Origin of the sequence: Micromonospora sp. NPDC048894 (genome assembly GCF_040649765.1) — a bacterium.
GTDB lineage: Bacteria > Actinomycetota > Actinomycetes > Mycobacteriales > Micromonosporaceae > Micromonospora > Micromonospora antibiotica.
Window position 1 is genome coordinate 1 of sequence record NZ_JBEZFY010000009.1, and the last position, 229,650, is coordinate 229,650.

General features: G+C 72.9%; 204 protein-coding genes, 2 tRNA genes, 5 pseudogenes and 1 riboswitch (1 of these 212 only partly in view). Of the genes and pseudogenes, 89 read left to right on the forward strand and 122 right to left on the reverse strand.

What is annotated here, in order from left to right; translation table 11 throughout:
* Window positions 1-410 precede the first annotated feature (410 nt).
* The 3 genes from paaN to thrC form a co-directional block, all read right to left on the reverse strand.
* The gene (gene paaN / locus AB0C22_RS20155) at window positions 411-2,084 is read right to left on the reverse strand and encodes a phenylacetic acid degradation protein PaaN (RefSeq protein ID WP_219464949.1); all 1,674 of its coding nucleotides are present in this window, start codon (window positions 2,082-2,084) and stop codon (window positions 411-413) included.
* 52 nt (window positions 2,085-2,136) lie between these two features.
* Window positions 2,137-3,156, reverse strand: coding sequence for a GNAT family N-acetyltransferase (locus AB0C22_RS20160; RefSeq protein ID WP_357536366.1), 1,020 nt, complete (start codon window positions 3,154-3,156; stop codon window positions 2,137-2,139).
* Between the two features lie 248 nt (window positions 3,157-3,404).
* Window positions 3,405-4,691, reverse strand: coding sequence for a threonine synthase (gene thrC / locus AB0C22_RS20165; RefSeq protein ID WP_357536368.1), 1,287 nt, complete (start codon window positions 4,689-4,691; stop codon window positions 3,405-3,407).
* Between the two features lie 9 nt (window positions 4,692-4,700).
* A riboswitch (SAM riboswitch) is annotated at window positions 4,701-4,836 on the reverse strand.
* Between the two features lie 291 nt (window positions 4,837-5,127).
* Between thrC and AB0C22_RS20170 the strand changes: the two genes are divergently transcribed.
* Complete coding sequence (locus AB0C22_RS20170; protein ID WP_219464954.1) at window positions 5,128-5,856, forward strand: hypothetical protein; 729 nt, start codon at window positions 5,128-5,130, stop codon at window positions 5,854-5,856.
* Between the two features lie 55 nt (window positions 5,857-5,911).
* Here the strand turns inward: AB0C22_RS20170 and AB0C22_RS20175 are convergent, their stop codons facing one another.
* Window positions 5,912-6,361 carry a DoxX family protein gene (locus AB0C22_RS20175; protein ID WP_219464957.1) on the reverse strand — a complete coding sequence of 150 codons (450 nt, stop codon included), beginning with the start codon at window positions 6,359-6,361 and terminating at the stop codon, window positions 5,912-5,914.
* A gap of 871 nt (window positions 6,362-7,232) precedes the next feature.
* Between AB0C22_RS20175 and AB0C22_RS20180 the strand changes: the two genes are divergently transcribed.
* The gene (locus AB0C22_RS20180) at window positions 7,233-9,047 is read left to right on the forward strand and encodes a hypothetical protein (RefSeq protein WP_308290924.1); all 1,815 of its coding nucleotides are present in this window, start codon (window positions 7,233-7,235) and stop codon (window positions 9,045-9,047) included.
* A 76-nt stretch (window positions 9,048-9,123) separates the two neighbouring features.
* Here AB0C22_RS20180 and AB0C22_RS20185 read toward each other — a convergent pair whose 3' ends face one another.
* From AB0C22_RS20185 to AB0C22_RS20200, 4 genes are all read right to left on the reverse strand, one after another.
* A complete protein-coding gene (locus AB0C22_RS20185) occupies window positions 9,124-10,299 on the reverse strand; it encodes an ABC transporter permease (RefSeq protein ID WP_208567933.1) in 1,176 nt (391 codons plus the stop codon).
* A 77-nt stretch (window positions 10,300-10,376) separates the two neighbouring features.
* On the reverse strand, window positions 10,377-11,063 hold the full coding sequence (locus AB0C22_RS20190) for an ABC transporter ATP-binding protein (protein ID WP_208567932.1): 687 nt from the start codon (window positions 11,061-11,063) through the stop codon (window positions 10,377-10,379).
* A gap of 28 nt (window positions 11,064-11,091) precedes the next feature.
* On the reverse strand, window positions 11,092-12,150 hold the full coding sequence (locus AB0C22_RS20195) for a peptidoglycan-binding domain-containing protein (RefSeq protein WP_308290925.1): 1,059 nt from the start codon (window positions 12,148-12,150) through the stop codon (window positions 11,092-11,094).
* Window positions 12,151-12,227: 77 nt separating this feature from the next.
* Entirely contained in the window at window positions 12,228-12,773 is a 546-nt protein-coding gene (locus tag AB0C22_RS20200; RefSeq protein ID WP_208567841.1) for a hypothetical protein, read from the reverse strand.
* A gap of 125 nt (window positions 12,774-12,898) precedes the next feature.
* On the opposite strand from AB0C22_RS20200, the gene AB0C22_RS20205 reads away from it, so the two are divergent.
* Window positions 12,899-13,555: a response regulator transcription factor gene (locus AB0C22_RS20205; protein WP_208567840.1), complete on the forward strand. Its 657-nt coding sequence runs from the start codon at window positions 12,899-12,901 to the stop codon at window positions 13,553-13,555.
* A complete protein-coding gene (locus tag AB0C22_RS20210) occupies window positions 13,552-14,724 on the forward strand; it encodes a HAMP domain-containing sensor histidine kinase (protein ID WP_357536372.1) in 1,173 nt (390 codons plus the stop codon). Before AB0C22_RS20205 ends, AB0C22_RS20210 begins: the two co-directional genes overlap by 4 nt.
* A gap of 41 nt (window positions 14,725-14,765) precedes the next feature.
* Here AB0C22_RS20210 and AB0C22_RS20215 read toward each other — a convergent pair whose 3' ends face one another.
* A complete protein-coding gene (locus tag AB0C22_RS20215; protein ID WP_357536374.1) occupies window positions 14,766-14,996 on the reverse strand; it encodes a winged helix-turn-helix domain-containing protein in 231 nt (76 codons plus the stop codon).
* A 244-nt stretch (window positions 14,997-15,240) separates the two neighbouring features.
* Between AB0C22_RS20215 and AB0C22_RS20220 the strand changes: the two genes are divergently transcribed.
* Genes AB0C22_RS20220 through AB0C22_RS20230 form a run of 3 tightly spaced genes read left to right on the forward strand, consistent with a single transcriptional unit; the run spans window position 15,241 to window position 16,345 of the window.
* On the forward strand, window positions 15,241-15,837 hold the full coding sequence (locus AB0C22_RS20220; protein ID WP_219464969.1) for a hypothetical protein: 597 nt from the start codon (window positions 15,241-15,243) through the stop codon (window positions 15,835-15,837).
* A complete protein-coding gene (locus AB0C22_RS20225; RefSeq protein WP_219464972.1) occupies window positions 15,834-16,097 on the forward strand; it encodes a DivIVA domain-containing protein in 264 nt (87 codons plus the stop codon). The genes AB0C22_RS20220 and AB0C22_RS20225 overlap by 4 nt, the downstream gene beginning before the upstream one ends.
* The gene (locus tag AB0C22_RS20230; RefSeq protein WP_219464973.1) at window positions 16,085-16,345 is read left to right on the forward strand and encodes a hypothetical protein; all 261 of its coding nucleotides are present in this window, start codon (window positions 16,085-16,087) and stop codon (window positions 16,343-16,345) included. The genes AB0C22_RS20225 and AB0C22_RS20230 overlap by 13 nt, the downstream gene beginning before the upstream one ends.
* A gap of 106 nt (window positions 16,346-16,451) precedes the next feature.
* On the opposite strand, the gene AB0C22_RS20235 is transcribed toward AB0C22_RS20230, so the two are convergent.
* On the reverse strand, window positions 16,452-17,393 hold the full coding sequence (locus AB0C22_RS20235) for an ABC transporter permease subunit (protein ID WP_357536377.1): 942 nt from the start codon (window positions 17,391-17,393) through the stop codon (window positions 16,452-16,454).
* Window positions 17,393-20,263, reverse strand: a complete 2,871-nt coding sequence (locus tag AB0C22_RS20240; RefSeq protein ID WP_219464974.1) for an alpha/beta fold hydrolase — start codon at window positions 20,261-20,263, stop codon at window positions 17,393-17,395. Before AB0C22_RS20240 ends, AB0C22_RS20235 begins: the two co-directional genes overlap by 1 nt.
* Window positions 20,264-20,631: 368 nt before the next feature.
* On the opposite strand from AB0C22_RS20240, the gene AB0C22_RS20245 reads away from it, so the two are divergent.
* From AB0C22_RS20245 to AB0C22_RS20275, 7 genes are read left to right on the forward strand one after another with little or no spacing between them, the layout of a single operon-like run.
* Complete coding sequence (locus AB0C22_RS20245; protein WP_357536379.1) at window positions 20,632-21,819, forward strand: hypothetical protein; 1,188 nt, start codon at window positions 20,632-20,634, stop codon at window positions 21,817-21,819.
* Window positions 21,806-24,622 carry a nitrate- and nitrite sensing domain-containing protein gene (locus AB0C22_RS20250; protein WP_357536381.1) on the forward strand — a complete coding sequence of 939 codons (2,817 nt, stop codon included), beginning with the start codon at window positions 21,806-21,808 and terminating at the stop codon, window positions 24,620-24,622. Before AB0C22_RS20245 ends, AB0C22_RS20250 begins: the two co-directional genes overlap by 14 nt.
* Complete coding sequence (locus AB0C22_RS20255; RefSeq protein WP_208567835.1) at window positions 24,619-25,089, forward strand: roadblock/LC7 domain-containing protein; 471 nt, start codon at window positions 24,619-24,621, stop codon at window positions 25,087-25,089. The genes AB0C22_RS20250 and AB0C22_RS20255 overlap by 4 nt, the downstream gene beginning before the upstream one ends.
* The gene (locus tag AB0C22_RS20260; RefSeq protein WP_208567834.1) at window positions 25,086-25,559 is read left to right on the forward strand and encodes a DUF742 domain-containing protein; all 474 of its coding nucleotides are present in this window, start codon (window positions 25,086-25,088) and stop codon (window positions 25,557-25,559) included. The genes AB0C22_RS20255 and AB0C22_RS20260 overlap by 4 nt, the downstream gene beginning before the upstream one ends.
* On the forward strand, window positions 25,537-26,295 hold the full coding sequence (locus AB0C22_RS20265) for an ATP/GTP-binding protein (protein ID WP_357536383.1): 759 nt from the start codon (window positions 25,537-25,539) through the stop codon (window positions 26,293-26,295). The genes AB0C22_RS20260 and AB0C22_RS20265 overlap by 23 nt, the downstream gene beginning before the upstream one ends.
* Window positions 26,296-26,339: 44 nt before the next feature.
* A complete protein-coding gene (locus AB0C22_RS20270) occupies window positions 26,340-26,951 on the forward strand; it encodes a hypothetical protein (protein WP_357536385.1) in 612 nt (203 codons plus the stop codon).
* Window positions 26,952-26,992: 41 nt separating this feature from the next.
* A complete protein-coding gene (locus tag AB0C22_RS20275) occupies window positions 26,993-29,320 on the forward strand; it encodes an AAA family ATPase (protein WP_357536387.1) in 2,328 nt (775 codons plus the stop codon).
* A gap of 637 nt (window positions 29,321-29,957) precedes the next feature.
* On the opposite strand, the gene AB0C22_RS20280 is transcribed toward AB0C22_RS20275, so the two are convergent.
* From AB0C22_RS20280 to AB0C22_RS20300, 5 genes are all read right to left on the reverse strand, one after another.
* The gene (locus AB0C22_RS20280) at window positions 29,958-30,470 is read right to left on the reverse strand and encodes a GNAT family N-acetyltransferase (protein ID WP_208567931.1); all 513 of its coding nucleotides are present in this window, start codon (window positions 30,468-30,470) and stop codon (window positions 29,958-29,960) included.
* Between the two features lie 344 nt (window positions 30,471-30,814).
* The gene (locus AB0C22_RS20285; RefSeq protein ID WP_357536389.1) at window positions 30,815-31,345 is read right to left on the reverse strand and encodes a DUF3263 domain-containing protein; all 531 of its coding nucleotides are present in this window, start codon (window positions 31,343-31,345) and stop codon (window positions 30,815-30,817) included.
* Window positions 31,346-31,518: 173 nt separating this feature from the next.
* Complete coding sequence (locus AB0C22_RS20290) at window positions 31,519-32,532, reverse strand: ABC transporter permease (RefSeq protein ID WP_357536391.1); 1,014 nt, start codon at window positions 32,530-32,532, stop codon at window positions 31,519-31,521.
* Window positions 32,529-33,539, reverse strand: a complete 1,011-nt coding sequence (locus AB0C22_RS20295; RefSeq protein WP_255597767.1) for an ATP-binding cassette domain-containing protein — start codon at window positions 33,537-33,539, stop codon at window positions 32,529-32,531. The genes AB0C22_RS20290 and AB0C22_RS20295 overlap by 4 nt, the downstream gene beginning before the upstream one ends.
* A 119-nt stretch (window positions 33,540-33,658) precedes the next feature.
* Complete coding sequence (locus AB0C22_RS20300; protein ID WP_357536394.1) at window positions 33,659-34,444, reverse strand: DeoR/GlpR family DNA-binding transcription regulator; 786 nt, start codon at window positions 34,442-34,444, stop codon at window positions 33,659-33,661.
* Between the two features lie 197 nt (window positions 34,445-34,641).
* Between AB0C22_RS20300 and AB0C22_RS20305 the strand changes: the two genes are divergently transcribed.
* Genes AB0C22_RS20305 through nagA form a run of 3 tightly spaced genes read left to right on the forward strand, consistent with a single transcriptional unit; the run spans window position 34,642 to window position 37,678 of the window.
* Window positions 34,642-35,571 (forward strand): sugar isomerase, encoded by a 930-nt coding sequence (locus tag AB0C22_RS20305; RefSeq protein ID WP_219464984.1) that lies wholly within the window; start codon window positions 34,642-34,644, stop codon window positions 35,569-35,571.
* Entirely contained in the window at window positions 35,568-36,572 is a 1,005-nt protein-coding gene (locus AB0C22_RS20310; RefSeq protein ID WP_357536396.1) for an ROK family protein, read from the forward strand. The genes AB0C22_RS20305 and AB0C22_RS20310 overlap by 4 nt, the downstream gene beginning before the upstream one ends.
* The gene (gene nagA / locus AB0C22_RS20315) at window positions 36,569-37,678 is read left to right on the forward strand and encodes an N-acetylglucosamine-6-phosphate deacetylase (RefSeq protein ID WP_219464988.1); all 1,110 of its coding nucleotides are present in this window, start codon (window positions 36,569-36,571) and stop codon (window positions 37,676-37,678) included. The genes AB0C22_RS20310 and nagA overlap by 4 nt, the downstream gene beginning before the upstream one ends.
* Window positions 37,679-38,158: 480 nt before the next feature.
* Here nagA and AB0C22_RS20320 read toward each other — a convergent pair whose 3' ends face one another.
* Entirely contained in the window at window positions 38,159-39,367 is a 1,209-nt protein-coding gene (locus AB0C22_RS20320) for a DUF4032 domain-containing protein (RefSeq protein WP_219464989.1), read from the reverse strand.
* Window positions 39,368-39,566: 199 nt separating this feature from the next.
* Between AB0C22_RS20320 and AB0C22_RS20325 the strand changes: the two genes are divergently transcribed.
* From AB0C22_RS20325 to AB0C22_RS20335, 3 genes are all read left to right on the forward strand, one after another.
* Complete coding sequence (locus AB0C22_RS20325) at window positions 39,567-40,337, forward strand: phosphatase PAP2 family protein (protein ID WP_219464990.1); 771 nt, start codon at window positions 39,567-39,569, stop codon at window positions 40,335-40,337.
* 205 nt (window positions 40,338-40,542) lie between these two features.
* The gene (locus tag AB0C22_RS20330; protein ID WP_357536399.1) at window positions 40,543-41,058 is read left to right on the forward strand and encodes a peptidoglycan-binding domain-containing protein; all 516 of its coding nucleotides are present in this window, start codon (window positions 40,543-40,545) and stop codon (window positions 41,056-41,058) included.
* Window positions 41,059-41,110: 52 nt separating this feature from the next.
* Window positions 41,111-42,343 carry an APC family permease gene (locus AB0C22_RS20335; RefSeq protein WP_357536401.1) on the forward strand — a complete coding sequence of 411 codons (1,233 nt, stop codon included), beginning with the start codon at window positions 41,111-41,113 and terminating at the stop codon, window positions 42,341-42,343.
* Here AB0C22_RS20335 and AB0C22_RS20340 read toward each other — a convergent pair whose 3' ends face one another.
* A complete protein-coding gene (locus AB0C22_RS20340) occupies window positions 42,344-44,134 on the reverse strand; it encodes an NAD-binding protein (RefSeq protein ID WP_255597768.1) in 1,791 nt (596 codons plus the stop codon). It lies immediately after the preceding gene.
* A gap of 111 nt (window positions 44,135-44,245) precedes the next feature.
* On the opposite strand from AB0C22_RS20340, the gene AB0C22_RS20345 reads away from it, so the two are divergent.
* Together AB0C22_RS20345 and AB0C22_RS20350 are read left to right on the forward strand one after the other, a co-directional pair.
* Window positions 44,246-44,767, forward strand: coding sequence for an MSMEG_6728 family protein (locus AB0C22_RS20345; protein WP_357536403.1), 522 nt, complete (start codon window positions 44,246-44,248; stop codon window positions 44,765-44,767).
* Between the two features lie 58 nt (window positions 44,768-44,825).
* Window positions 44,826-46,352 (forward strand): FAD-dependent oxidoreductase, encoded by a 1,527-nt coding sequence (locus AB0C22_RS20350; protein ID WP_219464993.1) that lies wholly within the window; start codon window positions 44,826-44,828, stop codon window positions 46,350-46,352.
* 55 nt (window positions 46,353-46,407) lie between these two features.
* On the opposite strand, the gene adhE is transcribed toward AB0C22_RS20350, so the two are convergent.
* A complete protein-coding gene (adhE, locus tag AB0C22_RS20355; protein ID WP_357536406.1) occupies window positions 46,408-48,981 on the reverse strand; it encodes a bifunctional acetaldehyde-CoA/alcohol dehydrogenase in 2,574 nt (857 codons plus the stop codon).
* Window positions 48,982-49,201: 220 nt separating this feature from the next.
* Here adhE and AB0C22_RS20360 point away from each other — a divergent pair, with 220 nt between their 5' ends.
* Together AB0C22_RS20360 and AB0C22_RS20365 are read left to right on the forward strand one after the other, a co-directional pair.
* Window positions 49,202-50,170 (forward strand): hypothetical protein, encoded by a 969-nt coding sequence (locus tag AB0C22_RS20360; RefSeq protein WP_357536408.1) that lies wholly within the window; start codon window positions 49,202-49,204, stop codon window positions 50,168-50,170.
* A 520-nt stretch (window positions 50,171-50,690) separates the two neighbouring features.
* Window positions 50,691-51,134: an HNH endonuclease gene (locus AB0C22_RS20365; RefSeq protein ID WP_219464999.1), complete on the forward strand. Its 444-nt coding sequence runs from the start codon at window positions 50,691-50,693 to the stop codon at window positions 51,132-51,134.
* A 117-nt stretch (window positions 51,135-51,251) separates the two neighbouring features.
* Here the strand turns inward: AB0C22_RS20365 and AB0C22_RS20370 are convergent, their stop codons facing one another.
* On the reverse strand, window positions 51,252-52,022 hold the full coding sequence (locus AB0C22_RS20370) for an enoyl-CoA hydratase/isomerase family protein (RefSeq protein WP_357536410.1): 771 nt from the start codon (window positions 52,020-52,022) through the stop codon (window positions 51,252-51,254).
* A 115-nt stretch (window positions 52,023-52,137) separates the two neighbouring features.
* A complete protein-coding gene (locus tag AB0C22_RS20375; RefSeq protein WP_357536412.1) occupies window positions 52,138-54,525 on the reverse strand; it encodes a M4 family metallopeptidase in 2,388 nt (795 codons plus the stop codon).
* Window positions 54,526-54,693: 168 nt separating this feature from the next.
* Here AB0C22_RS20375 and AB0C22_RS20380 point away from each other — a divergent pair, with 168 nt between their 5' ends.
* Entirely contained in the window at window positions 54,694-55,281 is a 588-nt protein-coding gene (locus tag AB0C22_RS20380) for a hypothetical protein (protein ID WP_357536414.1), read from the forward strand.
* A gap of 187 nt (window positions 55,282-55,468) precedes the next feature.
* Window positions 55,469-56,164 (forward strand): hypothetical protein, encoded by a 696-nt coding sequence (locus tag AB0C22_RS20385; protein WP_357536416.1) that lies wholly within the window; start codon window positions 55,469-55,471, stop codon window positions 56,162-56,164.
* A 10-nt stretch (window positions 56,165-56,174) separates the two neighbouring features.
* Here AB0C22_RS20385 and AB0C22_RS20390 read toward each other — a convergent pair whose 3' ends face one another.
* The 5 genes from AB0C22_RS20390 to AB0C22_RS20410 form a co-directional block, all read right to left on the reverse strand.
* Complete coding sequence (locus AB0C22_RS20390) at window positions 56,175-56,597, reverse strand: ASCH domain-containing protein (RefSeq protein WP_219465006.1); 423 nt, start codon at window positions 56,595-56,597, stop codon at window positions 56,175-56,177.
* A 190-nt stretch (window positions 56,598-56,787) separates the two neighbouring features.
* A complete protein-coding gene (locus AB0C22_RS20395) occupies window positions 56,788-57,207 on the reverse strand; it encodes a VOC family protein (protein WP_091247537.1) in 420 nt (139 codons plus the stop codon).
* A gap of 35 nt (window positions 57,208-57,242) precedes the next feature.
* Window positions 57,243-57,635: an AraC family transcriptional regulator gene (locus AB0C22_RS20400; protein WP_357536419.1), complete on the reverse strand. Its 393-nt coding sequence runs from the start codon at window positions 57,633-57,635 to the stop codon at window positions 57,243-57,245.
* Between the two features lie 122 nt (window positions 57,636-57,757).
* A complete protein-coding gene (locus tag AB0C22_RS20405) occupies window positions 57,758-58,855 on the reverse strand; it encodes a hypothetical protein (RefSeq protein ID WP_219465009.1) in 1,098 nt (365 codons plus the stop codon).
* A gap of 169 nt (window positions 58,856-59,024) precedes the next feature.
* Window positions 59,025-59,101, reverse strand: a tRNA-Thr gene (locus AB0C22_RS20410).
* 366 nt (window positions 59,102-59,467) lie between these two features.
* Between AB0C22_RS20410 and ugpC the strand changes: the two genes are divergently transcribed.
* On the forward strand, window positions 59,468-60,559 hold the full coding sequence (gene ugpC / locus AB0C22_RS20415; RefSeq protein ID WP_219465011.1) for a sn-glycerol-3-phosphate ABC transporter ATP-binding protein UgpC: 1,092 nt from the start codon (window positions 59,468-59,470) through the stop codon (window positions 60,557-60,559).
* Between the two features lie 221 nt (window positions 60,560-60,780).
* Here ugpC and rlmB read toward each other — a convergent pair whose 3' ends face one another.
* A complete protein-coding gene (gene rlmB, locus AB0C22_RS20420; protein ID WP_219465013.1) occupies window positions 60,781-61,947 on the reverse strand; it encodes a 23S rRNA (guanosine(2251)-2'-O)-methyltransferase RlmB in 1,167 nt (388 codons plus the stop codon).
* On the reverse strand, window positions 61,947-63,362 hold the full coding sequence (gene cysS / locus AB0C22_RS20425; RefSeq protein ID WP_219465014.1) for a cysteine--tRNA ligase: 1,416 nt from the start codon (window positions 63,360-63,362) through the stop codon (window positions 61,947-61,949). Before cysS ends, rlmB begins: the two co-directional genes overlap by 1 nt.
* Window positions 63,363-63,424: 62 nt before the next feature.
* Here cysS and AB0C22_RS20430 point away from each other — a divergent pair, with 62 nt between their 5' ends.
* Complete coding sequence (locus AB0C22_RS20430) at window positions 63,425-64,099, forward strand: helix-turn-helix domain-containing protein (protein ID WP_219465015.1); 675 nt, start codon at window positions 63,425-63,427, stop codon at window positions 64,097-64,099.
* 299 nt (window positions 64,100-64,398) lie between these two features.
* Entirely contained in the window at window positions 64,399-65,526 is a 1,128-nt protein-coding gene (locus AB0C22_RS20435; RefSeq protein ID WP_357536422.1) for a hypothetical protein, read from the forward strand.
* 198 nt (window positions 65,527-65,724) lie between these two features.
* On the opposite strand, the gene AB0C22_RS20440 is transcribed toward AB0C22_RS20435, so the two are convergent.
* The 3 genes from AB0C22_RS20440 to AB0C22_RS20450 form a co-directional block, all read right to left on the reverse strand.
* Entirely contained in the window at window positions 65,725-67,416 is a 1,692-nt protein-coding gene (locus tag AB0C22_RS20440; RefSeq protein ID WP_357536423.1) for a S8 family serine peptidase, read from the reverse strand.
* A gap of 89 nt (window positions 67,417-67,505) precedes the next feature.
* Entirely contained in the window at window positions 67,506-68,195 is a 690-nt protein-coding gene (locus AB0C22_RS20445; protein WP_357536424.1) for an HAD family hydrolase, read from the reverse strand.
* A gap of 187 nt (window positions 68,196-68,382) precedes the next feature.
* A complete protein-coding gene (locus AB0C22_RS20450; RefSeq protein WP_219465019.1) occupies window positions 68,383-69,345 on the reverse strand; it encodes an EamA family transporter in 963 nt (320 codons plus the stop codon).
* A 77-nt stretch (window positions 69,346-69,422) separates the two neighbouring features.
* On the opposite strand from AB0C22_RS20450, the gene AB0C22_RS20455 reads away from it, so the two are divergent.
* Window positions 69,423-69,971 (forward strand): CGNR zinc finger domain-containing protein, encoded by a 549-nt coding sequence (locus AB0C22_RS20455; protein WP_208567801.1) that lies wholly within the window; start codon window positions 69,423-69,425, stop codon window positions 69,969-69,971.
* On the opposite strand, the gene AB0C22_RS20460 is transcribed toward AB0C22_RS20455, so the two are convergent.
* From AB0C22_RS20460 to AB0C22_RS20470, 3 genes and pseudogenes are all read right to left on the reverse strand, one after another.
* Complete coding sequence (locus tag AB0C22_RS20460) at window positions 69,928-70,509, reverse strand: GNAT family N-acetyltransferase (RefSeq protein ID WP_219465021.1); 582 nt, start codon at window positions 70,507-70,509, stop codon at window positions 69,928-69,930. The genes AB0C22_RS20455 and AB0C22_RS20460 overlap by 44 nt on opposite strands.
* 91 nt (window positions 70,510-70,600) lie before the next feature.
* On the reverse strand, window positions 70,601-70,813 hold the full coding sequence (locus AB0C22_RS20465) for a DUF397 domain-containing protein (RefSeq protein ID WP_308290928.1): 213 nt from the start codon (window positions 70,811-70,813) through the stop codon (window positions 70,601-70,603).
* Window positions 70,804-71,249: pseudogene (locus AB0C22_RS20470) on the reverse strand (helix-turn-helix transcriptional regulator). The gene AB0C22_RS20465 and the pseudogene AB0C22_RS20470 overlap by 10 nt, the downstream one beginning before the upstream one ends.
* Window positions 71,250-71,848: 599 nt before the next feature.
* Here AB0C22_RS20470 and AB0C22_RS20475 point away from each other — a divergent pair.
* Window positions 71,849-72,196: a hypothetical protein gene (locus tag AB0C22_RS20475; protein ID WP_357536427.1), complete on the forward strand. Its 348-nt coding sequence runs from the start codon at window positions 71,849-71,851 to the stop codon at window positions 72,194-72,196.
* Between the two features lie 106 nt (window positions 72,197-72,302).
* On the opposite strand, the gene AB0C22_RS20480 is transcribed toward AB0C22_RS20475, so the two are convergent.
* The 10 genes from AB0C22_RS20480 to AB0C22_RS20525 form a co-directional block, all read right to left on the reverse strand.
* A complete protein-coding gene (locus AB0C22_RS20480) occupies window positions 72,303-73,712 on the reverse strand; it encodes a class II fumarate hydratase (protein WP_357536429.1) in 1,410 nt (469 codons plus the stop codon).
* Between the two features lie 153 nt (window positions 73,713-73,865).
* Window positions 73,866-74,108, reverse strand: a complete 243-nt coding sequence (locus tag AB0C22_RS20485; RefSeq protein WP_219465025.1) for a type II toxin-antitoxin system RelE/ParE family toxin — start codon at window positions 74,106-74,108, stop codon at window positions 73,866-73,868.
* The gene (locus AB0C22_RS20490; protein ID WP_357536431.1) at window positions 74,105-74,404 is read right to left on the reverse strand and encodes a type II toxin-antitoxin system Phd/YefM family antitoxin; all 300 of its coding nucleotides are present in this window, start codon (window positions 74,402-74,404) and stop codon (window positions 74,105-74,107) included. The genes AB0C22_RS20485 and AB0C22_RS20490 overlap by 4 nt, the downstream gene beginning before the upstream one ends.
* 283 nt (window positions 74,405-74,687) lie before the next feature.
* A complete protein-coding gene (locus AB0C22_RS20495; RefSeq protein WP_219465028.1) occupies window positions 74,688-74,930 on the reverse strand; it encodes a hypothetical protein in 243 nt (80 codons plus the stop codon).
* A 608-nt stretch (window positions 74,931-75,538) separates the two neighbouring features.
* Complete coding sequence (locus AB0C22_RS20500) at window positions 75,539-76,252, reverse strand: hypothetical protein (protein ID WP_219465029.1); 714 nt, start codon at window positions 76,250-76,252, stop codon at window positions 75,539-75,541.
* A gap of 1 nt (window position 76,253) precedes the next feature.
* Window positions 76,254-76,523 carry a DUF1778 domain-containing protein gene (locus AB0C22_RS20505; protein WP_157746987.1) on the reverse strand — a complete coding sequence of 90 codons (270 nt, stop codon included), beginning with the start codon at window positions 76,521-76,523 and terminating at the stop codon, window positions 76,254-76,256.
* Between the two features lie 117 nt (window positions 76,524-76,640).
* On the reverse strand, window positions 76,641-77,204 hold the full coding sequence (locus AB0C22_RS20510; protein ID WP_219465031.1) for a GNAT family N-acetyltransferase: 564 nt from the start codon (window positions 77,202-77,204) through the stop codon (window positions 76,641-76,643).
* Window positions 77,205-77,242: 38 nt separating this feature from the next.
* Complete coding sequence (locus AB0C22_RS20515; protein WP_357536434.1) at window positions 77,243-78,910, reverse strand: fumarate hydratase; 1,668 nt, start codon at window positions 78,908-78,910, stop codon at window positions 77,243-77,245.
* Between the two features lie 67 nt (window positions 78,911-78,977).
* Complete coding sequence (locus AB0C22_RS20520) at window positions 78,978-80,390, reverse strand: PQQ-binding-like beta-propeller repeat protein (protein ID WP_219470422.1); 1,413 nt, start codon at window positions 80,388-80,390, stop codon at window positions 78,978-78,980.
* 202 nt (window positions 80,391-80,592) lie between these two features.
* The gene (locus AB0C22_RS20525; protein WP_219465032.1) at window positions 80,593-81,081 is read right to left on the reverse strand and encodes an Lrp/AsnC family transcriptional regulator; all 489 of its coding nucleotides are present in this window, start codon (window positions 81,079-81,081) and stop codon (window positions 80,593-80,595) included.
* A gap of 140 nt (window positions 81,082-81,221) precedes the next feature.
* On the opposite strand from AB0C22_RS20525, the gene hppD reads away from it, so the two are divergent.
* From hppD to hisC, 4 genes are read left to right on the forward strand one after another with little or no spacing between them, the layout of a single operon-like run.
* Window positions 81,222-82,427, forward strand: coding sequence for a 4-hydroxyphenylpyruvate dioxygenase (hppD, locus tag AB0C22_RS20530; RefSeq protein WP_219465033.1), 1,206 nt, complete (start codon window positions 81,222-81,224; stop codon window positions 82,425-82,427).
* An 11-nt stretch (window positions 82,428-82,438) separates the two neighbouring features.
* Entirely contained in the window at window positions 82,439-83,176 is a 738-nt protein-coding gene (locus tag AB0C22_RS20535; protein WP_219465034.1) for an RDD family protein, read from the forward strand.
* A 40-nt stretch (window positions 83,177-83,216) separates the two neighbouring features.
* Window positions 83,217-84,248, forward strand: a complete 1,032-nt coding sequence (locus tag AB0C22_RS20540; RefSeq protein WP_357536437.1) for an RDD family protein — start codon at window positions 83,217-83,219, stop codon at window positions 84,246-84,248.
* Window positions 84,245-85,348, forward strand: coding sequence for a histidinol-phosphate transaminase (gene hisC / locus AB0C22_RS20545; RefSeq protein WP_208567788.1), 1,104 nt, complete (start codon window positions 84,245-84,247; stop codon window positions 85,346-85,348). The genes AB0C22_RS20540 and hisC overlap by 4 nt, the downstream gene beginning before the upstream one ends.
* A gap of 70 nt (window positions 85,349-85,418) precedes the next feature.
* On the opposite strand, the gene AB0C22_RS20550 is transcribed toward hisC, so the two are convergent.
* From AB0C22_RS20550 to AB0C22_RS20570, 5 genes are all read right to left on the reverse strand, one after another.
* Window positions 85,419-86,666 carry a PQQ-binding-like beta-propeller repeat protein gene (locus AB0C22_RS20550; RefSeq protein WP_219465035.1) on the reverse strand — a complete coding sequence of 416 codons (1,248 nt, stop codon included), beginning with the start codon at window positions 86,664-86,666 and terminating at the stop codon, window positions 85,419-85,421.
* Between the two features lie 161 nt (window positions 86,667-86,827).
* Window positions 86,828-87,310, reverse strand: a complete 483-nt coding sequence (locus tag AB0C22_RS20555; protein ID WP_208567786.1) for an SRPBCC family protein — start codon at window positions 87,308-87,310, stop codon at window positions 86,828-86,830.
* 108 nt (window positions 87,311-87,418) lie between these two features.
* Window positions 87,419-87,628, reverse strand: coding sequence for a DUF397 domain-containing protein (locus tag AB0C22_RS20560; protein WP_208567785.1), 210 nt, complete (start codon window positions 87,626-87,628; stop codon window positions 87,419-87,421).
* Between the two features lie 201 nt (window positions 87,629-87,829).
* A complete protein-coding gene (gene fahA, locus AB0C22_RS20565; protein ID WP_357536439.1) occupies window positions 87,830-89,026 on the reverse strand; it encodes a fumarylacetoacetase in 1,197 nt (398 codons plus the stop codon).
* Window positions 89,023-89,958, reverse strand: a complete 936-nt coding sequence (locus AB0C22_RS20570; RefSeq protein ID WP_357536441.1) for a hypothetical protein — start codon at window positions 89,956-89,958, stop codon at window positions 89,023-89,025. The genes fahA and AB0C22_RS20570 overlap by 4 nt, the downstream gene beginning before the upstream one ends.
* A gap of 95 nt (window positions 89,959-90,053) precedes the next feature.
* On the opposite strand from AB0C22_RS20570, the gene AB0C22_RS20575 reads away from it, so the two are divergent.
* Window positions 90,054-91,235, forward strand: a complete 1,182-nt coding sequence (locus AB0C22_RS20575) for a cupin domain-containing protein (protein WP_357536443.1) — start codon at window positions 90,054-90,056, stop codon at window positions 91,233-91,235.
* Window positions 91,236-91,328: 93 nt separating this feature from the next.
* On the opposite strand, the pseudogene AB0C22_RS20580 reads toward AB0C22_RS20575, so the two are convergent.
* From AB0C22_RS20580 to AB0C22_RS20600, 5 genes and pseudogenes are all read right to left on the reverse strand, one after another.
* Window positions 91,329-92,111: pseudogene (locus AB0C22_RS20580) on the reverse strand (hypothetical protein); the annotation flags it as partial.
* A 399-nt stretch (window positions 92,112-92,510) separates the two neighbouring features.
* A pseudogene (locus AB0C22_RS20585) lies at window positions 92,511-92,744 on the reverse strand (tetratricopeptide repeat protein); the annotation flags it as partial.
* A 7-nt stretch (window positions 92,745-92,751) separates the two neighbouring features.
* Window positions 92,752-93,234, reverse strand: coding sequence for a 2-C-methyl-D-erythritol 2,4-cyclodiphosphate synthase (gene ispF / locus AB0C22_RS20590; protein ID WP_357536445.1), 483 nt, complete (start codon window positions 93,232-93,234; stop codon window positions 92,752-92,754).
* Window positions 93,235-93,250: 16 nt separating this feature from the next.
* Window positions 93,251-93,946 carry a 2-C-methyl-D-erythritol 4-phosphate cytidylyltransferase gene (ispD, locus tag AB0C22_RS20595; RefSeq protein WP_208567780.1) on the reverse strand — a complete coding sequence of 232 codons (696 nt, stop codon included), beginning with the start codon at window positions 93,944-93,946 and terminating at the stop codon, window positions 93,251-93,253.
* Between the two features lie 54 nt (window positions 93,947-94,000).
* Window positions 94,001-94,486, reverse strand: coding sequence for a CarD family transcriptional regulator (locus AB0C22_RS20600; protein WP_013288937.1), 486 nt, complete (start codon window positions 94,484-94,486; stop codon window positions 94,001-94,003).
* Window positions 94,487-94,814: 328 nt separating this feature from the next.
* On the opposite strand from AB0C22_RS20600, the gene AB0C22_RS20605 reads away from it, so the two are divergent.
* Window positions 94,815-95,546, forward strand: a complete 732-nt coding sequence (locus AB0C22_RS20605; RefSeq protein ID WP_208567779.1) for a hypothetical protein — start codon at window positions 94,815-94,817, stop codon at window positions 95,544-95,546.
* A gap of 105 nt (window positions 95,547-95,651) precedes the next feature.
* On the opposite strand, the gene AB0C22_RS20610 is transcribed toward AB0C22_RS20605, so the two are convergent.
* The 4 genes from AB0C22_RS20610 to AB0C22_RS20625 all read right to left on the reverse strand — a co-directional run bounded on the left by AB0C22_RS20610 (window position 95,652) and on the right by AB0C22_RS20625 (window position 99,511).
* Window positions 95,652-96,215 (reverse strand): hypothetical protein, encoded by a 564-nt coding sequence (locus AB0C22_RS20610; protein ID WP_357536447.1) that lies wholly within the window; start codon window positions 96,213-96,215, stop codon window positions 95,652-95,654.
* 206 nt (window positions 96,216-96,421) lie between these two features.
* Complete coding sequence (locus tag AB0C22_RS20615) at window positions 96,422-97,483, reverse strand: 3-oxoacyl-[acyl-carrier-protein] synthase III C-terminal domain-containing protein (protein ID WP_357536449.1); 1,062 nt, start codon at window positions 97,481-97,483, stop codon at window positions 96,422-96,424.
* A gap of 58 nt (window positions 97,484-97,541) precedes the next feature.
* Complete coding sequence (locus AB0C22_RS20620) at window positions 97,542-98,708, reverse strand: acyl-CoA dehydrogenase family protein (RefSeq protein WP_357536451.1); 1,167 nt, start codon at window positions 98,706-98,708, stop codon at window positions 97,542-97,544.
* Between the two features lie 44 nt (window positions 98,709-98,752).
* Entirely contained in the window at window positions 98,753-99,511 is a 759-nt protein-coding gene (locus AB0C22_RS20625) for a methyltransferase domain-containing protein (protein ID WP_208567775.1), read from the reverse strand.
* 46 nt (window positions 99,512-99,557) lie between these two features.
* Here AB0C22_RS20625 and AB0C22_RS20630 point away from each other — a divergent pair, with 46 nt between their 5' ends.
* The 4 genes from AB0C22_RS20630 (at window position 99,558) to disA (ending at window position 104,205) form a co-directional block, all read left to right on the forward strand.
* On the forward strand, window positions 99,558-100,397 hold the full coding sequence (locus tag AB0C22_RS20630) for a UbiA family prenyltransferase (protein ID WP_357536453.1): 840 nt from the start codon (window positions 99,558-99,560) through the stop codon (window positions 100,395-100,397).
* A gap of 142 nt (window positions 100,398-100,539) precedes the next feature.
* The gene (locus AB0C22_RS20635) at window positions 100,540-101,343 is read left to right on the forward strand and encodes a hypothetical protein (RefSeq protein ID WP_219465053.1); all 804 of its coding nucleotides are present in this window, start codon (window positions 100,540-100,542) and stop codon (window positions 101,341-101,343) included.
* Between the two features lie 86 nt (window positions 101,344-101,429).
* Window positions 101,430-102,881 carry a DNA repair protein RadA gene (gene radA, locus AB0C22_RS20640; protein ID WP_357536455.1) on the forward strand — a complete coding sequence of 484 codons (1,452 nt, stop codon included), beginning with the start codon at window positions 101,430-101,432 and terminating at the stop codon, window positions 102,879-102,881.
* A gap of 142 nt (window positions 102,882-103,023) precedes the next feature.
* Entirely contained in the window at window positions 103,024-104,205 is a 1,182-nt protein-coding gene (disA, locus tag AB0C22_RS20645) for a DNA integrity scanning diadenylate cyclase DisA (protein ID WP_208567771.1), read from the forward strand.
* 56 nt (window positions 104,206-104,261) lie between these two features.
* Here the strand turns inward: disA and AB0C22_RS20650 are convergent, their stop codons facing one another.
* From AB0C22_RS20650 to AB0C22_RS20660, 3 genes are all read right to left on the reverse strand, one after another.
* Window positions 104,262-104,990 carry a hypothetical protein gene (locus AB0C22_RS20650; RefSeq protein WP_357536456.1) on the reverse strand — a complete coding sequence of 243 codons (729 nt, stop codon included), beginning with the start codon at window positions 104,988-104,990 and terminating at the stop codon, window positions 104,262-104,264.
* Window positions 104,991-105,110: 120 nt separating this feature from the next.
* A complete protein-coding gene (locus AB0C22_RS20655) occupies window positions 105,111-105,674 on the reverse strand; it encodes a peptide deformylase (protein WP_219465056.1) in 564 nt (187 codons plus the stop codon).
* A 175-nt stretch (window positions 105,675-105,849) separates the two neighbouring features.
* Window positions 105,850-106,362 (reverse strand): ACT domain-containing protein, encoded by a 513-nt coding sequence (locus tag AB0C22_RS20660; protein ID WP_208567768.1) that lies wholly within the window; start codon window positions 106,360-106,362, stop codon window positions 105,850-105,852.
* A gap of 96 nt (window positions 106,363-106,458) precedes the next feature.
* On the opposite strand from AB0C22_RS20660, the gene AB0C22_RS20665 reads away from it, so the two are divergent.
* Complete coding sequence (locus AB0C22_RS20665; RefSeq protein WP_219465058.1) at window positions 106,459-107,364, forward strand: A/G-specific adenine glycosylase; 906 nt, start codon at window positions 106,459-106,461, stop codon at window positions 107,362-107,364.
* A 113-nt stretch (window positions 107,365-107,477) separates the two neighbouring features.
* Here AB0C22_RS20665 and AB0C22_RS20670 read toward each other — a convergent pair whose 3' ends face one another.
* The 3 genes from AB0C22_RS20670 to lysS all read right to left on the reverse strand — a co-directional run bounded on the left by AB0C22_RS20670 (window position 107,478) and on the right by lysS (window position 112,506).
* Window positions 107,478-110,003 carry an ATP-dependent Clp protease ATP-binding subunit gene (locus AB0C22_RS20670; protein ID WP_219465060.1) on the reverse strand — a complete coding sequence of 842 codons (2,526 nt, stop codon included), beginning with the start codon at window positions 110,001-110,003 and terminating at the stop codon, window positions 107,478-107,480.
* A gap of 537 nt (window positions 110,004-110,540) precedes the next feature.
* A complete protein-coding gene (locus tag AB0C22_RS20675; RefSeq protein ID WP_168222573.1) occupies window positions 110,541-110,885 on the reverse strand; it encodes an Lsr2 family protein in 345 nt (114 codons plus the stop codon).
* Window positions 110,886-110,997: 112 nt separating this feature from the next.
* Entirely contained in the window at window positions 110,998-112,506 is a 1,509-nt protein-coding gene (gene lysS, locus AB0C22_RS20680; RefSeq protein ID WP_219465062.1) for a lysine--tRNA ligase, read from the reverse strand.
* Window positions 112,507-112,597: 91 nt separating this feature from the next.
* Between lysS and AB0C22_RS20685 the strand changes: the two genes are divergently transcribed.
* Complete coding sequence (locus tag AB0C22_RS20685) at window positions 112,598-113,338, forward strand: class I SAM-dependent methyltransferase (protein WP_219465064.1); 741 nt, start codon at window positions 112,598-112,600, stop codon at window positions 113,336-113,338.
* A 23-nt stretch (window positions 113,339-113,361) separates the two neighbouring features.
* Here AB0C22_RS20685 and AB0C22_RS20690 read toward each other — a convergent pair whose 3' ends face one another.
* From AB0C22_RS20690 to AB0C22_RS20725, 8 genes are all read right to left on the reverse strand, one after another.
* On the reverse strand, window positions 113,362-114,120 hold the full coding sequence (locus AB0C22_RS20690; RefSeq protein ID WP_208567763.1) for a type III pantothenate kinase: 759 nt from the start codon (window positions 114,118-114,120) through the stop codon (window positions 113,362-113,364).
* Between the two features lie 93 nt (window positions 114,121-114,213).
* Window positions 114,214-115,110, reverse strand: coding sequence for a carboxylating nicotinate-nucleotide diphosphorylase (nadC, locus tag AB0C22_RS20695; protein WP_357536459.1), 897 nt, complete (start codon window positions 115,108-115,110; stop codon window positions 114,214-114,216).
* Between the two features lie 171 nt (window positions 115,111-115,281).
* Entirely contained in the window at window positions 115,282-116,979 is a 1,698-nt protein-coding gene (locus AB0C22_RS20700; protein WP_219465068.1) for an L-aspartate oxidase, read from the reverse strand.
* 73 nt (window positions 116,980-117,052) lie between these two features.
* Window positions 117,053-117,937, reverse strand: coding sequence for a septum formation family protein (locus AB0C22_RS20705; protein WP_357536461.1), 885 nt, complete (start codon window positions 117,935-117,937; stop codon window positions 117,053-117,055).
* Window positions 117,938-118,037: 100 nt separating this feature from the next.
* Window positions 118,038-118,463, reverse strand: a complete 426-nt coding sequence (gene panD / locus AB0C22_RS20710; protein ID WP_208567759.1) for an aspartate 1-decarboxylase — start codon at window positions 118,461-118,463, stop codon at window positions 118,038-118,040.
* Between the two features lie 31 nt (window positions 118,464-118,494).
* Complete coding sequence (gene panC, locus AB0C22_RS20715; RefSeq protein ID WP_219465070.1) at window positions 118,495-119,340, reverse strand: pantoate--beta-alanine ligase; 846 nt, start codon at window positions 119,338-119,340, stop codon at window positions 118,495-118,497.
* A 163-nt stretch (window positions 119,341-119,503) separates the two neighbouring features.
* The gene (locus tag AB0C22_RS20720; protein WP_219465072.1) at window positions 119,504-120,478 is read right to left on the reverse strand and encodes a DUF2520 domain-containing protein; all 975 of its coding nucleotides are present in this window, start codon (window positions 120,476-120,478) and stop codon (window positions 119,504-119,506) included.
* A 229-nt stretch (window positions 120,479-120,707) separates the two neighbouring features.
* A complete protein-coding gene (locus AB0C22_RS20725) occupies window positions 120,708-121,988 on the reverse strand; it encodes a phytase (protein WP_357536463.1) in 1,281 nt (426 codons plus the stop codon).
* A 46-nt stretch (window positions 121,989-122,034) separates the two neighbouring features.
* Between AB0C22_RS20725 and AB0C22_RS20730 the strand changes: the two genes are divergently transcribed.
* Window positions 122,035-123,159: an SAM-dependent methyltransferase gene (locus tag AB0C22_RS20730; protein WP_357536602.1), complete on the forward strand. Its 1,125-nt coding sequence runs from the start codon at window positions 122,035-122,037 to the stop codon at window positions 123,157-123,159.
* The gene (locus AB0C22_RS20735; protein WP_219465076.1) at window positions 123,156-124,325 is read left to right on the forward strand and encodes an NADH-quinone oxidoreductase subunit D; all 1,170 of its coding nucleotides are present in this window, start codon (window positions 123,156-123,158) and stop codon (window positions 124,323-124,325) included. The genes AB0C22_RS20730 and AB0C22_RS20735 overlap by 4 nt, the downstream gene beginning before the upstream one ends.
* A 97-nt stretch (window positions 124,326-124,422) precedes the next feature.
* Here the strand turns inward: AB0C22_RS20735 and AB0C22_RS20740 are convergent, their stop codons facing one another.
* The 4 genes from AB0C22_RS20740 to AB0C22_RS20755 all read right to left on the reverse strand — a co-directional run bounded on the left by AB0C22_RS20740 (window position 124,423) and on the right by AB0C22_RS20755 (window position 129,239).
* The gene (locus AB0C22_RS20740) at window positions 124,423-126,354 is read right to left on the reverse strand and encodes a hypothetical protein (RefSeq protein WP_357536465.1); all 1,932 of its coding nucleotides are present in this window, start codon (window positions 126,352-126,354) and stop codon (window positions 124,423-124,425) included.
* A 204-nt stretch (window positions 126,355-126,558) separates the two neighbouring features.
* Window positions 126,559-127,563: a glycine betaine ABC transporter substrate-binding protein gene (locus tag AB0C22_RS20745; RefSeq protein ID WP_208567753.1), complete on the reverse strand. Its 1,005-nt coding sequence runs from the start codon at window positions 127,561-127,563 to the stop codon at window positions 126,559-126,561.
* A 152-nt stretch (window positions 127,564-127,715) separates the two neighbouring features.
* Window positions 127,716-128,438, reverse strand: coding sequence for an ABC transporter permease subunit (locus AB0C22_RS20750; protein WP_208567752.1), 723 nt, complete (start codon window positions 128,436-128,438; stop codon window positions 127,716-127,718).
* 114 nt (window positions 128,439-128,552) lie between these two features.
* Window positions 128,553-129,239, reverse strand: coding sequence for an ABC transporter permease (locus AB0C22_RS20755; RefSeq protein ID WP_208567751.1), 687 nt, complete (start codon window positions 129,237-129,239; stop codon window positions 128,553-128,555).
* A gap of 2 nt (window positions 129,240-129,241) precedes the next feature.
* On the opposite strand from AB0C22_RS20755, the gene AB0C22_RS20760 reads away from it, so the two are divergent.
* On the forward strand, window positions 129,242-130,237 hold the full coding sequence (locus AB0C22_RS20760) for an ATP-binding cassette domain-containing protein (RefSeq protein WP_357536468.1): 996 nt from the start codon (window positions 129,242-129,244) through the stop codon (window positions 130,235-130,237).
* Window positions 130,238-130,304: 67 nt separating this feature from the next.
* Here the strand turns inward: AB0C22_RS20760 and AB0C22_RS20765 are convergent, their stop codons facing one another.
* The 7 genes from AB0C22_RS20765 to folP all read right to left on the reverse strand — a co-directional run bounded on the left by AB0C22_RS20765 (window position 130,305) and on the right by folP (window position 134,917).
* A complete protein-coding gene (locus AB0C22_RS20765; protein ID WP_219465081.1) occupies window positions 130,305-130,805 on the reverse strand; it encodes a hypothetical protein in 501 nt (166 codons plus the stop codon).
* Between the two features lie 65 nt (window positions 130,806-130,870).
* The gene (locus tag AB0C22_RS20770; protein ID WP_088643875.1) at window positions 130,871-131,176 is read right to left on the reverse strand and encodes a hypothetical protein; all 306 of its coding nucleotides are present in this window, start codon (window positions 131,174-131,176) and stop codon (window positions 130,871-130,873) included.
* Window positions 131,177-131,283: 107 nt separating this feature from the next.
* Window positions 131,284-132,498: an ABC transporter permease gene (locus AB0C22_RS20775; RefSeq protein WP_208567748.1), complete on the reverse strand. Its 1,215-nt coding sequence runs from the start codon at window positions 132,496-132,498 to the stop codon at window positions 131,284-131,286.
* A 101-nt stretch (window positions 132,499-132,599) separates the two neighbouring features.
* The gene (locus AB0C22_RS20780; RefSeq protein WP_219470426.1) at window positions 132,600-133,073 is read right to left on the reverse strand and encodes a DUF3180 domain-containing protein; all 474 of its coding nucleotides are present in this window, start codon (window positions 133,071-133,073) and stop codon (window positions 132,600-132,602) included.
* Window positions 133,074-133,140: 67 nt separating this feature from the next.
* Window positions 133,141-133,668 (reverse strand): 2-amino-4-hydroxy-6-hydroxymethyldihydropteridine diphosphokinase, encoded by a 528-nt coding sequence (folK, locus tag AB0C22_RS20785; RefSeq protein WP_219465082.1) that lies wholly within the window; start codon window positions 133,666-133,668, stop codon window positions 133,141-133,143.
* Window positions 133,665-134,024, reverse strand: a complete 360-nt coding sequence (gene folB / locus AB0C22_RS20790) for a dihydroneopterin aldolase (RefSeq protein WP_208567746.1) — start codon at window positions 134,022-134,024, stop codon at window positions 133,665-133,667. Before folB ends, folK begins: the two co-directional genes overlap by 4 nt.
* Window positions 134,021-134,917, reverse strand: coding sequence for a dihydropteroate synthase (gene folP / locus AB0C22_RS20795; RefSeq protein WP_219465084.1), 897 nt, complete (start codon window positions 134,915-134,917; stop codon window positions 134,021-134,023). Before folP ends, folB begins: the two co-directional genes overlap by 4 nt.
* A gap of 356 nt (window positions 134,918-135,273) precedes the next feature.
* Between folP and AB0C22_RS20800 the strand changes: the two genes are divergently transcribed.
* From AB0C22_RS20800 to AB0C22_RS20830, 7 genes and pseudogenes are all read left to right on the forward strand, one after another.
* Window positions 135,274-135,588, forward strand: a complete 315-nt coding sequence (locus AB0C22_RS20800; RefSeq protein WP_091247662.1) for a hypothetical protein — start codon at window positions 135,274-135,276, stop codon at window positions 135,586-135,588.
* Window positions 135,589-135,601: 13 nt separating this feature from the next.
* Window positions 135,602-135,964, forward strand: a complete 363-nt coding sequence (locus AB0C22_RS20805) for a hypothetical protein (RefSeq protein WP_067302246.1) — start codon at window positions 135,602-135,604, stop codon at window positions 135,962-135,964.
* Between the two features lie 1,110 nt (window positions 135,965-137,074).
* Window positions 137,075-139,814: pseudogene (locus AB0C22_RS20810) on the forward strand (ATP-binding protein); the annotation flags it as partial.
* A 2-nt stretch (window positions 139,815-139,816) separates the two neighbouring features.
* Window positions 139,817-141,769: an MFS transporter gene (locus tag AB0C22_RS20815; protein ID WP_357536471.1), complete on the forward strand. Its 1,953-nt coding sequence runs from the start codon at window positions 139,817-139,819 to the stop codon at window positions 141,767-141,769.
* 16 nt (window positions 141,770-141,785) lie between these two features.
* The gene (locus AB0C22_RS20820; RefSeq protein ID WP_357536473.1) at window positions 141,786-142,319 is read left to right on the forward strand and encodes a hypothetical protein; all 534 of its coding nucleotides are present in this window, start codon (window positions 141,786-141,788) and stop codon (window positions 142,317-142,319) included.
* Window positions 142,316-143,482 carry a M23 family metallopeptidase gene (locus AB0C22_RS20825; RefSeq protein ID WP_357536475.1) on the forward strand — a complete coding sequence of 389 codons (1,167 nt, stop codon included), beginning with the start codon at window positions 142,316-142,318 and terminating at the stop codon, window positions 143,480-143,482. The genes AB0C22_RS20820 and AB0C22_RS20825 overlap by 4 nt, the downstream gene beginning before the upstream one ends.
* 13 nt (window positions 143,483-143,495) lie before the next feature.
* The gene (locus AB0C22_RS20830) at window positions 143,496-144,098 is read left to right on the forward strand and encodes a hypothetical protein (RefSeq protein WP_357536477.1); all 603 of its coding nucleotides are present in this window, start codon (window positions 143,496-143,498) and stop codon (window positions 144,096-144,098) included.
* Between the two features lie 2 nt (window positions 144,099-144,100).
* Here AB0C22_RS20830 and AB0C22_RS20835 read toward each other — a convergent pair whose 3' ends face one another.
* Entirely contained in the window at window positions 144,101-144,487 is a 387-nt protein-coding gene (locus tag AB0C22_RS20835) for a hypothetical protein (RefSeq protein WP_357536478.1), read from the reverse strand.
* Between the two features lie 394 nt (window positions 144,488-144,881).
* On the opposite strand from AB0C22_RS20835, the gene AB0C22_RS20840 reads away from it, so the two are divergent.
* Together AB0C22_RS20840 and AB0C22_RS20845 are read left to right on the forward strand one after the other, a co-directional pair.
* A complete protein-coding gene (locus AB0C22_RS20840) occupies window positions 144,882-147,497 on the forward strand; it encodes an FtsK/SpoIIIE domain-containing protein (protein WP_357536480.1) in 2,616 nt (871 codons plus the stop codon).
* A 174-nt stretch (window positions 147,498-147,671) separates the two neighbouring features.
* Window positions 147,672-148,358, forward strand: a complete 687-nt coding sequence (locus AB0C22_RS20845) for a hypothetical protein (protein ID WP_357536604.1) — start codon at window positions 147,672-147,674, stop codon at window positions 148,356-148,358.
* 136 nt (window positions 148,359-148,494) lie between these two features.
* Here the strand turns inward: AB0C22_RS20845 and folE are convergent, their stop codons facing one another.
* From folE to AB0C22_RS20865, 4 genes are all read right to left on the reverse strand, one after another.
* Window positions 148,495-149,157 carry a GTP cyclohydrolase I FolE gene (gene folE, locus AB0C22_RS20850; RefSeq protein ID WP_219470430.1) on the reverse strand — a complete coding sequence of 221 codons (663 nt, stop codon included), beginning with the start codon at window positions 149,155-149,157 and terminating at the stop codon, window positions 148,495-148,497.
* Window positions 149,158-149,192: 35 nt separating this feature from the next.
* On the reverse strand, window positions 149,193-151,199 hold the full coding sequence (ftsH, locus tag AB0C22_RS20855; protein ID WP_219465091.1) for an ATP-dependent zinc metalloprotease FtsH: 2,007 nt from the start codon (window positions 151,197-151,199) through the stop codon (window positions 149,193-149,195).
* Window positions 151,200-151,624: 425 nt separating this feature from the next.
* Window positions 151,625-152,200, reverse strand: coding sequence for a hypoxanthine phosphoribosyltransferase (hpt, locus tag AB0C22_RS20860; protein WP_208567737.1), 576 nt, complete (start codon window positions 152,198-152,200; stop codon window positions 151,625-151,627).
* 100 nt (window positions 152,201-152,300) lie between these two features.
* The gene (locus tag AB0C22_RS20865) at window positions 152,301-152,450 is read right to left on the reverse strand and encodes a hypothetical protein (protein WP_357536612.1); all 150 of its coding nucleotides are present in this window, start codon (window positions 152,448-152,450) and stop codon (window positions 152,301-152,303) included.
* Between the two features lie 138 nt (window positions 152,451-152,588).
* On the opposite strand from AB0C22_RS20865, the gene AB0C22_RS20870 reads away from it, so the two are divergent.
* A complete protein-coding gene (locus AB0C22_RS20870; protein WP_357536483.1) occupies window positions 152,589-153,554 on the forward strand; it encodes a helix-turn-helix domain-containing protein in 966 nt (321 codons plus the stop codon).
* Window positions 153,555-153,605: 51 nt separating this feature from the next.
* Here AB0C22_RS20870 and AB0C22_RS20875 read toward each other — a convergent pair whose 3' ends face one another.
* From AB0C22_RS20875 to dacB, 4 genes are all read right to left on the reverse strand, one after another.
* The gene (locus AB0C22_RS20875; protein ID WP_357536484.1) at window positions 153,606-155,234 is read right to left on the reverse strand and encodes a gamma-glutamyltransferase family protein; all 1,629 of its coding nucleotides are present in this window, start codon (window positions 155,232-155,234) and stop codon (window positions 153,606-153,608) included.
* A 317-nt stretch (window positions 155,235-155,551) separates the two neighbouring features.
* Window positions 155,552-156,574 carry a tRNA lysidine(34) synthetase TilS gene (tilS, locus tag AB0C22_RS20880; protein ID WP_357536607.1) on the reverse strand — a complete coding sequence of 341 codons (1,023 nt, stop codon included), beginning with the start codon at window positions 156,572-156,574 and terminating at the stop codon, window positions 155,552-155,554.
* 206 nt (window positions 156,575-156,780) lie between these two features.
* Entirely contained in the window at window positions 156,781-157,848 is a 1,068-nt protein-coding gene (locus AB0C22_RS20885) for a zinc-dependent metalloprotease (protein ID WP_208567733.1), read from the reverse strand.
* A gap of 134 nt (window positions 157,849-157,982) precedes the next feature.
* On the reverse strand, window positions 157,983-159,593 hold the full coding sequence (gene dacB, locus AB0C22_RS20890; RefSeq protein ID WP_255598743.1) for a D-alanyl-D-alanine carboxypeptidase/D-alanyl-D-alanine-endopeptidase: 1,611 nt from the start codon (window positions 159,591-159,593) through the stop codon (window positions 157,983-157,985).
* 572 nt (window positions 159,594-160,165) lie between these two features.
* Between dacB and AB0C22_RS20895 the strand changes: the two genes are divergently transcribed.
* On the forward strand, window positions 160,166-160,672 hold the full coding sequence (locus AB0C22_RS20895) for an inorganic diphosphatase (protein ID WP_204927072.1): 507 nt from the start codon (window positions 160,166-160,168) through the stop codon (window positions 160,670-160,672).
* 71 nt (window positions 160,673-160,743) lie between these two features.
* Here AB0C22_RS20895 and eccD read toward each other — a convergent pair whose 3' ends face one another.
* Entirely contained in the window at window positions 160,744-162,144 is a 1,401-nt protein-coding gene (gene eccD, locus AB0C22_RS20900) for a type VII secretion integral membrane protein EccD (RefSeq protein ID WP_357536486.1), read from the reverse strand.
* Window positions 162,145-162,247: 103 nt separating this feature from the next.
* On the opposite strand from eccD, the gene eccCa reads away from it, so the two are divergent.
* The 4 genes from eccCa to AB0C22_RS20920 all read left to right on the forward strand — a co-directional run bounded on the left by eccCa (window position 162,248) and on the right by AB0C22_RS20920 (window position 169,287).
* Complete coding sequence (gene eccCa / locus AB0C22_RS20905; protein WP_357536488.1) at window positions 162,248-166,219, forward strand: type VII secretion protein EccCa; 3,972 nt, start codon at window positions 162,248-162,250, stop codon at window positions 166,217-166,219.
* A 73-nt stretch (window positions 166,220-166,292) separates the two neighbouring features.
* Complete coding sequence (gene mycP / locus AB0C22_RS20910; RefSeq protein WP_357536490.1) at window positions 166,293-167,690, forward strand: type VII secretion-associated serine protease mycosin; 1,398 nt, start codon at window positions 166,293-166,295, stop codon at window positions 167,688-167,690.
* 41 nt (window positions 167,691-167,731) lie between these two features.
* Window positions 167,732-168,529, forward strand: a complete 798-nt coding sequence (locus AB0C22_RS20915) for a phosphatase PAP2 family protein (RefSeq protein ID WP_357536492.1) — start codon at window positions 167,732-167,734, stop codon at window positions 168,527-168,529.
* Between the two features lie 29 nt (window positions 168,530-168,558).
* Window positions 168,559-169,287, forward strand: coding sequence for a phosphatase PAP2 family protein (locus tag AB0C22_RS20920; RefSeq protein WP_357536494.1), 729 nt, complete (start codon window positions 168,559-168,561; stop codon window positions 169,285-169,287).
* A gap of 63 nt (window positions 169,288-169,350) precedes the next feature.
* Here AB0C22_RS20920 and AB0C22_RS20925 read toward each other — a convergent pair whose 3' ends face one another.
* Genes AB0C22_RS20925 through AB0C22_RS20950 form a run of 6 tightly spaced genes read right to left on the reverse strand, consistent with a single transcriptional unit; the run spans window position 169,351 to window position 174,814 of the window.
* Window positions 169,351-170,529 carry a MarP family serine protease gene (locus AB0C22_RS20925; RefSeq protein WP_208567727.1) on the reverse strand — a complete coding sequence of 393 codons (1,179 nt, stop codon included), beginning with the start codon at window positions 170,527-170,529 and terminating at the stop codon, window positions 169,351-169,353.
* A gap of 58 nt (window positions 170,530-170,587) precedes the next feature.
* A complete protein-coding gene (locus AB0C22_RS20930) occupies window positions 170,588-171,286 on the reverse strand; it encodes a CoA pyrophosphatase (protein ID WP_208567726.1) in 699 nt (232 codons plus the stop codon).
* 28 nt (window positions 171,287-171,314) lie between these two features.
* Window positions 171,315-172,007: a TlpA disulfide reductase family protein gene (locus tag AB0C22_RS20935; RefSeq protein ID WP_357536496.1), complete on the reverse strand. Its 693-nt coding sequence runs from the start codon at window positions 172,005-172,007 to the stop codon at window positions 171,315-171,317.
* Window positions 172,004-172,792, reverse strand: a complete 789-nt coding sequence (gene nth, locus AB0C22_RS20940) for an endonuclease III (protein WP_357536498.1) — start codon at window positions 172,790-172,792, stop codon at window positions 172,004-172,006. The genes AB0C22_RS20935 and nth overlap by 4 nt, the downstream gene beginning before the upstream one ends.
* A gap of 52 nt (window positions 172,793-172,844) precedes the next feature.
* Complete coding sequence (locus tag AB0C22_RS20945) at window positions 172,845-174,002, reverse strand: CapA family protein (protein WP_357536500.1); 1,158 nt, start codon at window positions 174,000-174,002, stop codon at window positions 172,845-172,847.
* 56 nt (window positions 174,003-174,058) lie between these two features.
* Window positions 174,059-174,814: an adenosylcobinamide amidohydrolase gene (locus AB0C22_RS20950; RefSeq protein WP_357536502.1), complete on the reverse strand. Its 756-nt coding sequence runs from the start codon at window positions 174,812-174,814 to the stop codon at window positions 174,059-174,061.
* 220 nt (window positions 174,815-175,034) lie between these two features.
* Between AB0C22_RS20950 and AB0C22_RS20955 the strand changes: the two genes are divergently transcribed.
* From AB0C22_RS20955 to AB0C22_RS20995, 9 genes are all read left to right on the forward strand, one after another.
* On the forward strand, window positions 175,035-175,712 hold the full coding sequence (locus AB0C22_RS20955; RefSeq protein WP_067306583.1) for a Crp/Fnr family transcriptional regulator: 678 nt from the start codon (window positions 175,035-175,037) through the stop codon (window positions 175,710-175,712).
* A gap of 167 nt (window positions 175,713-175,879) precedes the next feature.
* Window positions 175,880-176,623 (forward strand): metallophosphoesterase family protein, encoded by a 744-nt coding sequence (locus AB0C22_RS20960; protein ID WP_357536504.1) that lies wholly within the window; start codon window positions 175,880-175,882, stop codon window positions 176,621-176,623.
* A 104-nt stretch (window positions 176,624-176,727) separates the two neighbouring features.
* On the forward strand, window positions 176,728-177,366 hold the full coding sequence (locus AB0C22_RS20965; protein ID WP_208567720.1) for a TetR/AcrR family transcriptional regulator: 639 nt from the start codon (window positions 176,728-176,730) through the stop codon (window positions 177,364-177,366).
* A 34-nt stretch (window positions 177,367-177,400) separates the two neighbouring features.
* Window positions 177,401-177,607, forward strand: coding sequence for a hypothetical protein (locus tag AB0C22_RS20970; protein WP_357536506.1), 207 nt, complete (start codon window positions 177,401-177,403; stop codon window positions 177,605-177,607).
* Window positions 177,604-179,310, forward strand: coding sequence for an acyclic terpene utilization AtuA family protein (locus tag AB0C22_RS20975; protein WP_357536508.1), 1,707 nt, complete (start codon window positions 177,604-177,606; stop codon window positions 179,308-179,310). Before AB0C22_RS20970 ends, AB0C22_RS20975 begins: the two co-directional genes overlap by 4 nt.
* Window positions 179,307-180,503: an acyl-CoA dehydrogenase family protein gene (locus tag AB0C22_RS20980; protein WP_357536510.1), complete on the forward strand. Its 1,197-nt coding sequence runs from the start codon at window positions 179,307-179,309 to the stop codon at window positions 180,501-180,503. The genes AB0C22_RS20975 and AB0C22_RS20980 overlap by 4 nt, the downstream gene beginning before the upstream one ends.
* 118 nt (window positions 180,504-180,621) lie before the next feature.
* Window positions 180,622-182,223: a carboxyl transferase domain-containing protein gene (locus tag AB0C22_RS20985; RefSeq protein ID WP_357536512.1), complete on the forward strand. Its 1,602-nt coding sequence runs from the start codon at window positions 180,622-180,624 to the stop codon at window positions 182,221-182,223.
* 69 nt (window positions 182,224-182,292) lie between these two features.
* Complete coding sequence (locus AB0C22_RS20990) at window positions 182,293-184,308, forward strand: biotin carboxylase N-terminal domain-containing protein (RefSeq protein ID WP_357536514.1); 2,016 nt, start codon at window positions 182,293-182,295, stop codon at window positions 184,306-184,308.
* The gene (locus tag AB0C22_RS20995) at window positions 184,305-185,468 is read left to right on the forward strand and encodes an acyl-CoA dehydrogenase family protein (protein WP_357536516.1); all 1,164 of its coding nucleotides are present in this window, start codon (window positions 184,305-184,307) and stop codon (window positions 185,466-185,468) included. The genes AB0C22_RS20990 and AB0C22_RS20995 overlap by 4 nt, the downstream gene beginning before the upstream one ends.
* Window positions 185,469-185,486: 18 nt before the next feature.
* Here AB0C22_RS20995 and AB0C22_RS21000 read toward each other — a convergent pair whose 3' ends face one another.
* Window positions 185,487-186,527 carry a hypothetical protein gene (locus AB0C22_RS21000; protein ID WP_208567713.1) on the reverse strand — a complete coding sequence of 347 codons (1,041 nt, stop codon included), beginning with the start codon at window positions 186,525-186,527 and terminating at the stop codon, window positions 185,487-185,489.
* A complete protein-coding gene (locus AB0C22_RS21005; protein WP_208567712.1) occupies window positions 186,524-187,465 on the reverse strand; it encodes a transporter substrate-binding domain-containing protein in 942 nt (313 codons plus the stop codon). Before AB0C22_RS21005 ends, AB0C22_RS21000 begins: the two co-directional genes overlap by 4 nt.
* A gap of 233 nt (window positions 187,466-187,698) precedes the next feature.
* Here AB0C22_RS21005 and AB0C22_RS21010 point away from each other — a divergent pair, with 233 nt between their 5' ends.
* Entirely contained in the window at window positions 187,699-188,025 is a 327-nt protein-coding gene (locus AB0C22_RS21010; protein ID WP_208567711.1) for a hypothetical protein, read from the forward strand.
* Here AB0C22_RS21010 and AB0C22_RS21015 read toward each other — a convergent pair.
* From AB0C22_RS21015 to AB0C22_RS21045, 7 genes are all read right to left on the reverse strand, one after another.
* Window positions 188,012-189,571: a serine/threonine-protein kinase gene (locus AB0C22_RS21015; protein ID WP_357536518.1), complete on the reverse strand. Its 1,560-nt coding sequence runs from the start codon at window positions 189,569-189,571 to the stop codon at window positions 188,012-188,014. The two genes, AB0C22_RS21010 and AB0C22_RS21015, sit on opposite strands and share 14 nt — an antisense overlap.
* A gap of 30 nt (window positions 189,572-189,601) precedes the next feature.
* A complete protein-coding gene (locus AB0C22_RS21020; RefSeq protein ID WP_219465108.1) occupies window positions 189,602-190,120 on the reverse strand; it encodes a hypothetical protein in 519 nt (172 codons plus the stop codon).
* Window positions 190,121-190,274: 154 nt separating this feature from the next.
* Window positions 190,275-193,847 carry an adenylate/guanylate cyclase domain-containing protein gene (locus tag AB0C22_RS21025; protein WP_357536521.1) on the reverse strand — a complete coding sequence of 1,191 codons (3,573 nt, stop codon included), beginning with the start codon at window positions 193,845-193,847 and terminating at the stop codon, window positions 190,275-190,277.
* Complete coding sequence (locus AB0C22_RS21030) at window positions 193,844-194,644, reverse strand: MBL fold metallo-hydrolase (protein ID WP_357536522.1); 801 nt, start codon at window positions 194,642-194,644, stop codon at window positions 193,844-193,846. The genes AB0C22_RS21025 and AB0C22_RS21030 overlap by 4 nt, the downstream gene beginning before the upstream one ends.
* 147 nt (window positions 194,645-194,791) lie before the next feature.
* Window positions 194,792-195,253 carry a RidA family protein gene (locus tag AB0C22_RS21035; protein ID WP_208567707.1) on the reverse strand — a complete coding sequence of 154 codons (462 nt, stop codon included), beginning with the start codon at window positions 195,251-195,253 and terminating at the stop codon, window positions 194,792-194,794.
* A 10-nt stretch (window positions 195,254-195,263) separates the two neighbouring features.
* A complete protein-coding gene (locus AB0C22_RS21040) occupies window positions 195,264-195,419 on the reverse strand; it encodes a DUF4177 domain-containing protein (protein WP_088643831.1) in 156 nt (51 codons plus the stop codon).
* A gap of 44 nt (window positions 195,420-195,463) precedes the next feature.
* Window positions 195,464-195,946, reverse strand: coding sequence for a hypothetical protein (locus tag AB0C22_RS21045; RefSeq protein ID WP_219465111.1), 483 nt, complete (start codon window positions 195,944-195,946; stop codon window positions 195,464-195,466).
* A 327-nt stretch (window positions 195,947-196,273) separates the two neighbouring features.
* On the opposite strand from AB0C22_RS21045, the gene AB0C22_RS21050 reads away from it, so the two are divergent.
* The 3 genes from AB0C22_RS21050 to AB0C22_RS21060 are packed head-to-tail and all read left to right on the forward strand — an operon-like array spanning window position 196,274 to window position 199,101.
* Complete coding sequence (locus tag AB0C22_RS21050) at window positions 196,274-196,894, forward strand: hypothetical protein (protein WP_219465112.1); 621 nt, start codon at window positions 196,274-196,276, stop codon at window positions 196,892-196,894.
* A 26-nt stretch (window positions 196,895-196,920) separates the two neighbouring features.
* The gene (locus AB0C22_RS21055; RefSeq protein ID WP_357536525.1) at window positions 196,921-197,898 is read left to right on the forward strand and encodes an ArsA-related P-loop ATPase; all 978 of its coding nucleotides are present in this window, start codon (window positions 196,921-196,923) and stop codon (window positions 197,896-197,898) included.
* Between the two features lie 54 nt (window positions 197,899-197,952).
* The gene (locus AB0C22_RS21060) at window positions 197,953-199,101 is read left to right on the forward strand and encodes an ArsA-related P-loop ATPase (RefSeq protein WP_208567703.1); all 1,149 of its coding nucleotides are present in this window, start codon (window positions 197,953-197,955) and stop codon (window positions 199,099-199,101) included.
* Window positions 199,102-199,107: 6 nt separating this feature from the next.
* Here AB0C22_RS21060 and AB0C22_RS21065 read toward each other — a convergent pair whose 3' ends face one another.
* On the reverse strand, window positions 199,108-199,428 hold the full coding sequence (locus tag AB0C22_RS21065) for a WhiB family transcriptional regulator (RefSeq protein ID WP_208567702.1): 321 nt from the start codon (window positions 199,426-199,428) through the stop codon (window positions 199,108-199,110).
* A 403-nt stretch (window positions 199,429-199,831) separates the two neighbouring features.
* Between AB0C22_RS21065 and AB0C22_RS21070 the strand changes: the two genes are divergently transcribed.
* The gene (locus AB0C22_RS21070; protein ID WP_219465115.1) at window positions 199,832-202,267 is read left to right on the forward strand and encodes a transglycosylase domain-containing protein; all 2,436 of its coding nucleotides are present in this window, start codon (window positions 199,832-199,834) and stop codon (window positions 202,265-202,267) included.
* Window positions 202,268-202,341: 74 nt separating this feature from the next.
* Here AB0C22_RS21070 and AB0C22_RS21075 read toward each other — a convergent pair whose 3' ends face one another.
* Complete coding sequence (locus AB0C22_RS21075; RefSeq protein ID WP_357021463.1) at window positions 202,342-202,785, reverse strand: peptidoglycan-binding domain-containing protein; 444 nt, start codon at window positions 202,783-202,785, stop codon at window positions 202,342-202,344.
* A gap of 196 nt (window positions 202,786-202,981) precedes the next feature.
* On the reverse strand, window positions 202,982-203,437 hold the full coding sequence (locus AB0C22_RS21080; protein WP_357536527.1) for a GatB/YqeY domain-containing protein: 456 nt from the start codon (window positions 203,435-203,437) through the stop codon (window positions 202,982-202,984).
* A 25-nt stretch (window positions 203,438-203,462) separates the two neighbouring features.
* Between AB0C22_RS21080 and AB0C22_RS21085 the strand changes: the two genes are divergently transcribed.
* Window positions 203,463-204,356 carry a metallophosphoesterase gene (locus tag AB0C22_RS21085; RefSeq protein ID WP_357536529.1) on the forward strand — a complete coding sequence of 298 codons (894 nt, stop codon included), beginning with the start codon at window positions 203,463-203,465 and terminating at the stop codon, window positions 204,354-204,356.
* A gap of 299 nt (window positions 204,357-204,655) precedes the next feature.
* Window positions 204,656-204,729 (forward strand) — tRNA-Pro (locus AB0C22_RS21090).
* Window positions 204,730-204,804: 75 nt separating this feature from the next.
* Here the strand turns inward: AB0C22_RS21090 and AB0C22_RS21095 are convergent.
* A pseudogene (locus tag AB0C22_RS21095) lies at window positions 204,805-205,530 on the reverse strand (site-specific integrase); the annotation flags it as partial.
* 1,488 nt (window positions 205,531-207,018) lie between these two features.
* On the opposite strand from AB0C22_RS21095, the gene AB0C22_RS21100 reads away from it, so the two are divergent.
* Both AB0C22_RS21100 and AB0C22_RS21105 read left to right on the forward strand, forming a co-directional pair.
* The gene (locus AB0C22_RS21100) at window positions 207,019-207,576 is read left to right on the forward strand and encodes a hypothetical protein (RefSeq protein WP_357536531.1); all 558 of its coding nucleotides are present in this window, start codon (window positions 207,019-207,021) and stop codon (window positions 207,574-207,576) included.
* 879 nt (window positions 207,577-208,455) lie between these two features.
* Window positions 208,456-209,022, forward strand: a complete 567-nt coding sequence (locus tag AB0C22_RS21105) for an NUDIX hydrolase (protein WP_357536533.1) — start codon at window positions 208,456-208,458, stop codon at window positions 209,020-209,022.
* A gap of 3 nt (window positions 209,023-209,025) precedes the next feature.
* Here AB0C22_RS21105 and AB0C22_RS21110 read toward each other — a convergent pair whose 3' ends face one another.
* Window positions 209,026-210,441 carry a helix-turn-helix domain-containing protein gene (locus AB0C22_RS21110; RefSeq protein WP_357536609.1) on the reverse strand — a complete coding sequence of 472 codons (1,416 nt, stop codon included), beginning with the start codon at window positions 210,439-210,441 and terminating at the stop codon, window positions 209,026-209,028.
* A gap of 147 nt (window positions 210,442-210,588) precedes the next feature.
* On the opposite strand from AB0C22_RS21110, the gene AB0C22_RS21115 reads away from it, so the two are divergent.
* Both AB0C22_RS21115 and AB0C22_RS21120 read left to right on the forward strand, forming a co-directional pair.
* Window positions 210,589-210,927 (forward strand): hypothetical protein, encoded by a 339-nt coding sequence (locus tag AB0C22_RS21115; RefSeq protein WP_357536535.1) that lies wholly within the window; start codon window positions 210,589-210,591, stop codon window positions 210,925-210,927.
* Window positions 210,928-210,930: 3 nt separating this feature from the next.
* A complete protein-coding gene (locus tag AB0C22_RS21120; protein WP_357536537.1) occupies window positions 210,931-211,203 on the forward strand; it encodes a hypothetical protein in 273 nt (90 codons plus the stop codon).
* A gap of 225 nt (window positions 211,204-211,428) precedes the next feature.
* Here AB0C22_RS21120 and AB0C22_RS21125 read toward each other — a convergent pair whose 3' ends face one another.
* Window positions 211,429-212,256 carry a LysR family transcriptional regulator gene (locus tag AB0C22_RS21125; RefSeq protein ID WP_357536539.1) on the reverse strand — a complete coding sequence of 276 codons (828 nt, stop codon included), beginning with the start codon at window positions 212,254-212,256 and terminating at the stop codon, window positions 211,429-211,431.
* A 69-nt stretch (window positions 212,257-212,325) separates the two neighbouring features.
* Between AB0C22_RS21125 and AB0C22_RS21130 the strand changes: the two genes are divergently transcribed.
* Together AB0C22_RS21130 and AB0C22_RS21135 are read left to right on the forward strand one after the other, a co-directional pair.
* A complete protein-coding gene (locus AB0C22_RS21130) occupies window positions 212,326-213,057 on the forward strand; it encodes an SDR family oxidoreductase (RefSeq protein ID WP_357536541.1) in 732 nt (243 codons plus the stop codon).
* A gap of 197 nt (window positions 213,058-213,254) precedes the next feature.
* A complete protein-coding gene (locus tag AB0C22_RS21135) occupies window positions 213,255-213,935 on the forward strand; it encodes a M23 family metallopeptidase (protein WP_357536543.1) in 681 nt (226 codons plus the stop codon).
* A 270-nt stretch (window positions 213,936-214,205) separates the two neighbouring features.
* Here AB0C22_RS21135 and AB0C22_RS21140 read toward each other — a convergent pair whose 3' ends face one another.
* Window positions 214,206-214,682 carry a hypothetical protein gene (locus AB0C22_RS21140; protein ID WP_357536545.1) on the reverse strand — a complete coding sequence of 159 codons (477 nt, stop codon included), beginning with the start codon at window positions 214,680-214,682 and terminating at the stop codon, window positions 214,206-214,208.
* 495 nt (window positions 214,683-215,177) lie between these two features.
* Complete coding sequence (locus AB0C22_RS21145; protein ID WP_357536547.1) at window positions 215,178-215,861, reverse strand: histone deacetylase; 684 nt, start codon at window positions 215,859-215,861, stop codon at window positions 215,178-215,180.
* A 174-nt stretch (window positions 215,862-216,035) separates the two neighbouring features.
* Between AB0C22_RS21145 and AB0C22_RS21150 the strand changes: the two genes are divergently transcribed.
* Window positions 216,036-217,457, forward strand: a complete 1,422-nt coding sequence (locus AB0C22_RS21150) for a diguanylate cyclase (RefSeq protein ID WP_308290930.1) — start codon at window positions 216,036-216,038, stop codon at window positions 217,455-217,457.
* A gap of 12 nt (window positions 217,458-217,469) precedes the next feature.
* Here AB0C22_RS21150 and AB0C22_RS21155 read toward each other — a convergent pair whose 3' ends face one another.
* Complete coding sequence (locus tag AB0C22_RS21155; RefSeq protein ID WP_357536549.1) at window positions 217,470-218,531, reverse strand: aspartate-semialdehyde dehydrogenase; 1,062 nt, start codon at window positions 218,529-218,531, stop codon at window positions 217,470-217,472.
* 5 nt (window positions 218,532-218,536) lie between these two features.
* Complete coding sequence (locus AB0C22_RS21160) at window positions 218,537-219,802, reverse strand: aspartate kinase (RefSeq protein ID WP_208567685.1); 1,266 nt, start codon at window positions 219,800-219,802, stop codon at window positions 218,537-218,539.
* A gap of 243 nt (window positions 219,803-220,045) precedes the next feature.
* Between AB0C22_RS21160 and AB0C22_RS21165 the strand changes: the two genes are divergently transcribed.
* The 3 genes from AB0C22_RS21165 to leuA all read left to right on the forward strand — a co-directional run bounded on the left by AB0C22_RS21165 (window position 220,046) and on the right by leuA (window position 223,529).
* Window positions 220,046-220,867 carry a hypothetical protein gene (locus AB0C22_RS21165; RefSeq protein ID WP_357536551.1) on the forward strand — a complete coding sequence of 274 codons (822 nt, stop codon included), beginning with the start codon at window positions 220,046-220,048 and terminating at the stop codon, window positions 220,865-220,867.
* Window positions 220,868-220,951: 84 nt separating this feature from the next.
* A complete protein-coding gene (locus AB0C22_RS21170; protein WP_219465130.1) occupies window positions 220,952-221,482 on the forward strand; it encodes a nitroreductase family protein in 531 nt (176 codons plus the stop codon).
* Between the two features lie 292 nt (window positions 221,483-221,774).
* Window positions 221,775-223,529, forward strand: coding sequence for a 2-isopropylmalate synthase (gene leuA / locus AB0C22_RS21175; protein WP_357536553.1), 1,755 nt, complete (start codon window positions 221,775-221,777; stop codon window positions 223,527-223,529).
* A gap of 139 nt (window positions 223,530-223,668) precedes the next feature.
* Here the strand turns inward: leuA and AB0C22_RS21180 are convergent, their stop codons facing one another.
* On the reverse strand, window positions 223,669-225,132 hold the full coding sequence (locus AB0C22_RS21180; RefSeq protein ID WP_357536555.1) for an MFS transporter: 1,464 nt from the start codon (window positions 225,130-225,132) through the stop codon (window positions 223,669-223,671).
* 107 nt (window positions 225,133-225,239) lie between these two features.
* Here AB0C22_RS21180 and AB0C22_RS21185 point away from each other — a divergent pair, with 107 nt between their 5' ends.
* Both AB0C22_RS21185 and AB0C22_RS21190 read left to right on the forward strand, forming a co-directional pair.
* Entirely contained in the window at window positions 225,240-225,899 is a 660-nt protein-coding gene (locus AB0C22_RS21185; protein ID WP_357536557.1) for an HNH endonuclease family protein, read from the forward strand.
* Entirely contained in the window at window positions 225,881-226,372 is a 492-nt protein-coding gene (locus AB0C22_RS21190; protein WP_357536559.1) for a hypothetical protein, read from the forward strand. The genes AB0C22_RS21185 and AB0C22_RS21190 overlap by 19 nt, the downstream gene beginning before the upstream one ends.
* A 142-nt stretch (window positions 226,373-226,514) precedes the next feature.
* Here the strand turns inward: AB0C22_RS21190 and AB0C22_RS21195 are convergent, their stop codons facing one another.
* The 3 genes from AB0C22_RS21195 to AB0C22_RS21205 all read right to left on the reverse strand — a co-directional run.
* On the reverse strand, window positions 226,515-227,591 hold the full coding sequence (locus tag AB0C22_RS21195) for an oligopeptide/dipeptide ABC transporter ATP-binding protein (protein ID WP_208567919.1): 1,077 nt from the start codon (window positions 227,589-227,591) through the stop codon (window positions 226,515-226,517).
* Window positions 227,592-227,782: 191 nt separating this feature from the next.
* On the reverse strand, window positions 227,783-228,769 hold the full coding sequence (locus AB0C22_RS21200) for an ABC transporter ATP-binding protein (RefSeq protein ID WP_357536561.1): 987 nt from the start codon (window positions 228,767-228,769) through the stop codon (window positions 227,783-227,785).
* A 127-nt stretch (window positions 228,770-228,896) separates the two neighbouring features.
* Window positions 228,897-229,650, reverse strand: the 3' portion of a protein-coding gene (locus tag AB0C22_RS21205) for an ABC transporter permease (protein WP_357536563.1). 368 nt of this gene lie beyond the right edge of the window; only the last 754 of its 1,122 coding nucleotides appear in the window; its start codon lies off the right edge, out of view; the stop codon is at window positions 228,897-228,899.

The window sequence follows — 229,650 nt, forward strand, 5'->3', positions numbered from 1 at the left end:
GCCGGGCCGCGCCGCGCCGGGCCGCGCCGCGCCGGGCCGCGCCGGGCCGCGCCGCGCCGGGCCGGGCCGCGCCGGGCCGGGCCGCGCCGGGCCGCGCCGCGCCGGGCCGGGCCGCGCCGGGCCGCGCCGCGCCGGGCCGGGCCGCGCCGGGCCGGGCCGGTGATCAAGAGGTTTACGTCAAATCAGCCACTCAGGCTGACGTAAACCTCTTGATCACCGACCACGGACCACCGACGGCCGACCACCGACCACCGACCACCGACCACCGACCACGGACCACGGACCACCGACCACGGACCACGGACCACCGACCACGGACCACCGACCACGGACCACCCCCGCCCGCAGCCGGAGCGCGGACGGGGGTGGGGGTGGTGGGAAGGCGGGGGTGGGGGAAGGGGACGGTGGGGTCAGGCGGGGCGGCGGGACTGGACGATGCGGAAGCGGTTGGCGACGTAGGCGCCGTCGGTGAGGGCGGCGTTGGCGGCCGGGTTCGCGCCGCTGCCGTGGAAGTCCGAGAAAGCGGCGGACTGGTTCACGAAGACCCCACCGGTGAGGTTGGCCGACAGGTGCACCCCGACGTCGATCGCGGCGGCCTCGACGGCGTCCAGCACCGCCTCGTCGGTGGAGTAGACGGCGGCGGTCAGCGCGCCGGACTCTCCGACGGTGGACCGCAGGATCTCGATGCTGTGCGCGGTCGAGTCGGTGGCGATGACGAAGGAGATCGGCCCGAACCACTCCCGGCCGTAGACCTCGGTGTCGGTGGCGGCGAGCTTGACGATGGTCGGCGTCCGGACCACCGCGTCGGTCAGCGCGGGGTGCGTGACGGTACGCGACTCCAGCACCGCCTCGCCGACCTTGGTGACCTCGTCGAGGCGTTCCAGCACTCCGTCGTTGACGATCGCCCCGGTCAGCTCGACGCCCCGGGCCGGGTCGGCGGTGAGCTTGCCGACGGTGGCGGCGATGCCGGCGGCCACCTCGTCGAAGCTCTTGTGCCCCTGGTCGGTGGTGATGCCGGCGGCGGGGATGAGGATGTTCTGCGAGGTGGTGCACATCTGCCCGCTGTAGAGGGTCAGCGTGAAACCGAGGTTGCGGCACATGCCGGCGAAGTCGTCGGTGGAGTCGATGACGACGGTGTTCAGGCCGGCCTTCTCGGTGTAGACCGTCGCCTGCCGGGCGTTGGCCTCCAGCCAGTCGCCGTACCCGGTGGAGCCGGTGAAGTCGACGATCTTCACGGCGGGGTGCAGGGCGAGGGTCGAGGCCAGCTTCTCGCCGGGGGCCTCGGGGGCGAGCAGCACCAGGTCGGGGTCGAAGCCGGCCTCGGCGAGCACCTCCCGGGCGTACCGCACGGTGATCGCCAGGGGCAGCACCGCGCGGGGGTGCGGCTTGACCACGACCGGGTTGCCGGTGACCAGTGAGGCGAACAGCCCGGGGTACGAGTTCCAGGTCGGGAAGGTGTTGCAGCCGATCACCAGGGCCACCCCACGCGGCACCACGTGGAACGTCTTGGTCATCCGCAGCGGGTCGCCCTTGCCGGCGGCCTTCTCCCAGCTGGCCGTCCCGGGGTGCCGGGTCATCTCGGCGTACGCGTAGGCGATCGCCTCCAGGGCCCGGTCCAGCGCGTGTGCGCCGCCGGCCTGGAAGGCCATCACGAACGCCTGGCCGCTGGTGAACTGCACCGCGTTGGCCAGTTCGAAGACGTGCTTGTGCAACCGGTCGAGGATCTCCAGGCACACCCCCGCCCGGGTCTGCGGGCCGGCGTCGCGCCAGGCCGGCAGGGCGGCGGAGGCGGCGGCGACCACCTCGTCGGCGCCCGGGTGCGGGTAGCGCACGTCCAGGGCCACCCCGAACGGGCTCGTCTCGGTGGCGACCCGGTCGGCCGTGCCGGGCTGGTCGAGCGGAAAGTCGCCACCGAGGTACGCCTCGAAGGCGGCCTTCCCGTCGGCGGCGGCGGTCTCGCCGTACACCCGGGGGCTGGGCGATTCGGGGTAGGCGGACCAGTACCCGCGTTCGGTGATCGCGGTCAGCGCGCGGTGCAGGGTGTCGGCGTGCCTGTCGTACAGCGGGTGCGGGGTCTCCGTCATGCCCGCCATCATGCAACAGATGCTGACCAGATCAGTAGGGGCGTGTCACAGATCAGATGGTCGACTGCCACTCCGTGGACCCGGCCACCGGCCGGAACCCGAGCAGCTCGTTGATCGCGATCATGTGGGTGTTCGCCGCCGCGTTGTAGGTGTCGACCACGCTCAGCTCCGGCTCGTACGTCAGGGTGTGTTCGAGGTTCTCGGCCTTGCAGAGCAGCCCGAGCCGGTGCCCCCGGTGGGCCGGGTCGACGATGGTGAGCTGCTGCCAGGCGTGCCGGGTGGTGTTCGCGGCCAGGCTGAGCACGGTCCACGCGACCAGCCGGCCGGACGCCTCGTGCACGGCGGCGACGCTGTAGCGGCGGACGCCCCGCGCGTCCAGCGCCCGCTCCATGCCCTGGATGCGCTCGGCGTCCATCCGCTCGGGTTCCCACTCCAGGTCACCCAGGGGTGCGTCGGTCATCATCCGGCCCTCCAGGTAGGCGAGGTCGGCGAGGTGCTCCGTCGGCGGGTGTCCGTGCCAGCGGACCGTGCGGTAGCCGGCGACGGCCGAGCGCGCCCCGGCCCGCAGCGCCGCCAGCCGGTCCCGGTCGAGCGCGGTGACGTCGAGTCGACGGCGGACGTCGACCAGCGCCGCCTTCGCGCCGAGCGCCGCCGCGAAGGCCGCCCCGGGCAGTTGTCCACCCGGCTCGCCGGGCAGCGCGGCCACGGCGGAGCCGACCATCCGCTTGCCGCCGGCCGCCCGCAGCTGCTCGCGGGCGTGCGTGAACAACGCCCGCCCCACTCCCGCCCGCCGGTGCGCCGGGTCCACCACCAGCTCGACGCTGGCGTTGTCGGTGTTGTCCAGGAGGTGGAGGTTGAGCCGGACCCAGCCGGCGACCACGCCGTCCAGTCGCGCCACCGACCAGCGGGTGTCGATGCCGGGCATCGGGTGCCGCAGCGGCGCCTCGAACCGGCGACGGCACAGCGGCGGCAGGTCGGGTGACTCCGTCGCTTCGACCGTGGCCGCGATCCGGTAGGCCGCATCGAGGGCCGGCTGGTCGGTCGGATCGATTGCTGCGATGTCCACGGTCACGCCGGGAGTCTTCCTGTCGACGACGAAGGGGGCCAGCGGATTTCCGCTGGCCCCCTTGCACGTTGGTCGGGAGGGACGTTCGCACAACGCCTCCGGCGTTGGGTCGCAAGAACTTGAAAAGTCTCCGGCGAAAGCCCTCCCGCACGGAGCATCTTGCGCCGCCCGGTTCCTGCCGTCAAGTCCTTCCCGGCGGGTTTTCGCCACTCACCGCGAAATTCCGGTCACTCGGAGATCCACTCCCCGGGGGATCAGGAGAGGAGGCCGGCGTCGCGGGCGGCCCGCAGGGACGGCTTGATCCGGTGGGTGGGGCCGACCTGGCCGGCGACGGCGTCGATGGTCTTCAGGCCCTCGCCGGTGTTGAAAACGACCGTCTCGGCGGTCGGGTCGAGCCGGCCGGACTCGACGAGCTTGCGCAGCACCGCAACGGTCACCCCGCCGGCCGTCTCGGCGAAGACCCCGGTGGTGCGGGCCAGCAACCGGATGCCGGCGCGGATCTCCTCGTCGTCGACGTACTCCATCCAGCCGCCGGTCCGCCGCACCGCCTCCAGGGCGTACAGGCCGGCGGCCGGGTCGCCGATGTTGAGCGACTTGGCGATGCCGGTCGGCCGGACCGGGGTGATGGTGTCGGTGTCCGCGTGCAGGGCGGCGGCGATCGGGTTGCAGCCGGCCGACTGGGCGCCGAACACCTTCCAACCCCCGGCGGGCGCCTCGACCAGCCCGATCTCGACCAGCTCGGAGAACGCCTTGTCGATCTTGGTGAGCAGCTCGCCCGAGGCCATCGGGACGACCACCTGGGCCGGGATACGCCAGCCGAGCTGCTCGGCCACCTCGTACCCGAGGGTCTTGGAGCCCTCGGCGTAGTAGGGCCGGACGTTGACGTTGACGAACGCGGTGTCCTCGAACTCGTCGGTCTCCACCAGCTCCCCGCAGAGCCGGTTCACGTCGTCGTACGAGCCGTCGATGGCGACCAGGTCGCCGCCGTAGACGGCGGTGGTGATCACCTTGCCCTGCTCCAGGTCACCCGGGATGAAGACCACCGAGGGCGCTCCGGCGCGGGCCGCGTGGGCGGCCACCGAGTTGGCCAGGTTGCCGGTCGAGGCGCAGGCGAACCGGGTGAAGCCGAGCGCCTTCGCGGCGGTCAGCGCCACCGAGACGACCCGGTCCTTGAACGAGTGGGTCGGGTTGGCGCTGTCGTCCTTGACCCACAGCGGCGCGCTGATGCCCAGTTCGGCGGCGAGGTTCGAGGCCGCCACCAGCGGGGTGAGCCCCGGGTCGAGGGTGACCCGGGTGGCCGGGTCCTGGCCGGCGGGCAGGAGGGCGGCGTACCGCCAGATGTTCTGCGGGCCGGCCTCGATCTGCTCCCGGGTGACGGCGGCCAGTGCGGCGGCGTCGTAGTCGACCTCCAGCGGGCCGAAACACTCGTAACAGGCGTGCTGCGCGGCGAGCGGGTAGCGGGCGGAGCAGGCGCGGCAGACCAGGGCGCGGGCCGGGCTGGCGGTGGTGTCGATACCGGGGGCGGCGAGCGTCGACGTCATGGCGGATTCCTCTCATCTTTCCCCGCATCGCACCCTGCGGCGGGGACGGAATTGGCACCTGCCCCGCGGGACGCTCAGCGATGAGCGCGCGGGGTGGTTGCCGGGGCGTCGTCGGGCCGTATCCCTCAGCCCCTCTGGATGAGGTATGCAGTTGTGCCGTCGAGTCTAGGCAGCTTCGCCGCCATCGCCCAGTCGGCTTCCCACGGTGTGAACCACCTGCCGGCGGGGCGTGCGCCGGCCGCACCGGAAGCCATTGATGTTTCGGGCAAGTTTCCAGCTCAGTACGCCCTTGTGCGGATCCGCGCACCGGCCCTCCGGTCGGCCCCTGACCGCGCTCCGACAGGCCGGTGGGGGGCCGGCCGACGAGCCGATGACCGACATTGCCATCGATCAGTACGGTGCGGGAGACCTGACGTCGAGAGAGGACCCCCCGCCCATGCGACGGATTCCGTCGAGCCTTGCGACCCTCACCATGGTCTGCCTACTGACCGCCGCCTGCGGGGGTGAGCAGGGCGGGACGGACGAGGCAGCGTCCACCGTCGGCCCGTCCACCGGGCCCTCCACCGCCTCGGTGCTGAGTCAGGTCTCCCCCGAGGCGACTCCCACCAGCGAGGCTCCGTCGCCGGAGGTGAAGAAGGCCGCCCCCACCACCCCGCCGGCCGCCGCCCCGACCACCACCGCCGCCGCGCCGGTCAAGGCACCGTTGACCTGTGCCCATCTGGCGGAGGCCCGGCTCGGCAGCAGCAAGACGCCCTACAACGGCTACCCGGACTACCTGCCGCTGGCCGGGGGGCAGTGGTCGGGCGAGGACGGGGCCACCGTGACGCTCCAGAAGCCCTGCGGCATCGGTGACCTCGACGGCGACGGCGCGGAGGACGCGGTGGGCGCGGTGGCGATCAAGACCGGAGGCAGCGGCACCTTCTACACGCTCGCGGCGTGGCGCAACAGCGGTGGCCTGCCGGTGTTCCGCGCGCTGACCGACCTCGGCGACCGGACCCCGGTCGTCTCGATCAGCGTGGCCGGGCGCAAGGCCACCGTGGTCTGGCTGACCCGCAGCCCCAGCCGGGGCATGGCCGAGCTGGACATCAAGCGGACGTCGGTCTACAAGCTCTCCGGCAGCACCCTCGCCGAGGTGAGTCACACCGACGCGCCGTACAACCCCTGACCGCACGCGTCGCCGGAGCCGCCTCGTTGCGGCTCCGGCGACGCCGGTCAGTGCGTCAGGCAGGCACCGAGCTTCGCTCCGCCACCGGTGCCGACGGGGCGTCGGCGCTGCGGCGGGCGAGCAGCGTGTCCAGCGCCCAGGAGCCCGGGCCGAGCACCGCGATCAGCAGGAACGACCAGCAGAAGAGCGCCGACAGCTCGCCTCCGTTGCGCAGCGGCAGCAGCCCTTCCGGCTGGTGCACCACGAAATAGGCGTATGCCATCGAGCCGGACGCGAGGAGCGCGGCGGGCCGGGTGAAGAGCCCGGCCAGCACCAGCGCACCGCAGACGAGCTGGATCAGTGCGGCCCACCAGCCGGGCCAGGCACCGACCGGGACAGCCTTGCCGGTCACGGGGTTGCCGCCGAACAACCCGAAGACCGAGGACAGGCCGTGCAGCATGAACAGCAGGCCGATGACGATGCGGTACAGCGAGAGGGTCGGCCCGCCGAGCCGAGACACGTTCATGGGAACCTCCATGGAAGGGATTACGTCCCCTCATGATGAGGCATCGAAGCAGTTAAATCGATAAATTCTTTGTTACTGGGAAGGTCTCGGTGCGAGACATTACCCCACCCCGACGTCCCGGTGTCACCCCTACGTCGCGTCGGGAGCGATCCCGGGCCCACGCACCCGCGACCACCACCACCGGCCGACGCCGACCACCTCCCCGCCGCGAGCTGGAGCGGCCCTGAATGTAATGATTGTTAACTATGAATTAACTGTCACGAAGTTCATACGCCGTGTTTATGGAAAATGAATATGCACGCAATTCGCGCGGGAAGCCACCGGGAGGTCACCGGGAAACCCCGACCGGGCCCGGCCCACCCGACCAGCGGCGAGGGGCCCGGCCCCGACACCGCCGCCAGCGCTAGGTGTCCGCACTGCGCGCCAACTTCTGACGACAGCAGGCGGTTGGCGCGGTTTACCCGCGACACCCGGAACGCCCCACCCGTCAGCAATTTTCACGAGGCCCGGCCGCAGCACCCAGCGCCGCACCTCGACATCGACTCACGGCAGTAGCCGGCACGGCCGCCAGTTCAAAAATCCTTAACAATTTTTCCGGTGATAACGGGCTGCGTAATACGTTAGCCTCGGCACCACGTTGCCCCCGGATCTGCGACAACCACCCTCGGAATCACCCGCCAAAACCACCCCACCGAGCCGGCCCGTAACCTCGCGCCGGCAATTTGCCATTCCCGTCGACCGACGCGATCCGGCAACCTGCACCACTCCTCCGGGTGCACCGCCGATTACCCATCTCCCCTGGTCGAGAGCGATCCAGCCCACCCGTCCCGGCTATCGCCAGCCCGACCGTTTGTTCACGGAAAGGACCACCGTGCGACGTCGACCACCCCTACCGGGACGACTGCTGCCCGCATTTGCCACCCTGATCCTGCTGCCCTTGCTCGCCACTCCGGCCCACGCCGACATTCGCCCCGAAACGGTACGACTGCTCGCCAAGGCAGCCGCTGACGAGTGTTTTGCCGGCGTCGGCGTCGACTATCCACCCGGACCGCCCTGCACCGTGGGACAGCCCAAGGTCAACCAGTCGTACGTCTGGGGGCTCGCCCAGGCCGGCCGCAGACTCTGGTTCGGCACCGGGGCGAACGTGCTCTGCCTGAAGCCCGAGGGCTACCAGGTCCGCGAACCGATCCTCAACGACGACTACGTCTGCGAGTTCGGTCAGAGCCAGCCGGCCCGGGGCAACCCCGCCCTGCCCGCCACCCTCGGCGACCACCGCACCCCCGAGGTCTACACCTACGACCTGGCCACCGAACGACTCACCGAACGCACCGCCGACATCACGTCCGCATCCCCGGCGGACGCGAACCTGCTGAACACCACCGCCGGCCTGCGTAGCGCCGCCGCCCACCAGGGCGTCGTACTGCTCGGTGGCCCGAGCGTGGTCGGCGGGGTGAACGTGTTCGCCTTCGACACCGTCACCGGCCGTTACCTCGGCTCGACCAACCTCACCGCGTACGAGAACATCCGGCACTGGGTGGTGGCCGGCGGCGTGCTCTACGCCGGGGTCGGGCTGGGCGCCAACGGTGGCGAGGCCGGCCGGGTGCTGCGCTGGACCGGCGACCGCACCGACCCGTTCGCCTTCACCGAGGTCGCCGACCTGCCCACCCAGGTCGCCGACCTCACCGAGCACCAGGGGCGGCTCTACGTCTCGACCTGGCCCAAGGCGATCGTCGACGGCTCGGTGGCCGAGCGCGCCGCAGCCGGCATCCTCCCGACGCCGCCCCCGGTCGGCCCGTCGTACTCCGACGTGGGCGAGCAGGCACCGCGCGCCGTCGGCGCCCTCCCGGCGGCGGGCACCGGTGACGGCACCGACCCGGCCGACCTGGCCGGTATCTGGATGAGCCCGCCGCTGACGGCCGGCGCACCCGGACTCAACCCGGAGGACGCCGGCAACTGGTCGCAGGTCTGGTCCGCCGCCGACTACGAGCCCGACCCGGTGGTCCGCCGGGCGTACGCCCTCGGTGGTCTCGCCTCCTACGGCGGCCGGCTGCACTGGGGGACCATGCACGTGCCGTTGCAGGCGACCGCCCTGCACCTGTCGGTGTACCCGCCGCGCAGTCAGGCGCAGCTCCAGGCCACGGTGCAGAACACCCAGCGGGCGTTCGCCGTCTTCCGCGGCCAGGACCTCGGTGGCGCACACGAACGGATCGAGACGCTCTACGGCGAGTCGACGCTGCCGGCGTACGACCCGACCGCGAACAACGGCGTCGGCGCGTGGGCCCCGGCCCCGACCGGGGCGACCCCGGTCTACGGCGGCTCCGGCTTCGGCGACCCGTTCAACCTGTACGCCTGGAAGATGGCGGTGGCCGGCGGCCGGCTCTACGTCGGCACCATGGACTTCGCCTACATCTCGCTGGAAGGTGAGATGCCGACGCCCCCGGCCGGCACGACGCCCAGCCCGCCGACCTTCGGGGCGGACCTCTGGTCGTTCGACGCGCCCGGCCGGCCGGCCCGCGCCGTCGACACCGGCGGCTTCGGCAACCCGCTCAACCAGGGTGTCCGAACCATGGTCGTGGACGGCTCCACGCTCTATCTCGGGATGGCGAACCCGATGAACCTGCGCACCGACCCGACGCCCGGTGTCCCGAAGGGCGGCTGGGAACTGATCCGGGTGAGCCGACGTTGAGCCGGCCCGGCTGATCGTGGTCCGGCGGCCGGTGAGGTCCCCCACCGGCCGCCGGGCCACCCGTCGGGCGGGGCGGTCAGGGGGTGGCGAGAGCCTCGGTGGGGGCCAGCCGGCTGGCCCGGATCGCCGGGTAGAGCCCGGCCAACGCACCGATGCCGATCGTCGCCCCGATGCCGCCGGCCACCACCCACAGCGGCACCACCGTCGGCCACCCCTGCGAACCGGCGTAACCGGCGGTGACCAGGCCACCGAGCAGCACCCCGCCCAGCCCACCCAGGGCGGACAACAGCAGCGACTCGGCGAGGAACTGGGTACGGATCTGCCCCCGGGTGGCACCCAGCGACCGCCGCAACCCGATCTCGGCCCGCCGTTCGATCACCGAGATGACCATGGTGTTGGCCACCCCCACCCCGCCGACCAGCAACGCCACCGCACCCAGCCCGAGCAGCAGACCGGTGAACGCCTCGTCGGTGGCCTGCTGGGCGGCGAGCGCATCGGACGGCCGGGAAACCTGGATCTCGTTGGACTGCTCCGGGTTGGCCGTCGCCGCCAGCACCGCCCGTACCGCCTCGACGTGCTGCTCGGCCGAGCGGGTGTAGATCCGGGTCGGGTGCCCGTCCAGGCCCAGGTAGGTGGTCGCGGCCGACCAACCGACCAGGGCCGACGAGTCGAGTTCCGGGGCGAGCGGGACCGGTCGCAGGATGCCGATCACGGTGAACCAGCGCCCGTCGAGGTAGACCCGGATGTCCGGCCCGGCCGCGCCGAGGCCGAGCCGCTCCGCGGCCACCGACCCGAGCACCGTGGCCGGATACCGCCCGGTGGCCTCGTTGAGCCAGGTCCCGCTGGCCAGTGAAGCGCCGACGGTGTCGAGCAGGTCCAGCTCCACCGCCTGGGTGCCGAGGCCACCGGTCTGCGCCGCCGGGATCCGGTCCGACCGGTAGACCGGCATGTCGGCCAGTTGGGCGGTCGCCGACACCTGGCGTACCGGGCCGATCCGGCTGATCATGCCGACCGCCTCGACCGGCAACTGGGCGTCCGCACCGAAGAGGGTGCTCCCCGGCGCGACGGTGAGCAGGTTGGTGCCCAGGGCGGCCAGCGTCCGGTCCAGGTCGGCCCGGGACGACGAGGAGATGCCGACCACGCTGATCATCGCGGCGATGCCGATGGCGATGCCCAGAGCGGACAGGAACGCCCGCAGCGGCCGGGTCCGCAGCCCCACGCCACCGACCCGCAGCACGTCCTGCGGGCTCATCCGGGCCGGTCGCAGCAGCTCCGGTCGCCCCGCACCGCTTCGCCGGGCCGCGCCCGTCGACCGCAGCGGCGTGGTGGTCATCGCAGCACCCCCTCGGTCAGGGCGGCGGAGTCCGCCACGATCAGCCCGTCGCGCATCTGCACCTGCCGGGGCAGGCTCGCCGCGATCTCCCGGTCGTGGGTGATCACCACGATGGTGGTACCGGCCGCGTGTAGCTCGTGCAGCAGCTCCATCACCCCCGCGCCGGAGCTGGAGTCGAGGTTGCCCGTCGGCTCGTCGGCCAGCAGCAGCGGCGGTTCACCGACCACCGCACGGGCGATCGCCGCCCGCTGCCGCTCCCCGCCGGAGAGCTGGTGCGGCCGGTGGTCCAGCCGGTGTCCCAGGCCGACCCGTCGCAGCGCCGCCTCCGCCCGCCGCCGCCGCTCCCGCCGGGGCACCCCGGCATAGAGCAGGCCGTCCGCCACGTTCTCCACCAGGGGTACGCCGGCAGCCAGGTGGAACTGCTGGAACACGAAGCCGATCCGGCTGGCCCGCAGCGCGGACAGTTCCCGGTCGGACAACCGCGCGGCGTCGTACCCGTCGATGTGGACCGCGCCCGAGGTGGGCCGGTCCAGGGTGCCGATCACGTTGAGCATGGTGGACTTCCCCGAGCCGGACGGGCCGACGATGGCCACCAGGGCCCCCCGGTCGACGCTCATCGACACCCCACCGAGGGCGGCGACCGTGTCGCCGTAGCGTTTCGTCACGTCACGCAGCTCGACCACGTGGTCCGGGTGGTCGGCCCGGGGCGGCTCAGTCACCGGGCATCCCCACGGTCAGCCCCTCGGTGACCGCGTCGCCGGAGACCTCCACCCGGCCGTCGGCGAACAGGCCGGTACGCACCGCGACGATCCGGGTGCCACCCTCCTCGACCACCTCCAGCCCGTAGCCGCCCTCGGCCAGGTTGAGCAGTGCCGCGACCGGCACGGTGAGCACGTCGGCGCGTTCCGAGGCGACGAGGCCGACGTCCACCGCCGCCTTGTCGTAGCCGGCCAGCGCCTTGGCGTCGTCCCCGGTGACGGTCACCTCGATCTTGGTGTCGGTCTCCGACTCCTTGCCCGTCGTCGCCGCCGAGGTCTGCACCACCGTCTCGACCGTGTCGACCTTGCCGGTGCTGCGGGTGCCGTCGGGCAGCGTGATGGTCACCTCCGCGCCCTTGCGGGCCAACCGCTGGTCCTCCACGTCGAGGGTGCAGGTGACCAGGCGGGTGGTACCGGTGGTCGAGAGGACCACCTTGCCCGCACCGACGGTGTCGCCCACCTCCACGCCGTGGCTCTCCACCCGGACCTCACCGGGGGCGTAGACGATCCGGCCCGGCTCGACCTGCCCGGTCTCCGGCAGACCCAGGTCCTCCTGCCAGTCCCGGACCGCGTCGGCGGTCGCCGAGGTGAAATCCTCGTCGACGGTGAAACCGTCGTGCCCGAGCGCGGCGAGGTTCTGCTCGAACTGTTTGACGTCGGTGCCGCTGACCCCGGAACGCAGCACCCGGTACGCGGGCAGGCCACCGTAGAGCAGCACCACCGGTTCGTCGTCGATCCGGTAGAGCGTCTTACCCCGCTTGACCGTCGCGCCGCCCTCGGCGAGCCAGGTGACCGTCCCGCTCAGCCGGCTGTCCCGGGCGCGCGGGGTGCCGTACCCCAGCTCGCCGTTCTTGGTCTCCCGGTCGACCAGGGTCTGCCGGGTGACCTTGGCGGACGACGGCGGCCTGCGGTCGGACGACGTCGCACGGTCGGCGTGGCCGTCACTGGCGAAGGTGACCGCCGTTGCCGCCACCGCCACCACGAGCAGCCCCGCCGCCCCGAGCAGGAACACCGGTCGCGGGCGTCGCCGCCGGACCGCAGACGCAGCCGGGCCGGTGACGGACGGGTCAGCGGATCGGGATGCGCCGGTCATGACGTCCCCCGACGTTCACCGAGGTTGGGCACGGTCTCCCGGCACTTGTCGAACGCGGTCCGCACCGCCGGGTCCTTCAGGTCGATGTCGGCCCGACCGGGCTGGATGCGGCCGTCGGCGGCCGGGTCCGGGAAGTTCGGCACGCCGTTCTCCCGCATGCACCGGGCCAGCTTGCGGACCTGCTCGACCTGGCCCGCGTCGAGCTGCCGGGGCTGCCCGCCGTTGGGGGCGAACTCGCGGCACTGCTGCAGCGCCGACTGCACCTTGGCCGGGTCCACGTCCGACCCGCCGTTGAACCGGGGCCCCTTCTGCCCCGGCTGCGGGTCCGGCACGTCGAGCCCCTGTTCCCGCAGACACGTGGTGAACTTGAGCTGGCGTTCCTCGTCGCTCATCGCCGCAGCGGCGGAGAGCGAGGGCTCCGCGCCGCCACCACCGGCGCTGGCCACCCCGGAGTCGTCGGCGGCATCGGACTGACAACCGCTCAGGGCGAGGACCGCCACCACGGGCAGGGCCAGGAGCAGGCTCAGCTGATTTCGTCGCATCGTTGGTCTCCCTTCCGACCGGCAGACAGCCGGCATTAGGGATAACTCAACTCCTGAGGCGGTATCCAGGGCGTAAACGGCAACGTTAACGCGGTGGTTATCCCGGCATAGGCGAGGATGGAACGGTGCGCGTACTGGTGTGCGAGGACGAGAAACTGCTCGCGGACGCGATCGCCGAATGGCTCCGCCGGGAGTCGTTCGCGGTCGACGTCGCCTACGACGGCGACGCCGCCCTGGAACGCATCGGCGTCAACGGGTACGACGTGGTCGTGCTCGACCGGGACCTGCCGGTCGTGCACGGCGACGACGTCTGCCGCGCCCTGGTCAGTGCCGAACGGGACACCCGGATCCTGATGCTGACCGCCGCCGCCGCCGTCCGGGAACGGGTCGCCGGCCTGGCCATCGGCGCTGACGACTACCTCACCAAACCGTTCGCGTTCGTCGAGCTGAGCGCCCGGGTGCACGCGTTGACCCGACGCACCCGCCCCGCCGCCCCACCGCAGCTGACCCGGGCCGGGATCGTCCTCGACCCGTCCCGGTTGCAGGTCACCCGGGACGGGAACTTCGTGCCGCTGTCCCGCAAGGAGTTCGGCGTGCTGGCCGAGCTGCTACGCGCCGACGGCGCGGTGGTCTCCGCCGAGGACCTCCTCGAACGGGCCTGGGACGAGCACATCGACCCGATGACCAACGTGCTGCGGGTCACCGTGATGAAGCTGCGGCGCAAGCTCGGCGACCCACCCGTCATCGAGACGGTGCCCGGGGTGGGATACCAGATCCGATGAGGAAACCGACCATCCGGGCCAGGCTGACCCTCATCTACGGTGGCCTGTTCCTGCTCGCCGGCACGGTACTGCTCGCCGTGACGTACGTGCTGGTGGACCAGCGGCTCGCCCACGGTCTCGGGTTCAACCTGCGCGGGACCGGTGGCAAGGAGTCGATCTCGCTGCCCCAGGGCACCCAGATCAACGCCAACCAGGCCGAACACCTGCGCGCCATCGTCCGCCAGGTGCAGGACGACGCCCGCCGGGACGCCCTCGACTCGCTGCTCACCCAGGGCGGAGTGGCCCTGGCCGTGGTGACCATCGCCGCGGTCGCGTTCGGTTGGCTGGTCGCCGGCCGGGCGTTGCAGCCGTTGCAGCAGATCACCGGCACCGCCCGTCGCATCGCCGGAGCCGACGGGGCCGGCCGGGGACTACACGAGCGGATCGCCCTGGCCGGGCCGACCGACGAGGTGAAGGAGCTGGCCGACACCTTCGACCTGATGCTCGAACGCCTCGACCGATCCTTCGACGGGCAGCGGCGCTTCGTCGCCAACGCCTCCCACGAGCTGCGTACCCCCCTGGCGATCAACCGGTCCCTGGTCGAGTTGGCGATCACCCGCCCGGACGCCCCGCCCGAGCTACGACAGCTCGGCGAGACCCTGCTGGCCGTCAACGAACGCCACGAACGACTGATCGACGGGCTGCTCACCCTCGCCGACTCGGAGAACGCGCTGGCCGAACACACCGAGGTGGACCTCGCCGAGGTCGCCGGTCACGTCGCGGAGCAGACCGGCCGGTCCACCACGCTCGCCGTCACCCGCGAACTGGCCCCGGCGCGGACGGCCGGCGACCCGGTCCTGCTGGAACGGCTCACCCAGAACCTGGTGGAGAACGCCGTCAGGCACAACGTCGACACCGGCGGCTGGCTCTCGGTCGCCACGGCCGTGGTCGACGGTCGGGCCACCCTGACCGTCAGCAACAGCGGGCCGGTGGTGCCCGGGTACGAGATCGAGACGATGTTCCTGCCGTTCCGCCGGCTCAACCGGGAACGGGTCGCCGGTCAGCGGGGCTTCGGCCTGGGGCTGTCCATCGTCCGGGCGGTGGCTCGCGCCCATGGTGGGACCGTGCGGGCGGTCCCCCGCCCCGACGGCGGCCTGGTGGTCACCGTCGCCCTGCCCACCACCGGCTGAACCGGCCCCAAAGCTCCCAACCCGTTCCCTCGTGTCAGGCATCACGCGTTGCCCGTGTCGCGGACGAACACTCCCCGACCGGGCGCACCGACGACCACACCCCGGTCACGCAGCAGCGCCACCGCTCGCGCAGCCGTGGAGAACGAGACGGAGTAGAGATCCGCGAGCTGCGAGTAGGAGGGCAGCTTGGCCCCCGGCTCATACTCGCCATCCCTGATCCGGCTGGTGATGTCGGCGGCAATGTCGGTGTAGCTCAGCGGAATCGCGGGCATGGTGATCCTCCCGGGTTGGCAATCCCATCTGATCACGTTCTGCGACTTCACCTCAAGCGCTTGGTTGACCTATGTCACTAGGCGCAATAGCATGGGACCGAGCCACCCGGGTTGGCACCAGGGCCGGTTCACCCTCCGGGAGAACACCCGGACAGGGCCGGGGCAGCGCGTACGGATCGGCTGGAACCCCCTTCCAGGTTGGTCGGCGCGCTGCCCCGGCACCCACGTAGGCAGAGGAGACACGGTGGAGACGAGTACGGAGGTGCCGGTCGCCAGCGCGATACGGGCGGCCGAGCAGGTCGCCGCCGAGCTGCGGGAGACGTACCTCGAGGTGGCCGCCGGGATGGTGCTGCTGGAACGCGTCGGCGGGGGATGCACCCACCCGGCGCTCCGGCTGGCCCGACGCAGCGGCGGTGACGCCCTCGACCTGGCCGCCGAGGTCGATCAGCAGGTCACCGACGGGGTACGCCGGCTGCGGGTCGCCGCCGGGCACGTCGAGCCGGGCACCATCGGCGACCTCGTCGAGACGCTGGATACCGTCCGTGGCCGGTGGAGTGCGGCAGCCGGTCGGATTCGGCAGCTCCCGGGCCGGGTCACCGCCGCCGGCCAGCAGCTCCGCGACGCGGCCCCCGCCGAGGCCGCGCCGACCGACCCCACCGGGGTCACCACCCCACCGGGGCGGCACGACACCGAGACGACCGCGCGGCAGTGGCGGTGCGCCGCCGAGCAGCTCGACCTGATGGCCGAGTGTCTGGCCGCTGCCGTCGCCGCACTGGGGTCGTACACCGACGGGTTGTCAGGTGCGGCACCCCGACCGGCCAGGAAGGGCGAGACAGGATGATCTATCGAGCCGGGCGGCGGCTGCTGCCGCAGCACGTCCGCACCGTCACCTTCGGCACCCGTCGGTGGCGCGGCCTCGACCCCGAGCAGGTGTACGCCTTCCTCGACCAGGTCGCCGACGAGCTGGAACGGGTCACCCGTGACCTGGCGACCGCCACCACCGAGGGTGAGCGCATCCGGGTGGCGCTGCGGCGGTGGGGATCGGGGCACGCCGACTGCCGCCGGACGAGAGCGGCCCGGAACAGGTGGTGGCCACGGTGACCGACCCGTGCTGGATCATCCACCTGCCGACCAGGCTGACCAGTGTCGACGAGGTCGCCGCCCTGGCGATGGCGTTGCGTCGTTCGCTCGGGCACGTGCTCGCCGTCGACTTCGGCGAGACGACCCTGTCGCCGGAGGACCGGCAGTCCGTGCGTACCCGGATCTGGTGCGACGCCCCGCTCGGCGGCCCCGGCCGCTGCGGTCGCACCGCCGGCCACGACGGCGGGTGCGCCCTGACGACGGAATGATCGACTCAACGGGGCCGATGGTGCGGTGTCCGACAGCAGTGATGGCGCACTATCGGCCCGCGAGCCGCCCGACTGCCCCGCCCGCCGGGCCGGGTCAGACCGGCCGTCAGCTCGTGACGTCCTTGCGGGTGAAGCGCCAGAAGGCCAGCCCCCAGAACAGGGTGGCGTAGCTGATCGCCGAGATCGCGCCCCGGACCACGTCGTCGGTCTGCATCGGGGTGGACAGCAGGCCCAGCCAGGCGCTGCTGTAGTGGGTCGGCAGGAAGTCGCGCAGCGCCCCCAGCGCGGTGATCTGATCCAGGATGCTGGACAGGATCCACAGCAGCACCGCGCCGCCGACCGCGCCCAGCGCAGCATCCGTGATCACCGACAGCAGGAACGCCAGCCCGGCCACCACCAGCAGGACCACCGCCAGGTAGCCGAGCACCGCCAGCAGCCGTACCAGCCCCTCGGTCGGGGTCAGCTCGGCGGCGACCTGGCTGGTCAGCGGCGACCAGCCGTAGCGCAGGGTGCCGGCGAGCAGGGCCGTGCCGGCCAACAACAGCAGGGCCAGCCCGGAGTACGCCAGCGCCACCAGCAGCTTCACCGTCAACAGTCGGGCCCGGGGCACCGGCACCGCCAGCAGGTAGCGCAGGCTGCCCCAGCTCGCCTCGCTGGCCACCGTGTCACCGCAGAACAGCGCCACCACCACGACCAGCAGGAACGACGCCGACACCAGGATCGAGAAGAGGGTGAAGTTGAGCCCGCCCGAGGTGGCCAGGTCGGCGAGGCTGGAGAACTCGCCGCGCCCGCTGCCGTCGTCGTCCCCGGACTCGAACTGGAACGCCACCAGAATGATCAACGGCAGCAGCACCATGAAACCGAGTGCCAACTGGGTACGCCGCCGCGACGCCTGCCGGCGGAACTCCGCCCCGAACGGCAGGGTCGCCCCCGGCCGGTACCCGACCGCCGCCCCACCCGGCCCGAACGCCCCCGTCGCGGTCCCGTCCGGGGCCGCGCCACGCGCGGCCGCGCCGCCCGACGGGGAACCCGCCGCAGAACCTGCCATCACCGGTCACCGCTTCCCCGAGAGTTCTCGCCCACCAGGGCGAGGAACGCGTCCTCCAGGCGACGCCGTGGCACCACCCGGTCCACCCCGATCCCGGCCCGGACCAGCTCGGCCACCACCTCGCTGCGGGCGGTCCCGTTCGTGTCCACCACCAGCCCACCGGCGTCGTCGGCGGTCAGCACCTGCACCGCGTCGAGGCGACTCAGCACCGCCCGCGCGGCGGCCTGGTCGGTCACCTCGAACAGGGTGCTCGGCGACTCGCCGACGATCTCCTCCACCGGGCCCGAGGCGACGATCCGGCCCTTGTTGACCACCACCGCGTGCGTGCAGGTCTGCTCCACCTCGGCCAGCAGGTGACTGGAGACCAGCACCGCCCGGCCGTCGGTGGCGTACCGCTGGAGGACCCGGCGCATCTCGGCGATCTGCGGCGGGTCGAGCCCGTCGGTCGGCTCGTCGAGCACCAGCAGCTCCGGCAGGCCCAGCATGGCCTGCGCGATGGCCAGCCGCTGCCGCATGCCGTGGCTGTAGTTCTTGGTCCGCCGGTGCACCGAGTCGCCCAGGCCGGCGATCTCCAACGCCTCGTCGAAGTGCGCGTCGGCCCACGGCCGCCCGGTCGCCCGCCAGTACGCCCTCAGGTTGTCCAGGCCGGACAGGTGCGGCAGGAAACCGGGCCCCTCCACCAGCGCGCCGATCCGCGACAGCACCGGCGAGCCGGGCACCAGCCGGTGTCCGAAGACGTAGATTTCCCCGGCGGTCGGCTGGGTCAACCCCATCAGCACCCGCAGGGTGGTGGTCTTGCCGGCGCCGTTCGGGCCGAGCAGCCCCATCACCTGGCCGGGGTGCACCTCGAAGTCCACCCGGGACACCGCGACGAAACCGTCCGCGTACTCCTTGCGCAGGTCACGGACGGCGAGCGGGATGCCCGCGTACTCGGGATGGACGGAGTCGTCCTGGCGGCGGTGCCGGCGGCGGACCACGGCGACGACCACGACGAGCCCGATCAGGATCGCGGCCAGCAGGCCGACCAGCACCCAGCGCCACACCGTGGCGGTGGTCGGGATCGGGGTGGCGGTGACCGTCGGCAGGCTCACCGCCCCGTCGACCGCCACCGTGTAGACGGCCGGCTCGGCAGGTGTGGTGTACGCCTGGTCGGCGGTGGCCAGCACCACCCGCAGCCGGTGCCCGGCCTCGACCCGGCGGACGATCGCCGGCAGGGTCACCTGGACCGGCTGCGCGGCGTCGATGGTGGCCGGCAGGCCGGTCAACCGGATCGGGGCGACCAGCCCGTCGGGCAGCGTCGCCGCACCGGCCGGGTCGACGTCGTAGAGCTTGGCGAACAGGACCGCCTCGCCGGTCGCCGACGCGGCCCGGACGGTGACGGTGGGTGCACCCACCACGTCCACCGCCTCGGTCAGCGGTGTCGACTCGAACCGGGCGTGCTGGCCGGGTACGTCGCCGGCGACCCCGTCGAGCAGGGAGCCGAGCGACCCGGCGAACGGGATCGCCGAGATCGCCGCCGGGTTGCCGTTGGGCGGGTTGGCGACCGGTTGGGCCGACCCGGTGACCGGCACCTCGCGCCGGGCGTCCCCGGTCACCCCGGGATAGTCGGCGGTGCGGTAACCGGTGGCGACGAGGCCCCGGTCGAGGGCGTCGAAACCGGCGATCCGGGAGAACGTGAAGTCGTCGCCGGGGGCCGCGCCGGTGCCCTTGACGTAGTGGTCCAGCCACTGCACGGTCAGGTACTTCACCCGGTCGGAGTCGCTTGTCGGGCCGGTGCCGCCGTCGTGGCCGCCGGTGAACCAGGCCACCCGCACGGGGGTGCCGGCGGCGGCGATGCCGCGTGCGTTGGCGTCCGCCTCGGTGAGCGGGAAGAGGGTGTCCGCCTCGCCCTGCACCAGCAGGGCGGGGGCCTTGATCCGGCCCAGCACGTCGGCCGGGGAGGAACGCCGGAGCAGGTCCACCGCCGCCTGGTCGGCCCGCCCGGTGGTGGCGATCCGCAGGTACGCGGCGCAGACGTCGGCGGCGAACCGGCCACAGGACGGGTCGGCGGCGGCCCCCGGGGCGCGCGACGATCCGCTGCCCGGGCCGCCACCGGGCCGAGGGCTGGGCGCACCGGCCGACGCGGGTGCCCCTTCCGGCTGGGCCGCGGCGGTGTTGCCGGACAGCCCGGCCGGCCCGGAACCGGCGCTGCCGCCACCGCCGAAGAAGATGCCGGCCCAGCCCTTCTTGAACACGCCCTCGGTGGCCGGCTTGCCGGTGTTCTCCGGCAGGAAGGCGCGGGACAGGTCGTTCCAGGTGATCATGGGGACGATCGCGTCGACCCGGGGGTCCTGCGCGGCCAGCAGCAGGGCCAGCCCGCCGCCGTACGAGCCGCCGACCACCCCGACCCGGGGGTCACCGGCGGCGTCGGTACGCACCTCGGGGCGGGCGGCCAGCCAGTCCAGCAGCCGCTGGGCGTCGCGCACCTCGTAGTCGGGGCTGTCCAGGTGGATCTGCCCGCCGCTGCGGCCGAAGCCCCGCGCCGTCCAGGTCAGCACCGCGTAGCCCTGCCCCACCAGGTCCTCGGCGTCGGCGCGGACGGAGTCCTTCGTACCGCCGAAGCCGTGCGCCAGCAGCACGGCCGGGACCTTCCGGTCGGCCGTAGCGCCGCGCGGCAGGTAGAGCGTGGTGTCCAGGTCGACGGGCTCGTCGCCGCCGGGCCCGGAGCGCACGGTGAGCGCGGTCGACTCGGTGCGGAAGTCCGGCCGGTCCGGCCAGACCGCCCAGCCGACGACCCCCGCCAGCAGGACGACGCCCACCGACGCGGCGACCGCGCGGCGGCCGGTGGGCAGGGCACGGCGGAGCCGGGCAGCCGACAGCGGCGATTTCATTCGGCTCACGGTACGGCCCGGAACCTGAGCGTTGGCTGAGATCCGCCGTACGTCCGTCCTGGTCGGCCAATCGTCGGCCGGACAGGTCAAACGCACAAGGTCACCCGGCGTTCACCCAGAACGAGTTCGGACTCCGTGAATTCACGCTTAATGCCCTATATCACAATGGAAACGAGCATGTCACTCCGACAACAGTACGGAGCGTGTCGGGAAGTTTGATGTCGCGTCACATCACTCGAAGTGACGCAAAACTGACCGGTGCAGACCTCCGGCCAGGGATCGCCCTTCGATTAGGTTCCGGTCCGACGCACGGGACCGAAGTTCCACGCCATCCCCGACCCCCTGCGCCGCCGCCGGAGGAGACCACCATGACCGTTCCCGCCTCGCGGGTCCGTCGACGGCCCAGGACACCGGGCCGCCTGTTGCCGTTGCTACTCGCCACCGCGCTGCTGCTGCCGGTGGCGTTCCTCGTCGTACGGGGTCACCAGTTGGTGGACGCCGACCGGGAGCTGGCCGAACGGGAACGCCTCGGCGTCGAGTACCTGCGCGTCCTCGGCCCGGTCACCGAGGCGCTGGTGAACGTGCAGACCGCCGCCGTCGCCGGCCGTTCGGTGCCCCGCGACGCCCTGGACCGGGCGGTGGAGGCGGCCGCAGCGGTCGACACCCGCATCGGCGGCGAGCTGCGCAGCACCGAGCGGTGGGCCGGGCTGCGGGCCAAACTGGAGGGACTGCCGAGCCGGTCACTCACCGACCCGGAGGTCGCCTTCACCGCGTACGGCGAGGTCACCGATCTGCTGTTGGCCCTGCACGGCAAGATCCGGGAGACCTCCGGCCTGATCCGGGACCCCGGCTCCGACTCGTACTTCCTCCAGGACGGCGTCGGCGAGGAGATGCCGGAGGCCGTGGTCGCCGCCGGCCGGCTCGTCGACCTGGCCGTGCTGATGCCACGACGACCCGCCGCCGAACAGGCCCGTTCCCTGGGCCAACTGGCGACCCTCCGGTTCGCCGCCCTGCAACCGGCGGGCGACCTGGTCGACGACCTCCAGACGGTGGTGGAGACCTCGGAGAGCGCCGGCATCGGCGCGGACGTGCTCACCCCGTTCGACAACTACCAGCGGGCGGTCGAGGCGTTGGCGGCGCTGTCCCAGCCAGACAACCGTACGCAAGCGGTCGACCTGACGAAACTCACCGCTGCCCGGAGCCAGGCGCAGACCGCCGCCCGGGAACTCCAGCCGGTCATCCTCGACGAACTGGACCGGCTCCTCCGCCAGCGCATCGACCAGCTCGACCGCGACGCCCTGCTGATCCTCGCCGCCGGCGGGGTGGCCGTGCTGCTCCTGGCGGCGCTCGGCGCGAGCGGTTGGCTGCCGCGCCGCACCGGCACCCCGCCCGGCCGGGACGCCGCACCCGGCGACCCGGCCGAAACCACCGCCGCCACCCGGTGGGAGCCGCCGACGCGGTCCGGTCGGCCACCGGCCGGACCGGTGCCGGTGCTCCAGCCGGTGGGCCAGAGCTCCGAACCCGACCGGTGGAGGCCCTTCGATGCTGCTCGGTAGGCTCCGGATCCGGGGCAAGCTGGCCCTACTGCTGATGGTCCCCCTGCTCTGCATGGTCGGGCTCACCGTGCCGGTGGTCTGGGACCGGGCCACCGTGGCGCAGCGGGCCGGCGACCTCGCCGACCGGGTCCGGATCGCCAGCCGGGTCGGCACGATCCTCCAACACCTCCAGCAGGAACGCCTGCTCGCCATCGGCCTGCTGCTCAAGCAGGTCGAGCGCACCGACCTGGTGCAGAAGGTCGCCGAGGTGGACGACCGGATCGCCGACCTGCGCGCCGAGTTCGGCGACGCCCTGCCGGCAGAGGTCGACACCGCCCTGGACGGGGTACGCCAACTGGCCGCCCTGCGGACGGCGGCGGTGGCCGGGCAGACCGGCCCGGACCAGCTCATGGCCGGATACGGGCCGGTGAACACCGCCCTGATCAACTCACTTCAGCTCCGCCTCAACGCGGACACCCGCACCCCGACCGGGCGGCAGGTGCTGGCCCTGGACGGCCTGCTGCGCACCGGTGAGAGCCTCAGCGCCGGCGCCACCCTGATCGTGCTGGTCGCCGCCCGGCCCAGCGCCCAGACCGTCACCGCCTACGTGGCGAACTTCGCCGTCCTCTCCGACGAGAGCGCCCGGCTCCAGGCCCTGGTCACCCCCGAGCAGCTCGACCTGCTCACCCTGGAGGAAGTGGCGGTCGCCAACCGCACCGGCCCGAACTTCATCAACCAGAGCGCCCTGGACCCGGCCACGGCGATCGGCTCGCTGGACGTGGCGACCCTCTTCCCCACCGTCTCCTCGATGATCACCCTGGGCCAGTTCGTGGAGAAGAAACTGGCCGCCGACGTCACCGCCGAGGTGCGCGCCGACCGGCAGGTGGCGCTCGCCGGGGCGTACTGGGTGACCCTGCTGATCGTCCTGGTCCTGATCGCGGTCATCCTGCTCACCATCGCGGTCGGCCGGGCGGTGGCCCGGCCGCTCACCCGGCTCACCCGCTCCGCCGACCGGGTCGCCCGGGTCGCCGAGTCCGAGCTGGTCCGGGTCGCCGACGACGAGTCGGAGACCGTCCCACCGGTCCGCCTCGACCCGGTCGACGTGGGTGCCCGCGACGAGATCGGCGACCTGGCCCGCGCCTTCGAACGGGTGCAGAACACCGCCGCCCGGCTGGTGGAACGGCAGGTGGCGAGCCGACGCAACGTGGCCCAGATGTTCGGTCACGTCGGCCGACGTACCCAGAACCTGGTCGGCCGGCAGATCGCCCTGATCGACCGACTGGAGCAGCAGGAGACCGAGCCGGGCCGGCTGGAGCACCTGTACCGGCTCGACCACATCTCCAGCCGGCTGCGCCGTAACGCGGGCAGCCTGGTGGTGCTCTCCGGCGCGGCGGGCGACGACGCACACGTCGCACCGGTCCCGGTGGCCGACGTGGTCCGGTTGGCGCTCGGTGAGATCGAGGACTACACCCGGGTGGACGTGCGGGTCCCCCCGGAGGTGGTCGCCGTACCGGCGATCATCGGCGACCTGGTGCTGGCCCTGGCCGAGCTGATGGAGAACGCCACCGTGTTCTCCCCGCCGCACACCCGGGTCGTGGTCACCGCCGAACCGACCGACGACGGTGCCCGGTTGGCCGTGATCGACCAGGGCATCGGCATGAGCGAGCAGCGGCTGGCCGAGGAGAACGCCAGGTTCACCCGCCGGGAACGGCTGGACCTGGCCCCGTCCGAGGTGCTCGGGCTCTTCGTGGTGGGTCGGCTGGCCCGCCGGCACGGCTGGGCGGTGGAACTCACCCCGACCGCCGGTGGTGGGGTGACCGCCAGCCTGGTGCTCCCCGGTTCCGCCCTGGTGCGCGCCACCACCGGGCGTCACGGGCAACCCGTCGCCCGCGCCGCCCTGTCCTCCCGGGACCGGCCCACCACGGCCGGCCCCGCCGTACTCCCGTCGCGGGACCGGGCCGGGACCACCGCCGCGCCCGGTGTCGACGGACCGGCCCGGACCGGCCGGACACCGGCCGTGCTCGACGCGGAGCCGACCCGGCCACCCGTCGACGCGGCGCCGACCCCACCCCCCGCCTGGCCCGTGATCGACGCGGAGCCGACCCGGCCACCCGTCGACGCGGCGCCGAGCCGGCCGCTGGTGGAGGCGGGGCCGACCTGGCCACTGGTCGACCCCACGGCATTGCCCGGATTCGATCCGACGCTGCTCAGCAAGGCGACCCGCAGCATGGAATCCGCCGGCCCCTGGGACGCGTTCGGCACCGTGCCGGCCGACCCGCAACCGGCCGCGCCCGCCGACACCGACCCGGTCGTCGCCGGGGCGGCCCCGCCGGTCCGGGGCACCGCCACGGTGACCCCGGCAGACGCCCAGCCCCGTACGACGGTCCCGCAGGCCACCATGCTCCCCACGGTCGCGCAGGCCACCCCGCTCCCCACGGACCGGCCCGCCCCGCCGCCCGGGATCCGGCAGCGGGTTCCCGGGGCCAGCCTGCCGCACACCGCCCCCGTCGTCGGCCCGGTGGACGGCACCCGGGCCGACCCGGCCGCCGCCCGCGCCCTGGTCGAGCAGTTCCAGTCCGGGGTGCAGCGGGCCGAACAGGCAAGGCCCGCCGCCGCACCCCCAGCCGAGCCGGCGACACCCCGCCTGACCCGACGGGTACCGGGCGCCAACCTGGCCGTCTCACCCCCTCGGCAACCGCCCAGCCAGCATCCGGGAGATCCCGGCGAGGTCCGCGATCTCATCAACGCGTTCGAGACGGGCGTCGCCCGGGCTCTACGCGAAGTCCGTCCCGACCACCGCACTGAAGAAGGAACGACACGGTGACCAGCCCGCACGTACACGAGAACGTCGACTACCAGAACCACCCGGCCGGGGATCTCAGCGCGGAGGCGCGCACCTTCAACTGGCTGTTGGACTCGTTCACCTCCAGCACCGCCGGTGTCCTGGAGGCCATCGCGGTCTCCTCCGACGGGCTGCTGATGGCCATGTCGTCGATCAAGGACCGGTCCAACGCGGAACGCCTCGCGGCCGTCGTCTCCGGCATGACCAGCCTGGCCGGCGGTGCCGCCAGCTGGTACGCCCTCGGCGGGCTCAACCGGGTGATCGTGGACATGGCCGACGGTTACCTGCTGATCACCGCGATCAGCAGCGGCTCGGTACTCGGCGTGATCGCCGACCGGTCGGCCAACCTGGGCACCGTCGCGTACGAGATGACGCTCTTCGCCGGCCGGGCCGGCGGGGCACTGACACCGAGACTCATCGCCGAGCTGAAGAACGCCGTTCAGCAATGACCCGGGACGCCGCCGGTGCGGAACCGGAACCCGAACCGTCGGTCCGGGTCCGCCCCTACCTGCGCGCCCCGACGGGGGACGGGACAGCGACACCGGTCCCCGCCCCCGAACCGCAGACCGACCGACCGGCCAGCCCCCGCCCGTTCGTACTGACCGCTGGACGGGTGGCCGGCGCGGACCCGGCCATCGGCCTGGAGACCCAGGTCACCGCCCGGTCCGAGCCGGCCCGGGCGGCGCTGCTGTCGGCCCTGCTCGCCCCCGAGCTACAGGCGATCGTCGCCCTGTGCGCTGAACCGATCTCGGTGGCCGAGATCTCCGCCCGGATGCGGCTACAGCTCGGCGTGACCCGGGTGCTGGTCGGTGACCTGCGGGCCGCCGGCCACCTCGACGTGCACGTCGGCGCCGTCGACGACGCATTTGACCCCGACCTCATCCTGCGAGTGATTGATGGACTCCGTGCGATCTCCTGAATGGCCGGTCGCCCCGCTCGGCGGGCTCGCCGCGAACAGTGCCTCCGCCCGCTACGGGCAGCCGGTGGGCGGCCCCCCGACGGCACCGCCGCACCCGTCGCCGCCACCGGCGTACCGACCGGCGGCGGCGACCGTGCCCGCGCCGGACACCCGTACCGGGACCGGGCCGGCCGTCGCCCCACCGATCCCGGTCAAGCTCCTGATCGCCGGCGGTTTCGGGGTGGGCAAGACGACCACGGTCGGCGCGATCTCCGAGATCGCCCCGCTCACCACCGAGGCCGAGATGACCAGCGCCGGCATCGGCGTGGACGATCCGGGGACCCGCAGCACGAAGACCACCACCACGGTGGCGATGGACTTCGGCTGCGTGACCATCGACCGGAGCCTGAAGCTCTACCTGTTCGGCACACCGGGCCAGGACCGGTTCGGCTTCATGTGGGACGACCTGGCCCGGGGGGCGCTCGGCGCGCTGGTGGTGGTGGACAGCTCCCGGCTGGACGACTGCTACCCGGCGATCGACTTCTTCGAGCGGGCCGGCCTGCCCTTCGTGGTCGGGGTGAACACCTTCGACGGTCGGCTGACGCACGAGCTGGGCGCGATCCGGTGGGCGCTGGCGATCGGTGACCACGTACCGCTGGTGCAGTTCGACGCCAGGGACCGGCTCTCGGTGCGGGACGCCCTGCTGGTCGTCCTGGACCGGGCACTGGACCGGGCGGTGCGGGAGAAGGGCGTCTGAACGAATCGGCGCTCGGGGCCGTTTCCACGGGAGAGGGGGACGTCATGAGAGGTGGTCTGGACGAGACACTGGCCCGGCTGGCACGCCGTGAGGAGGCCCGCCGTCGCCGGTCGGCCGACCAGGGCGCGGAGGCCGACGACGGCGGGTCGACCCTGGCCTTCACGACCACCGGCCGGGCCACGACGGAACCGGTGCACCCGGCGACGGCACCGACCGGACCAGCGCACCCGGTGGCACCTGCCGGTCCGGGGCGCCCCGGTGCCGCGCCGGCGGAACTGGTCCGGGCCGGGCCCGGTTGGACCGGGCCGGGGGAGCCCGCCGCCGGCGGGTCCGACCCGGTCGAGGAGGTGGCCGAGGCGGTACGTCGGGTGGTCGCCGCCCACCCCGGGCTGACCGTGGCGCTGCGGGTCGAGTACGCCGGGCGGACGTACCCGCTGCGGATCGAACGGACCGAGCCCGGTGCCCGCAACGAGCGGGCGGAGCCCGGGGTACGGGGCGGCAGCGACCCCCGGAACACCCCACCGCCTGCCTGGCCGCTGGCGGAGCGGACCCCACCGGCCTGGACGCCGGCCCGGGAGATGCCCGGTGTCGACCCGGCGGCCCGGCTGGCCGAGCTGATCCGTCGCGACCCGACGTTGCTCGACCACGACGGCTGACCAGCGGACCGTCCGCTGCGGCGGGCGGCTACTGTCGGGCGATGCCCGAACCGGACCTGACCCTGACCGCCAGCCTGCGCCCGGCCGCGCTGGACGCCCGACGCGGCATCGTCCGGCTGCACCCGGAGGTGCTGACCGCTCTGGCGCTGCGCCCGGGTGACCCGGTACGGCTGGCCGGCAGGCGGGTGACCGCCGGGATCGTCGCGCCCGCCGAACCGACCACGAGCGCCGCCCTGCTCTACGCCGACGATCTCACCCTGGGCAACCTGGGGCTGCGCGACGGCGGCCAGGTGACGGTCGCGCCCGCCCTGGTCACCCCGGCCCGGCGGGTGACCCTGGCCGGCCCGGTGGCGGTGGTCGCCGCGGTGTCCCCGGAGATGCTGCGACTCGCCCTGCTCGGCAAGGTCGTCACCGAAGGTGACAACGTCTCCCTGCTGCCCCAGGACGTCCTCCCCGACGCCTCGGTGCGCGGCCTGGTCGAGGCCGCCCGGCGTAGCCTCGCCAACACCGTCGGGTACGCCTGGACGAGCACCCTGCTGACCGTGGTCGCCGCCGAACCGGAGACCGGCGCCCTGGTGACCATGGACACCGTGGTCGGCTGGGAACACGGCCACGTCACGCACGGCTCCTCCGGCCCGGCCCGACCGCACCGGGATACCACCGCAGGTGCCGACCGTCCCCGGCCCGGCGGCCGGACCACCGACACTTCGGCGGCGGAGACCTCCGTTTCGGCGGCGGGGACCCCGACCGGTCCGACGGCCGGTGGGCCGACGGCCGGCACCGTCACCGAGGCGGCGGACGACGACGTGCCACACGTGGACGAGCTGCCCGGGTTACGCGCCCAGGCCGAGGAACTGACCGAACTGCTGGACCTGGGTTTCCACCACGGTGAGGTGCTGGGCCGGCTGGGCACCACGGTCTCGCTCGGTGTGCTGCTCAGCGGGCCGGCCGGATCGGGCAAGTCGGCGCTGGTCCGGGCGGTGGCCAGGACGGTCGGGGCCCGGGTCCGCCCGCTGTGGGCCCCGGAACTCGCCGCGCTGACCAACGACGCGGCGGCCCGCCGGTTGCGCGAGACCGTCGCCGACCTGGCAGACGGCGGGCCGGCCGTGTTGCTGGTCACCGACGTCGAGGCGCTGGCCCCGGCGGAGGACGCCGGCCCGTTGGCCACCGTGTTCCGGCAGGTGCTCGCCGGGGCCGTCCGATCCGGTACGGCGGTGGTGTGCACCACGTCCCGCCCGGAGTCGGTCGACCCGGGGTTACGCGCGCCCGACCTGCTGTCGCTGCGGATCACGGTGCCGTTGCCCGACCCGGCGTTGCGCCGGGAGCAGTTGACCGTACTGACCCGGCAGGTGCCGCTGGCCGAGGACGTCCGGCTCGACGAGGTGGCCGGGCGTACCCCCGGGTTCGTCGCCGCCGACCTGGCCGCGCTGGTCCGGGAGGCCGGGGTGCGGGCGGCGCTGCGGCAGAAGACCGCCGAGACACCGACGGTGGCGATGGCGGACTTCTCGGCGGCGCTGGAGGTGGTCCGACCGACCACCATGGCGGCGTCCACGCTGGAACTGGCCACGGTCACCCTCGACGACGTCGGCGGCCTCGGTGAGGTGAAGCAGACCCTCACCGAGTCGGTGCTCTGGCCGTTGACCTACCCGGACACCTTCGCCCGGTTGGGGGTGCAACCACCCCGGGGGGTGCTGCTCTACGGGCCACCCGGGTGCGGCAAGACCTACCTGGTGACCGCCCTGGCCGGGACCGGCCGGGCGAACGTGTTGTCGGTGAAGGGCGCCGAGTTGCTCTCCAAGTGGGTCGGGGAGAGCGAGCGGGCGGTCCGGGAGCTGTTCCGCCGGGCCCGCGAGGCCGCGCCGACGCTGGTGTTCCTCGACGAGATGGACGCGCTGGCCCCGGTGCGCGGCCAGGCCACCGACGGCGGTACGACCGACCGGGTGGTCGCCGCCTTGCTGACCGAGTTGGACGGGGTGGAGGCGCTACGCAACGTGGTGGTGATCGGGGCGACCAACCGGCCGGACCTGGTCGACCCGGCCCTGCTGCGCCCCGGCCGGCTGGAGCGGCTGGTGTACGTGCCGCCGCCGGACGGCCCGGCCCGCGCGGAGATCCTCCGGGCCGCGTCCCGCGCCGTGCCACTCGCCGAGGACGTGGACCTGGCGACGCTCGGCGAGGAGCTGACCGGATTCTCGGCGGCGGACTGTGCGGCGCTGGTGCGGGAGGCGGCGCTGGCCGCGATGCGGGAGTCGCTGTCCGCCGCCACGGTCACCGCCGCGCACGTGGCCACCGCCCGCGACCGGGTCCGCCCCTCCCTGGACCCGGCGCAGGTCGCCTGGCTCGCCGCCTACGCCGACAAACACGCGGGCTGAACAGGGCCTGCTCCGGGTCGGCGGGCTTGGCGTGGTGGGCCGGCGGACTTCGTACGGTGGGCCAGGCCGGGGGCCTGCGGGCGGTGAGCCGGGCCGGCGGACTTCGCACGGTGAACCGGGCCGGCGGACTTCGCACGGTGGACCAGGCCGGCGGACTTCGCACGGTGAACCGGGCCGGGGCCTGCGGGCGGGAAGGTGCAGACCTCCGGGCTGGACAGCCGGCCGCCGGCCTGGCCGACCGGGTGATGCCTGGCGGCTTGGGTGTCTGGGCCACCCGTTCGGGCGTGTCGCCGCGGACAAGTAGATCCTGCAATGAGCGGTATGCCTGAGCGGCATAAGTATGCCAGCCTGGCATATCACTGATCGTGGAAGCATGGGTGTCGTGCAGGCCGCACCGCCGCTTCACCGCACCGCCGCTTCACCGCACCGCCGCTTCACCGCACCGCCGCTTCACCGCACCGCCGCTTCACCGCACCGCCCCTCCGGCGCTTCGGCTGACGCATTCCGTATGCCACAAAGACCACGGGCCGCAATCGAAGCGCTCCGTCGTCGCCCGGTGTGACACACCGGCCGCGTCGCGTTCGCCCGCGACCAGCGCTCCGCTGCCCGCGCCGATGGTGCTCCCGACGGAAGCGGGTCAGCCGGCGGCGGGCGGGGTCGCGTCGAGCGAGATCTCCGCGTACACCTTGCCACCGCTCTCGCGCAGCTGCGCACCGCAGTTGCGCAGCACCGCGATGGCTCCCCCGTTGTCCGGGGTGGTGTCCGCGACGACCGAGTGCATACCAGCGGCCGCCGCGACGTTGAGCAACTCCCGCAGGGCCGCCGCGCCGAGGCCCTGGCCCCGGGCCGACCGGCCGAGCCACATCCCGGTCTCCGCCACCCCGGGGGTGTCGCAGCGGGCCATCCGCACCATGCCCACCACCTCGCCGCCGACGCACACGGCGAACATCAGGGTGCGGGTCGGCCCGTCCAGGCCACCGAAGCTGGCCCGGTGGAACTCCCGGAACGCCTCCCGACGAGCGTGCGACCAGCCGGCAGGGGCGTCCACCGGGGGCATGACATCACTCGGCTCGGCCTCGGCCGCCGCTACGGATAGCAACGACTCCAGGTTCGTCTCGTCGACCGGTTCCAGTCGTACCGCGCCTACCACGTGCCGCAGTCTGCCGCCCCTGCCGGCTGTCGTCCACCCCTTTGGGAGGTGACTGTCGGTCTGGTCGTAGGTCTCGGCCGGTCGTCCCATCAGCGCAGCTCACCTCACGCTCCGCTGTCAGGAGCGTCCGCCACACCCCTTCCACGCACCGGTCGACGAAGCGGCGTCACACCGCCGCGCGACCCGGCAGGCGCGACCCCGACCCGTGCGGCCCGGGAGCGGGGACCGGCCACCATGCGGCCGGGTGGCGGGACCGACCGCCGTGCGGCCCGGGGGGGCGACGGGACCGACCGCCGGCCGGTGGGGCGTTACGCCGTCTCGATGGGCCATCGGTGTCCCGGGGTTCAGCGACGTCGGTTGCGGGCCCGGGAGGCGCGCAGTCGACGCAGGCGGCCGATCAGCAGCGGCTCGGCGACCAGGGCGGCAGGGCGGTCCAACAGCCCGTTGAGCAACTGGTAGTAGCGAGTGGCGGAGAGCCCGAACGTGTCCCGGATGGCCTGCTCCTTCGCTCCAGCGTGCCGCCACCACTGCAGTTCGAAGGCGAGGATGCGCAGCTCCCGCTCGGACAGCTCGTCGACATCGACCGACGGTCGCGCACCGGCACGCACGGCACCGGCCGGCTCGTCGCCGTCAACCGACGCTTGCCCACCAGTCGGCTCGGCGGCCGGGGCCGACGCCCGCTCGGCCGTCGGGGCCAACGCCCGTTCAGCGGCCGGGGCCAACGCCCGCTCGGAGTCCGGGATCGACGCCCGTTCGGCCGTCGGGGCCAACGCCCGCTCGGCGGCCGGGGCCGACCGCGGCGAGGGCACCTGCGGCGGCGTGTCGACCGGCTCCGGTGACGGGTCGGACCGGGGAACGGCATCGGCGGGCGGCATGGCGCTCCTCGGCAGGGTGGGCGGCTGGGCGGGGTAAACCCAGCTTAACCAGGGTGGGTGACGCTCCACCCGCAACGGGCGAGGCACCGCAGACGACGGGCGGGCCCGTGTCGACCGTCGGTCGACACGGGCCCGCCGCGTCGGGATGCCGCCCGAACCGGGCGGCACCCGGCTCAGGTGATGTCGCGCCGACGCATCATCCAGAACGCGGCCACCATCACCACGGCGGTGCCGATGCCGAACACCAGGGCCGAGTCCTGCCAGGTCACCAGCATTTCCTTCGGCGTGCACTCGCCCTGGACGAGCTCGCAGGAGCGGTAGTCGACCAGCGTCCACTTCTTTTCGAACCAGGCGAGCGCATAGGTGGACAGCACCCAGCGGTCCCCGAACCGGACCCCGGCGATCGTCATGGCGATCCGGATGCCGATCTCGCTGACCACTCCCACGCCGACGGCCACGCCGAGCGCCATCGCGGTGTGCCGGCCCAGCGAGGCCAGCGCGAAGGCCACCGCGCCGACGGCGAGGATCAGCCCCCATGCCCGCAGACCGCTGATCCCGGCGGACTGCCACACCCCGGAGGTGACCTTCTCGGTGGTCCCCCGGTTGGAGGCGATCAGCCAGAAGGCCAGGGTCCACAGCGCGCCGAGCACCACGGTCACCCCGGTCAGGGTGGTGAGCACGGCGGCCAGTTTGGTGCCGAGCACGGTGAGCCGTTTCGGCCGCCACAGCAGCAGGTTCATCATCCCGCCGGTGCTCCACTCGGCCCCCACGAAGGAGGCACCGATCAGGAAGGCGAACAGCGCCACCGCCCCGGCGAAGACGGCGATGAAGACCCCGAACTCGGCCCGGAAGTCGAACTGGTAGGGCAGGTTCCACTTCGGGTCGAACATCTCCGGGGTGGGCTTCCAGTCCCGGCCGCAGTTCGGGCCGTACCGGTCCTCGGTCTGCTCGCCCCGGGCCTTGGCCGCGTCGCAGTCGGCGATCGAGCGTTCCCATTCCTTGACGGCGTCGCGGAAGTTCGCGTCCGACTCTGCCTGCGCCTGGGCGATGACCGCGGGCGAGAGCTTGTGGCTGGAGAAGGCGAAGGCGGTGACGATGCCGGTCAGGCCGAGTACGAGCAGGACCAGCATGACCCGGGTGAGCCGGCGCTTGGCCAGCCGACGCAGTTCGGTGACGTACAGGCTCATGCGCCCCACCCTCCCGTGGTGCCGCCGGCGTGGCCGGGCTCGCCGATCTTGGCGGACTGGTCGACCTGCCGGTGCTGACCGGGGACCGGCGCGGTGGCGGTGATCTCCAGGAAGACGCTCTCCAGGTCCACCGCGACCGGGGCCAGTTCGCTGACGTACAGGTGTTGTTCGGCGAGCAGCCGGCTGACCGCGGCCGGCTTGTCCACGCCGGCCAGCATCAGGTGGTCGGGGTGACGGGTGACCGCGACACCGGCCCGGCCGAGCAGTTCGGCGGCGGCGGCGAGGTCCTCGGCGGCGTCCAGGCGTACCCGTACGCCACCGTGCGAGTGTTGGGCCAGCACCTGCTCCACCGGACCGGCGGCGACCCGACGGCCCAGCGAGATGATGGTGACCTCGTCGCAGATGAGCTGGATCTCGCCGAGGATGTGGCTGGACAGCACCACGGTCATCCCGGATTCGGCGAGGGTGCGCATCAGGGTGCGCATCTCCCGGATGCCGCCCGGGTCGAGGCCGTTGGCCGGCTCGTCGAGGATCAGCAGTTTGGGGTTCTTGAGTAGGGCGGACGCGACGGCGAGCCGCTGCTTCATGCCGAGCGAGTACGTCTTGACCCGCTCACCGGCCCGGTCCCGCAGCCCGACCAGTTCGAGCACCTCGTCGACCCGTACGGCGGGGACGTCGCCGGCCCCGGCCAGCAGGGACAGGGTGTCCCGGGCGGAGAAGTGCGGGAAGAACTGCGGGCTCTCCACGATCGCGCCGACCTGGCCGGCGACGGTGGGCAGTGCGCCGGGCACCTCGTGGCCGAGGATGGCCATCCGCCCGCCGTCGGGCTGGATCAGCCCGAGCAGGGTGCGCAGGGTGGTGGTCTTGCCCGACCCGTTGGGGCCGAGGAAGCCGTGTACCTGACCGGCCTCCACCCGCATGTCGAAACCGTCCAGCGCGTTGCGGACACCGCGCCGACGGCTCTTGTACGTCTTACGTAGACCTTCGATCTCCAGGACAGCCGACAAGCTGCGCCTCCCCCGATGGTGGCTGATGACAGCGGTCACCATACTCGGTATACCCGCCAGGGCAATACCCGGTATGCATCGGTGCGCAATTCACTACCGACGGTGCATCAACGTGTCACTCAGGCGCAGATGACGGCCACTCCGGCGGCGCGGAACGCATCGACCAGTTCCGGGGCCGCCCCGGAGTCGGTCACCAGGGTCTCCACCCGCTCCACCGGGCAGATCCGGGCGAACGCGTGACCGCCCAGCTTGGACGAGTCCGCGATGATCACGACCCGCTTGGCCCGCGCCACCATCAGGTTGTTCATCGCCGCCTCCCCCTCGTGGTGGGCGGCGGCACCCAGCTGCGGATCGAGCGCGTCCACGCCCAACAGGGCGACGTCGAGGGTGACCTCGCGCAGCAACGCCCCACCCAGCGGCCCGACCAGCTCGAACGACTTCGGCCGCACCACACCCCCGGCGACCACCACCTTCATCCGGGAGCGGACCAGCAGCTCGTTGGCGATGTTCAGCGCGTTGGTGACCACGGTGAGCTGGGCGCCCTCGGCGCTGGTGTTCAGGTCGGGGCGGACGGCCAGGGCGCGCGCCACCTCGGTGCTGGTGGTGCCGCCGTTGAGGCCGACCACGGTGCCCGGGGCGACGAGCGCGGCGGCGGCGGCCCCGATCCGCTGCTTCTCGGCGGAGTGCTTGGCCGTCTTGTAGCGCAGCGGCAGGTCGTAGGAGACGCCGTTGGCGACCGCGCCACCCCGGGTCCGGGTGATCATCTGCTGCTGGGCGAGCTGGTCGAAGTCGCGTCGGATGGTGGCCTGCGAGACGTCGAGCCGCTCGGCGGCCTCCTCGACGCTGACCCGCCCGCTGCCGGTGAGCATTTCGAGCAGAGCGTTCCACCTGGCGTACCGGTCCACGGGGGGCCTCCGACTCTGCACGAAGGGTGATCGATGGCGTGCACAGTAGTGCGCGAAACTCCCGGTGCGCAAAACCCGCCTCTGCGCGGTCCCGGGGCAGGTTGCCACGCGCACCCCGTTTCGCGCAGAATAACGCGCGAAAGACGGTAGTAATGAGCCGTATTGCGCACCTCCCTCCCCTGTGCGAGGAGTTCCCCATGGCGTACGTCGACGCGGAGATCGCCAGCCAGCCCGACTGCTGGCGGGAGGCCGCCCGGCTGGCCGGCACCGTCGCCACCAGCCTCCCCCGCCCCGGCGAGCGGGTCGCCGTCGTCGGTTGCGGCACGTCGTGGTTCATGGCCATGGCGTACGCCGGGCTACGCGAGCGCGCCGGCCACGGCGAGACCGACGCCTTCCAGGCCAGCGAGTTCCCCGCCGACCGCCACTACGACCGGCTGATCGCGGTCACCCGCTCCGGCACCACCACCGAGGTCCTCGACCTGCTCGCCGCGCTGCGCGACCGGACCCCCACCACCGTCCTGGTCGGTGACCCCGCCTCGCCCGCCGCCACGCTGGCCGACACGGCCGTGCCGATGCCCTTCGCCGACGAACGTTCGGTGGTGCAGACCCGGTTCGCCACCAGCGCCCTGGCGCTGCTGCGCGCCCACCTCGGCGACAACGTCGAGGCGCTGGCCGCCGACGCCGAGGTCGCCGTGCGGGCCCCGCTGCCGCTCGACCCGGCCCGCATCGACCAGGCCACCTTCCTCGGTCGCGGCTGGACGGTCGGGCTGGCCCAGGAGGCCGCGCTGAAGTGCCGCGAGGCGGCCACGTTCTGGGCCGAGGCGTACCCGGCGATGGACTACCGGCACGGCCCCATCTCGATCGCCGGCCCCGGCCGGCTGGTCTGGGCCTTCGGTGAGCTGCCCGACGGGCTGCCCGAGGACGTCGCGGCCACCGGGGCGGCGTTCGTGCACAGCCGGCACCACGGGTGCCACACCGTGCTGGGCAGTTGGGCGGCCGGCCGGACCCCGGTCGACCCGATGGCCGACCTGATCCTCGCCCAACGCTTCGCGGTGGCCCTGGCGACCAGCCGGGGGCTGGACCCGGACGCGCCCCGGCACCTGACCCGCTCAGTGGTGCTGGCATGACCGACGGGTCGACGGGCGACGACCGGATCGTCGTCGCGTTGGACGTCGGCGGCACCGGCATGAAGTGCGCCCTGGTCCGCCCGGACGGCAGCGTGGCGCACGCCGAACGGCACCCGACCGACGCCGGGCGCGGCCCGGACGCCGTGGTGCAGACCGTCCTGGCCGTCGCCGAAGGGCTGGCCGACCGGGCCCGCGCCGCCGGGTCGACCCCGGTGGCCTGCGGCGTCGCCGTGCCCGGGGTGGTCGACGAGGCCGCCGGGGTGGCGGTCTGGTCGGCCAACGTCGGCTTCCGGGACGTACCGCTGCGCAGGCTGGTGGGTGCACGGCTCGGGCTGCCGGCGGCGCTCGGCCACGACGTGCGGGTGGGCGGGATCGCCGAGGCCCGGCTCGGTGCCGGCCGGGACGCCCGGCACGTGCTCTTCGTCGCGATCGGCACCGGCATCGCCGCCGCGCACGTGGTCGCCGGGTCGGCCGCCGTCGGCGCACACGGTGCGGCCGGCGAGATCGGCCACATCCTGGTACGCCCCGACGGCCCGCGCTGCGGTTGCGGCCGGCCCGGCTGTCTGGAGGCCGTCTCGTCCGCCTCGGCCATCGCCCGCCGCTACGCCGAACTGGCCGCCGGTACACCCCCCGACCCGCCCGCGACCGACCCCGTGGCAGTCCCGACCGGCACCATGCCGGCCCGGGGCGCGGCGAGTGCGGCCGACGTGGCCGGGCGCGCGGCGGCCGGGGAGGAACTGGCCGGGCGGGTGTGGCGGGAGGCCGTCGAGGCGCTCGCCGACGGGCTCGCCACCGGGCAGGCCCTCTACGACGTGGACACCATGGTCATCGGTGGCGGCCTGGCCCGGGCCGGCGAGCAACTGCTCGGCCCGCTCCGCGCCGCCCTGCACGACCGGATGACCTTCCATCGGGAGCCGCGCCTGGTCGCGGCGGCCCTCGGCGACGAGGCCGGCTGCCTCGGTGCCGCCCTGCTCGCCCTCGACACTCTGGAGAGACGATGACCCAGCGGGTGACCGGAAAGGTGGTGACCCCGACCGGCGTGGTCCGACAGGGGTGCGTGGAGCTGGACGGCGAGCGGATCACCGCGGTCGCCGAGTACCCGGCCAAACGCGACGGGCACTGGATCGTGCCGGGTTTCGTGGACATGCACACCCATGGCGGGGGCGGGCGCACCTTCACCACCGGTGACGCCGACGCCGCCCGGGAGGCCGCCGCGTTCCACAGGCGACACGGCACCACCACCCTGCTGGCCAGCCTGGTCAGCTCCCCCTTCGACCTGATGCGCACGGCGACCGCCGCCTTCGCGCCGCTGGTCGGCGAGGGTGTGCTGGCGGGCGTCCACTTCGAGGGCCCGTACCTGTCGGCGGCCCGGTGCGGCGCGCAGAACCCGGAGTTCCTCCGCGACCCGTCCACCGAGGAGCTGGAGCAGCTCATCGCCGAGGGGGCGGGGACGGTCCGTATGGTCACCCTGGCCCCGGAGCGCCCCGGCGCGCTGGACGCCATCAAGCTGCTCACCTCGCACGGGGTGGTCGCCGCCGTCGGCCACACCGACGCCACCTGGGAGCAGACCCGGGCCGCCGTCTCGGCCGGGGCGAGCGTCGGAACCCACCTGTTCAACGGGATGCGCCCGCTGCACCACCGCGAACCGGGCCCGGTGGTGGCCCTGCTGGAGGCCCCGAACGTGGTCTGTGAGCTGGTCGCCGACGGGGTGCACCTGCACGACGGGATGCTCACCTTCGCCACCGCCGTGGCCGGCCCGGAACGGGTCGCGCTGATCACCGACGCGATGGCCGCCGCCGGCATGCCCGACGGCGACTACGAGCTGGGCGGCCAGGCCGTCGCCGTGGCCGACGGGGTGGCCCGGCTGGCCCGCGACGGGGCGATCGCCGGCAGCACCCTCACCATGGACGCGGCGCTGCGGCACGCCGTCACCGCCGGAATCCCGATCACCGACGCGGTACGCATGGTCGCCACCACCCCGGCCCGCGCCATCGGCCTCGGCGACCGGGTCGGTGCCCTCCAGGCGGGTCTGCGCGCCGACCTGGTGGTGCTCGACGACGAGCTGAACGTCGTCCGGGTGATGCGCGCCGGCACCTGGCTCGACTGACCGCTCCGCCGCGCCCGCCCAGCTGGTGCGACACGGCGACGCGACGGGCCTGGGCGGGGACCCCGGTCATCCGCCACCCCGTGACGCGGCCCGCTGGCTCCCCGGCGACCTGCTCACAGGTGCGGACCGGCGAGCACCGGGGGTGCGGTGCACGTCCTTTCGAGCTGATGACGTCAACGGTTCACGGGGCACCCGAAGACGCCGGTGCCCGAAGGCGCCGGTGCCCGAAGGCGCCGGTGCCCGAAGGCGCCGGTGCCCGAAGGCCGACGACAGCGGACCGACGCATCGAACCCGGTGCGGCGAACGCGCCGCACCGGGTACCCGAGTCGTCTACGTCATCAGGTCTAAAGGACGCGCAACACACATCCTGACCGGCGGAGGTGTTGGCGGCGGAGGTGTTGACGGAGCCGGTGTTGCGGTGCCAGCCGGCCGGTCATCCGGTCGACGCAGTACCGTCCCCCGGCCGGAACGCGGGACGGGTCAGGCGGTGGGGACCTCGACGCCCAGGACGGCCTGCTCGTCGGGGCGGTGCACCAGCACGTCGGCCAGGTACGACTGCACCGCCGGGCCCATCCCCACGTCCCGGCGGGCCCGCTCGGACAGCAGCCACTTGTGTTCGATGATCTGCGCGAAGATCTCCTGCGGCTCCAGCTTGTGCCGCAGGTGCGCGGGGACGGCCCGGACGACCGGCTCGAAGACCTCGGTCAGCCAGCGGTGGGCCGCCTGCTGCTCGTCGGTGAGGTCGCTCTCCACCCGGTAGGCGTCCAGGTCGTTGAGGAGCCGACGGGCCTGGTTCTCCTCGGCGTCGAGGCCGGTGAGCCGGATCAGCCGCCGGGTGTGGTAGCCGGCGTCGACGACCTTCGGGCGGACCAGGTAACGCCCGTCGTCGACCGTCGACAGGGCCACCTCGGCCACGTCGAAGCCCAGGTCGTTGAGGCGGCGGATCCGGCCCTCGATGTCGTGCCGGGCCTCCCGCTCGACCTGCTGCTCGTAGGTGATCTCGTGCCAGAGCCGCTCGTAGCGCTGCACGACCTCCTCGCACACCACCTCCGGGTCGATCGACTCGTGCAGCAGCCCGGCGGCCTGGAGGTCCAGCGCCTCACCGAAGATGTTGACCCGGGCGATCTCCAGGTCCTCACCGCGCTGCCCGTTGGACAGCGTGCGGTGCAGCGCACCGGTCTCCGCGTCGACCAGGTAGGCGGCGAACGCCCCGGCGTCCCGCCGGAACAGGGTGTTGGACAGCGAGCAGTCGCCCCAGAAGAAGCCCGTCAGGTGCATCCGGACCAGCAGCACGGCGAGAGCGTCGAGCAGCCGGCCCATCGTCTCCGGGCGCAGCGTGCGGGAGAACAGCGCCCGGTAGGGCAACGAGAACTGGAGGTGCCTGGTGATCAGCACCGGGTCCAGCGGGGTGCCGTCGTCGGCCTGCCGGTCGGCCACGATCGCGATCGCCTCCACCGACGGGAAGTCGATCCGTTCCAGCGCCCGCAGCAGGTCGTACTCGCGTTCGGCGACCCGCTCCCCGGTCTCCTTGACGGCGTACACGTAGTCGCCGAGGCGGACGAACCGGACGATGTGCCGGGAGATGCCCTGCGGCAGTGCCACCAGGTGCCGGGCAGGCCACTGCTCCAGCGGGGTCGACCAGGGGAGGTCGAGCAGCGCCGGGTCGACGAGGGCCGAGGTGATCCGCACGGGGACAAGTGTGCCGGGTGCTCCCCGGCGTGCGCCTCCCTTCGTGGTTCGACACACATCGACCGGGGCCGCGCCACCACCCGCCGGGGGCCGTACCACCACCCGCCGGGGCCGCGCCACCGTCCCACGCGGGGCCCCGGCGGGGCTGGCCACGCCCCTTGCCACCACGGCCCCGGTGGTCGGCCGGTAGCGTGATCGCGTGCGGGAGCGAACCACGACGGTACGCGGCGGGGTACGGCTGCGGCCGGTCCGCCCGGCCGGCTGGTGGTTCGACCTGCTGCTGCTCACCGCCCTGGTCGGCCTGACGTGGGCGCTCGCCGCCGGCCACCTGTTCGGTGTCGACCGGGCGGTCGCCGACTGGGCCGACGCGCACCGGCCGACCGCCGCGTACTGGGTGGCCCGGGTGCTCAACCTGCTCGGCCAGGGCACCCCGTTGACGCTGTTGGCCGCCGCCCTGGGGGTGCTGCTGGCCGTCCGGCTCCGCTCGGTGCGCCCGATGCTGCCCCCCGTGGTCGCCTTCGCGCTCACCAATCTGACCATCGGGCCGCTCAAGGTGTGGACGGCCCGCCCGGCCCCGAGCGCCAGCGTCAAGGAACCGTTCCTGTCACCGGAGCAGACCCTGCCGCTGTTCCAGCACGACCTGCCGGTCCGCTACGCCCAGTCGTACCCGTCGGGGCACGTGGCCAACGCGATCGTCTGGTACGGCGTGCTCGCCCTGCTGCTCGTCCCACTGCTGCGCACGGTGGGCCGGCGGATGCCCACCCGACTGGTCACCGCCGTGCGGGTGGTGCCGCCGCTGGTGGTCCTGTGCACCACCACCTACCTGGGCTGGCACTGGTTGACCGACTCGGTGGCCGGGCTGCTGCTGGGGCTGCTGCTGGACCGGCTGCTGCGCCGCGTCCCCTGGGACGACCTGCCGTTACCGGCCCGGTTGCGCGGCCGGGACCGTCCGTTCACCGCCGACGCCTAACTGGGCCGCGCTGTCGTCCGGTTGCGGACCCGACGCCTCGCCCCGGCAGAGCGGAGCGGGGGATACGAGGATGGTCGCCCCACCCGGCCCCGGGCCAGCTGTCCGCTTCCCGCCTTCCTGACGACGGAAGGCTGCCTGACAACGGACGAGAAATCGTCAAGCCTGTGTCCAGCGGAGCCCGTCCGGCAGTCAGAGGGGGATACCCATGTTTCTGCGCATCAGGGTCGTCGCGACGGCGGTGGTCGTCGCCGTGCTCGGCGCTCTCGCCATTTCCGCAGCGCCGGCGTCGGCTTCCGTCAGCCAGGGGTACGTCGCGGGTGCGGGGGCATGGGCGGACGACTGGGCGGATGAGGGCCCCGTCTCCGCCTCGACGCGCCCGCACAGCAACGTCGTCGCCATGTGGCAGATGATCCTGTGGGCCGACGGCTATCTCGACCGCTCCGGAATCGACTGTCGGTTCGGGCCGGTCACGACCGCCGCCACGACGAAGTGGCAGAGCGACCGGGGCCTACGCAGCGACGGCGTGGTCGGCTCCGGGACCCTGGCCAAGGCGGCAACCCGCCTCAGCGTCTACGAGTCGTGGTTCTACTACGACGGTGCCGGCACCAACTTCATCTACTTCGATCGCCGCGCCGACGGCAGGTGGGACATGAGCCTCGGCCCCGACCTGGAGTGGCAACTCCTCTCGTACACCTACGCGAACTTCAGCATCTGCTCCTGACCGGCTGCGCGCCGGGTACCACCCGTTCACCTCCGGTCTCTAACCTGCGCTGGTGGATCGACTGAGCCGGCGGTTGGGCGTACCCGATGCGGTGGTGGTCGGGCTCGGGGCGATGCTCGGCGCGGGCGTGTTCGTGGTCTTCGCCCCGGCCGCCGCCGCAGCCGGTGGGGCCGGGCTGCTGGTGGCGCTGGCGCTGGCCGGGTTCGTCGCCTACTGCAACGCGACCAGTTCGGCCCGGCTGGCGGCCCGCTACCCGGAATCGGGCGGCAGCTACGTCTACGGCCGGGAGCGCCTCGGCCCGTTCGCCGGGTTCCTCGCCGGTTGGGGTTTCGTGGTCGGCAAGACGGCGAGCTGCGCGGCGATGGCGTTGACCATCGGGGCGTACCTGTGGCCGGGGCAGGCCCGGCTGGTCGCGGTCGGCGCGGTGCTCGCGGTGACCGGGGTGAACCTGCGCGGCGTCACCCGCACGGTCGCCGCCACGAAGGTGCTGGTGGGCGTGGTGCTGGCGGTGCTGGCCCTGGTCGCGGTGACCGGCCTGACCGCCGGGGACGTCCGGTTCGACCGGCTCGCCGAGGGCGGCGGTACGGCCCGGGGCGTGCTCACCGCCGCCGGGCTGCTCTTCTTCGCCTTCGCCGGGTACGCCCGGATCGCCACCCTCGGTGAGGAGGTCCGCGACCCGGCCCGCACGATCCCCCGGGCGGTGCCGCTGGCCCTCGGGGTGGTGCTGGCGGTCTACCTGGTCCTCGCCGTGGTCGCCGTCGGCGTGCTCGGCCCCGACCGGCTGGCCGCCTCCGTCGCGCCGCTGGCCGACGTGGTGACCGTCGCGGGGCTGCCCGGCCTGGCCTGGGTGGTCCGGGCCGGGGCCACGGTGGCGGTGACCGGGGTGCTGCTCTCCCTGCTCGCCGGGGTGGGTCGCACCCTGCTGGCGATGGCCCGCCGCCGGGACGTGCCGGGGGCGCTGGCCGCCGTACACCCGGTGCACTCCGTCCCGCACCGCGCGGAGCTGACCGTGGCCGCCGTGGTGGTCGCGGTGGTGGCGCTCGGCGACGTCCGGGGCGCGATCGGCTTCTCCAGCTGCACGGTGCTGGTCTACTACGCGATCACCAACGCCGCCGCGTGGACCCTGGGCCCGGACCCGACCCGACGGGTGCCCGTCCGGGCGCTCGCCGCGCTGGGGCTGGTCGGCTGCCTGCTGCTCGCGGTCAACCTGCCGGCCGCCAGCGTCCTCGCCGGTTTCGGGGTGCTCGCCCTCGGCGCGCTCTGGTACGCCCTGCGCCCCCGCTAGTCACTCCTGCGGATCACGCGAGGCCGGCACCCCGGCGGACGGCGGCGGGGCCGGTGGCGGCGGGGTGGTCTCGCGGAGCAGGGCGGCCAGCCCGGCCCGGCGGGCCACCACGGTCAGCCGGTCCCCCGCCGAGATCACCATCCGGGGGTCCGCCCGCCAGTCGGTCTTCTGCCCGACCCGGGAATGGGCCAGCAGGCGCACCTCGCCGGGGCGGGCCACCGCGCCGAGCGGGCGGCCGTCCAGCGCGGCACCGGCCACCACCGGCACCTCCACCACCAGCAGGGCGTGCCGGTCGACCGGGATGGTGGCGATGACCGCCCGGTCCAGCAGGGCGGCGGCGAAGGACGGGGCGGCCAGGTAGGACACGCTGCGTGAGATGCCGATGCCGAACGCCCGCTGGATGCGTTCGGCGAAGTCGCCGTCGAAGAGCCGCAGCACCACCCGCAGCTCCGGGTTGAGCGCCCGGCCGTTGAGCGCGGCCCGCAGGTTGACCCCGTCGTCGGTGGAGACCACCACCAGCGCCTGGCAGTGTTCCACCGAGGCCGAGAGCAACGTCTCCTCCCGGGCGGCGTCCCCGACGATCAGCGGTACGCCCAGCCGCCGGGCCAGCGCCGCACCCCGCGCCTCGGCACTGCGGTCGATCGCCACCACCTCGACGCCGAAGTCGTGCAGTTGCGCCATCACCCGGGTACCGATGTTGCCCAGCCCGACGACCACCACGTGCCCGGCGCGTTCCGGCTGGATGCGCCCGGCGTGCAGGGCCAGCCGGGCGTTGACGATGCCGTCGACCACCACGGCGGTGATCAGCGGGATCAGCGCCAGCCCGGCCAGGTTGAGCACCACCTGCATGATCTGGGCGGCGGCCGGTTTGGTGACGTCCGGGTCCTGGCCGCTGAGCGTGGTGACCAGGGTCAGGTAGAGCGCCTCCGTCCAGCTCACCGCGACCGCACGGGCGTTGAGCCAGCCGAGCAGGGCGATCACCCCGAGCAGGGTCAGCACCGCGATGCCGATCTTGCGGGTGGCGAAGCTGCGGACCGCCCGCAGCAGCACCGCCAGGGGTCGGCGGCGACGTCGGGCCCGGACCAGCCGGCGGGCCGCCAGCTCGGTGCCGGCGGGCTGCCCGGTCGCCTCGGCGAGCACCACGTCGGCGGCCTTCTCGTCGGCGGGCAGCACCCGGACCAGGTCCGGATCGGTGGTGACGGCCAACCCGCAGACCACGTCGGCGGGGCGGACGTCGGCGCGGCGGGCCACGTAGAGCGTGCGACCGCCGTGCCGGAAGTGGGTCGGGGCCACCTCACCGAGGGCGGCGGCGACGAACGCCGGGGCGGCCATCGAGGCGTCGGAGAGGACCGCCGAGTCGGGGAAGAGCTGCCGCAGGCCGTTGGCGAGGCTGGTGTTGAACATCCGGACCACCAGGCGCAGCCGGGGCTCCACCTCCTGCGCGCAGAGCGCGGCGTGCATGTTGCCCACGTCGTCCTGGTGCAGCAGGGCCAACCCGTCCGCCCCGGCCAGGCCGGCCCGGTGGAAGGTGGCCTCGTCGAGCCGGTCGGCCCGGATCACCTGCACCCCGTCGACGTCCCGCCCGTCGGGGCCCTCCGAGCGGCGGCGCTCCGGCACCACCAGGGTGATCCGCACCCGGCCGTGGGCCAGCTCGGTGCCGAGCAGCGCCCGGACCACCCAGTACGCCAGCGGGTCGTTGCCGCAGACCACGTAGTGCGGACGGGTGTCGCCGTTCATCCGTAACCGCCAGCCGGTCGCGCGCCGGGCCCGGTCCCGCAGGGGTTCGGCCATGCCCGGATGGTAGCCAGCCGGTCGCCGGGGACGCAGCCCTGGTGCGCGCACCGGACGGTACCGATCGGTCAGGCAGGCATGGTGGGCGTGGCGGCGGGTAGAGCAGCGGGCGTGCAGACGTTCCTGCCGTACCCGGACTTTCTGGCCAGCGCGCGGTCCCTCGACCAGCGGCGGCTGGGCAAGCAGCGGGTGGAGGCGCTCCAGGTGCTGCGCGGGCTGACCCGGCCGGGGTACGGCTGGCGCAACCACCCGGCGGTGAAGATGTGGGCCGGCTACGAGGAGGCGCTGACCCGGTACGGGCTGGACGTGTGCGCGGTCTGGTCGGCGGCGGGCCGGGCGGACACCTGCGCGTCGACCCTGGTCACCGACCTGACCGCCGCCCGGGGCGACGGCCGGGTCCGCAGCCAGGCCGAGCTGGCCGCCGCCGGTGAGTTGCCACCCTGGCTGGGTCGTGAGGACCTGCACCGCAGCCACCGGTCGGCGCTGCTGCGCAAGGACCCGGAGCACTACCGCCCGCAGTTCGGCGACGTGCCGTCCGATCTGGAGTACGTCTGGCCGCCGTCCGACCGTCCCCCGCTCGCCGCCGCCAGCCGACCCGCCGACGCCTCCGGTGGCGGTGCCGCACCGTCCTGACCGGGCCGGATCGGGCCTGGTCGGGCAGACTGGGGGTCCCTCGGGTCGGAAGGTGCACATGGCGCTGTCGCAGAAGCTGGGCCGGCTCATCGGCGTACGCGAGCATGTGGTGGACCCGGGCGGGGGTGGCGCCCCCCGGGTGGTCCGGCCGACCACGGCCGTGGTGGTGGGCGGCGGGATCGCCGGCATGTCGGCGGCGGTGGTGCTCGCCGAACGCGGGGTGGACGTGACGGTGCTGGAGGCCGCGCCGACGCTGGGTGGCCGGCTCGGCGCGTGGCCGGAGGCGCTCGCCGACGGCAGCCAGGTCAACGAGCACGGCTTCCACGCGTTCTTCCGGCAGTACTACAACTGGCGGTCGATCCTGCGGCGGGTCGATCCGACGCTCGGTTTCCTCAAGCCGATCCCCGGCTATCCGATCCTGTCCGCGCAGTGGCCCACCGAGGAGTTCGGCCGGCTGCCCCCGGCCCCGCCGGCCAACCTGCTCGCGTTACTGCTGCGCAGCCCCAGCCTGCGCCTGGCCGACCTGCGCACCATGGACCGGGACGCCGCGCTGCCGCTGCTCAGCTACGACCCGGTGCGCACCTACGCCGAGTTCGACGACACCACCGCCGACGCGCTGCTCGCCTCGCTGAAGCTGCCGGACCGGGCGCGGGCGATGCTGTTCGAGGTCTTCTCGCACTCGTTCTTCAACCACGAGACCGAGATGTCGGCCGCCGAGATGATCGCCCAGTTCCACTTCTATCTGCTGGGCAACCCGGAGGGGTTGGCGTTCGACTGCCCCGACGAGGACTACGCCACGGCGATCTGGCAGCCACTGACCCGGTACGTGGAGCAGCACGGCGGCCGGGTGCACACCGCTTCGGCGGTCGCCCGGCTGGACCGGGAGCCGGACGGCTGGCGGGTGACCACCGCCGACGGCACGGTCCACCCCGCCGGGCAGGTGGTGCTGGCCGTCGACCCGCCCGCGTTGGCGGCGCTGGTCGACGCCTCCCCCGGCCTGGTCGCGGTGGCGCCCGAGCTGGTGGCGCGGATGCCCGCGTTCGGTCGGCCCGGCCCGCCGTACGCGGTGGCGCGGTACTGGCTCGACGGGGACGTCCGGGCCGACCGGGCGGTGTTCAGCGGGGTGTCCCGCCAGCCCACCCTGGACTCGGTGACCCTCTACCACCGGTTGGAGAACGAGTCCCGGCGCTGGGCGCAACGCACCGGCGGCGCGGTGGTGGAGCTGCACGCGTACGCCTGCGACGAGGGGGTGCCGGCCGAGGAGCTGGCCGAACGGATGCGCACCGAACTGGTCACGCTCTGGCCGGAGGTCGCCGGGTTGGGCGTCCGTGAGCTGCGCGCCCGGGTCGAGGCGCAGGCCCCGGCGTTCACCCCGGGCAGCCACCCCGGCCGGCCGGGGGTACGCACCGACGCCGAGGGCCTCTACCTGGCCGGGGACGGCATCGGCACCGACTTCCCCAGCGCGTTGATGGAACGGTCGGCGGCGACCGGGATCATCGCCGCCAACCACATCCTGCGCGCCGCCGGGGCCGCCACCGAGCCGGTCCGCTCGATCCGCCCCCGGGGACTGCTCGCCGGGAAGTGAACCGCCCGCCGAACCCGCCCGGTCCCCTGGCCGGGCGGGCTGTCGGGCCACCCGGTCAGCGCGACGTGCCCTGGTAGGCGTCCCGCATGAGCTGCTGCATGTCGTCGAGCATCGGCATCCGGGGGTTCGCCGGGGCGCACTGGTCCTCGTAGGCGTTGAGGGCCTGCTGTGGCAGCGCCGCCTCGAACGCCGCCCGGTCGACACCGATCGCGGCGAACGACGGTTCGATGCCGACCGCGTCGCGCAGCCGTTCCACCGCCTCGGCCAGCGACGCCACCCCTTGCGCCGGGGTGCCCGCCGGCAGGCCGAGCAGGTTGGCGATGTCGGCGAACCGTTCCGGGGCCCGGTAGCTCTCGTAACGCGGCCAGCCGGACAGCTTCGCCGGGACGGTGCCGTTGTAGCGGATCACGTGCGGCAGCAGCACCGCGTTGGTCCGGCCGTGGGCGATGTGGAACGTCGCGCCGAGGGTGTGCGACATGGCGTGCACGATGCCGAGGAAGGCGCTGCCGAACGCCATCCCGGCGATGGTGCCCGCGTTGTGCATCCGTTCCCGCGCCTCGGGGTCGGCGTCGACCACCGCCCGTTCCAGGTTGGCGAAGATCAGCCGGATGGCGTGCAGGGCGAGCCCGTCGGTGAAGTCGTTCGCGTACACCGACACGTACGCCTCGATGGCGTGGGTGAGGGCGTCGAAGCCGCTGTCGGCGGCGATGGTCGCCGGCATGCTGGCGGTCAGCACCGAGTCGACGATCGCCACGGTCGGGGTGAGCGCGTAGTCGGCCAGCGGGTACTTCTTGCCGGTCCGGTGGTCGGTGATCACCGCGAACGGGGTCACCTCCGCGCCCGTGCCCGACGTGGTCGGTACGCAGACCAGCCGGGCCAGCGCGCCGAGGGTGGGGAAGGTGAAGGCGCGCTTGCGGATGTCGAAGAACTTCTCCCGCATGTCGTCGAAGACCACGTCCGGGTGCTCGTAGCGCAGCCACATCACCTTGGCCGCGTCCATCGCCGAGCCGCCGCCGAGGGCGACGATGGTGTCGGGGCGGAAGGCCCGCATCAGCGCGGCCCCCCGGTCGACGGTGTCGACGCTCGGCTCGGGTTCCACGTCGTCGATGATCTGGAGGGCGATCCGCTCGGGGCGGCGTTGCAGCACCCGGTTGATCCGGTCGACGAAGCCGAGCCGGGTCATGGTGGCGTCGGTGACCACGGTGACCCGGTGCACGTCGGGCATCTCGGCGAGGTAGCGGATCGCGTTCGCCTCGAAGAAGATCTTCGACGGGACCTTGAACCACTGCATGTTGTTGTTCCGCCGGCCGATCCGCTTGATGTTGAGCAGGTTCACCGCCGAGACGTTGTCCGACACCGAGGTACGCCCGTAGCTGCCGCAGCCCAGCGTCAGCGACGGCAGGAACGCGTTGTACATGTCGCCGATGCCGCCCTGCGAGGCCGGCGAGTTCCAGATGATCCTGACTGCCTTGACCCGGCGGCCGAACTCCTCCACCAGCTCCTCGTCGGCGGTGTGGATGACCGCGCTGTGCCCGAGCCCGTGGAACTCGACCATCTGCTCGGCGTACCGTAGGCCCTGCTCGCGGCTGTCGGCGCGCAGCACGGCCAGCACCGGGCAGAGCTTCTCCCGGGTCAGCGGCTCGTCGGGGCCGACCCGGTCGACCGCGACCAGGATGATCGAGGTGTCCGGGGCGACGGTGATCCCGGCGGCGTCGGCGATCCAGGCGGCCGTCCGGCCCACCACGTCGGGGTTGAGCTTCCCGGCGGGGAAAAGCAGCGCCTCCAGCTTCTCCTTCTCCGCCGGGGTCGCCAGGTGGGCGTGCAGGGTGCGGAACTCGTCGATGGCGGCGTCGTGGATCGCCGCGTCGAGGATGACGGCCTGCTCGGAGGCGCAGATCATGCCGTTGTCGAACGACTTGGACAGCACGATGTCGTTGACCGCGCGCTTGAGCTTGGCGCTCGCCTCGATCCAGGCCGGCACGTTGCCCGCGCCCACACCGAGCGCCGGCTTCCCCGCCGAGTAGGCGGCCCGGACCATGGCGTTGCCGCCGGTGGCGAGGATGGTGGCGACCCCGGGGTGGTGCATCAGCGCGGTGGTCGCCTCGACCGACGGCTCCTCGATCCACTGTATGCAGTGCTCGGGCGCTCCGGCGGCGACCGCCGCGTCGCGTACCGTGCGGGCTGCCTCGACGCTGCACCGCTGCGCCGCCGGGTGGAAGGCGAAGATGATCGGGTTGCGGGTCTTGAGCGCCAGCAGCGCCTTGAAGATGGTGGTCGAGGTGGGGTTGGTGACCGGGGTGATCCCGGCGACCACGCCCACCGGGTCGGCGATCTCGACGATGCCGCTGATCTCGTCCCGACTGATCACCCCGACGGTACGGGTCTTCGCCATGCTGTGCGTGACGTGTTCGCAGGCGAAGATGTTCTTCACCGCCTTGTCCTCGAACACCCCCCGACCGGTCTCGGCGACGGCGAGCTGGGCGAGGGCGGCGTGCCGGTCCAGCGCGGCCACCGACGCCTTGCGGACGATGTGGTCGATCTGCTCCTGGTCGTACCGGTCGTAGTCGGCCAGGGCTTTGAGGCCGGCGGCGACCAGGGCGTCGATCGTGGTGGCGAGTTCGGTCGACATGTTTCACCTCGGCGGTTGGCGGCGTCTCGGACACCCTCAGCATCCATCGACGGCCGTCTCGGCGGTGGGGCGCAAGGACCCGTCCGACGGTGGCCAAAGGTCCCGTCGTCACGCCGTCCCGGGTGCCTCCGGTCGGCCGAAGGTCCCGATGTCACCCGGCGAGCACGCAGCGTCGCCTACCCGACACCGTGTCCCGTCGCCCCCGGCCACCATGATTCGCATGACGGGACCGCGAAAGGCCTACACGTTGCTCACCGTGGCCGCCATCGGGGTGGCGGTGCTGGCCTGGCGGATCGGGGTCGACAAGGCCAATGCCCTGGTGGGCCTGGCCGGCGTCTTCGCCGCGAGCGCGCTCGGGCTGTTGTCCCTGTTCAGCGCGATCGACCCACGGCTGTCCCGGGCGGCGGCGGACGCCGCCGCCCTGCCGCCGGGGCCGACCCCGCCCGCGTCCGACGCACCGACCGGAGCAGACGCCACTGCGTCGGCACCGGGGTTGCGCCGCCGCTGGCGACGCTGGCGGCTGCCGGCGGGGATCGCCGCGCTGCTGCTGGTGATCGTCGGTACGGTGGCCGTGTTCTCCTGGCCGACGGACCGCACGCCGGACGCGCGCAGCGCCTCCCCCACGACCTCCGTCGACGCCTCGTCGGCCGACCCCAGCGTCACGGCGACCCCGGTCGGGCCGACACCCACCGTCGATCCGTCCGGGGCGACGCCCACCACCACCCCGGCGATCCCGACCCCCGGGCCGGACGGGCCCACGGCCGGCCCCGGCCCGACCCCCACGACCCGGCCGGCGCCCACCCCCGGGCCGGTCGGGCCGGACTGGGTGCCGCCGAAGGACGCGCCGCACTGGAAGCTGCTCGACGGGGACTCGGTCTACTTCCTGCCGAAGCCCCGACTGGCGAAGGGCACCGGTGCGGGCACCCTGATCTTCCAGGGGAAGGACCACCAGCTCGCCCTCTACAACTGGACCGACGACCCGACCGACCTCAGCTATGAGGGCTGCCGCAACCCGAAGGCGCAGCGGTATTCGAGCATCGACCTCGAACAGCTCGAACCCACCCCGGTCACCTACTGCCAGCCGGACCCGGGCGACCCGACGGTGGTCAACTACGTCCGGATCGACCACAACCGCTACCAGGCGCAGCCGGCCTCGGTCGACGTCACCGTCTGGTCGGTCCGCTCGTAACCTGCCCACGGCATCGACCGGTCTGCACATGGCCGCCCCGGCACCGCCCGGTCGACCTGCCCGTAGCCGTCGGCGGGGTCGCCGCGTGGGCGCGCGGCCGCCCCACGGCGGGGTGGCAGCAGGGCGGGGCTCCGGTCGACCCGCGTCGGGTGCGGGGCCTGGAGCAGCCTGGGCATCGAAATGCGTTGCCCGCCCTCAGCGCCACGCCTACCGTGGTCCGCGCAAGGTCAACCAGTCGAACCGGGAGCACGCCATGACGTCGCCGCACCACACCAGCGCGTGGTCGACGCTACCCATCGACGGTTACCGAGCCGAACACCCCCGGGACGGGAATCCCGACTGACGCGTGCCCGTACGCGCCGGCCGCCCCGTCCCACCTGAGGACCGGGCGGCCTTCGTCGTCCGGGGCCGACACCAGGACCCGGCAGTGGGCCCGTCCGACCCGGTCCCACTCCGGACGGGCGGCCCCGCCGACCGGCCCGACAGACCGATCGACTGCCGACCGTGAGGGGAGAGCCCGGTGGACGCCGTCCTCGTCATCAACGCCGACCTCGGCCCGCTGCACCGGGTCACCGTCCAACATGCGATCCGGATGCTGTGCCGTCGGGTCGCCGAGATCCACGAGGCCGAGCCGGACCGGGTGATCGGGGTCTTCCCCGTCCCCCGGGTGGTCCGCCTCGTCCGGTACGTCGTCACCCGTTGGCGGTTCAGCGCCGGGCCGGCCTGGTCCCGGGCGGGGGTGTTGCGCCGCGACGGTGGGCGGTGCGCGTACTGCGGCGGGCTGGCCGGCACCGTGGACCACGTGCTGCCCCGCTCGCGCGGCGGCCGGAACACCTGGCGGAACACCACCGCCGCCTGCTACGGGTGCAACCAGCGTAAGGGGGACCGGACGCCGGCCGAGGCCGGCATGCCGCTGCGGCGGGAGCCGGCGACGCCGAGCTGGGCGAGCCTCGCCGGGCGGTGACGGGACCGGCCGGCGGGCACAGGGGGTCGCGTCGGGTACGCCCCGGCGCGACGCCCGCCGGCCCTCACCATCCCACCGGCCTCACCACCCGCCGTTGGCAGTCGGGGTGACTGACGGTCAGTGAACGCCCGTCGGAGACCAGGGGAAGTCGGGTGGGCGGCGTTCGTGGTGGGCGGCGACGCCCTCCCGGGCCTCGCCGCTGTCCTGCACCTTGCGGTGCCACCAGGCGATCCTGGCCGGTCCGGCCCGGTCGTCGATGATCTCCTTGGCGGCGGCGACGCTGAGCTGGGAGCGCGCGGCGATGGCGGCGGTGATCGCGGTGACCCGGCCGGTCAGGTCGTCGGCCACCTCGTCGGCCAGGCCGACCCGCAGCGCCCGTTCGGCGTCGATCAACTCGGCGGTGAAGATCAGGAACTTGGCCGTGGACGGGCCGACGAGCCGGGTCAACCGTCGGGTGCTGGGTGCCGGATAGACCAGCCCGAGCCGGGCCGGCGGCACCCCGAAACGGGCGTCCGGGGCGATGATCCGCAGGTCACAGGCGACCGCGAGCAGACAACCACCACCCACACAGGGGCCCTGCACCGCCGCGACGGTGGGCTTGGCGAACGCCGCCAACCGCTCCTCGGCGGCGACCGCGATGCCCGCGTCCCCGTGCTCGTCCAGCAGCTCGTCGAGGGTGCCGAGGTCGGCACCGGCGCAGAACGCCCCGTCGGCACCGGTGAGCACCAGGGCGCGCACGGCCGGGTCGGACTCCAGCCCGTCCAGCAGCACCGGCAGCCGACGCCACATGGCCGGGGTCATCGCGTTGCGCCGGCCCGGGTTCCGGATCGTCACCGTCGCCACCGCGCCGGTCACCCCGACGGTCAACTCCGCGTCCGACACCGCCACCACCCCTCTCGTCGCCGCACCGGCACGTGCCGCGTCGGTGCGGCGACCATAACGGCGCGGGCCCGACGACCACCCGGGAGGGGTGGCCGTCGGGCCCGCTGGCACGACGATCAGGTCAGGAGACGTCGAGCGCGGTGTCGTCGACCACGAAGGACGTCCGCAGCGAGGCGTCCTCGGTGCCGGTGAACTTCAGGGTCACGCTCTGGCCGGCGTACGCGGCCAGCGAGAACGAGCGCTGGGTGTACCCGGTGGCCTTGTTCAGGTTCGAGTAGGTCGCCAGGGTCGCCAGCACGGTGCCGGAGGAGTTGAGCACCTGCACGGTCAGCTTGTCGTACGCGGTGGTGGAGCTGACCTCCCGGGTGTCGATGTGCAGCCAGAAGCTGAAGTTGTACGTCGAGCAGCCGGCCGGCACGCTCACCGACTGGGAGAGCGTCTCGGTCAGGGTGCCACCGGTGCCGCCCAGCCAGGCGTTCCAGGTGCCACCGTGGGTGGGCTGGCTGGTGCCGTTCTGCCCGATGACGCCCGTGCTGGCCGCCCAGACCGTGTTGCCCGACTCGAAGCCGGGGTTGCCCAGGAGCTGGCCGGCGGTGCAGCTGCCACCGACGCTGCTCACGATCAGCGTGTAGCTGGCCGAGTGGGCCACCGCGCCGGTGCCGGTGACCGTCACCGGGTAGCTGCCGGCCGGGGTGCTGGCCGAGGTGGCGATGGTCAGGGTCGACGAGGCGCCCGAGGTCACCGAGGCCGGGCTGAACGACGCGGTCGCGCCGGTCGGCAGGCCGGACGCGGAGAACGTCACGGTCTGCGCGGTGCCGCTGGTGGTCGCGGTGGCGACGGTGGTGGCGACCGAACCGCCCGCGGTCACCGAACCGGAGGTCGGGGAGAGCGAGACGGAGAAGTCGTTACCGGTGGAGGAGCAGGGGGCGTCGCTGCCGGCGACGTTGACCGCGGTCCACGCCGCCTGGACGGCCTTGTACTCCGTGGAGCAGCTGCCGTACAGGTCGGTCGCCGCCTTGAGGCTGTACGCGCGGGCGGTGTTGGCCGGGGTGCTGGTGTTGACGTACGACGTGTTGGAGGTGAAGTACACGTCCAGGGCGCGGAACCAGATCTTCTCGGCCTTCTCCCGGCCGATGCCGGTGACCGCCGGGGCGGAGCCGCAGACCGGCGAGGTGCCGTACGACGTGGCACCGGTGCCCTCGGCGAGGTTGAAGAAGAAGTGGTTGCCGACGCCGGAGGAGTAGTGCACGTCCTTGTTCTTGGTGCTGGTGCTCCAGCACGAGTCGGACGAGCCGTCCAGCGACGGGTTGTACATGTAGCGCAGCGGGGTGCCGTTGCCGTTGATGTTGATCTTCTCGCCGACCTGGTAGTCGCCCGGGTCGCTCGGCGCGGCGGCGTAGAACTCGACCATGTTGCCGAAGATGTCGCTGGTGGCCTCGTTGAGGCCGCCCGACTCGCCGGAGTAGACCAGGCCGGAGACGGCCTCGGTGACGCCGTGGCTCATCTCGTGGCCGGCCACGTCGAGGGAGACCAGCGGCCGGGAGTTGCTGGCGCCGTCGCCGTAGGTCATCTGGGCGCCGTCCCAGAAGGCGTTGACGTAGTTGCGGCCGTAGTGCACCCGGCTGGGCACACCCGTGCCGTTGCCGAAGATGCCGTTGCGGCCGTGCACGTTCTTGAAGTAGTCGAACGTCTTGGCCGCACCGAAGTGGGCGTCGACGCCGGCGGACTGCCGGTTGGTGTTGGTGCCGTCGCCCCAGGCGTTGTCGGCGTCGGTGAACGTGGTGCAGGTGCTGGTGCCGTTGTTCATGTCGCAGGTGCGGCCGTTGCCGTGCGACGGGTCGATCATCTGGTAGGTGCTGCCGGAGAGCGTGGTGTCGATGCTGACCGAGCCGGTGTAGATGCCCTGGCCGCTGCCGACCACGGACTCGATCTCGTCGTGCGCGCCGATGACCCGGCCGGTGCTGGCGTCGGTGATGACGTGCAGCTTCGACGGGGTCTGCTGGTCGGCCTTCCAGCCGGACAGCACGGTCTCCCAGGCGAGCCGGCCCTTACCGGAGGTGGCGTCGACGAACAGTTCCGGCGTACCCACCTCGGTGATCTTGCCGGAGAACGCCTTGCGGGCCGTCGCCTTGGCCGCCGCCGGGCTGATCTTGGCGGTGGTGCCCAGGGCGAGCGGAGCGGACAGGCCGACCGAGGTGCCGGCGAGGGTCCCGTTGGGCGCGGTGTGGATGACGAAGTCACCGCCGTACACCCGCAGACCCTGGTAGGTGCGGGTGTAGCGGACGTGCGCGGCGCCGTTGGCGTCGACCTTGGTGCGGACGGCCTGGTAGGCCTCTCCGCTGGCGCCCTGCACGGCACCGGGGTTGCTGCGCAGCAGACTCTCGGCGCGGGCGGCAGGGGCGGTGTCCGGAGCGGGGGCGGCCGGGGCCGCCTGCGCTGCGGTGGCGACGCAGGTCAGCAATCCGCTGGTGAGCAGAGCTGTGCTGACGGCGGCGAGGGGTCTTTTCACGTGCCCTCCTGGCAAGGGAAAGATGTGACGGGGGTGGTCACGCATGTAGATATAGCGATACATCGAAGAAAAGAGAAGGGATGGAACGGTTCCATGACACGACACTGGCCGAACGGAGGAGGCACCTTGCCCAGGGAACCGATTGACGTCGATGCGCGTCGGAACGGCATGAGATCATCCGCCCTGGTCCTGACCACGATCACGGTTTCCCTCGGCCTGCTGACCGGCTGCTCAGCGAGTGACCCGGGCTCACCCGCGACGCCGTCCACCGCCCCCACCGGGACGGCCACCACCCCCGGCACCCCGACCACCACCACCCCCGCCGCTCCGACCGCCGCGGCCGGTGGCGTCACCCCGGGCGCGACGACCGAGGCCGGCACCACGCGGGGCCCCGGGGGCACCGGGTCCGCCACCACCGTCGACCGGGTCACCCTGACCCGCTCCGGAGGTTTCGCCGGGAACCGCGACACGGTGACCGTCGAGCCCGACGGTCGGTGGACCACGACCGACCGGGCCGGCACGACCCGTACCGGCCAGCTCACCCCGGCACAGCTCGACCAGCTCCGGACGCTCACCGGCCCGGCCACCCGCAGCCGCGGCGGCCCGCCCGACGGCCGCTGCGCGGACACCTACTCCTACCAACTCACCGTCGGGACCCGCATCGTCGAGTGGTCCGACTGCCCGAGCGGTCCGCAACCGCCGGCCGCCGCACCCCAACTGGCCGCCCTGCTGCTGAAGACCACCACGACCGGCTGACCACCGACGCGGTGGCCGTCGACCCTCCGAGCGGGCACCGCACCCGACCCCGGGTGCGGTGCCCGACCACACCCGATTCCGCCGCCCCGGACCGGAGAACCGCCCACCGTGAAATCGGGGGACCGACGACAAACCGGGGCGACACTGGTCGGATAACCTACCCGCTCCGATTCCCGCGAGGAGCGTTGTGCCGAAGAGACGACCCGCCGGTCCGCGCCGCCCGCTCGACCCGGCCGATCCGCGCCGCCCGGCCAGCCCGGCCGGTGCGCGTCGACCGGTCGGCCCGGCCGAGGTGCGCCACCAGGCCGGCCCGCGTCGACCGGTCGGCCCGGCCGGGGTGCTGCCGGCGGTGGTCGCCGCCGTCCTGGTCTCCGGTTGCGCGGTGGCCGACGCCGGGCAGCCGGCGGACCCCGCCCCGACAGCGGCGGCACGGACGCTGCGGACCCCGGACACCCTGCTCGGTCTGCCCCGCTCGGGTGCCCCGCTGCCGGCCGGACTGCCCCGGTTCCGGCTGAACGAGTTGGCCCAGGAGGCCAGCCCGGCCACCAGCACCGTCGAGAGAACGTACGGCCGGGGCCGGAACGGCCCCGAGACGATCATCGTGAGCGCCGTCTCGGGCCGGATCACCGACCCGCAGGCCACCCTGGCCCGACTACTCAAGCCGTACCGGATTCCGAAGCTCAGGACGGTGGAGTTCGGCCGGTTCGGCGGCGAGGCCCGCTGCGGGCGGGGCCGGACCGCCGACGAGGGTCATCTCACCGCCTGCGCCTGGGCCGACCCGGAGATCGCCGGGGTGGTGGTTTTCCTGACCGCCACCAAGCAGCCCGACCGCAAGGAGGACTTCCTGGCGGTACGCGACGAGCTGGAACAGCCCACCGGCTGACCGGCCAGCCTCACCCGACCACCCGGAAACGCTCGGCCACGGCGACGGTGTCGTCGTCCACCCGGAACCCGGGGTCACCGAGCCAGCCCAGATAGTCCGACCCGTGCCAGTACCCCTCATGGCCGGCCCGCCAGGCCGCCACCGAGTCGTACCCCTCGCCCTCGTCCCGGGCGTGATCGAGGTCGACGTCACCGAGCCGGACCAGCCGTACCTCGGTCAACTCGATCACCGCGACCGGACGGTCGGCGGAGTCGACCACCACCGCCCGGTCACCCACGACGGGCAACGGCTCACCGTCACGCTCGTAATCCTGGAGCAGCCCGGTGGTGGAGGTCTTCTCCCCGCTGAGCACGGCGGCGACGAGCTGGTCGCGCAGCGGACCGGGAAAGGCGAACTCACACTTCGGCAGATCGGGAAAACTCGGCGTGGTCATCGGGCGACGGTAGCCGCCGGCCCCGCCACCCACACCCGGTATTCCGGCGGCCCCGGGCGCAGCGCCCACCGTCGGCCGCACGACCCTCCTGCTCGCCGTGCCGGGCCAGGTAGAGCAGCCGCACACCCGTCGCCACCTCGTCAGGCTCGGGAGGCGCGAGCGTAACCCGCGCTTCCCGACCACGCCGCCCTCAGGCCCGGGGGAACATCTGGCCGATGCGGATCCGGTTGCCGAACGGGTCCCGGATGCCGAAGTCGATGCCGTACGGGCGCTCGGTCGGCTCGTCGGTGATGTCGACGCCCTTGCCGACCAGATCCTCGTACGTCTTGTGGGCGTCGTCGGTGGTGATGCTCAGCCACCCGCCGATCGCGCCCTTGGTCAGCAGCTCCCGGACCTGCTCGGCGGTCGCCGGGTCCAGCGCGGGCGGGCCGGGCTTCTCCAGCAGCACCTCCCGCTGCGGATCGCCGGGCACGTTGACCGTCAGCCACCGCATGAAGCCCAGATCCTGGTCGGTATTGACCTCGAAGCCCAGCTTGCCGACATAGAAGTCGAGCGCCTCGTCCTGGTCGAGGACGTAGAGCTGGGACCGGGTGATCGCGTTCATCGTCATGCCGGGAACGCTATGCCAGGCCCCTGACCTGCTGCTTATCCAAAACTGCTGGGCCTGGTCCAGGCCTTGGCGAAGCAACTCGGCACCGGCCCGTCGCCCGCCGACCGGCTGCTGCGGTATCCGGTGGGCGACTCGCCGACGATCTGCCGGAAGGTACGGCTGAACGAGCCGAGACTGCTGAACCCGACGGCGTAACAGATCTCGGTGACGTCCCAGTCGGTCTCCACCAGCATCGACATCGCCCGTTCCACCCGACGTCGTTGCAGGTAGCGGTGCGGGGTCTCGCCGAAGGTGGCCCGGAAGGTGCGGATGAAGTGCGCCTCGGAGACCAGCGCGATCCGGGCCAGCGCCGGGATGTCCAGTGGTTCGGCGTACGCCCGGTCCATCGCGTCCCGGGCCCGCAACATGGCCCGGTTCGACTGCTCCACCGCACGACTCATCGGCCCCCGCCCGTCGTCCTAGCCCCGCGCCGACCAGGCTACCCAGCCGGACCGACCGGCGGGGCCCCGCCGCGACCGGCGACGATGCGTCCTGCGGAGATCCGGACCGCTCAGCAGCCGCTCCACCGGACCGGGAAGGAGACCTGCCGGCCGGCGGCCCGGCCGACGACCAGACCGTTGTCGGCGATCGCCTCGGCGACGACGCGGGTCACCGGGTCCGAGACGACGCTGCGCAGCGGCACCCGACGGTCAAGGTGATCGACCACCGAGTCGGAGAGCAGTCCACCGGATGCGTTGACGCCCGTCATTGCGATCAGTCCCGGTCTGACCGGCGTCGCCACCCCGGTGCGCAGGTCCCAGCGCACCATCTGCCCGTACTGCCCGTCCGCCGTGTCGGCGACCTGGCCGACCGCCCAGTTCCCCCGGGCCACCCGCACCGTCGACTTCACCGCGCCGGGCGCGGTGAGCCGGTCGACCCGTCCGTCGGGACGACGCACCCAGGCGACGGGCGGCGGGGCGACCCCGCGCTCCCCGCCGGCACCACGCGCACCGGGACCACGCACTCCGGGACCGTGCGCTCCGGGACCGTGCGACGAACGGTCCTCCTCGCCGGGGACCTCGCCGACGATGGTGCCGTCGTCGAGGATCGCCACCGGGAGGCCGCCGGGCTCGAGAACCTCGACGGTGTCCGGCCGGTCGACCGGCCAGCGCAGGGTCACCGGCTCCTCCAGGTAGCCGCCGAAGCCGACGATGTCCCCCCGGCTGTTGACGGCCGTGACATAGCCGCCGATCCCGCTCGGCGGCAGGGGCAGCCACTCCACCCGGCCGTCCCGGAAACGCCACGGTCGGTTGCCGGCACCGGTGGAGCTGTCACCGACCAGGACGCCGTGCCGGTTGACGGCCACCAGCAGCCCGGGTGATCTCGTCAACACGGTGACGCGGGGACCGTCCCACCGCACCAGCACCGGCTCCTGCCCCTGGTCGGTGGCCCGCCGACCGGTGCCGACGATGAACCGGCCGGCCGGGTCGACGAACATCGCGTCCCAGGCCAGGCCCCCACCGGCCGGCAGGGGCAGCGGATGCATCAGGCAGGCCGGGACACTGCCCGTCCTCGGCGCGGCCATGGCGACGCCGGGCGCGAGCAACGTCGCCGCCAGCAGACCGGCGGTGAGGATGGTGCACAGTCGACGCGGGGCGATAAGGATCATGAGGCAGCCCGTCTCAGCCGGTGGGGTGGGTCCTTCCACTCAACCAGCTCGATTCATCCACCGGAAGTGACCATTCGGTCACGCAGGGCGGAGGTGGCGGCAGGAGCGTGCCCGGCGGGTGTCGACGGATCGACAGGCGGCAACGCCAATGGCGGCCGTGCTGTGGAATTGGAGCCCCCGGCCGGGATCGAACCGGCGACATCTCGCTTACAAGGCGAGTGCTCTGGCCAGCTGAGCTACAGGGGCGCGTGGTGCGACGTCAGCATAGCGACTGACGTCGGGAAATCCCGGCCGGCAGGGTCCCCGAGCATGGAAAACGTCAATCTTCTGCCCGTCCCACCGACGAATCGGCGTACCGCACGCCCGTCAGGCGAGGGGATTGATGCCCGGCCGTGCCCGCCTGACCGAAATGCGTATGCCGTCCGTCCCACTCGATGTATCCCGTCTTGGCACGGCTGGAAATCCCGTTTACCGTGCAGTGACACGGATGACACCCGGGGTCGGCTGCGGCTGCCTCCCGGAGGTGGTCCGTGGGTCGGCACCGTGGGTGCCGACAGCTCCTTCACTCGGATCGTCCGGCACGTTCCTGCCGGTGAAAGGAAGCGCACCACCATGGCTACGGTCACGTACGCGAAGGCCTCCCGGATCTACCCGGGCACCGAACGCCCCGCGGTCAACCAGCTCGACCTCCAGATCGGCGACGGGGAGTTCCTCGTCCTGGTCGGTCCGTCGGGTTGCGGCAAGTCCACCAGCCTGCGGATGCTCGCCGGCCTGGAGGACGTCGACGACGGCGCGATCTACATCGACGAGCGGGACGTCACCCACCTCCCGCCGAAGGCCCGCGACATCGCGATGGTCTTCCAGAACTACGCCCTCTACCCGCACATGTCGGTGTACGAGAACATGGCGTTCGCCCTCAAGCTGCGCAAGACCCCCAAGGCCGAGATCGACCGTCGGGTCAAGGAGGCCGCCGGCCTGCTCCAGCTGGAGGAGTACCTCAGCCGCAAGCCGAAGGCGCTCTCCGGTGGTCAGCGCCAGCGCGTCGCGATGGGCCGGGCGATCGTCCGCGAGCCGCAGGTCTTCCTCATGGACGAGCCGCTGTCGAACCTCGACGCCAAGCTCCGCGTGCAGACCCGTACCCAGATCGCCTCGCTCCAGGCGAAGCTCGGCATCACCACGGTCTACGTCACCCACGACCAGGTCGAGGCCATGACCATGGGCCACCGGGTGGCGGTCATGCTCGACGGCGTCCTGCAGCAGGTGGACACCCCCCGGGCGCTCTACGACACCCCGGCCAACGTCTTCGTCGCCGGTTTCATGGGCTCCCCCGCCATGAACATCAAGACCGTTCCGCTCAACGAGCGGGGCGCGGCCTTCGCCGAGCTGCACATCCCGCTGACCCGCGAGCAGGTCGAGGCGGCCCGGGGCGAGGGTGGCAACGACAAGGTCACCGTCGGCTTCCGGCCGGAGGACTGCGACCTGGTCAGCCCGACCGAGGGCGGCATGCCGGTCGTGGTCGAGCTGGTCGAGGACCTCGGCTCGGACGCCAACGTCTACGGTCACGCCGCGCTGGAGGGCCACGAGGAGCGTTTCGTGGTCCGCACCGACCGGCGGACCATGCCGAACATGGGTGACACCGTGTTCGTCAAGCCGCGTGCCGGCCGCAACCACGTCTTCAACGCGGCCACCGGCCAGCGCATCTGATTCCACCACGCGAAAGGGGCGGTCCGCTTCGGCGGACCGCCCCTTTCTTCGTCTGTCGTCCCCCGGCCGTGCCGGCGGGTGACCGCCCCGGGACGGCCGGGTTCGCACCGGAGCCAGCGGCCGGTCTACCCGGCCGGGTTCGCACCGGAGCCAGCGGCCGGTCTACCCGGCCGGGTTCGTACCGGTGCCGGCGGCCGGGTCGCACCGGTGCCAGCGGCCGGTCAGCCTTCCGCAGCGCGGCGGCGGGCCACCTCGGCGAGGGTGACGGCGGCGGCGACGCTGGCGTTCAGCGACTCCACTTCGGAGATCATCGGGATGCTGACGGTCAGGTCGCAGGTCTCCCCGACCAGCCGGGACAGGCCACGCCCCTCGGAGCCGACCACCACGACCAGCGGACCGACGGCCGCCTCCAGGTCGTACAGGTCGGTGTCGCCGTCGGCGTCCAGGCCGACCACCATGAAGCCGGCCTCCTGGCACGCCTTGAGCGACCGGGTCAGGTTGGTGACCTGGGCGACCGGCACCCGCGCCGCCGCACCGGCACTGGTCCGCCAGGCGGTCGCGGTGATCCCGGCGGCCCTACGCTCGGGTACGAAGACACCCTGCGCACCGAACGCGGCAGCCGACCGGATCACCGCACCCAGGTTGCGCGGGTCGGTGACCCCGTCCAGCGCGACCAGCAGCGGAGCAGCCTGCTCCAGCGCGACGGCCACCAGGTCCTCGAAGGTCTCGTAGGCGAACGGCGGCACCTGGAGGCCGACGCCCTGGTGCAGCACACCGCCGGTCATCCGGTCCAGCTCGGCCCGGCTGATCTCCAGGATGGCGATGCCCCGGTCGGCGGCCGTCCGGGTGATCTCGTTGATCCGGTCGTCGGCGTCGATGCCCTGCGCGGAATACAGCGCGGTCGCCGGCACCTGGGCGCGCAACGCCTCCAGCACCGGGTTCCGGCCGACGAGCAGCTCCGGGGTGTCCCGGGACGGGTTCGACTTACGCCCCGGCGCGACCCGGGGACCACCACGGCCCGTACCCGCGCCGGCCCGACCGCCTGCGCCACCGCGACCCGTACCCGCGCCACCGCGACCGCCCGCGCCGGCCCGGACCGGGGCCATCCCCCGGGTGCCCTTGCCCCAGGTGGTGTCCTTGGTGCCGGGCTGGCCGATCTTGGGGGCCCGGCCCTCCTCGACCGCCGCCCTGCGCTCCTTGTCCTGCTTCCAGGCGGTGCGCTGGGGCAGCTTCTCGGTGCCCGAGTACGCCTTGTGCCAGGGTCGCTCGTCGGCGGGCAGGGTCTTGCCCCGACCCGCGAGGGAGTCCTTGTTCTTGCCACCGGAGCCCTTGGGGGCACCCGCCTTCGGCGTCAGTCGCCGGCCACGGCGCTGCGAGTTGCCGGCCATCAGTCCTGCTCTCCAATAGTCCAACGGGGGCCCTGGGGGGTGTCCTCGACGACCACGCCGGCCAGCTTGAGCTGGTCGCGGACAGCGTCGGCGGCAGCCCAGTCCTTACGGCTGCGGGCCTGCGCGCGCTGCTCCAGGGCCAGCGCGATCAGGGAGTCCACCACGCCGCGCAGGTCGTCGGCACGGCCGCCGCCGGCCCAGGCCGGGTCGAGGGGGTCCACACCGAGGATATCCAGCATCGCCCGGGTGGCGGCGAGGGTGGTGCGGACGGTCACATCGTCCCCCTCGGCCAGCGCGGTGTTGCCGTCACGCAGCGTCGCCTGGAGGACGGCCAGTGCGGCGGAGGTGTTGAGGTCGTCGTCCATCGCGGCGACGTAAGCCGCCGGCAGCTCCCCGAACTGCCCCGGGCCGACCCGCTCGACGGCCCGCTGGACGAACCCCTCGATCCGCCGGTAGGCCACCGCCGCCTCGCGCAGCGCGTCCTCCGAGTAGTCGATCCGGGACCGGTAGTGCGCCGCCGCGTAGTAGTAACGCAGCTCCACCGGGCGCACCCCGAGCGAGTCGACATAGCTCAGGTCGAGGGCGTTGCCGAGCGACTTGCCCATCTTGGCGCCGCCGATGCTGAGCAGCCCGTGGTGCACCCACCAGCGGGCGAAGGGCAGCCCGGCGGCCTGCGACTGGGCGATCTCGTTCTCGTGATGCGGGAAGATCAGGTCGAGCCCACCGCCGTGGATGTCGAACTCGGCCCCGAGGTAACGCTGGCACATCGCCGAGCACTCGATGTGCCAGCCGGGGCGGCCCCGGCCCCACGGGGACGGCCAGTAGGCGTCGGCCGGCTCGTCCGGCTTGACGCCCTTCCACAGCGCGAAGTCCCGGGGGTCCCGCTTGCCCCGCTCGGGGGCGTCCCCGGCGGACTGCATGTCGTCCGGCGACTGACCGGACAGCGACCCGTACGCCGGCCAGGAGGCCACGTCGAAGTAGACGTCGCCGGAGCCGTCGGTGGCCGGGTAGGCGTGCCCGGTCTCGATCAGCCGGGCGATCAGCTCGTGCATCTCCGGGATGTGCCCGGTGGCCCGCGGCTCGTACGTCGGCGGCAGCACGTTCAGCGCCCGGTAGGACCGGGCCAACGCCAGCTCGTTGGCGTACGCGATGGACCAGAACGGACGGCCCTGCTCCTGCGCCTTGACGAGGACCTTGTCGTCGATGTCGGTCACGTTGCGGATGAAGGTGACCTCGAAGCCGGCGGCCGACAGCCAGCGCCGCAACACGTCGTAGTTGACACCGGAGCGAAGGTGACCGATGTGCGGCGGGGCCTGGAGGGTGAGACCACACAGGTAGACCCCCACCTTGCCGGATTCCCGCGGGACGAAGTCCCGCACCGATCGGGTGGCGGTGTCATACAGGCGTAGCGTCACCGTACAAGGGTAGCTGTCCGTGCTCCCCGGGGTCTGCCCGAGCCGGGTCGTACGCTCCTGCTGTGGAGACGACGGCCCCCGGCGAGCCGGGCAACCAGACGCCTGCGGGTGGCGAGACGGCGCAGACCCTGGACCGGGGCCTGCGCCTGCTGCACCTGGTCGCCGACGCGTCGACCGGGCTGACCGTCACCGAGGCCGCCCACCGGCTCGGCATCGGCCGGGCCGCCGTCTACCGGCTGGTCGGCGCGCTGACCGGGCACGGGATGCTGCGCCGGGGCGGTGACGGTCGGTTGCGTCTCGGTGTCGGCGTGCTGCACCTGGCCCGGCGGGCCCAACCGCTGCTCGCCGAAGGGGCGCTGCCCGCGCTGCGGCGGCTCGCCGAGCAGACCGGGGCGACCGCGCACCTGACCGTGGTGGAGGGCGGCGAAGGGGTGGCCCTGGCCGTGGTCGAGCCGAGCTGGACGTCGTTCCACGTGGCGTACCGGCCGGGGACCCGGCACCCGCTGGAACGCGGGGCCGCCGGGCGGGCCGTCCTCGCCGGGCGGGCCGGCCTCACCGCCCCGGTGAGCACCGCCGGGGAACTCCAGGCCGGGGCGTACGGGGTGGCCGCGCCGGTGCTCGGGGTGCCCGGCCTGGAGGCGAGCGTCGGGGTGATCTCGCTGGCCCCGCTGCCGGTCGACACCGTCGGCCCGCAGGTCACCACCGCCGCCCGGACGATCGCCACCGCCCTGTCCTGACCGCCCGCACCGTCGGGAAGAGCGAGGATGATCGACTCACGTGGGCCTTGGTAGCGGTCTCCCGCCGAGTCTCACCCCGCAACTTCGGCCCAGGTGAGTCGATCAAGACGCGCCATCGCCGGCCGCCCACCTGTCCGCGCGACGGAAGGGGGCGGCTGGATCGTGGGCGGCGGATCGGTTGCGCCGCCTTACCACATGGCACGGTGTGAGGGGGCTTGTCCACAGGGGCGGGGGGCGCGGGCGGGCGCGGTTGTCCACAGGGGTGTCGCCGGACGGCCGGGCGGCCCGAGGCTGGTGTCATGCCACCTCAACCGCATCGGCCGGAGGCCCTCGCCTGGCAGGTGTTCCGCGGCTCGGACGCGATCCGGCGTGGCCTGCTCACCCGACACCAACTACGCGGGGCAGCCTGGCTCCGCCTCGGTCACGACGTGTACGCCGACGCCCGCCTCGACCGGGACCACGCCCTGATCTGCCGCGCCGCCATCCTTCGGATGCCCGCCGGATCGGTCATCGCCGGCCCGTCGGCGGCGTATCTGCACGGGGTGGAGCACGCCGCCGGCTTCGGTGACGAGGTGCACGTTCTCGTGCCCCGGGCGGCGCGGGTCGGCTCCCAGGGAGCCACCACGGTCACCTCCCCCGGTGGGGTCCGGCTCGGCTCCCCCGGTGGGGTCCGGCTCGGCTCCCCGGGTGGTATCCGGGTGCACTCGGTAGCCGACCCCGGCGGACCGGCCGGGTCCCGGCGACCGCCCCCGTCCGACCATCACCCTGAAGCCACCCCACTCGACCTCCCCGGGACCGCCAGGCACGACCTCCCTCGGACCACCAGGCTCGACCGCTCTGCAGCCGTCCCACCCGGGCTGCCTGCGGCCACCACGCTCGGCCCGCCTCCGATGCCGCTCAGCCCGCCCCGGTCGTCTCCTGCGCTCGCAGCCTGGGAGACAGCGGCGTGGCTGGAGCCGGTCCGCGCGGTGGGGATCGTCGACGCACTGCTCGGTGGCGGCCTGACCAGCCCGGCCGCGCTCGCCGAGATCGCGCAGCGGTTCGCCGACCGGCGGGGCGGTCGACGGGCCAGCCGGGTCTTCGCCCTGGCCGACCCGGCCGCACAGTCGCCACCCGAGTCGCACCTGCGGGTCCGGCTCGTGCTGGCCGGCCTGCCCCGGCCGGTCGCCCAGCATCCCGTACGGCTGCCGTCCGGTCTGGTGTTGCATCCCGATCTGGCGTGGCCGGAGTTCGGGGTGGCGGTGGAGTACGACGGCCACTGGCACACCGACCCGGACCAGATGCACCGGGACCGCCGCCGGCTCAACCAGTTGATCGCTGCCGGCTGGGTCGTGCTGCATGTGACCAGCCGTCGCCTGCGGGACGACTTCCCCGCCGTGCTCCGCGAGGTGCGCGACGTCCTCGCCCAACGGGGTTGGCGCCGATGATCCACTCCCTTGGGCCGATGTTGCGGTATCCCGCCCACCCCGACACCGCAATATCGCCCCCCCTTGAGTCGATCATCGACGGACCACGACCGGCCAGGGCGGGACGCGGAGGGGCCCGGACGACCTCCGTCGTCCGGGCCCCTCCTGGGAACGTCGAGCGTCAGCCCAGGTGTCGGGCGTCAGCCGGGGTGCCGCGCGTCAGGGAGCGACGTTCGGCTTGAGCGGGCTGCGCACCGCGGCGTTCGCGTCCACGATGCCGTACCCGTAGAAGCCGTTGAAGTTCAGCGACCCGGCGCAGTACGCGTCGAACTCGGCCGAGCGGCCCTCGTTGGCGTAGCTCTGCAGGCGCGGCTCCGGGCAGGCGTGCTCGGCGGCGGTCCGGTAGAGGTGCTGCTCCACCTTGGCCGGCGCCAGGCCGTAGCCGTCCTTCCCCTCCTTCTTGCCCCACTTGCTGACGATCAGCGCGGCGACCCCGCTGACGTGCGGCGACGCCATCGAGGTGCCCTGCAGGTAGGTGTAGTAGCCACACTCACCGGCGGTGGTGCACTGCTTGAACACCGAGTTCTCGAAGCCCGGCACGACGTTGCCGTTCTCGTCGACCGAACCCTCCTCCTGGAGCACCTTCTTCGGGTACGTGGAGAGGATCATGTTGGCGTCGGTGCGGTAGGTGTCGGTGCCGAAGCCGTCGCGGAACCAGCCACCCGGCGCGGCGACCGAGATCTGCTCGGTGCCGTAGTTGGAGTAGTCGGACTTCTTGCCGGACGGTCCGACGGCGGACACGCCGATCACGTGCGGACCCTCCACCGGGAAGTCCCAGCAGCTGTCGTTGTCGATCGGGCGCGGGTACGGGTCGGCGCCGTAGTCCGGGCTGGACACGTCGGTACGGGGTGCGCCGAGGTCCTCGTGGTTGTTGCCGAGCGAGCCGACCAGGGTGACGCCCTTGTTGTGGGCGAAGTTCAGGGCCCGCTTCATCGCCTTGATGACGGCCCGCTGCTCGGCCTGCGACTCGGGCGAGTCGGCCGGGTTGGCGGTGCAGTTGTAGAGCCACGGGTCGACGTAGAACGACATGTTGACCACGTCGAGGCCGGACTTGCCGGCGTGCACCAGGGCGTTGACGACCGGGTTGAGGAAGAAGTATCCCGAGTCCTGGCCGCCCTTGAGCTCCACCAGCGAGACGTTCGGGGCGACACCGGACAGGCCGAAGCCGTTGGCCGCCGCACCGATGGTGCCGGCGACGTGGGTGCCGTGCCCGCCGTCGTCGGTGCCGACCGGGTCGAGGCAGCTCGCCACCTCGCACGGGCCGTCGACGTCGGCGATGTCCGGGGCGAAGTTGCGCGACAGCGCCCAGTTGAAGTTGGGCGCGAGGTCGGGCTGGCTGGCGTCGACGCCGGTGTCCAGGATGCCGACGGTGACCCGCTTGTCGCCCGGCATGACCTTGCGGGCCTTGTCGGCCCCGATCATGCCGAGGCCCCAGAGCTTGTCGTCGAGCGGGTCGAGCTTCTTGCCGTTGGCGTTGCCCTTGGCCTTGACCGCCTGCTTGGTCTGGGTCAGCAGGTTCTCCTGCGCGACCCGGTCCAGCTTGGGCTTACGGCCGATGGCCCGCTGCTCGGCCGCGCCGACCAGCGCGGAAGCGGCGGTGACCCGGCCGGCGAAGTCGGCCCGGTCGCTGGTGACCTGGAACAGACCGACGTCGTCCGTACGGGACACGACGGTGCCACCGGCGGCGCGGATCGCGGCGATCGCCGCGTCCGCCGAGACGCCGTCCTCGGCCACCACGGTGAACGTACGGCTGGTGGTCGGCCCGGCGTTCGCCGGGACGGTCAGGCCGGTCACCGTAAGTGCCAGGGCCGCCGCGGTCGCGACGGCTCCGGCGGTGAAGCGCTTGCTCACCACATCAGATCCTCTCGTTGAGGGACGTGGCAGCCATCCCATAGCACCGGCGGCAATTCCGCCAGATACAAGTCGGATTTGGCCTCGCATCAGGCATTCGTCGGTTGCAGGCTGCGCAGCGCCGCCGGCAACTCGGTGAGCGTGCCTACCTCGGCGTCGGGGCGCACCCCTTCGGGGAGAGGAAGTCCGAGCCGGTTGAGCCAGATGCCGCGCATTCCGGCCTGCTGGGGGCCGAGCACGTCGTGGGAGATCGAGTCGCCGACGTACGCGATCCGTTCCGCCGGCACCCCGGCGGCGGCGACGACCGCGGCGTAGAACGCCGGGTCGGGCTTCTTGGGCAGGCCGCCCTCGTGGGCATACAACTCGAAGGCGAACTCCCCGGGCAGGCCGCAGCGTTCGGCCCGGCTGTTGCCGTTGGTGGCGTACCCGAGGGTGAAGTCGGCGCGCAGGGCGGCCAGCGCCGGCAGGGTGTCGGGGTACGGGTGGCTGAGCGCGTAGCGCCTGGTGAAGAAGAGTTCGGCGAACTCGTCGAGCTGGCCGACCAGCCCGGCCCGGTCGAGGGACCGGGCCAGCGCGGCCCGGCGGATCTCCATCACCGGTGCGGCGGTCATCGACCCGAAGACCGCCTGCCAGTCGGACTCCACCTCGGCGAGGGTCACCCCGGCCGCCACCGGGGTCCGGCGACGCATCTCCTCCAGTACGGCCACCAGGGCGCCGGTGACCGCCGGCCGCAGGTCGATCAGGGTCTCGTCGGCGTCGAACACCACCACGCTGAGCATGCCCGACACCCTCTCACGTCGTCGTACCCGGCCACGCCGAGCAGGTCGCCACCCGGTCACGGCAGCGCCGATCCACCCGACTCAGTTCAGCGCCGCGTGACCGCCCCGGCCCAGGTCATCGCCGCGTGACCGCCCGGCCCAGGTCAGTGCCGGCTCGCCCACCCGGATCAGGGCCCGCTCGTCCGGCTCAGGTCAGGGCCGGCTCGTCCGTCCGCTCCGCCGCCCGTTCGATGCGGCCCTCGCGCAGCTCGTCGAGGCGGACCAGCGCCACCCCGGCGACGATCAGCGCACCCCCGGCGAGCTGCACCGGCACCGGCAGCTCACCCAGCACCAGCCAGGCGATGAGCACCGCGAACATCACCTCGGTCAGCCCGACGAACGACGACAGCCGGGCCCCGAGGATGCGGGTCGCGGCGATCCCGGTCAGGTAGGCCACCACGGCGGCGATCAGTGACAGCCCGGCGATCGGGACGAGCCAGCTGGTGCGCTGCCCGGCGAAGTCGACCGCGCCGAAGGTGGCCCGCAGCGGCAGCACCCCGACCAGGCCGAGCAGGGCCAGCACGGCTGCGCCGACGGCCATCCCGCCGCTGGCCATGGTGACCGAGGGCAGGTCGGCGTCGACCCGCGCGGCGAGGACGAAGTAGCCGGCCAGCCCGACAGCCGCGCCGAGACCCCAGAGCACGCCGACCGGGTCGAGCCGGCCCGCGCCGGTCAGGTCGAGCACCAGGACGAGCCCGGCCAGGGCGGCCAGCGAGCCGACCACGGTGAGCCTGCGGGGGCGCTGCCCGTGCACCAGCCACAGCCAGCCGACCACGAGGATGATGCCGAGGTATTCCAGCAGCAGGGCCACCCCCACCGGCAGGTAGCGGACGGCGTTGAAGAAGCATGCCTGGGCGGTGGCGACGCCGAGCAGACCGAAGACGGTGACCGGGCCGAGGTTGCGGCGCAGCACGCCGGCCCGGCCGCGCAGCGCGAGCACGGCGGGGACGGCCAGCACCAGGGCGGCCAGGCCGACCCGGGCGACCACGACGGCCTCGGCCGACCAGCCGGCCTCGATCAGCGAGCGGGCAAAGGTGCCGGAGGTGGCGAACGTGACGGCGGAGAGCAGGGCGAGCGCCAGCCCGGTGCCGGCGGTGGATCGGTGCGGCATCGGGGCTCCTCGGGCGTGACATCAGCAAAGTAGGATTACGCCGGTGACGCTAGCGGCCGACTACGACAGGGGTCAAGTTGCTTTTCGCTCATGACACGGAGTGCGGGCTGACCGCCGCTGCCGCACTGGTCAACACCGACAACCGGGACGGCGAAGGGTTGCCCGACATCGCCGCACTGGACCGCTTCGTCGCCGCGAACCGGTGGACCGGGCGACACGACCGCACCGGGGCCGAGCTGCGCGCCGTCCGGGCGTTACGCCCCCGACTGCGCCGGCTCTGGGACGACGACCCGGACACCGTCGTCACCGTGGTCAACGACCTGCTCCGCGAGTCCCGGGCACTGCCGCAGCTCATCCGGCACGACGACCAGCCCTACCACGTGCACGCGGTGCCCCGGGACGCCCCGCTGGCCACCCGGATGGCCGTCGAGGCGGCGATGGCCGTCGCCGACCTGGTCCGCGGCGACGAGCTGGGCCGGCTGCGGCACTGCGCCCACCCGGAGTGCGCCAACGTGCTGGTCGACCTGTCCAAGAACCGGTCCCGCCGATTCTGCGAAGCAGGCTGCGGCAACCGGGTCGCGGTCAGCGCCTACCGGGCCCGGAAGGCGGCTGGTAGTCGCCCCTGAGCAGCTCGTACTCCACCTCGCCGTGCTCCGTTCCGGCGATCGGGTCGGGCCAGTCGGCGTGGAAGGTGCGGACGTACCGCAGGCCGGCCTTCGCCAGCACCGCCCGGGACCGCACGTTGACCGCCATCGTCTGCGCCCACACCCGGCGTACCCCAGGGGTGTCGAAGGCGTGGCCGACCAGCGCGCGGGCCCCCTCGGTGGCCAGGCCCCGCCCCCAGGCCGCCCGGCGCAGCCGGTAACCCAACTCCGGCCCGGTGCCGTCGTCGGACGGGTCGAGCGCGAACCAGCCCAGAAAGGTGCCGTCGACAGCATCCTCGGCAGCCCACCGGCCCTGCCCCGGGTAGCGGTCGTAGCCGGCGAGAAGCCGGGGCAACTGCTCGTCCCGCACGGTGGCGAGGGGGGTGGGCCGGCCGCCGGTGAGGAACCGCATCACCTCCGGGTCGCTGTCCAGCTCGACCAGATGCGGCACGTCGTCTTCGGTGAAGCGGCGCAGCCGCAGCCGTGCCGTCGTCAGCAACACCCCGCCCAGGCCCGTCACGACCCGCATCATGCCGCCCGCGAGCCGCCCGGTCGACCGGTTATCCCGGCGGTGACCGGGCCAGCGGCGACCGTCCACCGCGCCGGTCCCGTCAGCGCGGGGGCGCCGCCACGAAGACCCGCCAGGAGTACGCCGGGAAGGTGAGCACCGGGCCCGCCGGGTCCTTGCTGTCCCGCACCCCGACCATGCCGACCAGATTCGCCACCTCGACACAGTCGTGGTTCTGACTACTCCGGGTGCTCTTGCGCCAGACCGGGCCGGTCGGCCCGGGAACCGCGCGACCTGCCGCGCCGGTCAGTTCCACGACTCCGCCACCTGCCGCATCAACTCGATGGACTCCGCCGGGGGCAACGCCTCACCGAGAGTCGACTCCCAGACCTCCCGCATCCGGGTCAGGACGTCGGGCTCGCTGAACTCCTGGGTACGGACCTGCCCGCCGACACATCCCAGCTCCATGCCGTCGGGCAGGGTCGCCAGCCGAGTTGCCACACCCGGGCCCGGTCGAGGGCGACCAGATCGGTGAGCATCCGGCTGAAGATGCCGCCGGTGTCGAGGGCCCTGTCGGCCAGTTCGAGGTATTTCGCGGTGGGTGGCTGCTGGCCCAGCTCTATCGCGCTGACCATCGACGCCGAGTAGTTCACCGCCTTGGCGAGGTCGTCCTGACTCCAGCCCCGCCGGGTCCGGGCCCGCCGTAGCTCCGCGACGAGGAAAGCCGCCGCCGTCATCCGCCCGTCCGTCATCTCCAGCAGCCCTCCACCGCCCCGACGATCGACTCCGACACCACGCCGACCAGGAAAGTCGCAGACACAGGACAAGACCGGAAGCCGACAACAACCCTTCACACCGTAGTGGTTTCATCAGCAGACTGTGAAGTGCGACATCGACCGCCCACCCCTCCGGGCGGGCGGTGTCGCGGTGGGACAGCCCGCTCCCCGGCCGGCGGTCCCACCGCCGGGGGAGACGACCAGCCGACCCACCATGGAGGCGACGCGATGCCCCGGCTCACCTGGCGACACCGGCTTGCCCGCAGGCTCTGCTCCACCCGACGCCCCGACGCAGCCCCACCCGAGATGCCCCACCCCCTCGGCCGGGCCGACGAACCCATCCTCGGCCCGAGCGGGAACCCGGGCGACCGGCGAGCCGCCGGCCACCACCCGGCCCGGCCCGGAACCCACCCGGGCGGAACACCCGCTATCCGCCCTGACGCCGGGTCGGCCGCACCACCCACCGCCGGGTCGGCTCCGCCCGGGTGGGAGGACACCACGGTGTCGTTTCCGCGAGTGGGCCGGGTCGGTTGGCTCACGCTGGCCCAGGAGTGGCGGGCCAACCGGGGACGCCGATGAGCCCGGCGGTCACCCCGGGCGGATCACCCCGTCCCGGCGGACCACCTGACCCGGCCGGCCGGAGTGGGCCGCGCCAGGGGATACCGCGCCCGCACCTGCCGCTGCGCCCACTCTGGCTGTGTCGGGTGTGCGCCGCGCCGTGGCCCTGCGGGGCCGCCCGACTCACCCTCGTCTCCGAGTACGCCCACGACCGGGTCGCGCTCAACATCTACCTGTGCACCGTGCTGCACGACGCCGCCGCCGACCTGTACCGGCTCTATCCCGACACCGGCCCCGACCCGGCGACCCTCTTCGCCCGTTTCCTCGCCTGGGTTCCCCGCGCCCGCCCACCGACCGAGCCATGATCCACTCATGGGGGCCGATGTAGCGCTGTCGAATCCGTCTGACACCGCTCCATCGGCCCATAGGAGTCGATCAAGCCGGGCCGGGCCGGGCAGGGGCCGGGGTGGGTCAGGGGTGGGTCATCCGGAGCAGGTCGAGGGCCTCGTCGAGCTGGGTCTCGGTGAGTTTGCCGGAGTCGACGTGCCCCCGGGAGAGCACCACCTCGCGGATGCTGACCTGCTTCGCCAGCGCCTCCTTGGCGATCGAGGCGGCCTCGTCGTACCCGAGGTGGCGGTTGAGCGGGGTGACGATCGACGGCGACCCCTCCGCGTACGCCAGGCAGACCTCGGCGTCCGCGACCAGGCCGGCCACCAGGCGGTCGGCGAAGATCCGGCTGGACGCGGAGAGCAACTTGATCGATTCGAGCAGGTTGCGGCCCATCACCGGGAGCATCACGTTCAGCTCGAAGTCGCCCTGGCTGCCGGCGAACGCGACCGCCGCGTCGTTGCCGATCACCTGGGCGCAGACCTGCCGCACCGCCTCGGCGACCACCGGGTTGACCTTGCCCGGCATGATCGACGAGCCGGGCTGGAGGTCGGGGATGCGCAGCTCCCGCAGGCCCGCCCGGGGGCCGGAACCCATCCAGCGCACGTCGTTGGCGATCTTGTAGAGCCCGACCGCGACGGTACGCAACTGGCCGGACGTCTCGACCAACGCGTCCCGCGCCCCCTGCGCCTCGAAGTGGTTGCGGGCCTCGGTCAACGGCAGCCCGGTCGAGGCGCGCAGCTTCTCGATCACCTTTCCGGCGAAACCCAGCGGGGTGTTGATGCCGGTGCCCACGGCGGTGCCGCCCAACGGCAGCTCGGCCAGCCGGGGCAGCGCCGACTCCAACCGCTCGACGCCGTAGCGGACCTGCGCGGCGTACCCGCCGAACTCCTGCCCCAGGGTGACCGGGGTGGCGTCCATCAGGTGGGTACGCCCCGCCTTGACCACCGTCTCGAACTCGGCCGCCTTCGCCTCCAGCGCCTCCGCCAGGTGGCGCAGCGACGGCAGCAGGTCCTCCACCACGAACTGGGTGGCGGCCAGGTGGATCGACGACGGGAAGACGTCGTTGCTGGACTGCGAGGCGTTCACGTCGTCGTTCGGGTGCACGTCCCGGCCCAGCTCCCGGGTGGCGAGGGTGGCGATCACCTCGTTGGTGTTCATGTTCGACGAGGTGCCCGAGCCGGTCTGGAACACGTCGATCGGGAACTGGTCGTCGTACCCGCCGTCGGCCACGTGCGCGGCGGCGGTGGCGATCGCCTCGGCGACGTCCGCGCCGATCACCCCCAGCTCGCTGTTGACCAGGGCGGCGGCCCCCTTGATCTGGGCGAGTGCCTTGATCTGGGCCGGTTCGATGCCCCGGCCGGAGATCGGGAAGTTCTGCACCGCGCGCTGGGTCTGCGCCCGCCACAGCGCCTCGGCGGGCACCTCCACCTCGCCCATCGAGTCGCGTTCGATCCGGTAGCCCGCTGCCTCTGGAGTCGTCACCCGTCCCATCCTGCCCCGCGCTCCCCCTGCTCGCAGCGGGGCTCGGGAGAAAACGGGCGGTAGGGCAAGATCGTGCTCGATCAGGGAAAGAGTGGTGTCACCCGCCGCCCCAGGTTGGCCACTTGACTGTTGCAGCCGGGCAAGGTCGCCGGAGCTGGGTGCTTACGAGTAGACGTCCTTGCGATGCCCGACGTCGTGGACGGTCAACTCGTCGCCGTCCAGGCGGTAGAGGACCCGGTAGTCCCCGACACGCAACCGACGCCCGGACCCATCGCGCATCTCGGTCGAACTCTGCGGCACCGGGTCGGAAACCAGGCCGAGGATCGCGCTCAGGACAGTCAGGAACACGTTACGCGGCTGTTTGTGCAGCCAAACCAACACATCCCGGTCGATCTGAACCTTCACGCCGCCGCACCGCCGGCCCGGTCGGCCAACAGCGCTTCCACCTCGAGGGGATCAACTCCGAGCGACTCCAGAGCCGCCGACAGCGGCACGAACTGCCCCTCGGCACGAGAACGAGCGATCACCGCCGAGTCCCTGCGGTCTCGGAACGCCTCGATCTCCTCCCACTCGTCGATTCCGAGCAACACGGCGACGGGCCGCTCGTACTTGGTGATGATGACCGGCTCCCCGGTGCGCTCGACCCCGTCCAACACTCGGCCCGCGCCATCGCGGAACTCCCGCAGGGTAATCCTCATCATGTACCAAACCGTACCACGCGGTACCCCGCTGCGCAGGGAGCAACTCCATACCCCCGAGGGGATCTCCACCCCGGGTGGTGCACGCAGGAGTACGCCACCAGCCATCGACCGGTCTTCCATGACCACAGGCCCGACGGTGCGCCAGAGCAGGCATCAGAGTTGTTCGAGGTAAGGGTCAACTACAACTCGGGCAGGCCGACCTCGATCGCCTTGCGCAGGATCACGGCGAGTTGCCGGTATCGCGGCACCGGCAGCACCGGGTCGATCTCGGCGGTCATGCCAGTCAGTCTTCTCCGTTGCGGATGATCTGCCGGATTCGCTCCCGGCTGTAGCCGGTGGCCGTCACGATGTCGACCTGGCGTGTGCCGTCCCGGTCAGCGGCCCGGATCGCCTCGGCCAGCTCGACACGCGCAGCTTTCACCTGGGCGCGGGCTTCAGCGATGAGCTTGGCCGCCCGCTCCTCGGCGCGGGGCACGCCAGCCTGCGCCGCGCGCAGCTTCCGTACCGCTGACTCCAGGTTGGCCACTCATCCATCGTCCCTGGCCGGAGAGTAGGCCAACCTATGCATCCAGCAACTAGGCCAATAGAATGACTTGAAGTTGTGCCAACTTTATCGTCTACCGTTTGGCATGAAGACGCATGCTGCAGGAGGAGCCTCCATGCCAAGATCCGAAGTTCTGGCGGTGGGACCGCGTGAGCTACCCGAACACGGAACCGTGCAGGTCTGGGTAGACGCCGGCAGTGGCGCAACCGGACAGCACGTCGTGGCCGCCGTGAAAGATCTCCGAATTGCCGGGCAGGACCGAGGGGAGGGCGCGACCGCGCTCTACGCAGTCCGGACGCGCTACCGCCAGGGCTGACCCGCATGCCCGGCGCCTCTACTACCGGGCATGCGTCCGCGAGTCGGCTAGCGCAGAAGAGCCTGCGGCACCACCTGTAGGAAGTGAGCCCGGCAGCCTTCCGGACGGTGGGTGGGCCGGGTTTCGCGCTACGCAAGACCCGGGGCATCGACCCGACTCGCGACTGCTGTAGCAACTGCACCGAAACGAGAACCGGTGAGGCTCGCCCCCCGCCACATGGGCACTCAATCACGACTGCCGGGTCCCTGCCTGGCAGCATACGAGGAACCAGTTCTCAGACCTCGCTGAAGGGATCCCTACCGAGCGCCACCTTGATGGCCTGTCGCAGGGAATCCATGGTGAAGGGTTCCGTGAGGTCGGCGCGATTCTCCAGCTCGCTGGCGATCGCCCGTAGTTCGTCTGGCGAAGCGACGACCGACGCCGCCTCACCGCGCGGGGTGGACAGGACGATTCCTGCCACACCCAGACCGCCACCGGCGCTCACCGTCATCTTGCCCGTGCTCAGTGCCCGCTTGGCTGTCTCGACCTTCATGACCAGCCGCAGGGCGTCGCCCTTGATCGGTTGAAAGCCCCGCTGCTGATAGTAGGCCGCCACCCGGCTGTTGATCGCGTCGACAACGATCAGACGACCGCCGGCTACACTCGTCGCCCTGATGATGACCTCTACGGCGTCCAGCAGAAGATCATCGCTGAGGCCCTGTCCCTGAATGGAGCGATCAAGGGCGAACCGGGTCAGCAGGTAGGCGGGAACGACGCTGAAACCGCCCGCCTGCCCACCGGTCAAGCCGGCCCGTTCGACCTGCGTCGGCGCAATCGAGTAGTAGGCCACCACGTCGTCGCTGCCCTCCGGGGTCCAGACATAGGTGCGGGACGTCCCGGCGCGCTGAGCACGGCGGGCCTGCTCGGCAAGCCAGATGTTCAGCGACGGCTCGCCACAGTCGAAGCAGGCGAGCTGGTGTTGGTCTTTAAGCCGGCCGGAAAGAAACAACTCACACCCGCCGGAAACGCCGGGGGCGGTTGGCGATCTCGGTAAGCACCGGCGCCTCGTCAGGTTCGTCGAGTGCCGCGATGAGCAGGTCAAACTGCTCTGCGGGCATAATGGTCCGTTCCGCCCTTGCGAGTACTTTGTCCGCCTCCGCACGGGCAGAACGCACCATGAAGGCCGACACTGGTTCGCCGAGCATCTCGGCCGCCTCGGCGATTCGCGACTTACTGGCCTCGTCCGCTCTCACCTCGATGCGCTCAGTCTTGGCGCTCATCTGAGACTCCATCCGGTCGTGTGCCGCTCCCGAACCTACTGTACGGCGAATGTACGGCATCGCACACCAGGTGCGGCAACCTCGCACATCACGGCGAAGAAGTCGTCAGCAGTCCCATCAGCCCCGTAGCGCACGTAGGCTCCACTCGCGCGCCAGGATGGCGTAGACGAGCTGGTCGGCCCACTCGCCTCGGAACAGATAGCTTTCGACGTGGTGCGCCTCCTGACGCATGCCGAGCCGGGCCATCAGACGGGCGGACGCAGCATTGCGCCCGTGACACCGGGCATAGATCCGGTGCAGTCCGAACTCGGTGAACCCCCAGTCCAACAGCGCCGTGGCGGCCTCCGTAGCCAACCCGCGACCTCCCCGGTCGGGATGGAAGACGTACCCGAGTTCAGCCGTGCGGTCGGTCTGGCTGCGCCAGACCAGCTCCACCGTCCCGATGACCTCGACGTCGGTGACCACGGCCAACGTCAGGCAGTCCCCCTCGGCGCGGAGCGCGTCCTCGCCCGCCATGGCGACCACCGACGATCGCGACTCCTCGCGGGTACGCGGCCCGCTGAGCGTCCAGCGGAAGACCTCCGGTCGACACTGCCAGGAGCACACGTCATCGAGATCGTCCAGCGTGACCGGACGCAGGGTGAGCCGCGCAGTACGAATCGGGTACGTCGGTCGGAACATCAAGCGATGTTAAGGCGTGTGCGTGGCGAGTTGACTCGTCAGCGGCGGCCCACGGTCAGCACCGGCTTGGTGACCTCGGCGAAGAAGTCGTTGCCCTTGTCGTCGACCACGATGAAGGCCGGGAAGTCCTCCACCTCGATCTTCCAGACCGCCTCCATGCCCAGCTCGGCGTACTCCAGCACCTCGACGTGCTTGATGCAGTCCTGGGCCAGCCGGGCCGCCGGGCCGCCGATCGAACCGAGGTAGAAGCCGCCGTGCTGCTGGCAGGAGCGGGTCACCTGGCCGGAGCGGTTGCCCTTGGCCAGCATCACCTGGGAGCCGCCGGCCGCCTGGAACTTCGCCACGTAGGCGTCCATCCGGCCGGCGGTGGTCGGGCCGAACGAGCCGGAGGCGTAGCCCTCGGGGGTCTTGGCCGGGCCGGCGTAGTAGACGGCGTGGTCGCGCAGGTACTGCGGCATCGGCTCACCGGCGTCGAGCCGCTCGGCGATCTTGGCGTGGGCGATGTCCCGGGCCACCACCAGCGGGCCGGTCAGCGACAGCCGGGTCTTCACCGGGTACTTCGACAGCTCGGCCCGGATCTCGGCCATCGGCCGGTTGAGGTCGACGCGCACCACCTCGGAGGCGTCGAGGGTCTCGTCGGTGACGTCCGGCAGGAAACGCGCCGGGTCGGTCTCCAGGCGCTCCAGCCACACCCCCGACGGGGTGATCTTGGCGACCGCCTGCCGGTCGGCCGAGCAGGACACGGCGATCGCCACCGGGCAGGACGCGCCGTGCCGGGGCAGCCGGACCACCCGCACGTCGTGGCAGAAGTACCGGCCGCCGAACTGCGCGCCGATGCCGAAGTTGCGGGTCAGCTCCAGCACCTCGGCCTCCAGCTCCAGGTCCCGGAAGCCGTGCGCGCTCATCGAGCCGGAGGTGGGCAACGTGTCGAGGTACTTCGCCGAGGCGTACTTGGCGGTCTTGAGGGCGTACTCGGCGGAGGTGCCACCGATGACGACCGCCAGGTGGTACGGCGGGCAGGCCGAGGTGCCGATCAGCCGCAGCTTCTCCTCCAGGAACTGCATCATCCGCGTCGGATTGAGCAGCGCCTTGGTCTCCTGGTAGAGGTAGGACTTGTTGGCCGAACCGCCGCCCTTGGCCATGAACAGGAACTTGTACGTGTCGGGGTGGCCGTCCGGGTCCTCGGCGTACAGGTCGACCTGGGCGGGCAGGTTGCTGCCGGTGTTCCGCTCGTCCCACATGGTCAGCGGGGCGAGCTGCGAATACCGCAGGTTCAGCCGCGTGTACGCCTGGTAGACCCCACGCGAGATCGCCTCGGCGTCGGAGCCGTCGGTGAGCACGTGCCGGCCCCGCTTGCCCATCACGATCGCGGTGCCGGTGTCCTGGCACATCGGCAGCACGCCACCGGCGGCGATGTTGGCGTTGCGCAGCAGGTCCAGCGCGACGAACCGGTCGTTCGGGGAGGCCGCCGGATCATCGATGATCGACCGGAGCTGGGCCAGGTGCGCCGGCCGCAGGTAGTGGGCGATGTCGTGCATCGCCTCGGCGGTCAGCGCGGTCAGCGCCGCCGGCTCCACGGTCAGGAAGCGGCGCCCCCCGGGCCCGTGGACGACGTCGACGCCCTCGTCGGTGACCAGGCGGTATTCGGTCTGATCCGGACCGGTCGGCAGCAAGGGGGCGTACGAGAACGCGGCGGCACTGCTCATGTCGGAAAAGCCTAGGGCAGACCGGTCGATCGGTGACACCCGCCGGGTGGGTCGTGGGACGCCGCTCTCACCCGTCGCCGTTGGCGCAGAGTTCCCGCTTCGGTCCGCAACTGTCCTCGACGTCCGGTACGCCACCGGTACGCCCCGGGCCGGGCCCGCCTTGACCGTCCGACCCGGCCGGTGGCGCGGCGGGTGGCGGCGCACCGGCACCCGCGCCGAACCGGACGTACCCGATCTCCCGCCCCTCGCCGACGACCATGCCGTTGCGGCCGACCGCGAGCGCATTGGCGCTGGTCCGCAACACCACCAGTTCCTTACCGGTACGCGGGTCCACGGCGACCAGCCGACTCGGCTTGTCCCCGGTCAGCACCGCCGCGTATGGGGTGAGCGCCGCACCCGCCTTCGCCCCGGCCGGCCGGGTCCAGCGGGCCTTGCCGGTGCCCAACTCCCGGGCGATGACCGAATCCTTGTCGGCGCTGCGCACCAGGGCGTACCGGTCGTCGACGGCGAGCAGCTTCTCCCCCTCGGCGTTCACCAGCAGCACCCGGCCGTCGTAGCCGTCGAGGACCGTCTCCCGCCCGTCGGGGCCCACCCCGATCAGCACGCTGCGGGCCCCCTGCGGGTCCTCCCGCTGCACGCACCCGGCACTGTCGGCGGTGCGCAGGTTGAGCCCGGTGCGCCGCCACACCTCCTGCCCGGTGGCCGGGTCCCGGGCCGAGACGGCGTACTGGCAGCTGCCGTCGACCGACACTGCGGTGATCTTGAGCATCCGGCCGCCGACGACGGACAACCGCTCGTCGCGGCCCGGCTCGACGTTCTGCACGACCCGGCCGGTGGCGGTGTCCACCACGTGCACCCGGCCGTCCACCGGGAACCCGAGCAGCGGCGGCACCGCCTCCGGCCCGGCCACCCCCTCGTCGATCCGCAGCGCGGTGAACCGCCGGGTGCCGAGCAGGCCCGGGTTGTCGGCGAAGAGCCCGGTGCTGACCCCGGGCAGGAAGGCCGTCCACAGCGGGCTGTTACCGCGCGGATCCCAGGCGCTCAGCGTGCAGTCGGTGGCGGCCACGCACCGGGCGTCCAGCAGCATGTTCCGGTACGTCCAGACGGCCACCGCGTCGCCGTCACGCCGACGTACCGCCCCGGTGGTGGGATCGAGCAGCTCGTACCCCTTGACCAGGAGCTTGCCCACGGCGACGACGGCGTCGCGGTCGCCGCCGGCCACCGCCGACCAGTCCGCCTTGCGCTCCCACAGCGGGGCGCCGGTGGCGAGGCTGCGCACCTCCGTGCGGGTACGTTGCTCGACCACGACGGTGTCACCGACGATCGTGACGCTCTTCGGGGTGCCGCCGACCCGCTGCTGCCACAGCACGTCCGGTTCGGAGATCGGCTCGCTGCGGTCGACCCAGTCCCACACCCCGGGGAAGGGGTTCCACACTCCGGTGACGGCGAGCGCGATCACGACGACGAGCCCGAGCAGCAGCCCTCCCCGCACCCCGCCAAGGCCCTTCACACCGCACACCGTAGCGACGTTCACCTCCCCGCCCAGCCCCCGCGCCGGAGTGTCGCCCCGCTTTCTCCCTGGCGGGGGACGCACCCGGCGGGCAGACCGGACGCATCACAACATCGCCGAAATAGCGTCCACAGAGCCTTCGAATACCGCTATATCAGCCCAATTGCCCTGATCACGACCCGGCGGCGGACCGCAGCAACGGCAGCGTGCGGTAGGGGATCTGCTCGGCGAGCGCGATGATCGTGGAGGCCCGGCGGATCGCCTCGGACGAGACGATCTGGTCGATGACCCGTTGCAGGTCGGTGTTGGAGCGCGCCACGATCCGGCAGAGCAGGTCGCTCGCCCCGGTGATGGTGTGCGCCTCCAGCACCTCGGGGATCGCCGCCAGGTGCGCGGTGACCGTGTCGTGGCCGTGCCGCTGGCTGATCTCCAGCGTGACGAAGCTGGTCACCGCGAAGCCGATCGCCGCCGGGCGGATCTCCGGCCCGAACCCGCCGATCACCCCCCGGTCGACCAGCTTGTCCAGCCGGGCCTGCACGGTGCCCCGGGCCACCCCGAGCCGACGGGAGCATTCCAGCACCCCGATCCGGGGTTCGTCGGCGAGGAGCTGGACCAGCCTGCCGTCCAACGCGTCGAGCTGTGCACCCTGTGCAGCGTTCATGGCTTGACACCCTACCGATTGCGCAACCTGACCAGGGTAAAACGTGAGTGTTGCCCAGTGGACGGGCCCACCGCGATGCTGCCTGCAAGAGCTGACGGACCACCGGCCCACGACGCCGGCCACAACCGAGGGAGGCCACCGTGACCCAGGCGATCGACCGACCCCAGTCGACCGAGGACATCGACGTCGACACGCTCGTCGGCGCAGTCGACCACGACATCACCCGTGACCCGTTCCCGGTCAAGGGCCTCGACCACGTGCACTTCCTGGTCGGCAACGCCAAGCAGGCCGCGCACTACTACTCCACCGCGTTCGGCATGACCTGCGTGGCCTACCGGGGGCCGGAGCAGGGCTACCGCGACCACGCCGAGTACGTGCTGACCAGCGGCTCGGCCCGGTTCGTGCTGACCGGCGCGGTCCGCCCCGACGCGGCCGGTGCCGAGCACGTCGCGAAGCACTCCGACGGGGTCAGTGACATCGCGCTGGAGGTGCCGGACGTCGACGCCGCGTACGCGCACGCGCTGACCCAGGGCGCCACCGGCCTGGTCGAGCCGCACGACGTGACCGACGCGTACGGCACCGTCCGGCTCGCCACCATCGCCGCGTACGGCGACACCCGGCACAGCCTGGTCGACAGGTCCCGCTACACCGGCCCGTTCCTGCCCGGCTTCGTGGCCCGGGGCCCGATCGTCGACCGGCAGCCGATGATCGCCGCCGGCCTCCAGCCGAAGCGCTTCTTCCAGGCCGTCGACCACGTGGTCGGCAACGTCGAACTCGGCCGGATGGACGAGTGGGTGGAGTTCTACAAGCGGGTGATGGGCTTCTCCAACATGGCGGAGTTCATCGGAGACGACATCGCCACCGACTACTCGGCGCTGATGAGCAAGGTCGTCGCCAGCGGCACCCGGAAGGTGAAGTTCCCGCTCAACGAGCCGGCGGTGGCCCGCAAGAAGTCGCAGATCGACGAGTACCTGGAGTTCTACCAGGGCCCCGGCGCACAGCACATCGCGGTCGCCACCAACGACATCCTGGCCAGCGTCGACGCGATGCGGGCAGCCGGCGTCGAGTTCCTCGACACCCCGGACTCCTACTACGACGACCCGGAGCTGCGGGCCCGGATCGGCAACGTACGGGTGCCGATCGAGCAGCTGAAGTCCCGCAAGATCCTGGTCGACCGGGACGAGGACGGCTACCTGCTCCAGATCTTCACCAAGCCCGTGCAGGACCGCCCGACGGTCTTCTTCGAGCTGATCGAGCGGCACGGCTCGCTCGGTTTCGGCAAGGGCAACTTCAAGGCGCTGTTCGAAGCCATCGAGCGCGAGCAGGAAGCGCGCGGCAATTTGTAACACTGTCTCGCGTGACGCAACCTCCGAGCTACCCGACACCGCCGGCCGGTGGGCCTGGGCCCGCCGCCGGCGGCTTCGCCCCGCCCGCCGGCCCACACCCGCAGGGGTACGCCGTGCCGCCGCAACCCGGCCCCTACGCCGCCCCGCCCGGCGGCTACCCGCGACCCGGCCCGTACGCCGGGATGCCCGGGTACCCGCCGCCGGGACCCGGCATGCCGCCGCCCGGTTTCCCCGGGATGTCGCCGCGTGGGCTGCCGCTGGCCAGCTTCGGTGACCGGCTGCTCGCCCTGCTCATCGACGGGGCGGTGCTCGCCGCGGCCAGCATGGTCTTCATCGTGCCGGCCTTCATCGTCTTCTTCCAGATGGTCCTGCCCGACCTGACCACCACGGCAGACGGCACGCCCACCTCCGACCCGTTCACCAACTTCCTGATTCCGATGCTGGTGTTGCAGGGCGTGATCTTCGTGGTGGCGTTCGCCATGAGCTACGTCTACCAGGTCGAGATGATGTACAAGACCGGGCAGACCATCGGCAAGCGGGTGATGAAGATCCAGGTGGTGCCGCTCGACCCGGCCGCCACGCTGACCCGTACGGCCGCGGCCAAGCGGTGGGCCGCCGCCCAGATCGGCGGGGCGATCATTCCCGTCTTCAGCTACCTCGACGGGCTGTGGCAGCTCTGGGACAAGCCGTGGCAGCAGTGCCTCCACGACAAGTTCGCCGGCACCATCGTCGTTAAGGTTGCCGGGTGAGCGAGCAGAGCGACCGTACCGGACAGCGCAGGGCGAAACCGTGAGCGTGCAGCCAGGGTGGTACGTCGACCCGGCCGAGCCGACCACCCGACGGTGGTGGGACGGTGAAGGCTGGATCGGTGCCCCGATCCCGGTCGACGCCACCCCGCCGGACGGCCCGCCACCGCCCGAGCCGGAGCCCGCCGCCGAGCCGCCCGCCCCGACCTCCCCCGCCGACGCCCCGCCGACGGCCGGCCGGCACCCGTCGGCCCCGGCCGCTCCCGGCACCTCACCGGGCACCCCCGGCCCGCCCTGGACCGGGCAACCCACCGCAGGCCAACCCTGGACCGGGCAACCGGGAGCGGGCCAGCCCGGACACCCGTGGGCCGGGCAGCCGGAGGGTCACGGGGCCGGGCAGCCCGGCGGGCCGCCGCCCGGCTGGCCGTACCCGACCTGGCCGGGGCGTCCGCCGGAGCCACGCCCACACGGTGTGCCGCTGGCCGGCTACGGTGCCCGGCTGCTCGCCCGGCTGATCGACTTCGGGGTCGTCTTCGGGCTCAACGCGGTGGTCAACGGCTGGTTCGTCTGGCGGTACTTCGAGGAGACCGCGCCCTACCTGCGGGAGGCGGTCCGGCGGGCGATGGCCGGCGACTCCTCCCGGGATGGGCTGCCCGCCATCGGTGAGCAGGCCGGCGGCCTCCAGATCGCCATCCTGGTCATCGCGACCGCGCTCTGGTTCGCCTACGAGGTGCCGACGATGGCCTCCGGTGGGCAGACCCTGGGCAAGCGGCTGCTGCGCATCCGGGCCGTGCCGGTCGACGCCGACCAGCCGCTCGGCTTCGGTCGGGCCACCCGGCGGTGGAGCACCATGGGCATGCCCACCCTGCTCTGGTTCTGCTGCGGCTTCGGTCTGCTGCTCCAGTTCGTCGACGCGGTATCCGCGCTGTTCGACCACCCGCTGCGCCAGGCGCTGCACGACAAGCGGGCCCAGACCGTCGTGGTGCAGGTGCCGCGCGCCGACCACCCCGACACCCCCACCGACGACACCGCCACCGACCGCACCGACCCCGAGCCCCCGGGAGACACCCCATGACCGACACCGGACGTCACCAGCCCCCGCTGCGGCTGACCCGCGCCGACCTGGACGCCCTGCCGACCTACGTCCCCGGGCGCAGCCCCGCCGACCTGGCCCGCGAGCTGGGGCTGGCCGAGGCGATCAAACTCGCCAGCAACGAGGTGCCGTACGGGCCGCTGCCCGGAGTGGTCGAGGCGGTCACCGAGGCGGTCACCGGTTCGCACCGCTACCCGGACATGGGCGTGGTGGCGCTACGCACCGCACTCGCCGAGCGGTACGGCGTGGACCCCGACCGGATCGCCACCGGCTGCGGGTCGGTGGCGCTGGCCGAGCACCTGGTCCGGGCCACCTGCCTGCCCGGCGACGAACTGCTCTACTCGTGGCGCTCGTTCGAGGCGTACCCGATCATCGCGGCGACCAGCGGCGCGAGCAGCGTGCGGGTGCCCAACGACGCCGGCCACGGGCACGACCTGGCGGCGATGGCCGCGGCGGTGACCGACCGGACCCGGATGGTGCTGGTCTGCAACCCGAACAACCCCACCGGGACGGCGGTGCGCAAGCCGGAGCTGGACCGGTTCCTCGACGCCGTGGGCGACGACGTGCTGGTCGTCATCGACGAGGCCTACCGGGAGTTCGTCACCGATCCGGCGGTGCCGGACGGCCTCACCTACCTGGACCGGCCCAACGTGGTGGTGCTACGCACCCTGTCCAAGGCGTGGGGGCTGGCCGGGCTGCGGATCGGGTGGCTGGTCGGCGCCCCCGAGGTGGCCGCCGCCGTGCGCAAGGTGGTCACCCCGTTCTCCACCAGCACCGCCGCCCAGGCGGGCGCACTGGCCGCGCTGGCCCAGGCCGACGAGGTCGAACGACGCTGCGCGCTGGTCGTCACCGAGCGGGACCGGGTCACCGAGGCGCTGCGCAAGTTCGTCCCCGACGTGCCGTCCAGCCAGGCCAACTTCGTCTGGTTGCCGCTGGGTGAGCGGGCCGTGGCGTTCGGCCGGGCATGCGAGGCCCGTGGCGTGATCGTCCGGCCGTTCGCCGGGGACGGGGTGCGGGTCACCATCGGTACCCCGGCCGAGAACGACGCCTTCCTGGCCGCCGCGGAGGCCGCCCTGTCCTGAGTTCGCCGGGGCGCGGGGCGGGGCGGTCCCGCCGGGCCCGCAGTCAGGTCAGGGCCCGCCGGGGCCGGGGTCAGGTCGCGGCGAGCACCACCGGCTCGGCCGTCAGGAAGTACGCCTGGTCGTCGTCGTCCGGGTCGGCGCGCTCCCGCAGCCGCTCCACCGCGACGTAGCCGCCGGCCGCGTACGCCCGGCCGGGTTTCCAGCCGATGCCGTCCCGGCCGGGGGTCATCGGGAACCGGGAACGCTGGGCGCCGGTGACCGGGTCGAGGGTGACCAGTTCCCGGCGTTCGGTCAGCACGTAGAGCCGACCGGCCTCGGTGGCGAGGACGGTCACCGGGCCCAGGTCACCACGCTGCCAGCGGCCCTTGCCGCTGCGCGCCTCCCAGCCCTTGAGCACCCCGCCGTCGTCGCCGACGGCCAGCTCACCGACCAGGGTGGTGCCGGCGGCGTCCAGGGCGGGGGCGGCCATCGGCGCACCCGGGCCGACCTGCCAGCCCCGACCACCGGAGCCGCCGTCGGTGCGCAGTGCCCGACACTGCGACCGGGGGGTGAGGCAGCCGACCGGGGTGACGGTGAACCGGTCGGGGGCGTCCGGCGGTCGCCAGCGGGTGGTGACCGTGCCGGTGGACACGTCCCGGAACTCGACCGTCGTCGGGCCGGCGCAGGAGTCGACGGAGAAGACCTGCCCGGCGGCGGTGGTGCCCAGGTCGGTGCGGCAGTCCCGGTCGCCGTCGACCCGCCAGAGCGCGCGCCCGTCGGCGAGGTCGTAGCCGCGCAGGCCGCCGACCCCGGAGACCACCAGGACCGTCCGGCCGCCCGGGGCGGGGGCGACGGAGATGCCGCGCGGGTCCCAGACGGTGGCCGCCCCGGTGCGCCGGGCGGGTGGGGTGTCGGCCGGCGTCGGCCCGTCGGCCCGCCAGGCGACCCGGCCGGTCAACGCGTCCAGGGCCACCAGCTGCCCGTCCGACCAGTGGCTGAGCACCGTCGTGCCGGCCGCCAGCATCCCGTCGAGGGTGGCCGGCCAGCGGCGGTACGACCAGAACGGGGTGACCCGGTTGCGGCCGTCGGCCGGCTGGTCGGCGTAGAGCTGACGCTCGGCGGCGTAGACCCGCAGCCGTCCCGCCACCACCAACGGTGCGGCCGGCAGCCGACCCACCACCCCGATCGCGGGGGTGCCGGCGGGCGGCGGTGCGCCCCGGGCGGGCGTGACGACCTCGGCGGGGGCGAGCACCCGGTAGCCGATGCCGGCGACCGCCGCGAGGGTGAGCAGCGTGGTGGCCGCGACCACGAGTCGCCGCCGTCCCTTCGGGAATCCCATGCCCACCTCCGCCCGGCACCCTACCCAGGCGTCCCCCCTCGGGACCGGTCAGGTCGCGTCGCGTCGTGCGAAGGATTCCGCCGACCGGTTCCGGTGCGGCGCCACCGCCCCCGGCCTGCGGACGGCGCGGGACGCGCCACGCGGGGCGGGCGGGAACGGGGTCAGGCGGCGGTGGCCCGGCCGGTGCTGTGCACGGTGGCGGCCAGTGCGGTCAGGTCACGCCGGATCGCGCCCTCCACGGTGCGGGCCGCCAGACCGCCGAAGAGCAGCGCCATCATCCGACCGTACGGGGCGGTCGGCACCGCCCGGTGCTCGACGGTGACGGCGGTGCATGCGCGGCGACGGCGCTGGACGGCGCGCAGGGTCCAGGTGATCCGGTAGTCCACCCCGATGCCGGGGGAGCTGAGCACCAGCCGGTGCGGTGGCTCGGCGGCCAGCACGAGGAACTCCTCCGCCTGGTCGCCGCCGTCCGGCCGGGTGCGGGTCTCCCGCCACGCGGTCCCCGGGCCGAACGGGCCCGGGGTGAGCGGCTCGACGGCGCTGACCGTGCAGAGCCAGTCGACGCGGACCGGCAGGTCGGTCAGGAGCGCCCACACGTCGACGACCGGCGCCTCGATGAAATCGGTGACCGCAACCGTCGACATGACACCTCCCGTGTCGTCCACCGTACGGCGGGTGAGCGGCCAGCGGGGGGCCGGACGATGAAATTTCCGTCACCGGTGCCCCTGTCGAGGCACCGGTGACGGGGTTGATCAGGGCCGCAACAGCCCCGCCCGGACGGCGTCGACGAACGCCGTCCAGCCCGGGGGGCCGATGACCAGGGCCGGGCCCGACGGGTCCTTGGAGTCGCGTACCCCGACCACTGCTCGGGTACGGACGAGATTGTCCGCCACCTCCACGCAGAGCCCCTGGTCGTTCGAGCGGCTGCTGGTGCGCCACACTGCGCCGACGAGATCGTTCATGCTCCTACCTCCTGTCCGCTGGGACGTTTCACGCCGACGCACCCCGCGCCGCCGACGGGGGCGGGCGGCGCGGGGTGTGCCGACGGAATCCGGTGGAACAAACGCGGCAGGAGACGCCGAAGATCGGACAGCCGGTGCGACCGGCGCGACCCGGTGCCGGGCGGCCGGTCGGTGCCCGGCGGTCCCGACCCGGACCGGGGCTCAGCGGGCGGGCAGGATCTGCCCGGTGACCTCGCCGAGGGCGATGGTGGTGCCGTCCGGCCCGGGGGCGGTGGCCCGCAGGGTGACGGTGTCGCCGTCGGCGAGGAAGGTGCGGGTCTCCCCGCCGACGCTGACCGGTTCGGCCCCACCCCAGGTCAGTTCCAGGAACGAGCCGACCTGCCCGCGCTGGGGGCCGGAGACGGTGCCCGAGGCGTACAGGTCGCCGGTCCGCAGGGACGCGCCGTTGACGGTCAGGTGGGCCAACTGCTGGGCGGGCGTCCAGTACATCCCGGCGAACGGTGGCTCGGTGACCCGCTCGCCGTTCCACTCGACCGCGAGTCGCAGGTCGAGGCCCAGGTGCGGGGTCTGCCGCAGGTAGTCCTGCACCGGCGGGTCCTGCTGCGGGGCGGGCACGAACGCGTCGGCCAGGGCGTCCAGCGGGGTCACCCAGGCGGAGACGGAGGTGGCGAAGGACTTGCCGAGGAACGGTCCGAGCGGCTGGTACTCCCACGCCTGGATGTCCCGGGCCGACCAGTCGTTGACCAGCACCACCCCGAAGACGTGGTCGGCGAAGTCACCGGTGGGCACCCGGTCGCCGAGCGCGCTCGGTACGCCGACCACGAAGCCCACCTCGGCCTCGATGTCGAGGCGTACCGACGGGCCGACGGTGGGGCCCTCGCCGGTGGCGCGCTGCCCCGACGGGCGGACGACCGGGGTGCCGGAGACCACCACCGTGCCGGCCCGGCCGTGGTAGCCGATCGGCAGGTGTTTCCAGTTCGGCAGCAGCGGCGGCTGGCCGGGGCGGAAGATCTGCCCGACGTTGCCGGCGTGGTGCTCCGAGGAGTAGAAGTCGACGTAGTCGGCCACCGCGAACGGCAACAGCAGCTCGACGGCGTCCAGCGGCACCAGCAGCGGCTCGACGGCCGGCCGGTGCGCCGGGTCGGTGAGCAGTTCGACGAGGCGCTGCCGGACCGAGGTCCACTGCGGGCGGCCGAGCGCCATGAAGGCGTTGAGGGTGGGCCGGCGCAACGCCCCGGCGGCGAGGACCAGCCCGGCGTCCTCCGCCGCCGCCAGGTCGAACACCACGTCGGCGACGCGTACGCCGATCCTGGGCGGCTGCCCGTCGTGCCGGAACACCCCGTACGGCAGGTTGGTCACGCCGTACGGCGAGCCGTCCGCGCCCGTCACCCAGCTCATCGGTCGAATCCCCCGTTCACCAGCCCCAGCCGGATCAGATCGGTCAGTGGTTCCCGGACGCTGCACGAGCCGAACCCGACCCACAGCGGGCGGTCGGCGTCACGGGCCGCGCGGGCCGGCTCGACCAGCCGCACCGCGTCGGTGTCGGCGAGCAGCGCGGCGACGACGTCCACCTCGGCGTCGGCAGCGGCGGCGAGGGTGGCGGCCAGCACGTTACCGAAGCCGTGGTGGGTGAAGCCGGTCTCCGGGTCGAGGTGGCGTACCGCGTGGTGCAGCCCGGCGGTCAGCTTGAACGGCAGGTCCCGGTCCCGGCAGGCGCAGATCACCGCGGCCAGTTCGACGGGGGTGGGGAAGAGTTCGGCGGCCAACCCGCCGGTGCGGAACTTCGCGGCGATCGGCACGTCGGCCGCGCGGGCCTCGGCGAGGGTGTCCAGCGCGGCGCTGAGGCCGAAGGTCAGCGGTAGCTCGGCGTACCAGGCGACGGCCGGCCCCTCGGAGCGGGCCGGCTCCCGGTCGGGGTGGTCCCCGGCGATCCGGAGCAGCTCGGTCAGGCCGGGCTGCGGGTCCTCGCCACGTCGGGCGACCGCCACCTCGACCTGCCGGACCACGAGGCCACCGGCGGCGAGGCGGGTCAGCGCGGCGGGCAGCCTGGCGATGCCGGTGTCACCGATCAGCCCGACCTCGAAGCCCGCAGCCTGGTCGGCCTGATCGGTCTGATCGGTCTGGCCGGTCTGGCCGGTCTGGCTGGTCAGGTCGGTCAGCGTGTCGGCGGCGGAGGCGGGCACCAGCAGCGGGCCGACCAGGTCGGCGTACCAGGAGGCGCGGTGCTGGTGGTGTGCGGTGACCGCGTCGGGCAGCGACGCGCTGCCGGGCGGGAAGACGGCGGCGTCGTCGACGAGTCCGGCGAGGAGGCGGGGGACCTGCGTTGACACGAGACAAGAATCTACGGGACGCTGTCAAGGAGCGGACAGCAACGTCCGACTATCGGACGCCGCCGGCCGAATATCGGGACAATACGGGAGGCGACATGCCGTACTACCGCAGCGTCGGCGAGGTGCCCCGTAAGCGGCACACCCAGTTCCGCCAGCCCGACGGCACCCTCTACACCGAAGAGCTGATGGGCCAGGAGGGCTTCTCCGCCGACTCGTCCCTGCTCTACCACCGGCACCCGCCGACCGCGATCGTCGCCGCCGAGGCGTTCACCCCGCCCGGGTACACCCGGCTGCCCAACCACCCGCTCAAGCCGCGCCACCTACAGACCCACAAGCTCGACGGCGCGGGGGCCGACCCGGTGCTCGGCCGGCGTCACCTGCTCGCCAACGACGACGTCCGGATCGGGTACGCGCTAGCCGACCGGCCGTCCCCGCTCTACCGCAACGCCACCGGCGACGAGTGCCTCTACGTCGAGGCGGGCACGCTGCGGCTGGAGTCCACCTTCGGCGCGCTCGACCTGGTCGCCGGCGACTACGTGGTCATCCCCACCTCGACGGTCCACCGGCTGGTGCCCACCGGCGACACCCCGGTCCGGCTGCTGACCATCGAGGCCACCGGACACATCGGCCCACCCAAGCGCTACCTGTCGGTGCGCGGCCAGTTCCTCGAACACTCCCCCTACTGCGAGCGGGACGTCCGGGGGCCGGACGCGCCGCTGCTGGTCGACGACACCGACGTGGAGGTACTGGTCCGGCACCGGTCCCGGGCCACCGGCACCGCCTGGACCCGGCACGTCTACGCCCACCACCCGTTCGACGTGGTCGGCTGGGACGGCCACCAGTACCCGTGGGCGTTCTCCATCCACGACTTCGAGCCGATCACCGGCCGCCTCCACCAGCCGCCGCCGGTGCACCAGACCTTCCAGGGCCCCAACTTCGTGATCTGCTCGTTCGTGCCCCGCAAGGTCGACTACCACCCGGATGCGATCCCGGTGCCCTACCACCACCACAACGTCGACTCCGACGAGATGCTCTTCTACACCGGCGGCAACTACGAGGCCCGGCGCGGCTCCGGCATCGGGCAGGGCTCGATCTCGCTGCACCCGTCCGGCTTCACCCACGGCCCGCAGCCCGGCGCGGCGGAACGCTCGATCGGCGTCGACTTCTTCGACGAACTGGCCGTCATGGTCGACACCTTCCGCCCCCTCGACCTCTGCGACGCCGCCGTCGAGTGCGAGGACCCGGGCTACGCCTGGACCTGGAACCGCCAGCCCTGACCCGCCGGGTGCCGCGATCAGGCACCGCTGAGCAGCGGCCTTCCCGGCGCGTCGGGTCGCCCAGCCGTCGCCGGTCGGAGGTGGGGCGCGAGGCTAGGCGACGCCCGCACGGGTGGCGGCGATCAGGGTGGCCGGCACCGCGAGGGCGATCGCGAGCACCAGCGGCCACGGGCTGCCCACCAGGGCGAACAGCAGGAGCAGGGCCGGCCCGGCCGGGACGGCGTACACGGCGAACGCCAACGCGCGGTCCTCGCGGCGCAGCGCCGGCAGGACCACCCGACCCAGCTCGGGCACCCGCCGGGACAGCTGCCAGGCCAGCAGCGCGCCACCGGCCGCCGCCAGCACCGCCACCACCCGGCTCGCCCCCGCCCCGCCAGCGGCCAGGAACGCGAGCAGCAGGCTGGCGACCAGCGACCAGCCGCTGCCGACCAGGACGAGCCGGCGCAGCCCGGTCCACAACGGCAGCTTCTCCGCCCGCGCCGGCTGCACCGGCGCCAACGCGGCCACCTGCTCCAACGCCAGCACCCAGCGCCGCCGCTCCAACCGCAGCACCCCCGGGTCGTGCCGCGCCTCGGCCAGCTCCGGATCGAGCCGTAACGCCTCCCGGTAGGCCCGTTCGGCCAGGTCGAACAACTCCAGCCGGCCGGCGACCAGGGCCAGCACCAGGTGCGCCTGCGGCTCGTCGGGGGCCAGCTCCACCCCACGCCAGGCCGCGTTCAGCGCCGGCTGGCCGTTGCGCGCCTCGGCCAGGATCGCCGCCGCGCTCCGCTGGGCGTACGCGTCGGTCGGCCCGGCCGCCAGGATCCGATCGGCGGTACGCGCCGACTCGGCGTACTCCCCCAGGTCGGCGAGGGCGATCGCCCGGACGACCAGTGCGGCGGCCGGCACCCTCGCCGGGGCCTCCCCCGACGGGCCGAATTCGCCGGCCGGGGCGGGTGCACCGGCCGGGCCGGGGAAGGAGGGTGCCCCCGGCTGGTCGGAGCCGAGAGGCGGTCCGGGCCGGTCCGGCGACGATCCAGACGGGTCGGGCAACGTCGGAGGGCCCGCCTGTCCCGGCGCCGCCCATGATCCGGTAGGGCCGGCCGGTGCCGGCCCACCTGACCGGTCAGCCGGGCCCGAGGGCGCAGCCGGGCCTGGGGGCGCAGCCGTACCAGGCGGCACAGCCGGGCCTGGGGACACGGGCGGGCCCGAGGACACAGCCGCACCAGGCGGCACAGGCGGGCCTGGGGGCACAGGCGGGTGCGGCGGTCCGGGGAGCGGTGGGGTGTCGGGGCGGGGTGAGGTGTCGGGGCGGGGTGGGGCGATCGCCGCGTCGGCGGCGGCGAGCGCCTCGCCGGGGCGGCCGGCGGCGAGGTGCAGCCGGGCCAGCAGCGTCAGCGCGGCCGGGTCGGCGGGGGCCAGGGCGAGCGCGAAGCCCAACTCCTCGGTGGCCTCGTCGTGGCGGCCCAACTCTGCCAGGAGCTGGGCCCGCTGCCGGTAGCCGTCGAGGGGCGACTCGTCGTCGGTCATCGCGGCCCTACCCGGCCGCCGCGTCATAGACCAGGGCCACCGCGATACCGGCGAGGCCCTCGCCCCGCCCGGTGAAACCGAGGCCGTCGCTGGTGGCGGCGGTGACGGTGACCGGTGCGCCGACCGCCGCGGAGAGCACCTGCTGCGCCTCGTCGCGCCGTGGCCCGATCCGGGGCCGGTTGCCCACGACCTGCACGGAGACGTTGCCGATCGCGTACCCGGCGGCGCGGACCCGACGGGCGGACTCGGTGAGCAGCGCCACCCCGGAGGCGGCGGCCCACTCCGGCTCGGCCACCCCGAAGTTCGCCCCGAGATCACCGAGCCCGGCGGCGGAGAGCAGCGCGTTGCAGGCGGCGTGCGCGACCACGTCGGCGTCGGAGTGCCCGGCCAGGCCGTCCTCGCCCGGCCAGTGCAGGCCGGCCAGCCAGCACGGCCGGCCTGCCGCGAAGGCGTGGATGTCGGTGCCGACGGCGACCCGGGGAACGATCATGGATCGAGGGTACGCGTCAGTGCCCGGCGGCCAGCAGGTGCTCGGCCAGGGTCAGGTCGAACGGGCGGGTGACTTTCAGCGCGTACTCGGAGCCGGGGACGCAGAACACCGGTACGCCCTGCTGCTCGACCAGTCCGGCGTCGTCGGTGAGCGGGTCACCGGCGGCGGCGTGTGCGGCGGCGAGCACCTCCCGGCGGAACCCCTGCGGGGTCTGCACGGCCCGCAGGGCGGACCTGTCGACGGTGGCGAGGACGACGCCGGCAGCGTCCACCTGCTTGATCGTGTCGCTGACGGGGAGGACCGGGATCACCGCGTCGTGCCCGGCCCGGACTGCTGCCGCCACCGCCTCGACGAGCGCGGGTGGGGTGAGCGCCCGCGCCGCGTCGTGCACCAGCACGATGTCGGGGCCGGACGGCACCGCCGCCAGCGCGTTCGCCACCGACGCCTGGCGTTCGGCACCGCCCGCCACCACCAGGACCGGGGCGACCGGGGTCAGCAACTGCCGGACGGCGTCGACCTCGGTGGCCGGCGCGGCGACGACGACGGTGTGCACCGACGGGGCGGCGGCGATCCGGCGTACCACGTGCACCAACAGGGGTTCACCGCCGAGGAGCCGGAGCGCCTTGGGACCGCCCGGACCGAGGCGTACCCCGGCACCGGCCGCAGGAACGAGGACCGCGACGTCACCGCGCGGATTGAGCTGCGCGGTCACGTCGCGGTCCTCGGGAATTCTTCGCTGCGGGGTGGGTACGACGATGCGGTCGGATCAGGCCTCGGTGAGGACCTTGTCGAGCAGCGTCTCCGCCTCGTCCTTGGTGCTCTTCTCGGCCAGCGCGACCTCGCCGACGAGAATGTCGCGGGCCTTGGCGAGCATGCGCTTCTCACCCGCGGAAAGGCCCCGCTCCCGCTCCCGACGCCACAGGTCGCGGACGACCTCGGCGACCTTCAGCGGGTTGCCGGAGGCCAGCTTTTCCAGATTCGCCTTGTAACGCCGCGACCAGTTGGTCGGCTCTTCGGTGTGCGGTGCACGGAGCACGTCGAAGACCTTTCCCAGGCCCTCTTCGCCGACCACCTCGCGCACACCCACGATCTCGGCGTTCTCGGCGGGCACCCGGACCGTCAGGTCACCCTGTGCGACCCTGAGGACCAGGTATTCCCTGGGCTCACCCTTGATGACCCGAGTCTCGATTGCCTCGATGAGTGCGGCCCCGTGGTGGGGGTAAACAACGGTCTCGCCGACGCTGAAAACCATAGGTTCGAAACCCCTTTCGCTGTGTCTAGGGTAACACGCTCAGGCACCAATGTCCCGCTGCCGTCCTGACCGTTGGCGCAGCTCAGGGGCCCTGTGAGAGGTGTTGCTTCGGCTTGACAGGCGGCCAAACCAGTGGTTCAAACACGCTCCGTGAGCAGCAGATGACAACCCGGTACGGGTGATCGGAGCGTGGATTTCTCGGGCTATGCGCTCTTCCCATGGTAGCCCGCGGGCGTCCGCACCGCCCAGGTCTAGCGGCAGGAGGGTCCGTGCGGGACGCTGGAGGGGTACCGCACACCGCTCGCCGCACCGCTTACCGGGGGGTCCGATGGGCAAGCCCGACGCCGAGGGACAGGGTCCGTCCGAGGAACTGCCCGACCTGCCGCCGGAGTGGGGCCGGGTGGTCGTGCCGGACGACGCGTCGGCGCTGGCCGAGGAGGCCGCCCAGCTCCGTCGCGAGCTGCGCCGACGCACCTCGGCCACCCGCTGGCGACGCCGGCTGGGGCTGACCGCCCGCCCCGACGGCCGGCCACCGCTCGGGCTGCCCCTGCTGTTGCTGCTGGTGGCGGTGCTCGCCACCAGCGTCGGCCTGGTCACCGTCACCTGGCCCCGGTCGTCGCGGGGCACCGACCGCCCCACCGTCCTGCCGCAGTCGGCTACCCCGGCACCCCTGGTCGGGCGGTCGCTGCCCGCGCTGGACCTGGTCGACGTCGACCAGACACCGGTGCCGCTGCGCGGCCTGCTGCCCGCGATGATCGTTCTGGTGGACGGCTGCGCGTGTGCCGCGCAGGTGGCCGCCGCCGCCAGCGCGGCACCCGACGGCGTGCAGGTGGTCACCGTCGCCGGCGGACGTGAGGTGACGCCCGCCCCACCGGTCGGCGGTCCGGTCCGCGCCCTCGCCGACCCCGCCGGGGAACTACGCGCCGCGCTGCACCTGACCGCCCGACCCGACACCGCCCCGGCCCTGCTGGTGGACCGGGCCGGCACCGTGGTCCGGGTGCTGCCCGAGCTGGGTGCCGCCGCCGACTACCGGAACGACCTGGTCCGGCTCGCCGGCTGACCCGGGGCCGCCCGCCCAGGACGCAGGCCGCCCAGGACCAGAGCCGCCCGGACCCGGGGCCGCCCGGACCCGGGGCCGCTGCCGGCGGCACGTCGACCGGCCCGCTCAGGGCAGCGCGACGACCTGCGCCTCCAACTCGACCGAGCCGGGGCCCACCGCCGAGAACTCCAATCGGGTGCCACCCAGCGGGCCGGTCAGCTCCCAGGCGACCAGCTCGCCGTCGCAGTCCGCCTGCCGGCGCTGCGGCGGATCGTCGTGCAGCACCGAGACCAGCAGCGTCCCGTCGCCCGAGCAGCGGTACTGGAACAGGTGCCGTGCGCCGTCGGGGGCCGACTCCCGCAGGACCGGCGCCCGGCCGGACACCAGGGTCATCCGTTCCCGCCACATGGTGTCGGTGAACGTCGGCAGCCCCACGTCCGGGTCACCGGAGGAGCCGGGCAGTTCGGTCGAGCCCAGCACCCGCCCGGTGCGGCTGTCGAGCACCACCACCCGCCGGGTGGCCTCCGCGAGGGCCGACGGTGCCGGGGACACCGTCCCCGCCGACCCGACCGGGTCGACCGCAGGGGCGGCGGCCGACCACCACCAGCCGCCCCCGACCAGGGCGATCAGGGCCGCGCCGGCCAGCACCGCACCGCGCAGCCGATCACTGCCGCCCCTCTCGACCCCCACCCGGCGAGGGTAACCAGGAGCCGACGACGACGCTCGGCGCAGCGCCGACCGCACCCTCCCCGACCAGGTCATCTGCCCACACGCCGGTGCCCCGGGCCAGCCGTCCGCCGGCCCGGGGTGCCGGACCCGCTGGGCTCGCCGGGCGGCACCGACCACCCCGGGGCCGGGGTTCCGGACCGGGGCCCGGCACAGGGCCGGCGGTCAGGTCAGGGTCGGCGTTCGAGTAGGGCGGCGTAGAGGGTCAGTCCCGGGCCGAAGGCGAGCAGCACGACCCACCGGGGCGGCACCACCGCCCGCAACAGCCGGTCCAGGATCAGCAGCACCGTCGGCGACGAGCAGTTGCCGTGCTCGTCGAGGACCGCCCGGGAGGCCGCCAGCGCGTCGGCGGGCAGGGCCAGTTCCCGCTCCACCACGTTGAGGATGCGCGGCCCTCCCGGGTGCACCGCCCAGCCGTCCACCTCGGCGATCGTCGTGCCGTGCCGGGTCAGCAGACCGTCCACCAGCCCCCGGACGTGCGCCGAGAGCACCTGCGGCACCTTCGGCGACAGGCCCATCCGGAAACCCGTGTCGGTGACGTCCCAGGTCATGTGGTCGGCCGTTGAGGTGTCGGTGACCGACGCGACCTCGCGCAGCGCGTACCCCCGGTCGGTGGTTTCGGTCCCCGGGACCAGCACGGTGGCCACCGCGGCGTCGGAGAACAGGGCGTGCGAGACGATCTGCTGGGTGTCCATCCGGGCCGACGCCGGCTGGATGTGCAGACTGGTCAGCTCGGCACAGAGCAGCAGCGCCGGCCGGCCCCGCGCGGTGACGAAGTCGCCCGCCGCACCCAACCCGGGCAGGGCCGCGTAACAGCCCATGTGCCCGACGAACATCCGCTGGGTCTCCGCAGCCATGCCGAGGTCACGGGCGAGGAGGATGTCCAGCCCGGGGGTGGCGTAACCGGTGCAGGAGCAGACCACGAACAGTCCGAGGTCGCCCGCCGCGAGGCCGGCGGCGGTCAGCGCCCGGCCGATCGCCTCCTTGCCCAACGGCAGCGCCTCCACCTGGTAGCGCCGCATCCGCCGGTCGGTCGGCCAGTCGGAGACGTCCTCCAGCAACGGGTTGACCGCCGCCTGCCGGTGCGACACCCCCGAGTTGGCGAAGATCCGCTCGGCCAGGGCCCGGGTGGGACCCGAGAAGTGCTCCGCGAAGTAGCCAGCCCAGAGTTCGTCCTGCCGGGCGCCGGGCGGATGTGCCGCCCCCAGCCCCGCGATCAACGGCACGGCCATCTGTCCCCACCTCTCGTCCACACTGCCCGTCCGGCGGCCACGCCGACCTCCGTCACCCTCACCAACGAGGGGCCGTTCCGTCGCGGTCCGGGTCACCCCCGAGCACCGCCACCCCGAGCCAGTCGGCGCACACGTCCGAGGTGGCCGGATGCAGCGAGCCGCAGCGGGCGTCCCGGTAGAGCCGTTCCAGCGGGTGCCCCCGCCGGGTGGCCGAGGTGCCGGCCGCCTCCAGCATGGACGCCGCCACCTCCGCCGCCGTGGTGCCGGCGAGCAGCTTGGCCCGCCACACCCACCGGTTCGTCTCGGCGTCGCCGGGGGCGTCGTCGACCCGGCGGGCCGCCTCGGCCACCACCAGCTGCGCCGCCGCCACCGCCGCGTCGGCCCGGCCGAGCCGGGCCCGCACCGCAGGCAGGCCACCGAGGTCCCGCGCGGTGAGGTGCTCGGCGGCGGCGTCCACCGCCGCCCGGGCCACCCCCACGTAGACGGCGGCGTAGCTGGCCACCAGCCAGTGCGGCATGAGCTGGGCGACGACCAGGGCCAGCCCCTCCACCCCACCGAGCAACCGGTCCGCCGGCACCGTCACGTCCAGGTGCAGGTCGTGCGACGAGGTGGCCCGCATCCCCAGCGCGTCCCAGGTCGGCTCTACGGTCACCCCGTCCCCGGCGGGCACCAGGAACTGGGAGACCACCGACGGGTCGGCGGCGCTGCGGGCGGCCACCAGGTAACCGTCGGCGTGCCCCGCCCCGGAGCAGAACGTCTTGCTCCCCTTGATCCGCCAGCCGCCGTCGACCGGTTCGTAGACCGTGCTGAGCCGGGACAACCGGGCCCCCGCGCCGCGCTCGCTCATCGCCACCGCGTACCAGGCGCCCTCGGCCGCCGCGCGCAGCAGCCGGTCCCGGGCGACCAACGCCTCGTCCGGGACACCCAGCGCCTCGGCCAGCTCCTCGGTGACCGCGCCGAGCGCGCCGGTGACCGAGGCGTGCATGTTGAACACCAGCGCGGTCGCGCCGTTGCCCCGGGCCAGCTCGGTGGCGACCGCCGCGTACCCGGCGAAGGAGGCGTCCGCGCCACCCAGCCCGGCCGGGACCATCAGCCCGAACAGCCCGGACTCCCGCAGGTCGGCGAAGTCGTCGGCCGGGAACGTGCCCTCCCGGTCGTGCCCGGCCGCCCGCGCGGCGAACCTCGGCGCCAACCGGCGGGCCGCCGCCAGAGCGTCCACAGTCATACGGTCCCCTTCCTGGGTGTTCCTGGTACCCCGAACCGGGGCGGCTAGCCGTGCCGGACCCCCCGGCCCTGGTAGAGCACCGCCGTCGACCAGGTCGGACGGATCGCGGGCCCGTCGTGGGAGACGTCGCGGGCGGCACCCCCACGGGTACGCCGCACCAGCCAGCCCAGCGTCGCCCGCAGCCCCGGCCGGACCCCCCGTACCCGCAGGGCGACGCCGTGTCTGGCGCACTCGACGACCAGCGCCCGGTCGTCCACGAACAACCGTGGGTCGTGGATGCCCCGGGGCACGGTGGGCAGGCGTTCACCCAGCTCCACCGCGACCAGCCGGGCCAGCAGCGTGTCGTTGAGGGTGTCCAGCACGAGCAGTCCACCGGGGCGCAGCAGGCGGCACGCCTCGGCGACCGCCGCCCGCCAGTCGGGCACGTGCTCCAGCACCTCACCGGCCGCGACCACGTCGGCGCACCCGTCGGTGAGCGGCACCGCCGTGACGTCACCGGCGAGCGCGGTGACGCCGTGCGCCGCCGCCTGCTCCAGGGCCGACCGGGTGAGGTCCACCCCGACGTGCCGGTAGCCCTTGCCGACCAGGTGCGGGGCCATCAGCCCGGCACCGCAGCCCAGGTCGACCAGGACCGCGTCGGGCCGGGACGCCGGTGGCACCAGGGCGGCGCGGGCCCGGGCCAGCCAGTGCAGCATCGCGAAGGCGCCGTCGGGCCGCCACCACTCGCCGGCCAGGTCGTCGTACTGGCGGGGGTCGTTGGGGGGCAGCACCCGGGCACCGTTGGACACCGGACCGTCACGCATGGCATCGAGCGTGGCACGACCGGCCGGTAACGACCAGACTTCCCTTATGTCGCGGACGGTGTTAGGGCTGGTCAGGGCGAGTCATCCGGAACCCGGCCTGGCGGTGACCACGGTGGCCGGACTGCTCGCCGTCGGGGTCGGCCACCGTCCGGCCGGGACGGTGGCCGTGGTGCTCACCGTGCTGGCCAGCCAGCTCGCCGTCGGCTGGACCAACGACGCGGTGGACGCCGGGCGGGACGCCGCGGTGGGGCGTACCGACAAACCGGTCGCCGCCGGGACGGTGGGTCGCCGGACGGTGGTGGTGGCCGCCGTGCTGGCCGCGCTCGCCACCCCGCTGCTGGCGCTGACCACCAACCCGGTCGCCGCGTTCTGGTTCACCCTCGGCCTGGTGTCGGCGCTGCTCTACGACTGGCCGCTGAAGTCCACCCCGGTCTCGGTGCTGCCGTACGCGGTCTCCTTCGGCTCGCTGCCCGCCTTCGTGGTCCTCGCCCTGCCGGGTGCCCCCGCGCCACCGGCCTGGCTGGTCGTCGCGGGGGCCTGCCTGGGTGCCGGCGCGCACTTCGCCAACGTGCTGCCCGACCTGGCCGACGACGCCCGTACCGGGGTGCGCGGGTTACCGCACCTGCTCGGCGCCACCGGGAGCCGGCTGGCCGCCGCCGGGCTGCTGTTCGCCGCCACCGTCGCCCTGGTCCTCGGGCCACCCGGGCCACCGTCGTGGGTCGGCTGGTCGGCCGTCGCGGCGGCCGTCGCGGTGCCGGCCGTCGGCTGGTACGCGGGCCGCGCCGCCACCCGCCGCGACGGCCGCTCGGTGGCCGCCTTCCGGGCGGTGCTGGTGGTGGCCCTGATCGATGTGGTGCTGCTGGTGGCGAGCGGTCGGGTGATCTGAGCGGCACCCGCCCGGGTGGCGGCACCGGGTCCGTGTGCGGTCCTCGATCAGCCCCAACTACCCTGGAGCGCGGTCTGCGCGGGTATGACCACCCCGCGCCCGGGGCATGCACCGGGTGGGGATCGTGACGAGGAGGACCGACGTGACGCGCTCGATCAGGGGTTCCCGGCGGGCCACCCTGCTGCTGGTCGGCCTGGCGGGGGCGACCGCCCTGCTGGCCACGGGCTGCGGGGCGGGCCAGGTGTCCGAGACCGCCAACAAGCAGCCGTCGGTCCAGGGTGTGAACGTCCAGACGTCGGACAACGCCTACAAGGTGCGCGGCCTCTACGTCGCGTACCCGGGTGACAGCGGCCTCGCCGCCGGTGCGAACGCCGCGCTCAACGCGGTGATCTACAACGACACCCGGGACCCGGTCACCGTCACCGTCACCACCGACAGCGCCCGGCAGATCGTGCTCACCGGGGCCACCGGCTCGGCCAGCCCCTCCGGTTCCGCCTCCCCGGCCGAGAGCGCCTCGCCGTCGGGCAGCGCCTCCCCGGCGGAGACCACCTCCCCGGACGGCAACGCCTCCCCGTCCGAGGGTGCCTCCCCGTCCGAGGGTGCCTCCCCGTCCGAGGGTGCCTCCCCGTCCGAGGGTGCCTCCCCGTCCGAGGGTGCCTCCCCGTCCGCGCCCGCCGGTCAGCCGGCCCGGATCGAGATCCCGGCGCTGAGCTACGTGCAGCTCAACGTGCAGAACGGCCAGCACCTCCAGCTCATCGGGATCAACGAGGCGCTGCGCACCGGCCAGCAGGTCAACCTGACCTTCGACTTCGGCGGCGGTCGTACCGTCAGCACCCCGGTCCCGGTCGGGGTGCCGCTGAGCCCGGCGCCCCCGGCCTCCCCGATCGTGCACCGCGAGGGTGGCGAGGAGAGCGGCCAGGAGGGCAGCTCCGGCCACGGCGGCTGACCCCGCGAGCGAGACACCGGCACCGCCGGCGTGGCGACGACCACGCCGGCGGTGTTTTCGTCACCGGTGAGGGTTAGCGTCCTGGGGTGACCACCCCCCGATCGACTCCCGCCCGTGGCGCGTCCGGCGCGTCCCGGAGCCGGGCCACCCGTGAGCCCCGCCCCGCCTACGCGTGCGACGCCTGCGGCCACCAGCCACCCAAGTGGGTGGGTCGCTGCCCGGAGTGTGGCGAGTGGGGTTCGGTGGTCGAGTGCACGGTCACCGGCCCGGTCGTCTCCGGTCGGGTGGTCAGCTCCCGGATGCCGGCCGAGCCGGCCCGACCGATCGCCACGATCAGTGCCGCCCCGGCACGGGCCCGACCCACCGGGGTCAGCGAACTCGACCGGGTCCTCGGCGGCGGCCTGGTCCCCGGCGCGGTGGTCCTGCTCGCCGGGGAGCCCGGGGTGGGCAAGTCCACCCTGCTGCTCGACGTGGCGCAGCAGTGGGCGGCCACCGCCGGCAGCCCGTCGCTGGTGGTCAGCGGCGAGGAGTCGGTCAGTCAGGTCCGGCTGCGCGCCGAGCGGATGGGGGCCCTGCACGAGCAGCTCTGGCTGGCCGCCGAGAGCGACCTGAGCGCCGTGCTGGGCCACCTCGACGCGGTCAAGCCGGGCCTGCTGGTCCTCGACTCGGTGCAGACCATCTCCACCACCGGCAGCGAAGGGGTGCAGGGCGGGGTGACCCAGGTGCGGGCCGTCACCGCCGCCCTCGTCGCGGTCGCCAAGGAACGCGGCATCGCCACCGTGCTGGTCGGCCACGTCACCAAGGACGGCCAGGTCGCCGGGCCCCGGGTGCTGGAGCACCTGGTCGACGTGGTGCTGCACTTCGAGGGCGACAAGCATTCCTCGCTGCGGATGGTCCGGGGCGTCAAGAACCGGTTCGGCGCGGCCGACGAGGTCGGCTGCTTCGAGATGCACGAGGGGGGCATCAGCAGCCTGGCCGACCCGTCCGGGCTTTTCCTCACCCGCTATTCCGAGCCCGTCCCGGGCACCTGCGTCACGGTGGCGATGGAGGGGCGGCGGGCGCTGCTGACCGAGGTGCAGGCACTGATCGGCGCTACGGTGGCCGGCTCGCCCCGGCGTACGGTCTCGGGGCTCGACGGGGCCCGGTTGGCGATGGTGCTGGCGGTGCTGCAACGCCGCACCGAGCGGCTGACCCTGCACGACCGGGAGGTCTTCGCGGCCATCGTCGGCGGGATCCGGGTGGTCGAGCCGGCCGCCGATCTCGCGGTCGCGCTGGCGGTCGCCTCCGGCGGGCTCAACCTGTCCATCGCGCCCCACCTGGTGGCGATCGGCGAGGTCGGGCTGACCGGTGAGGTGCGCCGGGTCGGCGCGGTCCCCCGGCGACTCGCCGAGGCGGCCCGGCTGGGCTTCCGGACGGCCCTCGTCCCCACCGGATGCGGCCCCGAGAGCACCGGCGCCGGCCCGGACACCATGCGGGTGATCGAGGTCACGGATGTCCGGTCGGCGCTCCGGGCGGTCGCCCGCGCATCCGCTGAGTGACGGACGGTGGCGAAGCGCCGGGGACCGGTCAGGCCATACCGGACAACGCCCGCCAGGTCAGGCGGGTGGGAAAATCCGACGCCGTGGCACATCACAGTAACCACGAGAGCACCCACCGCAGGGCAGTCCGTAGACTGTGCGCGTGCCGACCGACCGCGACGCCGCCAAGCCTGCCGGCGCGACGCCCCACACCCGCGCCGCCGCCGTGGGCTCACCCACCCGTCCGATCAGCGTGAGCGTGGCCGGGGCCACCGGCAGTGCCGGTGATCCGCTGCGGGCCAACCTCGCCCTGATGGCGCCCGGTACCGCCCTGCGCGACGGGCTCGAACGCATCCTGCGCGGTCGTACGGGCGCACTGATCGTCCTCGGCTACGACAAGGTCGTCGACGGGATCTGCACCGGTGGCTTCCCGATGGACGTCGAGTTCTCCGCGACCCGGGTCCGCGAGCTGTGCAAGATGGACGGCGCGGTGGTGCTGTCCAGCGACGGCACCCGGATCGTGCAGGCCGGGGTGCACCTGATGCCCGACCCGTCCATCCCCACCGAGGAGTCCGGCACCCGGCACCGCACCGCGGAGCGGGTGGCCCGGCAGACCGGCTACCCGGTCATCTCGGTCAGCCAGTCGATGCGGATCATCAGCCTCTACGTCAACGGGCAACGGCACGTCCTGGACGACTCGGCGGCGATCCTCTCCCGGGCCAACCAGGCCCTGGCCACCCTGGAGCGCTACAAGCTCCGCCTCGACGAGGTCTCCGGCACCCTGTCCGCGCTGGAGATCGAGGACCTGGTCACCGTCCGGGACGCCGTCGCCGTCGTGCAGCGGCTGGAGATGGTCCGCCGGATCGCCGACGAGATCGCCGGTTACGTGGTCGAGCTGGGCACCGACGGCCGCCTGCTCGCCCTGCAACTCGACGAACTGATGGCCGGTGTCGACGCCGACCGTACCCTGGTCATTCGCGACTACCTGCCCACCGGCCGCAAGTCGCGCACCCTCGACGAGGCTCTCGTCGAGTTGGACCTGCTCGGCGCGACCGAGCTGATCGACCTGGTCGCGGTCGCCAAGGCGATCGGTTACCCGGCCGCCTCCGACGCGCTCGACGCGGCGGTCAGCCCCCGCGGGTTCCGGTTGCTGGCCAAGGTGCCCCGGCTGCCGGTGGCCATCGTCGACCGGCTGGTGCTGCACTTCGGCAGCCTCCAACGGCTGCTCGGGGCCACCGTGGAGGATCTCCAGGCCGTCGAGGGGGTCGGCGACGCGCGGGCCCGGGGCGTACGGGAGGGGCTGTCCCGGTTGGCCGAGGCGTCCATCCTGGAACGCTACGTCTGACCGGGGTGGGCCACCCGGGCTGACCGGCTCGTCGGTGCCGGTCGGCACCTCCGGGATCAGCCGGTGACGACCAGCTTGACCGGCTCGCTCAACTTGGTGCCCACCCGGGCGAAGACCTGGTAGGTGCCGGCCGGCGGGTTGGGGCCCGAGGCCACCCCCTGGCTACAGCGGCTGGCGTCCATGCCGTTCCAGGTGAGCTGGTAGGTCCGTTCGAAGCCGGGGGTGAAGGACTGCACGTCGGAGCCCTTGCCGGTGCCGCAGGTGTCCGAGGACCAGACCTTCTCCGCGCCGGACTTGATGAACAACTCCTGCACGTCCGCACCGACGTCCCGGCTACAGGTCCGCTGGGACGTATTTTTGATCTTGAGGGTCAGGTCGACCGGGGCACCCTGGCGCACCTCGGCCGGGAGCGCCACCGGGGTCACCTGGACCTCGCTGTTGGTGCAGGTCCCGTCGTCCGCCCGGGCCGGATTCGTCGGCGCAGGCGCAGCGGCCGACGGCGCGCTGTTCGTGCCCGGCTCGGCGCTCGACGCGGCCGACGAGTCCGGCGCACCGGCCGCACCCGACGGCGACGCGGACCCGGGGGCCGGCGACGCGACCGTCGGGGAGGCCCCGCCCGCCGCCGGGGCCGACGTCGGGCCCCCGGCACCCCGTGTGGTGCCGGTGTCCCCCGATCGGGTACACGAATAGAGCAGGACAACCAGGAAGAGAAGCCCCGCTCCGAGTACGACGGCGCGACGCCGCCAGTACACGGCGGAGGGCAGGGGACCGACCGTCAGACGCATGATGCCCCCACCGTAGCGGCGTGACGCACGAGGACCGACCACGACTCGCCGGGCATCGGCCGGCGGCGGGGAAACCGCACTCCACTCACGACAGTCACCCGGAATCCGCCCCGACCCGCGTCACAGGTAGACCTTGCGCTGATACACCGCGTGCGCGCTGGCCACCCGGTCCAGGAAGAGCAGCCCGGCGCAGTGGTCGATCTCGTGTTGCAGGGCACGGGCCTCGAAGCCGTCGGTGACCAGCCGGACCAACGCGCCGCTGCCGGGCAACGCCCCCTCGACCACCAACCGGCTGGCCCGCTTCACGTCACCGGTCAGATCCGGCACCGACATGCAGCCCTCCCGGCCCGGCTTCCAACGGCTCGCCTCCACCACCCGGGCGTTGCAGAGCACGAACGTGCCATGCACCGTCACCGCCTTGGGGTGACCGGTCACATCCACCGCGAACACCTGCGCACCCACCCCGACCTGCGGTGCCGCCAACCCCACACAGCCAGGCGACACCCGCATCGTGGCCACCAGGTCGGCCGCCAGCCGGACGGTCTCCTCGGTGGTCGGGTCGACCTGCGGTCCCGGCCGGCTCAGCACCGGCTCGGGGGCACACACCACCCGACGCACCTCCCCCGGCACCCCCAACGCCGCCGGAGTCCAGCCACCGAGCCCGGTGTACGGTTCCTCGCTCACGGGTTCACCTCGGTTCGCGACTGCGGGGCTCGCAAACCCGGCTCACTCCTCGCGCTCACAACACCCACCCGCGCTCGCGACTGCGGGGCTCGCACAACCCGCTCACTCCTCGCGCTCACAACACCCACCCGCGCTCGCGACTGCGGGGCTCGCAACCCCGGCTCACTCCTCGCGCTCACAGGAGGTCCGGGTCGGCGGGGCGCAGGGAGAACCCGACACCCAGGTCGGCGGCGACCCCGGCGAGTCGGACGGCCAGGTCGTCGGCGCTGCCCGGCGGCAGGTCCACCTCGGCCACCACCACGTAGAGCGGACCGGCCAACCGGGTGGAAAGATCCGTCACGTTGCCGCCGCTCTCGGCGACCACCCGGGTCATCGCCGCCACGATGCCCATCCGGTCCGCGCCGTGCACCGCCAGCACGTACGGCTCACCCGCCGGAGCCGTCGTACCGTCCGGGGTGACCGCGCGTACGGTGGCCAGGAGTTGGCCGTCGGCGGCCAGCGGCGTCAGGGCGGCCTCGACCTCGGCGGCGGCCGGGCCGACACAGATCAACGTCATCGCGAAGTGACCGCGCAACCGGGTCATGGTCGAGTCGGTGAGGTTCGCGCCGAGCCGGGCGAGCACCTCGGCCACGTCGGCCACGATGCCGGGCCGGTCCCGACCGATGACGGTGATCGCGAGCTCGCTCATCCGGGCATTCTGCCCGATCCGCCCGGCGGTCCGGTGACGCCCCGCCCGGCCCGCCCAATCAGCGGGAAGGCATCGCGTGACATCATCGTCGGCGCGATGACTGAACCGACCTTCACCACCCTGGTCAGCCGGTGGTACGAGCAGAACGCCCGCGACCTGCCCTGGCGGACGCCCGGCATCGGGGCCTGGCCGATCCTGGTCAGCGAGGTCATGCTCCAACAGACGCCGGTGGTGCGCGTCCTGCCCGCCTGGCACGCCTGGCTCACCCGCTGGCCCGATCCCGCCGCCCTCGCCGCCGACACCCCGGCCGAGGCGATCCGGATGTGGGGTCGGCTCGGCTACCCCCGCCGGGCGGTACGGCTGCGCGAGTGCGCGGTGGCGATCGTGGAGCGGCACGGCGGGCGGGTGCCCGACCAACTGGACCAGTTGCTGGCGTTGCCCGGCATCGGGACGTACACCGCGCGGGCGGTCGCCGCGTTCGCCTACGGTCAGCGGCACCCGGTGGTCGACACGAACGTCCGGCGGGTCGTCTCCCGGGCCGTCGCCGGTGCACCGGATGCCGGCCCGGCCACCACCCCGGCCGACCTGGTCGCCTGCGCGGAGCTGCTGCCGGTCGAACCGGCCGCCGCGGCCCTGGCCAGCGCAGCCTTCATGGAACTCGGTGCGATCGTCTGCACCGCCCGTTCACCGCGTTGTCCGGCCTGCCCGGTCGAGGCGGTCTGCGCCTGGCGGGCCTCCGGCCAGGCGGCGCCCACCGGGCCGACCCGCAAGACCCAGCGGTACGCGGGCACCGACCGTCAGGTGCGCGGGCTGCTGCTCGGGGTGCTCCGGGACGCCACCGGCCCGGTGCCGCACCAGCGGCTCGACCAGGTGTGGCACGACGACGTGCAACGGGCCCGGGCACTCGCCGCGCTGGTCAAGGACGGCATGGTGGAGCCGGTCGGCGAGGAGCATTTCCGGCTCATCGGGGATGGTCCCGCCACCCAACCGATTCCCGGCTGACCCGCCCCCGCCGAGGGCTGCGCTGGCCGACGGCAGGCAGAAAGGGCGACGGCCCGGTGGCTCGCGCCACCGGGCCGTCGCCCTCGTGCTCTGTCCTACCGACCCGTCAGGTCCTACTCACCGGCGGTGGCGGTGCCACCCAGGTCGGCCGGGACGGCGTCCGGCACCTCGTCCGGGCGGTCCGAGCCGTGGAAGACCAACTTCGACTTCTCGATGTCCTCCGGGTCCCCCTCGCAGTCCACCACCACGATCTGACCGGGGGTCAGCTCGTTGAACAGGATCCGCTCGGAGAGGTTGTCCTCGATGTCACGCTGGATCGTCCGACGCAGCGGACGGGCCCCCAGCACCGGGTCGAAGCCCTTCTTGGACAGGTACTTCTTGGCGTTGTCGGTCAGCTCCAGACCCATGTCCTTGTTGCGGAGCTGGCCCTCGATCCGCTGGATCATGATGTCCACGATCGAGAGGATCTCGTTCTGCCGCAGCTGGTGGAAGACGATGGTGTCGTCGATCCGGTTGAGGAACTCGGGCCGGAAGTGCTGCTTCAGCTCGTCGTTGACCTTCTGCTTCATCCGGTCGTAGGTGGACTCGGAGTCCTCCGACTGCTGGAAGCCCAACGACACCGCCTTGGCGACGTCCCGGGTGCCCAGGTTGGTGGTCAGGATGATGACCGTGTTCTTGAAGTCCACGATCCGACCCTGGCCGTCGGTGAGCCGGCCGTCCTCCAGGATCTGCAGCAGGGTGTTGAACACGTCCGGGTGGGCCTTCTCGATCTCGTCGAAGAGCACCACCGAGAACGGCCGACGACGGACCTTCTCGGTCAGCTGGCCACCCTCGTCGTAGCCGACGTAGCCGGGAGGGGCCCCGACCAGGCGGGAGACCGTGTAGCGGTCGTGGAACTCGGACATGTCCAGCTGGATCAGCGCGTCCTCGCTGCCGAACAGGAACTCGGCGAGCGCCTTGGACAGCTCGGTCTTACCCACACCGGACGGGCCGGCGAAGATGAACGAGCCGGACGGCCGCTTCGGGTCCTTCAGGCCGGCCCGGGTACGCCGGATCGCCTTCGACACCGCCTTGACCGCGTCCTCCTGGCCGATGACGCGCTTGTGCAGCTCGTCTTCCATCCGCAGCAGCCGGGAGGTCTCCTCCTCGGTCAGCTTGTAGACCGGGATACCGGTCCAGTTGCCCAGGACCTCGGCGATCTGCTCGTCGTCGACCTCGCTGACGACGTCCAGGTCACCGGCCTTCCATTCCTTCTCCCGCTGCGCCTTCTGCCCCAGGAGCTGCTTCTCCTTGTCCCGCAGCTGGGCGGCCCGCTCGAAGTCCTGCGCGTCGATCGCGGACTCCTTGTCGCGGCGCACCTGGGCGATCCGCTCGTCGAAGTCACGCAGGTCTGGCGGCGCGGTCATCCGGCGGATGCGCATCCTGGCCCCGGCCTCGTCGATCAGGTCGATCGCCTTGTCCGGCAGGAACCGGTCGGAGATGTACCTGTCGGCCAGCGTCGCGGCAGCCACCAGGGCGGCGTCCGTGATCGAGACGCGGTGGTGCGCCTCGTAGCGGTCCCGCAGGCCCTTGAGGATCTCGATGGTGTGGGCCAGCGACGGCTCACCCACCTGGATCGGCTGGAAACGACGCTCCAGAGCGGCGTCCTTCTCCAGGTGCTTGCGGTATTCGTCGAGGGTGGTCGCGCCGATGGTCTGGAGCTCACCACGGGCCAGCATCGGCTTGAGGATGCTCGCCGCGTCGATCGCGCCCTCGGCGGCACCCGCACCGACCAGGGTGTGGATCTCGTCGATGAACAGGATGATGTCGCCCCGGGTGCGGATCTCCTTGAGCACCTTCTTGAGGCGCTCCTCGAAGTCACCCCGGTAGCGGGAGCCGGCGACCAGGGCACCGAGGTCGAGGGTGTAGAGCTGCTTGTCCTTGAGCGTCTCGGGCACCTCGCCCTTGATGATCTTCTGGGACAGGCCCTCCACCACGGCGGTCTTGCCGACGCCGGGCTCACCGATCAGGACCGGGTTGTTCTTGGTGCGGCGGGACAGCACCTGCATGACCCGCTCGATCTCCTTCTCGCGCCCGATCACCGGGTCGAGCTTGCCCTCACGGGCAGCCTGAGTCAGGTTACGACCGAACTGGTCCAGCACGAGGCTGGTCGACGGGGCGGCCTCGCCCGGCGCGGTGCCGGCGGCGGCCGGCTCCTTGCCCTGGTAGCCGGAGAGGAGCTGGATCACCTGCTGGCGGACCCGGTTGAGGTCGGCGCCCAGCTTCACCAGCACCTGGGCGGCGACGCCCTCACCCTCGCGGATCAGCCCGAGCAGGATGTGCTCCGTGCCGATGTAGTTGTGGCCGAGCTGCAGCGCCTCGCGCAGGGACAGCTCCAGCACCTTTTTGGCCCGGGGCGTGAACGGGATGTGCCCGCTCGGCGCCTGCTGGCCCTGGCCGATGATCTCCTCGACCTGCTGACGGACGCCCTCCAGGGAGATGCCGAGGCTCTCCAGGGCCTTGGCGGCGACGCCCTCACCCTCGTGGATCAGGCCCAGCAGGATGTGCTCCGTACCGATGTAGTTGTGGTTGAGCATCCGGGCCTCTTCTTGGGCCAGGACGACAACCCGTCGCGCTCGGTCGGTGAACCGCTCGAACATGCCCTCGTGCTCCTCACGTGCCGTGCGCCTCGACTGCGAGATCTTGGCGGGGCCGGTGCGCGGACGTCCGGGACGGGCGTCCGCACCTCCTTACTCTATCGCCGCTGACCGACTCCGCTGAGGTCGTGTCTCCTCGTACCGAGCCGTTCCGACGTCGTTTTGACCAACCATCCGCGCTCAGGAGGTGTTCCGGCACCCCAGCCTGTACGCGCAGAGCGAAATTCACCCGGGGTGCGCAACGCCCTCCGGGGGGTCCCGTGGGTTGTCCACAGGCTGTGGACGAAGTCTCCACCGCCTGTGGACAACGCCTGCGGACCCGGAGAACTTCCCGCCCCCACACCGCCCGCAGCCCCACCCACCGGCCCCCGACGGCGGGTGACGTCGGCCGGGCCCGACGGCCGCCGGGCTGCTGCCCCGAGACGGCGACGCCGGCCGGGGGTGCCCCGAGACGGCGACGCCGGCCCGGAGGGGTGCTCCGAGACGGCGACGCCGGCCCGGAGGGGTGCTCCGGCCCGGCGTCGGTTCGCCACTGACAGCTCAGCGGGTCGCGTGGTACTCGTCGACGATCTCCTGCGGGATACGACCCCGGTCGGAGATGTCCTTGCCGTTCTTCTTGGCCCACGACCGGATCGCCTTGTTCTGCTCGCGGTCGGCGGTCGCGCCGCCCCGGCCCCGGGCGGCCCGGCCACCCACGACCACGCCGCCCCGGCCGACCCGGGTGCCGGCAGCCACGTACGGCGCGAAAACGTCCCGCAATTTGTCGGCGTTGGAGTTCGACAGGTCGATCTCGTACTGAACGCCGTCGAGGGCGAACTTGACGGTCTCGTCCGCGTCCCCGCCGTCCAGGTCATCGACCAGCTTGTGAATGATCTGCTTGGCCACGTCCCACATTCCTTTCGAGCAGGGTGCTCCTGCAATAGGAGCACGATAACCCCCCCGACGCTTGCCGCGTCAATAGGACGCCGTAACGACCCGGCAAAGGTCTCACCGCAGGCTACTCGGGGCGGACCAAGGGGAAGAGGATGGTTTCCCGAATTCCCAGCCCCGTCAGCGCCATCAACAGCCGGTCGATTCCCATTCCCATACCCCCGGCCGGCGGCATTCCGTACTCGATCGCCCGGAGAAAGTCCTCGTCCAGCCGCATGGCCTCGTCGTCGCCCCGGGCACCGAGCTGCGCCTGCGTCACCAGCCGCTCCCGCTGCACCACCGGGTCCACCAGCTCCGTGTACGCGGTGCCCAGCTCGAAGCCGAGCACGTAGAGGTCCCACTTCTCGGCCAGGCCGGGCTCGGTGCGGTGACCCCGGGTCAACGGGCTGGTCTCCTCCGGGTAGTCCCGCACGAAGGTCGGCGCCTGGAGGCTCGGCACCACCAGTTCCTCGAACAACTCCTCGGCCAGCTTGCCCGGCCCCCACTTCGGGTCGACCGCGAGCCCCACCTTGTCGGCGTACTCCACCAGGCGGGTCCGTTCGGTGCGGACCGTGACCTCCTCGCCGAGCGCCTCGGAAAGCGCCCCGAACAGGGTCACCGACCGCCACTCGCCACCCAGGTCGAACTCCCGACCGTCGGCGTGGGTCACCGTCGTCGAGCCGCTGACCGCCACCGCCGCCTGCTGCACGAGATTACGGGTCAACGCCGCCATCGTGTCGTAGTCGCCGTACGCCTGGTAGGTCTCCAGCATCGCGAACTCCGGCGAGTGCGACGAGTCGACTCCCTCATTGCGGAAGTTGCGGTTGATCTCGAACACCCGGTCGACCCCGCCGACCACGGCGCGCTTGAGAAACAGTTCCGGCGCGATTCGCAGATACAGATCAGTACCGAGCGCATTGCTGTGGGTCACGAATGGGCGGGCCGCCGCGCCGCCGTGCAGCAACTGGAGCATCGGCGTCTCGACCTCGATGAATCCCTGACCGTGCAACGAGTCACGCAGGCTGCGTACCGCCGCGGCCCGGGTCCGGACCATCTGCCGGGCCTGCGGACGGACCACCAGGTCCACGTAACGCTGCCGGACCCGGGCCTCCTCGCTCAGCGGCTTGTGCGCCACCGGCAACGGGCGCAGCGCCTTGGCGGTGACCGCCCACTCGTCGGCCAGCACCGACAGCTCACCGCGCCGGCTGGTGATCACCTCGCCGGTGACACCCACGTGGTCACCCAGGTCGACCAGGCGCTTCCAGGCGTCCAGCCGCTCCGCGCCGACCCGGTCCAGGGAGAGCATCGCCTGCAACTCGGTGCCGTCGCCGTCGCGCAGGGTGGCGAAACAGAGCTTGCCGGTGTTCCGAACGAAGATCACCCGGCCGGTGACCGAGATCCGGTCCCCGGTCGCGGTGTCGGTGGGCAGCTCGGCGTACCGCTCGCGCACCTCGGCCAGGGTGCTGGTCCGGGGGTAACCGACGGGGTACGGGTCGATGCCCTCGGCGAGCATCCGGTCCCGCTTCTCCCGGCGGACCTTCATCTGCTCGGGAAGGTCGTCGGCGGGGTCCACTGGCACGGCGTTCTGCTCGGTCACGGCACGCTTCCTCGGCTAAGGGAGTTCGACTGGGTCAGCCCATGAGCGTACTCATGCCCCCGAGCGGCCGTTACGGGATAACCTGCCCGGCATGGTCGAGCACACCCGGGCACGGTCCTTCGGTACGGTCGCCGCCGACTACGACCGGTTTCGACCCGGCTATCCGGCCGAGGCGCTGCGCTGGGCGCTGGCCGGCGCGGGTGCGGTCGCCAGCGTGGTCGACCTGGGTGCCGGCACCGGCCTGCTCACCCGTGACCTGCGGGCCCTCGGCCACCGGGTCACTCCGGTCGAACCCGACCCGGCGATGCGGGCCCGGCTCGACACGGCCGTTCCCGGGACCACCGCCCTCGCCGGCTGCGCCGAGGCGGTCCCGCTGCCCGACGCGAGCGCCGACGCGGTGCTGGTCGGCCAGGCCTACCACTGGTTCGACCGGGAACGCGCGCACGTCGAGATCGCCCGGGTCCTCCGGCCGGACGGCATCTTCGCCCCGATCTGGAACATCCGGGACGAAACGGTCGGCTGGGTGGCCGAGCTGGGGCGGATCGCCCAGATGGGGGAGAACGTCAGCGACCTGACGGTAAAGGTGACCACCTTCGGTGCGGCCTTCGGCCCGGTCGAGCTGGGCCGGTTCACCCACCGGACGACCGTCACCTCCGACGAGGTCCTCGGGCTGTTGCGTACCCGCTCACACTGGTTGGTCGCCGCCCCGCAGCAGCGGCAACGGCTGGAGCGGGACCTGCGCGAGTTGTTCGCCACCCACCCCGACCTGGCCGGCCGGGAGACCGTCGAGCTGCCGTACCAGACGCTGGTCTTCCGGGCCCGGCGGCGCTGAACCGCCGCGACCGGCCGTCGTGATCAGGTGTTGCGTTCGTAGACCATGCGCAGCCCGATCAGGGTGATCATCGGCTCGTGGTGGGTGATGGTCCGGCACTCGCCGATCACCACCGAGGCCAGCCCGCCCGTGGCGATCACCGCCCGGACCTGGCCCAACTCCTCGGTCATCCGCTCGACGATCCGGTCGACCTGCCCGGCGAAGCCGAAGTAGAGGCCGGACTGGAGACACTCCACGGTGTTCTTGCCGATCACCGAGCGGGGCTTGTTGGCCTCCACCTTACGCAGCTGGGCGGCGCGGGCCGCCAACGCGTCGAAGGAGATCTCGATGCCCGGGGCGAACGCCCCACCGAGGAACTCCCCCCGACCGCTGATCACGTCGAAGTTGGTGGTGGTGCCGAAGTCCACCACGATCGACGGACCCCCGTAGAGGGTGTACGCGGCCAGCGTGTTGACCACCCGGTCCGCGCCCACCTCCTTCGGGTTGTCGATGGCCAGCTGCACCCCGGTGCGGACCCCCGGCTCGACGACCACGCTCGGCAGGTCGGCGTAGTAACGGGCCAGCATGGTCCGCAGCGAGCGCAGCGCCGCCGGCACCGTCGAGCAGGCGGCCACCCCGGTGATCTCCACGGCGTCACCGGCGAGCAGCCCCCGGAACATCAGACCCAGCTCGTCCGCTGTCGAACGGGCGTCGGTCTTGATCCGCCACGAGTGCACCAGCTTGTCGCCGTCGAAGGTCGCCAGCACGGTGTTGGTGTTTCCGATGTCGATGCAGAGCAGCACGCACGCAGCCTAGACGCCGACCGGCCCACCGCAGGCGAGCAGTGGGCCGGACCCGCTGCCCCGCACCGACGGGTAGCCGGCGGCCCGGCCGGCTCACCGCTCGCGCAGGTCCAGGGCGATGTCCAGGATCGGCGAGGAGTGCGTCAGGGCACCCACCGACAGGTAGTCCACCCCGGTCGCCCCGTACTCGGCGGCCACCTCCAGGGTCAGCCCACCGGTCGCCTCCAGCTCGGCCCGGTCGCCGACCGCCGCGACCACCTCGCGCAGGGTCGCCGGGGACATGTTGTCCAACAGCAGGAAGTCCGCGCCCGCCTCCACCGCCTCCACCGCCTCGGCCGGGGTGTCCACCTCGACCTGCACCGGCACCTGCGGGAAGGTCTGCCGGACCCGACGGAAGGCCGCCCCGACACCACCGGCGGCCAGCTTGTGGTTGTCCTTGATCATGGCGACGTCGTACAGGCCCATCCGCTTGTTGGTGCCACCGCCGGCCCGGACCGCGTACTTCTCCAGCATCCGCAGGCCCGGGGTGGTCTTGCGGGTGTCCAGCACCGTCGCCTTGGTGCCGGCCAGGGCGTCCGCCCAGGCCCGGGTGTGGGTGGCCACCCCGGACATCCGGGAGAGCAGGTTCAGCGCGGTGCGCTCGGCGGTGAGCAGCAGCCGGGTCGGGCCGGTCACCGTCGCCAGCACCTCACCCCGGGCCACCCGCGCGCCGTCGTGGGCCACCACCACCACCTCGACGGTACGCTCCGCAGCGCTCACCTCGCCGACCAGCTCGAACACCGCCGCCGCCACCGCCAGCCCGGCCACCACCCCGGCCTCCCGGGCCACCAGGTCGGCGGTGTCGGTCTGCCCGGCCGCAACGGTGGCGACGCTGGTGACGTCGACGAAGTCCGCCCCCAGATCCTCGGTGAGCGCGTCGACGATCACCCGCCGGACCCGCTCCGGGTCCAACCCGCCCGCCGTCAACGCCTGTCGCGTCGGTTCCCGCACTGCATTTCCTTTCGTTCGCCACTGCGGGGCTCGCAAACCCGGCTCACTCCTCGGACTCACCCGCCCCCCTTCGTTCGCCACTGCGGGGCTCGCAAACCCGGCTCACTCCTCGGACTCACCCGCCCCCCTTCGTTCGCCACTGCGGGGCTCGCAAACCCGGCCCGCTCCGGGTCAGGGCAGGCCCTCCCAGCGTTCGGTGAGGTCACCCCCGGCACCGACGGCCGCGACGAGATGACCGCGCCACCGCTCGTCGGCCGCCGGGAAGTCCTCCCGCCAGTGGCAGCCCCGGGTCTCCTGGCGGGCGTACGCGGCGGCGACCAGGGCGGACGCCACGGTGACCAGGTTCGTCGCCTCCCAGCCGGCGGTGCCCGGCCGACCCTGGCCCTGCCCCAGCTCGGTCAGGGTGGCGGCGGTCGCGGCCAGGGTCGACGCCGACCGCAGCACCCCCGCGCCCCGGGTCATCGCCCGTTGCAACGCGGGCACCCCCTCGGCGGGCAGCACCCCACCCCCGCCGCCCACCCAGGCACCGGTCTGCGCCGGTTGCGCCTGCTCGGGCAGCCCGGCGGCGATGTCCTCGGCGATCCGGCGGGAGAAGACCAACCCCTCCAGCAGCGAGTTGCTGGCCAGCCGGTTCGCGCCGTGCACGCCCGTGCAGGCGACCTCGCCGCAGGCGTACAGGCCGGGGATGGAGGTCCGGCCGCGCAGGTCGGTGCGGACGCCACCGGACGCGTAGTGGGCGGCCGGGGCGACCGGAATCAGATCCGTCGCCGGGTCGACCCCGATGGCCAGGCAGGACGCGACGATGGTCGGGAACCGCCCGGCGAGGAAGTTCGCGCCGAGGTGCCGGGCGTCCAGATGGACGTGGGCCGCGCCGGTGGCCAGCAGCACCCGGTGGATGCCCTTGGCCACCACGTCCCGGGGGGCCAGCTCGGCCAGTTCGTGCTGGCCGAGCATGAACCGCTTGCCGTCGGCGTCGACCAGGTGGGCGCCCTCACCGCGCAGCGCCTCCGACACCAGCGGCTGCTGGGCCAGGCCCGCGCCCGGCACCCGGGCCTGCTCCGGCACGATCAGCGCGGTCGGGTGGAACTGCACGAACTCGACGTCGGTGACCGCCGCCCCGGCCCGCATCGCCAACGCCACCCCGTCACCGGTGGAGACCGCCGGGTTGGTGGTGGCCGAGAAGACCTGCCCCATCCCGCCGGTGGCCAGCACCACCGCGCGGGCCAGCAGCGCGCCGACGCCGTCCTCGCTGCCCTCGCCCAGCACGTGCAGGGTGATGCCGCAGGCCGGGCCGGGAGAGTCCGGGTCGTCGCCGGGGGCGCGCAGCAGGTCCAGCACCAGGGCGTGCTCGACCAGGCGGATCCACGGGTCCCGGCGCACCGCCGCGTGCAGGGCCCGCTGCACCTCCGCCCCGGTGGCGTCCCCACCGGCATGCACGATCCGGTCGGCCCGGTGCCCGCCCTCCCGGGTGAGCATCAACGAACCGTCCGGGTTGCGGTCGAACTCCGCGCCGATGCGCATCAGTTCCCGCAGCCGCAGCGGCCCCTCCTCCACCAGCAGCCGCACGGCCGCCGGGTCGCAGAGTCCGACCCCGGCGATCTCGGTGTCGCGGGCGTGCGCGGCGGGCGAGTCGGCCGGATCGAGTACGGCGGCGATGCCGCCCTGCGCCCAGCGGGTCGACCCGTCGTCGATGTTGACCTTGGTGACCACGGTGACGTGCAGGCCCGCCTCGCGCAGGTGCAGCGCGGCGGTCAACCCGGCCACCCCGGAGCCGACCACGATCACATCGGTGGTCTCCACCCAACCGGGCGCGGGAGCAGCCAACAGTCTGGGCAGGGCCGGCAGGTCGACGGTCGGCGGGAGTTCCATAGCCACAGTCAACCCGAACGATCCTCGCGACGGGCGGCGGGGGCGGGACGAGTGGTTTCGGCTACCCCGTCCGCTACTTCGTCCGCACCGGCAGGGCGGCCGGTCCGCCGCCCTTCAGCGAGGCGGTCACCGTCCGGTCGCTCAACCACAGGTAGCAACGGACCCCCCGGTCGCCGACCCGCCACCGGCCCGGCCCCGGCGGACGCACCACCACGCCGCTGCGGAAACGCAGGTCGGCGTCGTCCGGCACACCCACGTAGCGACCCAGCAGGCTGCGGCAGCCGGCGTACAGCGGCAGCCAGTCGACGTCCTTGACCGGATAGGCCCGGTCGGGGGCCTTCCAGGCGCCCACGAACTCCGCCTCGTGGACGGTCGAGCACTCCACCGGCACCAGCACCTGCACCCCGGCACCCCGGCCGCTCTTGGCCCGCTGACAGCCCAACCGCAGCGGCGACGGGCCCTTCAACGCGTCCCGCAGGCTGCCCGTACGGGTGACCACGGTGGCCGCCGCCTCGACGGTGGTCACCTCGCTCAGGTCGCACCGGAACCAACGGGCCCCGGCCGTCCAGCCGAGCGCGGTCGGCAGCGCCACCGCCAGCCGCAGCCGGCCGGCCCGCCAGTCGTCGCCCAGGTAACCGGCGGCCCGGGTGTCGCACTCGGCGAACGCACCCCGCAACTCCGCCGAACCGGTGACCGGCGCGACGACCCGCTCGCCCGGCAACGCGCCCACGTGCACCGTCTCCACCCGGTGCGGCACCGCGCAGTCCACCGGCGCGTACGCCGCCAGGGCGACCGTGTCGGTGAAGTCGGCGACCTGACAAACCCCCGCCTCGGGGGTGAACGGCCCGGCCGGCGGCAGGGCCGCCCAGTCGTCGGTGAGATCGCCGTCGAGGCCGCCCGGCGCACCGCAGCCCGCCAGGACCACACCCACCGCCAACGCGGCGATCAAGACCCTCATCGGACGACGCAACGCGGCCTCCCCCAGCCGACGACCGTCAATCCGACGGTCAGTCCAGGGTAACCAAAAATGACCTTCCGGTAACAGACCGGAATTCCGGTCAGCCCACGACGGCGAGCGGACTCGGCACCGGGTCCCCGGCCGTCCCCGGGGCCGCAGCCGCCGGATCGCCGCCCAGCTCAACCACCCTGTTGTCGGCGTCCACATGGACCACCCGGGGGCGGTACGTCCGGGCCTCCGCGTCGTCCATCTGACCGTACGAGATCAGGATCACCAGGTCGTTCGGGTGCACCAGGTGCGCCGCCGCGCCGTTGATGCCGATCACCCCGCTGCCCCGCTCCCCCGGGATCACGTACGTCTCCAGCCGGGCCCCGTTGGTCACGTCCACGATCGCCACCTGCTCGCCCGGGAGCAGGTCGGCGGCGTCGAGCAGATCCTGGTCCACCGTCACCGAGCCGACGTAGTGCAGGTCGGCCTGGGTCACCGTCGCCCGGTGGATCTTCGACTTGAGCATGGTCCGGAACATCGGCTTGCCTCTCGACAGGTGGTGTGCGTGGTCAGGAGCGGGGGGCGAGGTCGATCGCCAGGTTGTCGATCAACCGGGTGGTGCCCACCCAGGCCGCGATCAACAGCCGGGCCGGGCCGGCGACCGGCCCCGGCTCCAGATCCGGATCGGTGAGCACCAGATAGTCCAGTCGCACACCCGGCACCTCGCCGAGCACCCGGTGCGCGGCGGCCAGCACGTCACCGGCGTCCGCGCCCCGCCCGGCGGCGTCCGCCCCGGCCCGCAGCGCGGCCGAGAGGCTCAACGCGACCTGCCGCTCGTCCGCCGACAGGTAGCGGTTACGGCTGGACCGGGCCAGCCCGTCCGGCTCCCGTACGGTCGGCACACCGACCACCTCGACCGGCACGTCCAGGTCCCGGGCCATCCGACGGACCAGGGTGAGCTGCTGGTAGTCCTTCTCCCCGAAGAAGGTCACGTCGGGCCGGGTGAGCTGGAGCAGCTTCAACACCACGGTCAGCACCCCGTGGAAGAAACCGGGCCGGCTCTGCCCCTCCAACTCCTCACCGGGCTGACCCGGGTTGACCCGGACCGTGGGCTGCCCGTCCGGGTACATGTCGGTCACGGCCGGGGCGAACACCAGGTCCGCACCGGCCCGCCGGCACACCTCCAGGTCGGTGTCGAGGGTGCGCGGATACCTGTCGAAGTCCTCGTTCGGGCCGAACTGCAACGGGTTCACGAAGATCGTCACCAGCACGTGGTCGGCCCGCTCCCGGGCCGCCCGGATCAGCGCCTCGTGCCCCGAGTGCAGCGCACCCATCGTCATCACCACACCGACCGTGCCGGCCAGCCCCGCCCGGGCCTTCGCCAGCTCCACCCGGGTGTGCACCAGTTCCGTCACTGAACCGCCTTCCGTTCGCGACTGCGGGGCTCGCAAAACCGGCTCACTCCTCGCACTCACCAACCCGCCCTCCGTTCGCGACTGCGGGGCTCGCAAAACCGGCTCACTCCTCGCACTCACCAACCCGCCCTCCGTTCGCGACTGCCGGGCTCGCAAAACCGGCTCACGCCGCCACCTCGCGGTGGATGCCGGCGAGCACGTCGAGCAGGGACTCGGCGTCGACCGGGCGCAGCCGGCCCGCCGCGATCGCCCGGTCCGCGCTCCGTCGGGCCAACGCCAGATAGGGGGCCACGGATTCCGGCGCGGTCTGCGCCAGCCGGGCCAGGTGCCGCCGTACGGTGCCCGCGTCGCCACGCGACACCGGGCCGGTGAGCGCGTCGTCGCCGAGCCGCAGGGCGTTCTCCAACGCCGCCCGCAGCAGCGGGGCCAGCACCTTCTCCGGCTGGGTCACCCCGGCGTCCCGCAGCCGGTCGGCCGCCTCGTTGACCAGGGTCACCAGGTGGTTCGCGCCGTGCGCCAGGGCCGCGTGGTAGAGGACCCGGTCGGTCTCCCCCACCCACTCCGGCACCCCGCCCAGGTCGGCGACGAGCCGGGCCGCCGCCGCCCGCAACTCCACCGGGGCGGTCACCCCGTAGGAGATGCCGGCCAGCCGGGACAGGTCGTCCGGCGTACCGGTGAAGGTCATCGCGGGGTGCAGGGCCAACGGCCGGGCACCGACGGCGGCGGCCGGGGCCAGCACGGTCAGGCCGTGCGCGCCGGAGGTGTGCGCGACCACCTGGCCGGGGTGCAGCGCCCCGGTGTCGGCCAAACCAGCGACCACACCGGCCAGCGCGTCGTCGGGGACGGCGAGCAGCAGCAGGTCGGTGGCCTCCCGGGCGACCGAGGTCGCCGACCGGGTCACCGCGTCCGGCAGGAGCAACGCGATCCGGGCCCGGGTCGCCCCGGAGACGCCGGAGGCGGCGACCACCCGGTGCCCGGCGGCGACCAGTGCCGCCCCGAGCACCGCACCCACCCGGCCGGCACCGACCACACCCACGGTGAGCTGGGGGGGAAGGACGAACGGGACACCGGGTGCGGCGGGGCCCTGCGGTACGGCGACGCCGGGGGCAGCCGGACGGGGGCGCAGCGGTGCGCTCATGGCAACGATCCAGTCCTCGAAGGGGGTACCGGTCGATCGCAAGTATGCGCCGGGGGCAGGGAACCCGAACAAGGATGTGTGAAAACCTTCACCGACCCCGGGCACCGGGTGGCCCGATGGCGGCAGCTCACCCGGTGCGGCGGCCCACCCGGTGCGGCAGTTCACCGGGTGCGGCAGCTCACCGGGTGTGGCGGCCCACCCGGTGCGGCAGCTCACCGGGTGCGGCAGCTCACCGGTGGCCGGCCAGGAACCCGGCGTCGACGAACTTGACGTTGGTGTCCGGGCGTACCCCGTCGTCCCCGTCCGGCGTCGTCGGGGTGTTACGGCCGTCCTGCACCACCAGCAGCCCGCCCGGGAAGCCCGGCAGCGGCGTCGCCGTCACCGCCGCCCCGTCGCACTCCTGCACGCCGTCGACCCGTCCGTCGACCACCGCGAACCGCCCGGTCGGCCGGTTGGTGACCCGGTCGTAGGTGAAGAACGTGTCGTCGCCCTGGCTGGACACGACGAGGGTGCCCGCGTACCGACCGGTGGGCAGGATCGTCAGCCCCTCCACGTCCTGGGCGATCCGCCCGCCGAAGCCCGGGTCGGCGGTGTCGTCGGCCACGCAGTCGTCGGCCGCCGGGTCGAAGACCGCCGGGACGCCGTACTCGCGGACCCGCTCCACCGACCGGGGTACGCCCACGAACCGGCCAGCGACCATCCGGGTCCGCCACAGGCCGACCTTCTCCTGCGCCAGGTACACCACGCCGGTGGCCGGGTCCACCACCGTCCCCTCCACCTGCGGGCCGTCCCCCGGGTCGGTGCACGGCGACCAGGCGGAGCCGTCCGGCAGGGTGAACGTCGACGGCAGCACCAGCCGCCCCACCGGCCGGTAGCTGACCTTCCCGGCCCGCTCCACCAGCCGGAACACCCCCACCTCCGGGGTGCTGCGCCGGCTCACCACCGCGTACGCGGCCCCGTCCCGGTCGGTGAACGTGCCCAACCCGTACGCGGTGCGTTGGGTGTTCACCTCCGCCTGGTCCCGGCTGAACGCGAACGGCGGCTGCGGCGCGGTCACGTCGACCAGCCGCCGCGACACCGGATCGATCCGGTAGAACCGGAGCTGGTCGCGTCCCCGGTCGGTGACCACCGCCAGGTCGACCGGCCGGCCCGCCAGCCGGAAGCCGCTGACCAGGTCGACGTTGTTGAACCGGCCCGCCTCGTCGTCCGGGCCGGGTGCCGGCGGGGTGGCGATCGCCTGCCGCTCCCGGGCCCGCAGGTCGTACACCCGCAGGCCGCCGTTCTTGGCGGTGACGACCACCAGGCTGCCGGCCCGGTCGGTCGGGTGCACCCAGATCGCCGGATCGTCGGCGTCGGCGTCACCACCGGCGGCGTCGGCGAACAGGGCGGGTGTCTCGGCCACCGCCCGGACCGCACGCGGCACGTCGTCGCGGGCGGGCGCGGCGGCGGCACCGGTGGTCGTCACCAGCAGCGGTACGACCGCCAGCGCGGAGATCACGATTCGTCTCATGCCCGCAGACCGTAGGGTCGGCACGGTGACGGACGCTGAACACGGGATGAACGCGATTCGCTGGCGGTACGCCATGGACGCCGCCCTCTACGGGCCGCGCGGCTTCTTCGTCTCCGGGTCCGGCCCGGCCGACCACTTCCGGACCAGCGTGCACGCTTCTCCGGCGTTCACGGCGGCGGTGTTCCGGCTCGTGTCCCGCCTCGACGCCGCCCTCGGTTTCCCCACCCCGTTCGACGTGGTGGACGTGGGTGCGGGCCGGGGTGAGCTGCTGCGCGCCCTGGCCGCCCTGGCCCACGGGTCGGCGACGCCCGGCGCGGCTGCGACGCCGCTGGCCCACCGCCTACGCCTCACGGCCGTGGAACCGGCCCCCCGCCCGGCGGACCTGCCGCCCGACATCGCCTGGACGACCGAACCCCCGGCGGGAATCACCGGCCTGCTGACCGCGACCGAATGGCTGGACAACGTCCCCCTGGACGTGGCTGTCCCCACCGGCACCGGCTGGCGCTACCACCTGGTGGACCCGAGCACCGGCGAGGAGACCCCCGGCCCCCCGCTGACCCCGGAAGACCTCACCTGGCTGACCACCTGGCACCCCACCCCAATCCCGGCCGCGCCCCCCACCACCGCCCCGGTGATCAAGAGGTTTGCGTCAACGGAGGGGCCCGAACCTGACGTAAACCTCTTGATCACCGGGCGGGGGGAGCGAGGGGGGCGGGTTGAGGTGGGGCGGAGTCGGGACGAGGCGTGGGGGCGGGCCGTCGGGCGGCTGCGGCAGGGGGTGGCGTTGGCCGTGGACTACGGGCACCTGCGCGAGCGGCGGCCGGTCGACGGGACGTTGACCGGGTACCGGAACGGACGGCAGGTGCCTCCGGTGCCGGACGGGTCGTGCGACATCACCGCGCACGTCGCCATGGACTCCGTCGCCGCCGCCGGTGCGCAGGTCGCCGGGTGTGCGTACACGCTGGTGTCGCAGCGGGAGGCGCTGCTCGCGCTCGGGGCCGACGGTGGGCGACCGGCGCTGAGCCTGGCCGGCAGCGACCCCGCCGGGTACGTGCGGGCCCTCGCCGCCGCCTCGGCGGTGGCCGAGCTGACCGACCCGGCCGGACTCGGCGGGCACCACTGGCTGCTCCAGCCGGTCGGCGTCGCCGTCGATGCGCTCATGGCACGATGACCGGCATGACCACGGACACCGGTGAACTGCGCGAGCTGACCGTCGGCACCGGGGCCGGCGGGGAGCAGCTCGGCACCGACATGGTGCTCAACATCGGCCCGCAGCACCCCTCGACGCACGGCGTGCTGCGGCTGAAGCTGGTGCTCGACGGGGAACGGGTGGTCGCCGCCGAACCGATCGTCGGGTACATGCACCGGGGCGCGGAGAAACTGTTCGAGGTCCGCGACTACCGGCAGATCATCGTGCTGGCCAACCGGCACGACTGGCTGTCGGCGTTCTCCAACGAGCTGGGTGTGGTGCTCGCCGTCGAACGGCTCATGGGCATGGAGGTGCCCGAGCGGGCCACCTGGCTGCGGATGGCGCTGGCCGAGCTGAACCGGGTGCTCAACCACCTGATGTTCCTCGGCTCGTACCCGCTGGAGATCGGCGCGATCACCCCGGTCTTCTACGCCTTCCGGGAACGGGAGACCATCCAGGCGGTCATGGAGGAGGTCTCCGGCGGCCGGATCCACTACATGTTCAACCGGGTCGGCGGGCTCAAGGAGGAGGTCCCCGCCGGCTGGACCGGACGGGCCCGCGCCGCCATCGGCGAGGTCCGCCGCCGGATGCCCGACCTGGACCGGCTGATCCGACGCAACGAGATCTTCCTGGCCCGTACCGTCGGGGTGGGGGTGCTGTCGGCCGCCGACGCCGCCGCGTTCGGGGCGTCCGGGCCGGTCGCCCGCGCCTCCGGGCTCGACCTGGACCTGCGCCGCGACGACCCCTACCTGGCGTACGACCAGCTCGACGTGCCGGTGGTCACCCGCACCGCGGGCGACTGCCACGCCCGCTTCGAGGTGCTGCTCGACCAGGTGTACGCCTCCCTCGACCTCGCCGAACAGTGCCTCGACCGGGTCGACCGGCTCACCGGGCCGGTGAACACCCGGCTGCCCAAGGTGGTCAAGGCCCCCGAGGGGCACACCTACGCCTGGACGGAGAACCCGCTCGGGATCAACGGCTACTACCTGGTCTCGCGGGGCGAGAAGACGCCGTGGCGGCTCAAGCTGCGCACCGCGTCGTACGCCAACGTGCAGGCGCTGGCCACCCTGCTGCCCGGCTGCCTGGTGCCCGACCTGATCGCGATCCTCGGCTCGATGTTCTTCGTGGTCGGCGACATCGACAAGTAGACCGGGGCCAACACCACACCCGGGCCCGACCTGGTCCGGCAACGGGGGCCTGATCCGGCCCTGCCCGGCACGTGGGCCCGGCCCGGTACCCGGACGGTCAGCGCCAGTGGCCGCCGGCGCGCGGGGCGTCGTCCTGCGGGGGGTAGCCGTACCGCTCCTCGCCGTCGGACTGCTGGTGCCCGCGTGGTTCGGGGTCGGGGGTACGCCACGACACCACCGGCTCCCGGTCCCGCCATTGCTCGGCCGGTTGCCCGCCCCACCGCTGGTCGTCCACGGGAGCGGACCGGTCCGCAGCCGCCGGTCCGGACCGCCCGGACCGGTCCACAGCGGACTGCCCGGTGCGCGTGGACCAGTCCGGCGACGGCTGTCGTACGCCGCCCGGCCACTCCTCGCCCGGCGGGACGGCCCGCCCCGGCCGCTCCTGGGCCGGCTGGGCAACCGACGCCGACCAGTCCGGTGCGGACGGCGCGGGCTGGGCGGCCCCGGCCGACCACTGCTCGGCCGGCCGGTGACTGCGCGCCGGCTCCCGCCACTGCTGCGGCACCGGGACACCACCCGCCGGCAACGCCGGGCGGCCCTCCGGCGTCGACCGTCCGCCACCCCACCGCTCACCGGTCCGCGCCGGCTCCTCCCGGTAGGCGTCCTCCTGCCGGTACGGGTCCTCCTGCCGGACCGAGGCCCACCGGTCGGAGTAGTGGTAACCGGCGCCGTCGGCGTGCACCTCCGCCCGGCGCTCCCCGACCCGCAGCTCCCGGGCACGCCCGTCGTCGCGCACCTCGGCCCAGCGGTCACCGGCGCGTACCTCGCGGGCCGGCGGGTCGGCCCTGTTCTCGGCCCACCGGTCACCGGCCGGCACCTCGGGCGCGGACGATTCGCCACGGGTCTCGGTCCAGCCGGACCGGCCGCCGGACGACCTGACGCCGCCCTCCCCACCGACCGGGGACCACTCGGGGCGGGGCTGCTCGGGACGGGACCACTCGGTGCGGGCCGGTTCGGGACGGGGCTGCTCGGGACGGTCGTCGGCCGGGGCACCCCACGAGGGGCCGGACGCGGCCGGCCAGGCCCGCTCGTCGCGGGACGGCGGGCGGGACGCCCGGGACCGGTCGTCCGACGGGGCGGACCAGTCCCGGCCGGGCGGCTCCGCCTGACCCGACCAGGGGTGCTGCGGCTCCCCACCGGCCCAGGACGGCTGCTCCGCGCCAGGCGTCCAACGACCGGCGTACCCACCGCCGTAGCCGCCGGCCGGATCGGGACCGTCGACGACGGTGTGCCGGGTGGTCACGTGCACCGTCTCGGTGTGCCGCACCACGCCGAGCGGACGCGACGTCGACTCGGCACCGGGCACCGGGCCACGTGGTTCGCGAGCGGACGCCCCGTACCCGCCGGGCTGGCCGGACTGGCCGGTGGCCGGGCGGTCCGGGGCGTACCGGCGGCCGGACGCTGCGGGGGTCTCCCGGTCGGCGGCGACCCGGCCCCGGCCCGTCGCGACCGGCTCGGCGTCATCCGCCGCGCCCCAGTCCGGCGGGCTCTCCTCGGCGACGGCCCGCCGACGGCCGACCGGGACCTCCGGCGCCGGTTCGACGGCCGGGACCCGGGCCCGGCCCGCACCGACGGCCCGATCCTCGACGGCCGGCGGGTCGCCGGCGGCCGTCGCCAGATCGGCTGTCACCGCATCCAGCCGGCGACGCAACGCGGTGACCTGCTCCTCGGCCCGCTGGGACTGGTCCAACGCCTGGTTGCCGCGCTGGGCGGCGGCGACGATCTCGCTACGCAGCTCGCGCCGCAGCTGCGCCAGCTCGTCGAGCACCTCCGCGTCGGACGACCGGGTGCCGCCGTCGGCCCGCAGTGCGATGGAGAGGCCGATCAGCACCACGGCGGTGATGGCCAGCACCGCGGCGAACCGCAGCGGACCGTTGCCGTCGGCGAACAACAGGATCAGCGCGGCGATGGGCGCGAACGCCACCCCGATCCAGAACAGGACGGTCAGGAGCTGCGGGCTGCGCTTCTCGGAGACGACCGGGGAGGGCATGGCTGTGCAGCCTACCGAGATGTACGCGGGCTGGGAACGGTCCCAGGGCAGAAATGCCCCGATCTCGGCCGGTACGGCGCAGCGGGCCCGGCTGACCTGCCCCGTGCACCGAGGTCGTCGCCGCACCCGTAGACGGGGAAAGTGAGAAACGACTCAGGACGGGCCCGGTCGCGGTCGGGGGGAGCCGACCGCGACCGGGAACGATCAGCTGGTGGCGAGCGCGCCGTCGGACGAGAAGACCAGGCCCACGCTGGCGGTGCCGGTCTTCAGCGCGTTCTTGGTCTGCGGGCCACCGGCGTCCAGCGAGCTGAACGAACCGGCCTTGAAGTCGTAGACCTCGACCAGACCGGCCTGGCACTTCGGCCGCTGCGGGCACTCCGGCGGGCCGGCCAGCACGGTGTCCTTGCCGGAGCACTTGGCCGCCAGGTCGGAGAGGGTCTTGAGGGAGTACTTGTCGGCGAACGCCTTGGTCACCGCGAAGGCGTTCTGGTCCTGCGCCGAGGACGGGGTGCCGAACGTGATGCCCGCCTTGTCACCCTCGGACTTCAACGCGCTGACCGTCTTGTCCAGCTCCGGCGAGGAGACCGGGGTGGCGTCCTTGCCGTTGGCCTTGGTGTTGAGGAACTCCGCCATGGTCGCCGCGTACTCGGGGACGACCTGGATCTCGCCCTTCTCCAGGCTCGGCCCGTACAGCTCGCGGTTGCCGATCTGCTGCACCTTGACCTGGTAGCCGGCCGCCGTGAGGGCGATGTTGTACAGCTCGGCCAGGGTCTGACTCTCGGAGAAGTTGCCCGCCCCGACGACGATCTGCCCACCCGGCCCCTTGGCGATGCCGGTGGTCAGACCCGTGGCGACGGCGAACTCCTCGGCCGCCGCCTTCGGCGTCTTGCGGTCCACGTCGACGGCCTTGTTGAGGGCGATCAGCTTCGGGGTGTCCAGCGCGGCGGAGACCTTGTCCAGCGCGGCGAGCAGCTGCGGGTTCGCCACCTTGGCGTTGACCGCCGGAATGATGTTGTCGGTGTTCTGGAGCTTCTTGTCGTCGTCGAGGACGACCAGCTGCTCACCGGCGACCGGGGCGCAACCCGCACCGCTCGCGCCCTGCTCCGGAGCATCGGTGCCGGACGAGCCGGCGTCTCCGCACCCGGTCAACAGACCCGCCATGGTCAGGGCGCCCACCGCACCCACCGCCAGCCGTGTCCGTACGCGCATCGTGCCCGCCTTCCGTGTCCCGGCACGGCCCGGGCAGGGCCGGCCGCGTGTCCGACGGGCGACGGCCGCCGCCCGCGGGTTCAGCCAATATCCTTCCGGACCGACCGACAAACTCTGAACCGCTTTCGTAACGTGATCGTCACGGAAAGGGATCAGTTCCCCGCCGTGGCGTCCGCCGCCCGCCGGTTCGCCACCCGCCGGGTACGCCGCAGCGGTCGCGGAGTCACCACCCGCTCGACCAGTGCCAGCAGCCCCTCCGCCGCCAACGCCAGCCCGGCCACCAGCACCCCACCGGCGATGATCTGCCCGCCACCGGCCGCGATGTCCAGCCCGAAGCCGGCCCGGATGATCTGGCCCAGCCCACCACCGTTGACGAACGAGGCCAGTGCCGCCGTCGCCACCACCTGCACGGCGGCCGTCCGGAACCCGGCGGCCAGATACGGCACCGCCAGCGGCAACTCCACCCGCCGCAGCACCTGCCACCCGGACAGCCCCATCCCGCGCGCCGCGTCCCGGGCCTCCGGGTCGGCCTGCCGCACCCCGGTGTACGCGTTGGCCAGCAGCGGCGGCACCGCGAACACGGCCAGGGCGACCACCACCGCCGGACGCCCGAATCCGAGGAAGGTCAGCGGGAGGATGGTGAGCAGCGCCAGCGTCGGGATGGACAGGGTCAGGTTGGAGATCAACACGACCGCTCCGCCGCCGCGCCCCGAGTGCCCCAGCCAGAGACCGACCGGCCAGGCCACCAGGCAGCCCAGCAGCACCGCCGCGACGGACATGCTCAGGTGCTCCCCGACCCGGTCCAGCACCCCACCGGGATTGGTCCAGTTGAGCGGGTCGTTGAGCCAGACCACCGCCTGCTGCACCGGGTTCACTGGATATGCCTTTCGCTCGCGACTGCGGGGCTCCGCTGCGCTGCACTCCTCGCGCTCACCGGACCAACCTTCCGTTCGCGACTGCGGGGCTCCGCTGCGCTGCACTCCTCGCGCTCACCGGGGACGGCTCCGCAGCCAGGGGGTGAGCAGGCGGCCCACGCCGGCCAGGATCAGGTCCAGCACCAGGGCCAGCAGGACGCAGAGCAGCGTGCCGGTCATGATCTGCGCCTTGTAGAAGTTGTTCTGGAAGCCAGCGAAGATCAACTGCCCCAGGCCACCCCGACCGATCACCACCCCGACAGTGACCAACGCGACGGTGGAGACCGTGGCGAGGCGTACCCCGGTGAGGATGCCGGGCAGGGCCAACGGCAGGTCGATGCGGAACAGCCGGGCCCACCGGCCGTACCCCATGCCCTCGGCGGCGTCGCGCACCTCCGGGGGCACCTGGTTCAGCCCGGCCACCGCGTTGCGGACGATCACCAGCAGCGCGTACAGCACCACCACCGTCAACACGGTCACCGCGCCGATGCCCAGATAGGGGGCGATGAACGCGAACAGGGCCAGGGAGGGGATCGTGTACAGCACGCCGGTCAATGCGAGAATCGGCCCAGCGAGACGGCGGTACCAGTAGGCCACCACCGCCAGCGGCAGGGCCACCAGCGCGGCGAGCAGCACGGCCCGGCCGGTCAGGGAGGCGTGCTCGCGCAGCGCGGCGAGAATGGTGTCAGAGTTGTCCCGCACGTACTGCCAGGAGAACCACGGATTACCCGGCTCGGCCCGGTAACTCAGGTGGAAGGACACACGTGGACGTTACCCCCGGGGGCACCGGCGACGCAGGACACACTGCCGCCTCGATCACGCTCGACGGCATCCGCAAGCGGTACCCCGACGGCACCGACGCCGTCCGCGAGCTGAGCCTGGAGGTGCCGGCCGGCGAGCTGGTGGTGCTGATCGGCCCGTCCGGCTGCGGCAAGTCGACGGTGCTGCGGATGATCAACCGGCTGATCGAGCCGACCGGCGGCCGGATCATGCTCGGCGACGAGGACATCACCCGCGTCGACCCGGTGAAACTGCGGCGGCGGATCGGCTACGTCATCCAGAACGTGGGGTTGTTCCCGCACCAGACGGTGACCACCAACGTCGGCACCGTACCCCGGCTGCTCGGCTGGTCGAAGGAGCGGATCCGGCAGCGCAGTGGCGAGCTGCTGGAGCTGGTCGGGTTGGACCCGGCCCAGTTCGGACGCCGCTACCCGCACGAGCTGTCCGGCGGGCAGCGGCAACGGGTCGGGGTGGCCCGCGCGTTGGCCGCCGACCCGGTGGTGCTGCTGATGGACGAGCCGTTCTCCGCCGTCGACCCGATCGTGCGGACCCGGCTGCAGGAGGAGTTCCTCCGGCTCCAGGCCGAGGTCCGCAAGACCATCGTGCTGGTCACCCATGACCTCGACGAGGCAGTCCGGCTGGGCGACCGGATCGCGGTGCTGTCCGAGGGCGGCCGGCTGGAGCAGTACGACACCCCGGCGGCCCTGCTCGGCACGCCCGCCTCGCAGTTCGTCCGGGACTTCGTCGGGGCGGACCGGGGCATCCGCCGGCTGGCGGTCACCCCGGTCACCCGGGAGGTGCTCGACGGGGAGGCCACCGACGCCACCCTGCCGGAGCTGCCGCTGGGCCGCTCGGCGTACGACGCCCTGGCCGCGATGCTCACCGCCGGCACCGACGCGGTCCTGGTCACCGCCGACGGCCGGCTGGCCGGCACGCTCAGCCGCGCCCGGGTCCTCGATCTGGGGCAGCCCGGCAGCTAGCCGGCGTGGAAGTGCCACCCGGACCGGTCCAGCGGGTCGGTGCGGGGGCGGGCCGGCCGCCTGCGGGTCAGGCCCGGCCACCCAGGCTGGCCAGCCCGATGATCCAGCCGGCGAAGAAGCCGTAGCCGGCACCGGTGCCGGTGGCCTCGAACGCGGCCTGCAGCGGTCCGTCCGTGGTGAGTAGCGCCGCCACCAGGGTCGCCGCCGCCCCGGCCAGGGTGTACGCGGCCCAGCCGGAGAAGAACTGGCTGGCCGAACCCGGCACCCGGGCCACCTGGCCGGTCGGCAGCAGGTAAAGCAGCGCGGCGGCGAACACCAGCAGCAGGATGGCCCGCAGGTCGGTGGCGAGCACCCCGTGCGCCGGGTCCGCCGACTCGACCCGCCAGGCCGGCCAGGCGAGCAGCCGCAGATACCAGCCACCGGCGGAGTTCGGGTCGGTGTGCGCCTCGGCCCAGCTCACATACCACGGGCTGCCGCAGACGCCGACGAGGATCAGCGCGGCGAGGGTGCCGGTGCCGGCGGCGGTGCCGTACCCGCGCACGGTACGGGGACGTTGGGTGAGGGCCATGCGGCGGGAAGTGCCCGACCCGCCCCGACCGGCAAACCTCTCCCGCCAGCCGGCGACGCGACCGCTCAGTGCTTCATCAGGTAGTCGATGAACGCGGCCCGCAGCAGCGGCGCGGACTCCTCGTAGCCGTGCCCGGTCAGCTCCCGCCACAGCGCCGCCGCCTCGTCGATGGTCGGCCCGACCGAGTTGGGCGCCCCGTCGAGCGCGGCGGCCTCGTCGGCGTTCGGCAGGTGCCGCAGCACCGACCAGAAGAAGCCGACGTCCCGCCGCTCCCGGGCCCGCGCGAAGGCCCGCTCCCGCAACTCCTCCGTAGAGAGGGCGTCGAGCTGGTCGAAGGTGTGGCCGGTGCCGGCGGAAGGAGTCTCGGTCATGCCCGCGAGCCTAACCGGCGAGATCCTTCCCGGCCCGTCGTCCACGCCCGCCCGTACGGTCGCCACCGGTCCGGGCCCCGCTGGGATGGTCCGCCGCCCGATCGGGGTCACCGTTCGTCGGCGTCCCAGCGCGGCGGGCCGCTCTGCCAACGGGGGGCCTCCCAGGGGTCGGGCGGGGTGTCGGCGTCGGTCGTCCGCTCCGGCAGCGCCGGGGTCCAGTTGCGCGCCTCGCCGGCCGGGGGCATCGACCACCCGGAGCTGATCGCCCCGTCCCGCACCGGCGGCAGCTCCACCGGCTCACCCCGGGCCGTCCGGGGTCGGCCCCACGTCTCGACCATCCGGGTGACCACCAGGCCACCCGCGAGCGCCACCCCACCGACGGCCCACCGGTCGGTCGGAGCGCCGGTCCCGGTCGCCCAGGCCAGATAGGTCACCACCAGGGCGACCGCGAGGAGGGCACCGAAGATCCCGCCCCGCCGGCCGTACGCGCTGGCACCGCCGAGCATGGACACGCCCACCGCGAGCACCGTCCAGTCCAGCCCCGACCCCGGCGTCACCGGGCCGGTCGCGTTGGCGGCGACGAGCACCCCGGCGAGCGTGGCGAGCACGGTGGAGGCGGTCAGCGCGGCGGCGGTCACCAGGGCGGCCGCCATCCCGCGACGCAGGGCCGGATCGGCCACCGGCCGGAACCGGCCGACCAGCCGACGTACCGCCCGGATCGCGCCGAACGCTCCGAGCAGGACGGCCACCGCGGCGAAGCCGGCGAACAGGTAGTAGGCGTTGCGCCGGGGGTCGTAGTCGGCCTGCACCGCCACCGGCAGGGTCCACCGCTCGATCCACACGATCATTCCGGCGGCGGCCGCGAGGCTCGCCGCCCAGCCGGGCACGTGCAGCACCACCACCGCCCAGGCCAGGGCCAGCCCACCCAGGGCGGCGGCGACCAGGGCCGGCACGACCGCCGTGGACACCCCCCGGTCGCCCTGCTCGGCGAAGTGCAGCGCGGCGGCCAGCGCGACCGGGCCGATCGCCAGGTTCACCGCTGCGGTACGCAGGCTCAGCCCGGCGGCGACGACGAGCAGACCCAACGCGACCGCGTCGACGAGCAACCGGCGCAGGCCCGCCCCGCGCAACGCGTCGGGGTTCTCCCGCCAGAGCAGGTAGGCCAACGCGACGAGGGCGAGCAGCAGCACCAGTTCCCAGACCACGTGCACGCCCAGCCGGTCGCGGCCGGGCTCCCCGTGCGTCGGGTCGTCGAAGACGGTGTCCAGTGCGGTCACGGGCACCTCTGCCGACGCCGCCCGGCCCGGTTCGTCGTACACCATGCGGTGCGCCTCCCAGGTGACCGGCCGTCCCCGGTGACGGCTGACTGTTCTCCGGTCGCCAGGCACCGTACCCGCGCGCAGGGCCGGGCGTAACCCCTCGGTCAGCGGCCGGATCGGTCCTGCCGGTCGTCGGCGTCGTCGTCGGACTCGGGGACCCGGCAGGAGCGTTCGAGCCAGAGCGCGGCGGCGACCAGTGCCAGGGAGGCGAGCGCGCCGGCCCCGGCGGCCGGCCGGTCCTCGATCGCCGCGTTGGTCGGCTCGACGAAGAGCCAACCGGTCAGCCCGGCGTAGAAGCCGAGGAAGATCGCCCCGGCCAGCGCGGACGCCTTGGCCAGCACCACGAACCGGGCCACCAGCAGCGGGTTGACCGGTTCCCGGCCGGGCTTGCGCTCGATGCGGCCCCGGGTGTTGACCGCCGCGTACGCCTCGAGCACGGCCAGCGCGGCCAGGGTGACCACCGGCAGCCAGGGCAACCGGGGGATCCCGCTGTAGTAGAAGCTGCTGATCAGCAGCCAGGCCAGGGCCGCGGCGGCGAGCGCGGCGACCACCAGGGTCGAGAACCGGGTGGGGCCCATCCTCGACCCGTCGGGTTCCTGGTCACGGGGCGGTCGGGGCGCTGTCATGCCGGCCGGCTCCACTGGTTCATAAGTCCGACTCTAACGTCAGATCGGGGCGCGGGTTCAGTTCCAGGGCGTCACCGGCGACCGGTTCGGCGTTGAGCAGGTCGGTGAGCCAGCCGTGGCCGGTCAGTCGCCCGTGCGGGTCGATGTCGATCCACGGTCGGAGCACGAAGGCACGCTGGTGGGCGCGGGGGTGCGGCAGGGTCAGCTCCGGGTCGTCGCTGAGCACCGGCTGGCCGCTGTCGTCCCAGACGGCGACGACGTCCACGTCGAGGGTGCGCGGGCCGAACCGGCGGGCCGGGTCGCGGACCCGACCGGCGGCCCGTTCGGCGGCCTGCGCGCGGGCCAACCAGTCGCCCGGGGCCGCCGCCGGGTCGGCGACCATCACCGCCGCGTTGAGGTACGCCGGCTGGTCGGCGTCCCCCCAGGGGGGCGTCTCGTAGACGCCGGAGAGCACCAGCACCGTGTCACCGAGGCGGTGCACCGCGGTCCGCAGGTGGCCAAGCCGGTCGCCCAGGTTGCTGCCGATCGACAGCACCGCCCGGGTCACCGGGTACGCCGCAGGGTGACCGACACGTCGGCGAAGGGGTGCGGGATCGGGGCCTCGGGTTTGTGGACGGTGACGGTGGCGGCGGTGACCAACGGTTCGGCGAGGCAGACCGCGAGCAGCCGGTCGGCGAGCGTCTCGATCAGGTTGACCGGCTCGCCGGTGAGCACCGCGACCAGCCGCTGCGCCAGCTCGCCGTAGTGGACGGTGTCGGTCACCTCGTCGGAGCGGGCGGCCGGGGCGAGGTCGAGTTCGAGGACGGCGTCGACCACGAACTCCTGCCCCTGGGCGCGTTCGAAGTCGTACACGCCGTGTCGGCCCCGGGCCCGCAGGCCGGTCAGGGCGATCCGGTCGGTCATCGTCGTCCTCCCTCTGCCCGGCCGGCGTGGGCCGGGTCCTTCCCGATGGGGGTGGTGGCGAGCCGGGGGTGGCCGGTGGCCGACCAGACGGCGAGCGCGTCGACGGTGCCCAGGACGTCGTGCACGCGGACCCCCCAGGCGCCGGCGGCCACGGCGAGCACGCTGGTGGCGACGGTGGCGGCGGCCCGGCCGTCGGTGTCGCGGGGGGTGCCGTCGGGTGCGGCGAGCAGCCGCCCCAGGTAGGACTTGCGGCTGGCCCCGAAGAGCAGGGGGAGGCCGAGTTCGAGCAGTTCCGGCAGGCGGGCGCTGAGTTCCCAGTTGTGCGCGGCGGTCTTGGCGAAGCCGAGCCCGGGATCGATCACGAGCCGGTCGGCGGCCACCCCGGCGGCCAGCGCGTCGTCGACCCGCTGGGCCAGCTCGGCCCGGACGTCGGCGACCACGTCGGTGTACGCGGCCAGCTCGGCCATTCCGCGCGAGTGTCCCCGCCAGTGCATCAGCACCCAGGGGCAGCCGGCGTCGCGGACCACCCGGGCCATGTCGGGGTCGGCCAGTCCGCCGGAGACGTCGTTGACCACGGCGGCCCCGGCGGCGACGGCCGCCTCGGCCACCGGTGCCCGGGTGGTGTCGATGCTGACCGGCACGCCGGCGGCGGCGAGTTCCCGGATCACCGGCAGCACCCGGGCCGCCTCGGTCCGTGGGTCGACCCGGTCGGCGCCCGGTCGGGTGGACTCGCCACCGACGTCGACCAGGTGCGCACCCTCGTCGCGCAGTCGCACCCCGTGTGCGACGGCGGCGTCCAGATCCGCGTACCGGCCGCCGTCGGAGAAGGAGTCGGGCGTGACGTTGAGGACGCCCATCACCACCGGGGCCTGCGCCCGTACCAGATCGGTCACGACTAGACGGTACCGGTCGCGCCGGGGCGTCCCGGGAACCCCCACCGGCCCTCTCCACGGCCGGACTGACGTGCCGATTAGAACAGGTGTACTATCGGTCTTCCGGGCCGAATCGGGTCGACTCTTCGCGGCTTGTCGCAAAGGGGGGCGGCCCGTACGCTGTGGAATTGCCCAGCATCAAGAGATGGCGAAGCCTGGAGGGAGGGCCAAAGCGGGAAAATCCCCCCAAATCTCGCCACTCTCCGTGGTGGGAGACCCGCACCGCGTCAACGATGCCGTGCACAGTGAGCACATTCCCGCCAGGCTTGCCTACTGCACCACCGCGGCGCCGCCGGCCGCGTTATGGGGAGGTTCCAGTGATCGCCTTCGAGCTGATGGAGACGACGTCGTCCGGCGTCGCGCAGGTGCTGCACACCCTGGCGACGGCGCCACTCGCCGAACCAGCCCCCAAGGGCATCGACACCAACGGTGTCGTCACCTTCTTCGCCAGCAAGATCGCTCCCATCCTGCTCGCGGTGCTCGGGGTCATCTTCATCGGGCGGGCCAGCCGGGGTGAGATCTCCAAGGTGCTCACCAGCTCGGCCATCGCGATCGTCGGGCTGGCCTTCATCGCCGGCGCGGCCACACTCTTCTTCATCGGTGACTATCTGATCGATCTGATCTTCGAATAGGCGCGGGCGAGACATGCGGCTGCGCACCGACGACGACATCTACCGGGCCCGCCTGGTCTACCTCGGGCCGCCCGGCTACACCCTTCCGGTCCACCTGCCCTACGCCCAGTACGGCCTGTTCATGCTGCTCGTACCCCTCTACATGTTCATCCACTGGCTGTTCACGTTGCAGGTCGAGCTGTTTCCCGCCTGGGAGATCGCGCTCGCCATCGTGAGCACCTCGTTCATCTTCCGGTACGTCGACCCGGACCGGCCGGCGCGGATGGTCATCCGCACCGCGCTCACCGACTGGCGACGCACCCGGGAACCGGCCGCCGAGCTGCGGGACCCCCGCCTGGTCGGCAGCCGGATCAGGATCCGGGAGGAACTGGCATGACCGGGTGTACCCGCATCGGGCAGTCGGACCACATGGGTGAGGCGGTCGAATGAGTCGCTCTTCCACGCCGGGTTTCCCGGCCGGACGACACAGCGCCCCACACGGTAACCGTGCGCGCTCGTTCGACTACCCCCAGGAGGAGTTGCGGGACGACGAGCCGTACGACCCGACCCTGCTCACCGGCCCGGGCAAGGTCGGCGTCTTCCAGGCACCCCGCCCAACCCCCGGCGGGGGCACCCCCCCGGTCGAGCCGGTCTCCGCCGCGCCGATGCTGGTGGGTGACGGCACCGACATCGACTCCCCCTTCCTCGATCTCTTCGGCGGCGGTCCACGCCCCGGCACCCCCCCGGCACCCGGTGGGCCGCCCCCCGGCTCCGCCGCGCGGCGCGGCCCCGGCCGGCAGCCCCAGCCCGCCCCGCACCGAATCGCCGCCGCGTCGACGCCACCGGCGGCGATCGAGGCGCAGGCGCCTCCGGCGGCCATCGAGGCGGCCCCGCCGACCGAGCGACCGGCCCGTACCCGGGTTCCACACCAGCAGGGCGACCGGTCGGCGGTCGCCGGTGACCGGCCGACCGAACCACCGCAGCGGGCACCGCGCCGCGTCCCGGCCGAGTTGTTCCCCCGGGACACCGGCGAGCCGCTCACCGCCCGCGAAGCGGCCGAACGGGCCCGCCGGGAAGCCACCGAACGGGCCCGGGAAGCCGCCGACCGCAGTCGCCGGGAAGCCGCCGAGACCGCCCGCCGGGAAGCGGCCGAGCAGGCCCGCCGGGAGAGCGCCGAAGCAGCCCGACGGGAGGCGATCGCGCAGACCCAGCGCGAAGCCGCCGAACAGGCCCGACACGAGGCCGCCGAGACGGCGCAGCGGGAAGCCGCCGAGCAGGCCCGCCGGGCGGCGGCCGACGCGGCCCGGATCGAGGCCGCCGAGCGCAGCCGGCGCGAGGCCGCCGAGTCGGCCCGGCGGGACGCCGACGAACAGGCCCGAAGGGCCGCAGCGCTGACGGCTCGGCCCCGCCCCACCCCGGTGGAGTCCCCGCCGACGACCTGGCCCGACCACGTCGAGCCGGTCTGGCCGGAGACCACCGACCCGGCCTGGCCGGAGCCGGCCGAACCGGTCCGCGTCGAGTCCGTGACCGCGCCGGCCGGCGCGCTGACCGCCGAACCGACCCGGCGTGCACTCGTCGAGCCCGACCCCACCGAACCCGGCCCCCGCGAACTGGCCGCGCCGAGGCAACGTGCGGCGAGCCGCCGGACCGAGGCGACCAAGCCCGTCCGGGTACGCCCCCCGAAGATCAAGTTCGGTGACCGGGACCCCTCGATCGACCTGGCGATCACCGAGATCGCCGGGCACCTGACCTTCACCCCCAACACGGTCACCGCCTGGTACTGGCTCCCCGAGGTCCGATGGGCGTTCCGCCCGGACGCCGAACGCGAGGCGCTGCTCTCCGCGATCTCCGAGCAGTACGCCGGCCTGGCCGGTTTCCGGCTGCACCTGCGCCGCACCACCCGGCCGTTCCCGGCCGACGAGTGGGCCCGCACCATCGACGCGCACACCGCGTCACCGCTGCCCGACGTCCCCGGCACACCCGGCTGGGCCGACCACCTGGTCGCCGCACAGCAGCACCTGATGTCGGTCAACCACGCCGAGGGACAGACCTACCTGGGGGTCACCTTCGCCCGTCGCTCGCTCGGCGACTCCCTCACCGAACGCCTGCTGCGCGCCTTCGGCAGGGGCACCGCCGACGGGGAGCGTCGCAAGCTGGGCCGCACCGTCGAGCAGTTCGACGAGGTGCTGGGCAGCTTCGGCATGCGGGGTCGGCGGGTCACCGCACAGGAGCTGGAGTGGTTGCTCTACCGCTCGGTGGCGCTGTGCATGGCCCCGCCCGGCACGCTCTCCCCGGTTACCAACGGGCGGTGGGAACGCGGTGACCTGCTCGCCCTCACCGAACAGGTCGAGCGGTACCGCACCCCGTACGGCACCACGGTCAAGCTGGTCAACCGGATGACCGGGGAGGAACGGCACGTCGCCGTGCTCGCGGTCGGCCGGATGGAGCCGTTGGAGATCCCCGAACGGCACGAACCGTGGCTGCACTTCCACGAGCGGCTGCCCTGGCCGATGGAGATCTCCACCCGGGTCGACATCCTCGGCTCCGGTGACTCCTTCCGTAACCTCGAACACCGGCTGCGGATGATCCGCTCGCAGCAGCTCGACTACGCCGAACACGGCATCGACGCCCCGCCCGAGCTGGAGCGGCTCGCCAAGCGGGCGCTGGTGATCGGTGACGAGATGACCACCGGCCTGCCGGTCGACTCCGCCCGGGCGCACGGCTGGCACCGGATCGCCGTCGGCGGCCGGACCCGCGAGGAGTGCATGGAACGGGCCCGCCGGCTCATCCAGCTCTACTCACGCGAGCTGCGCATCTCGCTGCAACACCCCAAGAACCAGGACTGGCTGGCCCGGGAGTTCATCCCCGGGGAGCCCATCGCCAACACCGGCTACGTCCGCCGGATGCCGGTGCCGCTGCTGGCCGCCGCGCTCCCCCAGGCGGCGTCCACCGTCGGTGACCGGCGGGGCGACCTGATCGGTCGTACCGCCGGGACCTGCCGCCGGCCGGTCTTCCTCGACCTGCACTTCCCGATGGAGGTACGCGAGCGGTCCGGCCTCGCCGTCTTCGTCGCCGAACCCGGCGGTGGCAAATCGACGCTGCTCGGTGCGCTCGGCTACCTGGCCGCCCGGCGGGGGGTCCAGGTCACCCTGCTCGACCCGTCCGGCCCGTTGGCCCGGCTCTGCGCCATGCCCGAACTCAAGCCGTACGCCCGGGTGCTCAACCTGACCGGCTCGGAACCGGGGACGCTGGCCCCGTACGCGCTCATCCCCACCCCGCTGCGCAGCGAGTTCAACAGCGGCGCGGCGGGTGACCGGGAGTTCGAGATCGCCGTCTCCAACGCCCGGGCCGAGCGACGCATGCTGGTGCAGGACATCTGCATGATGCTGGTGCCACCGCAGGTGGCCAGGGAGGCGTCCACCGCCACCCTGTTCCGGCACGCGGTACGCCAGGTGCCCGCCGAGGAGACCTCCACCCTGGACGACGTGGTCACCTGCCTGCAGGGGCTCGACGACGACGCCGGCCGGGAACTGGCCCACCTGCTGCTCGACACCGCCGAGATGCCGCTGGCCATGCTCTTCTTCGGCCGCCCGCCGGAAGGGCTGCTCGGTGCCGACGCGGCGCTCACCGTGATCACCATGGCCGGTCTCCGACTGCCCGACCTCAAGATCGAACGCGAGTACTGGTCGGCCGAGGAGGCGCTGGCGCTGCCGATGCTGCACACCGCGCACCGCCTCGCCGTACGCCGCTGCTACGGCGGGTCGATGTCCTCCCGCAAGCTCGTCGGCCTGGACGAGGCGCACTTCATGGAGGGCTGGCGCTCCGGCCGGTCCTTCCTGGTCCGCCTCGCCCGCGACTCCCGCAAGTGGAACCTCGCCGCCCTGGTCGCCTCACAGAACCCCAAGGACATCCTCGGCCTCGACGTCCAGAACCTCGTCTCCACCGTCTTCGTCGGCCGGATCGCCGAGGACACCGAGATCGCCTCCGAGGCGCTCCGGCTGCTCCGGGTCCCGGTCGACGACGGCTACGAAGCCACCCTGGCCTCCCTGTCCGCCGTCGACACCACCTCCGCGACCCGGCTCGGCTTCCGCGAGTTCGTCATGCGGGACGTCGACGGCCGGGTGCAGAAGGTCCGGGTTGACGTGTCGTACGTCGAGGGGCTGCTGGACCACCTCGACACCACCCCCGCCGCAGCCGCTCAGGCCGCCGGGATACTACCGACCGTCCTGGCTGATCTGGAGGCGTGACAATGGCGAGGACCCGGGCACGGATCACGGCGCTCCTCCTCGCACTCGGCGTACTCGCCGGTGCCACGATCGCCTGGCCGGTGATCGGGGCCACACCGGCGTACGCCGCGACATCCGTGACGGCACAGGCTGCGGCGGATCTCTGCACCACCAAAGAGTGGCAGGCCGACTTCCGCGCCTGTGTGAAGAAGCTCGATGACATTACGTCCGACAGAGCCGCCTGCCTAGAGCCTCCTACACCCAGCACTCCTGACTCTGGCCTTGCTGGATGGTTCGCGACCGAGCCTGCTGCCGCGACAGCGGGAGGTGTCGCCGGCCGATACAGCCTATATGGATATGCTGGCTACGATTACAACACCTATGATCTCGGGTGCGGAGCCTCCGTCCTTCATGCAGATTACAAATTCACCACCACAGTGGCCAATGGCGAGTTTATGCTCGCCACGGCCGTAGTGGGTGCCTCGAACGCGCTGCGTGAACGCGCCTGGGATCCCAGCTCGATGTGGGGTTGGGCCGACCCTTTGGTAGAGAAGGCAACCAAGGCGGTCTACCAAAAAGTCTTCAGCGTTTTCGGAATCGTTACGCTATGCGTAGTAGGCCTATACCTCCTTTGGCGTTCCCGCCAGTCCGACATGAGCAATGCGATGACTACCGCAGGCTGGGCATTGCTCGTCATGGTCGCTGTGACTGCTCTCGCCGCCTGGCCAGTGAAGTCTGCCAACATAGCCGACGGCACGCTTATCACGTCGCTTGGCGTCGTGCATGACGCCGTCGGACCACAGGCAAAGGATCCAGAGCCTGGTCGCTGCATCGACCCGAATCCCGATCGATGCAAGGATCTCCGCCCTCCAGCCGTCCGCGCAAGTGACACCGCAGCGGAGACCATGCTCTACCGAAACTGGCTGCGTGGCGTCCTCGGCTCCGCCGACAGCGAAACTGCGAAAAAGTATGGACCTGCACTTTACGATGCCCGATCCTTGACTTGGGGTGAAGCCAAGTCGATCCGCAGCAACCCCGCGACCCGCGAGGCGACGGTTCAGGCGAAGAAACAGCAGTGGATGAAAGTCTCCGAGCTGATCAAGGCGGAAGACCCGGAGGCTTACGAATATCTGCAAGGCAAGAGGGACATGGACCGGATCGGCTCCGGGTTCATCGCGGTGCTCGCTTCGCTGCTCTTCGCCATGTTCGACCTCACCGCCTCGTTGTTGGTGTTGCTCGGCTTCATGATCTTCCGTTGGGCGGTCATCGCCGCACCGATCCTGGGCACGATCGGCCTGCTCCGCCCGGCCAGCGCCGGGTTGCGGCGGCTTGCGAACGCCGTGGTCGCCGCCGTCTTCAACATCGCCATCTTCGGCACCGGGGCGGCGATCTACCTGTTCGCCGTCGACCTGATCATGAGCACCCCCACCCTGCCGGGCTGGCTTCAGGTGGTGCTGGTCTGGCTCTGTGGTGTGGTCGGTTGGTTGTTGCTCCGGCCCTACCGGAGGATCACCCAGCTCGGCGGCAAGGACAGTAGTGAGGCGGTCGGCTCGGCCGGGTCGTGGCACCGCCGGTTCTTCCGGGACATGCGCGTCGCCGCCCGCCTCGACGTGGCCGAGCCGGGAGGTACGGCCGAGCCGAAGCTCACCCGGCGGCGCGGGGCCGCGCTGGAACCGGTCACCCTGCGTCCTGAGGCCAGACGCGAGGACCCCAGCCACTCCACGGTCAGCACGCCGGCGCAGCGGGAACGCCCGGATGGACGCGAGCGCGCCGACGAGACCGAGGCGAAGCCACCGTCGCGGGAGACCAGCCGGCCGACGGCCGCACCCCGCCCCCGGCGCCGCACCCCGGCGAGCTGGACCGAGCCGGACGTACCGGAGGAGGCCCCGTCCTTCGTGGTCTACCGACCCGGCTCCGCCACACCCGCACCGACACCGGTGAAGCCCAGCCCCCGTATACGCTCCGAGGCCAGGTGACGCAATGCGGCGAGCAATGGAATTCCTCGTCACCCGGGCTTTCCGTTCCCGGATCGGCATCGCGCTCATGATCGCCGTGTCAGTCCTGGTGGTAATCGGAGCAGCCCGTTTGGTGGCTGGCCCGGGCGAATTCAACACGGGATTGAATAGGCCACGTGAGCCCATTACCACCGTCGACCCGGACGAAGGTGATGACGGCGTCTTAGAAGCGCCATCACCGGAGCCTCCAAGTGTTGCCCCTGGCCAGCTAACACCCGCCCAGACGGCGACCCGATTCGCCGCAGCATGGCTAGACCACACAACCTCTGAGGCCGACCAGTGGCGTAGCAGGCTGAATGCGATTTCCACACCGGCGCTCATGGAAAAGCTCACAGGGGTGGGCCCTGATGATGCCCCCAGAGCTCGTGTCGTCGGCGAGCCGGCGGTGCGCCCGCGGAATGCAGCGTTCGCAGAAGTTGTGATACCACTGGACGCCGGAGCTCTTCGCCTCGAACTGGTCGCGCCGGATGGCCGGTGGCTGGTTGACACTGTGGACTGGGAGCGGAAATGAACTCGAAGCCCAGTTCACCTCGCCGCAGGATCCGAATCGGCGTCGCCTTGGGGCTTTCTGTAGCTCTCTTGTCGCTCCTGTGTTGCGCGGGGGGAACCGCCGCCTTCTTCCTGACCAGCCTCGGTACCGACCGGCAGTCCCCGACCGCCGCAGATTTGAGCTGCGAAGAAGACCACAAGGTCAAGCTATCTGGGACCATCCCTCGTCTGGGGAAATACGGACAGACGCAGATGCGTAATGCCGCAGTCATCATCAAGGTCGGTCAGGAGATGAAGGTTCCGCCCCGGGGCTGGGTGATCGCGGTGGCGACGGCGATGCAGGAATCGGCGTTGCGCAACCTGTCCAACAGCACCGTCGCCGGTTCCAGTGGCATTCCCAACGAGGGGGTCGGGTCTGACCACGACTCCCTCGGCCTGTTCCAGCAGCGGGCCGGCTGGGGCAGCGTCACGCAACGGATGAGCCCCGACTATGCGGCCCGCAAGTTCTACGAAAAGCTGCTGAAGCTCGACGGTTGGGAGCGGATGCCCCTGACCCGGGCCGCGCAGAAGGTGCAGATCAGCGCCTACCCCGACGCGTACGCAAAGCACGAGGACGTCGCCAGTCAGATCGTCAACGCACTGGCAGGTGGGGCCGCCCGGACGGTCCAGATCGCCGACCGGTCGGTGTGTGACCGGGCCTCCGCGCGGACCATCGCCGCTTCCGGATGGACCGCACCGATCGAGGGCGGGGTCGGCTCCGGCTTCCGTACCGCGAGTCGACCGCGACACAACGGCGTAGACATCGGCGCACGCAAGCGCACCGAGATCCATGCCGCTGCCACCGGTCGGGTGCTCGTTGCCCGCTGCGATCCGGACCACGGTGGCAATCTCAGCTGTAATGTCGACGGCTTCCCCGGAAAGGGGGGGTGTGGCTGGTTCGTCGACATCCTGCACGCCGGTGGTTTCGTCAGCCGCTACTGCCACATGATCGAAAAGCCGCGGGTGACCCCCGGGCAGCTCGTCAAGGCCGGTGAGGTGATCGGCCTGGTGGGCAGCAGTGGCAACTCCTCCGGCCCACACCTGCACTTCGAGGTGCACGTCGACAGTGACCGTAGCTTCGCCGGTGGGATCAACCCGGTGCCGTTCATGCGGCAACGTGGTGCACCGCTGAACGGCTCGGCATGAGACCGACGCGACGATGAGCGGACCGCTGCCGGACCCCTTCGCCGGCCAGCCCGACTGGGCGCCGCTACCGCCGAGGCCGATAGAGATCGTTCCCGCCACCAGCCGGGTCGAGCTTCGTGGCCGCCGCGTCCTCGTCGGGCTTCCGGGCCTCGGGTGGCGGGGAGACCTACGCGCCGACGAACGGGTGGTGCAGGGCAGCCGCACCTACGTGCCGATCATTCCCGAACACGAGTGGTACCGGGCAGAGTCCGACCAGGTCGAAGTTTTCGCCCCGCTCGTCCCCGTGGAACGGGTCTGGGTGGAGACCCTCGGGGCCCGCCCATCGACCACTGATGCTGGTCGTGGCCAGGGCATTCGTCTGGTCTCCCTGGACGGACCGACACACCCCGCCCCCACCCCGGTCTTCGAGACGGATGCGGTCAACGGCCGACGGGTGGTGCATGTCGAGGACTCCACGGAACACCGCGATCTTCGCGCGGTGACCGAGTCGTATTCGGGTGCCGACGGCGACATCTGCGTGCGGGTCACTCCGGAACTGGAGTGGTACCGCTGGGCCTGGCGCGGACAACCGCCCACCACCCTTGAGGTTCCGGTCCACCTGCTGTGGATCGAATAAGGTTACTGAACTAACTTCCCTGCACAGACCCGCCAGCCCTCCTTCTGATCGACGACCTCAAAGCTCCACGCGTCGGCCAGACTCTGTTGCAGCCCGTCGATAGTGGCACTCCGCCTGACGACCGCGCGGACCACAGCAGCCGACCTGCCGGTCATGGTCACGCGAACATCCTCGATGTTGACAGAGAAGACAGCGTCCAACTGCCGCTCCCGGCTGACCATCTGGTTTCGAAATTCACTAACCGATGGTATTAGGCCGGTGCAGGTGAAGAGCTTGGCTCTGTTGTCGTCACGGGCGACAAAGGTAGCTTGCAGATAGCTGACCACCACGACGTCCGGGGCGCTGCGGTCGGGGGTGGCGGCCCGCTCGTACAGCACGTAGCCGGTCACTCCGGCCCCCACACAGAGCAACGCCAACACCCCGCCGACGACGGTGAGGACGGTCCGGAGCCGGCGAGGCCGACGCGGCGGCACCGGCAGCGGCGCAGGGGGTGCCGACTGGTCCGGTGGGGTCCGCTGCGCCGGTACGCGGGACACCTGGGAACCGGCGGGGGGCTGCACTGATTCCACCCCCTGAGGCTATCGGCTGGCCGCCTCGTACCCAATGCCCCGGAAGCTGCAGATCGTGACAGGACGACCCCGGCAGGTGAGAGTTCTCCACCATTCGCGACAAGCCCGGCGCATCGCCGTCGTGCATCCCGGGGGAGCGGCCCGGGCTGGGATACGGTCTGCAGTCGGGGGTATCCAACCTCGAAGGAGGGGTGGACACGCCTCGGAAAGAGGGGTGGACGCGGTGGCCGGTCCGAAGGCTCGTACGAACCGCGCCGCAGCCCTGCACCGTCGGGCCGCCGCCACCGTCGCCGCGGCCACCGTCGTCCTCGACGAGATCCGTCCCGCCCCCGCCGACCAGCGTCGCCAGTACGAACTGGCGGACCGGCTGCGCAGCGCCGCCGCCCTGCTCGCACCGGGGTGGGCCGGCGTCCCGCTGGAGACCCTGTCGGCGGACGCCCCGTGTGGTGAGGAAAATCCGCCCTTCGTGCGGATCGGGGTGGCGGCACCGTTGGAGGATGCCCGTTTCCCGGCCCTGGTGCCGTTGTTCGGGTCGGGGCACCTGACGCTCGACGCGGACGCCCGGGACCTGCGGGTGCGCGGCCTGCTGCGGGCCGTACTGCTGCGGGTGCTGGCGGCCATCCCCGCAGGTTGCCTGCTGGTGCGCGGCGTCGACGGCACCACCAGCCGACCCGGCGCGGGCGTCGCCCCGGGCGGTAGCCGGGGCGACGGTGTCGGGTTGGGGGGCGACGGCGTCTTCGCCCCGTTCGCGGCGCTGGTCGACGCGGGTCTGCTGCCGCCTCCGGCGGCGGACGTGGCCGGGCTTCGGTCGGTGCTGACCGAGGCAGAGCAGTGGGTGTCTCCGGGTGCCGGTCGTCCCCGTCGGCACGACCGGACCCTGTTGCTGGTGATCGCCGGGTTGCCCGAGTCGACCGGGTCGAGCGACCTGGACCGGATCGTGGCGCTGGCCGAGCGCGGCCGGGGTGCCGGTCTGCACCTGGTGGTGGCCGGTTGGCCGGTACTGGGTCGGCCGCCGTTGCCACAGGCCACGCCGGTGCGGCTACGCACCTCGTACGCGCTGGTGGGTGATCCGCCAGGCAGCCCGTTCAGCGGACCGGGCACCGAGTCACCGGGTGGGCTGAACTGTCCCGTCCTCGTCGACGAGGATCCCGGTCCGGAGCTGATCGGGGCGGTGTGTCGTCGGCTGGCCGACCAGGTGGAGGCGGGTTCCCGGTTGGGTCTGGCCGAGTTGTTGCCGCCCGGGGATGCCGAGTTGTGGACGACGACGTCGGTCGACGGCCTGTCCACCACTGTCGGGGATGCCGGGGGCCGGCCGGTCACCGTGGGCTTCACCGAGTTGACCCCGCACTGGTTGGTCAGTGGCCGGTCGGACGCGGGTCGGTCGGCGTTCCTGACCACCGCCCTGCTCGGCCTGACCGCCCGGTACGGCCCGGACGAACTGGCGCTGTACCTGGTGGACCTGGGCGACGGCGAGTCGTTCGTGGAGTTCCTCCAGACCGAACGGGACCGGTCGTGGTTGCCGCAGGTCCGCGCGGCGGGTATGGCCGCCGACCCGGAGTACGTCCGGGACCTGTTCGACCAGTTGGCGGCGGAGATCCACCGACGGGAGGAGGCGGCGGCGCGGGCCGGTGGTCAACGGTTCGCGGAGCTGCGTGACCATCAGGTGCTGCCCCGCATCGTCTGTGTCCTCGACAATTTTCCGCTGCTGTTGTCGGATCGGGATCCGGTGGCTGCCGAGGTGCTGGCCCGGTTGGACGGGCTGGCCCGCTCGGGGCGGGGGTACGGCGTCCACCTTGTCTTGGCCGGGGCTGGTGACCTGGGTGTCGGTGCGGGGTCGGCCCCCCGGGACTCGGTGCTGGGGCAGTTCCCGGTGCGGGTGGCGCTCGCCGGGGGCAGCGCGGTGCTGATGCCGACCAACGATGCCGCCGCCGGTCTGGCGGTGGGTAGCGCGGTGGTGAACACGGCCGGTGGGCTGGGTGGTCCACGCGGCGCGACCCGGGGGCACGAGCGGTTGGTCCGGTTCCCCGATCCGCACGACGCCCCGGAGGTGGTCGAAGGGCTGCGGCGTCGCCTGTTCGCAGCGCGGCCGGAGGGTGCCGTACCGCCGGTGGTGTTCGCCGGGTGGGCCCGGCCGTTACTCGGTAACGACCCACGGATGCGGGCCGCCGTCGCCGGGCGGTCCGGTGCCCCGGCGGCGCTGCTGGGTCGGGCGGTCGACGTGGCACGGACGACCGTGGCGGTGCCGCTGGGTCCGGTGGCCGGGCGCAACCTGGCGGTCCTCGGGCCGGGCCTGGCGGCGGCGGCGCTGCTGGCGACGGCCGCCCGGAGCGTCGCCGCGCACCACCCGCCGGGCGGCGCGGAGTTCGTGGTCGCCGCGCTGACCGAGGGGTCCGCCCCGCTGGCCGCCGCGCTCGCCGCCGAGTTGGGTGGGTGTCACCGCGTGTCGACGGTGGACGGGCCGGGCCTGCTGACCGCCTCCACCGGCACCGGCCCGACCTATTTCGTGGTGTTCGGGGTGGACGTACCCAATGCGGAGGAGCTGCCGCCGGAGCGGCTGCGCACGCTGCTGCGGGAGGGCCCACCGGCGGGTCGGCACCTGTTGGGCTGGTGGCGGACGGTTCCGCCGTTCGCGGGGTTGGTGGAGCCGGACGACGAGGTGGGCAAGCTGGCCGCGGTCGCCACCGTCGACGTGCCGGGTGCGCAGCTCGCTTCGCTCTTCGGCCATCCGGTGCAGTGGCGTCCCCGACCGGCCCGGGTGGTTCTCTGGGACAGTGCCGACGACCGGGGCACCGTCCTGGTGCCGTTCGCCGACGAGGAGGAAACCTCGTGACCGGCCGCGTGGGGAACGGGTACGGCCTGACCGGGCGCGGCCTGACCGCGAGGGACCGACCGCCACGGGGGCCGCAGCTGGGCGACCGCGAGGGGGACCTGAGGTGACCGACCGCGAGGGGGACCTGGCCGTGACCTGTCGTGCGGAGCGTCGGGCGTGAGCATCGATGACGCGGTGACGGTGGCACCGGTCCGGCAGCGGCCCGCCGGTGAGCCGGCCCCGTCGATGACCGCAGCGTGGACCGAGTATCTGGCCGCCGCCCGCCAGCTCGACGGGGTACGCCGGGGTGCGGCGACGGCTGCCGCGGCGCAGTCCCGCGCCGTGGAGGCGGCCCGTGCGGAGTTGGCCGAGGTACGCGCCCGGTTGGTGCCGCAGCAGGCGAGGCTGCGCGAGTTGGGTGTACCGGCGATCTCGTTGGCCCCGACGCCGCCGGAGCTGACCGAGGCCACCAGGGTGATGCTGGGCGGTCCGGCGGCGGTGCTGGCCGGACTGCGTACGGCCCAGGGCTGGGTGGAGGGCGCGGACGCGGCGTTGGCCGCGCGCGGTGCGCCGCGTCCGGCGGCCTGGCCACCCCGGTGGCGCAACCTGCTGGTGTACGGTCCGCTGGCGCTGATCGTGCCGGTGGTGCAGTTGGTGCTGTTCCTGACGGTCGACTCCGGCCCGGTGAGCGTGGCGGCGCTGGTGGTGGGCCTGCCGATGCCGGCGGCGGCGTTCGCGGCCGGCTGGGTCGGGATCAGCCGGCTGTTCCCTCCAGGACCGGACGGGAGGTGGGAGCGTACCCCCCGGCTGGGGCTGCTGACCTGCCTGGTGCCGGCGGTGGTGACCACCGCCGGGATCATGCTGGCCCTGCTGGCCGGCTGACCGCCGGCCCCGGCCCGCACCGCTGACCCCGGCCCGCACGCCAGCTCAGGGCTCAGGGCTCAGGGCTCAGGGCTCAGGGCTCAGGGCTCAGGGCTCAGGGCTCAGGGCTCAGGGCTCAGGGCTCAGGGCTCAGGGCTCAGCGGGGGATGATCAGTGACATCGCCTCGGCGCGGGACTTCGCGTCGTGCTGGAGCACGCCGCGCACGGCCGAGGTGATGGTCTTGGCGCCGCTCTTCTGGATGCCGCGCATGGCCATGCACATGTGCTCGCATTCGAGTATCACGATGACGCCGCGCGGTTGCAGTCGGCTCATCAGCAGGTCGGCGATCTGCGAGGTGAGCCGCTCCTGCACCTGCGGACGCCGGGCGAAGACCTCGACCAGTCGGGCCAGCTTGGACAGGCCGGTGATGCGACCGTCGGGGCCGGGGATGTAGCCGATGTGCGCGCTGCCCCGGAACGGCAGCAGGTGGTGCTCACAGAGGCTCATCATGTCGATGTCCCGGACGAGCACCAACTCCTCGTGGTTGGCCTCGAAGGTGGTGCTGAGCACCTGGGCCGGGTCGACCCGGAGGCCGGCGAAGAGTTCGGCGTACGCCCTGGCGACCCGGGCGGGGGTCTGCTGGAGGCCGTCGCGGTCGGGGTCCTCCCCGACCGCGATGAGGATCTCGCGGACCGCCTTCTCGATCCGGCCGAGGTCCATGGTGTCCTCGATCGGACGACCGTTGAGCTTGCCGCTGATCAGGCGGGCGGCGACGTAGTCGAGTGTCTCGTCTCCGGGCTCGGTGGACGAGGCGGCCAGCCCCGCGTTGTCGGGGCTGGCCGCGGCGTCGGTGTTCAGTGCAGACCGTCCGAGTTGTTCGAGGAGCCGCCGACGGAGATGCCGTCCGCGGTGGCTTGCGCCTTGAGCTTCTCCTTCTCGGCCGGGGTAAGCACCGGCGGCTCAGTGGAGGGCAGGCGCTTGCCGAAGCCGTTGTACGGGGCCATCGGCGGGCGCTTGACCACCCGCGAGCAGATCCGGGCCATGTCGGCGGTGGAGAGGGTTTCCTTCTCCATCAGCTCCAGGACCATCCTGTCCAGGACGTCCCGGTATTCCACCAGGATCTCCCAGGCCTCGTCGTGGGCCAGTTCGATCAGGGCCCGCATCTCGCCGTCGATCTCGGCGGCGACCGAGTCGGAGTAGTCCCGCTCGTGGCCCATGTTGCGGCCGAGGAACGGCTCGTCCCCGCTGGTGCCGTACTTGATCGCGCCGAGCTTCGAGCTCATGCCGTACTGCGTGATCATCGCGCGGGCCAACTGGGTGGCCTTCTCGATGTCGTTGCCGGCGCCGGTGGTGGGCTCGTGGAAGACGAGTTCCTCGGCGGCCCGACCGCCCAGCGCGTACGCCAGGGTGTCGATCATCTCGGCCCGGGTCTGGGTGTACTTGTCCTCGGTCGGCAGGACCAGGGTGTGCCCCAGCGAACGCCCCCGGGACAGGATGGTCACCTTGTGCACCGGCGCGGCGTGCGGCAGCGCCCAGGCGACCAGCGCGTGCCCACCCTCGTGGTACGCGGTGATCTTCTTTTCCTGGTCGCTCATCACCCGGGTCCGGCGCTGCGGCCCGGCGATCACCCGGTCGATCGACTCCTCCAGCGAGTCGTTGCTGATCGCCCGCTGTTCCTTGCGGGCGGTGAGCAGCGCGGACTCGTTGATCACGTTGGCCAGGTCGGCCCCGGAGAAGCCGGGGGTACGCCGGGCGACCGCGTCGAGGTCGACGTCGGGGGTGAACGGCTTGCCCTTGGCGTGCACCCGCAGGATCGCCTTGCGGCCCTCCATGTCGGGGGCGTCGACGGGGATCTGCCGGTCGAACCGGCCCGGACGCAGCAGCGCCGGGTCGAGGATGTCCGGCCGGTTGGTGGCGGCGATCAGGATGACCCCGCCCTTGGTGTCGAAGCCGTCCATCTCGACGAGCAGCTGGTTGAGGGTCTGCTCCCGCTCGTCGTGGCCGCCGCCCATGCCGGCGCCACGGTGCCGGCCCACGGCGTCGATCTCGTCGACGAAGACGATCGCCGGGGCGTTCGCCTTGGCCTGCTCGAAGAGGTCGCGGACCCGGCTGGCGCCGACACCGACGAACATCTCCACGAAGTCCGAGCCGGAGATCGAGTAGAACGGCACCCCGGCCTCGCCGGCGACGGCGCGGGCCAGCAGCGTCTTACCGGTACCGGGCGGGCCGAAGAGCAGTACGCCCTTCGGGATCTTGGCGCCCAGGGCCTGGTATTTCGCGGGGTTCTGGAGGAAGTCCTTGATCTCGTGGAGTTCCTCCACCGCCTCCTCGGCCCCGGCCACGTCCGCGAAGGTCGTCTTCGGGGTGTCCTTGGTGATCATCTTCGCCTTGGACTTGCCGAAGTTGAGCACCCGGGAGCCGCCACCCTGCATCTGCGACATGAAGAACAGCAGCAGGAGCACGAGCAGCGCGATGGGCAGCAGGTTGACCAGCAGGCTCACCCAGATGCTGTCGGACGACACCTTGGCGTCGGCCGGGCCGGTGACCCGGTTGGCCGCCTTGGCCTCGAGGACCTCGTTCCAGACCTGCTCGCCGGCCTGGTACGGGAACTGGGCCTCGATCCGGTCGGTCGTGGTGTCGCCGAACTTGGTCTTCTCGGCCAGGTTGAGCTGGAGCGTCTGCTCCTTGTCCTGGAAGACGACCTTGTTGATCTTGGCGGTGTGCAGTTGGTCGAGCGCAACGGAAGTGTCCACCCGGTGGTAGCTGGGACCAGCGGTGAACAGCTGACTGAGCACAACGGCGCCGAGGATGACCAGGATGATCCAGACCACCGGTCGGCGGAAGAAACGCGTACGTTCCATGCTGTTGTCGAGCGCCGAGGCGCCCGCATCCTCCTGATCGACGTCCTGACCGTCTGAATGGTGTCGCCGCCGGAGGCGGCGTCGAGCCGCCGTGCGGGCCGGCCTCGACCCCGGGGCGCGCGAACTGCCGCACCGCGGTCATTCGACGGTACACCGTGCGCGCCAGGTGCGAGCTTGCGAGCCCCGCAGTCGGGCACATTCGTGACCCCGAGTTGCGAGCCTGCGAGCCCGGCGCCCGCGTGGACGGCGAACCGGGGTCTCAGCCGACGTGGCGGGGAACTGCGCACCGGCTCCGTCGACCGCCCGGTCACGCGGGTCGGGGTGCCGGGCGCGGAGCTGCCCCCACGCCACCCGTCCCTACCGTAGTCGGATTGGCTGGGAGCCCGCTGAACGTCCGCTCGATGACGACCGATACGAGCGGACGTTCAGGCCCGGGCGTAGACCTCGGGCTTGAGCACACCGACGTACGGCAGCTCGCGGTAGCGCTCGCCGAAGTCCAGGCCGTAGCCGACCACGAACTCGGTGGGGATGTCGAAGCCGACGTACTTCACCGGGACCGTGACCTTCACCGCCTCCGGTTTGCGGAACAGGGCCACCACCTCGACGCTGGCCGCCGACCGGGACTCCAGGTAGCGCAGCAGCCAGGACAGGGTCAGGCCGGAGTCGACGATGTCCTCGACCACCACCACGTGCCGACCGGCGATGTCCCGGTCCAGGTCCTTGAGGATGCGTACCACGCCGGAGGAGGTGGTGCCCTGGCCGTACGAGGAGATGGCCATGAAGTCCAGCTCCACGGGTGGACCCTGGCGGCCCAACGCCCTGGCGAAGTCGGCCATGAACATGACCGCGCCCTTGAGTACGCAGACGAGCAGGAGCCCGTCGGTGACCCCGGCATAGTCCGCCGAGACCTGCTTGGCCAGCTCCGCCGTTTTCTCGCGGATCTGTGCCTCGGAGATGATCACGTGATCGATGTCGGCGTCGTACCAGGAGCCGTCAGCCATGCTCCTAGCCTGCCGTACGCCGGCCGACCCGCGTCGGCGGGGCCGCACCTTTCGGCGCGACCCCGCCACGGTTTTTTCCGGCACACCGGGAGCAACCACCTCAGCAGGCGTGGGACCGCCAGCGGCGACCGTCCTCGGTGGGCTTCCAGTCGGCGGAGTCACGGGTGTCGGCGGTCAGGCCGACAGCCGAGGCGACGGCCAGCGCGACGATGAAGAGCAGGAACAACAGCAACTGCATGGCGGCGCTCACTTTCCGGGGATCTGCGTGGTTTTCGCCGCCGGCGCGCACCGGACTGCTACCAGTTTCCGCCCCCATCCCAGCGCCGGACAGTGGCAGTAATGCCATGCCCCCTCGATTTTCTGCCACTCCTGCGGTTACCCTCGTCACATGATCCGATCGGTGGCCGTCATCGCACTGGACCAGGTGGCCGTCTTCGAGCTGGGCGTGCTCACCGAGGTCTTCGGCACCGACCGCACCGACGACGGTTTCCCCGGCTACCGGTTCACGGTCTGCACCGCCGACGGCGACCCGGTGCGCACCGCCTCCGGCTTCGGCCTCACCCCGCACGCCGACCTCGCCCCGGTCGACGACGCCGACCTGGTCGCGGTGCCCGCGTACACCCACGGCGACGGTGAGCTGCCCGAGGCGGTGCTGGCCGCGCTGCGCCGCGCCGCCGACCGGGGGGCGTACGTGTTCAGCGTCTGCTCCGCGGCGTTCGTGCTCGGTGCGGCCGGCCTGCTCGACGGCCGGGAGTGCACCACCCACTGGAAGTACGTCGACGAGCTGCAACGCCGCCACCCCTCGGCCCGGGTCCGGTGCAACAGCCTCTACGTGGCCGACGGGCCGGTGCTGACCAGCGCCGGCACCGCCGCCGGCATCGACGCCTGCCTGCACCTGGTACGCCAGGAACACGGTTCGGGCACCGCCACCCGGCTCGCCCGGCGGATGGTGGTCCCGCCGCACCGCGACGGCGGCCAGTCCCAGTACGTCGAGGCGCCGATCCCGGCCACCCCCGACGCCCCCACCCTCGAACCGGTGCTGAGCTGGCTGGTGGGGCACCTGGACCGGCCGACCACCGTGGACGAGCTGGCCGCCCGCGCCGGCATGTCACCGCGGACCTTCGCCCGCCGGTTCCGGGCCGAGACCGGCACCACCCCGCACGACTGGCTCACCAACCAGCGGGTGCTGCTGGCCCGCCGGCTGCTGGAGGAGACCCGGCTCAGCGTGGAGAGCGTCGCCGGCCGCTCGGGTTTCCCCGACGCCGCCGCCCTGCGCCACCACTTCGCCCGCCGGCTCGGCACCACCCCGCAGGGCTACCGCACCACCTTCCGCGACCGGGTCCCCACCGCCTGAGCCCACCACCGATCCGGCACGGACCACATCACCGACCGGACGCGCCGACGATCAGTAGCCCAGTGCCGCGCCGTCCACCCGGGGCTCCGCGCCGACCACCCAGCCGCCGGCCGGGTCACGCCACAGCGCCTGGCCGTACCCGAAGACCGACGGCTCGTCGGCGACGGTGACCTCGTGGCCCCGAGCACGCAACCCCGCGACCAGGCCGGGCTCCGCCGCCAGGGCCGGCTCGACGAGCAGGGTCCGGCCGGCGTGCCAGTACCAGCGGGGAGCGTCCAGGGCGGCCTGCGGATCGAGGCCGGCGTCGACGGTCGCGGCGACCAGTTGGACGTGCCCCTGCGGCTGCATGTGCCCGCCCATCACCCCGAACGGCCCGACCGGTGCCCCGGCACGGGTCAGGAAGCCCGGGATGATCGTGTGGAAGGGCCGCTTGGCCGGCCCCACCACGTTGGGATGACCCGGGTCGAGCCGGAAACCGGTACCCCGGTTCTGCAGGGCGAAACCGTGGCCGGGCAACACCACCCGGGAGCCGAACCCCAGGTAGGTGGACTGGATCAGGCTGACCATCAGGCCGTCGGCGTCGGCCGTGCAGAGGTATACGGTGCCGCCCCGTTCGGGCGTGCCGGCCACCGGGTCGCCGGCCCGGTCGGTGAGCAGCGCCCACCGCCCCGCCAGGTAGCCCGGGTCGAGCAGGCCGGCGGTCGGCACGTCGGCCCGGTCCGGGTCGGCCACGTGCGCGTGCGCGTCGGCGAAGCCGAGCTTGACCGCCTCCACCTGCCGGTGCACCCGGTCCACCGGGTCGGCGACCGGGTCGAGCCCGTCGAGGACGCCCAGCGCCTGCAGCGCCGCCAGCCCCTGCCCCGGCGGCGGAAGCTCCCACACCTCGTGCCCCCGGTAGCGGACGCTGACCGGGTCGACCCAGGTCGAGGTGTGCGCGGCCAGGTCGGCGGCGGTGAGGAAGCCACCGGTCCGGGCGGCGTGCCGGTCCAGGGCCGCCGCGATCGCACCCCGGTAGAAGTCCTCCGCGCCGCTGGCGGCGATCAGCCGCAGCGTCCGGGCCGCCGCCGGATTGCGCCAGCGTTCACCCGGCCGGGGTGCCCGACCCGCCACCGTGAAGACCCGGTCGAACTCGGTGAACTCGGCACCCGTCGGCACCGGCTGCGCCAGCGCCCGCGCCCAGGTGGCGGCGGTGCCGGTGGAGACCGGGTGGCCATGCTCGGCGTACCCGACCGCGTCGGTGAACAGGTCGGCGAAGGGCAGCACACCGAACCGGTCGTGCAGGTCCCGCCAGCCGGCCGGCGCACCCGGCACGGTCACCGGCAACCAGCCCCGGGCGGGCATCGCCGGCCCGGCCGCCTGCTCGCCGCCGAGCGCCGCCACCGGTTCCGCCGCCGCCCCGCCGGTGGCGGCCAGCACCACCTCCCGGGTCAGCCCGGCCGGTGACCGCCCGGCGGCGGCGAGACCGTGCAGCCGGTCGCCGTCCCAGACGATGGCGAACAGGTCACCACCGATGTCGTTGGACGGCGGCTGCACCACGGTCAACGTGATCGCGGTGGCCAGCGCCGCGTCGACGGCGTTGCCGCCGCGCCGCAGCACGGCCAGGCCCGCCGCCGCCGCGAGCGGGTGGCTGGTCGAGACGGCACCGTGCGGGGCGAACAGGGCACTGCGGGGGTACGCCATCAGCCCTGTCTACCGCACCACCCCAACCCACCCCCACGGGTACGCGGCCACGCCGCTGCGCGGGCGCCTCGACGCTCGGCGCTCGACGCTCGACGCTCGGCGCTCGGCGCTCGGCGCTCGGCGCATCATGATCAGATTGCGAAAATGGAGACGACATGCCGGCCCGAATGCTCAAAACGCAATCTGATCACTCCCCCGCCCCCGGCCACCCTGCCTGAGGCGCACTCGGCCAGCCAACGGATCCCCGCTCGGGACGCGCCCAGCCAACGGGTCCCCCACTCGGGCGCGCCCAGCCGACGGACCCCGATCGGATGTGCTCAGCCGACGGGCAGCAGCCGGCCGCCCCGACGGCCGACGCGTACCCCGCCGGGCAGCGCCGTCGCACCCTGCCCCCGCCAGGCGGTGACCAGCGCGTCCAGCGCGTCCACGTGCCGGTGGGAGAGCGCACCGGGTGGGGCCCCCAACTCCCGCGCCCAGGCGTGCAGCACCCGGCTGCGGACCGCCCCCGGCAATCCGGCCAGCGCCACGACGGACAAGCCCCCACCGTCCCGCAGGGGAGGCCGGTCGACTGCCGCCCCGTCGGATGGGGGTGGCGGGGTGGCGAGGGCGGCGGCGGCCAGGTCGTCCAGGGCGGCGGTGTCGGCGGCGAGCAGTCGGGCTGTCCGGGCCAGATTGTCCAGGACCCCCTCGCCGAGGGCGGTGACCAGGGCCGGCAGCACGTCGGCGCGGACCCGGGCCCGCGCGTACGACGGATCGGTGTTGTGCGGGTCCTGCCACGGGGTCAGGCCCGACGCCGCGCACGCGTCGCGGGTCTGTGCCCGGGTGACGTCGAGCAGGGGGCGCAGCAGCGGCACCCCGGCCAGGTCCCGCCGGGCGGGCATCCCGGCCAGCCCGCGCGGGCCGGCCCCCCGGGCGAGCGCCAGCAGCACCGTCTCGGCCTGGTCGTCGCGGGTGTGTCCGAGCAGGACGGCACTGGCCCGATGCCGGCGGGCGGCGTCCGAGAGCGCCTGGTAGCGGGCCTGCCGGGCGGCCGCCTCGGGGCCCCCCGGCCGGCCGGCCACCGTCACCGGCACCGCCTCGACCGGATCGAACCCGACGCTCGCAGCCCAGTCGGCGACGGCGGCGGCACGTTCGGCCGACCCGGCCTGCAACCCGTGGTCGACGGTCACCAGAGCGGCCCGCCGCCCGAGCCGGGACGTCACGAAGGCGGTGGCGACGGCGAGGGCGAGCGAGTCCGGCCCGCCCGAGCAGGCCACCAGTACCGGCCCGTCAGCGGGCAACCCGGCCAGGGCACGGCGCACCGCGACCCGGAGGGTGGCCACCGACGGCGCAAGGGCCACCCCGGGCGGGGCACCGCGAACGTGCCGTCCGGCCACGGTCGGGTCGACGCAACTGGTTCCGCCCACCGGCTCGGCACCGCTCTGCCCGACCACCGGGCCGACGGTCGGGCCGACAGCGCTGTCCCCAACCACCGGACCCACGGCCGGGCCGACGGAGCTGTCCCCGGCCACCGGGTCGACGGAGCTGGGCCGACCGGCCACCGGGGTCAGCCGGCGGTCGGGGTGGCGCCGGCCGGGCCGTGTACCCGGGCCACCCAGGCGGCCGGGTCACCCAGCTCGTCCAGCCGGGGCAGGGTCAGCGGCGAACCGAAGATCTTGTTGAAGCCGGCCATGCCCACCTGCTCGACCACGCCGTGCACGAACTTGCGCCCCTCGGCGTACTGGCGCATCTTGACGTCCACGCCGAGCAGCCGGCGGATCGCCTTCTCCAGCGGGTTGCCCGCCTCGCGGCGGCGGTTGAACCCCGCCCGGATCCGCTCCACGCTGGGGATGACCTGCGGGCCGACGCCGTCCATCACGAACTCGGCGTGCCCCTCCAGCAGGGTCATCAGCGCGGTCAGCCGGTCCAGCACCGCCCGCTGCGCCGGGGTCTGCACGATGTCCAGCACGCTGGTGCGGCTGTCCGGGTCGCGTACCGCGTCGGAGAGGGTGGACACCCCCCTGCGCAGGCGCTCGACCAGGTGTTCGGTGCCCTGGGAGGCGTCCACGAACGCCTGCACCTCACCGAGGAAGTACGCCCGCATCCACGGCACGGCGGTGAACTGGGTGCGGTGGGTGACCTCGTGCAGGCACACCCAGAGCCGGAAGTCGCGCGGGTCGGCACCGAGCTTGCGCTCCACCTCGACGATGTTCGGCGCGACCAGCAGCAGCTGACCCGGGTCGGCGGAGAAGACCTCGTACTGGCCGAGCACCCGGCCGGAGAGGTACGCCAGCACGGTGCCGGCCTGCACCCCGGTGAGCCGGGAGCCGACGGCCTCCGTGAGTACGCCTGGCGGCTTGTCGCCGGAGAGCCGGCTGACCAGTGGGGTGATCACCTCCCGCAGGCCGGCGATGTTGGTGGCCGCCCAGTCCCGCCGGTCCACCACCCGCACCGGCGGATGACCCACCTGCGGGCGCAGCCCCGTGTAGTCGGCGACGTGCCCGGCCGCCTCGTCGGTGAGCCGGCGTAGATCGCCGACCACCTCGGTGGCCTCCGCGTACGACACGCGGGGGCCCGACTTGCTCAGCGCCCCCGCGGTGGCGGCGGCCAGATCCCAGTCCACGAACTGCGCCATGCCACCCACCGTACCCGCGCCGCGACACCCCGGCCGGTTCCGCACGACGGGCTGCTCGACGGCCGGCCCGGGCGCGACCCGCTGGACGGCAGCGGGCGGACGGGGACCGCTCAGCGGCAGGCGACCGGACCCGTTCAGCGGCAGCCGCAGCCGGCCAGTGCACCGGCGATCCGGTCCAGTGCCGCCCGGGTCACCTCCGGGTCGCCGCCCGGCGCCTGGTCGGTGAGCACGGCGAAGGTGAGCAGCCGGCCGTCGCGGGTGGTCACCAGGCCGGCGATGGCGTGCACCCCGGTCAGGGTGCCGGTCTTGGCCCGGACCACGCCGGCCCCGGCGGCGGTGGACGTCGACTCGTACCGGGTGCCGAGGGTGCCCGACCAGGCGGCCACCGGGAGGCCACCGAAGATGGCGGTCAACTCCGGGTGGGTGCCGTTGCCGGCCAACGCGATCAGGTCGGTGAGCAGCGAGGGGCTGATCCGGTTGCTCCGGGACAGTCCGCTGGCGTCGGCGAGGCTGATCTCGTCGGCCGGCAGGCCCAGCTCGCCGATCACCTCGTCCATCGCCGCCGCGCCACCGGCGAAGGACGCCTGCTGGTTGCGGGCCAGGGCGACCTGGCGGGCGAGTGCCTCGGCGATCACGTTGTCACTGTCGGTGATCATGATGTCGACCAGCCGGATCATGGGCAGCGACTCGACCTTGCCCAGTTCGGTGCCGGGCGCGGGTGCGCCACCCTCCGTCGCGCCGCCGGCCGCCGGGGCGGTGCCCCGGACCACCCCGGTCTCCGGCAGGCCGAGCAGCCGGGCGAAGGAGCGGCCGGCGGCCAGGTCGGGCTCGGCGTACCGGGTGGCCGCACCGTGGCTGTCGGCGAAGTTCTTCCGCGCCCCCGCCGGGTCCTGGCGTGCGCCGTCGGTCATCAGCGCGGTGATCGACGCGCCGAAGCCGCCGGTCGGGATGTCCGCGTCCCAGCCGGGACCGTGGACCGGGCCGGGGAAGAGGGTCGAGTCGACCACCACCCGGGTCGGGGCGGTGCCGCCGAGGGCCTGCTTGACCTGGGCGGCGAGGGTGTCGAGCCGGGCGGCACCGGGATAGAAGCCGGATTTGTCGACGGCCAGGGTCGGGTCGCCCCCACCGACCAGCACCACCTCGCCCGGGTTCGCCCCGGCGAGCACGCGGGTCGCGATCCGGTAGCCGGGGCCCCGCGCCTTCAACACGGTCACCCCGGTTGCGAGCTTGGTGACCGAGGCGGGGACGGTGCCGTCGTCGCCGCCCCTGGCGTACAGCGATTCGCCGCTCACCACGTCGGCCACCGACACGTTCACCCGGCTACCCAGGGCGGCGGCACCGGTCAGCGGCTCGACCGCGGCGCGTACCCCGGCGGGGGTCGGCACCGAGGCGGCGGCGTCGGGGCCGGCGAGCACCGGGGACGGATCGGGCTCGGGGGGACGCGCGGAGGGCGACGGGGTGGGGTCCGCGCCCAGCCAGCCGGCGACCGGACCGGGCCGGAGCACCGCCGCCGCCCCGGCGAGGCCGACCAGCAGCACGACGACCAGCAGCACCGGCACCCACCGCCGACGACGACGCGGCGGCCCACCGGCCGCCCCCGGGGGGCCGGTGACCGGCGCGGAACCGGGGGGTACGGGACGCGACGCCGGCCCCGGCTGGCCAGCCGACGACGGGTGGGCAGGCGAAGGATGACCAGTCGACCCCGGCTGGGCAGGTGACGACGAATGGACGGGCGGCGACGGCATCCCGCCCCCGGGGGAGACCGACGCCGCGCCACGGTGCGGCGCGACCTGCGCGGACCCGGCGTGCGGCGTGGCCGGTGCACTGCCGGCGTGCGGCGCGACCTGCGCGGAGCCGGAGTGCGGCGCGGCCGGGGCGCTACCGGCGTGCGGCGGGACCTGCGCGGAGCCGGAGTGCGGGGCTGCCGGGGCGGAGCCGACGGCCGCGCGACCGGCGGCGGCCGTGGCCGGTGGACGCCAGACCGGCGGGGGCGGCTGGTCGGCGGCCCGACCAGCGGCCGACGGTGACTCGGGGGTCGACTCCGGGCGGCGTGGGACGTTCGCGTCGGGCACCGACACCCGGCCGGTGGCCCCGCCGGTCACGGGTCGCCCCGAACCCCGGCCGTCAACCCCCTCCGGGCGGTAGTGTGAATCTTCCCTCCTCACGACCCCCTCCTCCCGCCGCCGAACTCGCCTGGGTGACACTACTTCGGTCCGAAGACTATGCGGCGTCCGGAGCCGACGGGTGGCCATTCATCCGCACCGGGGGCGTCAGTGGTTCCGTTCAGCCAGCGTGGGCAGACGAGGGAGCGTGGGAGATGGATTTCGACGTCACGGTTGAGATCCCGAAGGGTCACCGAAACAAGTACGAGGTGGACCACGCGACCGGCCGGATCCGGCTGGACCGCACCCTGTTCACGTCGACCCAGTACCCGGCCGACTACGGCTTCATCGAGGGCACCCTCGGCGAGGACGGCGACCCGCTGGACGCGCTGGTGCTGGTGCCCGAGCCGACCTTCCCGGGCTGCCTGATCCGCTGCCGCACCATCGGCATGTTCCGGATGACCGACGAGAAGGGCGGCGACGACAAGGTCCTCTGCGTGCCCTACGAGGACCCCCGCCAGGAGCACCTGCGCGACATCCACCACCTGGGCGAGTTCGACCGGCTGGAGATCCAGCACTTCTTCGAGGTCTACAAGGATCTCGAACCGGGCAAGTCGGTCGAGGGTGCCACCTGGGTCGGCCGGGTCGAGGCCGAGGCCGAGGTGTTGGCGTCCTACCAGCGGGCCCGCGACGCCGAGGCGCAGGGCGGCACCGCCCACTGACCCACCAGCTCCACCGCAGGCCCGGACCCCGGTGGTCCGGGCCTGCGGCGTGACAGGGCGGCCGGTCGGCCTCAGCCCAGCAGGCCCCGGGCGGTGTCGTAGAGGTCCAGCACCGCGCAGGCCACCGGCACCACCGACACCACCAGCGCGGTGTCCGTCAGGTCAGCCACCCGACCGAGGTACGGCGAGACCGGTCGCCGGGCGTACGTCGTACCGGCGGCGACGGCGAGCAGGGCGACGAACAGCCCTCCCCCGCTCAACGCCAGCAGCCCGAGGGCACCGGAACGGCCGGCGAGCACCGCGCCGAGCACCACGAACCCGGCCAGCCCGGCGACCACCGGGGGCACCCGGTGCCGGACCGCCACGAACAGCCGGGACCGCAGCAGCAGCACCGCCGCCCCGACCGCCACCAGCACCCGCCCGGCGACGCCGCCGGTGACGGCGAGCACCGCCACGGTCGCGACGACCAGGGTGGCGTGCCCGAGCAGCATCCCGGTCAGCATCTCCTCGCTGCGGGCCACCGCCGCGTACACCCGACCCCGGTCCGGCAGGTCCCGCACCCCGTCCGGGCCGCCCGTCGGGGCGTCCGGCAGGGTGATCGGCGGCAGCGGCACCTTGCCCAGCCGGATCGCCGCCAACGGCAGCACCCCGAGGGCGAAGACCAGCACGCAGAGCAGTACGGCGGCGGTGGCGGCCGAGGTGAGCAGCAGCCCACCCAGGCCGGCGAGCGTACCCACCGCGCCGACGGTCGCGCCGGCCACGAAGACCCGCAGCCGGGTGGCGACGCCGAGCAGACCCAGGACGGCGGCCAGGAGCAGCGCCACCGCACCGGCGAGGAGTTCGGGTGCGCCGAGCCAGGGCAGCGGCTGCACCGACCCGACCGGGTCCCCGGAGCTGACCGCGAGGGCACCCGCCGTCGCGGCGTACGGCAGGGCGTAGCCGCCGAGGGTGGCCCCGGTCGGGCCGTCGCCGTACGCCCGGGAGGCGATCGTGGCGGCGAGGGTGAGCAGCAGCGCCACCGCGCCCGCGGCGGGCCAGCCGGCGGGTTGCCCCGGCCCGGCGGCCAGGACGGCGAGCAGCCCCACGGCCAGCGGCACCCCCGCCCCGGCCAGTACGGCGGCCCGGGTGGTCGCCGCCGACCAGGCGGCCCCCCGGCGGCGGGCGCCGTCGGCGATGGCCTCGACCACGTCGTCGTACTCCAGCTCGGGCCACTGGTCGTGGGCGGGCACCAGGTGCAGCACCTCGCCGTCGCGCACCCCCTGCGGCAGCAGCGGCTGCGCGGTCACCAGGACCGCGCCGTCGGTGCGTCGCAGCACCCAGCCGCCGTGCCGCTCGCCGTCGTCGGCCAACCCCTCGCCGGCGTGCCGCAGCACCTCGGGGAGCAGTTCGGCCAGGGGCACCTGCTCCGGCAGGGCCACGTCGACGCGGCGCCCGGGGGCGCTGATGGTGACCCTGGCCAGCCCGGTTGTCATCGACTGGACTCCATATCGATCGGGAGCGGTGGCTGACGGACGACGCGCACTTTACCTACGATGAGCCAGGTTCGGGTTACCGAGCGCCACAGGGAGGTGCCTTTTGTCCACTGTCGTCATCAAGCGGCCACCGCGCCGGCCCGCGCCGGAGATCCCGGTCGGCGAGCTGCCCGTGGAGGGCCCGCCGGAGATCCCCGTGGTCACCGGCGGACGCTGGCAGCAGGCACTGATGGTGCTGCCGATGCTGGGTGGCACGGTGGCGATGGCGATGATGTTCGGTCGGGGCGGCGGCGCCTACTCGTACGTGGTGGGCGGCATGTTCGGGCTCTCCTCGGTGGCGATGCTGATGACCTCCTGGGGCAGTGCCTCCGGCACGCCGAGGAAGTCGGAGATGATGGCCGCCCGCCGGGAGTACCTGCGGCACCTGACCGGGCTGCGGCGACGGGTCCGGCAGACCGCCCGGCAGCAGCGTGCCGGGCTGTACTACCGGCACCCGGACCCGGGTCGGCTCTGGTCGACGGTGGACAGCCACCGGGTCTGGGAACGCCGCCCCGGCGACCCGGACTTCGGTGTGGTCCGGATCGCCGTCGGGCCGCAGACGCTGGCCACCCCGCTGGTCCCGCCGGTCACCCGCCCCCTGGAGGAGTTGGAGCCGATGACCGCCGGGGCGCTGCGGCGTTTCCTCGACGCGTACTCGGTGGTGCCGGACCTGCCGGTGGCGCTGTCGCTGCGCAGCTTCGCCCGGGTCTTCGTCCGGGGTGGGCGGTCCGACGGCACCGGCGGGGCGGCGGAGAGCGGCGGCACGGGGTCGCCCGACGCGCAGGCGCTGGCCCGCGCGATGCTCACCCAGCTCGCCGTCTTCCACGCCCCCGACGAGTTGCTCGTCGCGGTCTGCGCCGGCCCGGAACGGCGGCGGCACTGGGAGTGGGTCAAGTGGCTGCCGCACGCCCACCACCCGAGCAGGGTCGACGCGCTGGGCCCGGTCCGGCTGGTCGCCAGCTCCGCCGTCGAGCTGGAACGGCTCCTCGGCGAGGTGCTGGCCAGCCGGTCCCGGTTCAGCCCGGCCGGGCCGGCCACCGACGGCCCGCACGTGGTGGTGCTCCTCGACGGCGGCGACCTGACCGACGCCACCGAACTGACCGGCGACGGCGGCATCGACGCGGTCACCGTGCTCGACCTGGACACCCCGCCGCCGCGCCTGCTGGACCGGTTCGCCCTGCTGCTGGAGGTCCGGGCCGGCCGGCTGCACTCCTGGTCGGCCGAGGGGCACGCCGAGGTGGGCCGCGCCGACCGGCTGGACGTCGCCGACGCGGAGGCGGTCGCCCGCCGGCTCGCCCCGCTGCGGCTCGCCGCCGTCAGCCGGGGCACCGAGGCCACCCCCGGTGCCGAACTCGACCTTCCCGAGCTGCTCGGGCTCGGCGATCCGGAGGGGTTCACCGCCGACCAGGGTTGGCTGCCCCGCTCACCCCGCGACCGGCTGCGGGTGCCGATCGGCGTCGGCGTGGACGGCGGCGCGGTCGAGCTGGACCTCAAGGAGTCCGCGCAGGACGGGATGGGCCCGCACGGGTTGCTGATCGGCGCGACCGGCTCCGGCAAGTCGGAGCTGCTGCGTACCCTGGTGTTGGCGTTGGCCGCCACGCACAGCTCGGAGCAGCTCAACTTCGTGCTTGTCGACTTCAAGGGCGGAGCCACCTTCGCCTCCTTCGACCGGCTGCCGCACACCGCCGCCGTGATCACCAACCTGGTCGACGCGTTGCCGCTGGTCGACCGGATGGTGGACGCCATCAACGGCGAGCTGATGCGCCGCCAGGAGCTGCTACGCCGGGCCGGCAACTTCGCCAGCCTGCGCGACTACGAGCGGGCCCGGGCGGCCGGTGCGCCGCTCGCCCCGCTGCCGTCACTGCTGCTGGTCTGCGACGAGTTCTCCGAGCTGCTGTCGGCCAAGCCCGACTTCATCGACCTGTTCGTGCAGATCGGTCGGCTCGGCCGGTCACTCGGCGTGCACCTGCTGCTGGCCAGCCAGCGGCTGGAGGAGGGGCGGCTGCGCGGGTTGGACACCCACCTGTCGTACCGGATCGGGTTGCGGACCTTCTCGGCGTTGGAGTCCCGCACGGTGCTGGGGGTGCCGGACGCCCACGAGCTGCCCCGCTCCCCCGGGCACGGCTACCTGCGCGCCGGCACCGACCCGCTGGTCCGGTTCCGGGCCGCGTACGTCTCCGGGCCGGTCCGGCGGCGCAGCGGGGGGACCGGCGGCGGGGCGGGCGGGGTGGCCCGGCTGCTCGCCTTCTCCACCCACCTCGTCCCGGTGCCGGAACCGGTCGCCCCGGTGGCCCTGCCGGCCGTCGGGGAGACCGCCGAGACCCTGCTCGACACGCTGGTCGGCCGGTTGGCCGGGCAGGGTCCGCCGGCCCACCAGGTGTGGCTGCCGCCGCTGGAGCACGCGCCCACCCTGGACGAGTTGCTCGGTCCGCCCACCGTCGACCCGCAGCGTGGCCTGGGCTTCGCCAACCCGGAGCTGCACGGTGGCCTCCAGGTGCCGGTGGCGATCGTCGACAAGCCGTACGAGCAGCGACGCGACCTGCTGTGGTTGGCGCTGGGCGGGCCGGCCGGGCACGTGGCCGTGGTCGGGGCACCGCAGAGCGGCAAGTCGCACGCGGTGCGGACGTTGGTCTGCGCGCTGGCGCTCACCCACACGCCGACCGAGGTGCAGGTCTACTGCCTGGACTTCGGTGGCGGCGGGTTGACCGCGCTGCGGGAGCTGCCGCACGTGGGCGGGGTGGCCGGCCGGGCCGACCCGACGGTGGTCCGGCGTACCGTCGGGGAGGTCGCCACCCTGCTCGCCGAGCGGGAACGCCGCTTCGCCGAGCTCGGGGTGGAGTCGATGGCGGCGTGGCGTGACCGCCGCCGGGCACTCACCGCCGCCGGTCAGCCCACCGTCGACCCGTTCGGTGACGTGTTCCTCGTCGTGGACGGCTGGGCCACCCTGCGCGGCGAGTACGACGACCTGGAACCCCTGATCACCGACCTGGCCACCCGGGGTCTGTCCTACGGGGTGCACGTGGTGGCGAGCGCCGTGCGTTGGCTGGACTTCCGGCCCGGCATCCGGGACCTGTTCGGTTCCCGGGTGGAGCTGCGTCTGGGCGACCCGTCGGACTCGGTGGTGAAGCGGGCGGCGGCGGCCGGGGTGCCGGAGCAGGCGGGCCGGGGGATCACCGCGCAGAGCCTGCACCTGCTCACGGCCCTGCCGCAGCTCACCGGCGGGGACACCGGGGATCTGGTGAAGGCGGTCGCCGGTGCCTGGTCGGGCCCGGTCGCCCCCCGGGTGCGGTTGCTTCCCCCGGTGCTGCCGTACGCCGAGTTGGACAAGGGTGCCGGCACCGGCCTGGCGTTCCCGGTCGGGATCGCCGAGGCGGATTTGCGCCCGGTGCTGCTCGACTTCACCACCGAGCCGCACTTCGTGGTCTTCGGTGACGCCGAGTGCGGCAAGTCGTCGTTCCTGCGGGCGCTGGCCACCTCGATCATCGACCGGTTCACCCCGGAGCAGGCCCGGGTGATCCTGGTCGACTACCGGCGCAGCCTGCTCGGCACCGTCGAGACCGACCACCTGATCGGGTACGGGACGGCGGCGGCACACACCGCCGAGTTAATCGAGTCGGTCGCCGGTTACATGCAGGGTCGACTGCCCGGCCCGGAGGTCACCCCGGCGCAGTTGCGGGACCGTTCCTGGTGGTCCGGCCCGGAACTGTTCATCCTGGTCGACGACTACGACCTGGTGGCCAGCGGTCCGGCGAACCCGCTGCGGGCGTTGGAGGAGCATCTGCCCCAGGCCCGTGACGTCGGCCTGCACCTGGTGCTGGCCCGCCGCTGCGGTGGCGCCGGCCGGTCCCAGTACGAGCCGATCGTGCAGCGCCTGCGCGAGTTGTCCACCGCCGGACTGGTGATGAGCGGCAGCCCCGACGAGGGGCAGTTGGTGGGTGCGGTCCGGCCGGGTCCGTTGCCGGCGGGGCGTGGCCGGCTGGTCACCCGACGCGAGGGCGTACGCCTCGTGCAACTGGCCCATCTGCCGCCACCGTGATCCGGGTGTGCCGGAACGTGCCGTGTCGGCGGGGAGAACCGGTAATCTCCGTGCAGCAGGTGTCCCGTGATGAATGGCTGACGATGTGACCAGGGTTGGGCAGGGCTCCCCGACGGCGCTGCACCGGTTCGCCGGGCGGGCGCTGCTCGGTGTCGCGGCGACCACCGTCACCGTGTTGGGCACGGCCCCACCTCCGGCTGCCGCCGCGGTCCCCGCCTCCATGCCGGCCCCGTCGTCGGTCTCCACGGTGGCCGGCCGTCCGGCCGCGCTGGCCGGGGCGCGCACCGGCACCCCGCTGGCCGAACCCGACTTCGCCCCGGTGCAGGCCCGTGCCGACCGGGTCCGCGACGACCAGTTCCAGCTCGACGAGCTGAACGCGGCCACCGCCTGGCGTACCTCGACCGGGCGCGGCGTGACGGTCGCGGTGATCGATTCCGGGGTGGACGGTGGCCACCCCGACCTGGTCGGCCAGGTGCTGCCCGGCATGGACCTGGTCTCCCCCGCCGGTGGCGACGAGCCGGACCCGGTGGGGCACGGCACCACGGTGGCCAGCCTGATCGCCGGGCGCGGCGACGACCGGCGGGGGGTGGTCGGGCTCGCGCCGGACGCCCGGATCCTGCCGGTCCGGGTGCTCGACGACGAGAACCGCTACGACGACGCGATGATCGTCGCCAAGGGGGTGCGCTGGGCGGTCGACAACGGCGCCCGCGTGATCAACCTGTCGCTGGGTGGCAGCGGCGACAGCCCGGCCCTGGCCGCCGCGCTGGACTACGCGTTCGCCCGGGACGTGGTGGTGGTGGCCTGCACCGGCAACGTCGCCACCTCCACCACGTCGAAGGTCTGGTATCCGGCCCGGGAGCCGGGGGTGATCGCGGTGGCCGGTCTGGAACGCGACAGTGAGAACCTGTGGTCCGGTTCGATCACCGGCCACGCCACCACGCTGACCGCTCCGGCGACCGGCCTGGTCGGGGCCCGCCCGCCGAGCAACTACTGGGGGGTGCAGGGCACCAGCTTCGCCGCGCCGCTGGTGACGGCGACCGCCGCCCTGGTCCGCGCCCGCTACCCGCAGATGTCCGCCGGGGACGTGGTGAACCGCCTGCTGAGCACCGCGAAGGACATCGGTCCGACCGGCCGGGACGACCGCTTCGGGTACGGCCTGGTCGACCCGGTCGCCGCGCTCACCGCCGACGTGCCGCTGATCTACCGCAACCCGTTGGACGACAACGACTCCCCCGGGGTGGTCGGGTTCGGCCCCGCCCCCGGTGCCGCCGACGACACCCGGGCCGGGGGCACCGGCAGCGACCCGCTCGGCTTCGCCGCACCCCGCCAGCAGACCCGGTGGACGGCCCAGCCGGCCGGCGGTGCCGACGACGCCGCCCCCCGCCGGCTGTGGACCGGGGTAGCCGTGATGGTCGCCCTGGTCACCGGGGTGGCGTTGATGGTGCGCCGGTTCCGGTTGTGGGGCCGTTGAACCGGGCCTGAGATCGGGCGCGGGTGGGTAGAGCAGGGCGCATGAGTTCCTCCGGCCCGCGTACCTCCGTACCCCCGTCGGAACGGTCCTGGCGGGACCGCCGCCTGGACCGGGACCACTCGCTCGGGTTGCGGTTGACCCTGGCGTCGGCGGCGGCGTTCCTGCTGCTGGTGCCGTTCGCGTTGCTGGCGGTGCTGGTGGTGGGGGCCTGGTCGCCGCTGCACGACCTGGACGCCGCGGTCACCGACGCCCTGCACCGGTTCGCCGCCGACCATCCGGTGTGGGTGCGGGCGATGAAGGCGTGGACGCACCTGGCCTCGCCGGGGCCGCTGCGGGTGGCCGCGCTGGTCGTGGTGGTGTGGTCGTGGCGTCGCGGAGCCCGCCGGCTGGCGCTCTGGGTGGTCACCACGATGGCCGTCGGCGGGGCGCTCGGTGCGCTGTTGAAGCTGCTCGTCGGCCGGGAACGACCGGAGCTGCTCGACCCGGTGGCCCGCGCCGCCGGGTTCTCCTTCCCGTCCGGGCACGCGCTGAACGCGACCCTCGCGGCGGGGGTGCTGCTGCTGGTGTTCCTGCCGTTCACCCGGGGCCGCCCGGTGGCCCGGGTGCTGCTCTGGACGGCAGCCGTGCTGCTGGTCGGGGTGACCGGGCTGAGTCGGGTGGCGCTGGGCGTGCACTGGGCCAGCGACGTGTTCGGCGGCTGCCTGCTGGGGGTGGCGGTGGCGGCGGCCACCACGGCGGCGTTGCGCACCTGGCGGGAGCAGGCCGGGCTGCCGGCCACCCGGGCCACCGTGGACGGGGTGTCGCCGGAAGTGGCCGATCGACCGGGCCCGTACGCGTAGCGGGCCACCGGCGGGGGTACTGGGCGGCCATGTCCGCCATCGCTGCGCAGGTCGCCAAGCGGGTCCTTCTCCCGGTGACCCTGCTGCTCGCCTTCATGGTCCTGCTCGGGCTGCTGGTGACCCGGGTCCTCGACGACGTCTGGCCGTTGACCGTGGAGGACACGGTCAACCGGGAGTTGGCCGCCGACCGCACCGGCGGGTGGAACGACGTCTCGCTGGTGTTCAGCACGCTGGCCAGCACCCAACTGATCGTCGTGGTCACCGTGCTGGTGGCGCTGGTGCTCCGGCTGGTGCTGCACCGCTGGCGGGAGCCGCTGTTCCTCTGCGCGGCGGTGACCGCCCAGGCGCTGGTCTTCCTGCTCACCACGATGGCCATCGACCGGCAGCGCCCGGCGGTGGAACACATGGACGTCTCCCCGCCGACGTCGAGCTTCCCGTCCGGCCACACCTCGGCGTCGGTCGCCCTCTATGCCGGTATCGCGCTGCTGCTGGCGCTGCGGGCCAGGAGCACCGCCGGCAAGGTCACCTGGTGGACCCTGCTGGTGCTGGTGCCGGTCGGGGTTGCGGTGACCCGGATGTACCGGGGCATGCACCACCCGAGCGACGTGGTGGCGTCCTTCGTCAACGGCGGCACCTGTGTGGTGATCATGGCGCGGGCGGTGCTCGACCGCTCACTGACCTGGGGCCGGGCCAAGCTGCCCGGCCGCGCCCCGGCGGGCGGGGACACCCCGCCCGCCCACGCTCCGGCCGTCGGCTGACCCCGGGTCCCGCCCGACCGCCGGCTGACCCCGGTCCCGGCCGGTCGGGAGGCGTCGGCGGGCTCAGGTGCAGTCGCCGGTGGCCACCCCACGGGTACGCTCCGCGCCGGCCAGCGCCACCGGTCGGGCCTCCTCGGCGGTGACCGCAAAACCGGTGTTCGGGTCGTCCGCCGCCGCCGCGAAGATCACCCCGAGCACCAGGCCGTTGGAGGAGACCAGCGGGCCGCCGGAGTTCCCGCTGCGCACCAGCGCCCGGATCGTGTAGATCTCCCGGTTCACCTTGCTGGCGTTGTAGATGTCCGGGCCCTCGATCCGGTCCACGTCCCGGATCCGGGCCGGCCGGGCGTCGTACGGGCCGTCGAGGGGGAAACCCAGCACGATCGCGTCCGCGCCGCTGCCGGCCTGCCCGGCGGCGAAGCGCAGGGACGGACCGGGCAGCCCCGGCACGTACAGCACGGCCAGGTCGCGGTCCGGGTCGTAGACGACGACCTCACCGTCGTACCGCTCGCCGCGCAGTTCGACCGCGACGGTACGGGTGCCGGCCACCACGTGCGCGTTGGTCATCACCCGGTCGTCGGCGTAGACGAAGCCGGAACCCTCGATCCGGCGTGAGCAGCTCGGCGCGGAACCCAGCACCTTCACCACCGCCCGCTGGCTGTTCGCCACCACCTGGGAGCCGGCCAGCGCCGGGTCCGGTGGGGCGACCTGCCGCGCCGAGGTACGGCCCAGCCCGTTGAACACGTCGGGGAACCCGTTGGTGTCGACGGTGTCCCGCAGCGCGGTGGACAACTCCTGGGCCTGGTCGGGCAGGACCCGGTCCACCACGGTCAGCAGCGCGCTGTTCTTGACCGAGGCGGCCAACCAGGGCAGCGACGAGGAGCCCAGCGGGACCGCGACCAGCCAGGCCACCAGCATCACCGCGAGGATCGAGACGAACGCGCCCCCGATGTCGTCGGCCCGCCTGGCGGTGTCGTTGGTGATCGTGCGTCGCAGGTGGGAGCCGAGCCAACCGGCCAGCGCCTGGCCGAGCACGGCGAGCCCGAACACCGCGACCAGGGAGACCAGCACCCGTGTCCCGCTGTCGACGAACTGTCGGGCCAGCAACGGCCCGAGCTGGAGACCGATGAGCGCACCCAGGAAGAACCCGGAGAACGACAACGCCCCGATGACGAAGCCCTGACGGTATCCGCTGATCGCGAACACCAGCATGAGCAGGAGCAGAACGAGATCCACGGCCGACACCGGTCAAGGGTACGTGCACCGGACACCCGTGCGGCGCTGTGGATGCGGAACGTGACGGTCAGGTCAGCGGGCCGGCCAGTTCGTCGGCCTCGTCGGTGCCGGCCGAGGGGGCCGGGGTGGCCCCGGTCGGCGGCAGCTCGACCACCCGCGACCAGGGCCACGGCCGGGCCCAACCGCCCATCTCCAGCAGGGCGGCCAGCACTCCGGCGGTGAAACCCCAGACCAGCATCCCCCGGACGGAGAACGCCGGGCCGATCCAGCCGCTGGAGTGGCGGACCCGCAGCCGGTTGGCCGGGTCGACCAACTCGGCGACGGGCAGCCGCGCGACGTGCGCCACCTCGGCCGGCTCCCGGGGGTGCACCGGGTGCGGGCTGTGCCACCAGGCCAGCACCGGGGTGACCACGAAGTCGCTGACCGGGATCCAGAGCTTCGGCAGCTCGGCGAGGACGGTCACGCTGGCCGGGTCGAGGTCGACCTCCTCGTTGGCCTCGCGCAGCGCGGTGGCCCGCGCGTCGGCGTCCTCCGGGTCGGCCGCGCCGCCGGGGAAGGCCGGTTGGCCGGCGTGGTTGCGCAGCGTGGCGGCCCGTTGTAGGACCAGCACGTCGGGGCCGACGCCGGGCTGTTCACCGAGCAGCACCAGCACCGCGCTTTCCCGGCCGCCCTCCTCGGGGGTGGTCAATCGGGTGAAGTCCTCGGCACGGGCGGTGCCGAGCCGGTCCAGCAGCGGGTCGAACCAGGACGGCGGACGGGGATTCACCGGGTCGGCCCGGCACCGGGGGTCGGCCTCACGCGGGCACCGCCAGACCGAGGTGCCGGCGGACCAGGTCGGCGAGGCGGGCGTCGTCGAGCGCGCCGGAGTTGTCGGTGTGCCGGATCCGCCCCTGCGCGTCGACCAGCAGGGTGAGCGGCACGGCCGTGCGACGCAGCTCCCGTTGCAACGCCTCGCCCTGGTCGAAGAGCACCGGGAACCGGATGCCGAAGTCCTCACCGATGGCCTGCGCGCCGTCCCGGCTGTCCCGGCTGTTCACCCCGATCACCTGGAGCTGGCCGGCGGCGCGGACGCTGAGCCGTTGGAAGGCGGGCAGCTCCTGGCGGCAGGGCGGGCACCAGGAGGCCCACACGTTGATCACGGCCGGGCCGTGGATGTCGCGCAACGCCACCGGGGACCCACCGGTGAAGCAGGAGAGCGTCAGCTCGGGCAGGAGGCTGCCGCCACCGTCGGCCGGAGCCGGGCTGCCGGCCGTACCGCTGCCGTCGCCGGCACCGGCGGACCCGGTGGGGGCGGCGGCACCGGCGGACCCGGTGGGGGCGGCGGTGCCGGGGGCCGGCGGGGCGGTCAGGGTGGCGCAGTCGGCGAACGGCGACGGGCGCGGGGCTCGGTCGGGGCCGGTGGCGGAGCCTGTCGGCTCGGCGGCGGCGGTGCAGCCGGCGAGGACCAGCAGCGGCGGGACGAGCAGTGCGGCGAACCGGCGTTTCACGGTGCCTCCGCGACGACGGCCTGTGCCGGCACCAGCTCCGGGTCGACCCCGGCGGCGACCGCGAGCTCCCGGGCCCGGGGGCCCTTGAGCAGCTTGGCGGCGGCGGCCGGCTCGGTCGGCCCGAGCCCGTACGACGGGCAGAGCCGGCTCAGGGTGCACGCCCCGCAGGCCGGCTTGCGGGCGTGACAGACCCGCCGGCCGTGGAAGATGATCCGGTGGGAGAGCATGGTCCACTCCCGCTTGGGGAAGATCGCCCCGATCTCGTGTTCGATCTTGACGGGGTCGGTCTGGATGGTCAGCCCCCAGCGCTGCACCAGCCGCTGGAAGTGGGTGTCGACGGTGATCCCCGGGACGTCGAAGGCGTTGCCGAGGATGACGTTGGCCGTCTTGCGGCCGATCCCGGGCAGCGTCACCAGGTCGGCCAGCCGGCCGGGGACCCGGCCGTCGTACCGCTCGGTCAGGGCCTGGCCCAGCTTGATCAGCGAGTCGGTCTTGTTGCGGTAGAACCCGGTCGGCCGGATCAGCTCCTCCAGCTCGCCCCGGTCCGCCCCGGCGTAGTCGGCCGCCGTCGAATAGCGGGCGAACAGCTTCGGGGTGACCTCGTTGACCTTCTTGTCGGTGCACTGGGCGGAGAGGATCGTGGCGACGGCCAGCTCCAACGCGGTGGAGTGGTCGAGTTCGCAGTGGGCGTCCGGGTGCGCCTCGGTCAGCGCCCGGCCGATCCGCCGGGCACGCCGGGTACGGCCGAGTTCCGTCTCGACCCGGCCGGGAGAGCTGATGGTCACGCCGGCCAGCCTACGTCGCCGCCCCGACGGGCCGCCGGAGCACGCCCCCGGGTCAGCCGGCGTCGGGCGGGCTGATCTTCCCCTTGCCGTCGAACCGCGCCCCGGTACGCGGGAAGTCGTTGCCGCTGAGCTGCTTGACCAGCCCGAGCCCCTGGTCGGCGGAGTCCATCCCCGGCTTGCCCACGGAACTCATCCGGGTGGAGGTGAACGAGCCACCGGCGAAGCTGCCGTCGGGCTTGAGGGAGACCTTCAGCACCCCGCCCCAGCCGAGCCGGCCGGTCGGGTTGAGCGACCGGGCACCCCCGGCGAAGTTGCCCAGGCTGTACGCGATCAACCGGCCCTGGTAGAACTCCATCCCGCGCAGCACGTGCGGACCGTGCCCGACGATCAGGTCGGCCCCGGCGTCGATCATGGCGTGGGAGAACTTCACCGGGTCACCCCGGTTCTCGCCGAGGAACATCTCGGTGCCGGGCCGGACCCGGGTCTTGTCCGACCCCTCGCCACCCATGTGCACCTGCACCACGACCAGGTCGGCCATGGTGGCGGCCTTCTCGACGACCCCCTTGGCGGCGTCGATGTCGACCAGGCTGTTGGACCACGGGTACGACGAGAAGCCGGCCACCGCGACCTTCACCCCGCCGACCTCGACCACGGTGATCTGGTCCGGCGCCCCGGTGTGCTTCAGGCCGTGCTTCTCCAGTGCCTGCTGGGTGTTCTCGTAGCCCTGCGGGCCGAAGTCGTAGCCGTGGTTGTTGGCCTGGTTGAGCAGCTGGAATCCGGCGTCCTTGAGGTGGGAGGCGTACTCCGGGGGGACGCGGAACTGGTAGCAGTTGCTGGCGTTCGCGCCGCACTTGCCGGTGCCGGTGTCGGTGGTGAGCGGCTCCTCCAGGTTGCCCATCACCAGGTCGGCCTTGAGCGCACCCTTGACCTCGTCGAAGAAGCCCTTGCCGCCGTTGGCGGGCAGCCGGGACGGGGCCATCCCCATCACGATGTCCCCGGTTGCCGACAGGGTCACCGACTCGTCCTTGCCGGCCGCCCCGGTGGTGGTCGGTACCGGGGAGCCGCTGACGCCACCGCCACCACCCGGACGCCAGACCGGGTCCGGGGTGTCGTGCTGGGCGCAGCCGGCGAGGAGCACGGCGAGCAGCGCGCCGGTGGCGTACGCGGCGCGGCGGCGGGGACGGGACTGGGAGAAGGCGGCAGAGTACATCGCCCGCGACGCTACCGGGTGGGTAATCGACCGACGACGGCCGATCGGACGGAAGTTCAGCACGACCGCCGCTGCGACCACGGGACGCAGGGCACCGCCCCGCCGTCGCGGACCGCCGCGTGGACGACCCGGGCCAACGGGGCGCCCCAGGTCGACCGGGGGCCGCCGTAGGGCTCCGCCCGGCCGGCCGGCGGGCAGAGCACGGTGACCGCGTCGGTGGGGGTGCCGGTGCCCGGTAGGCCGAGTTCCCCGATCGCCTGGCACTTCGCCTCGGTGGCGGTGGCGACGGCGTTCACCAGTGCGGCGTCGCCGAGCGCCACCGGCACGTAGACGACGACGTTGACCGTCCCCACCCGCTGCGCTAGGGCCCCGCCCTGCCCGGGGGCAGTGCCCTGGCCGGGGGTCCCGCCCTGGCCGGGGGCGACGCCCTGCTCGGGAGCAGCGCCCTGCTCGGGGGTAGCGGGCTGGGCGGGGGCGGCGGCCCAGAGGGGGGTGCCGAGGCCGACGGTGACCCAGGCGCGGACGCCGGTGTCGGTCCGGGTCACCACCTCGGCGACGTCCACTCCGGTGAGTAGGCCGATCCCGGGTCCGTCGAGGCCGAGCCGGTCGGCGAGCTCAGCCAGGTGGGCCGCCGGGTCGTCCCGGTGGTACGACATCGGCACGGTCGCGTTGACCACCCAGTGGCGTACGCCGACCCCACCACCGAGCGGACCGGAGCTGACCGCCCGCAGCGGTGAGCCGGCCCGCCACACCAGGAGCGGTATGTCCCATCCGTCCTCGAAGCGGTGGGTCAACACCGGGTCGCCAAGCACCGGGACACCCTACGACCAGCGGCGACAACTGTCGGTGAGCAGGTGGTGTGGGCGGCTGATCGTAGTGGCCGATCGGGTCGGCGGGGTTACGCCCAACGATCAAGTTTCCCGGGGTGCAGCTCTGATTCGTCCTCACGTGCGCCTAGACTTGGCGGCGCGCGAGGGATCAGCGGACGGCGGACCCGGCCGAGGGACGGCAACGCGCAACCGGAGGTGCGCGATGGACGAGGTACTGGCCCGCAGCGGGATCTTCCAGGGTGTCGACCCGGAGGCTGCCGAGGCGCTCGCCAAGGAGATGGAGACGATCGACGTCCGCAAGGGCGAGATCGTGTTCAACGAGGGCGAGCCCGGCGACAGTCTCTACATCCTCCTGTCAGGCAAGATCAAGGTCGGGCGTCGGGCAGCGGACGGCCGGCAGAACCTGATCGCGGTGATGGGCCCGTCGGACATGGTCGGCGAGCTGTCGCTCTTCGACCCGGGTCCGCGTACGGCCACCGCCACGGCGGTCACCGACACCCGGCTGGTCCGGCTGCGCAAGCAGGCGCTGCGGCCCTGGCTGAACAACCGGCCCGAGATCGCCGAGCAGCTGCTGCGGGTGCTGGCCCGTAGGCTGCGCCGGACGAACGACTCGCTGGCCGACCTGATCTTCACCGACGTGCCGGGCCGGGTCGCCAAGAACCTGCTCCAGATGGCCGGCCGGTTCGGCACCCGCGACGGCGGCGTGCTGCGGGTGACCCACGACCTGACCCAGGAGGAGATCGCTCAGCTCGTCGGCGCCTCCCGCGAGACGGTCAACAAGGCGCTCGCCGACTTCGCCTCGCGGGGCTGGCTACGACTCGACGGCAAGAGCATCATCATCCTCGACCCGGAGCGTCTCGCCCGCCGCGCCCGGGTCTGACCGGCACCGCCTCACCGTCCGAGCCAGGACCGCCCTCGCCGGCGGCCCTGGCTCGTCGGCATTCCGGCGCCGGTTCCGCCCGCCCCGGTCGACCGGTCGGTGATGACCCGCTCTGCCCGGCGCAGAATCCCTCGACAACCCGCTCCGCCGGGCGCGACCCTGGACCGGTGCTGGAACGCGTAGCGGTGCTCTCCGACGTCCACGGCGCGTTGCCCGCGCTGGAGGCGGTGCTGGCCGAGCCGGAGGTGGCCGCCGCTGACCTGATCGTGGTCACCGGTGACGTGGCGGCCGGCCCACAGCCGGTCGAGGTGTTGGACCTGCTGACCGGGCTGGGTGCCCGGGTCCGCTGGGTACGCGGCAACGCCGACCGGGAGCTGGTGCAGGCCCGCGCCGGCCGACCGTCGGAGCACGACGTCTCGAACTGGGCGGCGGAACAGCTCCGGGCCGACCAGGTGGTTCTGCTGGCCGCGCTGCCGTTGACGCTCACCCTCCCGGTCGCCGGCCTCGGTCCGGTGCTCTTCTGCCACGCCACGCCCCGCGACGACGAGGAGGTGGTGCTCGTCGACTCCCGGCCGGCCCGCTGGGCCGAGGTGTTCGCCGGATTGCCCCCGGAGGTGCGCACCGTGGTCTGCGGGCACACCCACATGCCGTTCACCCGGCTGGTCGACCGCCGCCTGGTGATCAATCCGGGCAGCGTGGGCATGCCGTACGGCGGGCCGGGGGCGTACTGGGCACTGCTCGGTCCGGGGGTGCAGCTGCGCCGTACGGGATTCGACGTCGACGCGGCCTGTGCCCGGGTCGCCGCCGGGTCGGGCTATCCGGACGCCGCCGCCTGGGCGGACGAGTACCTGCGCTCCCGGCACAGCGACCTCGACGCGCTCACCGCCTTCGCCCCGCGCGACGGCCGCTGACCGGCGACCGGCACCGGAACGGACCGACGGCACCGGCCGGGGTCACCACGGAGCCTAAAAAAGTCAGGCTTGACTGTTTGTTTCGGCGACGGCACGCTGTTCCCGTGTCCACCCCGTCGACCCGCGTCCCCCAGCAGGAACGCAGCCGCGCCACCCAGGCCCGGCTGCTGGAGGCGACGGTCGACTGCCTGGTGCGGTACGGCTGGTCGGGCACCACCACGACCGTGGTCGCCGCCCACGCCGGTGTGTCCCGGGGCGCCCAACTGCACCACTACCCCACCAAGGCGGCCCTGGTCACCGCCGCCGTCGCCCACCTCGCCGAGCGCCGCGCCGAGGAGTTGCGCGTCGAGGCCGAGGCGCTGCCGGTCGGGCCGCAGCGGCTCGACCGGGTGATCGACCTGCTCGGCGTCGCGTTCACCGGGCCGCTCTTCGTCGCCGCGCTGGAGCTGTGGGTGGCCGCCCGCACCGACCCGGAGCTGCGCGGCGCGCTGGTGCCGTTGGAGGCGCGGGTGGGTCGGGAGATGCACCGGCTCACCGTCGCGCTGCTCGACGTGGACGAGCGCCGCCCCGGCGTCCGCGAGGCCGTACAGGCCACCCTCGACCTGCTGCGCGGGCTCGGCGTGGCCAACCTGCTCAACGACGACTCGGCCCGGCGCACCGCCCTGCTGCACACCTGGAAACACCAGCTCGCCACCCTGCTCGCCCCCGGAGCAGCAGCACCGGGCCACGACGACCCGGCCTGACCCTCACTCACCGGCCCACCCGACCGGAGGCACCATGGTCGACCCGACCGCACTGCTCGTCGACCTGACCGACGGGTCCGACCAGCTCGTCGCCGCGCCGCCCCCACCGGACGTGCTGCCCGACCGCAGCGGCCGTACCGTGCTCGCCGCCGCGTGGCTGGACGTGGCGCAGGTCCGCGCCGGCCCGCCGGGGGCAGGCCGCGCACCCCGCGCGGGCGCAGCCGGGACGGTCCTGCGGTGACCGGGGTGCTGCGGGTCGGCAACGCCTCCGGCTTCTACGGCGACCGGTCCACCGCCTGGCGGGAGATGCTCGACGGCGGTGAGCTGGACGTGCTGACCGGCGACTACCTGGCCGAGCTGACCATGCTGATCCTCGGCCGGGACCGGCTGCGCGACCCCGGCCTCGGTTATGCGAAGACCTTCCTGCGCCAGCTCGAAGGTTGCCTCGGCACCGCCCTCGACCGGGGGGTGCGGATCGTCACCAACGCGGGTGGGCTGAACCCGGCCGGGCTGGCCGCCGCGATCGGCGTGCTCGCCGACCGGCTCGGCCTCGCCGTCCGGGTCGCCCACGTCGAGGGCGACGCCCTGGCCCTGCCGGACGCGCTCACCGCCAACGCCTACCTCGGCGCGTTCGGCATCGCCGCCTGCCTCGACGCCGGGGCGGACGTGGTGGTCACCGGGCGGGTCACCGACGCGTCGCTGGCGGTCGGGCCGGCCATCGCCCGGTTCGGCTGGGGACGCGACGACCTGGACGCGCTGGCCGGGGCGACCGTCGCCGGGCACCTGATCGAGTGCGGGGCACAGGTCACCGGCGGCAACTTCAGCTTCTTCACCGAGCTGCCCGACGGCGGGCACCGGCCCGGCTTCCCGATCGCCGAGATCCACCCGGACGGCTCGTCGGTGCTCACCAAGCACCCCGGCACCGGCGGCGCGGTCACCGTCGAGACGGTCACCGCCCAACTGTTGTACGAGGTGGGCGGCCCCGACTACCTCGGCCCGGACGTGGTGACCCGGCTGGACACGGTACGGCTGCACCCGGACGGGCCGGACCGGGTCCGGGTGGACGGGGTCCGGGGCACCCCACCGCCGGCCACCCTCAAGGTGGGCGTCAACAACCTGGGCGGCTTCCGCAACGCGATGACGTTCGTGCTCTGCGGGCTGGACATCCCGGCCAAGGCGGCCCTGGTCCGGGGGCAGGTCGAGGCGGCGGTCGGCCCGGACGGGCTGGAGTTCACGCTGGCCCGTACCGACCATGTCGATGCGGTCGACACCGAGACGGCGAGCGCGCTGCTGCACGTACACCTGCGTGACGGTGACCGGGCTCGGGCCGGGCGGGCGTTCTCGGCGGCGGCGGTGGAGCTTGCCCTGGCCTCCTATCCCGGTTGCACGTTGACCACCCTGCCCGGCGACGCCACCCCGTACGGGGTCTTCACCGCCGACGCCGTGCCGCAGGCCGACGTGCCGCACGTGGCCGTCCTGCCCGACGGCACCCGCCTGCCGGTCCCGCCGCCACGGACGGTGGCACCGGCCGTGGCCGGGCCGACGCCCGGCACGGCGGGCCCGACCCCGGTGGCCGGGCCGACCCGGCGGGGTCCGTTGGGTGAGCTGGTCGGGGCGCGGTCGGGTGACAAGGGTGGCGACGCCAACCTCGGCGTCTGGGCGCGTACCGACGCGACCTGGGAGTGGCTGCGCGGGTGGCTGACCGTCGACCGGCTGGCCGGGCTGCTGCCGGAGACGGCCGCGTCGACCGTCGAGCGGTACGAGCTGCCGAACCTGCGGGCGGTCAACTTCGTGATCCGGGGCCTGCTCGGGCCGGGGGTGGCCGCCTCCACCCGGTTCGACCCGCAGGCCAAGGCGCTCGGCGAACTGCTCCGCTCCCGCATCGTCGACCTGCCCGCCGCCCTCACCCCCGGACGGCCCGCAGCCGGGGAGGCCGACCGGTGACCATCGTGGACACCCCGGAGCGGCGGCAGTTACGGGAGCTGACCCGGGCCTTCGTGACCCGGGAGGTGCTGCCGCACCTGGCCGACTGGGAACGGGCCGGTGAGGTCCCGCGCGCGCTGCACGCCACCGCCGCGAAGCTCGGCCTGCTCGGCGTCGGCTTCCCCGAGTCGGTCGGCGGCAGTGGCGGCGACCTGCTCGACTCGATCGTGGTCACCGAGGAGATCATCCGCTCCGGCGGCTCGTCCGGGCTGGTCGCGGCCCTGTTCACGCACGGTGTCGCGCTGCCGCACATCGTCGCGGCGGCCGGCGGGCGGACCGGCGGCACGCTCGGTGGCCGGCTCGCCGCCCGCCCGTCCGCCGCCGACGACCCGCTGGTCACCAGGTACGTCCGGCCGACGCTGGCGGGTGAGCTGATCGGCGCGCTGGCGATCACCGAACCGGAGGGCGGCTCCGACGTCGCCTCGATCCGCACCACCGCGCGCCGCGACGGCGACCACTACCTGGTGAACGGGACGAAGACGTACGTGACCAGCGGGGTACGCGCCGACTTCGTCACCACTGCGGTCTGCGGTGACTTTCCCGGCAGCGGGTCGCTGCACCTACTGGTGCTCGACAAGGGCACCCCCGGGTTCACCGTCGGCCGGAAGCTGGACAAGCTCGGCTGGCACTGCTCGGACACCGCCGAGTTGTCCTTCGTGGACGTCCGGGTGCCGGTGGGCAACCGGATCGGCGAGGAGGACACCGGCTTCCTGGCGATCATGCAGGGCTTCGCCGCCGAGCGGCTCTCCCTGGCCACCCAGGCGTACGCGACGGCGCAGCGCTGCGTGGAGCTTTCGACCCGCTGGTGTCGGGACCGGTCCACGTTCGGTCGTCCGCTGGCCAGCCGGCAACTGGTCCGGCACCGGCTGGCCGAGATGCACACCCGCGCCGAGGCGGCCCGCGCGTACGTGCACCAGGTGGCCGCCCGGGTGGCGGCCGGCGAGCCGGTGGTGACCGAGGTGGCGATGGCGAAGAACGTCGCGGTGGCCGCCTGCGACCAGGTGGTCGACGCCGCGCTGCAACTGCACGGTGGCTTCGGCTACCTGCGCGACGCCGAGGTCGAGCGGCACTACCGGGACGCCCGCATCCTCGGCATCGGCGGCGGCACCACCGAGATCATGAACGAGATCATCGCGAAGGGCCTGGGCCTGTGAGCGCGAGGAGTGAGCCGGGTTTGCGAGCCCCGCAGTCGCGAACGAAAGACGGACCTGTGAGCGCGAGGAGTGAGCCGGGTTTGCGAGCCCCGCAGTCGCGAACGAACGGGGGAAATCTGTGAGCACACTGGAGAGTGCGGTCGATCCGGCCGCGCCGGCCTTCGTGGCCAACCGGGACGCGCTGCGGGACCGGCTCGCCGAGTTGGACGCCGCGCTCGACCAGGCGCGGGCCGGCGGTGGCGAGAAGTACGTGGCCCGGCACCACCAGCGCGGGAAACTGCTGCCCCGGGAGCGGATCGAGTTGCTGCTGGACCGGGACAGCCCGTTCCTGGAGTTGTCGCCGGTCGCCGGGTACGGCAGCGACTTCCCGGTCGGGGCGAGCGTGGTCACCGGCATCGGCGTGGTCGAGGGCGTCCAGTGTCTGATCGTCGCCAACGATCCGACGGTACGCGGCGGCGCGGTGAACCCGTGGTCGCTGGCGAAGACCCGGCGGGCCGGCGAGATCGCCCTGGCGAACCGGCTGCCGATGGTCAACCTGGTGGAGAGCGCCGGGGCGGACCTGCCCACCCAGGCGGAGATCTTCATTCCGGGCGGTCGGGTGTTCCGCGACCTGACCCGGCTCTCCGCCGCCGGGATCCCCACGGTCAGCGTGGTCTTCGGCAACGCCACCGCCGGTGGCGCGTACGTGCCGGGGATGTCCGACCACGTGATCATGATCCGGGACCGGTCGCAGGTCTACCTGGCCGGGCCGCCGCTGGTGAAGATGGCCACCGGCGAGGTCACCGACGACGAGTCGCTCGGTGGCGCGGCGATGCACGCCGGCACGTCGGGCCTCGCCGACCAGCTCGCCGAGGACGAACGGGACGGCATCCGGCTGGCCCGGCGGTGCGTACGCCGGTTCAACTGGCGCAAGCAGGGTCCGCCGCCGCGCGACCCGGCACCCCGACCGCCGAGGTACGACCCGGAGGAGCTGCTGGGCATCGTCAGCGCCGACCTGAAGGTGCCGTTCGACCCGCGTGAGGTGCTGGCCCGGGTCCTCGACGGCAGCGAGTTCGACGAGTTCAAGCCGGCGTACGGCACCGCGCTGGTCACCGGCTGGGGTGAGCTGCACGGCTACCCGGTGGGGGTGCTGGCGAACGCGCGGGGGGTGCTGTTCAGCGCGGAGGCGCAGAAGGCGGCCCAGTTCATCCAGCTCGCCAACGCCGCCGACACCCCGCTGCTGTTCCTCCAGAACACCACCGGCTACATGGTCGGCACCGAGTACGAGCAGCGCGGCATCATCAAGCACGGCGCGCTGATGATCAACGCGGTGGCGAACTCGACGGTGCCGCACCTGACGGTCAACCTGGGCGCCTCGTACGGGGCCGGCAACTACGGCATGTGCGGCCGGGCGTACGAGCCGAGGTTCCTGTTCACCTGGCCGAACGCGAAGTCGGCGGTGATGGGTCCGGCGCAGTTGGCCGGGGTGCTGTCGATCGTCGCCCGGCAGGCCGCCGCCGCCCGGGGCCGGGACTACGACGAGGACTCCGACGCGGCGATGCGGATGATGGTCGAGCAGCAGATCGAGTCGCAGTCGGGGGCGCTGTTCCTGTCCGGCCGGCTCTACGACGACGGGGTGATCGACCCCCGGGACACCCGTACCGTCCTCGGGCTCTGCCTGTCGGCGATCCACAACGCACCGGTGAAGGGCGCCGACGGCTTCGGCGTCTTCCGGATGTAGCCCCGTGAGCGCGAGGAACGCAGCGCAGCGGAGTCCCGCAGTCGCGAACACCAGCGAGAGGGCGTGATCATGGTTGTTCGGAAGCTGCTGGTGGCCAACCGGGGGGAGATCGCCCGCCGGGTCTTCGCCACCTGCCGGGCGCTGGGCGTGGCGACGGTCGCCGTGCACTCCGACGCGGACGCCGACGCGCCGTACGTGGCCGAGGCCGACGAGGCGGTCCGGCTGCCGGGGAACACGCCCGTCGAGACGTACCTGCGGATCGAGCTGATCCTGGACGCGGCCCGGCGCACCGGCGCGGACGCGGTCCACCCGGGTTACGGGTTCCTCGCCGAGCACGCCGGGTTCGCGGCGGCCGTGGTCGACGCGGGCCTGACCTGGGTCGGTCCGCCGGCCGGGGCGATCGCGGCGATGGGCGACAAACTGGCGGCGAAGGAGCTGCTCGCCGACGCGGGCGTGCCGATGCTGCCTTCCTGGACCGACGGCGACGAGGTCACCGACTTCCCGGTGCTGGTCAAGGCGTCCGCCGGGGGCGGCGGCCGGGGGATGCGCATCGTCCGCGACCCGGCCGACCTGCCGACGGCCGTCGACTCGGCACGCCGCGAGGCCGCCGCCGCGTTCGGCGACGGCACGGTCTTCGTCGAGCGGTACGTCGAGCGCGGCCGGCACGTCGAGGTGCAGATCTTCGGCGACACCCACGGTACGGTCGTGGCCCTCGGTGAGCGGGACTGCTCGATCCAGCGGCGGCACCAGAAGATCGTCGAGGAGGCCCCGGCGGTGCTGCCCGACGGGGTGCGGGAGCGGCTGCACGCGGCGGCGGTCGCCGCCGGGCGGGCTGTCGACTACGTCGGGGCGGGGACGGTGGAGTTCCTGCTCGCCCCGACGGGTGAGTTCTTCTTCCTGGAGATGAACACCCGGCTCCAGGTGGAGCACCCGGTCACCGAGGCGGTCACCGGGCTGGACCTGGTCCGGCTGCAACTGCTGGTCGCCGAGGGTGGCGCGTTGCCGGTGCCGGCGACCCCGCCGGCCGACGGCCACGCCATCGAGGTACGGCTGTGCGCGGAGGACCCGACGCAGGGGTTCCGGCCGGCGACCGGCACGCTGCACCGGTTCGCGGTGCCCGGGGTGGTCGGCGAGTTCACCCCGACCCGGGGCCTGCGGCTCGACTCGGGGGTGGACACCGGTTCGACGGTGGGCGTGCACTACGACTCGATGCTCGCCAAGCTGGTCGCCTGGGCGCCGACCCGGGGCGAGGCGGCCCGGGCGCTGGCCGGGGCGCTGGCCCGCGCCGAGTTGCACGGGGTGGTCACCAACCGGGACCTGCTGGTCCGGGTGCTGCGCAGCGCGGAGTTCGGGTCGGCGCAGGTGGACACCGGGTTCCTGGACGCGCACCCGGAGGTATTCGCGCCGCTGCTGCCGGCCGACGGGCTCCCGCTCGCCGCGCTGGCTGCCGCGCTGGCCGGGGCCGCCGCGCGCCGGGCCGTCGCCCCGGTGCTCGCCGGCCTCCCGTCGGGTTGGCGCAACGTGCCGGCCGTTCCCCAGGTCGTCCGGTACGCCACGGCGACCGGGGACGAGATCGAGGTGCGCTACCGCCTGGACCGGTCCGGCGCGCTCGCCGACTGGTCCACCGACCCGGCCGTCGCCGGCCCCGGCCCGACGACGGCCGACGCACCGGACGCCCCGCCGGTGGTGGAGCTGGTGACGGCGGCACCGGACCGGGTGCTGCTCGACGTGGCCGGGGTACGGCGGGCGTTGCGCGTCCACCGGGCGGGGTCGGTGGTCTTCGTGGACGGCCCGGACGGGGCGGCGGAGCTGACCGAGCTGCCCCGCTTCCCACTGCCCCGCGCCGTGTTGGCGGTCGGGTCGCTGCTCGCGCCGCTGCCCGGCACGGTGACCCGGGTGCACGTGGCGGCCGGTCAGCGGGTCGCCGCCGGTGACCTGCTGCTGACCCTGGAGGCGATGAAGCTGGAACATCCCGTGCTCGCCCCGACCGACGGCGTGGTCGCCGACCTGCCGGTGCCCGCCGGTGGGCAGGTCGAGACGGGTGCGGTGCTGGCCGTGGTCAACCCTGAGGAGGCACCCCGATGAACTTCGACCTCACCCCTGAGCAGGATCAGCTCCGCGACGCCGTCCGCGCGCTGGGCCGCCGGTACGGCCACTCCTACTTCGTCGAGAAGGCGAAATCCGGCGGGCACACCACCGAGTTGTGGGAGGAGGCCGGCCGGCTCGGCTACCTGGGCGTCAACGTCCCCACCGAGTACGGCGGCGGCGGTGGCGGCCTCACCGAGCTGGCCATCGTCTGCGAGGAGTTGGCCGCCGCCGGTTGCCCGCTGCTGCTGCTGGTGGTGTCGCCGGCCATCGCCGCCACGGTGATCCACCTGCACGGCACCGATGAGCAGCGCAAGCGTTTCCTGCCCGGGTTCGCCGACGGCTCGCTGAAGGTGGTCTTCGCGATCACCGAGCCGGACGCCGGGTCGAACTTCCACCGGCTCGGCACGGTGGCCCGCCGCGACGGCGACGACTGGCTGCTCTCCGGCCGCAAGTGCTACATCTCCGGCGTGGACGAGGCGCAGTACGTGCTGGTGGTGGCCCGTACCGAGGACGCGGCGACCGGAAAGCTCAAGCCCGCGCTGTTCCTGGTGCCGACCGACGCGGCGGGGTTGACCCGGTCCAAGCTGGACATGGAGATCGTCTCCCCGGAGAACCAGTTCCTGCTCTTTCTGGACGACGTCCGGCTGCCCGCCGACGCGCTGGTCGGCGGGTCGTTGGACGCCGGCCTGCCGGCGCTGTTCGCCGGGCTGAACCCGGAGCGGATCACGGTCGCCGCGATGGGTGTCGGCACCGGCCGGTACGCCATCGAGCGGGCCACCGACTACACCGCCACCCGCAAGGTCTGGGGTGGGCGGAGCATCGGCGCGCACCAGGGGGTGGCGCATCCGTTGGCGCACGCGGCGGTGCAGGTGGAACTCGCCCGACTGATGATCCACAAGGCGGCCACCCTGTACGACGCGGGCCGCGACCTGGAGGCCGGCGTCTGCGGCAACATGGCCAAGTACGCGGCCGGGGAGGCCGCCGCGCTGGCCGTGGACACCGCCGTGCAGGCCCTCGGCGGGGCCGGTATGACCACCGAGTACGGCGTGGCGACGCTGCTCGGCGCGGTGCGGGCCGGCCGGATCGCCCCGGTCAGCCGGGAGATGATCCTCAACTTCGTCGCCCAGCACGTGCTGGGTCAGGAGAAGTCCTACTGACCCTGCGGGTCGACGGCGTCAGCGCGGGGTGCGGCAGGCGGCGTCGGTGCGGTGCACCGGTCGGACCCGCCGGCCCAACCCCTCCAGCAGCGAGTCCTCCACGTGGTAGTCGCGGATCCGCAGCCGGTGCCGGGGCAGCTCCTCCTCGCTGGGGCAGAGCACCTGGGCGCGGACGTCGTCCACCGGCACGTACCGGACGCCGCCGCGTTCCTGGAGCAGCACCATGTTGACGTCGTCCACGGTGACCACGTGCCCCCGGACGTCCTCGGTGACGCCGGGGCTCGACTCCACGGTGGTCACGGTGAGCGGCAGCACCGGTGTGGTGATCACCGGTAGCGCCGCCCAGACCAGCATGGCCAGTACCGCCGCCTCGGTGACGGAGGCGAGCGGCCGGATCACCGCCCCGGGCAGTGGGCCGGTCACCGCGAGCGCGAGCAGCGGCGGGGCGACGAACAGCACCAGGGCGAGCAGTTCCCGTTGCTGCCAGGCGTCGAGCAGGGTGGGGGCGAGCAGCCAGCCGTAGCCGGCGAGGAGCGTCACCACGATCAGCGTCCGGGGCACGGGGTGCTCGTGCAGTCGCGCCGGGGTGAGCTGGAACGCTGCGACGAACGCCGGCAGCAGCAGCGGCAGGTAGAGCAGTTGCCAGGTGACCAGGGCCAGCAGGAAACTGGACAGCACGAACCAGGCCGGGGTGAGATCCGCCCAGCGGACGAAGAGCGGGCGGCGGACGGTGGGCGGCATCCGTTCGACGCTGACCCGCAGCACCGCGCCGAGGGCGAAGACCGCGACCAGGCTGGTGGAGAGCAGCCGGGCGGCGGTGGTCAGGAAGCCGGCCAGCAGGTTGACCGGCCCGACGTTCGCCACCAGCAACAACGTGGTCTGGAGTTCGCCGCCCGCCTCGACGCCGAGGCGCAGCACGGAGAAGATGGCGGGGACGCCCACCACCGCCGTCCAGAACGACTGGCTGGCCCGTGTCCGCCGCTCCACCGCCGGGTCCCAGCCGTCGCGTACCGGGACGGTGGTGGCGCCCAGATCCTGCGGTACGGCCGGGGCGGTCACCGCGTCGGCGCCTTGTCGTCGAAGTCGACCAGCGCCGGCACGTTGAGCGGTTGGGGCTGTGCCTTCTCCGCTTTCAGATACGGTGCGAGGGACCTGGTGTAGGCGGTGATCCACGGACTGCTGATCCCGTTGCGACCCTGGAGGTAGCTCTTCTGCAGGGCGAAGGCGACCAGGTCGCGCAGGGCGGGGTCGCCGATCGGCACCCCGATGCCGAGCAGTTCGCTGGTGCCGAAGGGCATGTCGACGATCTCGAACTCGGTCGGATAGAGGGAGAGGAAGCCGGCGAGGATCGTCTCGTCGGAGCTGACCGCGTCGTAACGACCTTCCCGGATGCCCTTGACGCAGTCGCCGACCTCCTTGACCACGAGCACCTTGACGTCGTGTTTGGCCAGCTCGGCCTCGGTGGTGGAGCCACCACTGGTGCAGACCTTGTAGGCCGGTTCACGGAGGTCCTCGATGGTGCGGATCTTGTCCCTGAGCCGGGTCGGCACCATCACCTCCTGGGTGGTGACGAAGTACGGCCCGGCGAAGCTGACCAGCTTCTCCCGCTCCTCGGTGATGGAGAAGCTGGAGACCACCAGGTCGACCACGCCACCCTGGAGGGCGGGGATGCGATCCTCGGTGGTCACCGAGACCCACTCGATGCGCTGGTCGCCCTCGTAGCCGAGGTAGGAGGCGACGTAGCGGGCGATCTCCACGTCGAAGCCGGAGTGCTTGCCGTTGCGCAGCTCGCCCATCAGCGGCTCGGTGGTGGCCACCCCGATCTTGATCTTCGCCTGACCGTCGATGTGCGACTCGCGCAGCTTGTCGCGGACCGAGGGCAGCGAGGGTTCGCGGCGGTTCTCGCAGCCGGCGGCGGCGGCCAGGGTGAGGGTCAGGGCCACCGCCAGGGTGGTGGTGACCGAACGGACCCGGTGGCGGGCGGACGTGTCGTTCATCGGCGCACCTCGCTGACGGACAGCCTGGGGGACACCGAGGGTAGCCGTTCCGGTCCATCTCGGTCGCGCCGCACCGGTGGCGGGTCGTCCGCCGCGACACCCGCCCGACCGGAAGGCGGGAGCAGGGCGGAGGGCGGGGACCGTCTTCCGGCGTTTCGTCACTCTAGGCAGAACGGTCAACCACACCGAGCCGTATGGTTTGACAGCGCGCCCGTTCAGGCCATGCTTGTCAGGTGAGCCGATTCCTGAAGCCGGACGCGCGGACCGTGGCGGTGGTCGCGGGGCTGGCGACCGGCGCGGTGCTGGTGGCGTTGGTGTTCCGGCATCCCGCCGGCATCCTGACGGTGGGGCTGGCCCTGCTCGGGGTCCTCTTCGCGACGGTGACCGGCACCGCGCTGGCCGCGTTGCGCGAACGCGACCACGAGGAGACACCGGCCGTGCCGCCCTCGCCGGGGCACCTGGAACCGGGATCGTTCCTCGACGCGGACACCCTCGACGCGTTGGACAGCGCGGCGGTGCTGAGCCGGCTGCACCGGATGCGCGAGGTCAGCGACCAGTGAGGGTGGGGGCGACCAGGGCGTCGACCCCCCGGCCGGCGAGGCAGCGGTAGGTCCGGTCGAGATCCGTCTCGCCGGGCGGCAGCACCTCCAGCCGCCAGCCGTTGGCGTAGTCGATCCCACTGGTCAGCCGGAACGTGCGGGCGTTGCACACCGACCGGACTGTCGGGTCCGCGCTGATCGTGGCGTGTCCGGCCCCGGCCAGCGCGGCCGGCAACTGGCCCTCCACGTACGTTTCCCAGGTGTGCCGCCCCTCGCAGGAGACCTGCGGCGCCTCCGCCCGGTCGCCGCGTAGCCGTACCGGGCCGAAGCACTCCAGCACGGGGGCGCACCGGGCACCGGGCGGCAGGGTCGCGGCCGTGCCGTCGGCCGCGCAGCCGGGCAGGGTGCCCCAGCGGGCGGCCGGGCTGGACGAGCCCACGGTCGACGGGGCGGCGGTCGGCCCGGCCACCGGTGGCGCACCGCCGGCGACCCACGCCCCGGCGCTCGCCGAGGCGGCCAGGGCGAGCACCCCGGCCCCGCCGAAGAACCAGCGTCGCCGCCGCCGCTCGCCGTGCGGAACGGTCGGATGGTCGTCCTGGGCCGGCGGGCGGGGGGCGGGCTGGCCGGTGATCCGCCCCGGTTGACCGGTGGTCCACCCGAGGGTGTACGGCCCGGTGCCGCCGGACCCGCCGGTGGAGGGCCCGCCGGAGACCGGCGCACCGCTGACCGGGGCGGGGGCCGGGTCGACGGGCAGCGCGGTGAGCAGGTCGCGCAGTTCGAGCGCGGAGGGGCGGGCGTCGGGGTCGTTGGACATCCCGGCGCGGAGCACGTCGACCAGTTCGGTGGGCACCCCGGGCAGGTCGGGGATCGGGTGGTGGAACAACTCCAGCACGGTGACCAGGCTCGGGTTGCGCTCGGACTGCCAGCGTGGGGGCCGGCCGGTCATCACCGCGTAGAGGGTGGCGCAGAGGGCGTACACGTCGACGGCAGGTGACGGCGGGCTGTGGTTGAACATCTCCGGCGGCGCGTAGGCCGGGGTGAGCACCTCCAGGGTGACCGAGGCGTCCCGCGCCTCGGCCAGCACGGCCAGCCCGAAGTCGGCCAGCACCGCCGAGTTGAAGTGCGAGTGCAGGATGTTGGCCGGCTTGACGTCGCGGTGCAGCACCCCGGCCGCGTGCGAGTGGGCCAACGCGTCGGCGATCTTGATGCCGAGGTCACGGGTCTCGGACGCGTCGAGCGGCGAGGTCCGCATCCGTTCGGCGTACGACCCGTCGCACAGCTCCATGATCAGGTAGGGGTGCTGGTCGACGGTCACCCCGACGTCGAAGAGGTCCACCACGTGCGGATGGGAGGACATCCGGCCGGCGGCCCGCGCCTCGCGCAGGAACCGGGCCTGGTCTCGTTCGTTGTCCAGGGTGCGGTTCTCCACCTTGACGGCGACCTCCCGACCGACGGAGATCTGGGTGGCCCGGTAGACGGTGGCGTAGCCGCCCCGGGCAAAGACCTGCAAGTCGGTCAGACCGGGCACATTGGGCAGCCGGGAGGCGCCGGGCGGGGTCTCGGTCACGGCTCGAAAATACCCGTTCCGCCGGGGCGCTCAGCGGTCCGTACCGGCGGCAGCGGCCGGGCCGGCGGCGACCGACCCGCTCGACGCACCCCCGGAGACCCCACTGACCTGGGACACTGTCGAGATGGGAGCGTTTCCGCCCGCACCAGCGGATCGACGGGCGTCCCAGCGCAGGCCGAGCGCCGTCGCCACCGCACCCACCCCCTCCCACAGCGCCACCCCGATGAACCGGTCCGGAGCCACGTCGGCCAGCACGGTCAGCGTGAAGACGGTGAAGGTGACCAGCCGGAAGACCACCGTGAACCGGTAGAACGCCCGCCACTCGGTCGCCACCGCCAGCAGGTAGTAGACGCCCATGTTGAACGACGCCATCGAGGACGCGGTGAGGAACGTGCCCGTGTAGTCGCCGGCCGCCCGGGTCTGCGGCACCTCGAAGCCGAGCATCCGCAACTGCGCCTCCGGCCACACCAGCCCGAACGCGCCGAGCAGCACCGCCAGCACACCGAAGACCGCGATCGTCCAACCGGCGCCCGAACGCGGCAACCTCATCTAGATCCCCCACCTGACGGCGCGACCGGCACCGAGGGGCGGTCGCGTGAAGTGACACGCTAACCGTCCCCGCCGATGCGCGCACATCCCCGTAACCGACAGACCTACCGTTTCGACGCCGGACCCCGCCGCCGACGGCGCGACGCGGGGCCGGTCAGACCCCGCCGGCCAGCCGGGCCGCCAGGGCGTCGGCGCTGGCCCGCTCGCTGCGCTGCTCGGTCGCGTACGCCAGCCGGACCGCCTCCTGCGCGCTGGCCGCCGCCTCCACCGGGTGCCCGCAGGCCGCCAACGCCTCGGCCAGCACCCCCGCGCCGATCACCTGACTGCGGACGTCCTCCGCCGGTGCGGCGACCGCCCGCCGGGCCCAGTCCAACGCCTGCTCCGACTGACCGTGGGCGAGCAGCGCGGAAGCGTACCGGGCCAGGGTCTGCCGGCGGGAGAAGAGCAGCGTCGGTGTCTTCGCGGCGGTCGTCGCCACCGGGGCGAGCAACCCGACCGCGGTGGCCGGGTCCCCGGCGGCGAGCCGGGCGGTGGCGAGCAGCACCCGGGGCGCGGCCTGCGCCGGGGCCTGCGGGTTGTGCGGTTCGACGGCGGTCAGCACCGCACGGGCGTCCCGCTCGGCGGTCTCGCAGTCGCCCATGTCCAACGCCACGAACCCGCGCAGCGTGCCGGCCATCCCGGTCAGCAGCGGATGCGACGTCCGACCGGCGTACGCCAGGGCGTCGGTGAACAGGTCGGCGGCGTGCTCCGGCTCGCCCAGCCCCCGCGCCACCACCCCCCGGACGACCAGCGCGAACCCGCGCCCCCAGTCGTCGGATACCGCCGCGAAGTCCCGGTATGCCCGGCGGGCCGACCGGTCCGCCTCGGCAACCTCGCCCAACTCGGCCGCAGCGAACGCCTCGACCGCGCGCAACGTGCCCACCGCCCACGCCTCACCGACGCGTTCCCCGAACGGCAGGAAGATCCCGGCCAGCCGGCAGGCTTCCCCCAACCGGCCGGCCAGCAGCCGGGCGAAGGCGGTGGTGCCGCGCAGCCAGGCCCGCCCGTACGGGTCCTTCAACTCGGCGAAGAGCCGGGCGGCCCGACCGAGCACCGCGTCGGTGCCGGCGAAGTCCCCCCGGGTGGTGGTGACCCAGGCCAGGTTCTGCAACGCCCAGGCCTGCCCCCGCAGGTCCTTCGCGGCGAGGCTGATCTGGTAGGACGCGGCGAGCCGGCTGCTCGCCTGACCGAGTCGACCGGCGACGAAGTCGGCCATCCCGAGCCGGCGCATGGCCGAGGCCCGCAGGTTGGTCACCTCCCCGGCGGTGGCCACCTGCAACGCCTCCTCCCAGCAGGCCACCGCGCGCCCCTGGTCGCCCTGCGTCTGGTGGGCCTGGCCGGCGAGCAGCAGGGCGCTGGCCCGGGTGCCGGCGTCGTCACCGGCGTTGGCGGCGATCTTCTCGGCGAAGGCCAGCGCGTCGCCGACCCGGCCGACCTGGAGCAGCGCCCGGGCGTGCGCGACCCGGTCGGCCGGGGGCACCCCCTCGCGGGCCAGGTCGGTGGCGCGTTCGGCGTGTTCGACGGCCAGTGCCGGCTCACCGGCCTGCAACGCCCGGCGGGCGGCCCGGCCCAGCGCGGCCACCCCCAGCCCGGCGACCGTCCGGGCCGGCGAGTCGGGGCGGAGCTTGACCGCGTCGGCGAGGGCGGCGGCCCGCTCGACCTGCTCGGCCACGAAGTCGTCCCGGGCGGCGTCGGTGAACCCGCCGGGTGCGGCGACCGACGCCGCCGGGTCACCGGTGGCCCAGCGGGCCAGTGCGGCGTGCCGTTCGGCCAGCTCCGCCTTGCTCACCCCGGCGTAGGCGGCCTCGCGCATCAGCGGGGTGGCGAACGCGAAACCGGTCCGGGTGCGGTGCAGCATCCGGCGTTGCAGCAACTCCTCGACGGCCCGTTCCAGCTCGACGGCGGCCACCGCGGCGGGCCGGCCGTCCCGCCCGGCCCGCTGCTCGCGCAGCGCCTCCAACGCGCCGGTGGGCACCGCGTCACCGACCACGGCGGCGTCGCGCAGCGCCGAACGGGCCTCCGGTGGGAGGGCGTCGATGCGGGCGGCGAGCACGGCGGCGAGGTCCCGGGAGAGCAGCCGGCTGCCCAGCGAGCCGGGCACCAACCGCCAGCCGCCGTCCGGGCCTGCGGTCAGCGCTCCCCGCTCCCGCAGCAGGGTGACCAGTTCGGCCAGGTAGAAGGCGTTGCCCTGGGCGGTGGCGAGCAACCGGTCGGCGTCGGACTGGGGCAGCCTGCCGCCGTTGAGATAGCTGGTGAGCAGGCGGGAGGCGTCCGCGCCGCGCAGCGGCGGCAACGGTTGCACCTCGGCGTCGGCGATCCAGGTCAACGTCCCGGCGGTCCGGACCAGCTCCGGTCGACCCAGCAGCATCACCAGCACCGGGCCGGTGAGCCGGGACAGGGTCGCGCCGAGGGCGGCGATCGTCTCGCCGGTGGCGTCGTGCAGGTCGTCGACCACGATCACCAGCGGCGCCTCGGCGGCCAGCGCGCTGAGCAGCCCGGCCACCGCGACCGGCACCGCCTCGGCGTCGGCGGCCGGCGGGGTCGCCCCCCAGCCGCCCTGGTCACCCGCGTTGCCGGGCAGTTCGGCGTAACCCAGCAGCGCCAGCAGCTGGTCAGCGGCGATCGGCGGTACCTCGGTACGCAGCCGGCCGAGCCGTTGACCGAGCCGGCGCAGCCGCTCCTCGACGGCCGGCCGGGTGAGCGCGGTGGAGGTGTCGCTGGGCAGGCCGACGGCGGCCCGGACCAGGTCGGCCAGCGGGGCCAGCCGACGCCGCTCACCGAAGGCGGCGCAGCGGACCGAGAGCACCCGGGCCCCGCTGTGCGCGGCGTACCGGCCGGCGCCGACGTCGTAGCCGGCGGCGAGGCGTTCCACCTCGGCGGCGAACCGGGACTTGCCGATCCCCGCCTCGGCGGTCATCAGCAGCACCCGGGGTTCGCCCCGGTCGATCACCTCGGCGAGCCGGCCGGCGACCCGGCCGATCTCGGTCTCCCGCCCGACGAAGGGGGCCTCGTCGCCCAGCCCCGACCGGGTGCCCGGGGCGTCCAGCAGACCCAGCAGCTCGTACGCCTCGACCGGCTCGCGCTTGCCCTTGAGCCGCAGCGGGCGCAGCACCCGCCAGGAGGCGACGTGCCGGGTGGCCGAGGACGTCCGGGCACCGGCGTAGATCGCGCCGACGGCGGCGGCGTCGGCGAGCCGGGCGGCGGTGTTCACCGTGTCCCCGATGACCGTGTACTCGATGGCGGCCTGGATGCCGGCGATCACGTCGCCGGTGTTCAGCCCGACCCGCAGGCCGAGCGGTGCGCCGCCGCCGCGTTCGTCGTCGAGGACCCGGCGCACGGCCCGCTGCATCGACAGGGCCGCCCGGACGGCCCGCTCGGCGTCGTCCTCGTGGGCCACCGGGGCACCGAAGACCGCCATGATCCCGTCGCCGGTGAGTTTGTCGACGTGCCCACCGAACGTCTTCACCGCACCGGCGAGCGCGGCCAGCACCCGGTCGGTGACGGCACCGACACGTTCCGGGTCGAGGTCCTCCGACCACGAGGTGAACTCGGACAGGTCACCGAAGAGCACGGTGACCACCCGGCGCTCGGCGGTCGGCAGGGTGGCGGCGGCCGGCAGTGCCGCCCCGCAGTTGTGGCAGAACCGCGCGCCCGGGACGGCGAGCGTGCCGCACACCGGGCAGGTCACGGCTGCTCCACTCCGAGGTGTTCGAGTTGCGCGCGGACCGACCACTCGGCGGCCCACCACAGCGACCGGTCCACGTCGGCGTAGACCGTCGCCACCACCTCGGCCGCGGTGCGCGCGCCCGCGTCGACGGCGGCCCGCACCTGGTCGAGGCGGGCCTGGCGGTGGGCCAGGTAGAAGTCGGCCGCCGCACCGCAGTCGGCCAGCGCCGGGCCGTGCCCGGGCAGCGCCGGGATCCCCTGGTACGCCGAGAGCCGCTCCAGGCTGGTCAGGTAGTCGCCGAGGTGGCCGTCGGGGTGGGCGACGACGGTGGTGCCCCGGCCGAGGATGGTGTCCCCGGTCAGCACCACCTGCTCGGTGCCGTACGACACCCGGAAGCAGACCGAGTCGGCGGTGTGCCCGGGGGTGTCGACCAGGTCGATGTCCAGCCCGGTCCCGCCGAGCTGCGTACCCGCCCCGGTCAGTGGCGGGCCGCCGATGGTGTGCGCGGGGTCGACGGCGAGCACGGGTGCCCCGCCGAGCAGTTCACTCAGCCGGGGGGCGCCCTCGGTGTGGTCGGGGTGCCCGTGGGTGATCAGCACGAACCCGATCGGTCCCGACGCCGCCACGGCGGCCAGGTGCGCCTCGTCGGCCGGGCCGGGGTCGACGACGACCGCGTGCGGCGCACCCGGGGCGCGTAGCACCCAGGTGTTGGTGCCCTCCAGGGTCATCGGCCCAGGGTTGGGGGCGCGCAGCAACGTCACCCAGTCCGGCAGCCGGTCGGCCAGCGCGGCCGGTGGTGCCGTCACATGCCCGGTCATGGCTGCGATCGTACGACCCCGCGCGCCACTCCCCACGATCTTGCGGAACCGGCGTACCCGGTTCGTGGCCGTTCGCGGCTTTCCGCCGGCCGACCGGCCCGGATCGTGGTGCGCGCCGGGCCGGCGGGCGGCGGTGGGGCGGTGCGGTCAGCCGACCTCGACGATCAGTTCGACCTCGACCGGGGAGTCCAGCGGCAGCTCCGCCACCCCGACGGCGGAGCGGGCGTGCCGGCCGGCCTCCCCGAAGACCGCGCCGAGCAGGTCGGAGGCCCCGTTGATCACGGCCGGCTGGCCGTGGAAGCCCGGTGCCGAGGCCACGAAGCCGGTCAGCTTCACGATCTTGACGATGTTCTCCAGGCCGACCAGCGAATCGACGGCGGCGAGGGCGTTCAGCGCGCACCGCTCGGCGAGATCCTTGGCCTGCTCGGGCGAGACACCCGCGCCGACCTGGCCGGTGGCGAGCAGCTTGCCCTCGACCACCGGCAGCTGACCGGAGACGTAGACGTGCTGGCCGGACTGCACCGCCGGGACGTAACTGGCCACCGGCGGCACCACGTCGGGCAGGGCCAGGCCCAGCTCGGCGAGCTTGGCGTGGGGTCCGTTGCTCATCGTCGGGCCCTCAGCCCTTGGGGCGCTTGAGGTACGCGACCAACTGGTCCGGGTTCGGGCCGGGGATCACGGCGACGAGTTCCCAGCCGTCCTCACCCCAGTTGTCGAGGATCTGCTTGGTCGCGTGGACCAGCAGCGGGACCGTGGCGTATTCCCACTTCTGCATCGGTGGAAGGCTCCCTTGCCTGACGTGGATGTTCCGCCGACAGCCTACGGTCCGGGTGCGGGTCGGGGCGCGGGACGCTGCTCCGGGGCGGCGGGCAGCTCGCCGCACTGCCCGGTGTGGTCGTACGGCTGGGGGCAGCGCGACCGGTCGGGCAGCAGCAGGTCGCAGAAGACCCGGTGCCGGTTGTTCTGGTCGTCGACGGTGGAGACGGTGGTCTCGCCGGCGTCCAGTTCGACCAGGAAGCCGAGCGAGGTGGCCACGGTGCCGGCCAGGGCGGTGGCCGCCGTCAGGTCGGCCACCCGGATCGGCAGGTGGATGACGTAGCCGGGCTCCTCGTCGTCCCGGCCCCGGTCACCGGGGCGGCCGAGGATCCGCAGCACCTCGGACGGTTCGGCGCAGCGCCGGTAGGACCGCTCGTTCATCGGCAGTGAACCACCCGACCCGTCCGCGTCTCCGGGCGAACCGCCCCGCCTCCCCCGGTCTCCTGGTGAGAAGTGGGCCCGGGAGATGTTCTCCGCGTCGCGCATGTACCTGCCTCCGGCCTCGTACCGTGAATGACCGCCGTCCGGACCGGGCGCCGACCCGAACCGCTCCCCCACACCCGGACGAACGTAGGACCCGGCCGGGGCGGGGGACAACGGGACGCGCGCAATCGCTCACCCAAAGTCACATATGCGACAGACGCTTGGTCTGAAAGGTGATCGCGACCCACCGCAGGTCGTGAGCAGTCCGCCACGCGCCGCCCATCGACCGTTACCCTTGCGCCTCGGACGGGCGATCAGGGGTCGCCCGCCGCGCCCGTACCCGCGTCGTCGCCAGGGGCGGCGACGGCGCCCCATCCCCCGGGGGACCACATGACCCATCCACCGTTCGGTGGCGCGAGCGGATCGCCGGGCGTGCCGACGCCACGGCAGGACCAACCCGACCCGGGCGGTACCACCGCCCCCGGCACCTCCACGCCCGGCACCTCCCCGTCCGGCGCCGCCACGCCGTCACCGGCGGGCTACCCGGCGTACCGGACACCGGCCCCCACGCGACGGCGGGGCGTGCTGGTCGCCTCGCTCGCGCTGCTCGCGGCCGTCGTGCTCTGCGGTGGTGGCGGAACGCTCGCCTACCTGACCCTGCGCGACGCCGAGGGCGGCGAGGGCGCCCGGGAGCCGACGGTGGCGGTGGACGGTTTCCTCACCGCCGTCTACCAGGACCGGGACGCCGGCAGGGCGGCCAACTTCGTCTGCGCGGAGTCGCGCGACCAACAGAAGATCAGCGCGAAGGTCGCCGAGGTGCAGAAGTACGCCACCCTCTACACCAACCCACGGTTCCGCTGGTCCAGCCCGACCGTCGACAGCCAGAACGGTGACCGGGCCACCGTCTCCACCAAGCTCACCCTGACCACCGCCGACGAGAAGATCGCCGAGCAGCCGTTGCGGTTCACGGTGGTACGGAAGACGGGTTGGTGGGTCTGCGAGGTCGGCTGACCACGTGGGGTGGATAGGCTCGACCGGTGCGAGCAGCTGAGCGGCCGGCCGACCCGGCCGGCACCGGATGGCCGTCCCGCCTGCACGTGGTGACCGGCAAGGGCGGCACGGGCAAGACGAGCGTGGCGGCGGCGCTGGCGCTCGCCCTGGCCGCCGGGGGCCGACGCACCCTGCTGGTCGAGGTGGAGGGCCGGCAGGGCATCGCCCAGCTCTTCGGCGTCGATCCCCTCCCGTACACCGAGCGGCACCTCGCCGACGCCCCGGGCGGCGGCGAGGTGCGCGCCCTGGCGGTGGACGCCGAGGAGGCGTTGCTGGAGTACCTCGACATGTTCTACAAGCTCGGCGCGGCCGGCCGGGCGCTGCGCAAGCTCGGCGCGATCGACTTCGCCACCACCATCGCCCCCGGCCTGCGTGACGTGCTGCTCACCGGCAAGGTCAAGGAGGCCACCACCCGCACCGCCGGGCAACGCCGGGTGTACGACGCGGTGGTGCTGGACGCCCCGCCGACCGGCCGGATCGGCCGCTTCCTCAACGTCACCGCCGAGACCGCCCGGCTGGCGAAGGTCGGCCCGATCAAGACCCAGAGCGAGGGGGTCTCGGCGCTGCTGCGCTCCCCGATGACCGCGGTGCACGTGGTGACGCTGTTGGAGGAGATGCCGGTCCAGGAGACGGTGGACGCGATCACCGAGCTGACCCAGCTCGGCTTCCCGGTGGGCCGGGTGATCGTCAACGCCGCCCGCCCGCCGCTGGCCACCGGCCGGGAGTTGACCCGGGCGGAGCTGAAGCGGGGGCTGGCCGCCGCCGGCTTGCCCACCGACGCGGCGACCGTGGCCGGGCTGGCCGGCGAGGCCCGGGACCAGCAGGTACGCCGGGAGCTGGAGGATTCGCTGCGGACCGACCTGGCGGAGCTGGGGCGACCGGTGACCGAGCTGCCGTTGCTGCCCGACGGGGTGGACCCGGCAGGGCTGGCGGCGTTCGCCGAGCTGCTCCGCCGGGCGGATTGACGCGCAGCTCACGTCGGCCCGGGCGCACGGACCCCACCGGCCCGATACGCTCGAATGGTGCCTTCCGAAGACGCGGCGCCCGTGCTGGACGTCGACCAGATCCTCGCCGACCCCGGCGTGCGCATCGTGGTCTGCTGTGGCGCCGGTGGGGTCGGCAAGACGACCACCGCGGCGGCGCTGGCGCTGCGGGCGGCCGAGCGGCACGGCCGGCGCACGGTGGTGCTCACCATCGACCCGGCCCGCCGGTTGGCCCAGTCGCTCGGCCTGACCGAGCTGGACAACACCCCCCGCCGGGTCAAGGGGATCGACGTCGAGGCCGGTGGCGGTGAGCTGCACGCCATGATGCTGGACATGAAGCGCACCTTCGACGACGTGGTGCTCCAGCACACCGACCCGGCGAAGGCGGCAGAGATCTTCGCCAACCCGTTCTACCAGGCCATGAGCTCCACCTTCGCCGGCACCCAGGAGTACATGGCGATGGAGAAGCTGGGCCAGCTGCACGCCCGGGGCGAGTGGGACCTGATCGTGGTGGACACCCCGCCGTCCCGCTCCGCGCTGGACTTCCTCGACGCCCCGGCCCGGCTGTCCCGCTTCCTGGACGGCCGGATGCTGCGGTTGCTGCTCGCCCCGGCGCGCAGCGGGGGCCGGAGCATGTTCAGCTTCGTCACCGCGAGCTTCGGGATGTTCTCCCGGGTCGTGCAGAAGGTGCTCGGGGCGCAACTGTTGACCGATCTCTCCGGCTTCGTCGCCGCCCTCGACTCGATGTTCGGCGGGTTCCGGCAGCGGGCCGAGCAGACCTACCGGATCCTGCAGGCAGGGGAGACGGCGTTCCTGCTGGTGGCGACACCGGAGCCGGACGCGGTCCGGGAGGCGGCCTACTTCGCCGGGCGGTTGGGTGAGGAGCGGATGCCGCTGGCCGGGCTGGTGCTCAACCGGGTGCACCGGCCGGCGGTGGCCCTGGGCGCGGTGCAGAGCCGGGCGGCGGCCGACCGGCTGGCCGACCTGGGTGGGCACGACGCCACGGTCGACGTGCTGCGCGCGCACGCCGCGCTGGCGCAGCAGGCGGTCCGCGAGGAGCAGGTCGCCCGGCGGTTCACCGAGGCGTTCCCGGCGGTGCCGACGGTGTCGGTCACGGCGCAGCCCGCCGACGTGCACGACGTCGACGGGCTCCGGACGATCGGGGCGGCGATCAGCCGTCCCTGACCGGCGTCAGCCGGCGGCGGTGACCAGGATCTTGTCCTTGCCGGTGCGGTCCTTGGCGTTCTTCTTCATCGCCGCCTCGAACATCTTGCGCCAGCTCGCCACCTGCGGGTGCCGGCGCAGCAGGGCACGGCGTTCCCGCTCGGTCATGCCACCCCACACGCCGAACTCGATGCGGTTGTCGAGCGCGTCGGCCAGGCACTCGTAGCGCACCGGGCAGCTGCGGCAGATCCGCTTGGCCACGTTCTGCTCGGCGCCCTGTACGAACAACGCGTCCGGGTCCCCGTTCTGACACGCCGCCAGCGACGGCCAGTCAGTGATCATCCCCATCTGTACACGTCCCCCCTTGCAGTACCTACCGACCTCGTGCGACCAGCCGTCGTTCCCCCGGTCGTCCGGCCCGTTCCTTCCCCCAGGGGGCACGGACGACGTGTGGCTCGGGTCGCCGCCACCATCATGCTCTGTAGTCGCATGATTACGCAACGTTGTCGGCGAAATCCAGCATTACGGACAGTCCCGGCTTACCGGGCCTTCGATCGCCGCTTACCCCGCCGGAGTACGTGAAAACGCTGCGCGGGCTCCACCGATCGGTGGAGACTCGGCGCGGGTCACACGCAACCCCACACCGGGGGTCGTGCGTTTAGCACAACGAGGTCGGCGCGCGCAGGAAATGGGGAAAGAACGCCCCGGCGCCCCTCGTTCCCTACTCGCGTACCCTGTCGAGGTGACCTGGATGCGGAAACGTGACCACAATGTCTTCACCAACGCCGCATCGCTACTGATCTGCGGCCTGCTGGCCGGTGTGGTGGTGGCGGCGGCGGCCTTCCCCGCGGTGGCGATGTCCGGCCTGGCGGCCAAGGCCGGAGCCGAGACCTTCGGGGCGTTGCCCAAGGAGCTGACGGTGGCCCGCGCGCCACAGATCAGTTACCTGCTCGCCAGCGACGGCAAGACCCCCCTGGCGACCATGTACGACGAGAACCGGCGCGACGTCAAGCTCGCGGACATCTCCCCGTACATGCAGAAGGCGATCATCGCCGCCGAGGACCACGACTTCTACAAGCACAACGGCGTGGACATCAACGGCGTGGCCCGGGCGTTCGTCAACAACCAGTCCGGCACCAACTCCCAGCAGGGCGCCTCCACCCTGACCATGCAGTACGTCCGGCTGGCCATCGCCTACTCGGCCACCCACCCGGCCGACGTGGTCGCCGCGACCGAGGACACCAGCGCCCGCAAGCTCCGCGAGATGCGGCTGGCCCTCCAGGTCGACAAGGAGTTCTCGAAGGACGAGATCCTCACCCGCTACCTGAACCTCGCCTCCTTCGGCAACGGCGCGTACGGCGTGTTCGCCGCCAGCCAGGTGTACTTCGGCAAGTCGCCCAAGAACCTCAAGATCGAGGAGGCGGCGCTGCTGGCCGGCATGGTCAAGGCGCCCACCACCAACGACCCGACCACCCGCAGCGGCTACCCGCTCGCGCTCGACCGGCGTAACTACGTCATCGACAACATGGTCAAGACGAAGGCCATCACCCAGCAGGAGGCGGACGCCGCCAAGGCGGTCAAGCTGGCGGTGAAGGACAAGCGCACCCCGAACGGCTGCGTCGCCACCAACCAGAAGGACTGGGGCTTCTTCTGCGACTACTTCTACCGCTGGTGGCTCGGGCAGGAGACCTTCGGCTCCACCACGTACGACCGGGAGCGGCGGCTCAAGAGCGGTGGCTACACCATCACCACCACGCTCGACGTGCAGGCGCAGAACGGTGCCGACCGGGCCGTCCGCAAGAACCTCGGGGTGAACAGCAAGGCCGCCCGGATGGTCGCCGCGATCGAGCCGGGCACCGGCCGGGTACGCGCACTGTCGGTGAACCGGAACTTCAAGATCGATGACCCGAAGAAGCCGCAGAACAAGTACTCCAGCGACCCCAAGAAGGCCAAGAAGAAGATCCGGGGCAACTACCCCAACACGGTGAACCCGCTGCTCAGCGGCGGCCAGGGCATCACCGGCTACCAGGCCGGCTCGACGTTCAAGATGTTCACCCTCGTGGCCGCGCTGGAGAAGGGCATCCCGCTCGCCTACCAGATCAACTCGCCGCCGGTGTTCAAGTCGGAGTACATCGTCCAGCAGAACTCCCCGGCCGCCTGCTCGGGGACGCACTTCTACTGCCCCAAGAACGCCTCGGCGAGCATGGCCGGCGTGCACAACATGTGGACGGCGTTCGGCAGCTCGGTCAACACCTACTTCGTCCCGCTGGAGCAGCAGGTCGGCGCGGAGAACGTGATCAAGGCGGCGCAGAAGCTCGGCATCACCTTCCGCAGCAGCGACGACGCCCGCCGGGCCACCAAGGAGGGCGGCGCCAACCAGTGGGGCGCCTTCACCCTGGGTGTCTCCTCGACCACCCCGCTGGAGCTGGCCAACGCCTACGCCACCCTGGCGGCCGACGGGAAGTTCTGCGAGCCGATCCCGGTGCAGCAGATCAAGGACCCGGAGGGCAACAAGCTCGACGTCGCCAACCCGCGCTGCGAGCAACGGATCAGCACCGAGGTGGCCCGGGCCGCCGTGGACGCGGCCCGCTGCCCGGTCGGTGACCGGTCGTCGGTCTCCAAGTGTGTCGGGGCGACCGCCCGCAACGTCCGGGGCATCGTCGGCAAGCCGGTGGCCGGCAAGTCCGGCACCACCGACGGTGACAAGACCTCGGCCCTGGTGGCGATGACCAAGCAGTTCGCGGTAGCCGGCATCATGGCCGACCCGGACTGGCCGCAGACCAACCAGAAGATGGGGCACGACGAGACGCCGACCGGCATCAACCCGGCGGTCTACCAGACGCTGCGCGACGCCATGAAGGGCAAGCCCGGCATCGAGTTCACCCCACCCAACGGCAAGATCATCAATGGTGACCAGCGGTCCATCCCGAACGTGAAGTGCCAGTCGGTGGACAGCGCCCGGAGCAGGCTCAAGGACGCCGGCTTCTCCGTCGTCGTCTCCGACAACAAGATCGCCTCGGACTGCCCGGCCGGCTCCGTCGCCGGCACCAGCCCCGACGGCCGCACCATCAAGGGCGGCGTGGTCACCATCGAGGTGAGCAGCGGCGGCGGCAGCACCCCCAACCAGGCCGGTAACACGCCGGGTAACACCGGCAACACACCGGGCCGTCCACCCGGCAACAACTGACGCCTCTGTCGACGCCAGTGGGCGGGCACCCGGTCGGGTGCCCGCCCACTGGCGTCGAGGCTCTCGGAGCCCGATCAGGTGTAGATGGGATCGGCGGCCTTGTCGCACCGGTTGCCCACCGAGCGCCACGTCAGGCTCAGCCGGGTCTGCGGTCCATAGACGCCGTCTGCGGTGATGCCCTCCCGCTTCTGAGCGGAGACAAGGGCGGACTTGGTCGCCGGGCCGAAATCGTTGTCCACGGTGATGCCGGCGCCATAGCAGTATTTCAACGCCCGTTGCAGGGCACCGACAGCGCTGCTGTTGGCGCCCTGCGCCATTCCACAGCTCGTGCTCGACGCGGTGCTGCCGGTCGACGGCATGGCGATGGGATCGACCGTGCTGTAGGCACTGCTAGCCACGTTGACCGTGCGGGAACACGTGGCCTGGATGGAGATGTCAGCGGACGCCGCCGACGGCACGACGACAACGGCACCCATACACGTCGAAATGAATAGGGAAGCAACAGCCAACGGCTTCATAGTCACCTCAAGTGGTCGAGGCAACGAGGGTCATGTCCTCAAACCGGTGTCGAACACGCCCCCGTTGCATGTCAAGCCGGCCAAACGAGCCTTCCACGAATCAGCCGTCACCGCAACAGCCAATTGCAGGCACTCTCGGTAATCAAAATTGAATTGACAAACCGGTGACCGGGGAAACGACCAGAGTTGATATGGGTCAGAGGCCGAGCTGTCGGCGTACCTCGGCGGCGACGCGACCACCCTCGGCCCGGCCGGCCACCGCGGCCTGCGCCGCCTTCATCGCCGGGCCCATCTGGGACTTCTCGGTGAAGCCGCCCGCGGCCAGCGCCCCCGCGACCAGCTCCGCCAACTCCTGCTCGGCGAGCTGCTTGGGCAGGTAGCGGTCCAGCACCGCGCCCTCGGCGGTCTCCTTGTCGGCCTGCTCGGCGCGGCCGGCGTCGGCGAACGCGGCAGCCGCCTCCCGGCGCTTCTTCGCCTCCTTGGTCAGCACCGCGAGCACCTCGTCGTCGGAGAGCTCGCGCTTGGCCTTGCCGGCGACCTCGGCGTTGCCGACGGCGGCCAGCGCCATCCGCAACGTGGAGGTGGTCAGCTCGTCGCGCGCCTTGAGGGCGGCGCGCATGTCTGCGGTCAGGCGGTCCTTCAGCGTGCTCATGGACGGTCAAACTACCCTGGTCGGCATGCGAAAGCGCACACTATTCGGCCTCGCCGCCGGGACCGTCGCCGCCGGGGCGGCCACCCTGGCGTACGCGTCCCTCGTCGAACGCAACATGTTCACCCTGCGCCGGTACGACGTGCCGGTGCTCCCGGCCGACGCCGAGCCACTGCGCGTGCTGCACCTGTCGGACCTGCACATGATGCCCGACCAGCGACGCAAGCAGCAGTGGGTGGCGTCGCTGGCCGCCCTCGACCCGGACCTGGTGGTGGTCACCGGGGACAACATGGCCCACCCCGACGCGGTACCCGGGGTGCTGCGCGCCCTGCAACCACTGCTCGACTACCCCGGCGCGTTCGTCTTCGGCTCCAACGACTACACCGGGCCGGTCTGGAAGAACCCGTTCACCTACTTCCTGCCCAACCGGGAGTACACCGAGGGTGCCGCCCTGCCGTACCAGGAACTGCGGGACGTCCTCACCGGGGCCGGCTGGGCGGACCTCAACAACGCGCGTACCTCGGTCAAGGCCGGTGGCCGCCTCGTCGAGCTGGTCGGCGTGGACGACCCGCACATCGGGCAGGACGACTACCCGGCCGTCGCCGGCCCGGTCACCCCCGCCGCCGACCTGTCCATCGCGCTCGCCCACGCCCCGGAACCGGCCCTACTCGACCAGATGGCCGCCGACGGCTTCGGGCTGCTGCTGGCCGGGCACACCCACGGCGGTCAGGTCTGCGTACCCGGCTACGGCGCGCTGGTCACCAACTGCGGCCTGCCCAGGGCGATGGCGAAGGGCCTGCACCGCTGGCCCGGCTCCGACTCCTGGCTGCACGTGTCGGCGGGCCTCGGCACCCACCCCACCGCCCCGGTCCGCTTCGCCTGCCCGCCCGAGGCCAGCATCCTCACCCTCACCCCCCGCTGATCCACCCGCACACCGCTCTGCTGCCCACGCTCCGCTGCTGCCCCGCTCTGCTGCCCACCCCGCTGGCCTCGCCCCATCCCCCGTTCCATGATCAGATTGCGAAAATGGAGACGACACGCCGTCAAACTTGCGCAAAAACGCAATCTGATCATGGAGGCGGCAGACGGCGAGCCGGTCGACGGCGGGGTGGAGCCGGGCAGCGGAGGATCATCGGGTCCCCCTGGCCACCGAGCGACCGGGGCCGGGGGGTACCGAGTTTGCTCGGCGGAGCGGGTGGGCTACTATTTCACCGCACGCCTCGGGGTGTGGCGCAGCTTGGTAGCGCGCTTCGTTCGGGACGAAGAGGTCGTCGGTTCGAATCCGGCCACCCCGACAGAGGTAAGAGGGCACATCCGATCCATGGATGTGCCCTCTAGTGCTTCTGTACAGCAGCGAAGTACAGCAGCGGTCACCGCAGACTCTCGCCGAGGCGTTTGAGGGCGTCGCGGGTGGCGTCCGAGGACGCCTGCGAATAGATCTCCATCGTCACCGACACCTCGGCGTGCCGGAGCACCTGCATGATGACGCGCGGGTGCACGTCCAGGTCGACGAGCAGGGTCGCACAGGTACGCCGGGCATCATGCACGGTGATCTTCCGAACTCCGGCGCGGGCGCAGCGGGCGTCCCAGGAGCGGTTGACGTTGCGCGGCTCGACGGGCGTTCCGTAGCGGGTGGTGAACAGCAGCGGCGAGCCCTGCCAGGCGATCCCCGCCTCGTCGCGGTCGGCCTTCCTCGCCTGCTGGCGGAGGTCGAGTGCCGCCGCGCAGATGTCCGGCAGCGGGAGGGTGGCGTCCGAGGTCTGCGTCTTGGTCTCCCGGTGCAGCAGTTGGCCGCCGACCCGCTGCAACTGCCAGCCGATCGACAGCTCGCCCACCGCCAGGTCGACGGCGTCCCCGGTGAGGCCGAGCACCTCACCCTTGCGCAGGCCGAGCACCAGGATCAGCACGTACGCGGCGTACAGCGGATCGCGGTCGGCCCGCGCGGACTCCAGGAACCGACGCGCCTCGTCGCTGGTCCACGCCCGGCCCCGACGGCGACGGACCGGTGGGAGCTTGACCAGGGCGGCGGCGTTGCGGGTGACCAACTCCTCGGTGGCGGCGTGGTTGAGCGCCGAGAGCAGCACGGCGGCCCCAACGGTTCGCTGAGTCTGACGGATGCCCGGCGTGCCTACGCCGAACGGCCGGTCAGCCTGGCAGATGCGCGGCGTGCCTATGCCAGACGACAAGCCCGTTGGGAGGAGCGCAGACGCCGATCGGCGACCCGAGACGACTTGACGTGATTGGATCGCACGCCGATCGCTTCGGCGCTCTCGCGGAGTGTCACCCAGGTCCTGATACCGATCTGTCACGGAGGTCCTGGGACCGGACAGCCGGCTGCCGGCCGGTGTGGGAGGACTTTCTGTACGTCTATCAAGGCGGCCCTGAGCGGGCCGCACGCGCCGCCGCCTGGGCGCGCGTCCGTCGCTCCGCTGGCGCTCCGACTCCGGCCACGCAACACGCCCGGCGGCTGGCGCGGAGGGCGGGTAGCCCGGTGGACCGCCGGATGACGACAGGTCGCTTCCCGGTGGGTGGTAGGCCGGCAGCCGGCCTGCCGCGCGGCGAGCACCGCGTGGTGTAGGGGAGCGGACGCCGGTTCCGTCGGCGGGTGCCGGGACGGGTGCGGGGTTGCGGTTACTGCGCCTCCGGCGGGGGCGCTCCGGCTCCAGGATGGCCGGGGGCCGTCGGCGGCTTGCGGTCCGTGGGTGGTTGCGGTAGATCATCCCGCCTGCCATCGACCCGGGCGAGCCGAGCAGACCACCGCCCGACCCGCCAGCGTCCGTACGAGCCGTCAAGGCCGTCTTGACGTGGCGGGCCGGGCGGCGGCCCGCTCCCCAGGAGGGCGGGTCGAGGGCAGACGGGATGGCGTCAACCAGCGCTAGTGGTCTAGCCACCTTGCAAGAGCCGCGATCGCCACGACCACGCGGGCGACAAATGTTACGGCCTTGATGACGCTCTTCAGCTCATCACGCAGCTGTCGTCGCCGGGAGCGTTGCACGACGTGTTTCTGCTGATCATCGCTCTGCCTTACCATGCGGTTGTTCCCCTTCTAGGTCTCTCACCAGGCACTACTTGGGGCGCTGGGGTGGATGGTCCGGGCAGACCATCCACCCCCTCTTCTGTTCTGGAGGCCCCGGGCGCTCGCACGCGGCTCACCCGCCTTCATGCTTAAGTTCGATGATCCGCAAGGCATAACTGCAGGTCAAGCAGGGTCAATTGGCCCTAGCTGCGGGGGAACAACCGGAGTTGCACCCGGTACTGCACCCCAAATGAAGCGGGGATACTCAGAGGTGGTGCCAGGGGTACCCGACCTTTGCGCCAGGAAGTTATAAGGTAGGAATAGCTAGTACCCCCAGCACACCCTGCACCCCTGCTACCACTGGTCTCTCCTTCACGAAGGCATGGCAGTGTCCACACCGTCGACGAATGCGCCTACCCCCGAAGGCCGCCGGCTACTCAAGAGGGCGATCGAGAGATCGCAGAGGCGGCAGGTCCAATTCCCGCCTGAGTTCCTGCGTGACGACAGCCTGAGTTCGGTTCCACCCCTGGCCCAGATGCTGCAAGGCGGCCGCGGCGGAGAGGTCAGGTTGAAGCTCTACCTGACAATGACGATGCTGGCCGTGGGGGCACCCCATGACATCAAGAACGTGCCCGCCCGCCGGTGGGCTGAGATGCTTGCCTTGCCCGACCCGGTGGGTAACGGCGCTCGCCGCGTTGCCGATGCCCACAGTTGGCTCGAAGAGGCGGCCCTGATCAAGCTGGATCGCCGGCCTGGGGTGCCACCGCACGTCACACTCCGCAGCCCTTCAGGAAACGGTAAACCGTACGGGTGGCGGGGGCGGTGGTGGATCAACATGCCGATTGGCTTTTGGGAAAACGAGTGGGTCTATCGGCTACCTGCGATCGCGGTAGCTTTCTTGCTCGTATTTCGAGACATGCGAAGCAACAGAGTGGAGGCGAATCCGCCATGGCTGACCAGTCATCAGAAGGAGAGGTACGGTTTCTCTGAAGACAGCTGGACCAGGGCGCGCGCCGAACTCGAAGCCCATTCCCTGCTAACTGTTCGTCGTACCCCGCAGGGCAGGGACTTCGATTTCACCCGCCTCCGGAATACCTACTGGGTTCACACTGATAAGCTTGGCTAGATAGTCTTGCGCCGGGGTAAGGAAAAACCTTTACTTACCCCGGAACCTCTTCATTCCTTGTACACGTCCGCCGGCTCGTCTGATCGCGGTTCAAGAGTGTCAAGCTCAATGAGTCCAAGGACGGCGGGAGGGGCTCAGGGTTCAAACCCCACCGTGACTGAGTGAGGCCCGTTGAACTGCCGTAGCGGCGGTGGCGCAAGCCCGGGCGCTGCCGGGAGACTGGTCGGATGGACGATCCCTTCGCCGCAGCTTCCCCGGACCTACCGGCCTCCAGATGGGCAGGAATCGACAATGGCGCTGAGGTGCTTGCCGTGACTCGTCATCCTGTCTACGGCGCGACCTACCAGTGCCGCCCGTGGATGACGATCTACCCGTGGACGGCGCAAGTTCGCGATGCGGTTGTGGTGTTCTGCGGTCCCGAAACCACCGCGTGCTTAATCGGCAGGCACGCGTGTTGCAGCTACGCCGCAACGGCGCGCAGGTCAGGCGCGTCGGCGCCGGCTGGGGCTGCGAGGATGAGCGGTTCAATGACCAGCCTGAGTTCGAGCTGATACTCGACCGACCCTGGCGGTTTGAAATCGGGGAATCGGCCGCGTTCCACGTCGGCCGAGAACGTCAAGGAAGAGTAAGTTCAGGCAAGAGCCGGAGGCAGCAATGAAGCAGTAAGCCTTTGATCCAGGTGGGCACGAGGCAGCAGAGGACGCCTAGCGTCAGCTGCTCGCGCAGCGGTCGGCAACGATTGGCACGAGCCGACAAGGAGTGTCCGGCTCCCCCGGGGGCCGATGTGGGGTGCTCGTCGGCTGGGCGGCGGCCCGAGCAGTGCGCCCAAGAGCCGTTGCCTGCGGCGCGTGGTGAGGGTTCGGCGCGGATACTGGCGGGATGGTTGAGGAGGAGGCGACGGAGTTGACCCGGTGGACCATCCACGGCGAGCGGGTCGTGGACGACACCCGCCGAGCGCGCCTGAGCATCGCCGAGGTGGAGCTGCCCGACGGGGTTCGGTTCGAGCAGTACGTGATCCGTGCTCCCCGGTCAGCCATGGTCGCCGTACTCGACGACCGGGAGCGCCTGTTGCTGATGCGGCGGCACCGGTTCGTGTTCGACCGGTGGGTGTGGGAGTTGCCCGGTGGCTACGTCGACGACCAGGAGCAGCCGGCGCAGTGCGCCGTGCGGGAGGTCGAGGAAGAAACCGGCTGGCGACCCCAGGCGGTGGAGCCGTTGCTGTCCTTCCAACCGTGGGTCGGCACCGCCGACGCCGAGAACCTGCTCTTCCTCGCCCGGCACGCCGAGCACATCGGCACGCCCGTGGACGTGAACGAGGCCGAGCAGGTCGCCTGGATTCCGCTCGAAGAGGCGTACGAGCTGGTGTCCCGGGGTGAGATCGTCGGTGCCGGCACGGTTATCGCGGTGCTGGAGCTGGTGGCGCGCAGGGCCCGGGGAGAGCTGTGACGGTCAGCGTCGAGGGCCGAGGGTGGCGTCAACGCGGCCGGTGAAGTGCCGGACGGCCGGTAGCCGCCGGTGTGGGGCGAGCTGCGCTTGCAGGTCGCGGACATAGCGAACGGCCCTGGCCGAACGGAGCTGGTTAGTCAGAGTGAGGGCTTCCGCGCCGATGACACAGGCCCGGTCGGGTTCACCCTGCTGGGCGTGGACGCTGGCGAGCAGGGCGAGGTTGAACGCTCTGCCGCGAACGTACCGGTTGTCCATCCGTAGGGATCGGGCGGCGAAGCGTTCGGCGTGGGTGTTGCGGCCGAGGGCGTGGAAGCAGTGGCCGAACTTGGCCGATAGGTACGCCTCGTCGAAGTAGCTGAGCCATTGCGGGTCGCTACTGCGGTCGGCCCGGTCAAGGGCCTGTTCCGCCTGATGCAGGGCGGCAGCGCAGGCCCGTTCGTCGTTGGCCTTGGCCAGGGCGTGGGCTTCCATGACGTGGGCTTCGGCGGTCAGGACGGGGACCCCAGCGCGGCGAGCGGTTTGACCGGCGGCACGGGCGAGATCGAGGCCGGTGGCGGTGTGGCCGAGGTAGGTGGCCTGGTGGCTCATCGCGGCGAGGATCTCCGCGCCGAGGCCGTCGTCTCCGGCGGCATGGGCGAAGTCCAGGGCGAGGGTCAGGTACCGCTGGGCGATGCCGTGCTCAGCCGTGTCGTACGCCTGCCACCCGGCGAGTTGGGCCAGTTCGGCGGCGGCACTGAGCAGCCGTTGACCGGTGGCGTGGTCGTACCGGCCGTCGGTGAGCAGCGGGGTCACCTCCTGGTGGAGGTATCGGGCGACGGTGTCGCGGGCGTGCCCGCCGCCGTACTGGTTGTCCAACTGCCGGTAGGTCGCCGTCATCGCCCGGATGGTGTCAATCTCGGGTTGACCGACCGCGCTGCGTCCGGGTTGGGTGACCGGGGCCGGGTCGGGGGCGGTGAACCAGCGCAACGCCGGCAGGGTGTAGCCGGCGGAGCTGAAGGCCACCTGCCGGAGTACGTCTCGACGGTTCACGTCACCTCGCCAAAGCTCTGCGGCACTGCTTACGTCGTCGCGCCAGGTCCGCTGCAAAGGCGGCCCGTCAGGAACGCGCCGACTGGGGGCGGCGGCCGGTGGTGCGGCCTGTCGGGGTGCCAGGCCCATCGTGGTCCGCGCCTGGTCGGGCATCCGGCATCCGTCGGCGATCCGTTCCAGGACGTCAATGGAGGTGACCTTGCGTCCGGCCATGATCCGGCTGACGTAGCCCTGTTCCAGCCCGACAGCGGCCCCGATCCGGCTCTGACTCGCCCCGGTGAGACTCGTGATCCAGCGGAACAGCCCGCCGATGTCGCGGGCGGCCAGGACGGCCAGCACCTCGCCGTGCGACCACGCATCCTCCGGTATTCGCAGCGGATCGAGCAGCACGGCAGCTCCCAGCGTCGCGTTCCGACTACTCAAGGTGTGCAGAGCGAAAGCCTAGGGCGACCATTCACGCCGGTCGAGCCGCCCCATGTCACCGTGACATGACCGCTGGCCATGGAACCGCCCAGCGCCGGACGCGATGGTCGGCGCATGTCCTTCGATATCGACAACCCGCCCGTGGAACCACCCGCAGACTGCCGGCACCGCCTACTGTGGCGACTGGCCCGCGCCCTCTGGGAAACCCACCGACCCGACAGCACCAGCTTCTGCATGGCCACCGGCACCTGGCACCCGAACCAACGCGAACCCTGCCAACCGGCCAGACTCGCCCAGGAGGGGATGCGCACAGCCTGCGGCGAATCCACCCCGACCTCACCACCCTGGCTCACCGTCACCCGTGAACGCCTGGCCACCGGCGAGATCGACCCCATGGACGCCGTCGCCGAAGCCCTCTGGCACCGCCGCCACACCCCCAGGGCGGGGCGGTGACCGATGGGAGCCCTCTACACCTCGGCAGCCTTCCAGGAGTACGCCAAAGCCCAGGTGGCCTACGCGGACATCCTGCTGACCAAACACGCCGAGTCGACCCTGAACCTGTGCCGCTGCGGCCGACTCCACCCCTGCGACGAACACCAACACTGGCTGGAGATGCGAACCCACTTCCGACAGTTCCTCGTCGACGAGCAGTACAGCAACGAAGTACAGCAGCCCCACCCACCGAACCCGACCCAGCGCAACCCCAGCAGGCCGGATGACCTCGGATGACACCCGATCCGACCGGCTCGCCGCCAGTTCGGGACGAAGAGGTCGTCGGTTCCGGCCACCCCGACAGAGGTAAGAGGGCACATCCAATCGGTGGATGTGCCCTCTGGTGCTTCTGTACAGCAGTGACGTACAAGCGGGTCCGGGCGGCTGCGCGGGGTCGACGTGGTGCTGGACGCGGTCGGCAGGCAAGGGCTGCGCGTGTGTTGCTGCGGCGGCGAGCCGGTGTCAGCCGGCAACCGCCGCGCGGACGAAGGCGGCGACCTCGCGCGACGTGCTGGTCTGCGACCAGGCGAGGACCAGGGTGGCCGGGTCGGCGTCCAGGACGGGGCGGCTGATCAGGCCCGGGGGCAGGTACTCGCCTACCGATTCCGGGACGACCGCGATCAGGCGGCCGAGCTGGATCAGGTGCAGCAGCTGGTTGCTGTCGGCGACCGGGTGGCCGGTGACGCCGGGTCGGGCTTCGGGCCAGCGGGGCATCGGCTCGCCGTGCAGGTCGGCCATCGTCACGGTGGCGCGTTCGGCGAGCCGGTGGCCCTCGGGCAGCAGCACGACTTGGCCCTCTGTGTGCAGGTCGTCGCTGTCCAGGCCGGTCAGGTCGTTCTGCGGCCGGTGCAGCAGGGCGAGGTCGGCGCGGCCGTCGCGGACCATGGCGGCGCGTTCGCCGACCCGGAAGGCGAGGTCGACCGGAACGGCGCCGGGAGATGCCGCGTAGCGGTCGAGGATGGTGCGCAGCAGTCCGGCGTCGCCGCCGGGCTTGAGGGCCAGGGTGAGGTGCGGGGTGGTTCGGGCGGCTTTTCGGGTACGCCGGATCGCCGTCTCGACCGCGTCGAGCGCGCCGCGGGCCTCGGTGAGCAGCACCTCGCCGGGCGGGGTGAGGTGGACCGCGCGGCTGGTGCGTTCCAGCAGCGTGACGCCCATCCGGCGTTCGAGCAGGCGGATCGCTCGGGACAGGGGTGGCTGGGCGATGCCGAGGCGCTGTGCGGCGCGGCCGAAGTGGAGTTCCTCGGCGACCGCGACGAAGTAACGCAGTTCGCGCGTCTCGACGTCATCCATACCGCCAAGGTATCGCCACGGACCGGTTCGGTCCTGGTCCGCAGGCGCTGCCGGTGATGGGCTCGGGGCATGAGTGGAGCACGCATCGCGCTGGTGACCGGGGCGAACAAGGGGATCGGGCGGGCCGTCGCGGAAGGCCTCGCCGAGTTGGGGATCACGGTGCTGGTCGGTGCCCGGGACCCGGAGCGGGGAGCTGAGGCGGCGGCGAGGATCGAGGGCGCGTCGGCGATCCGGCTGGACGTGACCGATCCGGCCGGGGTCGCCGCTGCCGCCGAGGAGATCGGGGCCCGGTTCGGCCGGCTGGACATCCTGGTCAACAACGCGGGGATCGGCGGTGACCTGGCGGCGCAGGCACCGGGGGCGGCCCGGCTGGACGGCATCCGGGAGGTGTTCGAGACGAACCTGTTCGGGGTGGTGACGGTGACCGAGGCGATGCTGCCGCTGCTGCGCCGCTCGGCCGGGGCACGGATCGTGAACGTGTCCAGTGGCACGTCGTCGATGGCGTGGATGACCGACGCGACCCATTATTTGAGCCGGATGCCGGCGTCGCTGGGTTATCCGGTGTCCAAGGCGGCGCTGAACATGCTGACCGTGCAGTATGCGAAGGCGCTGGCCGGGGACGGGATCCTGGTGAACGCGATCGCGCCGGGCGCGTGTGACACGGATTTCGCCAAGGGTTTGCCCTTCCAGCTGTCCCGGACGCCGGCCGAGGGCGCGGCGGTGGTGGTGCGGCTGGCCACGTTGGGGCGGGAGTGCCCCAGCGGCGGGTTCTTCGACGACGGCGGGAAGGTGCCGTGGTGAGACGGCTCGACCGGGGCGGGGCACCGATCACCCACGAACCAGTATGACTGTCAGGCATGAATATGCCTGGGGGGCATGGAGCCCTCACCCGAAGACCGTCCCTCCGGGTCGACCACGACGCGCCCGCGTGGGGCGGGGAGTAGGAGGCGAGCGCGACGGTCCTAGAGTCGGTGGCCGGGAGACCGGGAAGGAGCCCGATGTCGATCCCCGATCCGGTCGTGCTCGCCCTGCCGTTCCGGGGCACCTGGCTGGTCCGCAACAGCCCCGCCCGGCGGGTGCCCAGCCACGGCACCGACCTCTTCGCCACCACGTACGCGATCGATTTCGTGGCGGTGCGGGGACGACGGACGGCGACCGTCCGGGACTGGCGGACGCTGCTGGCGACCGAGCCGCCGCAGCGGTTCCTGGCCTTCGGGCGGCCGATCCTCGCCCCCGCCGCCGGGCGGGTGCTGGCGGTGCACGACGGGGAGGTCGACCACGAGGCCCGCCGGTCGCCGACGACGCTGCTGGGCTACGCGCTGACCCAGGCGGCCCGGGTCCGCCGGGGCGCGGGCGCCGTCGCCGGCAACCACGTGATCGTCGAGCTGGCCGGCGGCCGGGGGTACGTCCTGCTCGCCCACCTGCGCGCCGGGTCGGTCCGGGTGGCGGTGGGTGACCCGGTCGACGTCGGGCAGGAGTTGGGCGACTGCGGCAACTCGGGGAACTCCACCCAGCCGCACCTGCACCTACAGGTGATGGATGCCGCCGACCCGTACGCCGCCCGGGGTTTGCCGATGGCCTTCCGGCACTACCGGTCGTGGCGGCGGCCGGGTGACCCGCCGGTCGAGGTCGACCGGGGCGTCCCGGGCGAGGCTGCGGTGGTCGAGCCGGCGCGGTGACCACCCCGGGCGCGGGGGCGTCCGCCGCCCGGCGCGACACGACGACCCGGTCTTCCTGGCAGGGTGTACGGCAGGGCTGCGCTGCGCCGCGCCCGGATGTCCGACTGGACGATCGTGGTACCCGTCCTCGCGGTGTTGCTGCTCGTCACCTGGAACCGCGAGCTGCCGGGTCTGCTGGTGGCGGTGGTGGCCCTGCTGCTGGCGGACGCAGCCCTGAGCTGCCCACCCTGCCCGGCGGGCGGGCGGGCGGCGTCGTGCCCGCCGGCAGGCTCAGTCGTCGTGACGTTCGGTGCGGGCGACCTCGGCGAACGCCGCCTCCAGGCACCCGGCGAACGGGGCCCCGGTCACCGTGAGCAGGTCGACCACCAGCAGCGGCGCGTGGGCGGCGACGGCGGCCGGGTCGGGCGGGGTGTCGTCGTCGCCCGGGTCGTAGACGCCGAGCGCCCCGGCCAGCAGGACCAGCACCACCTGCGGGTCGACGTCGGGTCGCCAGGTGGCGGCGGACCGGACGCAGCGTTCCAGCACCTGCCGCACGTCGTCGCTGTCGAGCCCGTCGGGGTGGGCCTGCTCCAGCAGGAGCCGGACCACCCCACCGACGACCAGCCCGGCACGGTCGGCACCGGCGAGCCGGACCACCGCCCGGTCGTACGCCGCGCCGTCGCGGGCCTGGGCGGCGTCCACCGCCTCGGTGGCGGCCACCGCGATCTCGCGGGCCGGGGCGGGCAGGTGTCGCCAGGTCACCGTCACCGGGCCAGCATGGCAGAGCCGACCGACACCGCACCCGCCCGGACCACCCACCGCCCGCCGGCCACCTGTCGATCCGAGACGGCCCGGGGTCGGAGCCGGATCCCGGATCACGAGGCGGACCCAGGGTCGGCGGCGGAAGGGGGTCCGCGGCGGGAGCGGGACGGAACCGGGTCGGGGTGGAAACGGGTCGACCGCCCCGGGGTGGGACGGCGGCTCCCGGTGCGAGGAGTCGCCGGCCGTTCACCCGGGACGGTCGGACGGTGGCCGGCGATCGCCCCTCCGCGCGCCGGTCACCGTGGGTGCTCCCGTACGGACCGTCACCAGGCCCCCGGTGATCGGCGGGTACGTGTAGCTGCCCTTGCTCCCGTCGGTGACGCCGTCATGAGGACGTCGACCACGGAGAGTGTGCGCCGAGGCTATAGGTGCCGGACGACAACTGTTAACTCGAAAAGCGCCGCGCCGGCAAACAGATCCGCCAGTCCCGGCAGTGGGGTCCTAATGGCGATCATGGGTGGCGCGATGGTCCGACGGGGGCGTCCCTTCCACCGATCCACACTCGTCCGCCGGGTGGATCAGGGCGACCAGTCGGTGCCGGGTCCAGTGCCCGGCCACCCCCGGTCGGGCGGCCAGGTAGTCGATCGTCTCGGCCGGCGACCAGCCGTGCGCCTCCCGCAGCCCGTCGGCGATCATCCGCAGGTAGACGGGGGCGGGCGGGGTCCATGCCACGTCGGCGGCCCGCCACGGGGCGGTGAAGGTGAGCATCGGCAGCCCGTCGGCGGTGCCGACCCGCAGCAGGGTCTCGTACCGGCCCGGGCCGAGGGTGGCCCGGCCGGCGGCGACCGCCTCGTCGAGGGCGGGCAGGTCGTCGCCAGGCGGGCGGTACATCTCCTGCGCCGCGAGGTCGGCGAACTGCGCCCGGGTGAGCAGGTAGCCCCGGGCCGCCGCGACGCCGGGCAACTCCGGGTCGTAGAAGGCCATCCCGCCGGTCCAGGCCCGGGACTCCCCGGCGAAGTAGATGCCACCCGGGATCAGCACCGGTCGCGTCCGGCGCGGTGGTCGGCAGTCCCGACAGCCGGGGTACGACCGCAGCCCGCCGGGCGGCCGGCCCCCGGCGAGGTACCAGCCGAGCCGGGCGGCGTGCAGGTTCGACCCGTAGGCGACGTACCAGAGCAGCTCCACCCGGCCCCTTCCGCCGCCTCCGGGCCTCCCACGCTATCGCCCACAGGCCCTGTCCACACCCTGTGGATGAAACATGTGTACGAACGAAGTGATCTTAGTGTGACCGGCTCCTTCCCGCTGAGTACGCTTGATTGCAGCCCCCGGCACCCGTCGGGCCTTCTCACCTGGAAAAACGTGGATCACGAGCGAGTCGTCCGGGACGTCACGGTCCGCCTGCCGATGGCGTCGACCGCTGCCGAGGCGTGCCGGTGGACGGTGACCGCGCTCGCCCGGTACGTCCCCGCCACGATCTCCGTCCTGCTCCAGGCGCACGACCGGCTCCGTTGCATCGCCGCGACCGGCGCCTGGCAGGTGTTCTCCACCGTCGCACCCAAGTCGGGCATCGTCGGCCGGGTGTACGCCTCCGGCGGGGGCGCCACCGTCGACGACGTCACCACCGACCCCGACTACCTGCCGTTACGCCCCGACGTCACGGCCGAGGTCTGCGTACCGGTGCGGGACCCGGCGGGGCGGGTGATCGGCGTGCTCGACCTCCAGTGGAGCGGGCCGGTCGAGCTGGCCCCGTGGCGGGAGACGGCCGAACGCCTCGCTGAACGCCTCGGGGCCCGGATCGCGGCGCTGGGCGGGCCGCCCGCCGAGAGCCGCAGCGAGAAACTGCTCCGGCACGCCACCGCGATGACCTCGGCCCCCACCGACTGGGATCTGATGGCCGCCGCGCTCACCGCCGCCCGGGAGGTCTCCACCCTCTCCACCGCCGTGCTGGTGCTCGCCGGTCGGCACGGCCCCCGGGTCGGCGCACCCACGACGGTCCCCACCGAGTGGGAGTCGCGGATCCGGGCCGCTCTCGCCGACGCCCCGCCCGCGCAACTCGACCGGCTCGTCGCGCGGGCCCACCGGTACGGCGCGGCGTACACGCTGGGTGAGGCGGGGTGCCCGCCCACCGAGGAACATCTCGCGCTGGCCCGTGCCGGGGTGCGCACCCTGGTGTCGGTGCCGGTCGGTCCGCCGGACGACGGTGGGGTGCTGCTGGTCGCCGACGAACGGCTGCTGCGCCCCGACCCGACCACGGTCAACCTGATGGAGCTGCTCGCCGGGCAGGCGTGGGCCGCCCTGGAGCGGCTGCGCACCCTGGCCCAGCTGCGGGAACAGGCAAGCCTGGACCCGCTCACCGGGCTGCGGCACACCGGCACGTTCGGGCGGCGGATCGCGGCGGCCGCCCCCGGGCGTACCGCACTGCTCGCCATCGACGTGGACGGTTTCAAGACCGTCAACGACACCTACGGTCATCAGGCCGGGGACCGGTTGCTGGTGGGGCTGGCCCGGGCCCTGGAGGCGGCGCTGCGGCACGGCGACGAGCTGTACCGCACCGGCGGCGACGAGTTCGTCGCGGTGATCGAGGTGGCGCACCCGGACGAGGCGGTCCGGATCGCCGAGCGGCTCACCGAGGCGGCCCGGCGCACCGGCCGTACGATCAGCGTCGGTGTGGCCCTCCCCCACCCCGGCGAGGCGGCCGACCGCACCCTGCACCGCGCCGACCAGGCCCTCTATGCCGCCAAGCACCGGGGCCGGGACCGCGTGCACCTGTCCACCGGCTGACCGACCGGTCGGTCAGGGGCGGGAGCGGGGTTTGACCACGAGTTCGGCGACCTGCGCGGTGTTGAGGGCGGCGCCCTTGCGGAGGTTGTCGCCGGTGACGAAGAAGTCAAGGGCGCGCGGGTCGTCGACGGCCCGGCGGATCCGGCCGACCCAGGAGGGGTCGGTGCCGACCGCGTCGATGGGCATCGGGAACTCACCAGCGGCCGGGTCGTCGACCAGGATCACGCCGGGGGCGTTGCGCAGCGCCTCCCGGGCCCCCTCGGCGTCGACCTCGGTGGCGAAGACCGCGTGCACCGCGACCGAGTGGCCGGTCACCACCGGCACCCGTACGCAGGTGGCGGAGACCTTCAGGTCGGGCAGACCGAGGATCTTGCGGGACTCGTTGCGGACCTTCATCTCCTCGGAGGACCACCCGTCGTCGGCCAGCGATCCCGCCCACGGCACCACGTTCAACGCCAGCGGCGCCGGGAAGGGCCCCAGGTCGTCGCCGACCGCCTGCCGGACGTCACCGGGCCGGCAGCCGAGCACCCGGTCCCCGGCGATCTTGCCGAGTTGCCGGTGCAGCGCGTCCACCCCGGCCTGGCCCGCCCCCGACACCGCCTGGTAGGACGCGAGCACCAACTCCCGTAGGCCGTACTCGCGGTGCAGTGGGGCGATCGCCACGATCATGGTCAGCGTGGTGCAGTTGGCGTTGGCGATGATCCCCCGGGGGCGGTGGTCCACCTGTTCCGGGTTGATCTCGGGCACCACCAGCGGGACGTACGGGTCCATCCGGAACGCGGCGGAGTTGTCGACGACCACCGCTCCCCGGTCGACCGCGATCGGTGCCCACCGTGCCGACACCTCGTCGGGCACGTCGAAGACCGCCACGTCGACCCCGTCGAACGCCTCCGGGGTGAGTGCGCCGACGGTCAACTCCTCACCCCGGCAGCGCACCTTCCGCCCGACCGAGCGGGCCGAGGCGAGCAGCCGGATCTCTCCCCAGACGTTGCGCCGGGCGGAGAGCAGGTCACACAGCACGGTGCCGACAGCCCCCGTCGCCCCGACCACGGCCAGGGTGGGCTGCGGTGCCACCGGGGCTACCGTCCTGTTCCCGCGTACACCACGGCTTCGGAGTCGCCGCCCAACTCGAACTGGTCGTGGATGGCCCGGACCGCCCGGTCGAGGTCGGTGTCCCGGCAGACCACGGAGACCCGGATCTCCGAGGTGGAGATCATCTCGATGTTGACGCCGGCCGCGCCGAGGGCGGCGAAGAACCCGGCCGCCACGCCCGGGTGCGACCGCATGCCCGCGCCGATCAGCGACACCTTGCCGACGTGGTCGTCGTAGAGCAGGCCCTTGAACTTGACCGGCTCCTGGATCTTGCTGAGCGCGGCCATCGCCGTCGGGCCGTCGGCCTTGGGCAGGGTGAACGAGATGTCGGTACGCCCGGTGCCCTCGGTGGAGACGTTCTGCACGATCATGTCGATGTTGATCTCGGCACCGGCCACGGTGTCGAAGATGCTGGCGGCCGCGCCCGGCTCGTCGGGCACCCCGACGATCGTGATCTTCGCCTCGCTGCGGTCGTGGGCGACCCCGGTGATCAGTGCCTGTTCCACGGGAAGGTCCTCCATCGATCCGGTGACCATGGTGCCGGTGTTGGTCGAGTATGACGAACGGACGTGGATCGGCAACCCCGCCCGGCGGGCGTACTCCACGCTGCGCAGGTGCAGCACCTTGGCGCCGCAGGCGGCCAGCTCCAGCATCTCCTCGTAGGTGATGTGCCGGATGTGCCGGGCGTTGGGCACGATCCGCGGGTCGGCGGTGAATACGCCGTCCACGTCGGTGTAGATCTCGCAGACGTCGGCGTACAACGCGGCGGCGAGCGCCACGGCGGTGGTGTCCGAACCACCCCGGCCCAGGGTGGTGACGTCCTTGGTGTCCTGCGAGACGCCCTGGAAGCCGGCCACGATCACCACCGCCCCCTCGTCGAGCGCGCCCTTGAGCCGCCCGGGGGTGACGTCGATGATCCGCGCCCGACCGTGCGCCGAGGTGGTGATCACCCCGGCCTGCGAACCGGTGAACGAGCGGGCCTCGTACCCCAGGTTGTGGATCGCCATGGCGAGCAGCGCCATCGAGATCCGCTCCCCGGCGGTGAGCAGCATGTCCAGCTCACGCCCCGGCGGCAGCGGGCTGATCTGGTTGGCCAGGTCGAGCAGCTCGTCGGTGGTGTCGCCCATGGCGGAGACCACCACCACGACGTCGTCACCGGCCTTGCGGGCGGCGACGATCCGCTCGGCGACCCGCTTGATCCGCTCGGCGTTGGCGACGGAGGACCCGCCGTACTTCTGCACCACGAGTGCCACGACGGCGCACTCCCTCCCAGCGACGACCCTGAGCGTGCCGACGCCGCCGGCTGAAGTCCGGCGGCGCGTGTCAGACCTCCCCAGGGTATCGGGCGGTACGCGAGAGCGGGTCAGGTGATCCCACCATCCGGCGCGGGCGGCCGATCCGGACGGGCATTTCCCGTGCGGCGGCGCCGACACGCCGACCCGGCGACCCGTGGGCGCGGGGCTGCCCGCGACGGCCGCCCGGCGCAGAATGACCCGGTGCAAGCCCACCCCCGCACGGCCCGCCGGTCGATCGTCGTCCCGGCCCCGTCCCGGCCGACACTGCCGGCTCCGCTGCTGCTGGTGCTGCCCGTGTTGCTGGCGTTGCCGGCCGGCTGCGCCGCCGACGGCCCGGCCGCACCGCCGACCGCGGCCCCCTCCGATCCCGCGCCGGCCGTGGCGGACACCGCCCGGGACGAGCTGGCCGCGTTGGCCGCCGCCGCCCGGGACCGGCACCTGACCGCCCGCTACACCCTGTCCGGCACCGACGGCCCGACCCGTGACATCACGGTGGTCAGCGCCGCCGACGGCAGCTGGCGGGTGGACGTGCCGGGAGGCGCACTCGGCGGTACGGCCGACGTCGCGCTCGCCGCCACCCCGGACGGGCTCTTCCAGTGCGGGCTGCCGTCGGCCGGCCGTCCCGGGCCGGCGAGCTGTGTGCGGCTCGGCGGACGCGACGACGCGGTGCCGCGCCCGCTGGACCCCCGGGTGCAGCACCCGTTCACCGACTGGTTGGCGGTGCTCACCGACCGGCGTAGCGCACTGTCGGTCTCGGTGGCGACGGCCCCGCCCGGGGTGCCCGGGAGCTGCTACGCGGTGGAGAGCACCGCCGCCTCGCTGACCCCACCGCTGGACGTGGGGATCTACTGCTACCAGCCGGACGGCACGCCCACCTTCGTCCGGGCGGCGCTGGGCACGTTGACCCTGGCCGGCCCGCCCGGTCCGGCGCCGGACACGGTGCCGCTGGCGGGGCCGGTGGTGACCGGAGAGCCGCTGGGGCAGCAGGCGGAGCAGTCCTCCCCGAGCCCGGGAACGTCCTGACCCGTCAAGGCGTTACGGGTGCTCTTGACCACATTTGCCTGGGTAACGAAAATGGTCAAAAAGCTCATACGGGATTCTCTTCGCATGGCTGATCTCACTCCGCTGCTCGCCTACCGGTGGAGCCCTCGGGCGTTCCACCCGACCGCCGAGCTGACCGGCGACGAGGCCGCGTCCCTGCTGGAGGCCGCCCGCTGGGCCCCGTCGGCCGGGAACGCCCAGCCGTGGCGGTTCGCCCTCGGCCACCGCGACGACGAGACCTGGAAACGCATCCTGGTCAGCCTCACCGAGGCCGACCAGGGCTGGGCCCGGCACGCCGCCGCGCTGGTGGTGGGCGCGCACACCGGCGGCGACCCGGAACGGCACGCGTACGACCTGGGCCAGTCGATCGCCCACCTGACCGTCCAGGCCACCGCGCTCGGCCTGTACACGCGCCAGATCCGCGACCTCGACCGGGCCGCGCTCGCCGCCGACCTGGACCTGCCGCCGGGGGTCCGCCCCCTGGTGGTGACCGCCGTCGGCCGGCTCGGCGACCCGTCCACGCTGCCCGAGGAGTTGCTGCGCCGGGAGACCGCCCTGCGGCACCGGCACCCCGTCCACGCCCTGCTGCTGGGTTGACGGGTCACCGCCGAACCGACGCCGATCCCGGCGGGTGCGATGCGGATCTCAGAGTCCGGACCGACCTTCCCACCCCCCGTCTCATCACGTAGGGTCACTCTGTCATGTGGCAGGCGTACCTTCTCCTTGGTCGCCGCGACGGGGCCTGACCGGCCGGCACCCCGTCGCGGAGTCGAACCGCGCCGTCCAGCAGATCCGAACTTCTTTCGGCACCCGTCCGGGCATCGCCGCCCGACCCCTGCCGACATCATTCGCAATGCTGACGCCACCTGACCCACGGGAGCACTCCGTCATGGCTCAACCTGTCACCACCGACGCCGAAGCCGATCAGATCGCCCGGCAACGTCCCAGCCGGATGCCGTACCAGCGCTACGAGCCCTACCACCAGCAGTTCCGGATCGACCTGCCGGACCGCACCTGGCCGACCCGGCACGTCGAGGCCGCCCCCCGCTGGTGCGCGGTCGACCTGCGCGACGGCAACCAGGCCCTGATCGACCCGATGTCGCCGGAACGCAAGCGCCGGATGTTCCAGCTGCTGGTGCAGATGGGCTACAAGGAGATCGAGGTCGGCTTCCCGTCGGCCAGCCAGACCGACTTCGACTTCGTCCGGCAGCTCATCGAGCAGGACCTGATCCCCGAAGACGTCACCATCCAGGTGCTCACCCAGTGCCGGGAACACCTGATCGAGCGGACCTTTGAGTCGCTGCGCGGCGCGCGCCGGGCCATCGTGCACTTCTACAACTCCACCTCCACCCTCCAGCGTCGGGTGGTCTTCGGCCTGGACCGCGACGGCATCGCCGACATCGCCACCCAGGGCGCCCGGTTGTGCCGCAAGTACGCCGAGATCCACACCCCGGACACCGACATCTACTACGAGTACTCGCCCGAGTCGTACACCGGCACGGAGCTGGAGTACGCGGTGGAGGTGTGCGCCAAGGTCATCGAGGTGATCGACCCCACCCCGGACCGCAAGCTGATCATCAACCTGCCGGCCACCGTCGAGATGGCCACCCCCAACGTCTACGCCGACTCGATCGAGTGGATGCACCGGCACCTGCCCCGCCGGGACAGCCTGGTGCTGAGCCTGCACCCGCACAACGACCGGGGCACCGGGGTCGCCGCCGCCGAACTGGGCCTGCTGGCCGGCGCGGACCGGATCGAGGGCTGCCTGTTCGGCAACGGCGAGCGCACCGGCAACGTCGACCTGGTGACGCTGGGGCTGAACCTGTTCTCCCAGGGCATCGACCCGATGATCGACTTCTCCAACATCGACGAGGTCAAGCGGGCCGTCGAATACTGCAACCAGCTGCCCGTACACGAGCGTCACCCGTACGCCGGCGACCTGGTCTACACCGCCTTCTCCGGCTCCCACCAGGACGCCATCAAGAAGGGCTTCGACGCGCTGCACCGCGACGCCGAGGCGGCCGGGGTGCCGATCGACGAGTTCACCTGGGCGGTGCCCTACCTGCCGATCGACCCCAAGGACCTGGGCCGCACCTACGAGGCGGTCATCCGGGTCAACTCGCAGTCCGGCAAGGGCGGCGTCGCGTACGTCATGAAGACCGAGCACCAGCTGGACCTGCCGCGCCGGCTCCAGATCGAGTTCTCGGGCGTCGTGCAGCAGGTCACCGACCACGATGGCGGCGAGGTCGAGCCGGGCACCATGTGGCAGATCTTCGCCCGCAACTACCTGCTCGACCACCAGGTCGACCCGGCCGTCACGCTGACCGGCTACACGATCGGTACCGTCGACGGCAAGGTCGAGATCGAGGCCCAGGTGGTCGTCGACGGCGCGGTGCGCACCCTCACCGCCGTCGGCAACGGCCCCATCGACGCGTACGTCAACGCGCTCCAGTCGGTGGGTGTGGCCGTACGCGTGCTGGACTACCACGAGCACGCCCTCTCCTCCGGCGGCGACGCCCAGGCCGCCGCCTACGTGGAGTGCGACATCAACGGCCAGACCGTGTGGGGCGTCGGCACCGACCCCAACATCGTCACCGCCTCCATCAAGGCCGTCACCAGCGCCGCCAACCGCACCCGGCACTGATCGCGCCGGCCGGGCTGGTGGTCGTCACCGGACGATCCCGGATCACGACCACCAGCCCCGGGCCGGCTGCCGGTCCGGGGCGGCACGGCCGGCCGAGCCCACCCCGCCACCGGCCGGCCACCCCGGCGCGTCCATCCCGCTACGTGCCCCGGGGCGACGGCGCGGCCCGACCCGGGGCGCGGTCCGGGGACGGGGGACGGCGGACCAGCAGGGCGGCCAGCAGCGCGCCGCCGAGCAACAACCCGGCGCACCAGGCCATCGCCCCCCGGAACGCGTCGGTCAGCGCGCCGGCCTGCTCGTAGCCGGTACCGGACAGACCCACCAGCAGCGGCAACGCGGCCACCGCGAGCAGACCGCCGGTGCGCGACGCGGCGTTGTTGAAGCCGCTGGCCACCCCGGCGAACCGGTCCGCCACGGCAGCCAGCACCGACGCGGTCAACGGCGCCACCACCAGGGTCAGCCCGATCCCGAACAGCAGCACCCCGGGCAGCACGTCCCACCAGTACGACGCGCCCGGCCCGACCCGGCGCAGCAGCAACAACCCGCCGGCGGCGACGACCGGGCCGACGGTCAGCAGCAGCCGGGGGCCGATCCGCGCCGACAACGCCCCGGCCCGCGCCGAGCCGAGCAGCAGCAGCACCGTCATCGGTACGGTGGCCAGCCCGGTCCGCAGCGCCGACCAGCCGACGACGTTCTGCAGGTAGACGGAGAGGAAGAAGGTGAACCCGCTCAGCGCGGCGTAGACCAGCACGGTGAAGACGTTCAGCACCGAGAAGAGCCGACTGCCGAAGATCGTGGTGGGCAGCATCGCCCCCTCGCCCCGGTGCCGTTCCAGCAGCACGAAGGAGACCGCGGCGAGGACACCGGCACCGGCGGCGAGCAGCACCGGCCAGGAGCCGACCCCGCGTACCGGGGCGTCGATCAGGGCGTAGGTGAGCCCGCCCAGCGCCAGCGCGCCGAGCAGCGCACCGGCGATGTCGAACCGTCGGCCGGCACTGCGGGAGACGTTCTCGTCTCGGCTCTCCGGCACCCAGCGCATCGCGGCCAGCAGCACGCCGACCGCGAGCGGCAGGTTGATGAAGAAGATCCACCGCCAGGAGAGCGCGTCGATCAGCCAACCCCCGACGAACGGGCCGAGCGCGGTGGACACGCCGGACAGCCCCGACCAGGTGCCGATCGCCCGGCCCCGGTCGTCCGGGTGGAAGCTCGCCTGGAGCACCGACAGCGACCCGGGGGTGAGCAGCGCCCCGCCCGCCCCCTGGAGGAACCGGGCGGCGATCAACTGGTTGGTGTCCTGGGCGAGCCCGCACAGTACGGAGGCGACCGCGAACCAGACCACCCCGATCAGGAAGATCCGCCGCCGGCCGAACCGGTCCCCGAGCGACCCGCCGAGCAGGACGAACGCCGCCAGCATCAGCGCGTACCCGTTGACCGTCCACTGGAGACCGGCCACGGTGGCGTCGAGGTCCGCACCCAGGCGGGGTAGTGCCACGTTGACCACGGTGCTGTCCAGGAACACCATGCCGGAGGCGAGGATCGCGGCGAGCAGCGTCCCCCGCCCGGCTGTGGTACGGATACGGAGCGCGTGAGCCGGTGCCGTCATGGGTACCAATCTGCACGCCCACATCCGGAGACGCCACGAAATGCGGAAACCGTGCTTGGGTACTGTGCGGGATCGCCGGAAGCCCGCAAGCTGGAAAGGTGTCGTCTGTGCGTACCAGATCAGGAGGCCGCGCGGCGGTGGCGGCGGCCCTTGCCGCGCTGCTCGCCCTCGGCGCGGGTGGTTGTGACGTCTCGGTGGCCGAGCCGGAGGCGCCACCCGCCAACTCCGGCAACGTCGGTGAGCAGCTCGCGGAGCTGACCGTCGCCGAGGCCGGTTCGATGAAGGGCTACAGCCGCGACCGCTTCCCGCACTGGCGGGACACCGGCAAGAACTGCGACGTCCGGGACAGCGTGCTCCAGCGGGACGGGAAGGACATCCGCCTCTCCGGCTGCAACGTGGTCGGCGGGCGGTGGGAGAGCGTCTACGACGGTCGGACCTTCACCGACCCCTCCGACGTGGACATCGACCACATGGTGCCGCTGGCCAACGCGTGGCGTTCCGGCGCCGACGAGTGGGACGACGCCAAGCGGGGTGACTTCGCCAACGACCTGACCCGGCCGCAGCTCTTCGCGGTCTCCGCCAGCTCCAACCGGTCCAAGGGTGACCAGGACCCGTCGCAGTGGAAACCGCCGAACCGCGCCTACTGGTGCACGTACGCGGAACACTGGGTAGAGGTCAAGCACCACTGGAAGTTGACGGTGACCAGCGCCGAGAAGGCCGCCATCACCGACATGTTGGGAGGGTGCACATGGGCGGGCAAGCGCTGACACCGACCGGCCCGGGCGGTGCCGACGCCGGGGCCGACCCGGCCGGGGCGGCAACGACCGGAGGCGGGGCGGCACCCGAGGGGGCGGCACCGGCCGGCGACGGGGTCGACGGGGGCGGGGCCGCAGCGGCGGCCACCGCCGGGATGACCGCCGACGGCCGGGCCGCCGGCTCGGCCGAGGTGCCCGGCGCGGGAATGACCGCCGACGCGGGCGGCGACGGTACGCCCCGCGAGCTGACCGCCGACCTGGTCGCCGGCCCCGGTGGGGTGATGACCGACGAGGTCGGTGTGGTGACCGGCGAGCTGACCCTGAAGTCCCGGTACGCCGATGGCCAGGTCACCCTCGCCGTCCAGTACAAGGACGCCGACGAGTGGTACGCGGTGACGGGCGGGACCGCCAAGCTGGACGACCCGGCCGGCCTGGACGCCGTACACACCATCGCGGTGGCCCTGCTGCACCGTCCCGAGGGCTGACCCGGCACCGCAGCGGTCCGGCCGGCGTCGCCCGGGATCACCGCACCTGCGGCGGCCCGCACCCGTCCCGCCGGCCGCCCGATCGGCGTGGCACACGACGAGGGCCCCTTCCCGTACCCGGGAAGGGGCCCTCGTCGTGTGCTCACAGGGTGGGGATCAGCTCACCGGTGTCGCCCGGCGCCCCGCCGTCGTCCGGCCGGACCAGCTCCGGTGCCACGTCGTGCGGGCGGAGCCGCCCGGCAGCGATGTCCTCGGCGAAGTGGCAGGCCACCCGGTGCCCGCCCACGACGTCCCGCAGCGCCGGCCGCTCGTCGGCGCAGCGGGTCGGCTGCGCCCACGGGCACCGGGTGTGGAACCGGCAGCCGGCCGGCGGGTTGGTGGGCGACGGCAGGTCACCGGCGAGCAGGATCCGCTCCCGCCGGTCCTCCACCAGCGGGTCCGGCACCGGCACCGCCGACATCAACGCCCTGGTGTACGGGTGCATCGGCTCCCGGTAGAGGTCGTCGCTGGACGCCTCCTCCACCAGCCCACCCAGGTACATCACCCCGACCGTGTCGGCGATGTGCCGGACCACCGCCAGGTCGTGCGCGATGATCAGGTACGTCAGCCCGCGCTCGTTCTGGAGGTCCTCCAGCAGGTTGAGCACCTGGGCCTGGATCGACACGTCCAGGGCGGAGACGGGTTCGTCGGCGACGATCAGATCCGGGTCGAGGACCAGTGCGCGGGCGATACCGATGCGCTGGCGCTGCCCGCCGGAGAACTCGTGCGGGTACTTGCTCAACGCCGAGGCGGGCAGCCCGACCGCCTTCAGGGTGTCCCGCAGCCGCCGGCTCGTCGCCTCCTTGTCGTCGGCCAGCCCGTGCGCCTTGAGCCCCTCCACCAGCAGCGACTCCACCGACTGCCGGGGGTCCAGGCTGGACAACGGGTCCTGGAAGATCATCTGCATCCGGCGGCGGGCCTTGCGCATCGACTCGCCCTTGAGCGCGCGCACGTCGGCACCGTCGAAGACGATCTCACCGTCGGTCGGCTCGACCAGCCGCAGCAGGCCCCGGCCGAGCGTCGACTTGCCGCACCCCGACTCGCCCACCAGGCCGTACGTCTCGCCCGCGTTGATCGACAGTGAGACGCCGTCGACCGCGTAGACGTAGCCGACGGTACGGTCGAAGAGCAGGCCACTCTTGATCGGGAAGTGCACCTTGACGTCGCGCAGCTCGATCAGCGGCCGCCCCTGCCCGGTGGCGTCCCCCGGCCCGGGCTGCCCGGCCCCGGCGTCGCCCGGCGCGGTGGTCGTCCCGGCCTCCGCTCCCGGCAGCCCGGTCGCGGCGTCGTCCGTCCCCACCCGCCCGGTCGCGGCGTCGTCCGTGGCCGACCGCTGGGTCGCGGCCTCGTTCTCCGGTCCGGTCCGTTCGGTCACGGCACCGCCACCTCCTCCGAGACAGGGTTGTTGCAGCGCAGGTCGCCGCCGGTGGCGGTGGGCTCCAACGGGGGCGGGCCGTCCAGGCAGGCGTCCACCACGTTGTCGCAGCGCGGCGCGAAGGCGCAGCCCTCGACCCACGGGATGTTGTCGGCCACCGAACCCCGGATGGCGTGCAGCCGCTCGCCCCGCGGCGAGTCGAGCCGGGGCACCGAGCTGAGCAACCCGTGCGTGTACGGGTGCCGGGGCCGGGCGAACAGCTCGTGCCGGGCGGCCCGCTCCACCACCCGGCCGCCGTAGAGCACGTTGACCGTGTCGCAGAGACCGGCCACCACCCCGAGATCGTGCGTGATCATGATGAGCGCGGTGCCGGTCTCGTCGACCAGCTGCTTGAGCAGGGTGAGGATCTGCGCCTGGATGGTGACGTCCAGCGCGGTCGTCGGCTCGTCCGCGATCAGCAACCGGGGCTTGCAGGCCAACGCGATGGCGATCAGGGCCCGCTGCCGCATCCCACCGGAGATCTGGTGCGGGAACTCCGTCAGCCGGCGGTCCGGGTCGGGGATGCCGACCGCGTCGAGCAGCTCCCGGGCCTCCCGCAGCGCCTTGCGCCGGTCCATCCCCCGGTGCCGCTCCAGCACCTCGGCGACCTGCACCCCGATCGGGATGACCGGGTTCAGCGAGGACAGCGGGTCCTGGAAGATCATGCCGATGTCCCGGCCCCGCCGGTCCCGCAGGTCGTCCGGGCGCAGCTTGAGCAGGTCGGTGCCCTCGAACAGCACCTTGCCGGTGACCCGGTTGCCCCGCTTCGGCAGCAGCCCCATGATGGCCAGGCTGGTCACGCTCTTGCCGCAGCCGGACTCGCCGACCAGGCCGACCGTCTGCCCCGGCTCCACCGTGAAGCTGACCTGGTCGACCGCCGCGAACGGCCGCTCGCCCCGGCGCTGGAACACCACGCTCAGATCGCGTACGTCGAGCAGGCTCATCGGGTCACTTCCTCACTGTGCTGGTCGTTCGCTCCCGGCTGCGGTCGCCGGCCCGCCGGGTGCCCGCCCGGCCCGGGACCGCCGGCCCCCGGTCGGGCGGGTCGCACACCGACCTGCCGCACCGCCGTCACCGCCGGTTCTTCGGGTCGATCGCCTCACGCATCGCCTCACCGAGCAGGGTGAAACCGAGCGCGACCACGATGATCGCGAGCGCCGGATAGTAGGCCAGCTCGGGGCGGACCTCGAAGTAGCGCTGGCCGTCCACACCCAGCATCAGCCCCCACTCGGCCCGGTTGATGTCCGGGTCGCCGAGGCCGAGGAAGGACAACGCCGCCGCGTCCAGGATCGCCACCGCGAAGGTCAGGGTGGCCTGCACGATCACCGCGGTCAGCGAGTTGGGCAGCATGTGCCGCAGGACGATGTTGCGCTCCTTGACGCCCAACGCCCGCGCGGCGAGCACGTGGTCGCTCTCCCGCTGGGCGAGCATCGAGCCGCGCAGCAGCCGGGCGAAGATCGGCACGCTGACGATCGCCACCGCGAAGATGACCGTCCACTGGCTCGACCGGCTGGCCATCGCGACCAGGGTGATCGCCAGCAGCAGGCTGGGCAGCGCCAGCATCACGTCGGTGAGGCGCATCAGCACCACGTCGACCCAGCCGCCGAAGGCACCGGCCACCGCACCGAGCAGTACGCCCAGGGTGAGGCCGATCAGGGTGGCGAGCACGCCGACGAAGAGGGTCTGCCGGCTGCCGTGGATCATGCGGGAGAAGAAGTCCCGACCGAGCGGGTCCGAGCCGAACGGGTGCCCGGCGGTGGCGCCCGGGATGCTGTCCACGGTCAGGTCCCGGGTCAGCTCGTCGAACCGCTGCACCGGGTCGTGC

Excerpts from the sequence above, each read along its gene's own strand:
- paaN (WP_219464949.1), bottom strand. The coding sequence starts at position 2,084 with ATGACGGAGACCCCGCACCCGCTGTACGACAGGCACGCCGACACCCTG.
- thrC (WP_357536368.1), bottom strand. The coding sequence starts at position 4,691 with ATGACGTCGACGCTCGCCGCCCCCGGTATCGACACCACCGCCAGCCCG.
- AB0C22_RS20170 (WP_219464954.1), top strand. The coding sequence starts at position 5,128 with ATGCGACGGATTCCGTCGAGCCTTGCGACCCTCACCATGGTCTGCCTA.
- AB0C22_RS20175 (WP_219464957.1), bottom strand. The coding sequence starts at position 6,361 with ATGAACGTGTCTCGGCTCGGCGGGCCGACCCTCTCGCTGTACCGCATC.
- AB0C22_RS20185 (WP_208567933.1), bottom strand. The coding sequence starts at position 10,299 with ATGAGCCCGCAGGACGTGCTGCGGGTCGGTGGCGTGGGGCTGCGGACC.
- AB0C22_RS20200 (WP_208567841.1), bottom strand. The coding sequence starts at position 12,773 with ATGCGACGAAATCAGCTGAGCCTGCTCCTGGCCCTGCCCGTGGTGGCG.
- AB0C22_RS20210 (WP_357536372.1), top strand. The coding sequence starts at position 13,552 with ATGAGGAAACCGACCATCCGGGCCAGGCTGACCCTCATCTACGGTGGC.
- AB0C22_RS20215 (WP_357536374.1), bottom strand. The coding sequence starts at position 14,996 with ATGCCCGCGATTCCGCTGAGCTACACCGACATTGCCGCCGACATCACC.
- AB0C22_RS20225 (WP_219464972.1), top strand. The coding sequence starts at position 15,834 with ATGATCTATCGAGCCGGGCGGCGGCTGCTGCCGCAGCACGTCCGCACC.
- AB0C22_RS20235 (WP_357536377.1), bottom strand. The coding sequence starts at position 17,393 with ATGGCAGGTTCTGCGGCGGGTTCCCCGTCGGGCGGCGCGGCCGCGCGT.
- AB0C22_RS20240 (WP_219464974.1), bottom strand. The coding sequence starts at position 20,263 with ATGAAATCGCCGCTGTCGGCTGCCCGGCTCCGCCGTGCCCTGCCCACC.
- AB0C22_RS20245 (WP_357536379.1), top strand. The coding sequence starts at position 20,632 with ATGACCGTTCCCGCCTCGCGGGTCCGTCGACGGCCCAGGACACCGGGC.
- AB0C22_RS20250 (WP_357536381.1), top strand. The coding sequence starts at position 21,806 with ATGCTGCTCGGTAGGCTCCGGATCCGGGGCAAGCTGGCCCTACTGCTG.
- AB0C22_RS20260 (WP_208567834.1), top strand. The coding sequence starts at position 25,086 with ATGACCCGGGACGCCGCCGGTGCGGAACCGGAACCCGAACCGTCGGTC.
- AB0C22_RS20265 (WP_357536383.1), top strand. The coding sequence starts at position 25,537 with ATGGACTCCGTGCGATCTCCTGAATGGCCGGTCGCCCCGCTCGGCGGG.
- AB0C22_RS20270 (WP_357536385.1), top strand. The coding sequence starts at position 26,340 with ATGAGAGGTGGTCTGGACGAGACACTGGCCCGGCTGGCACGCCGTGAG.
- AB0C22_RS20275 (WP_357536387.1), top strand. The coding sequence starts at position 26,993 with ATGCCCGAACCGGACCTGACCCTGACCGCCAGCCTGCGCCCGGCCGCG.
- AB0C22_RS20285 (WP_357536389.1), bottom strand. The coding sequence starts at position 31,345 with ATGCCGCCCGCCGATGCCGTTCCCCGGTCCGACCCGTCACCGGAGCCG.
- AB0C22_RS20290 (WP_357536391.1), bottom strand. The coding sequence starts at position 32,532 with ATGAGCCTGTACGTCACCGAACTGCGTCGGCTGGCCAAGCGCCGGCTC.
- AB0C22_RS20305 (WP_219464984.1), top strand. The coding sequence starts at position 34,642 with ATGGCGTACGTCGACGCGGAGATCGCCAGCCAGCCCGACTGCTGGCGG.
- AB0C22_RS20310 (WP_357536396.1), top strand. The coding sequence starts at position 35,568 with ATGACCGACGGGTCGACGGGCGACGACCGGATCGTCGTCGCGTTGGAC.
- nagA (WP_219464988.1), top strand. The coding sequence starts at position 36,569 with ATGACCCAGCGGGTGACCGGAAAGGTGGTGACCCCGACCGGCGTGGTC.
- AB0C22_RS20330 (WP_357536399.1), top strand. The coding sequence starts at position 40,543 with ATGTTTCTGCGCATCAGGGTCGTCGCGACGGCGGTGGTCGTCGCCGTG.
- AB0C22_RS20340 (WP_255597768.1), bottom strand. The coding sequence starts at position 44,134 with ATGGCCGAACCCCTGCGGGACCGGGCCCGGCGCGCGACCGGCTGGCGG.
- AB0C22_RS20350 (WP_219464993.1), top strand. The coding sequence starts at position 44,826 with ATGGCGCTGTCGCAGAAGCTGGGCCGGCTCATCGGCGTACGCGAGCAT.
- adhE (WP_357536406.1), bottom strand. The coding sequence starts at position 48,981 with ATGTCGACCGAACTCGCCACCACGATCGACGCCCTGGTCGCCGCCGGC.
- AB0C22_RS20360 (WP_357536408.1), top strand. The coding sequence starts at position 49,202 with ATGACGGGACCGCGAAAGGCCTACACGTTGCTCACCGTGGCCGCCATC.
- AB0C22_RS20380 (WP_357536414.1), top strand. The coding sequence starts at position 54,694 with ATGAGATCATCCGCCCTGGTCCTGACCACGATCACGGTTTCCCTCGGC.
- AB0C22_RS20390 (WP_219465006.1), bottom strand. The coding sequence starts at position 56,597 with ATGACCACGCCGAGTTTTCCCGATCTGCCGAAGTGTGAGTTCGCCTTT.
- AB0C22_RS20395 (WP_091247537.1), bottom strand. The coding sequence starts at position 57,207 with ATGACGATGAACGCGATCACCCGGTCCCAGCTCTACGTCCTCGACCAG.
- AB0C22_RS20405 (WP_219465009.1), bottom strand. The coding sequence starts at position 58,855 with ATGATCCTTATCGCCCCGCGTCGACTGTGCACCATCCTCACCGCCGGT.
- ugpC (WP_219465011.1), top strand. The coding sequence starts at position 59,468 with ATGGCTACGGTCACGTACGCGAAGGCCTCCCGGATCTACCCGGGCACC.
- rlmB (WP_219465013.1), bottom strand. The coding sequence starts at position 61,947 with ATGGCCGGCAACTCGCAGCGCCGTGGCCGGCGACTGACGCCGAAGGCG.
- AB0C22_RS20435 (WP_357536422.1), top strand. The coding sequence starts at position 64,399 with ATGCCACCTCAACCGCATCGGCCGGAGGCCCTCGCCTGGCAGGTGTTC.
- AB0C22_RS20445 (WP_357536424.1), bottom strand. The coding sequence starts at position 68,195 with ATGCTCAGCGTGGTGGTGTTCGACGCCGACGAGACCCTGATCGACCTG.
- AB0C22_RS20450 (WP_219465019.1), bottom strand. The coding sequence starts at position 69,345 with ATGCCGCACCGATCCACCGCCGGCACCGGGCTGGCGCTCGCCCTGCTC.
- AB0C22_RS20475 (WP_357536427.1), top strand. The coding sequence starts at position 71,849 with ATGAGCCCGGCGGTCACCCCGGGCGGATCACCCCGTCCCGGCGGACCA.
- AB0C22_RS20480 (WP_357536429.1), bottom strand. The coding sequence starts at position 73,712 with ATGGGACGGGTGACGACTCCAGAGGCAGCGGGCTACCGGATCGAACGC.
- AB0C22_RS20490 (WP_357536431.1), bottom strand. The coding sequence starts at position 74,404 with ATGATGAGGATTACCCTGCGGGAGTTCCGCGATGGCGCGGGCCGAGTG.
- AB0C22_RS20505 (WP_157746987.1), bottom strand. The coding sequence starts at position 76,523 with ATGAGCGCCAAGACTGAGCGCATCGAGGTGAGAGCGGACGAGGCCAGT.
- AB0C22_RS20510 (WP_219465031.1), bottom strand. The coding sequence starts at position 77,204 with ATGTTCCGACCGACGTACCCGATTCGTACTGCGCGGCTCACCCTGCGT.
- AB0C22_RS20515 (WP_357536434.1), bottom strand. The coding sequence starts at position 78,910 with ATGAGCAGTGCCGCCGCGTTCTCGTACGCCCCCTTGCTGCCGACCGGT.
- AB0C22_RS20525 (WP_219465032.1), bottom strand. The coding sequence starts at position 81,081 with ATGAACGCTGCACAGGGTGCACAGCTCGACGCGTTGGACGGCAGGCTG.
- hisC (WP_208567788.1), top strand. The coding sequence starts at position 84,245 with ATGACCGACACCGGACGTCACCAGCCCCCGCTGCGGCTGACCCGCGCC.
- AB0C22_RS20550 (WP_219465035.1), bottom strand. The coding sequence starts at position 86,666 with ATGGGATTCCCGAAGGGACGGCGGCGACTCGTGGTCGCGGCCACCACG.
- AB0C22_RS20555 (WP_208567786.1), bottom strand. The coding sequence starts at position 87,310 with ATGTCGACGGTTGCGGTCACCGATTTCATCGAGGCGCCGGTCGTCGAC.
- AB0C22_RS20560 (WP_208567785.1), bottom strand. The coding sequence starts at position 87,628 with ATGAACGATCTCGTCGGCGCAGTGTGGCGCACCAGCAGCCGCTCGAAC.
- fahA (WP_357536439.1), bottom strand. The coding sequence starts at position 89,026 with ATGAGCTGGGTGACGGGCGCGGACGGCTCGCCGTACGGCGTGACCAAC.
- AB0C22_RS20575 (WP_357536443.1), top strand. The coding sequence starts at position 90,054 with ATGCCGTACTACCGCAGCGTCGGCGAGGTGCCCCGTAAGCGGCACACC.
- ispF (WP_357536445.1), bottom strand. The coding sequence starts at position 93,234 with ATGATCGTTCCCCGGGTCGCCGTCGGCACCGACATCCACGCCTTCGCG.
- AB0C22_RS20600 (WP_013288937.1), bottom strand. The coding sequence starts at position 94,486 with ATGGTTTTCAGCGTCGGCGAGACCGTTGTTTACCCCCACCACGGGGCC.
- AB0C22_RS20605 (WP_208567779.1), top strand. The coding sequence starts at position 94,815 with ATGGGCAAGCCCGACGCCGAGGGACAGGGTCCGTCCGAGGAACTGCCC.
- AB0C22_RS20615 (WP_357536449.1), bottom strand. The coding sequence starts at position 97,483 with ATGGCCGTGCCGTTGATCGCGGGGCTGGGGGCGGCACATCCGCCCGGC.
- AB0C22_RS20620 (WP_357536451.1), bottom strand. The coding sequence starts at position 98,708 with ATGACTGTGGACGCTCTGGCGGCGGCCCGCCGGTTGGCGCCGAGGTTC.
- AB0C22_RS20625 (WP_208567775.1), bottom strand. The coding sequence starts at position 99,511 with ATGCGTGACGGTCCGGTGTCCAACGGTGCCCGGGTGCTGCCCCCCAAC.
- AB0C22_RS20630 (WP_357536453.1), top strand. The coding sequence starts at position 99,558 with ATGTCGCGGACGGTGTTAGGGCTGGTCAGGGCGAGTCATCCGGAACCC.
- AB0C22_RS20650 (WP_357536456.1), bottom strand. The coding sequence starts at position 104,990 with ATGCGTCTGACGGTCGGTCCCCTGCCCTCCGCCGTGTACTGGCGGCGT.
- AB0C22_RS20660 (WP_208567768.1), bottom strand. The coding sequence starts at position 106,362 with ATGAGCGAGCTCGCGATCACCGTCATCGGTCGGGACCGGCCCGGCATC.
- AB0C22_RS20665 (WP_219465058.1), top strand. The coding sequence starts at position 106,459 with ATGACTGAACCGACCTTCACCACCCTGGTCAGCCGGTGGTACGAGCAG.
- AB0C22_RS20670 (WP_219465060.1), bottom strand. The coding sequence starts at position 110,003 with ATGTTCGAGCGGTTCACCGACCGAGCGCGACGGGTTGTCGTCCTGGCC.
- AB0C22_RS20685 (WP_219465064.1), top strand. The coding sequence starts at position 112,598 with ATGGTCGAGCACACCCGGGCACGGTCCTTCGGTACGGTCGCCGCCGAC.
- AB0C22_RS20700 (WP_219465068.1), bottom strand. The coding sequence starts at position 116,979 with ATGGAACTCCCGCCGACCGTCGACCTGCCGGCCCTGCCCAGACTGTTG.
- AB0C22_RS20705 (WP_357536461.1), bottom strand. The coding sequence starts at position 117,937 with ATGAGGGTCTTGATCGCCGCGTTGGCGGTGGGTGTGGTCCTGGCGGGC.
- panD (WP_208567759.1), bottom strand. The coding sequence starts at position 118,463 with ATGTTCCGGACCATGCTCAAGTCGAAGATCCACCGGGCGACGGTGACC.
- AB0C22_RS20720 (WP_219465072.1), bottom strand. The coding sequence starts at position 120,478 with ATGAGCGCACCGCTGCGCCCCCGTCCGGCTGCCCCCGGCGTCGCCGTA.
- AB0C22_RS20725 (WP_357536463.1), bottom strand. The coding sequence starts at position 121,988 with ATGAGACGAATCGTGATCTCCGCGCTGGCGGTCGTACCGCTGCTGGTG.
- AB0C22_RS20730 (WP_357536602.1), top strand. The coding sequence starts at position 122,035 with ATGAACGCGATTCGCTGGCGGTACGCCATGGACGCCGCCCTCTACGGG.
- AB0C22_RS20735 (WP_219465076.1), top strand. The coding sequence starts at position 123,156 with ATGACCGGCATGACCACGGACACCGGTGAACTGCGCGAGCTGACCGTC.
- AB0C22_RS20740 (WP_357536465.1), bottom strand. The coding sequence starts at position 126,354 with ATGCCCTCCCCGGTCGTCTCCGAGAAGCGCAGCCCGCAGCTCCTGACC.
- AB0C22_RS20745 (WP_208567753.1), bottom strand. The coding sequence starts at position 127,563 with ATGCGCGTACGGACACGGCTGGCGGTGGGTGCGGTGGGCGCCCTGACC.
- AB0C22_RS20765 (WP_219465081.1), bottom strand. The coding sequence starts at position 130,805 with ATGGCCCTCACCCAACGTCCCCGTACCGTGCGCGGGTACGGCACCGCC.
- AB0C22_RS20770 (WP_088643875.1), bottom strand. The coding sequence starts at position 131,176 with ATGACCGAGACTCCTTCCGCCGGCACCGGCCACACCTTCGACCAGCTC.
- AB0C22_RS20775 (WP_208567748.1), bottom strand. The coding sequence starts at position 132,498 with ATGGTGTACGACGAACCGGGCCGGGCGGCGTCGGCAGAGGTGCCCGTG.
- AB0C22_RS20780 (WP_219470426.1), bottom strand. The coding sequence starts at position 133,073 with ATGGGCCCCACCCGGTTCTCGACCCTGGTGGTCGCCGCGCTCGCCGCC.
- folB (WP_208567746.1), bottom strand. The coding sequence starts at position 134,024 with ATGACCGACCGGATCGCCCTGACCGGCCTGCGGGCCCGGGGCCGACAC.
- AB0C22_RS20805 (WP_067302246.1), top strand. The coding sequence starts at position 135,602 with ATGCGGCTGCGCACCGACGACGACATCTACCGGGCCCGCCTGGTCTAC.
- AB0C22_RS20815 (WP_357536471.1), top strand. The coding sequence starts at position 139,817 with ATGGCGAGGACCCGGGCACGGATCACGGCGCTCCTCCTCGCACTCGGC.
- AB0C22_RS20820 (WP_357536473.1), top strand. The coding sequence starts at position 141,786 with ATGGAATTCCTCGTCACCCGGGCTTTCCGTTCCCGGATCGGCATCGCG.
- AB0C22_RS20825 (WP_357536475.1), top strand. The coding sequence starts at position 142,316 with ATGAACTCGAAGCCCAGTTCACCTCGCCGCAGGATCCGAATCGGCGTC.
- AB0C22_RS20830 (WP_357536477.1), top strand. The coding sequence starts at position 143,496 with ATGAGCGGACCGCTGCCGGACCCCTTCGCCGGCCAGCCCGACTGGGCG.
- ftsH (WP_219465091.1), bottom strand. The coding sequence starts at position 151,199 with ATGGAACGTACGCGTTTCTTCCGCCGACCGGTGGTCTGGATCATCCTG.
- hpt (WP_208567737.1), bottom strand. The coding sequence starts at position 152,200 with ATGGCTGACGGCTCCTGGTACGACGCCGACATCGATCACGTGATCATC.
- AB0C22_RS20870 (WP_357536483.1), top strand. The coding sequence starts at position 152,589 with ATGATCCGATCGGTGGCCGTCATCGCACTGGACCAGGTGGCCGTCTTC.
- AB0C22_RS20875 (WP_357536484.1), bottom strand. The coding sequence starts at position 155,234 with ATGGCGTACCCCCGCAGTGCCCTGTTCGCCCCGCACGGTGCCGTCTCG.
- AB0C22_RS20885 (WP_208567733.1), bottom strand. The coding sequence starts at position 157,848 with ATGGCGCAGTTCGTGGACTGGGATCTGGCCGCCGCCACCGCGGGGGCG.
- dacB (WP_255598743.1), bottom strand. The coding sequence starts at position 159,593 with ATGCCGTCGCCGCCCGTCCATTCGTCGTCACCTGCCCAGCCGGGGTCG.
- AB0C22_RS20895 (WP_204927072.1), top strand. The coding sequence starts at position 160,166 with ATGGATTTCGACGTCACGGTTGAGATCCCGAAGGGTCACCGAAACAAG.
- eccD (WP_357536486.1), bottom strand. The coding sequence starts at position 162,144 with ATGACAACCGGGCTGGCCAGGGTCACCATCAGCGCCCCCGGGCGCCGC.
- mycP (WP_357536490.1), top strand. The coding sequence starts at position 166,293 with ATGGCTGACGATGTGACCAGGGTTGGGCAGGGCTCCCCGACGGCGCTG.
- AB0C22_RS20915 (WP_357536492.1), top strand. The coding sequence starts at position 167,732 with ATGAGTTCCTCCGGCCCGCGTACCTCCGTACCCCCGTCGGAACGGTCC.
- AB0C22_RS20920 (WP_357536494.1), top strand. The coding sequence starts at position 168,559 with ATGTCCGCCATCGCTGCGCAGGTCGCCAAGCGGGTCCTTCTCCCGGTG.
- AB0C22_RS20945 (WP_357536500.1), bottom strand. The coding sequence starts at position 174,002 with ATGTACTCTGCCGCCTTCTCCCAGTCCCGTCCCCGCCGCCGCGCCGCG.
- AB0C22_RS20955 (WP_067306583.1), top strand. The coding sequence starts at position 175,035 with ATGGACGAGGTACTGGCCCGCAGCGGGATCTTCCAGGGTGTCGACCCG.
- AB0C22_RS20970 (WP_357536506.1), top strand. The coding sequence starts at position 177,401 with ATGGTCGACCCGACCGCACTGCTCGTCGACCTGACCGACGGGTCCGAC.
- AB0C22_RS20990 (WP_357536514.1), top strand. The coding sequence starts at position 182,293 with ATGGTTGTTCGGAAGCTGCTGGTGGCCAACCGGGGGGAGATCGCCCGC.
- AB0C22_RS20995 (WP_357536516.1), top strand. The coding sequence starts at position 184,305 with ATGAACTTCGACCTCACCCCTGAGCAGGATCAGCTCCGCGACGCCGTC.
- AB0C22_RS21005 (WP_208567712.1), bottom strand. The coding sequence starts at position 187,465 with ATGAACGACACGTCCGCCCGCCACCGGGTCCGTTCGGTCACCACCACC.
- AB0C22_RS21020 (WP_219465108.1), bottom strand. The coding sequence starts at position 190,120 with ATGAGGTTGCCGCGTTCGGGCGCCGGTTGGACGATCGCGGTCTTCGGT.
- AB0C22_RS21030 (WP_357536522.1), bottom strand. The coding sequence starts at position 194,644 with ATGACCGGGCATGTGACGGCACCACCGGCCGCGCTGGCCGACCGGCTG.
- AB0C22_RS21035 (WP_208567707.1), bottom strand. The coding sequence starts at position 195,253 with ATGAGCAACGGACCCCACGCCAAGCTCGCCGAGCTGGGCCTGGCCCTG.
- AB0C22_RS21040 (WP_088643831.1), bottom strand. The coding sequence starts at position 195,419 with ATGCAGAAGTGGGAATACGCCACGGTCCCGCTGCTGGTCCACGCGACC.
- AB0C22_RS21045 (WP_219465111.1), bottom strand. The coding sequence starts at position 195,946 with ATGCGCGACGCGGAGAACATCTCCCGGGCCCACTTCTCACCAGGAGAC.
- AB0C22_RS21050 (WP_219465112.1), top strand. The coding sequence starts at position 196,274 with ATGACCCATCCACCGTTCGGTGGCGCGAGCGGATCGCCGGGCGTGCCG.
- AB0C22_RS21060 (WP_208567703.1), top strand. The coding sequence starts at position 197,953 with ATGGTGCCTTCCGAAGACGCGGCGCCCGTGCTGGACGTCGACCAGATC.
- AB0C22_RS21065 (WP_208567702.1), bottom strand. The coding sequence starts at position 199,428 with ATGGGGATGATCACTGACTGGCCGTCGCTGGCGGCGTGTCAGAACGGG.
- AB0C22_RS21070 (WP_219465115.1), top strand. The coding sequence starts at position 199,832 with ATGCGGAAACGTGACCACAATGTCTTCACCAACGCCGCATCGCTACTG.
- AB0C22_RS21075 (WP_357021463.1), bottom strand. The coding sequence starts at position 202,785 with ATGAAGCCGTTGGCTGTTGCTTCCCTATTCATTTCGACGTGTATGGGT.
- AB0C22_RS21080 (WP_357536527.1), bottom strand. The coding sequence starts at position 203,437 with ATGAGCACGCTGAAGGACCGCCTGACCGCAGACATGCGCGCCGCCCTC.
- AB0C22_RS21085 (WP_357536529.1), top strand. The coding sequence starts at position 203,463 with ATGCGAAAGCGCACACTATTCGGCCTCGCCGCCGGGACCGTCGCCGCC.
- AB0C22_RS21105 (WP_357536533.1), top strand. The coding sequence starts at position 208,456 with ATGGTTGAGGAGGAGGCGACGGAGTTGACCCGGTGGACCATCCACGGC.
- AB0C22_RS21115 (WP_357536535.1), top strand. The coding sequence starts at position 210,589 with ATGTCCTTCGATATCGACAACCCGCCCGTGGAACCACCCGCAGACTGC.
- AB0C22_RS21120 (WP_357536537.1), top strand. The coding sequence starts at position 210,931 with ATGGGAGCCCTCTACACCTCGGCAGCCTTCCAGGAGTACGCCAAAGCC.
- AB0C22_RS21125 (WP_357536539.1), bottom strand. The coding sequence starts at position 212,256 with ATGGATGACGTCGAGACGCGCGAACTGCGTTACTTCGTCGCGGTCGCC.
- AB0C22_RS21130 (WP_357536541.1), top strand. The coding sequence starts at position 212,326 with ATGAGTGGAGCACGCATCGCGCTGGTGACCGGGGCGAACAAGGGGATC.
- AB0C22_RS21135 (WP_357536543.1), top strand. The coding sequence starts at position 213,255 with ATGTCGATCCCCGATCCGGTCGTGCTCGCCCTGCCGTTCCGGGGCACC.
- AB0C22_RS21170 (WP_219465130.1), top strand. The coding sequence starts at position 220,952 with ATGGCTGATCTCACTCCGCTGCTCGCCTACCGGTGGAGCCCTCGGGCG.
- leuA (WP_357536553.1), top strand. The coding sequence starts at position 221,775 with ATGGCTCAACCTGTCACCACCGACGCCGAAGCCGATCAGATCGCCCGG.
- AB0C22_RS21180 (WP_357536555.1), bottom strand. The coding sequence starts at position 225,132 with ATGACGGCACCGGCTCACGCGCTCCGTATCCGTACCACAGCCGGGCGG.
- AB0C22_RS21190 (WP_357536559.1), top strand. The coding sequence starts at position 225,881 with ATGGGCGGGCAAGCGCTGACACCGACCGGCCCGGGCGGTGCCGACGCC.
- AB0C22_RS21200 (WP_357536561.1), bottom strand. The coding sequence starts at position 228,769 with ATGAGCCTGCTCGACGTACGCGATCTGAGCGTGGTGTTCCAGCGCCGG.